This is a genomic window from Intrasporangium mesophilum (genome assembly GCF_054783095.1).
In genome coordinates this window covers 1-223,990 of sequence record NZ_BAAGRF010000057.1, presented here as the reverse complement: position 1 = coordinate 223,990, position 223,990 = coordinate 1, and the positions used below count along the sequence as shown (strand labels likewise).

Annotated in this window: 214 protein-coding genes and 1 riboswitch; of the genes, 86 read left to right on the top strand and 128 right to left on the bottom strand. The window is 71.2% G+C overall.

Annotated elements, in window-relative coordinates; genetic code table 11:
* Window positions 1-63: 63 nt before the first annotated feature.
* Window positions 64-1,551, bottom strand: a complete 1,488-nt coding sequence (locus tag ACYVLP_RS25170) for an aldehyde dehydrogenase family protein (protein ID WP_460630027.1) — start codon at window positions 1,549-1,551, stop codon at window positions 64-66.
* Between the two features lie 102 nt (window positions 1,552-1,653).
* Here ACYVLP_RS25170 and ACYVLP_RS25165 point away from each other — a divergent pair, with 102 nt between their 5' ends.
* Entirely contained in the window at window positions 1,654-2,847 is a 1,194-nt protein-coding gene (locus ACYVLP_RS25165; RefSeq protein WP_460630026.1) for a CaiB/BaiF CoA transferase family protein, read from the top strand.
* A 2-nt stretch (window positions 2,848-2,849) separates the two neighbouring features.
* Entirely contained in the window at window positions 2,850-3,746 is an 897-nt protein-coding gene (locus tag ACYVLP_RS25160) for an HpcH/HpaI aldolase/citrate lyase family protein (protein WP_460630025.1), read from the top strand.
* Between the two features lie 20 nt (window positions 3,747-3,766).
* Here ACYVLP_RS25160 and ACYVLP_RS25155 read toward each other — a convergent pair whose 3' ends face one another.
* Window positions 3,767-4,978, bottom strand: coding sequence for an acetyl-CoA C-acetyltransferase (locus ACYVLP_RS25155; RefSeq protein WP_460630024.1), 1,212 nt, complete (start codon window positions 4,976-4,978; stop codon window positions 3,767-3,769).
* Window positions 4,975-5,937, bottom strand: coding sequence for a phosphotransferase family protein (locus tag ACYVLP_RS25150; RefSeq protein ID WP_460630023.1), 963 nt, complete (start codon window positions 5,935-5,937; stop codon window positions 4,975-4,977). The genes ACYVLP_RS25155 and ACYVLP_RS25150 overlap by 4 nt, the downstream gene beginning before the upstream one ends.
* Window positions 5,938-6,077: 140 nt before the next feature.
* On the opposite strand from ACYVLP_RS25150, the gene ACYVLP_RS25145 reads away from it, so the two are divergent.
* Complete coding sequence (locus ACYVLP_RS25145) at window positions 6,078-6,830, top strand: FadR/GntR family transcriptional regulator (RefSeq protein ID WP_460630022.1); 753 nt, start codon at window positions 6,078-6,080, stop codon at window positions 6,828-6,830.
* Between the two features lie 49 nt (window positions 6,831-6,879).
* Window positions 6,880-7,704 carry an SDR family oxidoreductase gene (locus tag ACYVLP_RS25140; protein WP_460630021.1) on the top strand — a complete coding sequence of 275 codons (825 nt, stop codon included), beginning with the start codon at window positions 6,880-6,882 and terminating at the stop codon, window positions 7,702-7,704.
* 53 nt (window positions 7,705-7,757) lie between these two features.
* On the opposite strand, the gene ACYVLP_RS25135 is transcribed toward ACYVLP_RS25140, so the two are convergent.
* From ACYVLP_RS25135 to ACYVLP_RS25090, 10 genes are all read right to left on the bottom strand, one after another.
* Window positions 7,758-8,213, bottom strand: a complete 456-nt coding sequence (locus ACYVLP_RS25135) for a MaoC/PaaZ C-terminal domain-containing protein (protein WP_460630020.1) — start codon at window positions 8,211-8,213, stop codon at window positions 7,758-7,760.
* A 1-nt stretch (window position 8,214) separates the two neighbouring features.
* Window positions 8,215-8,982: an enoyl-CoA hydratase/isomerase family protein gene (locus ACYVLP_RS25130; protein WP_460630019.1), complete on the bottom strand. Its 768-nt coding sequence runs from the start codon at window positions 8,980-8,982 to the stop codon at window positions 8,215-8,217.
* Window positions 8,972-10,210 carry a CaiB/BaiF CoA transferase family protein gene (locus tag ACYVLP_RS25125; protein ID WP_460630018.1) on the bottom strand — a complete coding sequence of 413 codons (1,239 nt, stop codon included), beginning with the start codon at window positions 10,208-10,210 and terminating at the stop codon, window positions 8,972-8,974. Before ACYVLP_RS25125 ends, ACYVLP_RS25130 begins: the two co-directional genes overlap by 11 nt.
* 86 nt (window positions 10,211-10,296) lie before the next feature.
* Complete coding sequence (locus tag ACYVLP_RS25120; protein ID WP_460630017.1) at window positions 10,297-11,460, bottom strand: acyl-CoA dehydrogenase family protein; 1,164 nt, start codon at window positions 11,458-11,460, stop codon at window positions 10,297-10,299.
* A gap of 133 nt (window positions 11,461-11,593) precedes the next feature.
* Window positions 11,594-11,959 carry a Zn-ribbon domain-containing OB-fold protein gene (locus ACYVLP_RS25115; protein WP_460630016.1) on the bottom strand — a complete coding sequence of 122 codons (366 nt, stop codon included), beginning with the start codon at window positions 11,957-11,959 and terminating at the stop codon, window positions 11,594-11,596.
* Window positions 11,956-13,089, bottom strand: coding sequence for a thiolase family protein (locus tag ACYVLP_RS25110; RefSeq protein WP_460630015.1), 1,134 nt, complete (start codon window positions 13,087-13,089; stop codon window positions 11,956-11,958). Before ACYVLP_RS25110 ends, ACYVLP_RS25115 begins: the two co-directional genes overlap by 4 nt.
* The gene (locus ACYVLP_RS25105; protein WP_460630014.1) at window positions 13,086-14,060 is read right to left on the bottom strand and encodes an acyl-CoA dehydrogenase family protein; all 975 of its coding nucleotides are present in this window, start codon (window positions 14,058-14,060) and stop codon (window positions 13,086-13,088) included. The genes ACYVLP_RS25110 and ACYVLP_RS25105 overlap by 4 nt, the downstream gene beginning before the upstream one ends.
* On the bottom strand, window positions 14,057-15,208 hold the full coding sequence (locus ACYVLP_RS25100) for an acyl-CoA dehydrogenase family protein (RefSeq protein WP_460630013.1): 1,152 nt from the start codon (window positions 15,206-15,208) through the stop codon (window positions 14,057-14,059). The genes ACYVLP_RS25105 and ACYVLP_RS25100 overlap by 4 nt, the downstream gene beginning before the upstream one ends.
* Window positions 15,209-15,210: 2 nt before the next feature.
* Complete coding sequence (locus ACYVLP_RS25095; protein WP_460630012.1) at window positions 15,211-15,588, bottom strand: carboxymuconolactone decarboxylase family protein; 378 nt, start codon at window positions 15,586-15,588, stop codon at window positions 15,211-15,213.
* The gene (locus ACYVLP_RS25090; protein WP_460630011.1) at window positions 15,578-16,885 is read right to left on the bottom strand and encodes an acyl-CoA dehydrogenase family protein; all 1,308 of its coding nucleotides are present in this window, start codon (window positions 16,883-16,885) and stop codon (window positions 15,578-15,580) included. The genes ACYVLP_RS25095 and ACYVLP_RS25090 overlap by 11 nt, the downstream gene beginning before the upstream one ends.
* Window positions 16,886-17,064: 179 nt before the next feature.
* On the opposite strand from ACYVLP_RS25090, the gene ACYVLP_RS25085 reads away from it, so the two are divergent.
* From ACYVLP_RS25085 to ACYVLP_RS25075, 3 genes are read left to right on the top strand one after another with little or no spacing between them, the layout of a single operon-like run.
* Complete coding sequence (locus ACYVLP_RS25085) at window positions 17,065-18,660, top strand: MFS transporter (protein ID WP_460630010.1); 1,596 nt, start codon at window positions 17,065-17,067, stop codon at window positions 18,658-18,660.
* 22 nt (window positions 18,661-18,682) lie between these two features.
* On the top strand, window positions 18,683-19,660 hold the full coding sequence (locus tag ACYVLP_RS25080; protein WP_460630009.1) for an LLM class flavin-dependent oxidoreductase: 978 nt from the start codon (window positions 18,683-18,685) through the stop codon (window positions 19,658-19,660).
* Window positions 19,661-19,674: 14 nt separating this feature from the next.
* Window positions 19,675-20,184, top strand: a complete 510-nt coding sequence (locus ACYVLP_RS25075; protein WP_460630008.1) for a nuclear transport factor 2 family protein — start codon at window positions 19,675-19,677, stop codon at window positions 20,182-20,184.
* A gap of 76 nt (window positions 20,185-20,260) precedes the next feature.
* On the opposite strand, the gene ACYVLP_RS25070 is transcribed toward ACYVLP_RS25075, so the two are convergent.
* The 4 genes from ACYVLP_RS25070 to ACYVLP_RS25055 all read right to left on the bottom strand — a co-directional run bounded on the left by ACYVLP_RS25070 (window position 20,261) and on the right by ACYVLP_RS25055 (window position 25,105).
* The gene (locus tag ACYVLP_RS25070; protein WP_460630007.1) at window positions 20,261-21,052 is read right to left on the bottom strand and encodes an ABC transporter ATP-binding protein; all 792 of its coding nucleotides are present in this window, start codon (window positions 21,050-21,052) and stop codon (window positions 20,261-20,263) included.
* Complete coding sequence (locus ACYVLP_RS25065) at window positions 21,049-22,944, bottom strand: ABC transporter permease subunit (RefSeq protein WP_460630006.1); 1,896 nt, start codon at window positions 22,942-22,944, stop codon at window positions 21,049-21,051. Before ACYVLP_RS25065 ends, ACYVLP_RS25070 begins: the two co-directional genes overlap by 4 nt.
* The gene (locus ACYVLP_RS25060; protein WP_460630005.1) at window positions 22,941-23,822 is read right to left on the bottom strand and encodes a branched-chain amino acid ABC transporter permease; all 882 of its coding nucleotides are present in this window, start codon (window positions 23,820-23,822) and stop codon (window positions 22,941-22,943) included. The genes ACYVLP_RS25065 and ACYVLP_RS25060 overlap by 4 nt, the downstream gene beginning before the upstream one ends.
* A gap of 89 nt (window positions 23,823-23,911) precedes the next feature.
* Window positions 23,912-25,105, bottom strand: a complete 1,194-nt coding sequence (locus tag ACYVLP_RS25055; RefSeq protein WP_460630004.1) for an ABC transporter substrate-binding protein — start codon at window positions 25,103-25,105, stop codon at window positions 23,912-23,914.
* Window positions 25,106-25,230: 125 nt separating this feature from the next.
* On the opposite strand from ACYVLP_RS25055, the gene ACYVLP_RS25050 reads away from it, so the two are divergent.
* From ACYVLP_RS25050 to ACYVLP_RS25040, 3 genes are all read left to right on the top strand, one after another.
* Window positions 25,231-26,091: a TIGR03619 family F420-dependent LLM class oxidoreductase gene (locus tag ACYVLP_RS25050; RefSeq protein ID WP_460630003.1), complete on the top strand. Its 861-nt coding sequence runs from the start codon at window positions 25,231-25,233 to the stop codon at window positions 26,089-26,091.
* 162 nt (window positions 26,092-26,253) lie between these two features.
* Window positions 26,254-27,420, top strand: coding sequence for a CaiB/BaiF CoA transferase family protein (locus ACYVLP_RS25045; RefSeq protein ID WP_460630002.1), 1,167 nt, complete (start codon window positions 26,254-26,256; stop codon window positions 27,418-27,420).
* On the top strand, window positions 27,413-28,567 hold the full coding sequence (locus ACYVLP_RS25040) for a CaiB/BaiF CoA transferase family protein (protein WP_460630001.1): 1,155 nt from the start codon (window positions 27,413-27,415) through the stop codon (window positions 28,565-28,567). The genes ACYVLP_RS25045 and ACYVLP_RS25040 overlap by 8 nt, the downstream gene beginning before the upstream one ends.
* 5 nt (window positions 28,568-28,572) lie before the next feature.
* On the opposite strand, the gene ACYVLP_RS25035 is transcribed toward ACYVLP_RS25040, so the two are convergent.
* The 7 genes from ACYVLP_RS25035 to ACYVLP_RS25005 form a co-directional block, all read right to left on the bottom strand.
* Window positions 28,573-29,346 (bottom strand): SDR family NAD(P)-dependent oxidoreductase, encoded by a 774-nt coding sequence (locus ACYVLP_RS25035; protein ID WP_460630000.1) that lies wholly within the window; start codon window positions 29,344-29,346, stop codon window positions 28,573-28,575.
* Window positions 29,346-30,608 (bottom strand): cytochrome P450, encoded by a 1,263-nt coding sequence (locus tag ACYVLP_RS25030; RefSeq protein ID WP_460629999.1) that lies wholly within the window; start codon window positions 30,606-30,608, stop codon window positions 29,346-29,348. The genes ACYVLP_RS25035 and ACYVLP_RS25030 overlap by 1 nt, the downstream gene beginning before the upstream one ends.
* Window positions 30,605-30,853, bottom strand: a complete 249-nt coding sequence (locus ACYVLP_RS25025) for a hypothetical protein (protein WP_460629998.1) — start codon at window positions 30,851-30,853, stop codon at window positions 30,605-30,607. The genes ACYVLP_RS25030 and ACYVLP_RS25025 overlap by 4 nt, the downstream gene beginning before the upstream one ends.
* Window positions 30,850-31,908: a hypothetical protein gene (locus tag ACYVLP_RS25020; RefSeq protein WP_460629997.1), complete on the bottom strand. Its 1,059-nt coding sequence runs from the start codon at window positions 31,906-31,908 to the stop codon at window positions 30,850-30,852. Before ACYVLP_RS25020 ends, ACYVLP_RS25025 begins: the two co-directional genes overlap by 4 nt.
* On the bottom strand, window positions 31,905-32,441 hold the full coding sequence (locus ACYVLP_RS25015) for a UGSC family (seleno)protein (RefSeq protein WP_460629996.1): 537 nt from the start codon (window positions 32,439-32,441) through the stop codon (window positions 31,905-31,907). Before ACYVLP_RS25015 ends, ACYVLP_RS25020 begins: the two co-directional genes overlap by 4 nt.
* Before the next feature lie 97 nt (window positions 32,442-32,538).
* Window positions 32,539-33,750, bottom strand: a complete 1,212-nt coding sequence (locus ACYVLP_RS25010; protein ID WP_460629995.1) for an NAD(P)/FAD-dependent oxidoreductase — start codon at window positions 33,748-33,750, stop codon at window positions 32,539-32,541.
* Entirely contained in the window at window positions 33,743-33,943 is a 201-nt protein-coding gene (locus ACYVLP_RS25005) for a ferredoxin (RefSeq protein WP_460629994.1), read from the bottom strand. The genes ACYVLP_RS25010 and ACYVLP_RS25005 overlap by 8 nt, the downstream gene beginning before the upstream one ends.
* A gap of 86 nt (window positions 33,944-34,029) precedes the next feature.
* Between ACYVLP_RS25005 and ACYVLP_RS25000 the strand changes: the two genes are divergently transcribed.
* Together ACYVLP_RS25000 and ACYVLP_RS24995 are read left to right on the top strand one after the other, a co-directional pair.
* Window positions 34,030-34,614: a TetR/AcrR family transcriptional regulator gene (locus ACYVLP_RS25000; RefSeq protein WP_460629993.1), complete on the top strand. Its 585-nt coding sequence runs from the start codon at window positions 34,030-34,032 to the stop codon at window positions 34,612-34,614.
* The gene (locus ACYVLP_RS24995; protein ID WP_460629992.1) at window positions 34,611-35,342 is read left to right on the top strand and encodes an alpha/beta fold hydrolase; all 732 of its coding nucleotides are present in this window, start codon (window positions 34,611-34,613) and stop codon (window positions 35,340-35,342) included. The genes ACYVLP_RS25000 and ACYVLP_RS24995 overlap by 4 nt, the downstream gene beginning before the upstream one ends.
* Here the strand turns inward: ACYVLP_RS24995 and ACYVLP_RS24990 are convergent.
* Window positions 35,339-36,424, bottom strand: a complete 1,086-nt coding sequence (locus tag ACYVLP_RS24990) for an MBL fold metallo-hydrolase (protein ID WP_460629991.1) — start codon at window positions 36,422-36,424, stop codon at window positions 35,339-35,341. The two genes, ACYVLP_RS24995 and ACYVLP_RS24990, sit on opposite strands and share 4 nt — an antisense overlap.
* Window positions 36,425-36,591: 167 nt before the next feature.
* Between ACYVLP_RS24990 and ACYVLP_RS24985 the strand changes: the two genes are divergently transcribed.
* Entirely contained in the window at window positions 36,592-37,290 is a 699-nt protein-coding gene (locus ACYVLP_RS24985; protein ID WP_460629990.1) for a hypothetical protein, read from the top strand.
* A 165-nt stretch (window positions 37,291-37,455) separates the two neighbouring features.
* Here ACYVLP_RS24985 and ACYVLP_RS24980 read toward each other — a convergent pair whose 3' ends face one another.
* Entirely contained in the window at window positions 37,456-37,923 is a 468-nt protein-coding gene (locus tag ACYVLP_RS24980) for a DUF2871 domain-containing protein (protein ID WP_460629989.1), read from the bottom strand.
* Window positions 37,924-38,034: 111 nt separating this feature from the next.
* Between ACYVLP_RS24980 and ACYVLP_RS24975 the strand changes: the two genes are divergently transcribed.
* Window positions 38,035-38,661, top strand: a complete 627-nt coding sequence (locus tag ACYVLP_RS24975; RefSeq protein ID WP_460629988.1) for a TetR/AcrR family transcriptional regulator — start codon at window positions 38,035-38,037, stop codon at window positions 38,659-38,661.
* Between the two features lie 169 nt (window positions 38,662-38,830).
* Window positions 38,831-40,324, top strand: coding sequence for an alkaline phosphatase D family protein (locus ACYVLP_RS24970; RefSeq protein ID WP_460629987.1), 1,494 nt, complete (start codon window positions 38,831-38,833; stop codon window positions 40,322-40,324).
* Window positions 40,325-40,497: 173 nt separating this feature from the next.
* Here ACYVLP_RS24970 and ACYVLP_RS24965 read toward each other — a convergent pair whose 3' ends face one another.
* The 7 genes from ACYVLP_RS24965 to ACYVLP_RS24935 all read right to left on the bottom strand — a co-directional run bounded on the left by ACYVLP_RS24965 (window position 40,498) and on the right by ACYVLP_RS24935 (window position 46,322).
* On the bottom strand, window positions 40,498-41,454 hold the full coding sequence (locus ACYVLP_RS24965; protein WP_460629986.1) for a YihY/virulence factor BrkB family protein: 957 nt from the start codon (window positions 41,452-41,454) through the stop codon (window positions 40,498-40,500).
* A 99-nt stretch (window positions 41,455-41,553) separates the two neighbouring features.
* On the bottom strand, window positions 41,554-41,775 hold the full coding sequence (locus tag ACYVLP_RS24960; protein WP_460629985.1) for a S1 RNA-binding domain-containing protein: 222 nt from the start codon (window positions 41,773-41,775) through the stop codon (window positions 41,554-41,556).
* A gap of 206 nt (window positions 41,776-41,981) precedes the next feature.
* A complete protein-coding gene (locus ACYVLP_RS24955; protein ID WP_460629984.1) occupies window positions 41,982-42,365 on the bottom strand; it encodes a PNPOx family protein in 384 nt (127 codons plus the stop codon).
* A gap of 103 nt (window positions 42,366-42,468) precedes the next feature.
* The gene (locus ACYVLP_RS24950) at window positions 42,469-43,689 is read right to left on the bottom strand and encodes an acyl-CoA dehydrogenase family protein (protein WP_460629983.1); all 1,221 of its coding nucleotides are present in this window, start codon (window positions 43,687-43,689) and stop codon (window positions 42,469-42,471) included.
* Window positions 43,689-44,753 carry a phosphotransferase family protein gene (locus ACYVLP_RS24945; protein ID WP_460629982.1) on the bottom strand — a complete coding sequence of 355 codons (1,065 nt, stop codon included), beginning with the start codon at window positions 44,751-44,753 and terminating at the stop codon, window positions 43,689-43,691. The genes ACYVLP_RS24950 and ACYVLP_RS24945 overlap by 1 nt, the downstream gene beginning before the upstream one ends.
* Before the next feature lies 1 nt (window position 44,754).
* Window positions 44,755-45,516 (bottom strand): 3-oxoacyl-ACP reductase FabG, encoded by a 762-nt coding sequence (gene fabG / locus ACYVLP_RS24940; RefSeq protein ID WP_460629981.1) that lies wholly within the window; start codon window positions 45,514-45,516, stop codon window positions 44,755-44,757.
* Window positions 45,513-46,322: an SDR family NAD(P)-dependent oxidoreductase gene (locus ACYVLP_RS24935; protein ID WP_460629980.1), complete on the bottom strand. Its 810-nt coding sequence runs from the start codon at window positions 46,320-46,322 to the stop codon at window positions 45,513-45,515. Before ACYVLP_RS24935 ends, fabG begins: the two co-directional genes overlap by 4 nt.
* 144 nt (window positions 46,323-46,466) lie before the next feature.
* Between ACYVLP_RS24935 and ACYVLP_RS24930 the strand changes: the two genes are divergently transcribed.
* Complete coding sequence (locus ACYVLP_RS24930; protein WP_460629979.1) at window positions 46,467-47,507, top strand: alpha/beta hydrolase; 1,041 nt, start codon at window positions 46,467-46,469, stop codon at window positions 47,505-47,507.
* 5 nt (window positions 47,508-47,512) lie between these two features.
* Here the strand turns inward: ACYVLP_RS24930 and ACYVLP_RS24925 are convergent, their stop codons facing one another.
* The gene (locus ACYVLP_RS24925) at window positions 47,513-48,388 is read right to left on the bottom strand and encodes an HAAS signaling domain-containing protein (protein WP_460629978.1); all 876 of its coding nucleotides are present in this window, start codon (window positions 48,386-48,388) and stop codon (window positions 47,513-47,515) included.
* Entirely contained in the window at window positions 48,385-48,717 is a 333-nt protein-coding gene (locus ACYVLP_RS24920; RefSeq protein ID WP_460629977.1) for a PadR family transcriptional regulator, read from the bottom strand. Before ACYVLP_RS24920 ends, ACYVLP_RS24925 begins: the two co-directional genes overlap by 4 nt.
* Window positions 48,718-48,864: 147 nt before the next feature.
* Between ACYVLP_RS24920 and ACYVLP_RS24915 the strand changes: the two genes are divergently transcribed.
* Together ACYVLP_RS24915 and ACYVLP_RS24910 are read left to right on the top strand one after the other, a co-directional pair.
* Complete coding sequence (locus ACYVLP_RS24915; protein WP_460629976.1) at window positions 48,865-50,412, top strand: ATP-dependent DNA ligase; 1,548 nt, start codon at window positions 48,865-48,867, stop codon at window positions 50,410-50,412.
* A 23-nt stretch (window positions 50,413-50,435) separates the two neighbouring features.
* On the top strand, window positions 50,436-51,623 hold the full coding sequence (locus tag ACYVLP_RS24910; RefSeq protein WP_460629975.1) for a serine hydrolase domain-containing protein: 1,188 nt from the start codon (window positions 50,436-50,438) through the stop codon (window positions 51,621-51,623).
* Here ACYVLP_RS24910 and ACYVLP_RS24905 read toward each other — a convergent pair.
* Both ACYVLP_RS24905 and ACYVLP_RS24900 read right to left on the bottom strand, forming a co-directional pair.
* Window positions 51,597-53,570, bottom strand: a complete 1,974-nt coding sequence (locus ACYVLP_RS24905; RefSeq protein ID WP_460629974.1) for an N-acetylmuramic acid 6-phosphate etherase — start codon at window positions 53,568-53,570, stop codon at window positions 51,597-51,599. The genes ACYVLP_RS24910 and ACYVLP_RS24905 overlap by 27 nt on opposite strands.
* A 201-nt stretch (window positions 53,571-53,771) precedes the next feature.
* Window positions 53,772-55,040 carry an NAD(P)/FAD-dependent oxidoreductase gene (locus tag ACYVLP_RS24900; protein WP_460629973.1) on the bottom strand — a complete coding sequence of 423 codons (1,269 nt, stop codon included), beginning with the start codon at window positions 55,038-55,040 and terminating at the stop codon, window positions 53,772-53,774.
* Window positions 55,041-55,291: 251 nt separating this feature from the next.
* On the opposite strand from ACYVLP_RS24900, the gene ACYVLP_RS24895 reads away from it, so the two are divergent.
* Window positions 55,292-56,836: a PucR family transcriptional regulator gene (locus ACYVLP_RS24895; RefSeq protein WP_460629972.1), complete on the top strand. Its 1,545-nt coding sequence runs from the start codon at window positions 55,292-55,294 to the stop codon at window positions 56,834-56,836.
* A gap of 13 nt (window positions 56,837-56,849) precedes the next feature.
* Here ACYVLP_RS24895 and ACYVLP_RS24890 read toward each other — a convergent pair whose 3' ends face one another.
* Together ACYVLP_RS24890 and ACYVLP_RS24885 are read right to left on the bottom strand one after the other, a co-directional pair.
* Complete coding sequence (locus ACYVLP_RS24890) at window positions 56,850-57,290, bottom strand: VOC family protein (protein WP_460629971.1); 441 nt, start codon at window positions 57,288-57,290, stop codon at window positions 56,850-56,852.
* Between the two features lie 109 nt (window positions 57,291-57,399).
* A complete protein-coding gene (locus ACYVLP_RS24885; protein ID WP_452271445.1) occupies window positions 57,400-57,591 on the bottom strand; it encodes a BldC family transcriptional regulator in 192 nt (63 codons plus the stop codon).
* Window positions 57,592-58,125: 534 nt separating this feature from the next.
* Here ACYVLP_RS24885 and ACYVLP_RS24880 point away from each other — a divergent pair.
* Window positions 58,126-58,320 carry a DUF3073 domain-containing protein gene (locus ACYVLP_RS24880; RefSeq protein ID WP_460629970.1) on the top strand — a complete coding sequence of 65 codons (195 nt, stop codon included), beginning with the start codon at window positions 58,126-58,128 and terminating at the stop codon, window positions 58,318-58,320.
* Window positions 58,321-58,478: 158 nt separating this feature from the next.
* Here the strand turns inward: ACYVLP_RS24880 and purM are convergent, their stop codons facing one another.
* The 7 genes from purM to ACYVLP_RS24845 all read right to left on the bottom strand — a co-directional run bounded on the left by purM (window position 58,479) and on the right by ACYVLP_RS24845 (window position 64,759).
* On the bottom strand, window positions 58,479-59,609 hold the full coding sequence (gene purM, locus ACYVLP_RS24875) for a phosphoribosylformylglycinamidine cyclo-ligase (protein ID WP_460629969.1): 1,131 nt from the start codon (window positions 59,607-59,609) through the stop codon (window positions 58,479-58,481).
* 44 nt (window positions 59,610-59,653) lie between these two features.
* Window positions 59,654-61,216, bottom strand: a complete 1,563-nt coding sequence (purF, locus tag ACYVLP_RS24870; RefSeq protein WP_460629968.1) for an amidophosphoribosyltransferase — start codon at window positions 61,214-61,216, stop codon at window positions 59,654-59,656.
* Window positions 61,217-61,328: 112 nt separating this feature from the next.
* Complete coding sequence (gene thpR / locus ACYVLP_RS24865) at window positions 61,329-61,898, bottom strand: RNA 2',3'-cyclic phosphodiesterase (protein WP_460629967.1); 570 nt, start codon at window positions 61,896-61,898, stop codon at window positions 61,329-61,331.
* The gene (locus tag ACYVLP_RS24860; protein ID WP_460629966.1) at window positions 61,898-63,232 is read right to left on the bottom strand and encodes a CaiB/BaiF CoA transferase family protein; all 1,335 of its coding nucleotides are present in this window, start codon (window positions 63,230-63,232) and stop codon (window positions 61,898-61,900) included. The genes thpR and ACYVLP_RS24860 overlap by 1 nt, the downstream gene beginning before the upstream one ends.
* A complete protein-coding gene (locus tag ACYVLP_RS24855; protein WP_460629965.1) occupies window positions 63,229-63,474 on the bottom strand; it encodes a hypothetical protein in 246 nt (81 codons plus the stop codon). The genes ACYVLP_RS24860 and ACYVLP_RS24855 overlap by 4 nt, the downstream gene beginning before the upstream one ends.
* Entirely contained in the window at window positions 63,471-63,851 is a 381-nt protein-coding gene (locus ACYVLP_RS24850) for a sterol carrier family protein (RefSeq protein WP_460629964.1), read from the bottom strand. The genes ACYVLP_RS24855 and ACYVLP_RS24850 overlap by 4 nt, the downstream gene beginning before the upstream one ends.
* Window positions 63,852-63,877: 26 nt before the next feature.
* The gene (locus tag ACYVLP_RS24845) at window positions 63,878-64,759 is read right to left on the bottom strand and encodes an LLM class flavin-dependent oxidoreductase (protein WP_460629963.1); all 882 of its coding nucleotides are present in this window, start codon (window positions 64,757-64,759) and stop codon (window positions 63,878-63,880) included.
* A 22-nt stretch (window positions 64,760-64,781) separates the two neighbouring features.
* On the opposite strand from ACYVLP_RS24845, the gene ACYVLP_RS24840 reads away from it, so the two are divergent.
* Window positions 64,782-65,654, top strand: a complete 873-nt coding sequence (locus ACYVLP_RS24840) for a hypothetical protein (RefSeq protein WP_460629962.1) — start codon at window positions 64,782-64,784, stop codon at window positions 65,652-65,654.
* Window positions 65,651-66,469 (top strand): spermidine synthase, encoded by an 819-nt coding sequence (locus tag ACYVLP_RS24835; protein WP_460629961.1) that lies wholly within the window; start codon window positions 65,651-65,653, stop codon window positions 66,467-66,469. Before ACYVLP_RS24840 ends, ACYVLP_RS24835 begins: the two co-directional genes overlap by 4 nt.
* Before the next feature lie 66 nt (window positions 66,470-66,535).
* On the opposite strand, the gene purL is transcribed toward ACYVLP_RS24835, so the two are convergent.
* The 4 genes from purL to ACYVLP_RS24815 form a co-directional block, all read right to left on the bottom strand.
* Window positions 66,536-68,836: a phosphoribosylformylglycinamidine synthase subunit PurL gene (gene purL, locus ACYVLP_RS24830; protein WP_460629960.1), complete on the bottom strand. Its 2,301-nt coding sequence runs from the start codon at window positions 68,834-68,836 to the stop codon at window positions 66,536-66,538.
* Window positions 68,833-69,528, bottom strand: a complete 696-nt coding sequence (gene purQ / locus ACYVLP_RS24825; RefSeq protein ID WP_460629959.1) for a phosphoribosylformylglycinamidine synthase subunit PurQ — start codon at window positions 69,526-69,528, stop codon at window positions 68,833-68,835. The genes purL and purQ overlap by 4 nt, the downstream gene beginning before the upstream one ends.
* A complete protein-coding gene (gene purS, locus ACYVLP_RS24820) occupies window positions 69,525-69,839 on the bottom strand; it encodes a phosphoribosylformylglycinamidine synthase subunit PurS (protein ID WP_460629958.1) in 315 nt (104 codons plus the stop codon). The genes purQ and purS overlap by 4 nt, the downstream gene beginning before the upstream one ends.
* A gap of 94 nt (window positions 69,840-69,933) precedes the next feature.
* A complete protein-coding gene (locus tag ACYVLP_RS24815; protein ID WP_460629957.1) occupies window positions 69,934-70,503 on the bottom strand; it encodes a GNAT family N-acetyltransferase in 570 nt (189 codons plus the stop codon).
* Window positions 70,504-70,654: 151 nt separating this feature from the next.
* Between ACYVLP_RS24815 and ACYVLP_RS24810 the strand changes: the two genes are divergently transcribed.
* On the top strand, window positions 70,655-72,796 hold the full coding sequence (locus ACYVLP_RS24810) for an HNH endonuclease (RefSeq protein WP_460629956.1): 2,142 nt from the start codon (window positions 70,655-70,657) through the stop codon (window positions 72,794-72,796).
* 18 nt (window positions 72,797-72,814) lie between these two features.
* On the opposite strand, the gene ACYVLP_RS24805 is transcribed toward ACYVLP_RS24810, so the two are convergent.
* Genes ACYVLP_RS24805 through ACYVLP_RS24795 form a run of 3 tightly spaced genes read right to left on the bottom strand, consistent with a single transcriptional unit; the run spans window position 72,815 to window position 75,669 of the window.
* Entirely contained in the window at window positions 72,815-73,705 is an 891-nt protein-coding gene (locus ACYVLP_RS24805; RefSeq protein WP_460629955.1) for a phosphoribosylaminoimidazolesuccinocarboxamide synthase, read from the bottom strand.
* A gap of 1 nt (window position 73,706) precedes the next feature.
* A complete protein-coding gene (purD, locus tag ACYVLP_RS24800; RefSeq protein ID WP_460629954.1) occupies window positions 73,707-74,987 on the bottom strand; it encodes a phosphoribosylamine--glycine ligase in 1,281 nt (426 codons plus the stop codon).
* Window positions 74,988-75,042: 55 nt separating this feature from the next.
* Complete coding sequence (locus ACYVLP_RS24795; RefSeq protein WP_460629953.1) at window positions 75,043-75,669, bottom strand: GNAT family N-acetyltransferase; 627 nt, start codon at window positions 75,667-75,669, stop codon at window positions 75,043-75,045.
* Window positions 75,670-75,819: 150 nt separating this feature from the next.
* Between ACYVLP_RS24795 and ACYVLP_RS24790 the strand changes: the two genes are divergently transcribed.
* Together ACYVLP_RS24790 and ACYVLP_RS24785 are read left to right on the top strand one after the other, a co-directional pair.
* The gene (locus tag ACYVLP_RS24790; RefSeq protein ID WP_460629952.1) at window positions 75,820-78,021 is read left to right on the top strand and encodes a HelD family protein; all 2,202 of its coding nucleotides are present in this window, start codon (window positions 75,820-75,822) and stop codon (window positions 78,019-78,021) included.
* 607 nt (window positions 78,022-78,628) lie between these two features.
* The gene (locus ACYVLP_RS24785) at window positions 78,629-80,197 is read left to right on the top strand and encodes a M4 family metallopeptidase (RefSeq protein WP_460629951.1); all 1,569 of its coding nucleotides are present in this window, start codon (window positions 78,629-78,631) and stop codon (window positions 80,195-80,197) included.
* Window positions 80,198-80,316: 119 nt separating this feature from the next.
* On the opposite strand, the gene lysS is transcribed toward ACYVLP_RS24785, so the two are convergent.
* The 5 genes from lysS to ACYVLP_RS24760 form a co-directional block, all read right to left on the bottom strand.
* A complete protein-coding gene (lysS, locus tag ACYVLP_RS24780; RefSeq protein WP_460629950.1) occupies window positions 80,317-82,098 on the bottom strand; it encodes a lysine--tRNA ligase in 1,782 nt (593 codons plus the stop codon).
* 25 nt (window positions 82,099-82,123) lie between these two features.
* Window positions 82,124-83,434: an adenylosuccinate synthase gene (locus ACYVLP_RS24775; protein WP_460629949.1), complete on the bottom strand. Its 1,311-nt coding sequence runs from the start codon at window positions 83,432-83,434 to the stop codon at window positions 82,124-82,126.
* A 102-nt stretch (window positions 83,435-83,536) separates the two neighbouring features.
* Entirely contained in the window at window positions 83,537-83,944 is a 408-nt protein-coding gene (locus ACYVLP_RS24770; RefSeq protein ID WP_460629948.1) for a DUF3151 domain-containing protein, read from the bottom strand.
* The gene (gene fbaA, locus ACYVLP_RS24765) at window positions 83,941-84,969 is read right to left on the bottom strand and encodes a class II fructose-bisphosphate aldolase (protein ID WP_460629947.1); all 1,029 of its coding nucleotides are present in this window, start codon (window positions 84,967-84,969) and stop codon (window positions 83,941-83,943) included. The genes ACYVLP_RS24770 and fbaA overlap by 4 nt, the downstream gene beginning before the upstream one ends.
* Before the next feature lie 129 nt (window positions 84,970-85,098).
* The gene (locus tag ACYVLP_RS24760) at window positions 85,099-85,944 is read right to left on the bottom strand and encodes a GNAT family N-acetyltransferase (RefSeq protein WP_460629946.1); all 846 of its coding nucleotides are present in this window, start codon (window positions 85,942-85,944) and stop codon (window positions 85,099-85,101) included.
* An 82-nt stretch (window positions 85,945-86,026) separates the two neighbouring features.
* Here ACYVLP_RS24760 and ACYVLP_RS24755 point away from each other — a divergent pair, with 82 nt between their 5' ends.
* Entirely contained in the window at window positions 86,027-87,433 is a 1,407-nt protein-coding gene (locus tag ACYVLP_RS24755; protein WP_460629945.1) for an NAD(P)/FAD-dependent oxidoreductase, read from the top strand.
* Window positions 87,434-87,448: 15 nt separating this feature from the next.
* Here the strand turns inward: ACYVLP_RS24755 and ACYVLP_RS24750 are convergent, their stop codons facing one another.
* Entirely contained in the window at window positions 87,449-88,576 is a 1,128-nt protein-coding gene (locus ACYVLP_RS24750) for a M24 family metallopeptidase (protein WP_460629944.1), read from the bottom strand.
* A gap of 88 nt (window positions 88,577-88,664) precedes the next feature.
* Here ACYVLP_RS24750 and ACYVLP_RS24745 point away from each other — a divergent pair, with 88 nt between their 5' ends.
* The 4 genes from ACYVLP_RS24745 to ACYVLP_RS24730 all read left to right on the top strand — a co-directional run bounded on the left by ACYVLP_RS24745 (window position 88,665) and on the right by ACYVLP_RS24730 (window position 92,981).
* Window positions 88,665-90,032, top strand: coding sequence for a sensor histidine kinase (locus ACYVLP_RS24745; RefSeq protein WP_460629943.1), 1,368 nt, complete (start codon window positions 88,665-88,667; stop codon window positions 90,030-90,032).
* On the top strand, window positions 90,029-90,718 hold the full coding sequence (locus ACYVLP_RS24740; protein WP_460629942.1) for a response regulator: 690 nt from the start codon (window positions 90,029-90,031) through the stop codon (window positions 90,716-90,718). The genes ACYVLP_RS24745 and ACYVLP_RS24740 overlap by 4 nt, the downstream gene beginning before the upstream one ends.
* 74 nt (window positions 90,719-90,792) lie before the next feature.
* Window positions 90,793-91,749, top strand: coding sequence for an ABC transporter ATP-binding protein (locus ACYVLP_RS24735; RefSeq protein WP_460629941.1), 957 nt, complete (start codon window positions 90,793-90,795; stop codon window positions 91,747-91,749).
* Window positions 91,746-92,981 carry an ABC transporter permease gene (locus ACYVLP_RS24730; protein ID WP_460629940.1) on the top strand — a complete coding sequence of 412 codons (1,236 nt, stop codon included), beginning with the start codon at window positions 91,746-91,748 and terminating at the stop codon, window positions 92,979-92,981. Before ACYVLP_RS24735 ends, ACYVLP_RS24730 begins: the two co-directional genes overlap by 4 nt.
* 52 nt (window positions 92,982-93,033) lie before the next feature.
* On the opposite strand, the gene ACYVLP_RS24725 is transcribed toward ACYVLP_RS24730, so the two are convergent.
* From ACYVLP_RS24725 to ACYVLP_RS24715, 3 genes are all read right to left on the bottom strand, one after another.
* The gene (locus tag ACYVLP_RS24725; RefSeq protein ID WP_452270853.1) at window positions 93,034-93,243 is read right to left on the bottom strand and encodes a dodecin; all 210 of its coding nucleotides are present in this window, start codon (window positions 93,241-93,243) and stop codon (window positions 93,034-93,036) included.
* A 211-nt stretch (window positions 93,244-93,454) separates the two neighbouring features.
* Window positions 93,455-94,642, bottom strand: coding sequence for an endo-1,4-beta-xylanase (locus ACYVLP_RS24720; RefSeq protein ID WP_460629939.1), 1,188 nt, complete (start codon window positions 94,640-94,642; stop codon window positions 93,455-93,457).
* Window positions 94,643-94,918: 276 nt separating this feature from the next.
* Window positions 94,919-96,109 (bottom strand): citrate/2-methylcitrate synthase, encoded by a 1,191-nt coding sequence (locus ACYVLP_RS24715; protein WP_460629938.1) that lies wholly within the window; start codon window positions 96,107-96,109, stop codon window positions 94,919-94,921.
* A gap of 103 nt (window positions 96,110-96,212) precedes the next feature.
* On the opposite strand from ACYVLP_RS24715, the gene ACYVLP_RS24710 reads away from it, so the two are divergent.
* On the top strand, window positions 96,213-97,439 hold the full coding sequence (locus tag ACYVLP_RS24710) for a citrate/2-methylcitrate synthase (protein WP_460629937.1): 1,227 nt from the start codon (window positions 96,213-96,215) through the stop codon (window positions 97,437-97,439).
* Window positions 97,440-97,464: 25 nt separating this feature from the next.
* On the opposite strand, the gene ACYVLP_RS24705 is transcribed toward ACYVLP_RS24710, so the two are convergent.
* Window positions 97,465-98,106: a TrmH family RNA methyltransferase gene (locus tag ACYVLP_RS24705; protein WP_460629936.1), complete on the bottom strand. Its 642-nt coding sequence runs from the start codon at window positions 98,104-98,106 to the stop codon at window positions 97,465-97,467.
* Between the two features lie 301 nt (window positions 98,107-98,407).
* On the opposite strand from ACYVLP_RS24705, the gene ACYVLP_RS24700 reads away from it, so the two are divergent.
* Together ACYVLP_RS24700 and ACYVLP_RS24695 are read left to right on the top strand one after the other, a co-directional pair.
* Complete coding sequence (locus ACYVLP_RS24700) at window positions 98,408-99,127, top strand: DedA family protein (protein ID WP_460629935.1); 720 nt, start codon at window positions 98,408-98,410, stop codon at window positions 99,125-99,127.
* Between the two features lie 164 nt (window positions 99,128-99,291).
* Window positions 99,292-100,245, top strand: a complete 954-nt coding sequence (locus ACYVLP_RS24695; protein ID WP_460629934.1) for a TIGR03086 family metal-binding protein — start codon at window positions 99,292-99,294, stop codon at window positions 100,243-100,245.
* A 22-nt stretch (window positions 100,246-100,267) separates the two neighbouring features.
* Here ACYVLP_RS24695 and ACYVLP_RS24690 read toward each other — a convergent pair whose 3' ends face one another.
* Together ACYVLP_RS24690 and ACYVLP_RS24685 are read right to left on the bottom strand one after the other, a co-directional pair.
* Complete coding sequence (locus ACYVLP_RS24690) at window positions 100,268-101,533, bottom strand: M23 family metallopeptidase (RefSeq protein ID WP_460629933.1); 1,266 nt, start codon at window positions 101,531-101,533, stop codon at window positions 100,268-100,270.
* Between the two features lie 184 nt (window positions 101,534-101,717).
* Window positions 101,718-102,452, bottom strand: a complete 735-nt coding sequence (locus tag ACYVLP_RS24685) for a LemA family protein (protein ID WP_460629932.1) — start codon at window positions 102,450-102,452, stop codon at window positions 101,718-101,720.
* Window positions 102,453-102,542: 90 nt separating this feature from the next.
* Here ACYVLP_RS24685 and ACYVLP_RS24680 point away from each other — a divergent pair, with 90 nt between their 5' ends.
* Together ACYVLP_RS24680 and ACYVLP_RS24675 are read left to right on the top strand one after the other, a co-directional pair.
* Window positions 102,543-102,848, top strand: a complete 306-nt coding sequence (locus ACYVLP_RS24680) for a DUF1905 domain-containing protein (protein WP_460629931.1) — start codon at window positions 102,543-102,545, stop codon at window positions 102,846-102,848.
* Window positions 102,845-103,471, top strand: a complete 627-nt coding sequence (locus ACYVLP_RS24675; protein WP_460629930.1) for a hypothetical protein — start codon at window positions 102,845-102,847, stop codon at window positions 103,469-103,471. Before ACYVLP_RS24680 ends, ACYVLP_RS24675 begins: the two co-directional genes overlap by 4 nt.
* Window positions 103,472-103,489: 18 nt before the next feature.
* On the opposite strand, the gene pyrE is transcribed toward ACYVLP_RS24675, so the two are convergent.
* Together pyrE and ACYVLP_RS24665 are read right to left on the bottom strand one after the other, a co-directional pair.
* Window positions 103,490-104,095 (bottom strand): orotate phosphoribosyltransferase, encoded by a 606-nt coding sequence (gene pyrE / locus ACYVLP_RS24670; RefSeq protein WP_460629929.1) that lies wholly within the window; start codon window positions 104,093-104,095, stop codon window positions 103,490-103,492.
* Window positions 104,096-104,162: 67 nt separating this feature from the next.
* Window positions 104,163-104,957, bottom strand: a complete 795-nt coding sequence (locus tag ACYVLP_RS24665; RefSeq protein ID WP_460629928.1) for an SDR family NAD(P)-dependent oxidoreductase — start codon at window positions 104,955-104,957, stop codon at window positions 104,163-104,165.
* Window positions 104,958-105,022: 65 nt separating this feature from the next.
* Between ACYVLP_RS24665 and ACYVLP_RS24660 the strand changes: the two genes are divergently transcribed.
* Both ACYVLP_RS24660 and ACYVLP_RS24655 read left to right on the top strand, forming a co-directional pair.
* Window positions 105,023-105,814, top strand: coding sequence for an exodeoxyribonuclease III (locus tag ACYVLP_RS24660; protein WP_460629927.1), 792 nt, complete (start codon window positions 105,023-105,025; stop codon window positions 105,812-105,814).
* A complete protein-coding gene (locus tag ACYVLP_RS24655) occupies window positions 105,814-106,689 on the top strand; it encodes an alpha/beta fold hydrolase (RefSeq protein WP_460629926.1) in 876 nt (291 codons plus the stop codon). Before ACYVLP_RS24660 ends, ACYVLP_RS24655 begins: the two co-directional genes overlap by 1 nt.
* Before the next feature lie 17 nt (window positions 106,690-106,706).
* Here ACYVLP_RS24655 and ACYVLP_RS24650 read toward each other — a convergent pair whose 3' ends face one another.
* A complete protein-coding gene (locus tag ACYVLP_RS24650) occupies window positions 106,707-108,533 on the bottom strand; it encodes an MFS transporter (RefSeq protein ID WP_460629925.1) in 1,827 nt (608 codons plus the stop codon).
* Window positions 108,534-108,540: 7 nt separating this feature from the next.
* A complete protein-coding gene (locus ACYVLP_RS24645; protein ID WP_460629924.1) occupies window positions 108,541-109,251 on the bottom strand; it encodes an LppX_LprAFG lipoprotein in 711 nt (236 codons plus the stop codon).
* 127 nt (window positions 109,252-109,378) lie between these two features.
* On the opposite strand from ACYVLP_RS24645, the gene ACYVLP_RS24640 reads away from it, so the two are divergent.
* Both ACYVLP_RS24640 and ACYVLP_RS24635 read left to right on the top strand, forming a co-directional pair.
* Window positions 109,379-110,179 carry a hypothetical protein gene (locus ACYVLP_RS24640; RefSeq protein WP_460629923.1) on the top strand — a complete coding sequence of 267 codons (801 nt, stop codon included), beginning with the start codon at window positions 109,379-109,381 and terminating at the stop codon, window positions 110,177-110,179.
* Window positions 110,176-110,775 carry an HAD family hydrolase gene (locus tag ACYVLP_RS24635; protein WP_460629922.1) on the top strand — a complete coding sequence of 200 codons (600 nt, stop codon included), beginning with the start codon at window positions 110,176-110,178 and terminating at the stop codon, window positions 110,773-110,775. Before ACYVLP_RS24640 ends, ACYVLP_RS24635 begins: the two co-directional genes overlap by 4 nt.
* Here the strand turns inward: ACYVLP_RS24635 and ACYVLP_RS24630 are convergent.
* Together ACYVLP_RS24630 and ACYVLP_RS24625 are read right to left on the bottom strand one after the other, a co-directional pair.
* Window positions 110,772-112,199: a sensor histidine kinase gene (locus ACYVLP_RS24630; RefSeq protein WP_460629921.1), complete on the bottom strand. Its 1,428-nt coding sequence runs from the start codon at window positions 112,197-112,199 to the stop codon at window positions 110,772-110,774. The two genes, ACYVLP_RS24635 and ACYVLP_RS24630, sit on opposite strands and share 4 nt — an antisense overlap.
* Window positions 112,196-112,846, bottom strand: a complete 651-nt coding sequence (locus ACYVLP_RS24625) for a response regulator transcription factor (RefSeq protein WP_460629920.1) — start codon at window positions 112,844-112,846, stop codon at window positions 112,196-112,198. The genes ACYVLP_RS24630 and ACYVLP_RS24625 overlap by 4 nt, the downstream gene beginning before the upstream one ends.
* A gap of 94 nt (window positions 112,847-112,940) precedes the next feature.
* Between ACYVLP_RS24625 and ACYVLP_RS24620 the strand changes: the two genes are divergently transcribed.
* The 3 genes from ACYVLP_RS24620 to ACYVLP_RS24610 are packed head-to-tail and all read left to right on the top strand — an operon-like array spanning window position 112,941 to window position 115,976.
* The gene (locus ACYVLP_RS24620; protein ID WP_460629919.1) at window positions 112,941-114,158 is read left to right on the top strand and encodes a LolA family protein; all 1,218 of its coding nucleotides are present in this window, start codon (window positions 112,941-112,943) and stop codon (window positions 114,156-114,158) included.
* Window positions 114,155-115,117 carry an ABC transporter ATP-binding protein gene (locus ACYVLP_RS24615; protein ID WP_460629918.1) on the top strand — a complete coding sequence of 321 codons (963 nt, stop codon included), beginning with the start codon at window positions 114,155-114,157 and terminating at the stop codon, window positions 115,115-115,117. Before ACYVLP_RS24620 ends, ACYVLP_RS24615 begins: the two co-directional genes overlap by 4 nt.
* Complete coding sequence (locus ACYVLP_RS24610; protein WP_460629917.1) at window positions 115,104-115,976, top strand: ABC transporter permease; 873 nt, start codon at window positions 115,104-115,106, stop codon at window positions 115,974-115,976. Before ACYVLP_RS24615 ends, ACYVLP_RS24610 begins: the two co-directional genes overlap by 14 nt.
* Window positions 115,977-116,111: 135 nt before the next feature.
* Here the strand turns inward: ACYVLP_RS24610 and clpB are convergent, their stop codons facing one another.
* The 3 genes from clpB to ACYVLP_RS24595 all read right to left on the bottom strand — a co-directional run bounded on the left by clpB (window position 116,112) and on the right by ACYVLP_RS24595 (window position 119,897).
* Window positions 116,112-118,670, bottom strand: coding sequence for an ATP-dependent chaperone ClpB (clpB, locus tag ACYVLP_RS24605; RefSeq protein ID WP_460629916.1), 2,559 nt, complete (start codon window positions 118,668-118,670; stop codon window positions 116,112-116,114).
* 93 nt (window positions 118,671-118,763) lie between these two features.
* A complete protein-coding gene (locus ACYVLP_RS24600) occupies window positions 118,764-119,039 on the bottom strand; it encodes a hypothetical protein (RefSeq protein ID WP_452270878.1) in 276 nt (91 codons plus the stop codon).
* 9 nt (window positions 119,040-119,048) lie between these two features.
* On the bottom strand, window positions 119,049-119,897 hold the full coding sequence (locus ACYVLP_RS24595; protein ID WP_460629915.1) for an SGNH/GDSL hydrolase family protein: 849 nt from the start codon (window positions 119,895-119,897) through the stop codon (window positions 119,049-119,051).
* 137 nt (window positions 119,898-120,034) lie between these two features.
* On the opposite strand from ACYVLP_RS24595, the gene ACYVLP_RS24590 reads away from it, so the two are divergent.
* Entirely contained in the window at window positions 120,035-120,868 is an 834-nt protein-coding gene (locus ACYVLP_RS24590; RefSeq protein ID WP_460629914.1) for an SGNH/GDSL hydrolase family protein, read from the top strand.
* Window positions 120,869-120,898: 30 nt separating this feature from the next.
* On the opposite strand, the gene ACYVLP_RS24585 is transcribed toward ACYVLP_RS24590, so the two are convergent.
* The 8 genes from ACYVLP_RS24585 to ACYVLP_RS24550 all read right to left on the bottom strand — a co-directional run bounded on the left by ACYVLP_RS24585 (window position 120,899) and on the right by ACYVLP_RS24550 (window position 130,487).
* A complete protein-coding gene (locus ACYVLP_RS24585) occupies window positions 120,899-123,670 on the bottom strand; it encodes an ATP-binding protein (RefSeq protein WP_460629913.1) in 2,772 nt (923 codons plus the stop codon).
* 143 nt (window positions 123,671-123,813) lie between these two features.
* Window positions 123,814-124,269 carry a heat shock protein transcriptional repressor HspR gene (locus tag ACYVLP_RS24580; RefSeq protein WP_452270882.1) on the bottom strand — a complete coding sequence of 152 codons (456 nt, stop codon included), beginning with the start codon at window positions 124,267-124,269 and terminating at the stop codon, window positions 123,814-123,816.
* A gap of 48 nt (window positions 124,270-124,317) precedes the next feature.
* Entirely contained in the window at window positions 124,318-125,310 is a 993-nt protein-coding gene (locus tag ACYVLP_RS24575) for a DnaJ C-terminal domain-containing protein (protein ID WP_460629912.1), read from the bottom strand.
* Window positions 125,311-125,435: 125 nt separating this feature from the next.
* Entirely contained in the window at window positions 125,436-126,074 is a 639-nt protein-coding gene (locus ACYVLP_RS24570; RefSeq protein WP_460629911.1) for a nucleotide exchange factor GrpE, read from the bottom strand.
* Entirely contained in the window at window positions 126,071-127,990 is a 1,920-nt protein-coding gene (gene dnaK / locus ACYVLP_RS24565) for a molecular chaperone DnaK (protein WP_460629910.1), read from the bottom strand. The genes ACYVLP_RS24570 and dnaK overlap by 4 nt, the downstream gene beginning before the upstream one ends.
* A gap of 263 nt (window positions 127,991-128,253) precedes the next feature.
* On the bottom strand, window positions 128,254-129,450 hold the full coding sequence (locus ACYVLP_RS24560) for an RNA polymerase sigma factor (protein ID WP_460629909.1): 1,197 nt from the start codon (window positions 129,448-129,450) through the stop codon (window positions 128,254-128,256).
* Window positions 129,447-129,866 carry a YciI family protein gene (locus ACYVLP_RS24555; protein WP_460629908.1) on the bottom strand — a complete coding sequence of 140 codons (420 nt, stop codon included), beginning with the start codon at window positions 129,864-129,866 and terminating at the stop codon, window positions 129,447-129,449. The genes ACYVLP_RS24560 and ACYVLP_RS24555 overlap by 4 nt, the downstream gene beginning before the upstream one ends.
* 237 nt (window positions 129,867-130,103) lie before the next feature.
* A complete protein-coding gene (locus tag ACYVLP_RS24550) occupies window positions 130,104-130,487 on the bottom strand; it encodes a hypothetical protein (RefSeq protein ID WP_460629907.1) in 384 nt (127 codons plus the stop codon).
* On the opposite strand from ACYVLP_RS24550, the gene ACYVLP_RS24545 reads away from it, so the two are divergent.
* Window positions 130,465-131,448, top strand: coding sequence for a PQQ-dependent sugar dehydrogenase (locus ACYVLP_RS24545; protein WP_460629906.1), 984 nt, complete (start codon window positions 130,465-130,467; stop codon window positions 131,446-131,448). The genes ACYVLP_RS24550 and ACYVLP_RS24545 overlap by 23 nt on opposite strands.
* A gap of 26 nt (window positions 131,449-131,474) precedes the next feature.
* Here the strand turns inward: ACYVLP_RS24545 and ACYVLP_RS24540 are convergent, their stop codons facing one another.
* The 3 genes from ACYVLP_RS24540 to ACYVLP_RS24530 are packed head-to-tail and all read right to left on the bottom strand — an operon-like array spanning window position 131,475 to window position 134,860.
* A complete protein-coding gene (locus ACYVLP_RS24540; protein ID WP_460629905.1) occupies window positions 131,475-132,338 on the bottom strand; it encodes a hypothetical protein in 864 nt (287 codons plus the stop codon).
* Between the two features lie 38 nt (window positions 132,339-132,376).
* Window positions 132,377-134,062 carry an alkaline phosphatase D family protein gene (locus ACYVLP_RS24535; protein WP_460629904.1) on the bottom strand — a complete coding sequence of 562 codons (1,686 nt, stop codon included), beginning with the start codon at window positions 134,060-134,062 and terminating at the stop codon, window positions 132,377-132,379.
* Window positions 134,063-134,107: 45 nt separating this feature from the next.
* Complete coding sequence (locus ACYVLP_RS24530) at window positions 134,108-134,860, bottom strand: dienelactone hydrolase family protein (RefSeq protein WP_460629903.1); 753 nt, start codon at window positions 134,858-134,860, stop codon at window positions 134,108-134,110.
* Between the two features lie 74 nt (window positions 134,861-134,934).
* Here ACYVLP_RS24530 and ACYVLP_RS24525 point away from each other — a divergent pair, with 74 nt between their 5' ends.
* On the top strand, window positions 134,935-135,909 hold the full coding sequence (locus ACYVLP_RS24525) for a phosphotransferase family protein (protein ID WP_460629902.1): 975 nt from the start codon (window positions 134,935-134,937) through the stop codon (window positions 135,907-135,909).
* Between the two features lie 11 nt (window positions 135,910-135,920).
* Entirely contained in the window at window positions 135,921-136,232 is a 312-nt protein-coding gene (locus ACYVLP_RS24520) for a TFIIB-type zinc ribbon-containing protein (protein WP_460629901.1), read from the top strand.
* Window positions 136,233-136,367: 135 nt separating this feature from the next.
* Here ACYVLP_RS24520 and ACYVLP_RS24515 read toward each other — a convergent pair whose 3' ends face one another.
* Window positions 136,368-138,065, bottom strand: coding sequence for an alpha/beta hydrolase (locus tag ACYVLP_RS24515; RefSeq protein ID WP_460629900.1), 1,698 nt, complete (start codon window positions 138,063-138,065; stop codon window positions 136,368-136,370).
* A gap of 104 nt (window positions 138,066-138,169) precedes the next feature.
* Here ACYVLP_RS24515 and ACYVLP_RS24510 point away from each other — a divergent pair, with 104 nt between their 5' ends.
* Window positions 138,170-139,045, top strand: a complete 876-nt coding sequence (locus tag ACYVLP_RS24510; protein WP_460629899.1) for an alpha/beta fold hydrolase — start codon at window positions 138,170-138,172, stop codon at window positions 139,043-139,045.
* Between the two features lie 9 nt (window positions 139,046-139,054).
* A complete protein-coding gene (locus ACYVLP_RS24505) occupies window positions 139,055-139,771 on the top strand; it encodes a DsbA family oxidoreductase (RefSeq protein ID WP_460629898.1) in 717 nt (238 codons plus the stop codon).
* 138 nt (window positions 139,772-139,909) lie between these two features.
* Here ACYVLP_RS24505 and ACYVLP_RS24500 read toward each other — a convergent pair whose 3' ends face one another.
* On the bottom strand, window positions 139,910-140,236 hold the full coding sequence (locus ACYVLP_RS24500) for a hypothetical protein (protein ID WP_460629897.1): 327 nt from the start codon (window positions 140,234-140,236) through the stop codon (window positions 139,910-139,912).
* A gap of 302 nt (window positions 140,237-140,538) precedes the next feature.
* On the opposite strand from ACYVLP_RS24500, the gene ACYVLP_RS24495 reads away from it, so the two are divergent.
* From ACYVLP_RS24495 to ACYVLP_RS24485, 3 genes are all read left to right on the top strand, one after another.
* Window positions 140,539-140,982: an MmcQ/YjbR family DNA-binding protein gene (locus tag ACYVLP_RS24495; protein WP_460629896.1), complete on the top strand. Its 444-nt coding sequence runs from the start codon at window positions 140,539-140,541 to the stop codon at window positions 140,980-140,982.
* Between the two features lie 68 nt (window positions 140,983-141,050).
* Window positions 141,051-141,794, top strand: coding sequence for a CAP domain-containing protein (locus ACYVLP_RS24490; protein WP_460629895.1), 744 nt, complete (start codon window positions 141,051-141,053; stop codon window positions 141,792-141,794).
* A gap of 59 nt (window positions 141,795-141,853) precedes the next feature.
* Window positions 141,854-142,660 (top strand): 2-phosphosulfolactate phosphatase, encoded by an 807-nt coding sequence (locus tag ACYVLP_RS24485; protein WP_460629894.1) that lies wholly within the window; start codon window positions 141,854-141,856, stop codon window positions 142,658-142,660.
* On the opposite strand, the gene ACYVLP_RS24480 is transcribed toward ACYVLP_RS24485, so the two are convergent.
* Window positions 142,657-144,042 (bottom strand): NAD(P)/FAD-dependent oxidoreductase, encoded by a 1,386-nt coding sequence (locus ACYVLP_RS24480; protein WP_460629893.1) that lies wholly within the window; start codon window positions 144,040-144,042, stop codon window positions 142,657-142,659. The two genes, ACYVLP_RS24485 and ACYVLP_RS24480, sit on opposite strands and share 4 nt — an antisense overlap.
* Before the next feature lie 227 nt (window positions 144,043-144,269).
* Between ACYVLP_RS24480 and ACYVLP_RS24475 the strand changes: the two genes are divergently transcribed.
* From ACYVLP_RS24475 to ACYVLP_RS24450, 6 genes are all read left to right on the top strand, one after another.
* The gene (locus ACYVLP_RS24475) at window positions 144,270-144,575 is read left to right on the top strand and encodes a hypothetical protein (RefSeq protein ID WP_460629892.1); all 306 of its coding nucleotides are present in this window, start codon (window positions 144,270-144,272) and stop codon (window positions 144,573-144,575) included.
* A gap of 114 nt (window positions 144,576-144,689) precedes the next feature.
* The gene (locus ACYVLP_RS24470; RefSeq protein WP_460629891.1) at window positions 144,690-146,045 is read left to right on the top strand and encodes a transaminase; all 1,356 of its coding nucleotides are present in this window, start codon (window positions 144,690-144,692) and stop codon (window positions 146,043-146,045) included.
* A gap of 34 nt (window positions 146,046-146,079) precedes the next feature.
* Entirely contained in the window at window positions 146,080-147,261 is a 1,182-nt protein-coding gene (locus ACYVLP_RS24465; protein WP_460629890.1) for a glycosyltransferase 87 family protein, read from the top strand.
* Between the two features lie 36 nt (window positions 147,262-147,297).
* Complete coding sequence (locus tag ACYVLP_RS24460) at window positions 147,298-148,347, top strand: L-lactate dehydrogenase (RefSeq protein ID WP_460629889.1); 1,050 nt, start codon at window positions 147,298-147,300, stop codon at window positions 148,345-148,347.
* Window positions 148,348-148,423: 76 nt separating this feature from the next.
* Window positions 148,424-149,113, top strand: a complete 690-nt coding sequence (locus tag ACYVLP_RS24455) for a TetR/AcrR family transcriptional regulator (RefSeq protein WP_460629888.1) — start codon at window positions 148,424-148,426, stop codon at window positions 149,111-149,113.
* Between the two features lie 174 nt (window positions 149,114-149,287).
* Window positions 149,288-150,700 carry a L,D-transpeptidase family protein gene (locus tag ACYVLP_RS24450; RefSeq protein WP_460629887.1) on the top strand — a complete coding sequence of 471 codons (1,413 nt, stop codon included), beginning with the start codon at window positions 149,288-149,290 and terminating at the stop codon, window positions 150,698-150,700.
* Window positions 150,701-150,858: 158 nt separating this feature from the next.
* On the opposite strand, the gene ACYVLP_RS24445 is transcribed toward ACYVLP_RS24450, so the two are convergent.
* Genes ACYVLP_RS24445 through ACYVLP_RS24435 form a run of 3 tightly spaced genes read right to left on the bottom strand, consistent with a single transcriptional unit; the run spans window position 150,859 to window position 152,886 of the window.
* On the bottom strand, window positions 150,859-151,281 hold the full coding sequence (locus tag ACYVLP_RS24445) for an OsmC family protein (RefSeq protein WP_460629886.1): 423 nt from the start codon (window positions 151,279-151,281) through the stop codon (window positions 150,859-150,861).
* Window positions 151,282-151,328: 47 nt separating this feature from the next.
* On the bottom strand, window positions 151,329-152,339 hold the full coding sequence (locus ACYVLP_RS24440) for an LLM class flavin-dependent oxidoreductase (protein ID WP_460629885.1): 1,011 nt from the start codon (window positions 152,337-152,339) through the stop codon (window positions 151,329-151,331).
* 46 nt (window positions 152,340-152,385) lie between these two features.
* Window positions 152,386-152,886, bottom strand: a complete 501-nt coding sequence (locus tag ACYVLP_RS24435; RefSeq protein WP_460629884.1) for a hypothetical protein — start codon at window positions 152,884-152,886, stop codon at window positions 152,386-152,388.
* Between the two features lie 15 nt (window positions 152,887-152,901).
* Between ACYVLP_RS24435 and ACYVLP_RS24430 the strand changes: the two genes are divergently transcribed.
* On the top strand, window positions 152,902-153,228 hold the full coding sequence (locus ACYVLP_RS24430; RefSeq protein WP_460629883.1) for a hypothetical protein: 327 nt from the start codon (window positions 152,902-152,904) through the stop codon (window positions 153,226-153,228).
* A 7-nt stretch (window positions 153,229-153,235) separates the two neighbouring features.
* Here the strand turns inward: ACYVLP_RS24430 and ACYVLP_RS24425 are convergent, their stop codons facing one another.
* The 7 genes from ACYVLP_RS24425 to ACYVLP_RS24395 form a co-directional block, all read right to left on the bottom strand.
* Complete coding sequence (locus ACYVLP_RS24425) at window positions 153,236-154,450, bottom strand: pyridoxal phosphate-dependent aminotransferase (RefSeq protein ID WP_460629882.1); 1,215 nt, start codon at window positions 154,448-154,450, stop codon at window positions 153,236-153,238.
* Between the two features lie 181 nt (window positions 154,451-154,631).
* Window positions 154,632-155,228 carry a hypothetical protein gene (locus ACYVLP_RS24420; protein WP_460629881.1) on the bottom strand — a complete coding sequence of 199 codons (597 nt, stop codon included), beginning with the start codon at window positions 155,226-155,228 and terminating at the stop codon, window positions 154,632-154,634.
* A gap of 94 nt (window positions 155,229-155,322) precedes the next feature.
* Complete coding sequence (gene mptB, locus ACYVLP_RS24415; RefSeq protein ID WP_460629880.1) at window positions 155,323-156,909, bottom strand: polyprenol phosphomannose-dependent alpha 1,6 mannosyltransferase MptB; 1,587 nt, start codon at window positions 156,907-156,909, stop codon at window positions 155,323-155,325.
* Window positions 156,902-157,498: a histidine phosphatase family protein gene (locus tag ACYVLP_RS24410; RefSeq protein WP_460629879.1), complete on the bottom strand. Its 597-nt coding sequence runs from the start codon at window positions 157,496-157,498 to the stop codon at window positions 156,902-156,904. Before ACYVLP_RS24410 ends, mptB begins: the two co-directional genes overlap by 8 nt.
* A gap of 2 nt (window positions 157,499-157,500) precedes the next feature.
* Window positions 157,501-158,040 carry a hypothetical protein gene (locus ACYVLP_RS24405; RefSeq protein WP_460629878.1) on the bottom strand — a complete coding sequence of 180 codons (540 nt, stop codon included), beginning with the start codon at window positions 158,038-158,040 and terminating at the stop codon, window positions 157,501-157,503.
* Between the two features lie 55 nt (window positions 158,041-158,095).
* Window positions 158,096-160,486, bottom strand: coding sequence for an ATP-binding cassette domain-containing protein (locus ACYVLP_RS24400; protein WP_460629877.1), 2,391 nt, complete (start codon window positions 160,484-160,486; stop codon window positions 158,096-158,098).
* On the bottom strand, window positions 160,486-161,112 hold the full coding sequence (locus ACYVLP_RS24395; RefSeq protein WP_460629876.1) for an ECF transporter S component: 627 nt from the start codon (window positions 161,110-161,112) through the stop codon (window positions 160,486-160,488). The genes ACYVLP_RS24400 and ACYVLP_RS24395 overlap by 1 nt, the downstream gene beginning before the upstream one ends.
* A 73-nt stretch (window positions 161,113-161,185) precedes the next feature.
* A riboswitch (TPP riboswitch) is annotated at window positions 161,186-161,302 on the bottom strand.
* A 73-nt stretch (window positions 161,303-161,375) separates the two neighbouring features.
* Between ACYVLP_RS24395 and ACYVLP_RS24390 the strand changes: the two genes are divergently transcribed.
* Window positions 161,376-161,858, top strand: a complete 483-nt coding sequence (locus ACYVLP_RS24390; RefSeq protein WP_460629875.1) for a DUF4235 domain-containing protein — start codon at window positions 161,376-161,378, stop codon at window positions 161,856-161,858.
* Here the strand turns inward: ACYVLP_RS24390 and ACYVLP_RS24385 are convergent.
* Together ACYVLP_RS24385 and ACYVLP_RS24380 are read right to left on the bottom strand one after the other, a co-directional pair.
* The gene (locus ACYVLP_RS24385) at window positions 161,813-162,502 is read right to left on the bottom strand and encodes a response regulator transcription factor (RefSeq protein WP_460629874.1); all 690 of its coding nucleotides are present in this window, start codon (window positions 162,500-162,502) and stop codon (window positions 161,813-161,815) included. The genes ACYVLP_RS24390 and ACYVLP_RS24385 overlap by 46 nt on opposite strands.
* A complete protein-coding gene (locus tag ACYVLP_RS24380; RefSeq protein WP_460629873.1) occupies window positions 162,495-163,697 on the bottom strand; it encodes a sensor histidine kinase in 1,203 nt (400 codons plus the stop codon). Before ACYVLP_RS24380 ends, ACYVLP_RS24385 begins: the two co-directional genes overlap by 8 nt.
* Window positions 163,698-163,841: 144 nt before the next feature.
* Here ACYVLP_RS24380 and ACYVLP_RS24375 point away from each other — a divergent pair, with 144 nt between their 5' ends.
* On the top strand, window positions 163,842-164,048 hold the full coding sequence (locus tag ACYVLP_RS24375; RefSeq protein ID WP_452270920.1) for a DUF1918 domain-containing protein: 207 nt from the start codon (window positions 163,842-163,844) through the stop codon (window positions 164,046-164,048).
* 6 nt (window positions 164,049-164,054) lie between these two features.
* Here ACYVLP_RS24375 and hutI read toward each other — a convergent pair whose 3' ends face one another.
* Genes hutI through ACYVLP_RS24360 form a run of 3 tightly spaced genes read right to left on the bottom strand, consistent with a single transcriptional unit; the run spans window position 164,055 to window position 167,865 of the window.
* Window positions 164,055-165,266 (bottom strand): imidazolonepropionase, encoded by a 1,212-nt coding sequence (hutI, locus tag ACYVLP_RS24370; protein WP_460629872.1) that lies wholly within the window; start codon window positions 165,264-165,266, stop codon window positions 164,055-164,057.
* Window positions 165,263-166,594, bottom strand: a complete 1,332-nt coding sequence (locus tag ACYVLP_RS24365; RefSeq protein WP_460629871.1) for a formimidoylglutamate deiminase — start codon at window positions 166,592-166,594, stop codon at window positions 165,263-165,265. The genes hutI and ACYVLP_RS24365 overlap by 4 nt, the downstream gene beginning before the upstream one ends.
* Window positions 166,591-167,865, bottom strand: a complete 1,275-nt coding sequence (locus ACYVLP_RS24360) for an allantoate amidohydrolase (RefSeq protein WP_460629870.1) — start codon at window positions 167,863-167,865, stop codon at window positions 166,591-166,593. The genes ACYVLP_RS24365 and ACYVLP_RS24360 overlap by 4 nt, the downstream gene beginning before the upstream one ends.
* A 53-nt stretch (window positions 167,866-167,918) precedes the next feature.
* Here ACYVLP_RS24360 and ACYVLP_RS24355 point away from each other — a divergent pair, with 53 nt between their 5' ends.
* Entirely contained in the window at window positions 167,919-168,443 is a 525-nt protein-coding gene (locus ACYVLP_RS24355) for an aminoacyl-tRNA deacylase (RefSeq protein WP_460629869.1), read from the top strand.
* A 166-nt stretch (window positions 168,444-168,609) separates the two neighbouring features.
* Here ACYVLP_RS24355 and hutU read toward each other — a convergent pair whose 3' ends face one another.
* Both hutU and hutH read right to left on the bottom strand, forming a co-directional pair.
* Window positions 168,610-170,265: a urocanate hydratase gene (hutU, locus tag ACYVLP_RS24350; protein WP_460629868.1), complete on the bottom strand. Its 1,656-nt coding sequence runs from the start codon at window positions 170,263-170,265 to the stop codon at window positions 168,610-168,612.
* A 130-nt stretch (window positions 170,266-170,395) separates the two neighbouring features.
* Window positions 170,396-171,964 carry a histidine ammonia-lyase gene (gene hutH, locus ACYVLP_RS24345; RefSeq protein ID WP_460629867.1) on the bottom strand — a complete coding sequence of 523 codons (1,569 nt, stop codon included), beginning with the start codon at window positions 171,962-171,964 and terminating at the stop codon, window positions 170,396-170,398.
* Window positions 171,965-172,057: 93 nt separating this feature from the next.
* On the opposite strand from hutH, the gene ACYVLP_RS24340 reads away from it, so the two are divergent.
* The 7 genes from ACYVLP_RS24340 (at window position 172,058) to ACYVLP_RS24310 (ending at window position 179,632) form a co-directional block, all read left to right on the top strand.
* Window positions 172,058-172,837: an IclR family transcriptional regulator gene (locus ACYVLP_RS24340; RefSeq protein WP_460629866.1), complete on the top strand. Its 780-nt coding sequence runs from the start codon at window positions 172,058-172,060 to the stop codon at window positions 172,835-172,837.
* Between the two features lie 9 nt (window positions 172,838-172,846).
* Complete coding sequence (locus ACYVLP_RS24335) at window positions 172,847-173,824, top strand: NAD(P)H-quinone oxidoreductase (RefSeq protein WP_460629865.1); 978 nt, start codon at window positions 172,847-172,849, stop codon at window positions 173,822-173,824.
* A gap of 102 nt (window positions 173,825-173,926) precedes the next feature.
* Window positions 173,927-174,538 carry a hypothetical protein gene (locus ACYVLP_RS24330; RefSeq protein ID WP_460629864.1) on the top strand — a complete coding sequence of 204 codons (612 nt, stop codon included), beginning with the start codon at window positions 173,927-173,929 and terminating at the stop codon, window positions 174,536-174,538.
* Between the two features lie 92 nt (window positions 174,539-174,630).
* Window positions 174,631-175,299 carry a PadR family transcriptional regulator gene (locus ACYVLP_RS24325; RefSeq protein WP_460629863.1) on the top strand — a complete coding sequence of 223 codons (669 nt, stop codon included), beginning with the start codon at window positions 174,631-174,633 and terminating at the stop codon, window positions 175,297-175,299.
* The gene (locus tag ACYVLP_RS24320; RefSeq protein WP_460629862.1) at window positions 175,296-176,033 is read left to right on the top strand and encodes an ABC transporter ATP-binding protein; all 738 of its coding nucleotides are present in this window, start codon (window positions 175,296-175,298) and stop codon (window positions 176,031-176,033) included. Before ACYVLP_RS24325 ends, ACYVLP_RS24320 begins: the two co-directional genes overlap by 4 nt.
* 1 nt (window position 176,034) lies before the next feature.
* Window positions 176,035-178,974, top strand: coding sequence for an FtsX-like permease family protein (locus ACYVLP_RS24315; protein ID WP_460629861.1), 2,940 nt, complete (start codon window positions 176,035-176,037; stop codon window positions 178,972-178,974).
* Between the two features lie 46 nt (window positions 178,975-179,020).
* A complete protein-coding gene (locus ACYVLP_RS24310; protein ID WP_460629860.1) occupies window positions 179,021-179,632 on the top strand; it encodes a bacterial proteasome activator family protein in 612 nt (203 codons plus the stop codon).
* A gap of 67 nt (window positions 179,633-179,699) precedes the next feature.
* Here ACYVLP_RS24310 and ACYVLP_RS24305 read toward each other — a convergent pair whose 3' ends face one another.
* Window positions 179,700-180,383 (bottom strand): histidine phosphatase family protein, encoded by a 684-nt coding sequence (locus tag ACYVLP_RS24305; protein WP_460629859.1) that lies wholly within the window; start codon window positions 180,381-180,383, stop codon window positions 179,700-179,702.
* Between the two features lie 23 nt (window positions 180,384-180,406).
* Complete coding sequence (locus ACYVLP_RS24300) at window positions 180,407-180,628, bottom strand: hypothetical protein (protein ID WP_452270935.1); 222 nt, start codon at window positions 180,626-180,628, stop codon at window positions 180,407-180,409.
* A 199-nt stretch (window positions 180,629-180,827) separates the two neighbouring features.
* Between ACYVLP_RS24300 and ACYVLP_RS24295 the strand changes: the two genes are divergently transcribed.
* The gene (locus ACYVLP_RS24295) at window positions 180,828-182,537 is read left to right on the top strand and encodes a metallophosphoesterase family protein (protein ID WP_460629858.1); all 1,710 of its coding nucleotides are present in this window, start codon (window positions 180,828-180,830) and stop codon (window positions 182,535-182,537) included.
* On the opposite strand, the gene ACYVLP_RS24290 is transcribed toward ACYVLP_RS24295, so the two are convergent.
* Together ACYVLP_RS24290 and ACYVLP_RS24285 are read right to left on the bottom strand one after the other, a co-directional pair.
* The gene (locus tag ACYVLP_RS24290; RefSeq protein WP_460629857.1) at window positions 182,527-184,287 is read right to left on the bottom strand and encodes an AMP-binding protein; all 1,761 of its coding nucleotides are present in this window, start codon (window positions 184,285-184,287) and stop codon (window positions 182,527-182,529) included. The two genes, ACYVLP_RS24295 and ACYVLP_RS24290, sit on opposite strands and share 11 nt — an antisense overlap.
* A 97-nt stretch (window positions 184,288-184,384) precedes the next feature.
* Entirely contained in the window at window positions 184,385-185,020 is a 636-nt protein-coding gene (locus ACYVLP_RS24285; RefSeq protein ID WP_460629856.1) for a PH domain-containing protein, read from the bottom strand.
* A gap of 222 nt (window positions 185,021-185,242) precedes the next feature.
* Here ACYVLP_RS24285 and ACYVLP_RS24280 point away from each other — a divergent pair, with 222 nt between their 5' ends.
* The 4 genes from ACYVLP_RS24280 to ACYVLP_RS24265 all read left to right on the top strand — a co-directional run bounded on the left by ACYVLP_RS24280 (window position 185,243) and on the right by ACYVLP_RS24265 (window position 189,610).
* Window positions 185,243-185,731, top strand: a complete 489-nt coding sequence (locus tag ACYVLP_RS24280; protein ID WP_460629855.1) for a DUF1269 domain-containing protein — start codon at window positions 185,243-185,245, stop codon at window positions 185,729-185,731.
* A 19-nt stretch (window positions 185,732-185,750) separates the two neighbouring features.
* Window positions 185,751-186,842 (top strand): AI-2E family transporter, encoded by a 1,092-nt coding sequence (locus ACYVLP_RS24275; protein ID WP_460629854.1) that lies wholly within the window; start codon window positions 185,751-185,753, stop codon window positions 186,840-186,842.
* A 74-nt stretch (window positions 186,843-186,916) separates the two neighbouring features.
* Window positions 186,917-188,011, top strand: coding sequence for an SGNH/GDSL hydrolase family protein (locus ACYVLP_RS24270; protein ID WP_460629853.1), 1,095 nt, complete (start codon window positions 186,917-186,919; stop codon window positions 188,009-188,011).
* A 3-nt stretch (window positions 188,012-188,014) separates the two neighbouring features.
* Window positions 188,015-189,610: a phytoene desaturase family protein gene (locus tag ACYVLP_RS24265; RefSeq protein WP_460629852.1), complete on the top strand. Its 1,596-nt coding sequence runs from the start codon at window positions 188,015-188,017 to the stop codon at window positions 189,608-189,610.
* Between the two features lie 22 nt (window positions 189,611-189,632).
* Here the strand turns inward: ACYVLP_RS24265 and ACYVLP_RS24260 are convergent, their stop codons facing one another.
* Window positions 189,633-190,220, bottom strand: a complete 588-nt coding sequence (locus ACYVLP_RS24260) for a DNA-3-methyladenine glycosylase I (protein WP_460629851.1) — start codon at window positions 190,218-190,220, stop codon at window positions 189,633-189,635.
* 48 nt (window positions 190,221-190,268) lie between these two features.
* Entirely contained in the window at window positions 190,269-191,540 is a 1,272-nt protein-coding gene (locus tag ACYVLP_RS24255) for a type 2 periplasmic-binding domain-containing protein (protein WP_460629850.1), read from the bottom strand.
* Between the two features lie 158 nt (window positions 191,541-191,698).
* Between ACYVLP_RS24255 and ACYVLP_RS24250 the strand changes: the two genes are divergently transcribed.
* Complete coding sequence (locus ACYVLP_RS24250) at window positions 191,699-193,372, top strand: NAD(P)/FAD-dependent oxidoreductase (protein ID WP_460630032.1); 1,674 nt, start codon at window positions 191,699-191,701, stop codon at window positions 193,370-193,372.
* Window positions 193,373-193,397: 25 nt separating this feature from the next.
* Here ACYVLP_RS24250 and ACYVLP_RS24245 read toward each other — a convergent pair whose 3' ends face one another.
* The 5 genes from ACYVLP_RS24245 to ACYVLP_RS24225 all read right to left on the bottom strand — a co-directional run bounded on the left by ACYVLP_RS24245 (window position 193,398) and on the right by ACYVLP_RS24225 (window position 196,390).
* Window positions 193,398-193,682: a hypothetical protein gene (locus tag ACYVLP_RS24245; RefSeq protein ID WP_460629849.1), complete on the bottom strand. Its 285-nt coding sequence runs from the start codon at window positions 193,680-193,682 to the stop codon at window positions 193,398-193,400.
* 96 nt (window positions 193,683-193,778) lie between these two features.
* On the bottom strand, window positions 193,779-194,411 hold the full coding sequence (locus ACYVLP_RS24240; RefSeq protein ID WP_460629848.1) for an FMN-binding negative transcriptional regulator: 633 nt from the start codon (window positions 194,409-194,411) through the stop codon (window positions 193,779-193,781).
* Between the two features lie 180 nt (window positions 194,412-194,591).
* On the bottom strand, window positions 194,592-194,894 hold the full coding sequence (locus ACYVLP_RS24235; protein ID WP_460629847.1) for a hypothetical protein: 303 nt from the start codon (window positions 194,892-194,894) through the stop codon (window positions 194,592-194,594).
* Complete coding sequence (locus tag ACYVLP_RS24230; protein WP_460629846.1) at window positions 194,891-195,760, bottom strand: DUF4097 family beta strand repeat-containing protein; 870 nt, start codon at window positions 195,758-195,760, stop codon at window positions 194,891-194,893. The genes ACYVLP_RS24235 and ACYVLP_RS24230 overlap by 4 nt, the downstream gene beginning before the upstream one ends.
* A gap of 75 nt (window positions 195,761-195,835) precedes the next feature.
* Window positions 195,836-196,390, bottom strand: coding sequence for a toxin-antitoxin system HicB family antitoxin (locus ACYVLP_RS24225; protein WP_460629845.1), 555 nt, complete (start codon window positions 196,388-196,390; stop codon window positions 195,836-195,838).
* Window positions 196,391-196,589: 199 nt separating this feature from the next.
* Here ACYVLP_RS24225 and ACYVLP_RS24220 point away from each other — a divergent pair, with 199 nt between their 5' ends.
* Both ACYVLP_RS24220 and ACYVLP_RS24215 read left to right on the top strand, forming a co-directional pair.
* On the top strand, window positions 196,590-197,906 hold the full coding sequence (locus tag ACYVLP_RS24220; RefSeq protein ID WP_460629844.1) for an MBL fold metallo-hydrolase: 1,317 nt from the start codon (window positions 196,590-196,592) through the stop codon (window positions 197,904-197,906).
* Window positions 197,907-198,058: 152 nt separating this feature from the next.
* Entirely contained in the window at window positions 198,059-199,144 is a 1,086-nt protein-coding gene (locus tag ACYVLP_RS24215) for an MBL fold metallo-hydrolase (protein WP_460629843.1), read from the top strand.
* A gap of 86 nt (window positions 199,145-199,230) precedes the next feature.
* Here the strand turns inward: ACYVLP_RS24215 and ACYVLP_RS24210 are convergent, their stop codons facing one another.
* From ACYVLP_RS24210 to ACYVLP_RS24190, 5 genes are all read right to left on the bottom strand, one after another.
* Window positions 199,231-200,817, bottom strand: a complete 1,587-nt coding sequence (locus ACYVLP_RS24210) for a M1 family metallopeptidase (RefSeq protein WP_460629842.1) — start codon at window positions 200,815-200,817, stop codon at window positions 199,231-199,233.
* Between the two features lie 85 nt (window positions 200,818-200,902).
* A complete protein-coding gene (locus ACYVLP_RS24205; protein WP_460629841.1) occupies window positions 200,903-201,328 on the bottom strand; it encodes a GtrA family protein in 426 nt (141 codons plus the stop codon).
* Window positions 201,329-201,351: 23 nt separating this feature from the next.
* The gene (locus tag ACYVLP_RS24200; RefSeq protein WP_460629840.1) at window positions 201,352-203,391 is read right to left on the bottom strand and encodes a glycosyltransferase family 39 protein; all 2,040 of its coding nucleotides are present in this window, start codon (window positions 203,389-203,391) and stop codon (window positions 201,352-201,354) included.
* A 176-nt stretch (window positions 203,392-203,567) separates the two neighbouring features.
* A complete protein-coding gene (locus tag ACYVLP_RS24195; protein WP_460629839.1) occupies window positions 203,568-205,226 on the bottom strand; it encodes an ATP-binding protein in 1,659 nt (552 codons plus the stop codon).
* Window positions 205,204-205,941: a response regulator transcription factor gene (locus ACYVLP_RS24190; protein WP_460629838.1), complete on the bottom strand. Its 738-nt coding sequence runs from the start codon at window positions 205,939-205,941 to the stop codon at window positions 205,204-205,206. The genes ACYVLP_RS24195 and ACYVLP_RS24190 overlap by 23 nt, the downstream gene beginning before the upstream one ends.
* A gap of 140 nt (window positions 205,942-206,081) precedes the next feature.
* On the opposite strand from ACYVLP_RS24190, the gene ACYVLP_RS24185 reads away from it, so the two are divergent.
* The 3 genes from ACYVLP_RS24185 (at window position 206,082) to ACYVLP_RS24175 (ending at window position 210,207) form a co-directional block, all read left to right on the top strand.
* On the top strand, window positions 206,082-206,993 hold the full coding sequence (locus tag ACYVLP_RS24185) for a hypothetical protein (RefSeq protein WP_460629837.1): 912 nt from the start codon (window positions 206,082-206,084) through the stop codon (window positions 206,991-206,993).
* Between the two features lie 48 nt (window positions 206,994-207,041).
* Window positions 207,042-207,800 (top strand): VIT1/CCC1 transporter family protein, encoded by a 759-nt coding sequence (locus ACYVLP_RS24180; RefSeq protein WP_460629836.1) that lies wholly within the window; start codon window positions 207,042-207,044, stop codon window positions 207,798-207,800.
* Between the two features lie 244 nt (window positions 207,801-208,044).
* Complete coding sequence (locus ACYVLP_RS24175) at window positions 208,045-210,207, top strand: DEAD/DEAH box helicase (protein ID WP_460629835.1); 2,163 nt, start codon at window positions 208,045-208,047, stop codon at window positions 210,205-210,207.
* Window positions 210,208-210,227: 20 nt separating this feature from the next.
* On the opposite strand, the gene ACYVLP_RS24170 is transcribed toward ACYVLP_RS24175, so the two are convergent.
* Together ACYVLP_RS24170 and ACYVLP_RS24165 are read right to left on the bottom strand one after the other, a co-directional pair.
* The gene (locus ACYVLP_RS24170) at window positions 210,228-210,731 is read right to left on the bottom strand and encodes a GNAT family N-acetyltransferase (RefSeq protein WP_460629834.1); all 504 of its coding nucleotides are present in this window, start codon (window positions 210,729-210,731) and stop codon (window positions 210,228-210,230) included.
* 10 nt (window positions 210,732-210,741) lie between these two features.
* Window positions 210,742-212,784, bottom strand: coding sequence for an NAD(+) synthase (locus ACYVLP_RS24165; RefSeq protein WP_460629833.1), 2,043 nt, complete (start codon window positions 212,782-212,784; stop codon window positions 210,742-210,744).
* Between the two features lie 108 nt (window positions 212,785-212,892).
* On the opposite strand from ACYVLP_RS24165, the gene ACYVLP_RS24160 reads away from it, so the two are divergent.
* Window positions 212,893-213,324, top strand: coding sequence for a pyridoxamine 5'-phosphate oxidase family protein (locus ACYVLP_RS24160; protein WP_460629832.1), 432 nt, complete (start codon window positions 212,893-212,895; stop codon window positions 213,322-213,324).
* A 22-nt stretch (window positions 213,325-213,346) separates the two neighbouring features.
* Here ACYVLP_RS24160 and ACYVLP_RS24155 read toward each other — a convergent pair whose 3' ends face one another.
* Complete coding sequence (locus tag ACYVLP_RS24155; RefSeq protein ID WP_460629831.1) at window positions 213,347-214,540, bottom strand: glycine C-acetyltransferase; 1,194 nt, start codon at window positions 214,538-214,540, stop codon at window positions 213,347-213,349.
* A 362-nt stretch (window positions 214,541-214,902) separates the two neighbouring features.
* On the opposite strand from ACYVLP_RS24155, the gene ACYVLP_RS24150 reads away from it, so the two are divergent.
* The 4 genes from ACYVLP_RS24150 (at window position 214,903) to ACYVLP_RS24135 (ending at window position 219,874) form a co-directional block, all read left to right on the top strand.
* Window positions 214,903-215,391: a pyridoxamine 5'-phosphate oxidase family protein gene (locus ACYVLP_RS24150; RefSeq protein WP_460629830.1), complete on the top strand. Its 489-nt coding sequence runs from the start codon at window positions 214,903-214,905 to the stop codon at window positions 215,389-215,391.
* A complete protein-coding gene (locus ACYVLP_RS24145; protein ID WP_460629829.1) occupies window positions 215,378-215,830 on the top strand; it encodes a TIGR03668 family PPOX class F420-dependent oxidoreductase in 453 nt (150 codons plus the stop codon). The genes ACYVLP_RS24150 and ACYVLP_RS24145 overlap by 14 nt, the downstream gene beginning before the upstream one ends.
* Window positions 215,831-215,926: 96 nt before the next feature.
* Window positions 215,927-216,754 (top strand): caspase family protein, encoded by an 828-nt coding sequence (locus ACYVLP_RS24140; protein ID WP_460629828.1) that lies wholly within the window; start codon window positions 215,927-215,929, stop codon window positions 216,752-216,754.
* Window positions 216,755-216,757: 3 nt separating this feature from the next.
* Entirely contained in the window at window positions 216,758-219,874 is a 3,117-nt protein-coding gene (locus ACYVLP_RS24135) for a CHAT domain-containing protein (protein ID WP_460629827.1), read from the top strand.
* On the opposite strand, the gene ACYVLP_RS24130 is transcribed toward ACYVLP_RS24135, so the two are convergent.
* On the bottom strand, window positions 219,864-220,424 hold the full coding sequence (locus ACYVLP_RS24130) for a dihydrofolate reductase family protein (RefSeq protein ID WP_460629826.1): 561 nt from the start codon (window positions 220,422-220,424) through the stop codon (window positions 219,864-219,866). The two genes, ACYVLP_RS24135 and ACYVLP_RS24130, sit on opposite strands and share 11 nt — an antisense overlap.
* A gap of 137 nt (window positions 220,425-220,561) precedes the next feature.
* Between ACYVLP_RS24130 and ACYVLP_RS24125 the strand changes: the two genes are divergently transcribed.
* Window positions 220,562-220,933 (top strand): hypothetical protein, encoded by a 372-nt coding sequence (locus tag ACYVLP_RS24125; RefSeq protein ID WP_460629825.1) that lies wholly within the window; start codon window positions 220,562-220,564, stop codon window positions 220,931-220,933.
* Here the strand turns inward: ACYVLP_RS24125 and ACYVLP_RS24120 are convergent.
* Together ACYVLP_RS24120 and tdh are read right to left on the bottom strand one after the other, a co-directional pair.
* Window positions 220,920-221,573: an alpha/beta fold hydrolase gene (locus ACYVLP_RS24120; RefSeq protein WP_460629824.1), complete on the bottom strand. Its 654-nt coding sequence runs from the start codon at window positions 221,571-221,573 to the stop codon at window positions 220,920-220,922. The genes ACYVLP_RS24125 and ACYVLP_RS24120 overlap by 14 nt on opposite strands.
* A gap of 1 nt (window position 221,574) precedes the next feature.
* Entirely contained in the window at window positions 221,575-222,612 is a 1,038-nt protein-coding gene (gene tdh, locus ACYVLP_RS24115; RefSeq protein WP_460629823.1) for an L-threonine 3-dehydrogenase, read from the bottom strand.
* 43 nt (window positions 222,613-222,655) lie between these two features.
* On the opposite strand from tdh, the gene ACYVLP_RS24110 reads away from it, so the two are divergent.
* Window positions 222,656-223,132, top strand: coding sequence for a Fur family transcriptional regulator (locus ACYVLP_RS24110; protein ID WP_460629822.1), 477 nt, complete (start codon window positions 222,656-222,658; stop codon window positions 223,130-223,132).
* A gap of 127 nt (window positions 223,133-223,259) precedes the next feature.
* Here ACYVLP_RS24110 and ACYVLP_RS24105 read toward each other — a convergent pair whose 3' ends face one another.
* On the bottom strand, window positions 223,260-223,781 hold the full coding sequence (locus tag ACYVLP_RS24105; RefSeq protein WP_460629821.1) for a hypothetical protein: 522 nt from the start codon (window positions 223,779-223,781) through the stop codon (window positions 223,260-223,262).
* Window positions 223,782-223,990: the final 209 nt, after the last annotated feature.

Below are 223,990 nucleotides of genomic sequence, written 5' to 3'. Positions count from 1 at the left end.
CTCTCGACAGACGTCCCCCGACGCCCGATGGCGTCGGGGACGTTCTCGTCGAAGGGATCCGTTTCAGGAGGTAGCCCACTGCACGTGCTGCGGCTCGAGGAACTCGTGGATGCCCCAGTGTCCGAGCTCGCGGCCGACACCGCTGGCGCCGAAGCCGCCCATGACGGCGTCGGGGCGGAAGCCGCCCCCGCCGTTGATCGACACCGCACCTGCGCGCAGACGCGGCGCGAGCGCCTGTGCGGCCGCGAGGTCGGCGGAGTAGACGTAGGCATGGAGGCCGTAGAGCGAGTCGTTGGCGATGTCGATGGCCTCGTCGACGGAGTCGTAGGGCAGCGCGACCGAGACCGGCCCGAAGATCTCCTCCTGGGCGACGGGCCACGAGTTGTCGACATCGGCGAGGACGACCGGGTTCGTGAACCAGCCGCGCTCGAGGTCGGGCCGCCCGCCGCCCGCGAGCACACTGCCTCCTTGGGCGAGCGCCGCCGAGACGTAGCCCTCGACCCGGTCGCGGTGCTCGCGCGTGATCATCGGCCCGACGACAGTGGCCGGGTCGCGTGGGTCACCGACGGTGACGTCGGCGATGGTCACACGGGTCACGTCGACGAACTCGTCCCAACGCGACCGGTGGACGAGGATCCGGGTGGGTGCCGCACACGCCTGACCGCCGTTGCGGCAGTAGCGCAGGTGCAGTGCCGGGGCGACCGTCGCGACGTCGGCGTCGGGCAGGAGGATGGCCGGCGACTTGCCGCCCAGCTCGAGCACGACCCCCGCGAGGTGCGAGGCCGCCTGCCGCATGACGTGCCTGCCCACCTCGACCGACCCGGTGAAGGTGACCTTCGCGACGTGGGGATGCTCGGTGAGGCGCTGGGCCGCCGCCGCGTCGCCGACGAGCACGTTGACGACACCCGGCGGGAAGCCGGCCTCCTGCACGAGCCGGGCGAGCAGCAGGGTCGCGACCGGCGTGCGGGGCGAGGGCATCAGCACGACCGTGCAGCCGGTCGCGAGGGCCGGGCCGAGCTTGTGGACCGCGAGGGTCAGCGGGTAGTTGTACGCGGCGATGGCTGCGACGACCCCGACAGGTCGGTAGCCGACGACGCTGTGGGAGGGTCCGGGCACGGTGTGCGGACCGAGGTCCTCGGTGCGGTCGACGGGCGCCTGGTCGGCGTACCAGCGCAGGTGCTCGATCGGCCACGCCACCTGGAGCGGGCCGGCAATCGAGATCGGCGTCCCCGCCTCGGTGAGAACGGCGTCGGCCAGCTCGTCCTGATGCGCCTCCATGAGGTCGGCAAGACGGTGCATCAGCGCCCGCCGCTCCTCACCGGTGGAGTCGGCCCACGCGCCGCGGTGGAAGGCGGCCCTCGCGGCCTCGACCGCCAGGTCGACCTCCTCGGCGTCGGCCGCTCGGATGGCGGCGACGATCTCCTCGGTCGCCGGGTCCTCGACCTCGACGACGGGGCCGCTGCCGTCGATCTCGTCCCCGCCGACGAGCAACCGCAGCTCGCCCCAGCGACTCGTCGAGGTCACGGGCGGGGTGGCCGTGTCGGACGTCATGTGCACCTCCATGGTCGGTGATCCATGCTAACAATTGGCTACGTTCTTGACTACCATATGCATAGATTCTAGAGTCAGTCATCACCACCACCGAGGAGGATCATGAAGGTTCGACCGGCTCTCGACGGCGTCAGGATCGTCGAGTTCGCCCATGTGATCGCCGGCCCGATGGCCGGGACGCTGATGGCCGACCTCGGTGCCGACGTCGTCCACGCCGAGGACCCCGTCCACGGTGACCCCGGACGCCGGCAAGGTCCGACCAAGGACGGCGAGTACCTGTGGTGGAAGGTGTCCGGGCGCAACAAGCGGTCCGTGACGCTCGACCTGCGCACGCCGGAGGGACAGGCCGTCGCGCACGACCTCGTCCGGTGGGCCGACGTCGTCATCACGAACTTCCGGGTGGACACGCTCAAGCGCTGGCACCTTGACTGGGCTGCGCTCCACGAGGTGAACCCGCGCCTCGTCATGCTCCAGATCACCGGCAACGGAACCACCAGCACGGCCTACAACGAGCCGGGTTTCGGCAAGGTCGGCGAGGCCCGCAGCGGGGTCGTCCACGTGACCGGCTTCCCCGACGGTCCGCCCGTCCACACCGGCTTCTCGCACGCGGACACGACGACCGCCCTCATGGGCGCGTTCGCGGTGGCCGCGGCGCTGGTCCGGCGCAACGACGACGACTTCCAGGGCGAGTGGATCGACATCGCCCTGTTCGAGACGCTCTTCCGGCTGATCGAGTGGCAGGTCATCTTCACCGACCAGTTCGGCGAGGCCCCCCTGCGTGCGGGCAACCAGCTCGCCGTCGCTCCCGGAGCCGTGGTCAACACCTACCTCACGAAGGACGAGCACTGGCTGACGGTCACCTCGGCCACCCCGAGGTCGGTGTCGAACATCGCCCGCATGCTCGGCGAGCCCGAGGACGAGTACCGCAGCGTCGAGGCGCAGGCCGCGCGCAAGGAGCGGCTCAACACGTTGCTGGAGGCCTGGATCGGCGAGCGGACCGCAGACGAGTGCCTCCAGGTGATGAAGGACCTCGAGGTCGTGGCGTCACGCATCTACAGCGCGGCCGACATCCTCGAGGACCAGACCTACGCCGAACGCGGCGACATCATCACCGTTCCCGACGAGAAGCTCGGTGAGGTGAAGATGCAGGGCGTCGTCCCGATGCTGCACCAGCGGCCCGGGTCCGTCTGGCGCTCGGGTCCGAAGCTCGGCGAGGACAACGACCTGGTCTACGGCGAGTGGCTCGGCTACGACCCCGACCACGTCTCGGACCTTCGCGCACAGGGCGTGATCTGACGATGCCGCACCACGACGTCGGGACGCGACCGGGCAAGTCCGCGCACCGGTCGGTCCGCACCGTCTTCGAGGCACCCATCCTCGACGAGCGGAAGTGGGCCAAGATCCCCTCGATCGACGCCGACGTGTTCTTCCTCGACCTCGAGGATGCCGTTGCGCCTGCCCGCAAGGAGGAAGCCCGTGAGCGCGCGCTCGGCTTCCTCCACGACCCGGCATACTTCGAGGGCCGCCGAACCCTCGCCCGCCCGAACCACCTGTCGACACCGTGGGGACGCGACGATGTCATCGCGTTGGCGGAGGCGGGCGCGGAGCTCGTCGCCTACCCGAAGATCTCGTCCTACGACGAGCTCCTGGAGGCTCTCGAGCTGTTCGAGCAGCACGGCGCGACGCCTGACGTCTACGCGATCGTCGAGACACCGGGGGCGCTCGTCGACATCGCGCGGATCGCGGCGCACCCCCAGGTCGTGTCGATGATGTTCGGGCCGGGCGACCTCAGCGTCGAGATGGAGATCCCGCTCTTCGACCCCGACGGCGAGCTCAACGCGATCTTCCACCCGCTCAAGGCGAATGCCGTCGTCGCGGCGCACGCAGCACGCATCGCCATCACCGACATCGTGTTCGCGCCCGACTACCGCGACCTCGACGACATCCGCCGGCGCGCAGAGGCAAGCAAGCGCCTCGGATTCACCGGCATGGCGTGCTTCTACCCGCCGCATGTGCCGATCCTCAACGAGGTGTTCACCCCGTCGGACGAGGAGACTCGCAAGGCCCGTGAGCTGGTCGAGATCTACGAGAACGTGCGCTCCGAGGGCAAGCCGGCGGCCCTCACCGAGGACGGGCAGACGATCCTCGTCCACGACTACGAGAAGGCACGCGCTCTGCTGGCCAGGGCGCAGTAGGCACCACGCGCCATCGCGCGTCAGACGCGTTCGATGATCGTGGCGTTCGCCGTGCCGCCGCCCTCGCACATGGCCTGCAGGCCGAAGCGCCCGCCGGTGCGACGGAGGTGGTGGACCAGGCTGGTCATGAGCCGGGCGCCGGTCGCCCCGAGCGGGTGCCCCAGCGCGATGGCGCCGCCGTTGGGGTTGGTGCGTGAGGGGTCGGCCCCGGTCTCCTTCAGCCAGGCGAGGACGACCGGTGCGAAGGCCTCGTTGACCTCGAAGACGTCGATGTCCTCGACGGACAACCCTGCCCTGGCGAGCACTGCGTCGGTCGCCGGGATGGGGCCGGTCAGCATGAGCACGGGGTCGGAGCCGACGGCCGCCATCGCCTTCACCGTTGCCAGCGGACGCAGCCCGTGCCGCTCGACCGCGGCCGCGGACGCGACGAGGAGGGCGGCCGCCCCGTCGGAGATCTGGCTCGCGACGGCCGCTGTGATCCGCCCGTCAGGGCGCAGCGGCGCCAGGCCCGCCATCCGCTCGAGGGTCGTGTCGTGGCGGGGGCCCTCGTCGGCGCAGACGCCGTATGCCGTCACGATCTCCTCGTCGAACGCGCCGGCCTCCTGGGCGGCGAGCGCACGTCGGTGGCTCTCGAGCGCGAAGGTCTCCATGTCCGCGCGGGTGATGCCCCAGTGCTCGGAGATGAGCTCTGCGCCGCGGAACTGTGAGATCTCCTGGTCGCCGTAGCGCTGGACCCATCCCTCCCCCGCCCACGGGGCCGGCATCCCGAGGTCGGCCCCGACATGCACCGGGCTCTGAAGCGGGACCGAGCTCATGCTCTCGACCCCACCCGCGACGACGAGGTCGGCCTGGCCGCTCATGACTGCCTGCGCGGCGAAGTGGACCGCTTGCTGCGAGGAGCCGCACTGCCGGTCGAGGGTCACGCCCGGGACGCTTTCGGGCAGTCCCGCGGTGAGCCAGGCCATCCGGGCGATGTTCCCGCTCTGCGGGCCCAGCTGGTCGACGCAGCCGAGGTAGACGTCGTCGACCGCGGCCGGATCCACCTCGGCGCGTTCGACGAGCTCCCTCAGGACGACCGCGGCGAGGTCGGCCGGGTGCACGTGGGCCAGGCCGCCCCTGCGTCGCCCGACCGGGGTGCGCACGGCCTGCACGATGTAGGCGTCCACGGGTTGTCCTCCTGTCTGGGCGCGGCCCGGCCGGTCGACCGGGTCGCGGGTGGTGGGCTCGCTCATGCGGCGCCGGCCGCGACCTCGAGGAGCCGCTCGATGGTGGGCGGCAGCGTCTCCTGGTAGGGGTCGATGTGCCGACCGGTGCGATGGCGGTGCAGGTTGTGGGACATGATCGCGCCCATCCGGAAGGCTCCGAGCCGGACGAACCAGGCGGCGTCGGGGACATCCGCCCCGACCGCGCGGCCATAGGTGGCGACGACGTGGTCGACCCCCGGCACGACCACATCAGCGCGGGCGATGCCCGGGAAGTGGCCGAGGTCGGCGAAGGTCGCGAGCCAGCCGAGGTCGACGCGAGGGTCGCCGTGGGTCCAGATCTCCCAGTCGACGACCGCCCGCGGCTCGACATCCTCGAAGAGGACGTTGCCGAGCCGGAAGTCACCGTGGACGAGCCCGACCTTCCAGGGGTCGGGGACCTGGGTGCCCAGAGCGACGGCAGCCTGCTCGCCCAGGGACCGGAACCCCTCGTCGCCGGCCGCGACGATCTGCGCGAACTGCCCGAGCTCGGCGGCCGGGGTGCGGACCGGCTCGGCAGCCAGCTCGCCCATCGGGACGGCATGCAGGTCGGCGAGCAGCTCTGTGACGACGTCGAATCGCTTGCGCACGAGGGACGCTGGCAGGTCCGTGCCCGGGTCGTCGATGGCCGGCTCGACCGCCTCACCCGCCGCGAACGAGACGACGGCAAGTGGCTGCTCGCCCTCCTCGGTGGCGATGACCTCGGGGGCGGGGACGTGCGGGCCGACCTGCGCCATGGCCCGCGCCTGCCTGAGGACGTCATGGCGGCCGACGGCGGGCCGGCCCGGCGCCGCGACCTTGACGACGACCCGTCCGCTGCGCGCGGTGACGCACTGGAGGGTGATGCCTGAGTGGCCGCCGGGCAGGGGGCGGAGGTCGGCCACGGGCTCGCCGAGCAGGCGCTCGAGCCGGGCCACGAGCTCTGCTGTCACCACGCCGGCGGCGCTCACGCCGCCCTCGCCCCTGCGGTCCGGGTCATCGGCGACTGCTCCTCTGCTCCGAGATGATTTCTGACCATCATTATCATATGATAGACCGTAGACGCGCCGGGGATGTGGCCGGGGCCACAGAGGGGAAGGTGGTTGCGGAGATGGTCGGCGACCTGACACAGGCGGGCACGGCGAGACCACGACTGCGCCGCACCGAGAAGGTGTCGCAGAGCGTGGCCCGCGAGATTGTCCGGACGATCGTCGAGGAACGGCTCGAGCCCGGGTCCGTCCTGCCGGCCGAGGCCGAGATGGTCCACGAGTTCGGGGTGGGCCGAGCCTCCCTGCGCGAGGCACTGCGCCTCCTCGAGGTCCAGGGGCTGGTGGCGATGAAGCCCGGCCCCGGGGGCGGGCCTGTCGTGGGCGCGGCCGACGCGACCCACTTCGGCCGGATGGCGACCCTCTTCTTCCAGCTCGCCGGCGCGACCTTCGCCGACCTGCTCGAGGCTCGCATCGCCCTGGAGCCGATGATGGTGCACCAGCTGACCGAGGCCCAGGACCCGGACCTCATCGGGGTCCTGGAAGGGCTCCTCGGGGCCGACCTCGAGGACGAGCGCAGCTACGTCGAGCGGGCGGTCGGCTTCCACGACCTCATCGCCTCGAGCACGAAGAACCCGGTGCTCAACCTCGTGAGCTCGGCGATCATCCACTGTTATGCCGCACGGGTGCCGGGGGCGTCGTTCCCGGCGGGACGGCGGCACGAGGTCGTCAACGAGCACCTCGCGATCCTCCGAGCGGTCGTCGGGCGCCGACCCGACGAGGCTGAGGCACTGATGCGCCAGCACATGGAGTCGACCCGTGCCGACGTCCTGGCGCGGTATCCCGGGCTCCTGGACGAGCTCGTCGGGTGGGACTGACCGCCCCGACACGGTGACAGCGCCAGGTGAATCCCTTATTATAGTTGACATGAATCAGCCTGCCGCCTCGTTCTTCACCGACCGCGTCGCCATCGTGACGGGCGCCACCCGCGGCATCGGCCGCGCCACTGCCGAGCTGCTCGTCGAGCGCGGAGCCACGGTGCTGGTCGTCGCCCGCAAACCCGAAGAGGTCAGTGAGACCGTTGCGGCTCTCGGTGAGTCCAGCGCTGTGGGCTACGTCGCCAACGTGCGCGACCCCGAGGGCCCCGCCGGGATCGCGCAGGCCGCGAAGGCCGCCTTCGGACGCATCGACTTCGTGGTCAACAACGCCGGGGCCAACGCGAGCTACGGGCCTCTCCTCGACATCCAGCGCGACGCCTTCCTCACCACCGTGACGGTCAACGCGTGGGCACCCCTGGCCCTCGTCCAGGCCGCCGTCGAGGCCGGTCTGGGCGAGCACGAGGGCGCCGCGGTGGTCAACGTCAGCACGATCGGGGCCCGTCAGGTACAGCCGCTCGTGGCGGGCTACACCGCGAGCAAGGCCGCCCTGGACGTCATCACCAAGGGGCTGGCACGCGAGCTCGGGCCACGCGGCATACGCGTCAACGGGGTGTCCCCCGGGTTGGTGCAGACGACGATGGCGGGCATCCTCTGGGAGGGCGACCGCGGCACCGAGGAGGCCGAGATCCTCCCACTGCAGCGCCTCGGCCGGCCGCGCGACATCGCGGGCGCGGTGGTCTTCCTCCTCTCGGACGAAGCGCGGTGGATGACCGGCGGCATGCTCGATGTCGACGGCGGCCGGCTCCTCGTCGGCGGCGAGCCGCGCAACCTCATCGGCGAGTACGACCTGTCGATCGACTCCCACGTCCGCTGAGGACGCCGGGGGACGCCCGCGCCGAGACGGCGCCGGCCGCGCGAGCGCACGCTTCACCAGTCGGCGGGCTTCTCCTTGTAGTTGAGGAAGGTGTACTCGGCCTTCTGGACCTGCTCGCCGTGCTGGTTCGTCACGCGCATCTCCCACGTGGCGAGGCCGAACTTCTCGTTCTTGTCCTTCTTCTCGAGCAGCACGCACTCGACCTTGACGGTGTCGCCGATGAAGACCGGCATGGTGAAGCGCAGCTTGTCGAGACCGTAGAACGCGGCGACCGCGCGGCCGGTGGTGAACAGGCCCTGGCTCATCGCGAGGACGAGGCTCCCCTGCACGAGGCGCTGGCCGAACGGGGTGTCCTTGGCGAACTCCACGTTCGAGTGGATCTCGACCCAGTTGCCCGTGAGCATCATGAACTGGACGACGTCGGTCTCGGTGACGGTCCGGCCGCGCGAGAGCCCGGTCGACTCGCCGACCTCGATCTCGTTCCAGAACTTGTCGACTGCCAGCTGCACCTCAGCACCCCTTCCAGACCGGGTCGCGCTTCTCGACCCACGCACGTGGACCCTCCACGGCGTCCTCACTCGCGTACACGCGGGCAAAGTGCTCATCGGCGGCGTCCCACGCCGCCGACTGACCCAGCTCGGCTGCCGCCTGGATCGAGCGCCGGGTGGCCTCGACCGTGAGCGGGGCCGACCGCACGACCTTGGCGGCAAGCTCGTATGCCGTGTCGAGGAGCGCTTCAGGAGCGACGACGTGGTTGACGAGGCCGACCTCATAAGCCCGCTGGCCGGTGACCGTCGCACCGGTGACGGCCATCTCGAACCACACCTTGCGCGGGATCTGCTGCGCGAGCGCAACCGACCACGGGGCGCCGCGACTGATCATCGCCTCGGGCATCCGGAACTTCGCCGTCGTCGACGCCACCGCCAGGTCAGCCAGCATGGTGTAGAGCACACCGCCGCCTACTGCGTAGCCGTTGACGGCGGCGATCCACGGCTTGTCGACGACCTCGTTGTGGCCCGGCATGACGACGAAGTCCTTGCCGAGGTTCTGCGACGCGTTGGCCATCATCTCCTTGAGGTCGCCCCCGGCGCAGAAGGCCTTCTCCCCGGCCCCGGTGAGGACCGCGACGCGCGAGTCCTCGTCCTGGTTGAACCGGCGGAAGGCTGCCCGCAGCCCGTCGCGGACCGGCTTCGACAGCGCGTTGTACGTGTCGGGCTGGTTGATCGTGATCGTCGTGATGTGGTCGCGGGTCTCATAGAGGACGGCGTCATCGGGCAACGGGCTCACCTCGTTCGGCGGGAGCGCGGACGACGCCACGACTGACGAGTGCCTCGACCTCCTCGGCCGAGAGGCCCAGCTCCGCGAGCACTTCCTCCGCGTGCTCGCTGAGCAGCGGCGGCGGCTTGACGACTGCTCCCCCGGTGCCGTGCAGGCGAATCGGCGAGGTGCTGTCGGGGACCTTGACGACCCGTCCGTCGGCGCAGGTGACCTCGGCGACTGCCGGCCGGTGCTCCATCTGCGCCTGCTCGAGCATCTGCGAGATCGTCAGCACCGGGCCGAACAGGGCTCCCGCACGGGCGAACTCGGCCTCCCACTCTGCCGTGGTGCGCTGGGTCATGACCTCGGTGACGACGGCCCGCAGCTCGGGCCGGTTGGTCAGCCGCTTCTGGTTCGTCTCGAACCGGGGGTCCGTCGCGAGCTCCGGACGCCCGAGGGCGACGCAGAAGCGCGGCCAGGTGTCCTCGGTCCACGACCCGGCGATCACGGGCCCGTCTGCAGTCGGGAACACCTCGTAGGGCGCGACCGTGGAGTGGGCGGTGCCCTGGCCCTGCGGCTCCTTGCCGGTGGCGAACAGCTCGGCGAGGCGCGTCGTGTGGGTGAAGGCCAGCGCGTGGAGCAGCGAGACGTCGACCCACTGGCCCTCACCGGTCCGCTCGCGCGCGAGCAGAGCCATGAGCACGCCCTGTATGCCGCTCATGGCGCCCATGATGTCGCCGACCGGGACCCCCGCCCGCGCCGGGTCACCGGGGTTGCCGGTGACCGCGATGATCCCGCTCATGGCCTGGATCACCGGGTCGGTCGCGGGGCGGCGGGACCACGGGCCCTCCTGGCCGAAGGCCGACACCGAGCAGTAGACGAGGCGAGGGTTGATCTCGCGCAGCGCTTCGTACCCGATGCCGATGGCGTCGGCGACGCCGGGCCGGTAGTTCTCCATGACGACGTCGGCCGTCTCGACCAGCCGCTTCACGAGGGCGATGCCCTCCTCGGAGCGCAGGTCGATCGCGATCGACCGCTTGCCGTGGTTGTAGGCGATGAAGGCCTGGCCGTCGAGCTCGAGGGGCTCCCCCGGCATACGGATGGAGCGGGCCGGGTCGCCATCGGGGACCGACTCGATCTTCACGACGTCGGCGCCGAAGTCACCCATGATCGTCGTGGCGTACGGCCCCGCCAGGTGCCGGGTGAAGTCGAGCACCCGGATCCCGGCGAGCGGTCCTTGCGTTGCCATGCGTGTCCTTCGCGGTCGTTGGTGCGCTGTGGCGCGGGTCGTCGTGCGCGGTGGCGCGGGTCGCGCGGCTCGTGGCCTGCCTCGGCTCAGGTGCGCAGGGCCTTGCGCATGGTCCCGGCGATGATCGAGCGCTGGATCTGGCTCGTGCCGCCACCGATGGTCGACTGCATGCCCTCACGGAAGTACCGCTCCATGTCGGCCTCGGGGAGCATGCCGTGGCCACCCATGAGCTGGACGCCCTGGCGCGAGACCTTCTGCAGCGTCTCCGAGGCGAGGAGCTTGGCCATCGACACCTCGCGCAGCGCGGGCTGACCCTCGACGACGGTCGCCGCGGCGCGGTAGGTGATGAGGCGGGCCGCGTCGACCTCCGTCTGCATGTCGGCGAGCATGTGCTTGAGGACCTGGAACTCGTAGATCGGCTTGCCGAACTGGTGGCGCTGCGTGGCGTAGAGGAGCGCGTCGTCGACGGCCTGCTGCGCGGTGCCGACATACCCGGAGGCGCCGGCGATCCGCTCGAGCTCGAGGTTGCTGCCGATGATCTCCCAGCCCTGGCCCTCCTCGCCGAGCCGGTTCTCCGCGGGCACGCGGACCTCGTCGAGGAAGACCTGGTAGGTGCCCATGCCGCGGCGGGCGAGGGTGTTGAGCTTGCGCAGGGTGATGCCCGGCAGGTTGTTGGGGATGATGATCGTCGACAGGCCCTCGTGCTTCGGGGCGTCGGGGTTCGTGCGGACGAGCATGAGGATGTGTGCGCCGTCCAGGCCCGACCCCGAGATCCACTGCTTGGCCCCGGTGATGACGTACTCGTCGCCGTCGCGCACCGCACGGGTCGCAGTGGCGGCGGCATCAGAGCCGGCCTCCGGCTCGGAGATGCCGATCGAGAACTTGTAGCGGCCCTCGACGAACGGCTTGATGAAGCGCTCGAGCTGGTCGGCGTTGCCGAACTTGATGAGGTTCTGCGCCGTGAACGACGGGGTGTTGACCACGGCGGCGGCGAAGTCGAAGCCGTACCGTCCCGCGGCCTCGCACATCAGCGCGTAGGACATCGCGTCGGCCCCGGAGCCCCCGAGCTCCTCGGGGATGAGCAGGCTGTGCCAGCCCTCCTTGACGATCTTCTCGTAGCCCTCGTGGTAGTACTCGCGCCCCATGTCGCACTCGCGGATGTACTCGCGCGTGATCTGCTTCTCCATGAACTTGAAACAGGTGTCACGCCAGGCCTGCTGGTCCTCGGTGAGGAAGTTGAAGAACGTCATGGTGACCTCTCGTGTCTGCGGTGGTCGTCGGTGACCGGCGGTCAGTCGCCTGTGATGCCGAACCGTCTATTCATATGCATGATATGCCTAAATCCATGTTGGCGGAAGGGACCGCGCTGGGCGGCTCGCCTCCTCATCCACGGCACTGGCGGAAAGCGAAAGTCCTTCCCGCTGCGTACGGCTCGTGGACGACGACCTCGACCGTCGCGCCGACGGCCGGCTCTCCGACGAGCAGGCCGATGACGCGCAGCCCCTGCTCGAACTCGGCGACGCCGACGGCATACGGCGCCTCGACCTTCGAGCCTGGCGGCTGGGCGAGCACTGCCGTGCTCACAGTGAGCCGGGCCGGCCCACGCAGCTCCGCCGGGTCGGCTGGACTGCCGCACGCGGGGCAGGTCACCCTGCGGGGAAACTCGGACCGGCCGCAGGCCGGACAGGTCGACCCGAGCAGGGCCGTCGCGTCGCCCGGCTCGCCGGGAAGGAAGAGGTCGACGCTCATCGGTGCACCACCACGACACTGGAGTTGTGACCGGCGCCCATGACGTGGCCGAGACCGACGCGGGCGCCCTGGACCTGGCGGACGCCGCCGCGGCCGCGGACCTGCTCGACGAGCTCGTGGACCTGGCCCAGGCCCGAGGCGCCGAGCGGCTCGCCCTTGGACAGGAGTCCGCCGGAGACGTTGACCGGGATGCGCCCGCCGAGCGTCGTCGCGCCGCTGCGCAGCAGGGCGGCCTCCTCGCCAGGCGCGCAGAGCCCCAGGTCGGAATAGGCGACGAGCTCGGAGCCGGCGTCGGTGTCCTGGCACTCGACGAGGTCGACGTCGTCGATGCCGATCCCCGCCTCCTCGAGGGCGAGGCGCGCCGCCCGCGCACTGAGGCTCGTGCGGTTCGACTGGTATGCCGGCGCAGGGACGAACCAGTCGTCCGCCGAGCGCGAGACGAGCCCGAGCCCGGCGAGGACGACGGGGTCGGCGACCGAACGCCGCTCGGCCTCGCGACGGCTCATGAGGACGACCGCCGCCGCTCCCTCGTTCGGAGCGCAGAGCATGAGGAGCGTCAGCGGTGGGCAGATCGCCTTGCTGCCCAGGACCTGCTCACGAGTCACCTCGGCTCGGTACATCGCGTTCGGGTTGTGCACCGCGTGCCGGTGGTTCTTCACCGAGACGTCGGCAAGGTCGTCGACGGTGACGTCGGTGGCGGTCATCAGCTCCTGGGCCTGGATCGCGAAGTAGAGCGGGTTGACCCCGAGCCCGTTCTCGATCTGCCACTCCTCGAAGCCCGAGCTCGCGATGAAGCCGCGTGGCGCCTTCTCGACGCCGATGCACAGCACGACCTCGGCGGCGCCGGACTCGACCATCTGCGCGGCCATGAACAGCGCCGACCCGCTCGAAGCGCACGCGGCCTCGACGTTGATGACGGGGACGCCGGTGCGCCCGATCCGGTCGACGATGTTGTGGCCCTTGGCCATCTCCGCGCCGACATTCGCCACGAGCACCATCCCGACGTCGGCGAGGGTCACCCCCGCGTCGGCCAACGCGTCGCGCGCAGCGACCTCGCCCAGCTCGCGGTACCCCACCGGAAACCTGCCGAAGGGGTGGATGCCCACCCCGGCGATGACGACGTTCTTCACAGCAGCACCACCTGACGGTCGGGGAGCACGCGGCCGGCGAGCGCGAGTCGGCCAAGAGCCTCCTCCGCGTCCTCGCAGCCGATGAGCAGGGAGTCGAGCATGAGGGCTCGGCGCACGAAGCGGTGCAGGCCGAACTCCTCGGTGAAGCCCATCCCGCCGCACACCTGCTGGGCGGCGGCGACGGCGGTCTGCGCGGCGAACCCCGCGCTCGCCTTGAGCACCAGCACCTCGGTGTCGGGGTCGGTGTCGGGGTGGGTGTCGGGGTGGGTGTCGGGGTGGGTGTCGGGGTGGGTGTCGGCGCCGGGGATGGCTGCGAGCAGCTCGCGCGCCGCGGTCACCTGCACGTGGGCCTCGGCGAGCCGGTGCCTGACGGCCTGGAACGAGCCGATGGGCACGCCGAACTGACGGCGATCGCGGACGTGGCCGCAGGCCAGGTCGAGGGCGCCCTCGGCCACGCCGACGAGCTCGTGCGCGACAAAACGGGCAACTCGTGAGACCAGGGTCGCCGCGTCGACGTCGAGCAGCTCGGTCGCGTCGAGCGGGACCGACCCCGTGACCCGGGTCAGGGAGAGCCCCGGGTCGAACCCCTCGGCCGCGGCGAGCGCGAGCAGACGGAGGTCGACGCGCCGTGCCGCCCCGTCGACGAGGAGGACGAGCCGGTCGGCGGAGCGCAGGTCGCGGGCAGTCCCGTCGACCTCGATCCGGTCGCCCGTGATCGTGGACGCCGGACCCGAACCCCCGGGCACGTCGAGAACGAGCGCCGAAACGCCCGAGCGCAGCACCGCCACGTCCATGAGAGAGCTCGACGCCAGGTGTCGGCCATGCGCCTCGGCGACGGCGCCGACGACGGCCGGGTCGTCCCACAGCTCGGCGAGCTCGGGGTCGCCCAGCTGGGCGACAAGCTGGTCGACGCGGCCCGCTGCGAGCAGCTCCTCGGCGAGAGCTCCGAACTCCGCAGCCTCCTCGCTCATCGCGCACTCCGTGGCAGGCCGAGGACGCGGTCGGCGAGGATGTCGCGCTGGATGTCTGCCGCTCCGCCGAAGATCGTCGAGGCGCGGCTGTAGAACCACTCCTCCCGCAGGGTGGCCTCAGTCGTCTCGCCGCCGAGCGCCATACCTGTCCAGCCGAGCCTGCGGCAGGCGTCGAACACCGCCTGCTCGCACTCGCCGAGCAGGACCTTGTCGACCGAGATCTCCGGGCCCGGGTTCTCTCCCGCCGAGAGCCGGAGCACCGTCGTCCGCGACCGGGCACGGAGACCAGCGCAGAGCCGCTGGGCCCGGCCCAGGGCCGCGACTGCCGACGCCGAGGCGTGTGCCGGCGCCGATGCCGCGGCCTGCCGGAGCCGCCGGTGGAGAACGGCCTGGCGGAGCCAGGCGTACATGCCGCGCTCGTACTGGAGCAGGTACATCGCCGCCGCCCAGCCACCACCGACGTCACCGATGAGCCCGGAGGCCGGGACCGTGACGTCGTCGAAGAACATCTCGGCGAACTCGTCGCGGCCGTTCGAGGCCGTGATCGCGCGGACGGTGACACCCGGCGCCGACAGGTCCACCCAGAGCATCGTCAGCCCCCGGTGGGCGCTGTCCGGCGCTCCGGTGCGCGCGAGAACCGCTGCGTGCGAAGCGAACTGGCCGAGCGTGGTCCAGATCTTCTGCCCGCTCAGGCGGAACGACCCGTCCCCGACGACCTCTGCACGCGTCCGAAGGCCCGCGAGGTCGCTGCCGGCATCGGGCTCCGAGAAGCCCTGCCCCCAGACCTGCTCGCCGGCCAGGAACAGCGGAAGGTGCTCGCGCGCGATGGGCGGTGCGAACGCGGCGAGCAGCGGGCCGAGCGTCTCGAGGATGACGTACGCCTCGGGGACCTCGACATCCGCCGCGGCCAGCTCGTCGTAGAGGGCCGCCCGCAGGGCCACCGGCCCGCCGAGCCCGCCGACCTCCTCCGGCCACCCCCACCGCGACCAGCCGGCCTCGTGGAGCAGTGCAAGGAGCCCACGGTCGTGCTCGACGGCGGCATCGATCCCGCCGGGTGCACGGTCTCGGTAGGGCTCGACCTCCTCGGCGTGCTCCTGCAGCCAGGAGGCGAGCGCACGCGCGTGCGTCGCGACGTCGGTCACGGTCACCGTCACTCCCCCCGCCTCCCGGCTGCCGCGAGCACGGCTTCGAGCTCGACACTGGCCTCGATGGCGGCCGGGTACCCGGCATAGACGGTGAGCATCCGCATCACCTCGCGCAGCTCGTCGGGCGACCGCCCGTCCTGCAAGGCGCCGTGGAGGTAGTTGCGCAGCTGGTTGCGACGGCCGAGGGCAGCCAGCGCCGTGATCGCGACGAGCATCCGGTCCTCGAAGGACAGGGCGTCGCCGGCCCACACGTCACCGAAGATGTGGTCGTCGGCCCAGCGAGCCAGCGTGGGGTCGAGCTCGACGAGCGCGGCCTGGAGGTGGTCGGCCTTGCGGCCCTGCGCGCGGCCGCGACGCTGCGGCCCCTGCTGGTCAGCGGCCATGGCGTGCCAGCGCCTCTCCGTAGAGCTCTCGCGCCTGGTCGACGAGCGCGGGGATGTGCTGCGTCGGCCAGAGGCCCGGCGCCGGCTCGACCTCCCGAAGGATGTCGCGGGCGATCGAGACCTTGTGAATCTCGCTGGGGCCGTCCGCGAGGCCGACGTGGATGCCGTTGACGATCATGCTGACGAAGGGCATCTCGTGCGTGATCCCGAGGGCACCGTGGATCTGAAGCGCCTTCGTCGCGACCTCGACGAGGCCGCGCGAGGCGAGGATCTTCGCCGCCGCGATGTCCTTGCGGACGGCGCGGTAGTCCTGGAGCCGGTCGATCTTCCACGCGGTCTGGAGCACGAAGAGCCGGACCTGCTCGATCGTCATCCAGCACTCGGCGACCATGTCCTGGACCATCTGCTTCTGGGCCAGCAGCTCACCCTGGGTATGTCGCGAGTTGACCCGCTCGGTCAGCATCTCGAATGCCGCCTTCATGTGTCCGACGCTGCGCATCGCGTGGTGGACGCGCCCGCCCGAGAGGCGGGTCTGCGCGACCTTGAAGCCCTCCCCGACGTCACCGAGCAGGTGGTCCTTGGGGATCCGGACGTCGGTGTAGCGGATGTACGAGTGGTCGCCACCGCCCTCACCCTCGACCCAGCCGGACACGCCGACGTGGCGCACGATCTCGACGCCAGGCGTGTCCTTGGGGACGAGGAACATCGACATCCGCTCGAGGATGGGCGCGTCGGGGTCGGTGACCGCGAGGAGGACGAGCACCTCGGCCCAGCGGCCGTTGGACGAGAACCACTTCTCGCCGTTGACGACCCACTCGTCGCCGTCCAGGACGGCACGCGTCGTGAAGGTCTTCGGGTCGGATCCGCCCTGCGGCTCGGTCATCGAGAAGGCGCTGAAGACGGTGCCGTCGAGCAGTGGCTGCAGGTAGCGGTCCTTCTGTTCCGGGGTCCCGTAGTGGGCGATGATCTCGGCGTTCCCGGTGTCGGGCGCGGCCGTGCCGAAGACGATCGGCCCCACGGTGGGACCAGGGCCGGAGCGCCCCAGGATCTCGTTGAGGAGTGCCAGCTTCACCTGACCGAAGCCCGGACCGCCCAGCTCCGGCCCGAGGTGCGTGGCCCACAGACCCTGAGCCTTGACCTCGGCCTGGAGCGGGGGGACGAGCTCCTGCCGGACGGGGTCGTGGAGGTCGAGCGGGTGGTTGATGACGTACTGGAGCGGCTCCACCCGCGTGCGCATGAACTCATCCGCCCAGTCCAGCTTCTCCTGGTAGTCCGGGTCGGTCTCGAAGCTCCACATGAGCACTCTCCTGCGAGTCGGGTACGTTGACTATTATGCGCATAATCCCTAGAGTTTAACAACCGACCCGACCACGGGCGGGACCGGCCGGAGCACGGCGCCGGGAGCGTCGACGACAGGAGCCGGACGTGCGCGCGATCGTCCTCGGTTCCAGGACCCCGTGACGCGGTAGGCGCCGGATGACGACCGTGACGACCGGGGTCCGGTCCGGCCCGCTGGCACCGTTGGCGGGCCGCACCTTCCTGTGGTTCTGGCTCGCCTTCACAGTGTCGACGATCGGCATCTCGAGCCAGGCCCTCGGCGCTCAGTGGTTCCTCGTTCGTGACGCCTCGAGCGCCGGGCTCGTCGCCCTGGTCCAGGCCGCGATGACCTTCCCGCTCGCCATCCTGTCGCTGCCCGCGGGCGTGCTCGCCGACCGCTTCGACCGACGCTCCCTGCTCATCGCCGTGCAGGTCGCCGGTCTGGTCGCCGGAGCAGTCCTGACCTGGTTGTCGTGGACCGGCGCGCTCGGGGCGACGACACTGCTCGTCCTCACCTTCGCGCTCGGCTCGGTCTACGCCCTGACCCTCACGCCGTTCCAGGCCGTCGTCCCCGACGTCGTCAAGCGGCACCACCTCCACGAGGCGGCCGCGCTCGTGTCGATCGCCGCCAACACGGCGCGCGTTGTCGGCCCGGCCCTCGCCGGTCTGCTCGTGGCGCGGGTAGACATCCCGGCGGTGTTCGCTCTGAGCACCCTGACCAGCCTGTTCTTCGTCATCGTCCTCGTCCGGTGGCCGGGCATCCGGCGCAACCACGCCCGCCACGAGCGGTTCCTCCCGGCGATCCGCAGCGGGGTCCGGTACGTCCGCCACTCCCCGCAGGTCCTCAAGCTGATGCTCCGGGCCTTCTGGTTCACCGCGGGGATGATGGCGACCTTCGCGCTGCTGCCCCTCGTCGCGACCGACCAGCTCCACGCCGCGGCCGACGTGTACGGCATCCTGTTCGCGTGCCTCGGCGCCGGTGCCGTCTGTGGCGGGTTCTCGATCGCGCCGCTGCGGGCCTGGCTCACCGAGAACTCGATCGTCGGGCTCGGCTTCCTCGTCGCCGCATCGATGGTCGGGCTGCTGCCGCTCCTCCCGGGGCAACCGGCAGCGATGGCCTGCCTGTTCGTCGCGGGCTGGGCGTGGACGATCTGCCTGAGCACGATGGCCGGGAACCTCCAGATCTACCTTCCCGCGTGGGTGCGCGCCCGCGGGCTGGCCATCTACGCCATCGCCCTCTTCAGCGGCCAGGCGGCCGGGTCGGTGGTGCTCGGCGTGCTGGTCGACGAGATCGGGTTGCCGCGGACGCTGTGGGTCGCGGCGGCATTCCTCCTCCTCGGCGTGTCCCTCACCCGCTGGGTCCCGTTCGTCCAGCTCGACGACGTCGACCGCACTCCGACGGCGTACTGGCACGAGCCGGTGCTCGTCGTGCCCACCGAGGAGATCGGCGGCGAGGTCGTCGTGGCCGTCGAGTACTGGGTCGACCCCGCGGACGAGCAGCAGTTCCGCGCGGGGATGCGCGCCGTGCGCCGGGTCCGGATGCGGACCGGCGCCACCCGCTGGCGGCTCCTTCGGGACGCCGAGGCACACCGTCGCTACGTCGAGGAGTTCACGGTCTCCTCGTGGGACGAGCACGAAAGACAGCTGCACCAGCGGCTCGTCGCCTCCGACACGATCTCCGAGTCGGTCGTCACGGCCCTCTCCGACCCGCCGCCGCGGGTCATCCACCTCTTCCGCATCGGCCTGGGTGGCTGAGCGTATGCCGGAAGGAGCCCCGATGCTCGAACCGCTGGGTCCAGGGACGATCTCGCTCGGGCTCTCGGCCCGGCAGGGGTCCGGTCGCGACGTCGTCGACGGCCTCGTGGCCGACGCCGCTGCCGCGGTGGCCGCCGGGTTCGACGGCGTCACCCTGAGCGAGCACCACGGCGGCTTCCCCTACTACGTCCCGAGCCCGCTGCTGCTGTCTGGCGTCCTGCTCTCGAGGATGCCGCACGGGTTCGCCTGTGCCGCACCCATGGTGCTGCCGCTGAGGACGCCCGTGACCGTCGCCGAGGACCTCGCCTGGCTCGACGCGGCGTACCCCGACCGGGTCGGGGCCGGCTTCGTTCCGGGCTACCAGCAGGGGGACTTCGAGGCCGTCGGCCTGCCTTTCGACACTCGGCGGGTCGTGTTCTGGGAGGGGCTGGCCGCGGTGGCCGGCGCCCTGGGGCGGCGACCAGAAGTTCCGTCGACCGTCGCCGACGACCCGGCAGTCGCCGGCCTCCACCATCGCTCGGTCCCGCTGCTCGCGGGCGTCGGCGGACCAGTGGGCGTCCGGAGGGCCGCGCGACTCGGAGCCGGCCTGCTCGTCACCAGCCTGCGCCCCGCCACCGAGGCAGCCGAACTGGTCAGGATGTACCGGGAGTCCGGCGGGACTGGGTCCGTCGTCCTCATCCGGCGCGTCCACGTCGGCGGGACCGCTGCCGGGTTCGAGACGAGTCTGGCCGACTGGAGTGGCCGGTCCACCGGCGCCGACTGGCTCCGCCCGGACGACGAGGCCTTGGCCACCGGGTCACCGGAAGCGGTGACGGCCGCCCTGGTCGAGGCCGTGCGGACCTCTGGCTGCTCGGCGCTCAACCTTCGCCTCGACACGTACACCCACGACGCCTCGCAGGTCCTCACACAGGTCGAGATCCTCGGGACCGAGGTCGTCCCCAGGGTCCGGGAGGCGCTCGGCTGGACCGAGACGCAAGCCCCCGCCGACCGCATACTATGAACATAGTGTCACTGATGACAGGTCTCACGAAGGGTGACCCGATGGACCCACTGCAGCTGCTCCTCGACGAACGGGAGATCCGCCTCGTGCTGTACCGCCGAGCTCGCGCCACAGACTCGCGCGACCTCGAAGGCGCCCTGGCCTGCTACCACGAGGACTCGACCGAGGACCACGAGGGCTTCGACGGACCGGTTCGCGAGTACCTCGCGACGGCCTCCCCGGTCTTCGTCGGCCAGAGCCCGGTCGACGTCAACTTCCACCTCATCGGGAACACCGACATCTCCATCGACGGCGACGACGCGCACTGCGAGTCGTACTTCATCTGCGCCCTCACGGCCACCGAGAACGGCACCAGCCGCGACTACCTCAACGCCGGCCGCTACCTCGACCACTTCACCCGCAGGGATGGTGTGTGGCGGATCCAGCACCGCCAGTGCGTCTACGAGTGGTCGCACGGCGCCGACGTCACCGACCGCTGGTGGACCCGCGAGGCGCTCACCGCGCGGACACGGCATACGGCCTGATCGCGCTCGGCGCGCGCGATGGCCCGGGGCCGACCAACATCAGTCCCGGGCCCTCGCGCGTCGTCACGCCCGCAGGTCACGCCGTGGCCGGGGTTCCCAGGAAGGTCTCGATGACATCCGGTCGCGCGAGCATCTCGGCCGGTGAACCGACCCCGACCTGCTTGCCGTAGCTGAGGACCAGGACGCGGGAGCAGTGGCGGGAGACGAAGTCGACGTCGTGGTCGACCAGCACCGTCGCCACCCCGCGCCGGGTCACCATCTCGATCGCCTGCGACACCTCGACCCGCTCGTGGGTGATCGTCCCCGACGTCGGCTCGTCGAGCAGGAGCAGCTTCGGGCGGCCCAGCAGCGCGCGGGCGATGTCGACTCGCTTCTGGACGCCGTACGGCAGATCAGACAGCTCGGTCCGCGCGAGGTGGTCGAGGTTGAGCTCCTCCAGGAGCGTCATCGCCTGTGCCCGCTCGGCCTTCTCGAGACGCTCCATGTACGGCCATACGAAGACCGACAGGAACACGGAGGCCTTCGCCTCGTGCATCCGGCCGAGCATGACGTACTCCAGGACCTTGAACTTGCGGAAGTGCTCCATGTTCTGGAAGGTCCGGCCGAGGCCGCGCGCCGAGATCCGGTGCGGCGCCGTGCTCGTGATCTCGTCGCCATCGAAGGTCACCTGGCCGGCGGTGAGCCGGTACACGCCGCTGACGCAGTTGAGCAGAGCGGTCTTCCCGGCGCCGTTCGGCCCGATGATCCCGAACGTCTCGCCTGGCTGGACGTCGAACGAGACGCGGTCGAGGGCCACAATTCCGCCGAAACGGAGCACCGCCGACTCGACGGACAGCACCGGGTTCTCGGTGCGTGGAGTCGTGGTCATCGGGAGACCTCCGCGGTCATCGTCACGTGGCTTGCCATCTCGTCCGACGTCCCGTCGGCGACGACTTCGCCACCTTCCATGAGGTACACGTGGTCGGCGAGATCGAGCGCGGCCGCCGCATTCTGCTCGACGAGCAGGATCGTCATGCCGTCGTCGCGCAGGCCGCGGATCACCCGGGCGACCTCCTGGATCATGACGGGTGCCAGGCCGAGGGTGAACTCGTCGACCATGAGCAGCCTCGGCTTGAGGACGGACGCGGTCGCGAGCGCGAGGAGCTGGCGCTCACCACCGGAGAGCAGGCCCGCCGGCTGCTGGAGCCGGTCCTTGAGCCGGTGGAAGTACGGCTTGTCGATGACCTCCTCGTAGCCGGAGGCCACCGCGAGCCGGAGGTGCTCGTGGACCGTGAGCGACGGGAAGATCTTGTCGCGCTCGGGCACGAGCACGAGCCCGAGCGCGGCGGTGCGACCGGGCGACAGGGAGCCGATAGCGGCGCCGTCGAAGGTCATCGAGCCGTGGACGCGCACCTGTTCGGTGGGCAGGAAGCCGCTCACGGCGCGCAGGGTGCTCGTCTTGCCGGCGCCGTTGCGGCCGAGGACCGCCACGATCGCGTTCCGCTCGACCCGCAGGGAGATCCGGCTGACGGCCCGCGCTCCGGTCTCGTACATGACGTCGAGGTCGGTGACCTCGAGCAGCGCCGCCCCCTCGCCGGTCGTATGCCGGGTCGGGCGGGCAGACGTGGCGGGCCGCTCGGCCGGCGCGTGCGACGCCGCACTGCGTCGTAGCACGAGCCGCTTGACCCGCGAGGTGATCGACGGGACGAGCCCGTCGGGCATGTAGAGGAGGACGACGAGCACGAGCAGGCCATAGAGCCCGTTGTTCACGTAGAAGACGTTCGAGGTGAGCCAGTCGCCGAAGGCGCCGGACGGGATGATCGACGTCAGGTAGGTCAGCAGGTACGGAAGAGAGACGACGACCACCGAGCCGACGAAGGCGCCGGACATCGTCCCCATCCCGCCGAGGATGAGGATGATGATGAACACGACTGCGAACTCCAGGGTGAAGGAGTCGGCCGACACGATCTGGTTGTAGTAGGCGAAGAGCGAGCCGGACACGGCGATGATCGCCGAGCTCACCACGAAGGCCGAGAGCTTCCAGCGAGCCGCGTTGACGCCGATCGCCGTCGCCGCCAGCTCGCTCTCGCGGATCGCGGTCCACATCCGGCCGGGTGCGTGTCGCGACACGGCGCGCACGACGAGGATCGTCAGGCCGAGGAAGGCCCCGAGGAGCAGGAGGAAGTCGCGTCCCGGGACGAAGGTGTAGCCGCCGATCGTCAGCGGGGGCACCATGACACCCGACAGCTGACCCGTCTCCGACTGGTACCGGTCACCCGCGAACACGACGAAGAACTGGAGGGCGAGCGTCGCCAGCGCGAGGTAGATGCCCTTGAGCCGCAGCGCCGGCAGAGCGATGAGCAGACCGAAGATGCCACCGACCATCGCGCTGAGGATGATCGGGAGGGGAAAGGTCGAGAGCGTCTCGTTCTTCGACAGGATCGCCGTCGTGTAGGCACCGACCGCCATGAGCGCGGCGTTGCCGATGGAGACCAGCCCGGCCTGGCCCATGACGAGGTTGAGGCCGATGGCGCTGATCGCGTAGATGAGGACGGTGCCCGCGATGAGCTGGACGTAGGCGCTGGTGGCGCTGGCGAACAGCACGAGCCCGAGCGCGCCGAGGACCCACGGGAGGAACGGCTCGAGGCGTCGGTATGCCGGGTGGTTCCGTAGCGCGACGAGGGGGCCGTTGCTGCCCGGCGCGGGCGCCGGACGCTCCACGCGGGCAGCCGCGTTCGGGGTGACCACCTCTCGAGCCGAGGTGTCGTCGATCGAGGTCATAGCCGCACCGCCTGTCGGGAGCCGAAGAAGCCGCGGGGGCGGATGAACAGGACGAGGAGCATGATCGCGTAGGCCGTGACCTCCGACCACTCCCCACCGATGAAGTAGGCGGCGCCGCTCTGGCAGAGGGCGAGCACGAAGCCGCCGGCGAGGACGCCGCGCACCGAGTCGATGCCGCCGAGGAGGATCGCCGGGAACGCGAGCAGGCCGAGCGCGTGCATCCCGACCGGGTCGACCGAGAGCCGCATCGCATAGGCGATGCCGGCGACTCCGGCGCAGAAGCTCGCGACGGCCCAGCCGATGGCCGACATCGTGTGGACGTTCACCTTCATGAGCGAGGCGAGGAGCGGCTGGTCGGCGACGGCGCGCATCTGGATGCCGATGCGGGTGCGGCGCAGGGCGATGTCGAGCACGACGACGACGACCACCGACAGGAGGATCGCGAAGGTGTCGACGCTCGAGAACTGCAGCGGGCCGATCGAGAACAGCGTCGAACGCGAGAGCTGCTCCGGGAGGGTCCGGGTGCCCGGTCCCCAGATGATGAGCGAGATCGTCAGCAGCAGGACGCTCAGGCCGAGCGTGGCGATGACGAGAGTGAACTCCTCCGCCCCCACGAGGCGCCGGAAGACCCCGAGGTAGATGATGCCGCCGAGGACGAACATCACCACGAGGGTTCCGATCATCGCGACCGGCCACGCGAGCTCGAAGTTCTGGCTCAGCGTGAAGAAGACGAAGCCGCCGATCAGCATCAGGCTTCCCTGCGCGAAGTTCAGGACGTGCGTCGCCTTGTACAGGATGACGAAGCCGATGCCGACGACGGCATACAGGCTGCCGAGCACCAGTGCCCCGACGAGGGCCTGGGCCAGTTCGTTGCTCATGTTCCTCCGTAGTGTCGTGCCGCCGGGCCCGGAGAGTGTGTACCTCTCCGGGCCCGGCGGGCGCTACCTGCGCTCGCGACCCGGACCCGTCAGCTGCCGGACCCGCCGGGCGTCTTCTCCAGTGCGGCCTTGAGCTTGCTCGTCGCCTCGTCCCAGACGTAGAAGCTCGCGAAGCGTGAGCCCATGTGGTTGTCGGGCTGGTACTGGATGGGGCCGGCCGCGAACCCGCCGGTGTCGAGGTTCTGCTTGTCGAACGCGGCCTGGAGCTGCTGGCCGCTGCACGGGAAGCCACAGGCCTTGAGGGCCTCGCCGATCGAGAGCGCCTGGGCGTAGCCGGTGCTGACGAAGGGCTTGGTCGCGCTGAGGTTCGCCGCCTTGAGGGCGTTGCGGTACTGGTCGAGGCCAGGGCCGTCGCCTTCGCCGGTGACGGAGAAGTTCGACAGGACGTAGAAGTTCGGGTCCTTGAGCGGGACGATGCCGCCCTCGTACGTGCCGCCGTCGTAGTCGATGAAGGGAGCGTCGAGACCCGCAGCCTTGGCGGTCCGCATGTACGAGATGGCCAGGGGGTCATAGAGCGAGCCGACGACGACGTCGGGCTTGGACGCGATGACCTTCGCCGCCTGGGCGCTGACGTCGGTAGCGGTCAACGGCACCTGCTCGCTCGCGACGAGCTCCCAGCCCTTCTGCCTCACAAGGGACTCGAGGCTCTTCTGGAGCCCGATGCTCGAGGCGGAGGCGAAGATGATGACCGCGACGCGGGGCTTCGCCTTCTTCACGAGCTGCCCGGCCAGGGTGATCATCGGGAGCGCCTCTTCGCTCTGCAGCATACGAGCGGTGTAGACGTACGGCTGCACCGGCTTGAGGAGGTCGTCGGAGAGGGCACTGCAGTTGATCGGCACCTTGTTGGTGGCCGCGAGCACGGCTGCCGCTCCGCAGACGTTGCTGAGGAGGTAGCCGCCGACGGCCGAGACCCGCTTGGCGGTCATCAGCTGCGTCGTGTTCGCCGTGCCACGCGTGACGTCCGACGCGTCGTCGAGGTAGGTGACCTCGACCTTGTGGCCGTTGATGCCGCCCTTGCTGTTGACGTAGTCGAAGTAGGCCTTGAAGCCGTCCCGCTGGCCGACGCCGTTGAGCGAGAACTTGCCGGACAGGTCCGAGTTGAACCCGACCTGGTACGGATCCGAGCCGCCGCTGCCGCCGCCGTTGCCGGAGCTGCCACAGGCGGCCAGAGCCACCGCGGTGAAGGCCGCGATGCCCGCCGCGGCGAAACGCTTACCAAACATTATCGACCTCTCGTCTGGTGGGTCTTGGCATCGTTGCCAAGCGCTCCGAGGCCGCCGAGTCTAGTTGGCCGACAGGTAGTATTCAATAGGACTGTTATAACCATGGCTATAAATTTGGAGGGCGGATGCACGTCGGGATCAAGGTGCCGAACTGGGGTCCGCTGGCCGGACCGAGGGCCGTCGCGCGGGTCGCCGAGGCGGCGGACGAGCGTGGCTTCGGGTCGGTCTGGGTGTCCGACCACGTGGCGATCCCGGCGGCCGCCGCGAAGGAGGGGACCGGTCTCGACGCCCGGACGCCGTTCCTCGATGCACTCACCACGCTGGCCTATCTGGCCGGCCGCACCACCCGGGTGCAGCTGGGCACCGGCGTCTATGTGCTGCCCCTTCGCCACCCCATCGTCGTCGCGAAGGAGGCCGGCGGGGTCGACATCCTCAGTGACGGGCGACTCGTCCTGGGCGTGGGGGCCGGGTGGCTGCGCGAGGAGTTCGAGCTGCTCGGAGCCCCGTTCGGCGAGCGTGGGCGGCGCACCGACGAGGCCATCGACACGCTGCGCGACTGCTGGGGCGCGGCACCCTCGGGTCCGGCCGTGCAGATGTGGCCGCGCCCGGCGCGGTCCGTCCCGATCGTCGTCGGCGGCCACTCCCCGGCCGCCCTGACGCGGGCCGTCCGCCGGGGTGACGGCTGGTATGCCAGTGGGCTGTCGGTGAGCGACTTCGGCGCCCTGGCGACGCAGCTCGCGGCGCGCATCGCGGCGGAGCGTCCCGGAGAGCGCCTGCTGGTCGGCACGCGTGCCGCGGACGTCAGCGCACCCGAGGCCCGACGGGTCGTCGACGCCTACGGAGCGGCAGGTGCCCACTTCGTCATCCTCGACACCATCGCGGCGAGCGTCAACGAGGCCGTGGAGTGGGTGCACCGCACGGCCGACACCCTCGGCCTCGAGGGCGCCCCTCAGGTTCCGCTCGTCAGCGCGCGCACCCGGGGGTGACGCCGCCGGCCTCCGGGCCTCCGGGCCTCCGGGCCTCCAGGCCGCTGGCGCCTCCGGGCCTCCAGGCCGCTGAGCGTCGGGGTCTCCGGGCCGCCGAGGACACGCCTGCACACCGTTCGCTTTTATGGCTACTATTACTAGATATTCGACGAGGAGGGCCGCATGGCAGACCTGGGTGGCGTGCTGACCGGCACGACGGTGGTGGACTTCGGCCTGAACATCGCCGGTCCGGCGTGCGCCAGCCTGCTGGCGGACCTCGGGGCCGACGTCGTCAAGGTCGAGGCTCCCGCCGGTGACACCAGCCGCAGTCTCGCACCGCAGACCGGCGGGGTCAGCACGATGTTCGCGACGATGAACCGCAACAAGCGGGGCCTCGGTCTCGACCTGCGCCACCCCGACGCCGCGCCCGTGCTCAGGCGCCTCCTCGAGAACGCCGACGTCGTGGTCCAGAACCTGCGGCCGGGCAAGGCGGGAACGCTCGGCCTGTCCGCCGAGCAGGTCCATGCGGTCAACCCGCGGATCGTCCACGTCAGCATCGAGGCCTTCTACCCCTCCGAGGGATCGCGCCCCGGCTACGACCTCCTCGTCCAGGCGGAGACCGGGATGATGAGCCTCACCGGCGACCCCGACCGCCCGCCGTCGCGGCTCCCGGGCAGCCTCCTCGACCACGTCACCGGCCTGTGGTCTGCCCTCGGTGTCGTCGCCGCCCTTCACGGTCCGCGGGACCGGGTCGCCCTGACCCTCTCGATGAGCGACGTCGCCCTGCATCTGCTCGGCGACCGCGTGGCGGCATACGTCGCGACCGGGACCGTCCCGACCCGGATGGGGTCGGCCACCGGGGTCACCACCCCGCTGCAGGCCTACCCCACCGCCGACTCCGACATCGTCATCGGGGCGGCGAGCGATGCCCTCTTCCACCGCCTTGCAGAGGTGGTCGACCCGGCCTTGGCGGGCGACGAGACCTACGCCACCCAGACTGGCCGCCTCGAGCACCGTGGGGCCCTCGACGAGCGCCTCACGGCCGCTCTCAGGACCGCGACCGCCGACACCTGGCTCGAGCGGCTCGATGAGGCGGGCGTCCCTGCCGCGCGCATCCGCGACCTCGGCGAGGCGACCGCACGACACCGCGAGCACAGCGCGACCGGGCTCGTTCCGGTCGACGGCGTCTCGGGCCTCGAGCTCGTCGCGAACCCGCTCCTCGACAAACCTCAGGTCGGACCGCCGTTCGCCCTCGGCGGCGACTCGGCCGCCGTGCTCGCGAACCTCGGCTTCGGCGATGACGAGGTGGCCGCGCTCCTGGACTCCGGCGCGGTGGTCAGCCGTGGGTGAGGGGCCTCTCGCCGGCGTCCGTGTCCTCGAGCTCGCCGGCCTCGGACCGGTTCCCTTCACCGGGATGGTCCTGGCCGACCTCGGCGCCGAGGTCCTGCGGCTCGAGCGGCCCACGGGCCGCAGCATCCGCCTCGTCGACGACCGCTTCGACATCGTCGGGCGGGGCCGCTCGTCGGCGGCCGTCGACCTGAAGGCAGAGGGCGCGGCCGAGCTCGTCGCATCCCTCGCATCGAAGGCCGACATCTTCGTCGAGGGCTTCCGGCCCGGGGTGTGCGAGCGGCTCGGCATCGGGCCCGACCGCCTGCAGGCCGCCAACCCGGCGCTCGTCTACGCCCGGATCACGGGGTGGGGGCAGGACGGCCCACGAGCCCGGCTCGGAGGCCACGACATCAACTACATCGCCGTCACCGGTGCTCTCGCCGCGATCGGCGAGAAGGGCCGGCGCCCGATGCCGCCGCTCAACCTTGTCGGCGACTTCGGCGGCGGCGGGATGCTTGCCCTCACCGGGATCCTCGCGGCCCTGGTGTCCGCGCGGTCGACCGGCCGCGGCCAGGTGGTCGACGTCGCGATGGTCGACGGGGTCGCGACGCTCCTCGCGACGGCCCACGGCTACCGGAGTGCCGGCGCGACGTCCGACGAGCGCGAGTCGAACTTCATGGACGGAGGGTCGCCGCACTACCGGACCTACGAGTGCGCCGACGGCGGATACGTCGCCGTCGGGGCTGTCGAGCCGGTGTTCTTCGGCAACCTCGTCGAGGCCCTTGGCGTTGACGTCAGCGTCGACGAGCAGCTCGACCGCAGCCGTTGGCCGCACATCACGGCTGAGCTCGAGCGCGCCTTCAAGGAGCGCACCCGAGACGAGTGGGCTGCGGTGTTCACCGACGTCGACGCGTGTGTCTCACCGGTCCTCACCCTCGCCGAGGCAGCCACCGACCCGCAGGTCGCGGCCCGCGACACGCTCGTGCGTCGCGACGGCGTCACCCAGCCCGCGGCCGCGCCGCGGTTCTCGGCCACGCCGGGCTCCGTCGGGCGGCCGCCGCGACGGGCCGGGGCCGACACGCGGGAAGCGCTGTCACAGTGGGGAGTTCCCGCCGACCGCCTCGATGGTCTGCTCGCATCCGGGGCGGTCGTCCAGGCAGAGGCCTGAGCGCCTCAGTGGGCCCAGGACTGGCCCGTCGTGTGGCTGTTGAGCAGGACCACCCCGCCGTCGACGACGATGTTCGAGCCGGTGAGGTAGCCGGTGTCGGGGCCCGCGAGGAACTCGAAGAACGCCGCGACCTCGTCCGGGTCGCAGAGCCGGGCGATCGGCGTCGTGTCGGCGATGTGCTGAATCGCCTCCGGAGGGACGACGGTCCGCAACATCTCCGTGTCGACGCCTGCCGGCGACACGACGTTGGCCGTGATGCCCAGCGGCGCGCACTCGAGCGCGATCGACTTGATGAGGCCGACGAGCCCGTGCTTCGAGGCGACGTATGCCGCGAGGCCCGCTCCGCCCAGCACGGACTCCACCGACCCGCACGCGAGGATGCGGCCCCCTTCACCGCGCTCGACGAGCGCGGGAAGAGCGGCCTTCACCGTGTTCCACACCCCGACGAGGTTGACGCCGAGGATGGCGTCGCGGTCGGCGTCCGACATGTCGAGGAGCGAGCCGGTCCGAGAGATGCCTGCCACGGCGGCCACGACGTCCAGGCCGCCGAACCGCTCGACGGCGGTTGCCACCGCCGCCTCGAGCGAGGGCCGGTCCGCGACGTCGGCGACGACCCGGGCGAGCCGGTCGTCGGGGCCGTCCACGGTGAGAAGCCCTTCGCCGTTGCGGTCGACTGCGACCACGCAGGCACCGGCGGCGAGGTAGCGCTGGGCCACCGCGCGGCCGACACCCGATGCCGCGCCGGTCACGAGAGTGACCCGGCCGTCCAGTCGCGTCATCAGCGCTCCGCCCCGAGCCGCACGGGCAGCCGCTCCGGGCCGCGGAGCATGCTGTTGGCGCCGTACTCGACGCCTGTCGGGTCGACGATCTCGAGGTCGGGGAACCGGGTCGTCAGGGTCCGCAGGACCGTGCCGACCTCCATCCGGGCCAGTGCCGCACCGAGGCAGTGGTGGGGCCCGAACCCGAAGGACAGATGGCTCTTGCCCTGGCGCGTGACGTCGAAGGTCTCCGAGTCCTCGAAGGACGCCTCGTCGCGGTTGGCCGCAGCCACCGCCACCGCCACGGTGTCCATCGCCTTGACCTCGACCCCGCCGATCACGGTGTCCTCGGAGACGAGCTTGTCGACGTACTGCGTGGTCCCGGCACAGCGAAGCAGCTCCTCGGTCGCCGACGGGACGAGGTCGGGCTGCTCCCGCAGCAGCTCCCACTGCTCGCGATGGTCGCGCAGCAGCGTCACCATGCTGTTACCGAGGAGGTTCGTCGTCGTCTCGTGCCCGGCGAAGACGAACTGGGTGATGACCGCGACGAGCTCGTCCTCGGTGAACCGGTCGTCGTCGCCGTCGTCCCCCTCGGCATTGAGCAGCGCCGCGAGCAGCTCCGTCGTCTCGCCGCCGCGCTTGGCGTTGAAGACGTTCGTCAGGTACTCGCGCATCTCGAACACGCTCGTGTACGTGGTCCGCAGCGTGTCGACGTCGGACCAGTCGGCCCCGACGAAACGTCCCAGGTCGCTCGCCCAGGCCCGCAGCGAGCCGCGGTCCTCCTTGGGGATGTCGAACATCTCGCAGATGACGATGAGGGGCAGGTGGTACGCGAAGTCCTCGACGAACTCGACGGTCCCCCTGCCGCGCAGCGGCTCGATGAGGTCGTCGGTGATCTGCTGGATCCGCTCCTGCATCTGCGCGACGACGCGGTGGGTGAAGGCGCGCTGGGCCAGGCGGCGCAGGCGCTTGTGCTTGTCGCCGTCGACCCCGCTGACCCGCTTCTCGTAGAACCCGAACAGGGCGACGAGCTTGTCGACGTCCTCGTCTCCGAGCCCGTCGATGACCGCGCGATACCGCGACCCACGCACCGACAGACCCTGAAGGGTCGTCGGGGCCGCGAGGATCTCGCGGCTGACGTCGTAGTGGCTGACGAGGACGCGGTCCTTGAACCGGTATGCCGGGCCGGCCTCACGCAGCCGGCGGTACATCCCGAACGGGTCGGCCATGAGGACCGGGTCGGGCCCGAAGAACCGGGTCAGGTCCTCATCGAGCGTCGTCACGGCGTCGCGCGCGGGTCGTCGATCTCGACGAGCAGCGCGGGGTTGCCCGAGACGCGGCGCATCGTGTCACCGATGACGCTCGTGAGGTGAGCGACGGGCATCACGCAGTCGGCGCACGAGGCGTCCTCGAGGTCGAGGCGGAAGGACACCCGGTCCGCGGTCTGCTCGAGGACCTCGAGCTTCGTGCCGTCGGCCGAGACGAGCTGCTGGGCGGTCTCGATGGCGGCGTCGATGGCGGTGGTCATGACCACTCCTTGGGGTCGAGCGAGCGGGTGACAGGCAGCATGTTCGACATGCCGGGGAGCATCGTGCCGTGGAGGGATCCCTTGCCGCCGTTGACGATGACGGAGACATCGGCCGGGGTGTCCATGAGGTAGACCTTGCCGTCGTCGCGGATGTCTCCCGCCTCCTCGAGGGGGCCGTGCAGCGAAGCAGGGAAGTTCTCGATCGGCACGGCGGCCGTCTCGTAGAGGAACGTCTGGACGTCCTCGATCCTCGGAAACTCCTTGGCGACGATCTTGGCCCACACCGGGTTGAGGGCGACGACCTGATGGGCGAACTGGGCCGAGTGGTCCATGTTGTTGTTGCCCATGAACGACAGGGAGCGCCCGACGACCTCGAGGATCTCCGAGCCACTGCTGCCGTAGCTGTTGAGGATGTTCGCCGAGCCCAGGACCCCGAAGACCGTGACCGAGCTGCCGTCGAACCCGCGCCGCTCGCCGAGGGGTGCCCACGGCGACTCCTCGACCCATTCCGAGGTGACGATCCCCGTCACGCGGGCGGGTTGGCCGAAGACCGACTCCGACGTCACGCCGACGACCTGGCCGGCGACGTTGCGCATGAGGAGGCGTAGCGCCCGTCCGATGGCGGGCGCCGGGCCGGCCGCACCACCGAGGGCGCCATGCTTGTAGGGGAGCCCGAGCTCGTCCCGGACCGGTCCGCTGACGACGAGGGCGGGCACGACCGAGGCCGTCGTGGCGTTGAGGCCGGCGAGGTCGAAGGCCGGGTCGGCGAGCGCGTTCACCGCGGCGGCGAGCAGCGGCATCGAGCTCGCCGGCGCCCCTGCCATGACCGCGTTCACGGCGAGGTGCTCGATGGTGCAGTCGATCCCCGTCGGGTAGAGGGTGCCGAACGTGGAGTCGGCAGCGAGACCGCTGGCCTCGACGTGGGCGGCGACCCGCTCTTCCGTCGGCGGAACGACCGGGAGCCCGTCGGACCAGCCGCGAGCGAGAGCCTCGGCAGAGAAGTCGGCGATGTCGTCGGGGACCTCGACTCGCTCGCTGGTCAGGACGACGGTCATCGCGACGCTCCCATCACGCTCAGCAGGTTGTCGTAGTTGTCGCGGGCCATCTGGCGCACCTCGTCCTCGGGGAGACCCTCGATCGGGTAGGGCATGAGCTTGATGCGGATCTGCTCGTGGCCGCGCTGCCCGGCGAGAGTCCTCCCGAGCGGCTCGAAGTGCTCCGTCGTCACGGCGACGGTCGGCAGACCGCTGTCCAGGGCGCCGACAGCGTCGTGGATCGCCCAGAGCGTGCACGAGCCGCAGTTGCCGAGGCCGCTGATCGCGACGTCGATCGACGAGAGGAACTTCGCGTACTCCTCGCCGCCCTCGGTCATCTCCTGGTCGCCCTTGCCGACGGGGGCGCGCCAGACGAGCGTCTCGGCTCCGTCCGCCTCGAGGAGCTTGGCCCACTCGTCGGTGATCCAGTCCCAGGAGAGCCAGAACCGGTCGCGCCGGAGGCCGACGGTCTTGCCCCTGATGGCGCCGACCGGCGGGCACTGGGGGTGCCCGACCGCTGTGCGGCCGGGCTGGGGGGACAGTACAAGCGTCATTGCTCCTCCAGGCGTCTCGATACTATAACTGTAGTGTTTCTCTGATCATTGATCCAGAGGGTCTGGCGATCTATTCGCAGAAACCTCGGCCGGCCGGTCACGAGACGGCCTCTGCGGGTGTGGCGACCCCTCGTCGCACCTCGCAGGCGTCGAGGATGCGCTGCCTGACGCCGAGCCCTCCGCTCGGCAGGTTCCACGTCAGTCCGGCGACGACTCCGTCGTCACCGGCATGGAGGACGGCGGCGAAGCGACGGTCGGCGACCGAGCCGGCGACGACCTCGAGGTCGGTCGCGAGGGCGAAGTGGCCGTAGGCGTTGATCCGCACGTCGTGCTGCTCGGACCAGAAGTACGGAAGGGCGGCATAGGCCTCGGTGCCCCCCAGGAGGGTGGCGGCCGCGGCGACACCCTGCTCCTGGGCGCTCGACCGGTGCTCGACCCGCATCCGATGCCCGAAGGTCGGGTTGAACCAGCTCGCGACATCGCCTGCGGCCACGACCCCTGGGGCTGCGGTGAGGCGCTCGTCGCACACGAGCCCGTCGTCGAGGGCCATCCCGCTGCCTGCGAGCCAGTCGACGTCAGGCTCGCCGCCGATCGCGGCGACGACGAGGTCGGCCTCGACGCTGGTGCCGTCGGCAAGGACGACACACTCGGCGCGCGCCTCGCCCCCCACTGCCACGACGCCCCTGCCGAGGAGGAGTCGGACCCCTCGGTCGTGATGGACCCGGGCGAGCTCGCTCCCGACGACCGGACCGAGGTGCCGCTCCATCGGTGTCGACAACGGGTCGACGAGGGTCGTCGAGAGGCCTGCGGCGCAGGCCGCGGCCGCGACCTCGCACCCGAGGAAGCCGGCCCCGATGACGACGACCGACGTGGCGGCGGCGAATGCCTCGCGGAGGGCTACCGCGTCCTCCCACGTGCGCAGGAGATGGGTGTTCGCGAAGTCATCGCCGAAGGGGAGGCGACGGGGTCGACTGCCTGACGCGACGACGAGTCCGTCGAAGGGCAGCGTGCGGTCGCGGCTCGTGTGCACGACGCGGTTGTCGAGGTCGAGCCGCACGGCCGACTCGCCGAGGTACCAGTGGGCGTCGTCCGCGGTCAGGGCAGGCGAGGAACGCAGGAGGATGCGGTCGAGCCCCCATCCCCCGGAGAGCACCTGCTTGGACAGGGGTGGACGGTCGTAGGGCCGGTGCTCCTCAGCTCCGACGACCGAGATCGTCCCGCCCCATCCGCGCCGACGAAGGGTGTCGGCGGCGGTGAGGCCGGCGACTCCGGCGCCTACCACGACAACGCGGCGAAGCTGCTCAGGCACCGGCGGTGACCAGGATCGCCTGCGCCGGGCACGAGAAGGCGACGTCGTCGACGTCTGCGGCGTCGTGTCCGGCGCCGGCGGGGTCGATGAGCTCGACGAGCCCCTCGGCGTCATCAGAGGTGAAGACGTCCGGCATCCGCATGACGCACTGGCCCGAACCCACGCAGCGCTCCCGGTCGACGGCGATGTCCACAGTTGCTCCTCGAGTAGTTCCTGCGAAGTATCCGCAGAGATTACTCCGCTCGCACTCTCATCGCCACTACGTCTATAGTTTCGGCCGTGAGCTCCGTTCGTGAACGCGTCCTCGACGCAGCGATCACCCTCCTCGGGACCGAGGGCCTGCGCGCCCTCACCCACACGCGGATCGACGCCAAGGCGGGAGTCCCCAAGGGGTCGACGTCGAACTACTTCCGCACCCGCGCGGCCGTTCTCGAGGGCGTCGTCGACTGGATGTATGCCGTCGAGCGCCCGTCGGTGACAGCGGCATACTCCTTCGACACCCAGGACGAGTTCGCGCACGCGCTCGCCGACCTGTTCGAGCAGATGACCGGACCGGGGCGCGTCATGACGACCGCGCGTCTCGTCCTGCTCATGGAGGCCAGCCACGACCCGGTCGTCCGCGACGCCATGGCCCGCGGCCGCACCGGGATGGAGGAGATGATCATCCCCGCGGTCAAGCGGCTCGGCGCAGCCGAGCCCGAGGTCGCCGCGCACGCGCTGTCGGCGACGTTCGAGGGGCTGTTCCTGCAGAAGCTCGCCCGGCACGTCGACGTCGAGGCCGGACCCATCCTCGCGAAGGTCGTGGACGCGTTCGTGGGCCAGGGCAGCACCCGCTCCGCGGCCGTCCGGAGGTCAGGTCGGTGACCTACGTCCTCGTCCACGGCGGTGGTTTCGGCTCTGCGACGTGGGACCGGCTCGTCCCCTTCCTGCAGGGTCCCGCGCTGGCTGTCGACCTGCCGGGTCGGGGGGTGCGCGCCCACATCGACCTGCGGACGGTGACTGCACAGGACTGCGCCGAGGCCGTGGTGGCCGACCTGGTTGACGGCGGCATCGACGATGCCGTCCTCGTCGGCCACTCGCTCGCCGGCGTGACCATCCCCCGGGTGCTGGCCCTCGCTCCCGAGCGCGTGCGCGTCGCCGTCCTCGTCTCGGCGATCGTGCCGGGCCACGGTGACCCGGTCATGACGACGATGGACCCTGCCACACGTGCGGCGGTGGAGCCGACGCTCGCGTCGGGGATCTACAGCCCCGGGGCGGGAGCAGGTCTGGAGATGCTCTGCAACGACCTCGACGCCGAGCAGGTCGAGTTCGTCGTGAACAGCCGGACGGACGACTCCCTTCGACTCCTCGAGGAGCCGGCCGACCTCAGTGGCCTGCGGGCTCCGGTGCCGCGTTGGTATGTCCACCTGACCCTCGACCGGCGCGTCCCTCCCGCACTCCAGGACGCCTGCAACGCCCGGTGGGGCGGACGGCGCGTCACCCTCGACACGGGTCACATGGCCATGGTCGCCGACCCCCGAGGGCTCGCAGACATCCTCCGCGCCATCGATGCGAGCCCCACGGGCGACGCGGTGAGGCACCGCGCAGACTAGGCGGCCGGGCCGGGCCGAGGCGGTGGGACCGCGAACGTCACGACCCCCCGTTGATCCTCGGTGCCGGTCACGACACCACGAGCCTCGAGGACCTCGAGGTGCGCGTAGGTCTCCCTGGTGGCAAGGGTCCGGTTGAAGAGGTCGAGCTCGGCGAACGACCTGTTCCGCCTCGTCCACGGCAGGGCACCGGCGACCTCGAACGCGGTGCGAAGGCCTCCCTTCACCGCCTCCGCCGCCAGCTGCAGCCGCGCCTCGTGGTGCGCGAGGAGCTCATCGACCCGCACGTGGGAGGACTCGGCAACCGGTCCGTGCGCCGGCAGGAGCCGCAGGTCGGGCAGCGACCGTACCTTCGCCAGCGAGGCCAGGAAGTCACCGAGCGGGTCCCTGGCCGGCGGGGTGACGTATCCGATCGAGGGCGTGATCGTCGACAGGACATGGTCGCCCGCGAAGAGCAGCAGCTCAGCGCGGTCTGCGAACACGAAGTGCCCCGGGGTGTGGCCGGGTGTGTGCACCGCATCGAGGATGCGCTCGCCGAGGTCGATCCGCGAGTCGCCCTCGAGCCACCGATCCGGGTACCTCCACCGCGTCGGGTCGATCGGCTCCAGCTCGCGCTGGTCCCACTGCCGCACGAGCTCGAGGGCTCCTGCCGACAGCAGCGCTCGACGCGACCAGGCGCGAGTGGACTCTGCGCCCTCCTGGAGGACGTCGAGCGTGGGGCGCTCGGCGACTCCCAGCGCCACCTCGATGCCCAGCTCGGACCCGAGGACCGCCGCCATCGAATAGTGGTCGCGGTGCACATGCGTGACGAGGAACCGGCGGATGTCACCGGTGCCTGCGCCGAGCGCTCCCAGACTGCGCTCGAGGACGTCCCGAGCAGCCGGCAGTGCCCACCCGCCGTCGACGAGCGTGAGCCCGTCGGCCCCCTCGATGACGTAGACGTTGACGGCCTGGAGCGCGTCGCTGGGCAGGGGCAGAGGGATCCGGTGGACGCCGTCCGCAACCGGCCACGCGCCCTCGACCGTCCAGCCGAGCCCGGAGTCCGGCGAGACGCGAGCGGCCGTCGCGGGTGAAGCGGTCTCCATCGCTTGATCGTAGCCTCTTCGGCGATTAGTTATCATCAATCGCCCTTTGGCGAGACGGCCCTTCTGGCGCCGGGTGAAAAATGTGAGCACTGCTCTTGGTTTTTCTCGTCGGATGCGTCATGCTTCAGGCATTGAGAGAGCAGTGCTCACATTTTAGGAGAGATTCCATGCGACCCTCATCGCACCGGTTCACCGCAGGCGCCTGGTTCATCGCCGCGGGAGCGGCCCTCGCGGCATACCCGATCCTGCGCCCCTACGCAGGGGGTGGCGCTCCCGACGGCTCGGCCCAGCTGGCCTCTGGCGCTTGGCCTCTCGCGCACGTGCTGGGGATGTTCGGCTTCGTCGCGGTGGCCTTCGGGCTCCGCGCGCTCGACAGCATCCGACCCGCCGCGTGGTCTGGCAGCGCCGCAAGGCGTGCGGAGACGTTCGCCTGGGCGTCCGTGGCCCTGCTGCTCCCCTACTACGGCGCTGAGGCCTTCGGCCTGCACGCGGTCGGACAGTATGCCGCCCAGCACCGTGACCTGGCTGTGCTCGCGGTCGTCGACTCGTTCCGGTATGCCGCCCTGCCGATGACGCTCTTCGGGATCGGCCTGGTGCTGCTGGCCGTGACCGGAGTGCTCGTCGCTCGGGGCGCACGAAGCGGCGGGGGGCTATCGCGAGTGGGCGGCCTGGTCGTCGCTGTCGGCGCGGTCACCTACCTGCCTCAGTTCTTCGGGCCTGCGCCGGTGAGGATGCTCCACGGGCTCGTGCTCGGCGCGGGTCTCGCCCTGCTCGGGGTCGCCGTCGCCCGGAGCCGCGATCTGGCCGACCCGTCGAGCGACGGCGGCACCCATCAGGCGCACGAGACCGCCCCCTCCGCGACCTAGCCGGTCCCTCGTCCCCGGTTCGAGGTATTCGGGTGGAGGTATGAGGTCGGTGCATTGGGCGACCGATCACCTCGACCCGAATACCTCGAACCGCGGGCACGCCCGCCGAGGAGGTATGCCGTCCGGCTCAGCCAGGCGGCATACCCCTCGGCGACGGCACGTGTTCTACGACCGCGCGGCTTCGACGGTCTCGGCCCCGACGGTGTGCGCCTCGTCCGCGCGGACGCGGGCGGAGAGGACGAGGAAGAAGAGCACGAACGCGACCGTGAGCAGGATGTGGCCCAGGCCGGAGATCCCGGCGAGCGCCGGGCTCGTGGCCGCGGCCGAGCCGGTCACCTGCAGGATCCCCTTGACCGTGAGCCCGGCGACCGTCAGCGCCAGGCCGACGTTCCAGGTCCACATGAACCACCCGTATCGACGGTCCTCCGACAGCCGGAAGCTGCGCTGCAGGGCCAGGACCAGGAGCAGCACGACGGTGCCGAGGACCAGGGCGTGCGTGTGCACGACCGAGAGCTGGGTCCAGCCGGTGAAGCCCTCGGACTTGGTCAGCTCGCGGTAGCCAAGCCCGCCGGCGAGACCAACGGCGGTCCAGGCCGCCGCGGCGCGGACGAGGACGGTTTCAGGGCGCTTCATCGACATAGACCTCTCACTAGTTTCGCGACACCATGTCGCCATACTCCGAGCGTATGGTTGGCGACACAGTGTCGTCAACTTCGGGACGCTATGTCGCCAAGAGGAGGAGCGATGCCGAGGATCGCCGCGGCGACGGTCGCCGAGCACCGGGCCCAGGTCCAGACCCGCCTGGTCGATGCTGCCGAGGACATCCTCCGAGCGGGCGACGGCGCTGCGCTCACGGCCGGAGCGGTCAGCTCGGCCGCGGGCATCGCGCGCAACAGCATCTACCGCTACGTCGACTCCGTCGAGGACCTGCGGTTCCTCGTCGTCGCGCGCTACCTCCCGAGCTGGCTCGCGGCCGTCGACGAGGCCGTGGCCGGTGCCGAGGACCCTCGCTCGCGTCTGACCGCCTGGGTCACAGCGAATCTCGAACAGGCGGCCGCCACGGGGCACGGGTGGCTCATGGAGGCGATGCGCGCCGCCCCTGTGGTCGCGCCGCCTGCGCCCGCCGCGGGCACGGACGCCCCGGGCGCCGAGGCGGTCGAAACGGCGCATGCCGCGCTGAATGACGTGGTCCAGGCGACCTGGCTCGAGCTGCTCGGCGGTGACCAGGGGCGCAGTGCGGTCGCCGGCGCGATGACGATGGCCATCGTGGAGACGGGCTTCCGGCAGCTCGACGCCGGCCAGCCGGCGGGCCTTGTCACGGACATGAGCACCCGGGCCGTCGCCGGTCTCGTCGCCGCCTTCACGGCATGACTCCGCAACCCGGCGCATCGAGCTCTGTCGAGTGAGCGCGCCGCCCCAGCGCGTGTTCGTCTGCCGTTCGTCGGTCGATAAGGCTCCGCCTCAGAGGTGATCGCGCGGGGTCGGCAGCCTCGGCTGAGGCACTCCCGTGCCTTCCCCCATCTCGATCGAGGATGTCATCTTGTCCAACTACGAAGACGACCGCACCGCCCCCTCCGGCGTCAGCCGTCGTAGGTTCCTGATCCTCTCCGGCGCGGCGGCAGCCGTCGCAACCATGGCGGCCGCATCGCCGGCCGCGGCCGAGGGCGCCACTGGCATCGGCACTCTGGACTATCCGTTCACGCTCGGCGTCGCCTCGGGCGACCCCCTCGCCGACTCGGTCATCCTGTGGACCCGTCTCGCTCCCCAGCCGCTCCTCGTCGGCTCGGGTATGCCGGCACGCAAGATCCCCGTGCACTGGGAAGTCGCGACCGACGAGGCCTTCACCGATGTCGTGCGTGACGGCGAGGTGTTCGCATACCCGGAGTACAACCACAGCCTCCACGTCGATGTCCGTGGTCTCGATCCGGACCGGTGGTACTTCTACCGGTTCTGGGCCGGCCCGCAGGTGAGCCCGGTCGGCCGCACCCGCACGCTGCCGGCGCCCGGCGCGCCCAAGGACAGGTTCACCGTCGTCCACGCGGCCTGCCAGAACTGGGCGACGGGCTACTTCACGGCATACCGCTCGGTGCTCGACGACGACGTCGACCTCTACCTGCACCTGGGCGACTACATCTACGAGGGCGCGATCACCGCCCAGGCGCCTCGGGGCGTCGACCTGTCGGCCGACGTGCGCGCCGCCGCGAACACGGTCGACCAGTACCGCCTGCGCTACAGCCTCTACAAGACCGACCCCGACCTGCAGGCCGCCCACGCGGCGGCGCCGTGGGCGATCGTGCGCGACGACCACGAGGTCAGCAACGACTACGCCGGCGGCATCGACCACGGGCCCAAGCAGCTCGCTCGCCGCGCTGCCGGCTACCAGGCGTGGTGGGAGAACGTGCCGACCCGGTGCGCACCTCCGATCGGCCCGGACGAGCCGATCTTCCGCCGCTTCCAGATCGGCAGCCTGATCCAGCTCGACATGCTCGACAGCCGGCAGTACCGCATCGGCGACAACGACCCGCTCGTCTCCAAGCTCGGCGACGAGCAGGAGGCGTGGCTGGTCGGCGGTATCACGCCCGGCGCCTTCACCTGGAACCTGCTCGGACAGGGGCAGCAGCTCGGCGGGGTCAACCAGAACAGCCCGACGCGCAACCGCATCTACACGGCGTACCACGACCGGCAGACCTACCCGGTGATCTTCTCCGGCGACCTGCACTGGACGCTCGTGCAGGAGTCCAGGCTCGCGATCCCGGACCCGGCCAGCGCCCTGGTCGGCTCGGAGTTCATCGTCACCTCGATCACCTCGACCGGGGACGGCCCGGGTGACCAGGCGACCAAGGACAACTGGCTCAAGCGTCCGTGGATCCGCTACGTGGACGGGTACCGCGGCCTGATCAAGACCGAGTTCACCCCGACGGGCGCCACCGCCGTCCAGCGCGACGTGCAGTTCGTGACGCGTCCGGACGCGCCGTGGTGGGACGCGCAGACCTTCTACATCGAGGCCGGCCGCCCCGGGTTCGACCTCGTCTGAGGCAACCCCCCCGCTGGGACCGAGCGCTCACTCGACCATCCACCCCACCCGTCGAGTGAGCGCCCGGTCTCTCCTGTCACTCGGGCCACTCGGGCCACTCGGGCCACGTGACTCCTGGGACCGAGCGCTCACTCGACGTGGGGCGGGGCGCCCACTCGACGTGGGCGGGGCGCTCAGTCGACGGGGCGCGCCTCGCGGCGTCCGGGGCGGCGGGCCGCCCGGTAGTCGTGCCACACGGAGTTCACGATCGCGCTCCACACGACGAGCTGGCCGAACAGCAGCAGCCAGACCAGCATCGCCGCGGCGATACCGAGCGAGCCGTAGAGGGCAGACGAATGCTCGAACCGGGCGGGCAGGTAGAGCCTGCTCACTGCGTGCATCAGCGAAAGCCCGACGCCGAAGACCAGCGCCCCCGGCACGAGATCCGTCCAGTGGGACCGGCGGTCGGGCAGCTGGCGCGTGACGGCGAACCAGCAGGCCCCGGCCACCAGGGCCTGCACGAGAGCGGACAGCACGACGCTGCCCGGGAAGAGCCCGTCGATCTCACCGACGAGCCGGGCGCTGAACGCGACGAGCGACACGAGCGCGACGAAGAAGAAGACGGATACGACGAGCTGCCGGGTGCCGGACTTGCCGGTCGTCGTCTCCCAGAGGTGGGCGTTGACGAGCACGAGCGTCCGCCGCAACAGCATCGTCGTCCAGAGCACGCCGAAGAGGCCGATGACCGCAAGGATCCACCACGAGCGACCACCCTCGGAGAGGGCGGCGAGCACCTCGGCACGCGCCGCACCGGAGATGCCGGTGGCCTCGACGGCGCCGTCGCGGACCTCGTTGTCGCTGCGCCCCAGGGCGGACAGCAGGGCGACGCCCAGCAGCACGACCGGCAGCACCCAGAAGAACAGCCGGAACGCGATCGCGCTCGCGAGCAGCATCCCCTGCCGGGCGGCATACGTGGCGAGGGCGGCGAGGGGCAGTCCGTAGAGCGGCTGGCGCTGCGCCAGCTCCTCGTAGCGCCGGCGTGCTGCCTCGGCGCGCACACGGAACTGCTCGATCCGCCCCACCGACGTCTCGTCCTGCGTCTCGGCCCGCGTGCCGTCGGGCCCGTCCGGCCCCTCGACGGCAGTGCCCATGACTGAGGATTGCACGGAAGTCTGCGCCGGGTGGGTGGCCCCCGCAAACTCAGCCGCGTGGCCGGCGCAGTGTGTGCTGCGCCGGCCACCGGCCGGACGTCAGGCCAGCGTCAGGCTGGCGCGGCGCTTGTCGCGGTCGATCTCGAGGATCCGTACCGTCACGGCATCGCCGACGGTCTGGCCGGCGTCGCCGTGCAACAGCCCGTCCGCGTCCATCGCGATCCGGACGAACGAGCCGAAGGGCACGACGCCGACGACCTCACCGGTCACCACGTCGCCCGGGCCGAGCTGTTCGAAGTCACGCTCGTCGAAGCGGGTCATGCGTTCACCTCCTTCCTGTGCAGGCTCCGCTCACATCGGTGAGCGGGGAGGTGCCCGCGCGGAGGTCACGGCACAGCCGGGACGCCCTTCGTGTCACGGCACACGGCCGACCCGGCAGTCACCGGGTGACCGTAGGCCGAGCGGGCGCCCGAGAGCAAGTCCCCGCCGGGACCAGAACGCCGACGCCCGGATGCCGCTCGCCCGGGTCAGTGGGTGACCGTCCGGTCGAGACGCAGGAAGCCGTGCGGGAACTCGCGCCGCTGGATGCCGAGGCGGGCGATCCCCTTCGCGACCTTGAGCGTCTCCTCCTTGCCGACGAAGGTCGGGTTCGTGCACTCGTAGTCCATGCCCTTCCAGTGGATCGTGCACCCGCGGGCCGCCACGGTGTTGCGCACCCAGTCGGTCTCGCGACCCCACGGAAGCGCGATGGTGAAGCGGCCCGCGCTCGGCATCACCGCCACCGGGATCGCGTACTCCTTGCCGCTCTTGCGTCCCCGGTGTCGCAGCACCGCCCACAGCGGGAACACGCGGTGCCCGGCCAGGTGGATCGCGAACCGGTTGAAGGACTGGGCAGACGCGGGAGCAGCCATGACCCCAGCATGCCCCGCGAGCCCTGGTGTCGAAAGGCGACCGGCCGGGGCCTCGGCCCCACACGTGCGCCGCGGCGCAGCGGTGGCCGCGCGGATCGGGTGGTCAGCGGGCGGCATACCTCCTCAGCTCGGCCTTGGCGAGGGCGTTCTTGTGCACCTCGTCGGGGCCGTCCGCGAAGCGGAGCGTGCGGATGCCGGCGAAGGCCGCCGCGAGCTCGTGGTCCTGGCTGAGCCCGCCCGCTCCGTGGGTCTGGATCGCCTTGTCGATGATCCACTCGACCGTGCTGGGGGTGGCGATCTTGATCGCTTGGATCTCGGTGTGGGCACCCTTGTTGCCGACGGTGTCCATGAGCCAGGCCGTCTTGAGCACGAGCAGTCGCAGCTGCTCGACGCGCACGCGCGCCTCGGCGATCCAGTCGCGCACGACGCCCTGGTCGGCGAGCGGCCGGCCGAAGGCGACCCGCTCGGAGGCCCGGCGGCACATCGCCTCGATGGCGACCTCTGCCAGGCCGATCGAGCGCATGCAGTGGTGGATCCGGCCGGGCCCGAGGCGCGCCTGGGCGATGGCGAAGCCGCTGCCCTCCTCCCCGATGAGGTTGTCCACGGGGACGCGGACGTCGTGGAACGCGAGCTCGGCGTGGCCACCATGGTCGTGGTCGTCGTAGCCGAAGACCTCCATCCCGCGGACGATCTCGAGGCCGGGCGCATCTCGCGGCACGAGGACCATCGACTGCTGCCGATGGCGGTCGGCGCCCGGGTCGGTCTTGCCCATGACGATGAACACCTCGCACTCGGGGTTCATCGCGCCGGTGATCCACCACTTGCGGCCGTTGATGACGTACTCGTCGCCGTCGCGGCGGATCGAGGTCTCGATGTTCGTCGCGTCGCTGCTCGCCACGGCCGGCTCGGTCATGGCGAACGCGGACCGAATCTGCCCGCGCAGCAACGGCTCGAGCCAGGTCACCCGCTGCTCGTCGGTGCCGAACGCCGCGAGCACCTCCATGTTGCCGGTGTCGGGCGCCGCGCAGTTGAGCACGGCCGGAGCGAGCCGGATGCAGCGGCCGGTGATCTCGGCCAGCGGGGCGTACTGCAGGTTGGTCAGCCCGGCGCCGTGCTCGCCGGGCAGGAACACGTTCCAGAGGCCGAGGTCCCGGGCCTCCTGCCGGAGCTCCTGCAAAACCGGGACCGTGCTCCACGCCCAACGGTCGTCGAGTGCCGAGACCTGCTCGTCGAACACGGGCAGCGACGGCTCGACCCGCTCGTCCATGAAGGCGAGCAGCTCCTGGCGCAGCTCCTCGGTGCGTGCGTCGAACGCGAAGTCCATCAGTCCTCCTTCACCCCAGGCGGGTTCGTGCCGTCGAGTGCGGCGAGGCCGGCCGCGACGAGCGGGCCGGTCGCCTCCCCGATCGATGCGAAGCCCTCGCCGACGGTCTGTCCTTTGGTGTAGCGGTAGTGGATGCCCTCGAGGATCACGGCGAGCTTGAAGTACGCGAGCCCGAGGTGGAACGAGAGTCCCGACAGGTCACGGCCGCTGCCCGCCGCGTACCGTGCGAGCAGCTCTGCGGGCGACGGATAGCCCGGGGCCTGCGACGCATCCGAGACGGCGTTGGGTCCGACGACCAGCGGCAGCGACTGGTAGGCGTCGAGCAGCGCCACGTCGGTGAGCGGGTCGCCGATCGTGGCCATCTCCCAGTCGAGGACGGCCGTGACGCGGTCGTCGTCGACGAGGAGGTTGTCGAGCCGGAAGTCGCCGTGGACGATCGCGGGAGCCCCGCTCTGTGGCACCGAGGAGGCGAGCCGGTCGTGTAGCTCGTCGATGCCGGGCAGCTCCCGGCTCCGGGACGCGTCGAGCTGCTGTTTCCAGCGCCGGACCTGGCGCTCGAGGAAGCCGTCCGGTCGGCCGAAGTCGCTCAGACCGACGGAGGCGGGATCGACTGCGTGCAGGGCCAGGAGGGTGTCCACCATCCGCTCGGCCACGGCCCGGGTGCGCTCCGGACCGAGAGGCTGGAGCTCGGCTGCGCTCCGGTACGGCGTGCCGCGCACGTGCTCCATGACATAGAACGGGGCGCCGATGACGTCCTCGGTCGCGCACACGGCATACGTCGCCGGCACGGGCACGGGCGTGTCCCGCAGGGCCGAGATGACGCGGTGCTCCCGCACCATGTCGTGGGCCGTCGCGAGCACGTGCCCGAGCGGGGGTCGGCGCACGACGACCGTATGCCATCCGTCACCGACGACGTACGTCAGGTTGGACTTCCCGCCGGCGATGAGACGGCCGGTGAGCGGACCGTCGAACAGCCCCGGCGCCTCGCGGGCGAGGAAGTCCGCGAGCGCCGGGAGCGGGAGGCCCCGCGGGTCGGCCACGGGAGACGGGGGCGCCTCGGTCATCTCAGTCCCTCGGGCCGCCGGCGACGTAGATGACCTGGCCGGAGACGAACCCGGCCTCGTCGCTGGCCAGGAACGACGCCGTCGCCGCGATGTCGCCAGGCTGACCGACGCGGCCGACGGGGATCTCCTTGGCGGCACCTTCGAGGAACTGCTCGAAGGTGATGCCCATCCGCTCGGCGGTCGCCCGCGTCATGTCGGTGGCGATGAAGCCGGGGGCGATCGCGTTGGCGGTGACGCCGAACCGGCCGAGCTCGATGGCGAGCGTCTTCGTGAAGCCCTGCAGACCGGCCTTGGCGGCCGAGTAGTTGGCCTGGCCGCGGTTGCCGAGCGCCGACGTCGAGCTGAGGTTGACGATGCGACCCCACTTCGCGTCGACCATGTACTTCTGGCACGCCCGCGCCATGAGGAAGGAGCCGCGCAGGTGCACGCCCATCACGGCGTCCCAGTCGCCGGCCGTCATCTTGAACAGCATGTTGTCGCGGATGATCCCGGCGTTGTTGACCAGCACCGTCGGCGCTCCGAGCTCGGCTGCGACCCGCTCGACGGCCGCCTGCACGCCGGCCTCGTCGGACACGTCGACCCCGACCGCCAGCGCCTGGCCTCCAGCTGCCTCGATGTCGGAAACGACTGCGGCGCAGGCGGACTCGTCAAGGTCGAGGACGGCGACGGCATACCCGTCGGAGGCAAGGCGCTTGGCGACGGCCGCGCCGATGCCGCGCGCGGCGCCGGTGACGATGGCCGTGCGGGCAGAAGTGTCGGTCATGAGGTGGTCTCCTTGCTCGGTGGGGCGCCCGCGACGGTCTCGAGGCGCTGCTGGATCTTGTTCATGCCGGCGACCCACGCGTCGGGGTCGGCGGCGCGGCCGGCGTAGTACTGCCGCACACCCGGGTGCGGGAGGACGAGCGTCGCATCCCCCTGGAGGCCCGCCCAGACGGCGTCAGCGACGTCCTCAGGAGTCAGGGTGCCGTCCCGCGTGAGGATGTCCTTGAGCGGCCCAGCCTCGTGCAGGATCCGAGTGTCGACACCGAGGGGGCAGACGGCCTGGACGATGATGCCGCGGTGGCGGTAGGTGGCCGCGAGCCACTCCGCGAGCGCGACCGAGCCGTGCTTGGTGACCGAGTACGGCAGGTCGCCGAGCATGGTGAGCAGCCCGGCCGCCGAAGCGGTCAGGACGAGCCGTCCGCCCCCGGACTCGAGCCAGAGGGGCACGAGCCGGCGCGCCGCTCGCACCTGCGCCATGAGGTTGACATCGAGCATCCGTGCCCACTCGTCGTCGGTCGCGTCGAGGCCCACCCCCGACACGATGCCCGCGTTGGCGACGAACAGGTCGATCGACCCGAGGTGCGTGAGCGCCGCGTCGACCAGCGCGTCCACGCCGCTTGTCGTGGCCATGTCCCCCGGGATCGCGTCGGCGTCGATCTCCCGTGCCGTGACGGCGAGCGTGTCGGCGTCGACGTCGCTGACGACGACGTGCCGGCCCTCGTCGACCAGCCGCGTCGCGATGGCCCGGCCGATGCCTCGGGCCGCACCGGTGACGACCGCGGTGCGACCAGGCGGCGGAACTGTCATGGGCACTCCTCGCGTGCGTTACGGTCCGACCTCACTAAGCGCTTGCTTACCTTGGCGACTCGGGGCACCCCACGTCAAGTGCCGCGGCCCTCGGATGGACATTGGACCTGCCGGCTCAGCGGCACGGGCCGGTAGGTTCCGCTCATGGGAACCTCTCCAGCACGCCTGGGTGCGGCCGTCCTGGGCACGGTCGCCGGCGCGCTGGGCGCACTGGCCGTCGTGACCAGGCGCACGCCGTGGCCCTCGGCGATGCTCGTGCGCGTCATCTTCGACCGAGGCGCTCGCGACGCGAGCGACGCCCTGGAGAAGCACGTGCCTTCGGGCCTGCACGAGGTGCTCGGAGAGACGTATGCCGCGGGCGACCCGGACGCGCGCATCGACGTCTTCCGGCCGGCCGGCTCTGGCCCTGGTCGCGGATCGGGCGCCGTGCTGGGACCCCTGCCGACAGTGGTGTGGATCCACGGTGGGGCCTTCGTCTCGGGCAGCCGAACGCAGGTGGCCAACTACCTGAGAGTGATTGCGGGACAGGGGTTCACGACTGTCGGGGTCGACTACTCCATCGCTCCCGAGGCCCGCTACCCGGCGCCGGTCCGGCAGGTGAACGCCGCCCTCGACCATCTTGTCCGGCACGCCGACCGCCTTGGCGTCGATCCCACCCGGATCGTCCTCGCCGGCGACTCGGCAGGCGCCCAGATCGCTGCACAGGTGGCAGCCCTGGCCAGCGACCCGGCATACGCGGAACGGGTCGGCATCACCGCGGCGATCGACCGCGACCAGCTGGTCGGGACCGTGCTGTTCTGCGGCGCCTTCGACTTCGACCTCGTCCGCGGGTCGTCGCGGCTCGGCTCGTGGCTCATCGACACGGCGCTGTGGGCCTACTCGGGCCGGCGCGACTACCTCGCCGACGAGACCTTGCAGCTCGCGTCGGTGGCGCATCACATCCCGACGACGTTCCCTCCGACCTTCGTGTCCGCCGGCAACGCCGACCCGCTCCTGCCGCACTCGCTCAGCCTCGTGGCCACGCTGGAGCGGCTCGGGGTCGTGCACGAGACCCTCTTCTTCGTCGAGGACCACAGCCCGGCCCTGCAGCACGAGTACCAGTTCAACCTCGACTCCGTGGACGGTCAGGTCGCCTTCGAGCGCGCCGTCACCTTCCTGCGAAGGGTCACCGCCACCGGAGCCTGAGGCCGTTACCGGGTCGCAGTCGGCGCGGATCCCGGCTTGGCCGGCTGGGCCGGCGTCGTCGCGCTCGGCATCGGCTGCACGAGCGGCTGGATCGTCGGTGGGGGCGTGTACGTGCCTTCCGCGCCGGACTGGAGCAGGGGGTGGCCGTTCTGGTCGAAGACTCGAGGCAGTTCGACGCGATGTCCGGTCGAGTCGTAGACGAGGAAGGTCGTGACGGGCTCGCCGTCATTGGCCAGCCCGGGGACCGGAACGGACTCGGTGACGTAGCTGACGGTCTCGGTGACATAGGAGCGCGTTGCCACGATCGGCAGCACGACCAGGGCGGCCAGGAACATCACCACATTGAGGGCTGTGACCGCACCGCGGCGCGGTCCAACCCATGACACCGCGCTTCGACCCAGCCAGAACGAGAGCGCGGCGCCGGCGAGCCACCAGATCAGGTTGGTGTCCGCGCCGACGACATATGCCGCAATGGTCGCGACAACGACTCCCCGGACGCACCACCAAACGGGCTGCAGGTCCCGCAGCCAGGGGTGCTTTGCGACGAGCTCGGACCGCCGCCGCAGCACCCGATGCCAGCCGGCGCCCAGGCCGGCCTCCCGAGGAGCCGTCCGGGGCGGGTAGCCGGCCGCGGTCCGCAGCTCTGCCGCATAGGTCTCGGGCGACCCGAGCCGCGTGCGCACGTCGCCCGACTCGGCGGCGAGCTCGGCCAGGTCGGCCTCCATCCCCTGGGTGAGCTCGTCGAGCTCGTCGGCGGCAAGGTCCGACAGGGCTGCCCGGACTCGGGCGACGTACGCCATGACGTCGGCGCGGACGGTGGCGCCGCGGGTAGCCGAGCCGGTAGGGGCCGCCGTCGTGGGCAGTGCGGTCGTGTCGTTCATGGCTTGACTCCTGCGGTCTCCAGCAGACCTGCCATGGTCTGCGCGAATGCCATCCACGTCTTGCCCTGAAGTGCGAGCAGGTCGCGGCCCTTCTTGTTGATGCCGTAGTACTTGCGGTGCGGCCCCTCGTCGGAGGCGACGACGTAGGACGTCAGCGCTCCTGCCGCATAGAGCCGGCGAAGCGTGCCATAGACCGATGCGTCGCCCACGTCGTCGAGCCCCGCCGCCCGCAGGCGGCGGACGACGTCGTAGCCGTAGCCGTCCTCGTCGGCGACCACAGCAAGGACGGCCAGGTCGAGCACGCCCTTGATGAGCTGGGTGCCGTCCATGCGTCCCTCCCCTCGGCCAGCGTCGGCGTTACTGCCGACGGCGCACTACTGTGTGATGCGTAATAGTGCAGATTCCGTTGCAGGGGTGTCAAGGGGGCGCGCCGCGCCGTGCTGGTGGGTGTCGGAGGGGCGAGAGAGGATCGGGGCATGCTGCTCTCCGATGTCGTCGCCACCTCGCAAGCGGTCGCGGCCACCACCTCTCGCACGGCCAAGGTCGACGCGCTCGCCGGATGCCTGAAGCGGGCCTCGCTCGACGGTCCGGAGGTCGTCGAGCTCGTGGCGTCGCACTTGTCCGGGGTGCTGCCGCAGCGGCGGATCGGAGTGAGCTGGCGCGGGCTGCAGACCCTGCCCACCCCGGCGACCGAGCCGACCCTCACCGTCGAGGATGTCGACGCAGAGGCGACCCGCATCGCCGGCTTCGGCGGGTCCGGTTCTGCCGCAACGAGATCCGCTGCGGTCAAGGCTCTGTTCGGGCGCGCGACTGCCGACGAGCAGCGATGGCTGCGCGGTCTCATCACGGGTGAGACCCGTCAGGGCGCGGGCGACGGCGTGATGCTCCAGGCCATCGCGAAAGCAGGCGAGGTGCCCGACGCCGCAGTGCGTCGTGCAGTCATGCTGGCCGGGTTCTCCGGGCCGGTCGCGCGCGCGGCGCTCACTGGAGGCGTTCCCGCCCTGGAGGCGATCCACCTCGAGGTCGGCCGGCCGCTGCGGCCCATGCTGGCCGGTTCGGCGCCCGACGTGACCGAGGCCCTGGCCACGCTCGGGGGCGAGGTGATGGTCGAGACCAAGCTCGACGGCATACGGCTCCAGGCGCATGTCGACCACGGCACCGTGCGGCTCTTCACGCGCACGCTCGAGGAGGTCACCGACCGGATGCCCGAGATCACCGAGGCACTCGTCGGGCTCGACGTCGAGACCGTCGTGCTCGACGGCGAGGTCATCGCGCTCGGCGAGGGGGGTCGCCCGCAGCCGTTCCAGGTGACGGGCGCCCGCACGGCCAGCACGGCGGACGTCGACCGGCTTCGCGAGCAGGTGCCGCTGACCCCGTTCTTCTTCGACGTCCTGCACCTCGACGGCGCCGACCTGCTCGACGAGCCCGCGGCCACGCGCTGGGAGCGGCTCGCTGCCACGGTCCCACCGGCGTGGCTCGTGCCCCGCGAGCTCACCGGCGACCCTGAGCGGGCGCGTCAGTTCTTCGCCGACCTCGTCGCTGCGGGTCACGAGGGCGTCGTGGTCAAGGACCCACGGCTGCCGTATGCCGCGGGCCGGCGCGGTCCCGGGTGGGTCAAGGTCAAGCCGCGGCACACGCTCGACCTCGTTGTGCTGGCCGTCGAGTGGGGCAGCGGTCGTCGGAGGGGCTGGCTGTCGAACATCCATCTCGGCGCGCGCGACGCCGAGACCGGTGACCTGGTGATGCTCGGCAAGACGTTCAAGGGCATGACCGACGAGATGCTCGCGTGGCAGACCGAGCGGTTCCAGCAGCTGGCCGTCGACGGCGCCGACCCCGAGGGATCCTGGGTCTTGCGGCTGCGCCCGGAACAGGTCGTCGAGATCGCCTTCGACGGCGTCCAGAGGTCGAGCCGCTACCCCGGTGGCATGGCCCTGCGGTTCGCCCGCGTGCTGCGCTACCGCGACGACAAGCCGGTCAGCGAGATCGACACGGTCGAGACGGTTCGATCGCTCGCCGGATGGTGAGTCGTGGCGACGAATCCCCTTCCGTGACTATTCAGTTCGCCTCGCCGGACACGGTCCTTTCCGACGCGACGCCGCAGAGTGTCGGCCTCGACCCGGCCCCGATCGCAGAGGCCGTGACGCACATCCGCGCGCACGAGGCTGCTCCGCCAGGCGGGCATGCGCTCTTCGCCGGGGCCGTCGGCGTGATGGGCCACGAGGGCCGGATCGTCGCGCGTGATGCGAGCGGGTGGGCGCTGCGATATGCCGACGCGTCGACCGAGCTGCCCCGCGAGCGCTGGGTCCCGATGCGCGAGGACACGATCTTCGACCTGGCCTCCGTGTCGAAGCTCTTCACGTCGATCGCCGTGATGCAGCTGGTCGAGGAGGCGGTGGCCTCCCTTGATGCGCCTGTCGCGGCATATCTCCCTGAGTTCGCCTCTGCCGGAAAGGAATCCGTCACCGTGCGGGAGCTCCTGACGCACCGGTCGGGACTCCCGGCATGGCTGCCGCTGTGGAGTGACTACCCCGACAAGCCGTCTCGCATCGCGGCCGTGATGGACCAGCCCCTGGACCGTGCGCCTGGCGCGACCTACCTCTACAGCGACCTCGGCCTCATTGCTCTCGGGGTCATGGTCGAGCGGCTCCGGGGCGTGCCGCTCGACCAGGTCGTGATGGAGCGAGTCACCGGGCCGCTCGGCATGGCCGACACCGGCTACAACCCGGTCGCGGTGGACCGCACGGCCGCGACCGAGGTGAAGACCAAGGCAGCCCGGGGCCTCGTGCGCGGGCAGGTGCACGACGAGAACGCCTGCGCGCTGGGGGGCGTCGCCGGTCACGCGGGGGTCTTCTCCACAGCCGACGACCTCGCTGTGCTCGCCCAGGCACTGCTCAATGGCGGCACCTATCGCGGCAGGCGGATCCTCGGCAGCGCGAGTGTCGTCGACCTGGTCTCCAGCGCCGACGGGAGCACCGGCGGGGATGCCCACGGCCTCGGCTTCGAGCTCGACCAGCGGTGGTACATGGACGACCTCGCCGGGCCGCACACCGCGGGACACACCGGCTTCACGGGCACGTCGGTCGTCATCGACTTCACGTCGCGGTCGTTCGCGATCCTGCTGACGAACCGCGTCCACCCGTCACGCGACTGGGGCTCGGTCAACGTCGCGCGCCGGGAGTGGGCCCATGGCCTCGCCGCCGCCCTCCGCTCAGGTCCCACCTGCGGTTCGAGGTGATCGATGGTCGACGAGGAGGTATGCCGGGTGCTCCGGGAGGCGTCCAGCGTCGAGCAGGTGCCGGCCGAGGACCATCGCCCCGTCGAGCGCGGCGCCGACGGCAGCGCTCCGTGCACGACCTGTCGCAGCAAGCCGCGCATCGAGCGCCGTGCGGATCGGCTCGGACGCGAGCAGCCCACCCGTCGCGACGAGGTGCGGCCGTTCGAGACCTGCGGCTGCGGCAACGAGCGAGTCCGCGAGGGCGAGGCCGGCGTCTCGGCAGATGCCGGCCGCGACAGGATCGCCGTGCTCGGTCGCGGCCTCGCTCACGAGCGGTGCCACGGACGCGAGCCGCGCCGGGGTGTCGTCGGCGGTCATGACCAGGCGCGGCCAGCCCTCCGGTCGGCCCAGCAGGTCGGATGCCGCCTGGAGCAGTACCGGCGAGCCGCCGGGCAGCCCGTCGACGGCGCGCAGCGCAGCCCGCAGGCCCATCGTCCCGACCCACGCGGCCGATCCGCTGTCGCCGAGCAGGTGTCCCCAGCCGTCGACGCGGTTCCATCGGTGGTCGAAGTCGGTCCCGAACGCCACGGCGCCCGTGCCTGCCGCAACGACGGCTCCTGGCTCGATCCTCCCGATCGCCCCGACGAGACTGGCGACCGCGTCGCTGACCACCACCGTCGTCGCGGCGCCCAGACCCGAGGACGCCTCGCGTAGCACCGCTTCGCGATCTGCCAGCATCAGCAGCCCCCGCATCGACCACACGACAATGTCGGGGGAGCCGGTCCGTCGATCATCGGCGAGACCAGGGCGCCCTTCGACGGATCCCCTTGTGCCGCCGACAGACTCGAACAAACCACGGGCATCCTCCACGAGTGGCCCGATCTGGATCCCGTCCGGCCCGACGCGCACGCCCGGAGCGGTGAGCACGGGACCCGGCCGACCGGCATACGTCTGGAGGCGAAGGGCGGAGCCGCCGATGTCGACCGCGACGACCACGCGACGGACGGGGTGGGCGGGGTCCTGAGCAGTCACCGGTGACACTGTCGTCGAGCTTGTCACCGCCGCAGTCCTCAGCGCCGCGAGGGCGCCTGCGACCGACCCCTCGTGGTCGTCGATGGTGCGACGGGCCGTAGGCACGTCGACGTCCGCGAGCATCGACAGCAGTGCCGGCTTCAGCTCGCCACCCGCGGCGTCGAGAGCACGGCGAGCCCGGTCGGCGTCGTCGCCCGTCGCTTCCTGAAGGATGCGCACGACCCGCCCTCGCAGCTTGGCGTTCGTCGCGACGACGTCGACCATGAGGTTGGACCAGGTGCGCCCGAGGCGGATCATGACGGCGGTCGAGAACGACCCGAGGACGAGCTTCTGGGCGGTCCCTGCCTTGAGCCGGGTGGATCCGGTGAGCACCTCCGGGCCGGTCCGGGCGACCAGCAGGTGATCGACGTGCGGGCCGATCGATGCGTCGGGGTTCGCGGTGAGCAGCGCCGTCACCGCCCCGATCTCCCGCGCCCGCGCCAGGGCGCCGGCCACGAACGGCGTCCGGCCTGAGGCGGTCAGCCCGATGGCGATGTCGCCTTCACGAAGGCCGTCCGCCTCGGCGCGGCCGTGCTCGGTGTCGTCCTCCACGTTCTCGACCGCGCGGCCGAGTGCCGCCATGCCACCCGCGAGGTGGGCGACGACCAGGCCGGCCGGGACGTTGAACGTCGGCACCAGCTCGGCAGCATCGAGCACCGCGAGGCGCCCCGAGGTGCCCGCGCCGAAGTAGTGGATCGCACCACCCGCGCGCAGGGACTCGACGGCACGGTCCACGAGGACCGCGAGCTCGGGCAGCGCGTCCCCCACGGCACGCGGGACAGTCGCGTCCTCCGCATTGAGCACGCGCAGGATGTCGAGAGAGGAGTACGTGTCGATCGACATCGTGCCTGGGTTGCGCTGCTCTGTCGGCGCCTCGACTCTGACCTCGCTGTCCATCCGACGGACGTTAGCCCTTGACGACCGTGTGGTCACGCACGTGGCTCCACCTCATCGACCGCACCCGCCGCCCGCGCCGCCCGCGCCGCCGGAGGCGCGGGCCCGGAGACGACACTGCCCGCCCGGGCACGAACCCCGGGCGGGCACTGGACGCATCTGCTGCGACGAGCGGGCGGCCTCGGAGACCGAGGCGGCGCAGGCTCAGCGCAGCGGGTTGAACGGAGCGAGCTGCTCGGGCGCGGTGCCGGTCACGATCTGCTCGGCGAGCAGGCGACCGGTGACCGGACCGAGCGTGATGCCCCACATGCCGTGGCCACCGGCGACGAACACCTTGGACGACTTCGTCGCGCCGATCAGCGGCAGGCCGTCGATCGTGCAGGGGCGTGAGCCGACCCACTCGTCCTGACGGTTGTCGAGGTCGGCACCCTTGAGCAGCGGGCGGGCCGACTCGACGATGGCGTTGATCCGGCGCTGGTCGAGGGCCGCCTCGGGCTTGCGGAACTCCATCATGCCGGCGACGCGGAGGCGGTCACCGATCGGCGTGCAGGCGACCCGGGCGGCCGGGAAGTAGACCGGGCCGTTGGGCAGGTCCTCGACGGCGACGCTGAACGAGTAGCCGCGGCCGGCCTGGACGACTCGCTTGACGCCGAAGTCGCGAGCGAGCTTGCCGAGCCACGCGCCGGTGGCGACCACCACGGAGTCGAACTGCTCGGTGATGCCGACCTCGTTCGTGATCGCCACACCGCCGGGCGTCTCGAGGATGTTCGAGACGGCGTTGCCCGTGACGATCTTGCCGCCGCGTGCGACGACCGAGTCGGCCAGAGCCGCGACGTAGGCGCCCGGGTTGATGAACCGCTGGCCGTGGAGCACGATCGCCGCACCGATGTTGTCCGAGAGCGCCGGCTCGATGGCGCGGGCCTCGTCGCCGGACAGCACGTCGAACGTGATGTCGCCACCGGACGCGTGGATGTGCTCGATCTCCTCGAGCAGGGTCTTGCGCTCCTCGACCGTGCGGTAGGCGGCGGTGAACGACTTCGCCTCGTACGTCTCGGCGTCGACGCCACCCTCACGGAGCAGGTCGAAGCTCTGGAGCGACAGGTCGTTGACCGGCACGAGGGAGCCCATCGCCTTCTTCCACGCCTTCATCGTGCTGTGGCGCGTGAAGCCGGTGACGAAGCGGAGGAAGTTCGGGTTGGCGCTCGGCGGCACGTAGACGGGCGAGCTCGGGCTCAGCACGGCGCGCAGGCCGTACTTCAGCACGGCGGGCTCGGGCAGCGGGGTGGCGATGCCGGGCGTCAGCCAGCCGGCATTGCCCCACGACGCGCCGGCCGCGACGCCGTCGCGGTCGATGACGGTCACCTCGACGCCGCGCTCCTGGAGGAACCAGGCGGTGGCCAGGCCGACCATGCCGGCGCCGACGACGGCGACGCGCTCGGGGGCGGGGGAACCGGACGGGGTCACAGCGGGCATGCGATCGACTCCTGTGTCATCGATAAGGGTGTGGGTGCCTACCACCATGGTCTCGGCAAGGTGAGCACGGCTCGTGGTGCCCCGCTGCCAAACTTTCCCTTCATGGCTGTGCTCAGCGCACAACGGCATGCCACCATCGACGTATGCCGCCCGCTCCCTCCCGCCGCGCGGGTCGCCCAGGGCGCCCGGCGCGTCCAACGCGTCCGGCTCGTCCGGCGCGTCCGGCGACCCGCACCTCCTCCACGACGCCCGTGGGCCTGCCCCTCGCACAGCTCGTCGGGTCGATCGGAGGAGGCCTGCTCACGCTCGTCGCCGACCCACGCGGGCGGACTGTCGACGATGTCACGCTGGCCGAGCCGGGTTCGGGTGTGTTCGGCCAGGCGGGCGACCTGCTCCTCGGGGTCGGGATCGACCGTCCGGCGGACGCTGCGGCGCTCATCGAGGCGGCGGCCGAGGTGGAGGCGGGTGCCGTCGTGCTCCGGCGCGCCGCGGCCCGCAACCCCCAGGTCCGGGCGGCCGCGAACCGCTTCGGCGTCAGCCTCGTCCAGCTCGCCGACCACGCGTCGTGGGCCCACATCGTCTGGCTGCTTCGCGGCGTGCTCGACCGCGCCGCGAGCGGGCCGTCGCTGCGAGCCGAGGGGCCGGTGCTCGACGAGCTGTTCGCGCTGGCCGACGCCTGCGCCGCGCTCGTCGGCGCCCCGATCACGATCGAGGACACGCAGTCTCGAGTGCTCGCGTACTCCTCGACCCAGGACGTCGCCGATCCGGCACGCCTGTCGACGATCGTCGGCAGGCGCGTGCCCGACGAGGTCATCGCCAGCCTGCGGGGACGCGGGGTCTTCCGTCAGCTGGCCACCTCGAGCGCCCCGTTCTTCGTGCCCGCCGGCCGAGGCCTGCGCGCCCGGCTCGTCGTGCCGGTCCGCGCCGGCACCGAGTGGCTGGGCTCGATCTGGGCGGTCATCGACGAGGAGCCGCCCGAGCAGGTGAAAGAGTCTCTCGCGCAGACGGCCTCGGTCGTTGCGCTGCACCTGTTGCGGCAGCGCTCGCAGGCGGACCTGGCCCGTCGGGTGGCGGCCGACCGCCTTCGAGCCGTCGTCAGCGGCGACACCCTCGAGGCCGAGGGCTGGCTGCCACCCGCGCCCTGGCGTGTCGTCGTGCTCGCCGGTGCCCACCAGGTGTCCGGTGACGCGGAGCGCGAGCTCGACGTGTGGGAGTCGGCGGCTCGCCGCCGGTCCTGGCGCCAGCCGTTGCTCGCGATCTTCGACGGCATGGCCCTGGCACTCGTCCGCGACACCCCGGGGAGCGCGGCGCCCGGCACCTGGGAGTGGCTGCTCGGGGTTGTCGAGGAGGTCGCGCTGGTGACCCCGTCGGCATCAGCGAGCGCCGGCGGCTCGGTGAGCCGGACAACCGATCTCGACCGCTCGCGCCGGGAGGCCGGCGAGGTGCGCCGGCTCCGCGACGCCGGCCGGGTGACCGGTCCGGCGATGACCGTCGACGACGCCTGGGCAGCGGTCACGAACGCTCGCGCGCTGAGCGGGATCCGCACCGAGGAGCTGCTCGGTCCGGTCGCGGTCCTGCGCGCCCACGACGAGACCCACGACACGGCATACCTCGAGACGGTCGCGGCGTGGCTCGACCATCCGGGCGACCCCAAGGCCGCGGCAGCGCGAGCGCATGTGCACCCGAACACGCTGCGCTACCGGCTTCAGAAGATGTCGGACGTCGTCGACGTCGACCTGCATGATCCCGAGACGCGCCTCGCACTGCGGCTGCAGCTGCGCGCCCTCGGACACTGACCCCGGGCACCGCTCACGCGCTGCCCATATGCACCGTGCCGTCAGGGTCGACGTGGAGGTTCGGGTTGTGGACGAAGTCCCACCGGAAGCCGTCGGGATCGGCGACGCACGCACTCCACCCGCCCCACTCGCGCTCGGCCGGCTCGGTGACGGTGGTTGCCCCCGCAGCGAGCGCGGCGGCATACCGGCCTCTCACCTCGTCAGGGCTGTCGACGGTGTGCCCGAGCGACATCGGCGGCGCCAGGCGCCCGTGTCCGACGTCGCCGTACTCGCTCGGCATCTGCTCGACGTTCCACAACGCGAGCAGCTGACCCGGGGCGCACTGGACGAAGCTGATGTCGCCGGGGATGTCGAGGATCGAGCGAAAGCCCAGCCCGTCGACATAGAACGTGCGCGATGTCTCGACGTCGCGCACGCCCAACGTGATCGCAGTGACCTCAGGAGGATTCGTCATGCGCCGACGCTAGAGGGCTGCACCGACAACCGCGGTGCCAGTCGGGGGAGGTGCGCCGCTGGCGCACCTCCCCCGACTGTCTGACCGGTACCCCGACTCGGCGGTCGCGTCAGTGGCCGCCACCCAAGAGTTCGCGAACCTCTGACTCGCGGTACCTCCGGTGCCCACCGAGGGTCCGGATCGAAGTCAGCTTTCCTGCCTTGGCCCAACGGGTCACCGTCTTCGGGTCAACCCGGAAGAGGGCCGCGACCTCAGCAGGAGTGAGCAGCTTCTCGGTTTCGTGTCGATCCTGAGTCGTCATTGTCATTTCCCCACCACCCTGTCGCTAGGTGCAGCGACACGCATGCGCCCCAACGGGGGCTCAGTAAAGCAAGGGTAAAGTCTCCAACCGAAAGTTGGCGGTTAAACACTGAAAAAGGGCTGATCGCCCCAGTATCACCCACTTGGTCCCCCAGGCGGTCGGGGTGCCGCCCACGGGCCCAGCCTCCAACCGTCTCGGAGGTCCGAGGGCTCGATCTGCCACCTCGCGCCGAGGTCGCGCACGCCCCCCGGGGGTCGCTCGACACGCTCGCGGCGGACTCTCGGCGGACTCTCGGCAGCCCCACGGTGGGCTGTCGGTGGACTCGCGGCGGCCTCACAGAGGCCCCACACCGGCCTCGCGGCGACCCTGGCGGGCGAGTCGTGGGGTCCGCCGTGGGCATGATTTGCCTGCCTCATGTAGCGTTAGCACCACGAGAACACACACATTCCCGGGGCCGCTACGCGGACATCGAAGAGCCATCCGGTTCTCCGAAGAGCGATGCCGTCCCGGCACGACGCACGAGGGGGTCACGCCATGGGGCGCGGCCGAGCCAAAGCCAAGCAGACCAAGGTCGCACGGCAGCTCAAGTACTACACGCCTGACACGGACTTGAGCGCGCTGGAGCGCGAGCTGCACGGTTCGTCACCACGGGAGCCCGATCACAAGTCGGGGTCCTACGACGAGAACGACTACGACGACTACGGGAAATGGGCCGCCGGCGAGCGTTGAGCTCGCCCTCCATCTCCACCACCTCGTGCGTCGGGTGAGACCACTCGGCCGGCGATGGTGGCTGCCCCGAGCCGTCCGAGGGCGTCCCGAGGCTTCCCCAAGGGTGTCCTGAGGCTGCTCGGGCCGTGGTCGGCGAAGGTGCGTGACGGGGCCGGTGCTCAGGCCGACGGGTGTGTCCCGACGACCTGCACCGCGCCCCCGTCCACGCCCTTGGCTCCCCTGACGACCTCGACTCCGTCGACGACGAGGCCCTCTGCGTACGCGTGCTCCTCGGTGGTCACGCTCCCGAGCAGCCACGCCCGTATGCCGTGTGCCTCGCTGACCTCGACCGTGCGGTCCGCCTGCGCCTGGGGCAGCACGGCGACGAAGCCGACGCCCTGGTTGAGGGTGCGCTCGAGGTCGGCCTGCGGCACCCGGCCGAGGGCCTGCACCGTCCGGAAGACCGCCGGAGGATCCCACGTGCCGCGGTCGAGACGCGCGAACATCCCGGCCGGGAGCACCCGCGCGAGGTTCGCCGCGAGCCCGCCACCGGTGATGTGGCTCAGGGCGTGCACGTCGACCCCCTCGGTGTCGATGAGGTCGAGCAGCGGCTTGGTGTAGATCCGGGTGGGCTCGAGCAGCTCCTCGCCGAGCGTCCGGCCGAAGTCGTCGACCTGCCGGTCGAGGGACCAGCCTGCGGCGTCGACGACCCGCCGCACCAGGCTGTAGCCGTTGCTGTGCAGGCCGCTGCTCGCGAGCGCGACGACGACGTCGCCGTCGGCCACTCGGTGCGGACCGAGCACAGCGGCATACTCCACGACTCCGGTCGCGGCGCCGGCCACGTCGTACTCGTCGGGCTCGAGCAGCCCTGGGTGCTCGGCGGTCTCGCCGCCGACGAGCGCCACTCCGGCCTCCTCGCAGGCGCGGGCGATGCCCCCGACGATCGCGGCGATCCGTTCGGGGACGACCTTGCCCGTGGCGATGTAGTCGGTCATGAAGAGCGGCTCGGCGCCGCAGACGACGATGTCGTCGACGACCATCCCGACGAGGTCGAACCCGATCGTGTCGTGCTTGTCCATCGCCTGCGCGATCGCGACCTTCGTGCCGACGCCGTCGGTGGAGGTGGCCAGGACCGGGCGGGTCATCCGTGCGATCGCGCTCGCATCGAACATCCCGGCGAACCCGCCGAGCCCGCCGATGACCTCCGGCCGGGTCGCGCGGCGCACCGACTCCTTCATCAGCTCGACGGCCTTGTCACCCGCCTCGACGTCGACTCCGGCTGCGGCATACGTGATCGGGCGCTCACTCACCCGCAAAGCCTACCGACGGTCGGCCCACCCCCGACCGGGTCCCCTCAAGGGTGCTGAAGCGCGTTCTCGCCGCCCGCGCCGACTCCGAGGCTGACGCCCTCGACGTCGACGGAGCGGTCATGACCGGTGCGGACGGTCATCGGCAGCGTCTCGAGCACGTGCTTGCCGATGTTGCCGTCCTCGGGCAGCTCGATCGGGTAGCGCCCGGTGAAGCACGCCGTGCAGAGCTCGTCTGCCGGCTGCCCGGTGGCCTCGATCATGCCGTCCTCCGAGATGTACCCCAGCGAGTCGGCGCCGATCGAGGCGCGAATCTCCTCGACTCCGAGGCCGGTGGCGATCAGCTCGGCGCGCGTCGCGAAGTCGATGCCGTAGAAGCAGGGCCACTGCACGGGAGGCGACGAGATGCGCACGTGCACCTCGGCGGCACCGGCCTCGCGCAGCATCCGGATCTGCGCCCGCTGAGTGTTGCCGCGCACGATCGAGTCGTCGACGACGACCAGCCGCTTGCCGCGGATCGTGTGCTCGAGAGGGTTCAGCTTGAGCCGGATGCCCAGCTGGCGCAGGGTCTGCGAAGGCTGGATGAAGGTGCGTCCGACGTACGCGTTCTTGACGAAGCCCTGGCCGAACGGGATGCCCGATTCCTGCGAGTAGCCCACGGCCGCAGGCACGCCCGACTCCGGGACCCCGATGACGAGGTCGGCGTCGACAGCGTGCTCGCGGGCCAGGACCCGCCCCATCTCGACGCGGGCCTCGTGCACGACGCGCCCACGGATCACCGCGTCGGGCCGGGCGAGGTAGACGTACTCGAAGACGCACCCCTTCGGCTGCGGCGTCGCGAACTTGTGCGAGCGCAGGCCGTTCTCGTCGATGGCAATGAGCTCGCCCGGCTCCACCTCGCGGATCACGGACGCGCCGATCGTCTGCAGGGCGGCCGTCTCGGAAGCCACGACCCAGCCCCGCTCGAGGCGGCCGAGCGCGAGGGGTCGCACCCCCCACGGGTCGCGGGCGGCATACAGGGTCTGCTCGTCCATGAAGATGAAGGAGAACGCGCCGCGCAGCTTGGGAAGCAGCTCGAGCGCGGCCTGCTCGGGCGTGCGGTCCTCGTTGGACGCGAGGAGCGTCGTGACGAGCGCCGTGTCGGACGTGTTGCCGCGGGCCAGCTCGCCGGTGACCCGGGAGTCGCCGAAGTGCTCGTCGACCAGGGCCTTGAGCTCGACGGTGTTGATGAGGTTGCCGTTGTGGGCCAGGGCGATCGTGCTGTGGCCGGTCCCGCCGAGGGTCGGCTGGGCGTTCTCCCAGGTGGAGCCGCCGGTCGTCGAGTAGCGCGTGTGGCCGATCGCGATGTGTCCTCGCAGCGACGACAGCGCCGTCTCGTCGAACACCTGCGACACGAGGCCCATGTCCTTGTAGACCAGGATCTTCTCGCCGTCGCCGGTGGCGATGCCCGCCGACTCCTGCCCGCGGTGCTGCAGGGCGTAGAGCCCGAAGTACGTCAGCTTCGCGACGTCCTCTCCTGGGGCCCAGACACCGAAGACCCCGCAGGCGTCCTGCGGGCCCTTCTCGCCGGGGATGAGGTCATGGTTCAACCGACCGTCGCCACGTGCCACTGCCCCAGTGTCCCACACGCGGAGCGACGTCCCGGACGCCCGCGTAGGCCGCCGAGTCGAGCGAGCACGTGCGCAAGAGCGCGAAGGGCCGAGCTCCGCTGGCCCGCACCGGTCACGAGCGGAGCGCGAACTCCTCGAGCACCTCGTAGCGCGGGCGCCGCCCGCGCCCCTCCCCGAGATGCGACTCGACCAGCGCCAGTCGATCGGCGACCCACGCGGGGCCCTCGTACGCGTCCAGCGCGCGGATCCAGCGTGTCGCCTCCGTCGGCCGGTGGAACCGCCCGAGCGTGACATGAGGGTGGAAGCGCGCGCCGTCCGGGGTCGCGCCGACGGAGTTCGCCGCGGACCGTATGCCGTCCGCCAGCGTGCCCAGGTCACCGCGCAGCTGCTCGACCCCGGTCCAGAGGACGCGAGCGGCATACGGGTTCGGAAAGGCGCCGGCACCGGCGAGCTGGAGGATGAGGTGGTCGTGCCTTGCGGCGGAGTGCTCGACGGCCTGGGTGAGGTCGTCGAGGCGCCACTCGGGCATCGAGCCGAGGAACGCGAGCGTGACGTGCCACTGGTGCCGGTCGGTCCATCGGAGCTCGGCCTGCGGGGTGTCGGCCTCGCGGCGCGGCGTGACGTGCGCCTCGAGGTCGTCGAGCGCGTCATCCGGAGGGACCACCGCGACGAAGAGCCTCATCAGGCCTCCACGGGATTGCTTCGCTGCGGCGCGTGCCGCGACGCCTTGTGGGCCTTGCCTTCCTCCGCTCCGCTCGCTCGTTCCTCGCTCTCTGCGCTGCGTCCAGGCAACGCCGGCGCCGCGGCAGCCCCGGACGCGATGAGGGCATCGACGTCCTCGATGCCCCAGGCGGCGAGCGCCTCGCGGGTGTCGGCGCCGACCGCCGGCGGTGGCGTCGTCAGGGCCGCCGGGGTGCGCGAGAAGCGGGGCGCGGGTGCGGGCTGGACCACGCCGTGGTGCTGGACGTACGTCCCGCGCGCGGCGAGGTGCGGGTGCGAGGGCGCCTCGGCGTAGCTGAGGACGGGCTCCACACATGCGTCCGTGCCCTCGAACACCGCGGTCCACTCGGTGCGCGTGCGTGTGCGAAAGCGGTCGGCGAACAGTGCTCGCAGCTCCGGCCACTGGCTCGGGTCGAGGCGGTCCGGGGCTGAGCCGGCGAGCCCGACCAGCCGGAGGAACTCGTCGTAGAACGCCTGCTCGAGCGGGCCGACCGCCATCCAGCCACCGTCGCTGGTCTCGTACACGTCGTAGAACGGCGCGCCGGTGTCGAGCAGGTTCGTGCCGCGCTGCTCGGACCACGCGCCGCCGGACACCAGGCCGACGACGAGTGAGGACACGTGAGCCGTGCCGTCGACGATCGCCGCGTCGACGACCTGGCCGTGCCCGCTCGTGCGTGCCTCGACGAGGGCGGCGAGGATGCCGGCGACCAGGTACATCGCTCCCCCGCCGAAGTCTCCGACGAGGTTCACCGGCACCTGCGGCGGGCCACCGGCGCGGCCGATTGCGCCGAGCGCACCGGTGATCGCGACGTATCCGATGTCATGGCCTGCCGCCTGCGCGAGAGGACCCTCCTGCCCCCACCCGGTCATCCGGCCGTACACGAGTCGCGGGTTGAGGGCGAAGCAGTCATCGGGGCCGAGGCCGAGCCGCTCGGCCACGCCCGGCCGGTAGCCCTCGATGAGGACGTCGGCGCGCGCGACGAGCTCACGCGCGGTCGCGAGGCCGTTCGGGTGCTTGAGGTCGAGCACGACCGAGGGGCGACCCCGTCGCAGCAGGTCCGCCTCCTGCGGCACCGGCACCGGCATCGGCGGCGGGCCGGGTCGGTCGAGCCGGATCACGTCGGCGCCGAGGTCGGCCAGGAACATCGCCGCGAACGGCGACGGCCCGATGCCAGCGAGCTCGACGACCCGGATGCCGGTGAGCGGGCCCGACCGGGCCGTTCGACCCTCCGTCTCAGGATGCGTCTTAGGGCGCGCCTCAGGGCGCGCCACCGGCCCGGCCGCGGGCTCGGTCACGAGCGGCCGCGGCCCGTCCGGTCGAGCAGGACCGCGAGGATGCCGGCGACGCCCGCCCCGAGGAAGGCGCCCAGGGCCGCGAGGAAGAGGACTGCCGTGCCGACGTCGAACGTCTTGCCCTCCGGGTAGCTCGGGCCGCCAGGGTCGCGGAGCCCGAAGACGATCCCGGCGACGAGCCCGATGAGTGTCCCGGTCAGCAGGAAGCGCTTGAAGTTCGGCGTGCGCGGGGTCTCAGGACTCACGGCTCAAGGTTAAGCGATGCCAGCGGCAACAGACCTTCGAGGTGGGCTCGCTGGCCGCTCGCCCTGACCTTCGCGGCCGCCACTGCCTCGTCCCAGCTCAGGTCACCGACGGCCAGCCGCAACCAGGTGGCCGCGTCGGTCTCGATGACGTTCGGCGGCGTGCCGCGCGTGTGGACCGGACCCTCGATGCACTGGACGGCGCCATGTGGCGGCACTCGCACCTCGACCGTGCGTCCGGGCGCGGCCGACGCCAGCTCCTCCAGCGTGTAGCGCACCGCGGTGGCCGTGGTGGCGCGATCGGCCGCAAAGCCGGCTGCACGGCATACCTCGAGGGCAGCGATGCCCTCGGCGACTGGGGTGCGGCGGCGTGGAGGCATCGCTGCAGGCTATCCGTGCGGCCGGGTCAGCGCAGGCGCGGGATGACGTCGGCCGCGACGGTGTCGAGCGTGGCCTGCACGCCCTGGAACGGGTCGGTCGAGCGTGGCCAGTGCGTGATGACGTCGGTGAAGCCCAGCTCGGCCGCGCGGCCCGCGGCGTGCTCGAACGCGCCGACGCTGCTCAGAGAGAACGTCGGAGCGGAGTCGAGGTTGAGGTAGCGGTCCAGACCTGCCGCGTCGCGACCGGCCGAGGCGAGCGCCTCGTCGACCCTCGTGCTGAGGGCGCCGATGAGCGCCCACCACTCGTCGTCGGTGTCGGCGTTGCCGCCGTAGGTCATCCAGCCGTCGCCGCGCTCCACGGCGAGACGGATCGCCTTGGGCCCGTTGGCGGCGATGACGAGCGGCACGCGCGGCCCCTCGGGCAGCCCCCGCACCGGTCCGGGGCGGGTCAGGACGTCACGAGCGCCGTAGAACTCGCCGTCGGCGGTGACCCGCTCCTCCCGCAGCAGCCGGTCCAGGAGGCTGGTGAACTCGTGGAAGCGGGCGGTGCGCCGCGCGAGCGACAGGTCATCGCCGGTGATCTGCGAGTCGAGGTCGCCACCGGAGCCGATGCCGAGGATGAACCGGCTCCTGGAGATGTCGTCGAGCGCGAGGATCTCGCGCATGAACTGAACGGGATGGTGGTTGTTGGGCGACGACACGAACGTGCCGAGGCGCGCCGTGCTCGTGACCGCGGCGGCCGCCGCGAGGGTGGGCATCGCTGCGAACCACGGCGACTCGGGCAGCCCACCCCAGGTCATGTGGTCGAACGTCCAGAGATGGTCGAAGCCCATCGTGTCGGCCTCGCGCCACATCGGCTCGGCCACCGACCACGCGTGCTCCGGCAGGATCGCCAGTCCGAATCGCATCCTCCGACCGTAGCCTGATGCGGTGACAGGGAACGCGACAGAGAAGCCCATCGCCGAGCCTATTGAGCCCATCGCGGAGCCCATCGCAAGGCCCCCCTCGGACCCCCGGCCGCGCTGGGACGCCGAGGCCGTCCTTGCAGCCTCGAACGAGTGGTCGTGGGTGCCCGAGGGCGCGCCGCACGTCCGAACCGGCGAGCTGCTCGTCGTCGCCTACCCCGGACACTTCCTCACCCCGACGGTGGCGCGGGTCTTCGGCTCGGAGCGGGATCCTGTCGAGCTCGTCGACGAGGTGCACGACATCGCCCGCAGCTTCGGCCGAGACCGGCTCTGGTGGCACCTGGCCGACACGACCCGCCCGGCCGGGCTCGAGGCCGAGGTCCTGCGTCGCGGCGGCGAGGTCGTCGAGCGGATGGACGTCCTCGCCTTCGTCCTCGCGGGCGCCTCGCTCCCGGACCTCGGCGTCCCCGGAACCGTGACGGTCCGCCGCGTCGCCGACGCCGAGTCGACGCGCGACGCGCTGGTCGTGAGCCAGGCGGCGTTCGGCGGGCCGGACCCGACGGAGGAGATGGTGCAGGAGAGCCTCGCCGAGATCCGCACCGGCCTGGACGACGCCAGCACCGGTCGGGTCGTCGCCTACCTCGGCGGCCGCCCGGCGAGCACCGGCGGCTGGGCGATGGCCGGCGACGTATGCCGTCTCTGGGGGGCCGGCACCCACCCTGACCTCCGCGGGCGGGGCACCTACCGTGCAGTGCTCGCCGCGCGGCTCGAGCTCGCCGCGCAGGTCGGTGCCACGCTGGCCCTGACCCACGGGCGCGTGGAGACGTCGTCGCCGATCCTGCGGCAGGTCGGGTTCAGCCGCTTCGGCGAGCAGCGCCAGCTCGTCATCGACCTGTGAGCGACGCCGGTCACCCCGCCTCCAGGATCTCGCTGGAGTGGGACGGACGCCGCGGCGTCACGGTCCACCTGGACGGCTCGCCCCAGTCGCACGTCCAGCCCGACGAGCCGACGCTGCTCGTCTTCGAGTACGTCCAGCACCTGGCTCTCGTGATCGACGCCCTGCCACCCGGACCGCTCGCGGTGACCCATGTCGGCGGTGCCGGCCTCACACTGCCGCGCTATCTCGAGGCGACGCGCCCCGGCTCCGCCCAGATCGTCCTCGAACCGGACGCCGATCTGACCGCCTTGGTACGCAAGGAGATTCCACTCCCCCGCCGCCACCGCATCCGGGTCCGGCCTGTCGACGGGCTGTCGGGCATCCATGCCCTCGGCACCGCTTCTGCCGATGTCGTCATCACCGACGCGTATGCCGCAGGGCGCGTCCCAGCGGAGCTGACCTCGGCGGCATACCTCCTCCAGGTGGCGCGCGTAGTGCGCCCGACCGGCGTGGCCCTGTGGAACCTCGCTGACGAGCCTGGACTGCGCTGGGCGGCAAGGGTGCTCGCGACGATTCAGACTGCGCTCCCCCACGTCGCGCTGATCGCTACTCACGAGGTGCTCAAGGGCAAGCGCTTCGGCAACGCCGTCGTGGTGGCGAGCCCCTCCGCCCTGCCGGAGGAACGGCTGCGGCGGGACGTCGCGCGCGCCAACCTGGCCACCGGCATTCGCCTCGGTGACGCCCTCGACCGGCTGGTCGCCGGCGCAAGACCGTTCGGCGACGAAGGTCAGGCGAGCCCGCCTCCACCCGACGCGCGTGGTTGGCGGGTTATCTGACCTTCGATGCTCGCCCGACGACGACGGCCCCTACCCGGATGCCGGGAGGGGCCGTCGTGGTGAGGGTCAGGCGCCGAAGACCGCAGGCAGTGTGAACTCGTGAGCCGACTTCAGCTCGGACACGGAGACCGAGAACAGACCGGGGATCTCGAGGTCACGCCCGCCGGTGACGCCGATGCGCACGTGCGGGACGTCGCCGAGCAGAGCCTCGAACTCGGCCGCGTGCCCCGGCCGCACTGCGACCATGGCGCGGGCGCTCGACTCGGAGAAGAGAGCGGTGAATGCATCGAGCGGCGCACCCGTGTCCGTGACGCCCACATGGTCCAGGCCGTCGACGATCACGCCGACCCCATGGCGCATCGTGGCCTCCGCGAGCGCGATGGCCAGGCCGCCGTCGGACAGGTCGTGCGCGCACTCGACGAGACCGGCCCCGGCCGCCGCGACGAGCGCGGAGCCGAGCGCCTTCTCGGCGGCGAGGTCGACCCTCGGCGGCAGGCCGCCGAGGTGCTTGTGGATGACGTGCGCCCACTCGGACCCGTCGAGCTCGTCGCGGGTCGTGCCGAGCAGGTAGACGTGTGCGTCGTCGCTGCGGAAGCCGGAGCCCGAGCGCTTGGACACGTCCTCCATGACACCGAGCACGCCGATCACGGGAGTCGGGTGGATCGCCACGTCGCCGGTCTGGTTGTAGAACGACACGTTGCCGCCGGTGACCGGGATCCCGAGGAAGCGGCAGCCCTCTGCGATGCCACGGATGGACTCGCGGAACTGCCACATCACGCCCGGGTCCTCCGGCGACCCGAAGTTGAGGCAGTCGGTGACGGCGAGCGGGGCGGCGCCGGCGGTGGCGACGTTGCGGTACGCCTCGGCGAGCGCCAGCTGCGCGCCGGCATACGGGTCGAGCTTGGCGAACCGCCCGTTGCAGTCGGTCGCGACGGCGACCCCGCGGCCGGTCTCCTCGTCGACACGGACCACGCCCGCGTCGTCGGGCTGAGCGAGCGCGGTGTTGCCGAGCACGTAGCGGTCGTACTGGTCGGTGACCCACGACTTGTCGCAGAGGTTCGGTGAGCCGATCAGCGTGAGCAGCTGCTGGCGGACCTCGTCGCCGCTCTTGGGACGCGGGAGCGTGGAGGAGCCGTTGGCGTTCAGCTCGTCGAGGTATGCCGGCCGGCTGAGCGGGCGGTTGTACGTCGGCCCCTCGTGCGCGACCGAGCGCGGCGGGACGTCGACGATGACCTCGCCGTGCCAGGTGATGACGAGGTTGTCACCGTCGGTGACCTCGCCGATGACGGTGGCCTCGACGTCCCAGCGGCGCGTGATCGCCATGAACTCGTCGACCTTGTCAGGCTCGACGACGGCCATCATCCGCTCCTGCGACTCCGACATCAGGATCTCGTGCGGCTCGAGGCTGGCATCCCGCAGCGGGACGAGATCGAGCTCCACCCGCATGCCGCCGTCCCCGTTGGACGCGAGCTCGCTGGTGGCGCAAGAGAGCCCGGCACCGCCAAGGTCCTGGATGCCGGCGACGACGCCCGCGGCATACAGGTCGAGACAGCACTCGATGAGCACCTTCTCGGCGAACGGGTCGCCGACCTGCACCGCGGGACGCTTGGCCGGGCCACCGGCCTCGAACGTCTCCGACGCGAGGACCGAGACGCCGCCGATGCCGTCGCCACCGGTCTTGGCGCCGAACAGGATCACCTTGTTGCCGACACCGGTCGCCTTGGCCAGGTGGATGTCCTCGACGCGCATGGCGCCGACACAGAGGGCGTTGACGAGCGGGTTGCCCTGGTAGCAGTCGTCGAAGACGACCTCCCCGCCGATGTTCGGCAGGCCGAGGCAGTTGCCGTAGCCACCGACGCCGGCGACCACGCCGGGGAGCACGCGCTGGGTGTCGGGGTGGTGCAGGTTGCCGAACCGGAGCGGGTCCATCACCGCGATCGGTCGCGCACCCATCGACATGATGTCGCGAACGATGCCGCCGACGCCGGTCGCAGCGCCCTGGTACGGCTCGACGTAGGACGGGTGGTTGTGCGACTCCACCTTGAAGGTGACCGCCCAGCCGTCGCCGATGTCGACGACGCCGGCGTTCTCGCCGATCCCGACGAGGAGCTTCTTGCGCATCTCGTCAGTGGTGTTCTCGCCCCAGAGCTTGAAGTGGATCTTGCTCGACTTGTAGGAGCAGTGCTCCGACCACATGACGGAGTACATCGCCAGCTCGGCGATGGTCGGGCGGCGGCCGATGATCTCGCGGATGTTGGCGTACTCGTCGGACTTGAGCCCGAGCTCGGCCCAGGGCTGCTCGACCTCCGGGGAGTGCGCCGCGTGCGCGACGGTGTCGAGCTCGGCCTGCTGTGCGGTGTCGGTCATGCGTTGGCTGCGCTCTCCAAGGTGTGCTTGATCAGCGAGGTGAAGAAGGCCCGCCCGTCGAGGCTGGGGCCATAGCCCTCCTCGACCGCGTGCTCGGGGTGCGGCATAAGGCCGACGATGTTGCCTCGCTCGTTGGTGATGCCCGCAATGTGGCGGTATGAGCCGTTGGGGTTGCGGCCCTGCTCGTCGGGCACGTACCGGAACACGACGCGGCCCTCGCCCTCGAGCGCGTCGAGCGTCTTCTCGTCGGCGACGAAGCCGCCCTCGCCGTTCTTGAGGACGATGGTGATCTCCTGGCCGACCTCGAAGTCTGCGGTCCAGGCGGTCGAGGTGTTCTCGACGACGAGGCGCTGGTCGACGCAGTTGAACTTGCGGTGGTCGTTGCGGATCAGCGCGCCGGGCAGCAGGTGGCTCTCGGTGAGCACCTGGAAGCCGTTGCAGATGCCGAGTACGGGGAGGCCGCCTTGGGCGGCCGGGACGAGGACGTCCATGACCGGGGCGAAGCGGGCGATGGCGCCGCAGCGCAGGTAGTCGCCGTAGGAGAAACCACCGGGAAGGATGACGGCGTCGACGCCCTTGAGGTCGTCGTCCCCGTGCCAGAGGGAGACGGCCTCGCCGCCGCACTCGCGCACCGCGCGCGCCGCGTCGCGGTCATCGAGCGAGCCCGGGAAGGTGACGACGCCGACCTTCACTGGCCGTCGGCCTTGCTCGCGGCTGCGGCCCGCGGCCGTCGCACGGCCGTCTTCTTCGCCGGCTCGTCGAGCGAGCGGACGGAGACGACGTCCTCGATGACGGGGTTGGACAGGAGCTTCTCGGCGGCCTCGCGGGCGGCGGCGAGGTGCTCGTCGGTGACGTCACCGTCGACCGTGAGGACGAAGCGCTTGCCCTGTCGCACGTCGGTGAAGCCGTCGAACCCGAGCCGAGGGAGCGCGCCGCCGACGGCCTGTCCCTGGGGGTCGAGGATCTCGGGCTTGAGCATGACGTCGACGACGATGCTTCCCATGCGTTGCTGCTCTCCCTGTGGTGTATGCCGTGGGGCGGGCCCATGCGGGACCGGTGGAAGTCTATCCGCCGCTGAGCACGCCCCCGACCACGTCTCAGCGGGCGATGCGGGCGTGCAGGTGCATGTCGTGCCAGCCGTCGGGGTGCAGCAGAGCCTCACGCAGCGTGCCCTCGGCGTCGAACCCGGCCTTGGTCGCGACCCGGCACGACGGCTCGTTGTCGACCGAGTGGACCAGCTCGAGCCGGTGCAGGCCCTGTCCGAAGAGCCAGTCCGCCATGGCGGTGAGCGCCAGCCCGGCGATGCCCCGGCCCCGAGCTGCTGGCATGACCCAGTAGCCGACCTCGGCGACGCCGTCGGAGAGGTGCAGTGCCGGCAGCCCGACACGGCCGAGGATGACGTCGGAGTCGTCGACGACCGCCCACTCCGCTCCGGTCTCGTACTCCCAGCGCGTCCATGCACGGCCCGTGACCCAGTCCAGGGCTTCCTTGCGGTCGAGCGACCGGCGGTGCCAGCGCTGGATCGCCGGGTCGGCATACGCCTCGACCAGCGCTTCGGCGTCCTCCTCGCGGAACGGGCGCAGCGTCAGCGCCTCCCCCGCGGGGAGTCGCGGCTGAGGCTGCGAGCCGAGAGAGCCGCGCTCCGCGGCCGTGGGTAGGGCTGACATGCGGCCACCCTGGCATCCGACACCGACACCACCTCCCACGCCCCTTACGCCCGCGCGGGCGCGCGGGGCTGGTCTGGCGCGATCGGCCGGTTGTCCACAGACCCAACGTCGCGCCGGTCGAGTGTCACCGGCTTGACCTAGAATCGAACACATGTTCGACGGGATGGCATGGCGACGTCAGGGCGGAGCGGGCGATGAGCCCAGCTCGCCGGAGACGTCCTGGGACCCGTCAACTCATGTCCCGGCCGAGCTCGCAAACGCCCTCGGCGGGCTCGACCTCGACCGCGCCACCGACGAGGAGCTGATCTCGCAGCTCGACCTGCTCGAGCGGGCCAAGGCAGCGTGCGCGGCGGCGCAGGCCAGATTGACCGCGCGGTTCGTCGACACGCAGGCCGCGAAGGCGAGGCTGCTCCGGGCGGAGGCGCAGGCCTGCTCCGACGCCGGCGACTTCGACGGCTGGGTTGCGGCGCGCGACCACGCGCGCGCGCTCGAGCTGGTGCCCACCGAGCCGGGCCGTGGGTCCTCGTCCCTCGCTCAGTCGGGTCGAGAGGGGCACGGCGGGCGGTCCCGAGCGGCTCGGCAGACTCTGACCCGCACGGGCGTCGCTGCCCAGGTCGCGCTGGCCCGGCATGAGTCGCCGGCCCGCGGTGTTCGGCTCGCGAACCTCTCAGTGGCGCTGGTCCAAGATCTCCCGCACACCCTGGCCGCACTGACGGTCGGCGCGATCAACGAGCGGCGCGCCGAGCTCGTCGTGCGTGGCACGAGCCATCTGGCTCCCGAGGTGCGCACGCTGGTCGACTCCGAGGTCGTGGGAGCCCACCTTGACCTCACGGACCCCTTCGCGGGCGTCGGCTCGTGGGGCGACCGCGAGCTGGAGCGACGCGTCCGGGCCTCCGCCGACCGGCTCGATGCACAGGGAGCAGTCGAGCGGGCACGCACGGCCGAGAGCGAGAGGCGAGTCACGATCCGTCCGATCCCCGACACGATGGCGCTCGTGTCAGCAGTCCTGCCCGTCGCGCAGGCGGTCGCAGTGCATGCCGCCTTGTCGCGGGCCGCGCTGAGCGCGAAGGCATCCGGCGACGAGCGAGGCAAGGGCCAGCTCATGGCTGACACCCTGGTCGAACGAGTGACGGGCCAGGCTCAGGCACGCGACGTGCCCGTCGAGGTGCAGCTCGTCATCACCGATCGCGCCCTCATCGAGGGGGCAGATACGCCCGCGCACATCCCCGGCTACGGACCCGTCCCCGCTGGCTGGGCCCGCGACCTGCTGACCCGAGACCTCGCTCCGGTCGGGCCACCCGGGAGCCCTGCCTCACGTCAGGGCGTCACAGCCAGCCCCAGCGGCCCATCACGTCCCAGCGGCCCATCAAGCCCCAGCGGCCCATCACGTCCCAGCGACCCATCACGTCCCAGCGACCCATCACGTCCCAGCGACCCATCAAGTCCCAGCGGCCCATCACGTCCCAGCGGCCCATCAAGTCCCAGCGACGCATCCGATCCAGGTACGGCAGCCGGCGCAGGCGTCATGCCCATCGCGGGCGTCGCGTCCGGTCCGGTCGTCGCGTCCGGTCCGGCCGAAGCCGGTCCAGGCGCGTCGAGTCCGGGCGCTGCCAGTCCGGGCGCTGCCAGTCCGGGCGCTGCCAGTCCGGGCGCTGCCAGTCCGGGCGCTGCCAGTCCCAGCGCAGCCAGTCCGGGCGCTGCCAGTCCGGGCGCTGCCAGTCCGGGCGCAGCCAGTCCGGGCGCTGCCAGTCCGGGTGCGGCCAGTTCGAGTGCCGCAGCCGGATCGGAGGCTGCGTCCTCTGGAGCGCGGGCCGCGACGATCTGGCTCAGGCGTCTCTTCACGCATCCGGGCACCGGCTCGCTGGTGGCCATGGACAGTTCCCGGCGCCTCTTTCCGGCCGGCCTGCGGCGGTTCGTCGTCGCCCGAGACGGCCAGTGCCGGACTCCGTGGTGCGACGCCCCGGCGGCGCACATCGACCACATCCAGCCATATGCGCAGGGTGGGCCGACGACGGCGACCAACGGCCAGGGCCTGTGCGTCCGGTGCAACCTCGTGAAAGAAGAGCCCGGCTGGACGGCTGCGGTCATCGACCCCGGACCGAGCGGGGGCACGGACCGCCCGCACACGGTGCAGATCGTGACTCCCACCGGCCACACCTATCGAAGCCTGGCGCCCCCGGTGTTACCAGGGCTCGAGGGCCGACCGCGCTCCAGGAGGAGGAGACCCGGACCGGATGCAACAGTGTTCGACCTCGTGCGCAATCCGTACTTCACCATCGAGCTCGCGAGCTGAGCTGGCGACCCTGCAGGCTCAGAAGCTCTCGCCGGTGAGCAGCTCGTAGGCTTCGACGTACTTCGCGCGCGTCTGCTCGACGACCCGCTCGGGCAGCGCGGGAGGCGCCTCGCCGCTGGCCTTGGACCAGCCGGACTCGGGTGAGGTGAGCCAGTCGCGCACGAACTGTTTGTCGTAGGACGGCTGCGTTCGTCCGGGCTGCCAGGCCGCCGCCGGCCAGAAGCGCGACGAGTCCGGCGTCAGTACCTCGTCCGCGAGCATGAGGGTGGCGCCCCCCGGGACGCGCCCGAACTCGACCTTGGTGTCGGCGATGAGGATGCCGCGCTCGGCGGCGATCTCGTTGCCACGCGCCAGGATCGCGCAGGTCAGCTCGGCGACCTCGGCAGCCACGTCCAGACCGAGCTCGGCCTCGACCTCCGCCGGCCTCATCGGCAGGTCGTGCTGGCCCACGGGCGCCTTCGTCGTCGGGGTGAAGACCGGCTCTGGCAGCCGCGAGCCGTCCTCCAGCCCGTCCGGGAGGACGACGCCGCTGACCGACCCCTTCGCGCGGTACTCCTCGAGCCCGCCGCCGGTGAGGTAGGCCCGGGCGATCGCCTCGACCTTGAGCATCTCGAGCCGGCGCACGACCACCGCCTTGCCCCGCACCGCATCCGGCACGTCAGTCGACAGCACGTGGTTCGGCACGAGGTCCTTGAGCTGGTCGAACCACCACAGCGACAGCCGGGTGAGCACCTCGCCCTTGTCGGGGATCGGGGTGTCGAGCACCCAGTCGTAGGCCGAGATCCGGTCGGAGGCGACGAGAAGGAGCCGGTCGTCGGCCCGCCTGCCGTCCGCGTCGACCGGCGCGTAGAGCTCGCGGACCTTGCCGGAGTAGACGTGCTGGTAGCCGGGCAGGTCAAGTCTCTTCATGTCAGCCACCTACCGTGATCTCGTCGCGCTCTGCTCGAAGGGCGATGTCCGCGCGATGGTGCGAGCCGGGCAGGTCGATGACCGACACCGCTTCGTATGCCGCCTCGCGGGCCTGCGCGAGCGAGGGAGCGACCGCGACGACGTCGAGCACACGCCCGCCTGCGGAGACGAGCGCGCCGTGCTCGTCGCGCCCGGTGCCGGCGTGGAGCACGGCGACTCCCGGCACCTCCGTCGCGGCGTCGATCCCGGTGATCGGGTCGCCGGTGCGAGGCGCGGCGGGGTAGCCCTCGGACGCGATCACGACGACCACCGCGTGGTCGTCGGACCAGCGCAGCCGGCCGAAGTCGGCCAGGCCCCCGGTCGCGGCGGCGAGGAGCAGCTGCGCGAAGGGCGACTGGAGGCGCGCGATAGACGCCTGCCCGTCGGGGTCGCCGAACCGGGCGTTGAACTCGATCACGCGCGGCCCGCGGGAGGTCAGCGCCAGGCCGACGTAGAGCACGCCGACGAAGGGCGTGCCGCGCTTGTACATCTCCTCGATGGTCGGGCGGGCGACGCGCTCGACGATCTCGTCGGCCAGGCCGGCAGGCGCCCAGTCGAGCGGCGAGTAGGCCCCCATGCCGCCGGTGTTGGGACCAGCGTCGTCGTCGCCGACGCGCTTGAAGTCCTGCGCCGGCGGGAGCGCGAGCACGGTCGTGCCGTCGGACACGCAGAACACCGACACCTCGGGCCCGTCGAGGAACTCCTCGACGACGACCCGGCCACCCGGCTTGGCCAGACAGACGCGGGCATGCTCGAGAGCGGCATCGCGGGAGTCGGTCACGAGGACACCCTTGCCGGCGGCCAGCCCGTCGTCCTTGACGACATGCGGCGCGCCGAGTGCATCGAGGGCCGACTCGACCTCGTCGACCGAGGTGCAGACGTGTGCCAGCGCGGTGGGCACGTCGGCGGCCGCCATGACCTCCTTGGCGAACGACTTGCTGCCCTCGAGCCGAGCCGCCTCTGCGGACGGGCCGAAGACAGCGAAGCCGGCCTCCCGGCATATGTCGGCGACCCCTGCGACCAGAGGTGCTTCCGGCCCGACGACGACGAGGTCGACCTCGTGCTCGCGCGCGAGGGCCGCGACCGCGTCGCCGTCGAGGATGTCGACCGGCAGGCAGAGGGCCGTCGCGTCGATGCCCGGGTTGCCGGGCGCGGCGACGACCGCGTCGACCTCAGGATCGGCCGCGACGGCCTTGACGAGTGCATGTTCGCGGGCGCCGGAGCCGAGGACGAGGACCTTCACGGCGCCCAGCCTATTGGCACGGTGCGGGCCACGGTCGCTCCGTCTCGACGCCGGGCTACCCCGCGAGCCGCGCGAGCAGGCCTGCTCGCACCTGCGGCCACTCGTCCACGAGGATCGAGTGGACCGCGGTGTCGCGCCAGGTCCCGTCGGGGCGGCGGACGTCGCGGCGCATGACCCCCTCGAAGACCGCGCCGAGCTTGAGGATCGCCGCCCGCGACCGGCCGTTGATGACGTCGGTCTGGATCTTGACCCGCCCGAAGCCGCACGTCTCGAAGGCGTGCGCGAGGAGCAGGAACTTGGCCTCCGGGTTGACCTGGGTGCCCCACCACCGGGAGCCGTACATCGTCCAGCCAAGATGCACGTGCTCGCGCTCGGTGTCGACGTCGCCCAAAGAGCTCGACCCCACCACAGTGCCGGCGTTGCCGAGGGGCGAGTCGCCGACGAGGCGGATCGTGTATGCCGTCCGGCCGGCCTCGTGAGCCGCGATCGAGGCGGCGACGAGCGCCTCGGTGTCGGCGACGGTCAGGTGGGGCCGCATCATCGCGAAGCCCTGCTCGTAGCAGCGCGGGTCGGCGTAGACCTCGAACAGGCCGGTGGCGTCAGCGGGGGTCATCACGTCGAGGCGGACCCAACGGCCGATGAGCGGCGCGCCCGTCGGTGGGACGCAGGCCGTGGTTGACATGCCATGACAGTAGACTTGATGGTTCCCGCGCCACGCGGTGGGTCACCTGGATCCCACCCGTGGCGTCCCTCGAGCCCATGGATCTCAGTGAGCACTTCGAACGTATCGTCCCAGCGGAGCAGCGCGCCCGGTTCGCGCGACGCATCGCCGGTGTCGACCAAGAGCATCCCCGACGACCTCGCCCACGAGATCGCGGTCGAGCAGGCCCATGTCGACCGCGTCCACGAGGAGCTCGAGAAGGCCGGTCGGCGCGCTGACGTCGTGCAGGCCGAGGGCATGGCGCGCAGCCAGTTCGGCCGGCTCGTGGAGGTCGGCGACGCCGAGGGGGCGGGCTTGTTCGAGCGCGACGCGCTGATGTTCCACGCGGCCAAACGGCGCACGGCTCTCGACACCCAGTACGAAGGCCTGGTGTTCGGCCGGCTCGACATCGAGCACCAGGGCAGCAACGGCCAGACCCCCGAGCGCGAAGTGCGCTACATCGGCCGCCTCGGCGTGCGCGACGACGACTACGAGCCGCTCGTCATCGACTGGCGGGCACCGGCGGCGTCGCCGTTCTACCGCGCCACACCGGCCCAGCCGATGGGCGTATTGCGCCGTCGAGTGCTGCGCAGCCGGGGCACCACCGTGATCGGTGTCGAGGACGACCTCATGGTCCCCGAGGCTCCCGACGACCTCGTCGTGGTGGGCGACGGCGCTCTCATGGCGGCCCTCACCCGCACCCGCGGCGCCCGGATGCGCGACATCGTCGCCACGATCCAGGCGCACCAGGACGAGGCGATCCGCGCCAGCGCGCGCGGCATCACGGAGATCACCGGCGGCCCGGGCACGGGCAAGACGGTCGTGGCGCTGCACCGCGCGGCATACCTGCTCTACTCCGACCGGCGTCGCTTCGAGGCGGGCGGCATCCTCGTGGTCGGGCCCTCGGGGGCGTACACCGCATACATCGAGCGCGTGCTCCCGTCGCTCGGCGAGGAGAGCGTCGTCCTGCGCGCCCTCGGCGACGTCATCGACGTCGTGCACGCAGAGCGGCTCGACAGCCCTGAGGTGGCGCGAGTGAAGGGTTCGACGCGGATCCGCCCGATGCTCGGCGCCGCGGCCCGCGGTCGGGTGCCGGACGCGCCGACCGAGTTCCGCGCCATGGTCGCGGGGCGTCCGGTGCGGCTCGAGGCGCGGGACCTCGACCGGGTGCGCTCGCAGGTCCTGCGCCAGCACCAGCGCAACACCGCGACCGCCGCCGCGCAGGCGGCCCTCGGGGAGGCGGCCTGGGCCTCGCTCGGCGTGACGGGTGAGCGCGACGCCAAGGCGGAGTTCATGGACAAGTGGGAGGACCACCTCGACGTCGAGGCGTTCATGCAGGCCTGGTGGCCGCAGGTCGACCCCCGGGAGGTGCTCCTGTGGCTCGCCGACCCCGCGCTCGTGCGCCGGCACGCACGCGGCGCGCTGACCGAGGCCGAGGTACAGCAGCTCGCGGCCTCGTTCCGGCTGGCGCTCGAGACCGGCCGGTGGTCGGTCTCCGACGTCGCCCTCATCGACGACATCTCCGCGCGGGTCGGCGCCGTCCAGGACCAGCCCAAGGAGGAGCGCGGCTTCTACGAGATCGAGGAGCTCGACGACCTCAGCCAGTATGGCGTCACCGAGGTGCAGCCTGTCTCCGGTCCGGACCGTTCCGGTGCGTCCTCGGTCGTGTCGAGCGACCCGCGCGAACGCCTCCTGGCCGGCCGGATCGGCCGCTTCGAGGAGTACGCCCACGTCCTCGTCGACGAGGCCCAGGACCTTTCGCCCATGCAGTGGCGGATGATCGGACGGCGGGGTCGGCACGCGTCGTGGACGGTCGTCGGCGACGCCGCCCAGGCCTCCTGGCCGGATGCCGTCGAGGCGACGGCGGCGCGCGAGGAGGCGTTCGGCTCACAGGCGCGCCAGCAGTTCCACATGGACACCAACTACCGCAACGCGCGCGAGATCTTCGACTATGCCGCCGAGGTCGTTCGTCGGGAGGTGCCCGACGCCGACATCCCCCAGGCGGTCCGGGAGACCGGCGTCCAGCCGGCCGAGGCCCCGCTCGGGCCCGACCCGCTGGCGTCGGTGACGGCGGCCGTGACCGACCTGCTCGGCGAGGTCGAGGGCGCCATCGCGGTCGTGACCCCGTCGGCGTATGCCGTCCTGCTCGCTCCCGTGGCCGAGCTCGGTGACGGCCGGGTGGCCGTGGTCGACCCGATGTCGACCAAGGGTCTGGAGTACGACGCGACCGTCGTCGTCGACCCCGACGAGATCACCCGCGAGTCGCCCGGCGGGGTCCGCGTGCTCTACGTGGCACTCACCCGGGCCGCCCATCGGATGACGGTGCTTTCCTGATTTTGCCCGGCGGGGGCGCCGAAACGTGCGCTGTCGGGCGCGCGCTCGGCGCTTTGTCGCGCCCACGGCCGACCCGGTAGGAGGATGCGCGGAACCGGCCGTTCCAGCTTGGTAAAGAGTTGTTCAAGGAATGAGGCAATAGTCGACGGAATCCCGAACTGGAGGGATGATTGACGTACGTCGAAGGAGCGCGAACCTACCCTCCCCGCCGGTCTCCTCCCCCCTGAGACCCTTCGGCGTTCGGCGCAGTCCCGCCCCCCAATGTGGACTCGCACCGGGCGAGGGACGAGATGCCTCCCCCCTGCATCTCGCCCCTCGCCCGATTTATGTCCGTCCCCTCCGCACGGCACTGCCCACGTGGCCACTCGAAGGGGGGTCTCACCGGGATCCCCACGGACGCTGGTCGTTTCGATATGACCGGCCGAAAGGCTGCGGCGCGAGCTTGCTTTCCTGGGAGTTTGTTGTGAGCCTCCTCGGTCGCTGACCAATTCTTCTTCAAGCGGCGGCAAACTCCTGTGACACCAGTGGCGCGAGAGACGCGCAGGCATGAAGGTGACCTCACGGTCGACCGACCGCGCTCGGGCCGCTCCGACAACCAGGAGATCCGTTGAAGAAGACCTTCCTCACCGCCGCCGTCGCGTCTGCGGCGGCGCTCGCCGCCACGCTGGGGACCGTGGCGACAACCACCGCCCAGGCCGCAGCCGGACCCGTCGGCAACGGTGCCGCTCGGGCCGCCGCGGCCGCGCGAGCCCATGGGCCGGCATTCGGCCTCGACGCCGACCAGGCGCTCACTGCCAAGAGTGTCGCCACCGACCGCGACGGCGCCACGCATGTCCGGTTCGACCGCACCTTCAAGGGGCTGCCGGTGGTCGGTGGCGATCTCGTGGTCCACCTGTCCGGCAACGGCGCGTGGAAGGGCGTCAACGCAGCAGCGACCGGCGTCCGCGTGGCCTCCACCCGGGCCACGGTCACGCCATCGGCTGCGGCCGCCACGGCGGCCCACAGCGTCGACTTCACCGTCCAGACCTCGACCCCGTCACTCGCCGTCTATGCCTACGGACCGGCTCGGCTGGTCTGGAAGACGCAGGTGAACGGTGTCGGCGCCCACCACGAGCCTGCAGGCGAGGTCGTCTTCGTCGATGCCAGGACCGGCGCGGTCGTCGACCACTGGGCCACCGAGATCAACGACGCCGGGACCGGCAACAGCCTCTACCTCGGCACCGTGACCGTGCAGACGACGGCCTCCGGCGGCCAGTGGCAGATGATCGACGGCACGCGCGGCGGTGCCCGCACCGAGGACGGCAACAACGGGTCGACGACGTCGACGACCGGCACCCTCTTCACGGACGCCGACAACGTCTGGGGGACCGGCTCTAACAGCAACCGCCAGACGGCGGCGGTCGACGCCGACTTCGGCGTCGCCGCGACCTGGGACTTCTACAAGAACACCTTCGGTCGCAACGGGATCAAGAACGACGGCAAGGGAGCCCGCAGCCTCGTCCACGTGGGCACCAACTGGGTCAACGCGTCGTGGAGCGACACGTGCTTCTGCATGCGATACGGCGACGGTGACGGCGTCAGCTACGGTCCGCTGGTCTCACTCGATGTCGCAGGTCACGAGATGACGCACGGCGTGACCTCGGCGACGGCCGGCCTCGTCTACAACAAGGAGTCCGGCGGGCTCAACGAGTCGACGTCGGACGTGATGGGCACGATGGTCGAGTGGACCGCCAACACGACCGGCGACCCCGGCGACTATCTCATCGGCGAGCGCTTCGCGCTCAACGGCGCGGGGCCACTGCGCTGGATGGACAAGCCGAGCAAGGACGGCGCTTCCGCTGACTGCTGGAGCCGGCGCGTCGGCTCGCTCGACGTGCACTACTCGTCAGGTGTCGGCAACCACGCCTTCTACCTGCTCTCGGAGGGCAGCGGCGCCAAGACCATCAACGGCGTGTCGTACAACAGCCCGACGTGCAACGGCTCGACCGTCGTCGGCATCGGGCACGATGCCGCAGCGGCGATCTGGTACCGCGCTCTGACGACGTACTGGACGTCGTCGACGAACTACTCGGGCGCCCGCGCGGGCATGCTCTCCGCGGCCGCCGACCTCTACGGCACGGGCAGCACGCAGTATGCCGCCACGGCCGCCGCCTGGTCCGCCGTCAGCGTCAAGTGACCCCGGCGTCGCAGGCATGAGGCACCGGTCGAGTGGTCACGCCCATCGACATGACCACTCGACCGGACTCGGGCAACGAGCGGCGCCGTCGGCACACGTCGACCAGGCACCCATCAGGGTCAGGGCGCGGACAGGCCGACGAGCTGCTCGACCTTCGCCTTGCCCACGGCCAGCAGGAGCGTGGGCAGGCGCGGGCCTGTGTCCTTGCCGACGAGCAGCTGGTACACGAGCGCGAAGAACGCGCGCTGCGCCGCTGAGAGCTCCGGGTCCTTGACCTTCGCCTCTGGGTCGAGGCCGCGCTGGATCTTCGGCACGGCATACACGAGGTGGGTCAGCCCGTCGAGGGACCAGTGGTCGTCGAGGCCGTCGACGAGCAGGCGCAGCGACTCCCGCTGCTGGTCGTCGAGGCCCTCCAACAGGGCCGCGTCCGGCTCGGACCGCACGACCGTGCGGTCCTGCTCAGGGACGTAGCCGAGCATCCAGCGCTCCGCACAGTCGAGGCGGGGGCGCAGGTCCTCGGTCGACTCCACGGGGTTGTCGGGGTCGAGGTCGGACAGGATGCGCACAGCCTGGACCTCGTCGCCCTGGGTGACGTCGATGACGGAAGCGATCGTGCGGAACGGCATCGGGCGGGGAGTCGTGGGCAGGACCCCGGACGCCGTCGACGAAGCCCGCAGGTGCGCGGCGAGGTCACCCGCTTGGGCTGAGCCGTCGGCGACCTTACGGTTCAAGGCATCCCACTCGTCGTAGAGCCGCTGCAGCTCGGGCCCGAAGGCGACGTCGAAGCTCTGGTTCGGCCGGCGACGCGCGTAGAGCCAGCGCAGCACCGGCGGCTCCATGACCTCGAGCGCGTCAGTCGGGATGGGCACACCACCCTTGCTCGAGCTCATCTTCGCCATGCCGGCGATGCCGACGAACGCGTACATCGGCCCGATCGGGCGCTCCCAGCCGAAGATCGGGGCCAGGTCCTTGCCGACGACGAAGCTCGACCCCGGGCTCTGGTGGTCGACGCCCGACGGCTCGAACATGACGTGCTCGTACGCCCAGCGCATCGGCCAGTCGACCTTCCACACGAGCTTGCCGCTCGTGAACGTGTCGAGGTCGACCGTCTCGACGTGGCCGCACCTGGTGCACTCGTACGTCAGTTCGTGGGTGTCGTCGTCGTAGGCCGTGACCGTCGTGAAGTCGGTGCCGCAGACCGTGCAGAACGGCTTGTAGGGGTAGTAGCCGGCCTTGCCCTTGCTGCCGTCGTCCTCGGTCGCGGCGCCGGAGCCGCGCTCGGCCTCGGTGGCCGCCGCCTCCTGCTCCTCGGTGAGCTTCGGCCCCTTGCCGTGCTGCTTCCCCCTGCCGCTCTCCTTCTGGCGGGCCGCCTCGGCCGCCTCGAGGGTGCGGTACTGGTCCAGCACCTTGTCGATCGCCGTGCGCTCGCGCATCGCGAGCAGCACCTGGTCGCGGTAGGCGCCCGCGCGGTACTGCTCCGTCTGGCTGATCTGGCGCACCTCGATGCCCGTCGCTGCCATCGCCTCGATGAGCGGCGCCTTGAAGTGCTCGGCCCAGTTGGCGTGCGGTGACCCCGCGGGCGGCGGGACGGCCGTCAGCGGCATACCGATGTACTGCTCCCACGTCTCGTCGACGCCGTCGAGGGTCTTCGGGACACGGCGGAACCGGTCGTAGTCGTCCCACGACAGGATGTGCTCGCAGTCGACGCCGCGGCGCTTGATCTCGTCGGCGACGAGGTGCGGCGTGATCAGCTCGCGGAAGTTGCCGAGGTGGATGGGGCCGGACGGGCTGATGCCCGAGGCGCAGACGATCTTCTCGCCCGGGTTGCGGTGCTCGGCCTCGGCGATGACCTCGTCGGCGAGGCGCGACACCCAGTCGACGGGGGCGACTGTGTCAGTCATGGATTTCCTTTGTCGTCAGGGGTGCTCAGCGCGCGACCGCGGGCTTCAGCGGGTAGCGCTCGATGATCTCGTCGCGTCCGGGGCCGACGCCGATCGCCGACACACGGGCCCCGATCAGCTCCTCGACCCGCAGCACGTAGGCCTGGGCGTTGGCGGGCAGCTCGTCGAAGGACCGGCAGTGGGTGATGTCCTCCCACCAGCCGGGGAGCTCCTCGTAGATCGGGGTCGCGTGGTGGAAGTCGGTCTGGTTGACGGGCATCTCGTCGTGACGCACGCCGCCCACGTCGTAGGCCACGCAGATCGGCACCTTGTCGAGGCCGGTGAGGACGTCGAGCTTGGTGATGACGAAGTCGGTGACGCCGTTGATGCGGTGGGCGTAGCGACCGATGACGACATCGAGCCAGCCGCAGCGACGCGGGCGCCCGGTCGTGACGCCGTACTCAGCGCCGGTCTTGCGCAGGAACTCGCCCATGTCGTCGTGCAGCTCCGTCGGGAACGGACCCTCCCCGACCCGGGTGGTGTACGCCTTGAGGATGGCGATGACCGAGTCGATGCGGGTCGGTGGGACGCCGGAGCCCGTGCACGCCCCGCCCGAGGTGGCGTTGCTCGACGTGACATACGGGTACGTCCCATGGTCGACGTCGAGCAGGGTCGCCTGACCGGCCTCGAAGAGCACCGTGTCGCCACGGTCCAGCGCCTGGCTCAGCTCGAGCGCCGTGTCGGCGACCATGGGAGCCAGCCGGGCGGCATACGACAGGAGGTCCGCCACGACGTCGTCGACGACGGCCGCGCGCGTGTTGTAGATCTTGGCGAGCACCTGGTTCTTGAAGGCGAGAGCCGCCTCCACCTTCTGGCGCAGGATGCCCTCGTCGTAGAGGTCCTGGACCCGGATGCCGACCCGGCTCATCTTGTCGGCGTACGTGGGACCGATGCCACGGCCGGTGGTGCCGATGCGGCGGCTGCCGAGGAAGCGCTCCGTCACCTTGTCGAGGGTGCGGTTGTAGCTCGGGATCACGTGGGCGTTGGCGCTGACGACGAGCTTGCTCGTGTCGACCCCGCGCGCCTGGAGCGCGTCCAGCTCCTCGAACAGCACGGCGAGGTCGATGACGACGCCGTTGCCGATGACGGGCGTGCAGTTCGGGCTGAGGATGCCCGACGGGAGCAGGTGCAGGGCGTACTTCTCCCGCTTGCCGTCCTGCTCGATGACGACGGTGTGGCCGGCGTTGTTACCGCCGTTGAACTTGACGACGTAGTCGACGCTGCTGCCGAGCAGGTCGGTCGCCTTGCCCTTTCCTTCGTCGCCCCACTGCGCCCCGACGAGCACGATTGCCGGCATCAGGCTCCCTTTCCGTGTGCTGATGAGCCACCGGCAAGGTTATCGGTTCGGCGAGCGCGCCCCGCGCGCCATCCGTACATGCTCAGGCTGGGCGTCTGGCTGTCAGAAACCCAGCTCGCGCGCCCCCTCGGCCGACGAGTCGCGAAGGAACTGGGCGCACCGAGCCTCCTCGTCGGACTCACCGATCGCCCGGGCCGCCCGCGACAGTGCAGCCAGCGCCCGCAGGAAGCCGCGGTTCGGCTCGTGCGACCACGGCACCGGGCCCTGGCCGCGCCAGCCGGACTTGCGCAGCTGGTCCAGCGCGCGGTGGTAGCCGGTGCGGGCGTAGGCATACGCCTCGACGTCCCGGCCGCCGTCGGCGAGCGCCGCCTCCGCGAGAGTCGCCCACGCCAGCGACGACGTCGGCACGGCTGCCGCGACCCTGACCGGGTCCTCCCCTGCCGCGAGGCGCGCAGCGGCAGGGTCGGGCGCGAGGCGCGTCTCGGGGATCCCGAGCAGGTTGTCGCTCACGCGTGGGTGCCGGCCGAGCGAAGCGCCGTGCAGGCCTCGACGATGCGCGCGGACATGCCGGCCTCGGCGGCCTTGCCCCAGGCGCGCGGGTCGTACTGCTTCTTGTTGCCGACCTCACCGTCGACCTTGAGCACGCCGGCGTAGTTGGAAAGCATCCAGTCGGCGACCGGGCGGGTGTAGGCGTACTGCGTGTCCGTGTCGACGTTCATCTTGACGACGCCGTAGTCGACCGCGGCCGAGATCTCCTCGGGCAGGGAGCCCGAGCCGCCGTGGAAGACGAGGTCGAACGGACGGGCGTCGTCGGAGAGGCCGAGCTCCTTGGCCGCCGCGCGCTGCGCGTCGAGGAGGACCTCGGGGCGGAGCTTGACGTTGCCCGGCTTGTAGACGCCGTGCACGTTGCCGAACGTCAGCGCGGTGAGGTAGCGGCCGTTCTCGCCGGCGCCGAGCGCCTTGATGGTGGCGATGGCGTCCTCGGGCGTGGAGTAGAGCTTGTCGTTGATCTCGTGGGCGACGCCGTCCTCCTCGCCGCCGACGACGCCGACCTCGATCTCGAGGACGACATCGGCGGCCTTGGCGAGGGCCAGCAGCTCACGCGCGATGTCGAGGTTCTCGTCGAGCGGCACGGCCGAGCCGTCCCACATGTGCGACTGGAACCACGGCGTGCCGCCGGCCTTGACCCGCTCGGCCGAGGCGGCGAGCAGCGGGCGGACGAAGCCGTCGAGCTTGTCCTTGGGGCAGTGGTCGGTGTGCAGCGCGATGTTGACGGGGTAGTTCTTGGCGACCTCGTGCGCGAACGCGGAGAACGCGAGCGACCCGGCGACCATGCTCTTGACGCTCGGGCCTGAGAGGTACTCGGCGCCGCCCGTCGACACCTGGATGATGCCGTCGGACCCCGCGTCGGCGAAGCCCTTGAGGGCCGCGTTGAGCGTCTGGGAGCTCGAGACGTTGATGGCGGGGTACGCGAAGGAGCCGGCCTTCGCGCGGTCGAGCATGTCGGCATACACCTCGGGGGTGGCGATGGGCATTGACTTACTCCTGCTTGGGTTGACGAACGGCGTGCGGGACCTGCCGTGGAACGGTTCAGGGTCCGCCGTGAATCCTGCCACGTATGCCGGTGGGCGGGCAGGGGTGCCCACGGTGCGGTGAGCGGGCGCTCACCTCGGGTCGAAGACGTACGGGACCGTGGTCGCGACCCGGTGCAGCCCGAGCCGGCGCAGGATCGGCTCGGAGTCGGGCGAGGCGTCCACGCGGACGTACTCCTTGCCCCGCTCCAGGCCGAGCCGGGCGCGGTGCAGCAGGGTGGCGCGGTAGAGGCCCTTGCCGCGCCACTCCGGCAGCGTCGAGCCGCCCCACAGGCCGACGAAACCGCTCGAGTCGTACTCGCCCCTCGCCGCACAGAGCACCGGGCCCTGCCGCGACTCCTCGACCACGACGACGTCCATCGTGCCGGGGCGGGCGACCCAGTCGGGATAGAGCGACTCGGTGACCCACGAGTGGTCGTCGTCCCACACCGTCTCCGACATCTCCCGCATCCGCACGAAGTCCTCGAACGAGTCCGCCGCCCGGACGACGACCCCCGGCGGGAGCGTGATCTCCTGGGCCGCGAGCGGAGCCGCCTCACCGAGGATCAGCGCCTCGTCGTCCTCCTTGACGAAACCGGCAGCGAGCAGCCGCGCGCCCAGGTCGGCGGGCTCGTCGTAGTCGTACGTCTTCCACTCGACCCGCTGGCCGCGGGCCGCGAAGAAGTCCCGCTGCCGGGCGATGACCGCGTCGTATGCCGCAGGGTCGGGTCCCAGCCCGTCCGGGCTCTCGATCATGGCGTAGTGCCCCGCCGGGTCGAGGTCGTACTGCCGCCGGACCGGGCCGTCGAGCTCGATCGGTCGTGCGGCGGTGCCGACGAGGACCGGAGCGCGGGTCTGGTCATGGAAGACACGCAGCAGCTCGGCCGGGCCCAGGGTCGTGGCGGACGAGGAATCGCTCTGGAACGAACTGGGGTTCACAGGGTCCAGCCAAGCATGGTCGAATCCGTCACGTCATGCCTCTTTCCACGTACCGACCGCCAGCTCGCCCGGGAGCGCCCGCATGAGCCCACTGAGCCAGCGGGCCGCCGCGGCACTCGCCGACGCCCGCCCGCTGCCCTTCTGGACCGACCGGCCCGAGCGGCCGGAGCCACGGCCGGCGCTCACCGGCGCCCCGCCGCGCACCGACCTGCTCGTCGTCGGCGGCGGCTTCACTGGGCTGTGGGCTGCGATCCAGGCCAAGGAGGCCGACCCCTCGCGTGACGTCGTCGTGGTCGAGGCCGACCGGCTCGGTGACGGTGCCTCGGGCCGCAACGGCGGCTTCGTGTCGCCGTCACTCACGCACGGCCTCGCGCAGGGTGTGGCGTGCTGGCCCGACGAGATCGAGACGCTCGAAAGGCTCGGCGCCGAGAACTTCGCGGGCATCGAGCGGGCGATCACGGCATACGGCATCGACGCCGACTACCACCGGCCCGGGGAGCTGACGCTCGCCCTGTCCGAGCACCAGGTCGAGGCCGTGAAGGAGGCCGTCGAGCTCCACCAGGCCCACGGCATCCCCGTCGAGCAGCTCGATGCTGCCCAGTCACGGGCGCGCGTGGACTCGCCGCGCTACCTGGCCGGCATGTTCGACCCGGAGGTAGCGCTCGTCGACCCTGCGCGCCTCGTCTGGGGGCTGGCCAGGGTGGCGGAGGCGCTCGGAGTGCGCCTCCACGAGCACACGCGTGCAACGGCATTCGAGACCGAAGGTCACGGCGTGCGGGTCCGGCTCGAGTCGGGCAGCATCCATGCGCGCCGGGTCGTCATCGGCACCAACGCGTCGCAGGGGGTGCTCAAGAGGCTCAGCGCGTGGGTGCTGCCGGTCTACGACCACGTGCTCATGACCGAGCCACTGGGCCCTGACCAGCTGTCCGCGATCGGCTGGCGCGGACGCGAGGGACTGACCGACGCAGGCAACCAGTTCCATTACTACAGAAGGACGCTCGACGACCGGGTCCTCTTCGGCGGTTACGACGCGAACTACCACTTCCCCGGCCGCATCGACCCCGCGCTGGAGCAGTCGGACGCCTCGCACGGCCTGCTCGCCGACCACTTCCTCGACATCTTCCCGCAGCTCGAGGGCATCCGGTTCACGCATCGCTGGGCGGGCGTCATCGACACCACGTCGCGGTTCACCCCGGTATTCGGGACGGCGCTCGGTGGGCGGATGGCGTATGCCGTCGGCTACACCGGGCTCGGCGTCGCGTCGACCCGGTTCGGGGCGGCGGTCGCGCTCGACCTCGTCGACGGACGGGACACGGAGCGGACCCGGCTGGGCATGGTTCGGCGTAAGCCGGTCCCGTTCCCGCCGGAGCCGATCCGGTATGCCGCTGTGCAGGCCACCAGAGCCGCGCTTGCCGCCGAGGACCGCACCGGCCGGCGTGGCCTGTGGCTCCGGGTCCTCGACCGGATGGGCATCGGCTTCGACTCCTGACCTCCACAGCCCTGGTCAGAGGACGGCGAGGTCCGTGGGGCGTTGGTTGAGACGCTCCACCCCGTCCGAGGTCACGGCGACGATGTCCTCGATGCGGGCACCCCACCGGCCGGTGAGATAGACGCCCGGCTCGATGCTGAACGTCATCCCCGGTTCGAGCGGCAGGTCGTTGCCCTCGACGATGTACGGCTCCTCGTGCACGTCGAGCCCGATGCCGTGCCCGGTGCGGTGGATGAAGGTCTCCCCGAGGCCGGCGTCGACGAGCACCTGACGGGCAGCGCGGTCGACGTCCTGGCACGAGACCCCTGGACGCACCGCGTCGACCGCCGCCTGCTGTGCCGCCCGCAGCGCCGCGTATGCCGTGGCCACGTCGGCCTCGCGAGGTGACCCGACGGCATACGTCCTCGTGCTGTCGGAGTTGTAGCCCGAGTGCACCGGACCGCCGATGTCGACCACCACGACGTCCCCCGCCTCCACGACCCGGTCGCTCACGGAGTGGTGGGGGCTGGCGGCGTTCGGGCCGGAGCCGACGATGACGAAGTCCGCTGCGGCGTGGCCTTCCTCGACGATCGCGGCCGCGATGTCGGCCGCGACCTCCTGCTCGGTCCGGCCCGGTCGCAGCCATTCCCCGACGCGGGCGTGCACGCGGTCGATCGCCTCCCCGGCGAGGCGGAGCTCGGCGAGCTCCGTCGCGTCCTTGCGCATCCGCAGCTGGGCCAGGATCGGACCGGCGAGCCGCTGGTGAGTCGCGCCGGCGTCGCGAAGTCGGAGCACGTGCAGCGCGGGAGTCATGTCGGACACGGCGACGGGGCCTGGCGGCATACCGCCGACGGCGAGGGCGTACGGGTCCTCCCCGTCGACCCACGTGCGGACCTCGACGCCCAGGTCGGCGAACGGGACGTGGCCGAGGCCGGCATACTCCAGCTTCGGAGACACGAAGACCGGCGCCACGGCTGCGTCGGCCGGCACGACCAGTGCCGTCAGGCGCTCGAACGACGAGCCGCCCACCCCGACGAGGTAGCGCAGGTCGGACCCGGGCGACACGACGACGGCGGCGGCGCCGGCACGCTCAGCGGCCGACCTCAGCCGGTCGAGCCGGGCATGCATCGTCGTGACGGCAAGGACAGCGGAGCTCACACCCATGGAGGCGAATCTAGCCCGGTCGGCCGCAGGCTTCGGACTCCCCCTCGAGGGGGAACCGGACCTCCCCCGGCATGCCTAGGCTGGCGGCATGACCGACCGGTGGCGTGGGGGGCTCGAGCGCGCGGAAGCGTGGTTCGGCGTCGACGTGCCGTGGGAGCGGGTGCCGGCCGACCCCGCTCGGACGCGTCGGGTCGACACGTGGGTCGCGTTGGGCTTCCTTGTCACCGGCTCGCTCGGGGTCGAGCTGCTGCGCAGCATCGACGCGCTCGGCACGAACCACCCGGACGCGCTGCCCCACATCCTCGTGGCGACCGGCACGCTCCCGCTGATCTGGCGGCGCCAGTGGCCGCTCGCGATCACGGCGCTGCTGGCGCTGCACATGTTCGTCACCGGCCTGACCATGCCTGCGGTGATGTCGTCCGTGCCGATGCAGGCGTGCTACTTCTTCGCGCTGTTCACGGGCGTCGCGTGGGCGCGCGACCGACGCGCGATGATCGGGGTCGTCGCCGGTGTCGTGCTGCTGATGTTCGGCTGGCTGACCTGGCAGTATGCCGTCGGCAGCGGTATCGACGAGCTGCTGACACGGGACGGCCGGCCCCTTCCGCGGCAGGGCCTGTTCAGCCCGGTCGCGGCCTACATCGTCTACACCCTGCTCATCAACATCTTCTACTTCGGTGGCGCCATCGTCGGTGGGCAGCTCGCGTGGCGCGCGGCGCTGTCGCGGGACCGGCTGGCAGAGCAGGCCCACACCATCGACGCGCAGGCCGCCAGCCTGCAGCGGCAGGCGGTCGTCGAGGAGCGGCTGCGGATCGCCCGTGAGCTGCACGACGTCGTGGCCCACCACGTATCGGTCATCGGCATCCAGGCCGCAGCGGCGCGGCGGGTGCTGCGCCGTGACCCGGACGCCGCCGAGCAGGCCCTCCGGTCGGTGGAGACCTCGTCCCGCGACGCGGTGAACCAGATGCGTGGACTGCTCGGCACCCTGCGCGCCGACGACTCCGACCCCGGCAGCGCCACGAGCCGGGCACCCGAGCCGGGACTCGCCGATGTGCCCGACCTCGTCGAGTCGGCGGGCGCGCCGGGTCTCGCGACCCGCTGCGAGGTGGTCGAGGACGCGCCCGGCGCCGTCGCTGCGGTGCCCGCGCCGATCGGGCTGTCCCTCTACCGCACGGTGCAGGAAGCTCTGGCGAACGTTCGGCGCCACTCGACCGCCACTGCCGCAACGGTTTTCGTCCGAGTCGACCGACGCGCTGAGAACGGCTTCGCCCACGGGTTCGCCGAGGTCGAGATCCTCGACGAGGGCCGACCGCGGTCCGGCACCTCGGGCACCGGGCTCGGTCTGCTCGGCGTGCGCGAGCGCCTCGCCACCCATGGTGGGGTGAGCGAGATCGGGCCCCGCGTCACCGGTGGCTACCGAGTACGCGTCCGTATGCCGCTTCCCGAGGAGACGCCGTGACGCGAGTCCTGCTCGTGGACGACCAACAGCTCGTCCGGTCCGGCTTCTCCCTCATCCTCTCGGTCGAGGACGACCTCGAGGTCGTCGGCGAGGCCAGCGACGGCGCCGAGGCGGTGCGTCTCACGCGCGAGCTGTGCCCCGACGTCGTCCTCATGGACGTGCAGATGCCGGTCATGGACGGCATCGATGCGACCCGGGCGATCGTCGCCGAGGACCTGTCCAAGGTCCTCATCCTGACCACGTTCGACCGGGACGACTACGTCTTCTCCGGCCTGGCCGCCGGGGCGAGCGGCTTCCTGCTGAAGAACTCCGACGCCGAGCACCTCATCGAGGCGGTGCGGACGGTCGCCGACGGGCACGCGCTGCTGGCGCCGGAGGTCACCCGCCGGGTGATCGAGCAGATGACCCACGGTCGCGTGGGCACCGTGCCCCAGCCCTCGGGGGTTCTCTCCCCGCGGCTGGCCGACCTGACCCCGCGCGAGCTCGAGGTGCTCGTGCTGGTCGGGCGCGGGCTGTCCAACGCCGAGATCGCCATCGAGCTCTTCGTCGGCGAGGCGACCGTGAAGACCCACCTGTCCAACGTGTTCAGCAAGCTGCACCTGCGCGACCGGGTCCAAGCCGTGGTGCTCGCCTATGAGGCCGGGCTCATCCTCCCGGGGGACGTGCCGACTCCCCCGCCGGGCTGATCCCTCGCATTCGGTCCGCGACCTAGCGTTGCTGGTGCAGCCATGACCACCAGCGACAGGGACAGGGACCGACGATGACCGACTTGACCGACCTGACCAGTCGGACCGGCGTGCGGGTGCCGCCCGGCGCCGACCGCCGGGGCACCGCAGACATCGAGGTACGCCACCTGACCCGCACCTTCGGGGAGGTCACCGCGGTGGACGACGTCAGCTTCACCGTCCCCGCGGGGCAGCTGACCGGGTTCGTCGGCGGCAACGGAGCGGGCAAGACGACGACGATGCGAATGATCGTCGGCGTGCTCGCCCTCACGTCGGGCGAGGTCCTGTGGGAAGGCCGGCCCATCACGCAGCAGGACCGCCGCCGTTTCGGCTACATGCCGGAGGAGCGCGGGCTCTACCCGAAGCAGCCGGTGCTCGACCAGCTCGTCTATCTCGGGCGACTGCGCGGCCTGAGCCCCGCCGCCGCGCGCGAGTCGGTGACGACGCACCTCGAACGGCTCGGCCTGGCGCACCGTGTGAAGGACCATGTCGAGAAGCTGTCCCTCGGCAACCAGCAGCGCGTCCAGATCATCGCCGCCCTCATGGGCCGGCCCCGCGCACTGGTGCTCGACGAGCCGTTCAGCGGGCTCGACCCGGCCGCTGTCGACAGCATGGCCGACCTGCTCCGCGAGCACACCGCCGTCGGCGTGCCGGTGCTGTTCTCCTCCCACCAGCTCGATCTTGTCGAGCGGCTCTGCGAGCGGCTCGTCGTCCTCTCACGCGGCCGCGTCGTCGCCTCCGGGACCCCCGACGAGCTGCGGTCCCATTCGGTCGCCCGGCATCGGCTCGTCCTCTCCGGCGACGCCGGATGGGTCCGCGGCCTCACCGGGGTCCACGTCGTCGACGTCGACGGGCCCAGCGCGCTGCTCGAGATCGTCGAGACCGGCGCGGAGCGTCGCCTGCTCGAGGAGGCGCTGCGCCGCGGCGACGTGTTCGAGTTCTCCCCCCAGCGGCCGAGCCTGGCCCAGATCTACCGCGAGGTGACGGCATGACCAGCATCGACGACCGGCGGGCCGGCTCCGGCATCGGAGCGGGCGAGAGCGTCGGCCAGGACGGGGGCCAGCGCCCCTGGCTCACGGTCGCCACCCGCGAGATCATCGTCCGGCTGACGAACCGCGCCTTCATCGTGTCGACCCTCGTCACCCTCGGGATCATCGCCGGGTACGGCGCATGGTCGGTCTGGCAGGCGAACCGCACGACGACCTACACGATCGCGGTCACCGACCAGGACGCCGGGCGCCTCGTCGCCGCCGCGGCCACCACGGCCCACTCGAACGACGACACCGTCGAGGTCAAGGCCAAGACCGTGAACGATCCGGCCGCTGCACGTGCCGCAGTCGACGCCGGTGACGCGAAGGCCTGGCTGCACGAGGGCGGCAGCGGCTGGGTCCTCACCTCCGCAGACGACGTCGACTTCACCCTGCAGACGGCGCTCGAGACGGCCGTGCGCGACCAGGCCCTGGCCGACAACGCGGCAACCGCCGGCACGACCGTGCAGGCCCTGTCCAGAGGAACCACACTGACGACGGCGCGGTTCGACGGCGAGGTGTCCAACACCGGCTTCGTGCGGGGTGCGACCTTCGCCTTCGCGCTGCTGTTCTTCATGGCGGCGGTGATGTTCGGGCAGCAGATCGCCGCGAGCGTCGTCGAGGAGAAGCAGTCACGCCTCGTCGAGATCATCGCCACGGCAATTCCCTTGCGGCAGCTACTTGCCGGCAAGGTCGTGGGCAACTCGACCATCGCGCTCGGACAGGTGGTGCTGTTCGCCGGCGTGGGGCTCGTCGCGGTGTCGTTCACGCAGTGGTCGAGCCTGCTGCCCACGCTGTCGACTGCGGTGGTGTGGTTCGTCCTCTTCTTCGCCGTGGGCTTCTTCGCCCTCGCCTGCCTCTTCGCAGTCGCCGGGGCGCTGGCGTCCCGCATGGAGGACCTCCAGTCGACCACCGCACCGATGACGACCGTGCTGATGCTCGTCTACCTGCTCAGCTTCGGCCTGACCGGCACGGGTCTCAAGATCGCGTCGTTCGTGCCGATCGCGTCGGTCATCGCGATGCCCTCGAGGATCCTGTCCGGCGACGCGGCCTGGTGGGAGCCGGTGCTGTCGCTGCTGATCATGGCGGTGTTCTCCGCGGCCACCATCGTGCTCGGCGAGCGGATCTACCGCCGGTCGCTCATGCAGAACCGCGGCCGGCTGTCCTGGCGCCAGGCGATGACCGCCGAGGACTGACCCCGGGAGCACGTCGAACGGGCCGGGGAGACCCGGCCCGACGGCATACTGCTCAGTCCTCGATCCGGAAGCCGACCTTGATCGTCACCTGGTAGTGCGCCACGGCTCCGTCCTCGAGGTGGCCACGGACCTGGACGACCTCGAACCAGTCGAGGTTGCGCATCGTCTTGTGGGCTCGGGCGATGGCTCCCTGGATCGCGTCGTCGATCGAGGTCTCCGACGTGCCGACGATCTCGGAGATGCCGTAGGTGTGTGCAGCCATGCCGTGCTCCTTCCGGATTCTCCCGGCCTCGTCGCCGGCAGTGCGACCATCGTCCGCGCGGTGGCCCGACGCGGTCAACGGGATGCGCGCGGAGCCGGCCGCCCGCACCACGAGTGCGCCACGGCGCAGGTGTGGTTGGTCTCGGCCCGTGGGCCCACCACAACTGCGCCGTGGCGCGGGTCTGTCGTCAGGAGGTATGCCGCGGCAGGGCTCAGTTCATCGGCTGCTGCGGGATGCGGCTCTGGACGACCGGCGGAGCGCCCCAGGCGAGGTCGGCCTGGAGCGCCCGGTATGCCGGCTTCGGCTGGTAGCTCGTGTCATAGATCGCGGCGAGCGCCTCACGGCCCTTTCCGCTGCCGAAGTCCCAGGTGTTGGTCCAGTTGTGGTTGTCGTCGAAGCCCCAGACGGTGAAGGACAGGCAGTGCCGGCTCTGCAGACAGCCTTGGAGCAGGGCGCTGTAGTTGTACGCCTGCGCCTGCAGCAGCGGGTTCATCGTGTCGCCGGTCTGAGTCTCCGGGAGCAGGTTCCGCACGTCGACCTCGGTCATCGCGGTGGCGATGCCCAGGCCGGCGAACCGGTTCAGAGCATCCGCGATCTGCAGCGGCGAGTAGTTGCCGTAGCGCGTCGACAGGTGGGCCTGCGAGCCGACACCGTCGACCGGAACCCCTTGTGCGCGAAGGTTTCTGACCATCTCATAGACGAACTCGGTCTTGTCGAGCGGGCCGAGGTCGCCGAAGGCGTCGATGTTGTAGTCGTTGTAGAAGAGCAGCGCCTTCGGGTCCGCCTGGCGGGCCCAGCGGAAGGAGTCGGCGATGAAGCTCTCGCCGAGGTGCTGGTACCAGAAGCCCTTGTAGCCGATGTGCCCGTTCTGGCTGTCCCACGGGTCGGTGACCGCCTCGTTGACGACGTCCCACTGCCAGATCTTGCCCTTGAAGTGGTCGACGACGGTCTTGATGTGGTTCTCGAGGATCGCCCGGAGTTCGGTGTTGGAGATCGTCCCGTTCGCGACGCCCTCGGTCAGCCACGCGGGCAGCTGGTTCTGCCAGACGAGGACGTGGCCGCGGACCTTCTGGCCGTTGGCGGCGGCAAAGGCCATCAACTGGTCCGCGGGCCCCCAGTTGTACTGCCCCCGGACGGGTTCGATGGTCTCCCACTTCATGACGTTCTCGGCCGTCACGGTGGAGAACTGGGTGGACGCGATCTGGTGGTACTGCGGGTCGGAGAGCGCGTCGTTGTCGATCGCCGTGCCGACCGCAAGGCCGTGCTGGTCCGCGAGGTCCCGCAGGCTCTGGGTGGCGATGTCCGGGGCAGGGCGGTTCGCGAGCGCGGGGATGGCGACCCCGCCGGCGAGCGCGAGCGCGGCGATCCCGCCGACGATGGCGGCTCGGGTGCGTCTCATACTGTGCTCCTTTGCACGAGTTGAGAGGGAGGAGAAGATCGATCGATGTCGATAACGTTATCGACATCGATTAACCTATCGACGTCGGCCCACCGATGGCAACGGGTCGCCCACCCCGATCCTCCCCCCATCCCTAGGCCCCCGCACGATTCGAGGTATTCGATTCGAGGTGCAGGTTCGGGCCATAGGGCGACCTATCACCTCCATCGGAATACCTCGAACCGCCGGAGGGGTCGGGAGGGCTGGGTCGGAGGGGTCGGGAGGGCCTGGGCCTGGTCAGGCGGGCTGGGGGGCGAGGGCGATCGGGAGCGGGAGAGGCGCAGGCGGCGTCGGGCCGATGTAGCGGGCGGCGGGCCGGATCATCTTGGGGTCGCGGCTCTGCTCGAGGATGTTCGCAACCCAGCCGACGACCCGCGCCACGCAGAAGGTCGGTGTGAACATGCTCGGGTCGAGGCCGGCCAGCTTCATGACGACGCCCGCATAGAACTCGACGTTGGCGTGCAGCTCACGGCCGGGCTTGAGCTCGGCCAGACTGCGCTCGATCGCGTCCTCCACACCGACGGCGAAGTCGACGAGCGGGTCGTCGTAACCCTGGGCGATGCCCTTGAGCATCTCCGACCGCGGGTCGCGCGTGCGGTACACGGCGTGCCCGAAGCCCATGATCCGGTCGCCGGAGGTGATCCTGTCGCGGACCCAGGCCTCGGCCCGGTCCAGGCTGCCGATCTCGTCGAGCGACTCCAGCGCCCGGCTCGGCGCGCCGCCGTGCTTGGGCCCGGAGAAGGAGCCGATCGCACCGACGAGGCAGGCAGCCAGGTCGGCACCCGTCGAGGCGATGACTCGCGCGGTGAAAGTGGACGCGTTGAACCCGTGGTCCATCGTGGAGACGAGGTACTGCTCGACGGCGTGCAGGTCCCGCGCGGCCGGCACCTGGCCGGACACCATCCGCAGGTAGTCGGCCGCATGCCCGAGCGTCGGGTCGGCCGGGATCGGCGCGAGACCGCCGTGGATGCGGTGCGACGCGGCGAGGATCGTCGGCGTCACGGCAACGGCGGCGAGGGCTGCCGCCTGTTTCTCGTCCTCGTCGGAGTCGTAGAGCGGTCGCAGGCCCGCGACGCCGCCCCACGCGGACAGTGCGGTCCGAAGCACCTGCAGGGGGTCACGGCTGGTCGCGCAGATCGCGGGGAGCAGCTCGGCCAGCTCGGGTGGCATGACGCGAAGTCGCCCGACCTGCGCGGTGAACGCAGCGAGCTCGTCGTCCGTGGCGAAGCGGCCGTGCACGAGCAGGTGCCACGCCTGCTCGAACGACGCATGCTCGGCCACGTCGACGGCCGAGAACTCTCGGTAGTGGTAGAAGCCTTCTTCACCACGGACGTCGCCGAGCTGAGTGTCGGTGACGATGACCTTGGCGAGTCCGCGCGGCACGGTGACGAAGCCGTCGTCGGTCTGGGGGGCCTGGTTGCTGGACATGGCCTGCTCCTTTCGGGTTCACTCGTCACTGTGCGTATTGTTGATCAACATCGTCAATGTTGATCGGCTCAACCCCGGCCCAGGCCACCACCAGGAGACGACCATGACGGACCCGCATCCGGGATGGATCACGACGACCGAGGCCGCGCAGCGCCTCGGCGTGAAGCGCGCCACGCTCTACGCCTACGTCAGTCGCGGCCTGATCCGGAGCCGGCGCCGACCGGGGCAGCAGGAGAGCCTCTTCGACCGAGCGCAGGTCGACGCGATGGCCTCGGCGACGCGCCCGTCGGGGTCCCAGCCGGTCCTCCGGTTCCGCAGCATCGCGACCGCCGTGAGCAGTCAGACCGACGGCGACCTGCTCTTCCGGGGTGTGCCCCTGAGCGATGTCATCGCTCTTGGCTCGGTCGACCAGGCCGCCGCCCTGGTCGTGGGCGTCCCTGTGGCACAGGCGCTCTCGCCAGGCACACAGGTGCCCACGCCGGCCGATCGGACGGCATACGGACGAAGCGTCCCGGTCTCAGACCTCGATGCGGTCGACCTTTCCACGTTGCCGCTCGAACGACGTATGCCGGTCGCGGTCCAGCTGCTCGCGGCCGCCGACGCGTTCGCCAGCGACACGGACGCCGACCGCGTGCGCGCCACGGCCATGACGGCGATCCCAGCCGCCGTCCGGCTCGTGGCTGGCAGCACTGCCCGCCCGCCGGCATACGACCCGACGGACCTTGCCGCGCTGACCCTCGCGGCTCTCGGCGGCCGCGCCGAACGGGCCGCCGACGTGGACGCCCTACGCGTGCTGCTCGTCGCCCTGCTCGACCACGGCCTCACGGCCTCGACCCTCGCCGCCCGGGTCGCCGCGTCGACGCGCGCGGGGCTCTACGACTGCCTGGGCGCCGCGTACGCCGCGATGGCCGGACCGCTGCACGGGGCCGCACCGGTGGCTGCGCACGCACTCCTGGCCGACGGTGCCGACCCGACGCCGCTCGTCGCGAGGTCCCTGCAGGCCTACGGCAGCGTGCCGGGCTTCGGGCACTTCATGTACCCCGCCGGCGACCCGAGGGCCGAGATCGTGCTCGACGCACTGTGGCGTCGGAGAGGGACGACCCGGCTGCGCCGACGGGTGGAGGGGCTCGCCGCGGTCGTGGCCGAGCGCACCGGGTCGCTGCCGAACATCGACCTCGCGAGCGCCGCGGTGCTGCACGCGCTCGGGCTCCCTGCCGAGGCGGGGGAGGTCGTCTTCCAGGTGGCTCGCTCGTTCGGCGTCGCTGCGCACGTGGTCGAGGAGTACGCCGAGGAGCCGCTCCGATGGCGCGGCCGCGACCCGCAGGGGTGAGCCAGGACGGTCCGCCCCCGAGCGGTCAGACCGGCTGGCCGAAGACGTGTCGCCGAACCCAGGCGTGCATCGCGATGGCGGCGGCCGCACCGGCGTTGATCGACCGGGTCGACCCGAACTGCTCGATGTGCAGCACCGCCGCGCACTCGGCACGCATCGGCTCGGACAGCCCTGGCCCTTCCTGGCCGAAGACGAGGACGCACCGGCGGGGCAGGTCGTACGTCTCGATCGGCACCGAGCCCGGCAGGTTGTCGACGCCGAGCAGGACGAGGCCCTCGCCACGCGCCCACTCCGCCAGTCCTGCAGCGTCCGGGTGGTGGTGCTCGTGCTGGTACCGATCGGTCACCATCGCACCGCGCCGGTTCCAACGCCTCTTGCCAACGATGTGAAAAGCCTTGGCGCCCATGGCGTTTGCAGTGCGGATCACCGATCCGATGTTGAAGTCGTGGCCCCAGTTCTCCACTGCGACATGGAAGTCGTGTCTCCTGAGGTCGAGGTCCGCGACGATCGCCTCGTGTCGCCAGTAGCGGTAGCCGTCGACGACGTTGCGCCGGTCACCGTGGCGCAGCAGGTCCGCGTCCCACTGCTCACCCTCGGGCCAGTCCCCCTGCCAAGGCCCCACGCCGACCTGCGTGTCGTGCTTCGGCCGGGACGGTTCGTCGCTCACGCAGGCAGAGTCTACGAGCGGGGAGGAGTGGCGGCCGCCAGTGACGACCAGGGCGGTGTGCAGGAGGAGGCGGCACGGCCGTGCGGCGCGGATATCGCGGCCCCGAGAGCCGGGGCGCCGTGCCTTGCCTCCCCCTTCGCTCCCACAGTCATGGTTGCGTCAGTGCCCACGAGGCGGAAGTCCCACAGCCGCTTCGATACCCAAACGATGCAGACGTGTGGCCGGAGCGACACCGGATCCGGCAGGAAGCACCCAGCGAACGATTCAGGGATACCGAGCCCGACCGCATACCCTGTCACCCATGCACGCACTCGCCGCAGCCGCCGTCCCCGCCCTCGGGCCGAAGTGGATGGACCCTGCGTACCTGCTCGGCCAGTACGGCGACGCTTTCTTCTGGATCGCGCTCGCCATCGTGTTCATCGAGTGCGGGCTGCTGTTCCCGATCCTGCCGGGCGACTCGCTCCTGTTCGCCGTCGGCCTGTTCATCGCGACCGGCCAGGTGCACCTCAACCTCGGCGTCGCGATCCTGGCCCTGTGTGCTGCGGCCTTCCTCGGCAACGTCGTCGGATACGAGATCGGACGCGCTCTCGGGACACCGCTCTACAACCGCGACGGCCGCTTCCTCAAGAAGAAGTACTTCGACGAGACCACCGCGTTCTTCGACAAGCACGGCAACAAGGCTCTGGTCATCGGCCGGTTCGTGCCGATCGTGCGCACCTTCATCACGGTCGTGGCGGGCGTGAGCCGGATGGACCGCCACCGCTTCTTCACGTGGAGCGCCGTCGGTGCGGTGCTGTGGGTCACCAGCCTGACGCTGCTCGGCTACTTCCTCGGCAAGTCGTTCCCCGGCATCGCCGACAAGCTCGAGATCGCCATCGTGCTGATCGTGCTCGTGTCGGTGGTCCCGATGCTGGTCGAGTACCTCAAGCACCGCCGGCAGGCCAAGGCGATCGCGGCCGAGCTCGGCGAGGCGGCCGGAGACATCGCCGAGAGCGCGACAGGCGCCGACCAGCGCCCCTGAGGACGCTCCACGTACGCACGGCCAGGGCCCGGTTCGCACCGAACCGGGCCTTTGCCATGCCGGCGGCGTATGCCGTCACCCCCGGGTTCGCGGGAACGCCCGCGCGCGTGGGGGCGCCGTCGCAGAATCGATTGTCAGGGGCGACACGGAACGGAGGGCGAGGCATGGACTCAGGCGAGACGAGCGAGGCGGCCGGCGCGGACGACGTCGGCGCGCTCTACCGACGCAGCGTGCAGTGGTGGTCCGAGCGAGTGGCGGCGGTCACCGACGACCAGTGGGACCTGCCTACGCCGTGCACGGAGTGGTCCGTGCGGGACCTCGTCAACCACGTCGTCGGCGAGGACCGCTGGACCTCGCCTCTGATGCGAGGCGAGACGATCGCGCAGGTGGGTGACCGGTTCGACGGGGACCTGCTCGGGGACGATCCTCGCGGAGCCGGGCGCGACGCCGCGGACGAGGCGACCGCCGCCGTCGAGGAGACCTTGCCGAGCCACGGCACGGTGCAGCTCTCCTACGGCGAGGAGTCGATGGACGAGTACATCAGCCAGCTGACCGCCGACCACCTGGTGCACGGCTGGGACCTGGCCGTCGCCACGGGGAACGCCCGCGGGCTGGACCCCGGCCTCGTCGACGGGGTGGGCACGTGGTTCGAGCGGGTGGAGGATGCCTACCGCGGCGGTGGCGCCGTCGCGGCTCGGGGCGCTCTGTCCGGCGACCCGCAGTCGGACCTGCTGGCTCGCTTCGGCCGGGACGCGCGCTGGGGCCCCAACCACGCCGGGTTCGCTTCCTTCAACGCGGCCTTCTTCCGCGGCGACGTCGCCGCGATCATGGCTCACATGACCGACGACTGCGTCTTCGAGTCCACCGGCCCGGCACCCGATGGCGTCCGCCACGAAGGCGCGGCCGCGGTGCGGGCGGTGTGGGAGGAGCTGTTCACGCACACGCGGGAGCCCAGGTTCGTCGAGGAGGAGTCCTTCGTCGACGGTGACCGCGGCGTCCTGCGATGGCGCTATGAGTGGACCGCAGACGACGGCTCGACAGGACACGTGCGCGGCATGGACCTGGTGCGCCTGCGCGACGGCAAGGTGAGCGAGAAGCGCTCCTACGTCAAGGGGTAGGCCTGCGCAGGGTCACCAGCACTCAGGGCTGACTCGCCGACGGGTCCGCGGGCGCCGGCGACACGCTCGTCGTCGGCGCCGGCTCGGTCGGACTGGGTGGTCCTGGCGAGGGCGGCTCGGACGAGGTCGTGGGTTCAGGCGTGGTCGGGTCGGGCATGGTCGGGTCAGGCGTCGTCGGTGGCACTGACGTGACGGGAGGGGCCGGCGTGGTGGGCGGCACGCTCGTCGGCGGGATGGTCGTCCACGGGTTCGTCGCGGGCGGCCTCGAGGTCGGGCCCGTCGGCCGGGTCGGCACGCTCGGGCGCGCTGTCGGCACGCTCGGATCCGTGCGCGGCACGCCGGACGAGCCGGCCGGCGGGCGGCTCGTCGGTGTCGCCGCGCCAGGCGCGACGATCGTCGCATCGGGCAGCGGGACGTCGCCGTCCTCGACGGTGTGGACCACGCGGCCACCCTGGTCGAACACGACGTGCGGGACCACGGCATACGGGACGGACTTGGCGTCAGACGGCGGGAAGCCGAGGTACGGGGCCGGGTCGACGTAGCGGCTGTTGAGGATGACGTCGAAGTGCAGGTGGCAGCCGGTGGACCAGCCGGTCGTGCCGACGAGGCCGATCACCTGGCCCTGCTTGACGACGTCGCCTTCCTTGACGAAGAAGCGCGACTGGTGGCCGTATGCCGTCCTGAGCGTGGGCGTGTGCTCGATGATCGTGCGCAGGCCCCAAGAGGCCGAGACTTCGGCGTAGATGACCTTGCCCGCGGCCGCAGCCCGGATGGGGGTGCCGCAGGTGGCGGCGAGGTCGATGCCGGTGTGGAACATCGGCCGCCCCAGCACGGGGTGCACGCGCGGGCCGAACGACGAGGTCTCACCGCCGGGCACCGGGTGCACGAACACCGGCCTGCCGGTGACCGGGTCCGCCAGGGCGTACGGGGCGAGGACCTGCACCGCTATGGCCCGGGCCGCGAGCGGGGTGAGCTGGATGGCGGGGAACATGAACCCGCCGCCGGGTGCGTCGGCGAAGGCCGAGGCGGCGGTTGACCCCCCGCCGAGACCGGCGAGAGCACTGTCCGTGAGCCCGTCGCCGGCCCGACCGACCGCTGCCACGGCGCCGGCGACGACGGCCGGGGCGCCCGAGACCAGCATGACGTCGGTTCCCGGCACCTGGGCGGCACTGCCGCCCAGGAAGGACATCAGGCACAGCGCAGCCACGAGTGCCGCTATCGGTGCCCTGCGACCGCTCAGGCGGATGTCGAGGACCAGAGGTTCGGTGCGGGGTGTCAGCTCATCCACCGGCAGGCCAGCCTCCTGGTTCGTCGCGGCGCCGGGCTCCTGCCTGACGGTCGACCGCCGCGCGGCGCCATCCAGAGCCCCGTGCGGATGTCGGGGCTCATCGTGCGTCGGCTCAGGCGCACACCAGGCACCGAGGATGCGGCCACCAGGTGCAGAGGAGACGTCGTTCCGGCGACGCGCACGCTCACTCGTTGGGCGTCGTCCGGTCCACGCTCGGGTCGGGGGCAGTCGGGTCGACCGGTGCCTGAGCCTGCGGCAGCGGAGCTCCGGGCTGGGTCGACGGGCCACCGATCGCTCCGGGCTGGGTCGACCCGCCGACGGCGGGTGCGCCCGGCGTCGAGCCGAACGTGCCGGGCGCCTGGTCCCCGAACGAGATGTTCGGCACGGCAGCCTCGGACGCGGGGGTCTCGAAGTACTCCGCCCGGCGGACGCTCGCGATGTTCGCGACGATGTTGGACGGGATCGTCTCGACCTTGGTGTTGAGGTCGCGCACGAGGGCGTTGTAGTAGCGACGTGAGGACGCGATCCGGTCCTCGGTGCTCGTCAGCTCCTGCTGGAGCGCGAGGAAGTTCTGGTTCGCCTTGAGGTCCGGGTACGCCTCCGCGACGGCGATGAGCCGGCCGAGCGCCTGGCTCAGCATGCCCTCGCTCTGCGCCGCCTGGGCGGGCGACTGGCCGCCGGCCATCGCCGCGGACCGGGCTCGCATGACCTCCTCGAGCGTGCCCCGCTCGTGCGCGGCATACCCCTTGACGGTCTCGACGAGGTTGGGGATCAGGTCGTGCCGGCGCTTCAGCTCGACATCGATCTGGCGCCACCCCTCCTCGACCTTGTTGCGGAGGCTGATCAGCCCGTTGTAGGAGACGACGCCGAAGATGACGAGGAGCACGAGCAGGCCGAGCAGGATCCAGACGACGATCATGGGTTCTCCCCCAGCATCAGGTGGTCAGTGTTCTCGATCCTAGACCGGTGAGCGACGGCGTTGTCGTGGGTTCGTCCTAGGGTGGCGGGCATGGAGACGGACGTGCTCAGGTGCCGGTTCTCGGCCGAGCTGTGGCGCTGGGAGGCGCAGTCCGGCTGGTTCTTCGTGACCGTGTCCGACGACGCGTCCGCGCTGATCCGCGAGCGCCCCCGGCCGCCGCGCGGCTTCGGCTCGGTCCGGGTGCGGGCGACGATCGGCAGGACGACGTGGGCGACGTCCGTGTTCCCCGCGTCGACGCGGGGTGCCTACGTGCTGCCGGTGAAGAAAGCGGTCCGCACGGCCGAAGGGCTCGACGAGGGAGAGACGGCCGACGTGGTTCTGGAGGTGCTCGAGTGACGCCCGCCCGCAACCGCGTCAGCCCGCTCGGCGAGGTCGTGGCTGCGCCGGGCCGGGGCGCCTGGATGGGCAACCGCGGCCGGCTGCACGAGGGTGCCGGCACCCGTGACGTGGTGCGCAACCACCAGACGAAAGCCTGGATCACGTGCTCCCTGACGTTCTGGGACCGCCGGGTTGCCCAGTGGGAGCCTGGGCACTACACGCCGTTGTTCTTCCTCGACGAGGCGGTCGCCCTCTCGGCGGGACACCGACCCTGCGCGGAGTGCCGCAGACCGGCATACACCGAGTTCCGCGGCCTCGTCTCGCAGGCCCAGGGCGCTCCACGGCTGCTGGCCGGCGACCTCGACCGCCTGCTCCACGAGCAGCGGTGGGACCCGGCCGCGCGCAGCCGGCGCCTGCACGAGACGACCTGGTCCGCGCTGCCCACGGGCGCGTTCGTCCTGGTCGACCAGGGCCCGGCGGTCGTCGCCGACGAGTACCTGACGCTGTGGCAGGCGGACAACACCTATGGGCGCCGGCTGCCTCGTCCTCGAGCCGGCAAGGTCACTCTGGTGACGCCGCCGTCGACGGTCGAGGCGCTCCGGCGCGGGTACCCCGTCCAGGTCGCCGACTCAGCGCTCTGAGGGCGCACGCACGCTGGGTCAGGCGAGTCCGAGCTCCTCGAGCGAGTACGCGAACCGATAGTCGACGCCGGTCTCCGCCTTGATCCGCTCGCCCGCGCCGGTCGCCCGGTCGGCGATCGTCGCGACCGCCACCACCTCGGCACCGTCCTCACGGGCAGCCTCGACCGCCGCGAGCGGCGACGCACCCGTGGTCGTCGTGTCCTCGACGACCAGCACCCGGCGGCCCGAGATCGACGGGCCCTCGATGCGCTGCTGCAGCCCGTGCGCCTTGCCGGCCTTGCGCACGACGAACGCGTCGAGGCGCTCGCCGGCCGCCGCCGCGGCGTGCAGCATCGAGGTCGCCACCGGGTCGGCACCGAGCGTCAGGCCACCGACGGCGGCATACGACAGGTCCTTGGTCAGGTCGCGCATGACGATCCCGACGAGGGGTGCCGCCTCGCCGTCGAGAGAGATCCGGCGCAGGTCGACGTAGTAGTCGGCCTCCTTGCCGGACGACAGCGTGACCCGGCCGTGGACGATCGCCCTGGCCTTGATGATCTCGAGCAGCCGGGCGCGCGCCGCGGCGACGTCGGTACTGGCGGTCTGGCTGGCGGTGTGGCTGGCGGTGTCTGGCGTCTGGGTCACGCCTCGATGGTATGGCCCGCCGGCGAGGCCGTTGCCCCCCGGATGACCGGGGCCGTATGCACGGCGGTCAGTCGTTGCGCCGACCCGGCAGCCTGCCCATCCGGAGCTGGCTGCGCACGAGGGAGCGCGGCAGCAGCCGCACGAGACCGACGACAGCCTTGTACTGCGCGCTCGGCACCGAGACGACCCGGCCCCGGGCGACGTCGTCCAGACAGTCGCTGACCAGCTGCTTCGCGTCGAGCCAGAGCAGCTTCGGGCCGGGGCTCGAGATCCCGGCGCGCTGCTGGAACTCGGTCACGGTGAAGCCCGGGCAGAGCGCCGTCGCCGTGACGCCGGTTCCGCGCAGCTCGCCGGCCAGGGACTCGGTGAAGACCGTGACGTAGGCCTTGGCCGCGGAGTAGGAGCCTGAGGCGAGGAATCCGGCGACGGAGGAGACGTTGACGATCGCCCCGTGCCGGCGCTCGACCATGCCCGGGGCTGCGGCGTGCGAGAGCACCATCACGGCCCGGGTGAGCACGTCGAACATGCGCTCCTCGACCTCGAGGTCGTTGCGCAGGAAGCTCCGTTTGACGCCGTAACCGGCGTTGTTGACGAGCAGGTCGACGGGCCGGGACGGGTCCGCGAGGCGATCGGCGACGCGGCCGAGCTCCGGCCGGTCAGACAGGTCGGCCGGCAGCACCTCGACATCGACTCCGAAGGTGGAGCGCAGCTCGGCGGCCACCGCGTCCAGGCGGGGCACGTCGCGCGCCACGATGACCAGGTCGTGGCGTCGGGCGGCGAGCTGGACGGCGAACTCGTGCCCGATACCTGAGCTCGCCCCCGTGACGAGCGCGGTGGGCCGGGATGCAGCATCGCGGGTCATGGCGCACACCTTAGGCGCACACCCGAGGCGCCACTGAGCCGCAGCGCGGATTAGGGTGACCCTCTGTGCGGATCGCCACGTGGAACGTCAACTCGATCCGGTCGCGCATCGACCGGGTGGAGGCGTGGCTCAGCCGTGCCCAGGTCGACGTCATGGCGATCCAGGAGACGAAGGCCCGGGAGGACCAGTTCCCGTTCGACCGGTTCACCGCGCTGGGCTACGAGGTGGCGCACCACGGGATGAGCCAGTGGAACGGTGTGGCCATCGCCTCACGCATCGGACTCGAGGACGTGCGCGTCGGTTTCGAGGGGATGCCCGGTTGGGGCGACCCGGTGGCGTCCGAGGCTCGCGCGATCGGGGCCGTGTGTGGGGGCGTGCGGATCTGGTCGCTGTACGTCCCGAACGGCCGTGCTCTCGACGACCCGCACCTGGGGTACAAGATCGACTGGCTCGGTGCCCTCGCGACCGCAGGCCGGGCCTGGCTCGCGGCCGACCCGGACGCCCAGATCGCGATGCTCGGTGACTGGAACATCGCTCCGACCGATGCCGACGTGTGGAGCGTCGAGTACTACGAGGACAAGACGCACACGTCGCCTGGTGAGCGGTCCGCGTTCCAGGGCGTCGTCGACGCCGGCTACGTCGATGTCGTGCGACCGCACACCTCGGAGCCTGGCACCTTCACCTACTGGGACTACAAGCAGCTGCGCTTCCAGAAGCGGCAGGGCATGCGCATCGACTTCGCGCTGTGCTCGCCCGCGCTGGCCGGCCGCGTCGTCGGCGCGGTGATCGACCGTGAGGAGCGCAAGGGCAAGGGCGCGTCCGACCATGCCCCGGTCGTCTTCGAGGTCGCGGACTGATGGAACAGAACCGTCGCAGCATCGTCACGCCGGACGGCGCGGTGCTGTCCGTGCACGTCTACGCGCGGCGAGATACCCCGCCGGAGGCGCCTACGCTCGTGCTGGCACACGACTGGACCCTGACCCACGAGAGCTGGCGACCAGTCGTGACGGCGCTGGCCGACGCAGACGTTCGGATCGTCCTGTGGGACCAGCGCGGTCACGGCCGCTCGGCAATGGGTTTGGCCCGCAAGGAGATTCAGTCGGTCTCCGTCGCCCACCTCGGCCGCGACCTGCGTGCTGTCGTGCGCGGCGTCGTGCCGGAGCCGTCGCCGGTGGTGCTCGGCGGCCACTCGATGGGTGGCATGACGGTCCTGTCGTATGCCGCCCAGTTCGCGAGCGAGCTCACCGCGCGGGTGCGTGGCGCGCTCCTCGTGTCGACGGCATACCACGGGCTCGAGCTGGAGCCGAGCCGCAGCGAGGCTGCCCTCATGCGACTGCTCGCCAGAGGTATGCCGCTGCCGCACGGGCGCGCCGTGAAGGTGAAGTCCCAGCGGGCGCTGCTCTTCGGTGAGGAAGCCGACGAGGACGACGTCGATGCGACGATGCGGCAGGTCGCCAGCACGCGCCTGACGACGTTCGGGGCGTTCTACTCGGCCCTGCAGGACGTCGACCTGCGCGAGGCGCTGCCTGCGCTGTCGGAGGTGCCGGTGGCGATCGTCGCGGGCCGCCGGGACACGTTGACGCCGTCCGAGCGGGCGCGGGCTCTGTGGCTCGCGCTGCCGCACGCGTCGTACACCGAGCTGCCGGCCGCTGGGCACATGCTGACCTACGAGGCGACGGACGAGATCGCCGAGGCCCTGCGCTCGCTCGCACGGTCGGCAGCGACGGCCTGACCCTGCACCGGCCGGGGTCAGAGCCCGACGAACCGGGGTTCGTCGGCGGTCGTTGCCTCGACGTTGCGGCGTGACCCGAGGGTGAAGGCGACCAGCGCCCCGGCCAGGGCGGCGACCGACCCGCCGAGAAAGACCGTCTGGACCTGGACGACACCAGCCCCGATGAGCGCGTCGGTGTCGAGCGGGTTCGGGAGGTGGCGAACGGTCTCGAAGTAGCGGTTGAGCCCGATCGAGGTCAGCAGGGCGAGCCCGACGACCATCCCGACCATCCGAGCGACGACGACGAGCGCGCTGGCCACCCCGTGCGCATCATGCGGTGAGTCGGCCAGCGCCGCGTTGTTGACCGGTGCCAGCGCCAGCCCGACCCCCAGGCCCACCGCGACGAGCACGACCGTCGTCGGGACGACGTCGACGACCGACTCGAGCGTCCAGCGGGACATGACGAACGTCCCGGCGGCCGCGAGAAGCAGTCCGCCCCCGGCAACCGGGCCGTCGCCGGCCCACCGCAGCGACCAGCCCCCGAGCAGCGCGCCGACCGGGACGGCCAGCAGGAAGCGGACGAGGACGAGCGCCGCGCCGGTCTCGTCGTAGGTGTCGGTGAGCCTGGCCAGCAGTGGCACGTCGACGACGATGGCGACCAGGGCCGCCCCGACGAGCAGGCTGACCACGAACGCCCGGACGCCGCGAGCACCGACGACGCCGTGGGGGATGAGCGGGTCGGCGGCCCGACGATGCCACCACACCAAGGCGACGAGCGCAGCCGCCCCGACCGGGAGCAGGCTGTAGCCGAGCGGACCGACGACCTCCTTCTCCGGGTCGGAGGACGCAAACGTGAGCACGAGGCTCCCGAGTGCGATGGCGACGAGCGTCGCGCCGACCAGGTCGGCCCGACGCAGGACCGCCCACCATCGAGGGGCGGTCACCACCGCGAGGAGGAGCAGCAGCCCGAGCCCGACCATGGCGATCGGGGTCATCACCCGAGACTCACCCGCAAAGGGGACGAAGGGTGCACCGAGCGTGACATCGCTGACCAGGGAGTCGGGAGCCGCCAGGGCGAGCCCGAGGGCCGCGACACCGATGACAGCCACCGACCACACCGCCACGTCGAGTGGCCGCCTCGTCACCCGCGTGGCTCCGGCAGCTGGGGCTGGTGGGGTGGGGTGGCCACTCGACATGGTCTGGGCCGGGGCTGGTGGGGTGGGGTGGCCACTCGACATGGTCTGGGCCGGGGCTGGTGGGGTGGGGTGGCCACTCGACATGGGGGGAGCTGGGGCGCCGAGAAGGCGGATGACGGCATACAGGACGAGGGCTGCGGCCACGTTGAACCAGAAGATCGCCCGCCAGCCGGACCACGTGAGGATGAGCGCCCCGATGACCGGCCCGAGCACGGAGCCCAGCTCCTGGACGGCGCCCACGACCCCGAGTGGCGTGCCGCGCCGGTCCGCGGGCCACAGGTCGGCGACCAGGGCCAGCGTCGCCGGAACGAGGCCGCCGCCGCCGACCCCCTGGAGCACGCGGCCGGTCACGAGGACCGGCATCTCGACCGCGAGCGCCGTGATCGCCGAGCCGACGACGAACACGACGAGGCAGCCGAGCAGGATGCGCCGCCGGTCCAGCAGGTCGGAGAGGCGCCCGATGAGCGGCAGCACCGCGATGTAGCCCAGTAGGAACCCCGAGATGATCGGGGTTGCACGCTGAAGCGCGTCGATGCCGATCCCGACGCCGGCCATCATGTCGGTCAGCGCGAGGACGACCACATAGGTGTCGGCCGCTGCGAGCGCGACCGCCGCGGACGCCGCGGCAAGCAGGCCGAGCCGGTGGCGGCCGCCGTCTGGGGTGGTCACTGAGGCGTCAGGGCTTGGTGATCGTCACGGGCTGGCCGTACTGGTCGAGCGTCAGCGTGTACGTCGCCGTGGTCCCCGGCCCGAAGAACGGCCCGGTCAGCGTCACCTGCCGCAGCTCGCCCGAGTCGGTCAGGCCGTACGTCACGTCGAAGGTGCCGTTGGGGTCGCCGATGAGGAACAGGTCGGTGACCGCCTTGCCCGGCAGGGTGCCCTTGATCGTCGAGAGCACCTCGCTGCCGACCCGCACCTTGTCGCCCGCGACCGGAGACGTCGTGGCGGTCAGCAGCGTCGTCAGGCCCTTGTCGGGCGAGAAGAGGACCGCGGGGTCGGGCAGCCCGAACGCCTTGGGATCGATCTTGTTCGTGCCGGGGATGAGCGGGAGCTTGGCGTAGACCTCACCGTCCAGCGAGGTGATCTCCGCGTCGGCCTGGATCCCCTTGAGCATGACCTTGAAGGTGCCCTTGAAGGCGGGCGGGTGCTTGCCCCAGCCGTCGGCCGAGACGACACCCGACGCACCGTCCGGCACGTTCGCGCTCTCGAGCTTGAGGTGCACCGACGGCGAGCCGTCGACCTTCGCCTTCGCCGCCGCGAGCTGTTGCGCCGGGGAGAGCACGGACTGCGTCGGAGTGGGGTCCTGCGAGTCGCCGGAGCAGGCGGCAAGGGACAGGGCACAGACCGCCGACAGGGTGGCCGCCGCGAGCTTTCCGGTGATGCGCATGGGCGTCAGGCTAACGGAGCCCGGTCTCAGGTCGGCTGCGCGGAGAGCACATCGCGACAACGGGTATGGCTACTGTCGAAGGATTCCGTGGCGGGGGCCCCCCGCCCATGACAAAGGAGCATTTCCTATGGCCCTGCTCGGTGTGATCCTCCTGTTGGCTGGGATCGGAGCCGGCGTCTACGCGTACGTGGGCACCCACGCACTCACGGCCACCACCACGGTGACCGCGTTCGGGTTCTCCCGCGAGGCGACCCCTCTCGAGCTCGTCGGCTACGGCGTGCTCGCCATGCTGCTGTTCGCGCTCGGATGGGCACTGCTCACTGCGTCGGCACGCCGCCGCGCACGTGCCCGCCGGCTGGAGCGTGAGGACTCCCGTGTCGCCGAGCTCGAGGAGCGATCGGCGTCCGACCGTCTCGAGCACGACCGCCGCTTCGAGGAGGCGGGGCTCCGTGACGAGGACCTGCGTCGGCGGGAGGCCGAGCTCGCGGCCCGCCACGAGGGCCTGGACCAGCGCGAGGCCGAGCTGAGCCACCGCGAGAGCGCCTCCGGCGCAGGGGCTGCAGGGGCTGCCGGCGCAGGGGCTGCGGGAGCGGGCGCGTTCGGCGACCAGGGCTACCAGCGCACTCGCGCCGAGAGGGCCGAGAGCACCGAGGGCACTGGGCGTACCAGCGGCACTGCGGACGATGCGGCGCGCAGCCAGGAGGCCGATGCAGCGCGCGGCCAGGAGAGCGGCGCCTCTCGAGGTGCGATCGCGACCGACGCGACCAGCTCGGCCGACTCCGAGGCCGAGGCCGACGACCAGCGCACGGCCTGGACCAAGGAGGCTCCGGCCGACGCCGAGACCTCAGCGACGTCAGCCGACGAGCCCCCGGCCCGGCCCGCCGAGACGCGTGGCCGCCCCCACGACGCACCGCACCAGACCGTGTGAGGGAGCACACCGCGTACATCTTCGACCTCGATGGAGTCGTCCGAGACTTCGCCCCGGGTGACGCCAACCCGGTGATCGAGGAAGCGCTCGGGCTCCCGAGTGGCCAGGTCGCGGCGACCGCGTTTCGACCGGATCTGCTGCTCCCGACGATCACGGGACAGCAGACGTTCGAGGCGTGGTTCGCCGCGATCTGCGACGCGCTGGAGGAGATCGTGCCCGAGCCCGGCCGGGTGCGTGAGCACATGCAGGCGTGGCGGGCCCATCGCGGCACCGTCGTCGAGGAGACCGTCGAGCGACTCAGCGCGCTGCGCGCCGGCGGCCGCCGGACCTACGTCTTCACCAACGGCACCGACTACGTCCCCGAGGAGCTCGAGCTGCTCGGCGTCACGCACCTCCTCGACGGGTTGCTCAACAGCGCTGACTTCGGCGTCGCCAAGCCGGACCCGCTCGCTTATGCCGCCGCCCATGAGGCCATCGAGGCCGACCTTGGCCGCGAGATCCCAAGACACGAGGTGTGGTTCACGGACGACCGCGCGGAGAACGTCGATGCTGCGATCGAGTTCGGCTGGGACGCTGAGGTATTCAACCGCCGCTAGGTCCGGGCCGGACCCTCTCGCTCTACTGCGGGGAGCGTGACCACGGCCCGGACGCCCGGCCTCGCGTCCTCGAGGCGCACGTCTCCACCCCACCGTCGCACCAGCGCTCGCGTGATCGGAAGGCCCAGGCCGGTGCCCCCGCTGTCGCGGTCCCGGCCCTCGTCGAGGCGCGTGAACCGGTCGAAGACACGTTCGCGCTCGGCGACGGGTATCCCGCTGCCGTCATCGGTCACGCTCGCCTCGACCCGATGTCCGACGGCCGCGGCGTCCAGCACGACGGTGGTCTGTGCGTGACGCACGGCGTTGTCGACGAGGTTGACCAGGGCCCGCACGAGGTCCTCCTCGTCCACGCGCGCGTTGACGCTCCGGCTCGCGAGGCCGGGAGCAACCCGCACCGACACCCGGGCCGCCGAGTAGCGCCCGTGCACGTGGACGAGCAGCGCCGCGACGTCGACCGTGACGTCGCGGCGACCCGTCGCGTTGGCTGCGGCGTCGTCGGCGCGCGCGAGCAGCAGCAGGTCGTTGACGACGGCGGAGAGACGTTCGACGTCGGGCAGGACGTCCGCGGGCACGTCTCCTCCCTCGCCGAGCCGTTGGGCGACCTCGAGCTGGGTGCGCATGCTCGCGAGCGGGCTGCGCAGCTCGTGGGCTGCGTCCGCGACGAAGGCCCGCTGCTTGCGGCGGGCTGTGGCGATCCGGTCGAGCATGGCGTTGAGGGTCGCGGCGAGGGCGCTCACCTCGTCGTCGGTCGGGGGCACCGGGAGCCGCTCCGTGTCCGACGACGACTCGTCGATGCGCTCAGCCCCGCGGCGAAGCGCCTCCACCGGCGCGAGTGCCGCGCCGATGACCCGCCAGGCGATGAGCGCGAGGACGGCGAGCAGCAGCGGGAAGATCGCGAGCAGCAGCCAGCGCAGGGTCCGCGCGCTCTGCTCGATGTCGGCGGTCGGGGCCGCCGCGACGACGCTGTATGCCGTCCCGTTGCCGCCCTCGGGCCGCGCGTCCACCGCGGCGACCTGAAGGCGCCCCGCCAGCCCGGACCGGCTCCCCGGCACCACGACTGACTCCCCCGCCAGCGCCTGTCGCAGCTCGTCGGGGGTGACCAGAGGCGTGAGCCGGTCCGCCGTGACGGACCCGCTGACGACCCGGCCCTGCGAGTCGAGGACCTGGAGCACCTGGGCGCCGGACACCGGCACGGGGTCAGGCACCCGACCGGCGCCGACGAGCATGGCCACCTGTTCCGCACTGGACCGGGCCGCCCCCTCGACCGAGCGGCTGAGCGATCCGGTCAGGACGGCATACATGAGCACCCCTCCGATGAGGAGGGCGCCGGCGACGCCGACCAGACCGACGAGCAACAGCCGCGCGCGGAGGCTGAGCCTCGCGAGCCGGCCCGTGAGGCGTGCGCCGCGACGGGCCGCGGTCATCGTGCCATCCGGTAGCCCACGCCGCGCACGGTCTCGATGCGCGACCGGCCGAGCTTGCGGCGAAGGTAGCCGATATAGACCTCGACGACGTTCGCGTCGTCGAGGTCGCCCCACACCTTCTCGAGGAGGTCCTCCTTCGGCACGACGGCGGTGTCGGCGCGCATGAGGTGCTCGAGCAGGAGGAACTCGCGCGGCGCGAGCGGCACCTCGGCACCCTCGACCTCGACCCGATGCGTGGCCGGGTCGAGCTCGACCCCCGCCGCCCGCAGGACGACCGGGCGTGGCGCCGGGTCACGTCGCAGCAGCGCTCGCAGCCGGGCGACGAGGACCACGAACGAGAAGGGCTTGGTGAGATAGTCGTCGGCGCCGTAGTCGAGCCCGTCGGCCTCGTCGTACTCGCCGTCCTTGGCCGTCAGAAGCAGGACTGGGACCCAGTTCTCCTCGGCGCGAAGCGTCTTCACCACCGTGTAGCCCGACATCCGCGGAAGCATGATGTCGAGCACGACGACGTCATAGGCGCCGAACCGTGCCGCCTCGAGACCGGAGAGCCCGTCCCCGACGTGGTCGACCACGAAGCCCTCGGCCGCCAGGCCGCGCACCAGCGCCGCGGCCATCCGCGCCTCGTCCTCGACCAAGAGCACCCGCACACCGTCACGATGTCACGGTGTGGCCGGATCGGCAGCGCCGCGTCGCATCACCGGTCTCAGTGGTCTCTCAGGCGACCCGGAGCACGATGTGCCTATGAGCATCTTCACCGAACACCCAGCAGCGCGCTGGGGCCTGCCCGTCGCAGCAGTCGGGGTCATCGGCGCCACCGCGCTCGCCATCAACCAGAACGCGACCGCCGACGCCGGCCTCCCACCGCGCACCCCCATGCAGCTCGTCGCCGACGTCCGGTCGGCCGACGTGTCGAGCCTGTCCGGGACGGTCGTGCAGACGTCCGACCTCGGGCTGCCCCAGCTCCCGAGCCTCACAGGAGGCGGCTCGGGTGGACCGGGCGGATCCGGCGCGGCGAGCAGCTCCCTCAGCTCGCTCGTGTCCGGCACGCACACCTGGCGCATCTGGCTCGACGGCCCGACCCGGCAACGGCTCGCTCTCGTCGGGACGAGCGGCGAGTCCGATGTCATCCGCAACGGCAGCGACCTGTGGCTGTGGTCCAGCGCCGACAAGACCGCAGTGCACCACGCGCTCGGCGCCAAGGACAACGCTCCCGACGGCACGTCGACCGGCAAGCCCAAGGGGCTCCCGGGCGGGTTGGCCACCGGACTTCCCTCGACACCGGACTCCGCCGCGGCAGCTGCGATGGCTGCCATGGGCAACGACACGACCGTGACGACCTCGGGCACCGCCTCGGTCGCCGGCCGCTCGGCCTACGAGCTCGTGCTCACCCCGAAGTCGAAGACGACCCGGGTCGCGTCGGTCCGCATCGCCATCGACGCCGAGAAGCACGTTCCGCTCCGGGTCCAGGTCTTCTCGACCAAGCTGTCCAACCCTGCTTTCGAGGTCGGCTTCACCTCGGTCGACTTCTCGAAGCCCGAGGCGCGACAGTTCGAGTTCACCCCTCCGGCGGGCACGACCGTCACTCAGTCGGACAGCCTCAAGAAGTCGGCCGCCGCCACCAACGCCGCTCCGCTGAAGGGCCTGTCCTCTGCCGATGCGGTCAAGGCCGCCTCGCAGGTCAAGGTGGTCGGGTCCGGCTGGAGCACCGTTGTCGTGGCGCCGTTCTCGACCGCGACCGGCACATCGGGCGCATCGGGCTCGGGGTCCTCGGGACCTGCGGGTGACCTCACGAGGCAGCTGAACGGCATACTCAAGGCGCTCCCGACGACGTCGGGCACCTGGGGCAGCGGCCACGTCCTCGAAGGCACGCTCTTCTCGGCGGTCATCACCGACGACGGGCGCGTGGCGGTGGGCGCGGTGGCACCCGACCAGCTGTATGCCGCACTGGCGGCGAAGTGACCGAGGCGCGAGCCGCTTCGGCCCCCGCCCGTGATCTCGCGATCACGACGCACGGACTGACGAAACGCTTCCGGGACAAGGCGGCCGTCGACAGTGTCGACCTGGTGGTCCCGAGGGGGTCGGTCTACGGCTTCCTCGGGCCCAACGGGTCCGGCAAGACGACCACGATCCGGATGCTCCTCGGCCTGGTGCGTCCGACCGAGGGCACGAGCACCCTTCTGGGACAACCGATCCCGCGCTCGGCGCAGGCCGTCCTGCCGCGGGTCGGGTCGCTCGTCGAGGGTCCTGCCTTCCACCCCTACTTGTCCGGCCGGGCCAACCTGCGGCGTCTGGACGCCGCCGACCTGACCGCCGACCCGCACACGACCGCCACGCGGGTCGATGCGGCCCTCGACCGGGTCGGGCTGCTCGCCGCGGCGGGAAAGCGCTACCGCGCCTACTCGCTCGGGATGCGTCAGCGCCTGGCCATCGCGGCTGCGCTGCTCGTCCCCCGCGAGCTGCTCGTCCTCGACGAGCCGACGAACGGCCTTGACCCACAAGGGACTCGCGAGGTCCGTCACCTCGTCGCCTCGCTCGCGTCCGAGGGGGCGACCGTCTTCGTGTCGAGCCATCTGCTGTCGGAGGTCGAGCAGATGTGCACCCACCTCGGCGTCATGAGCGAGGGACGCCTCGTCGCTCAGGGTTCGTCGACCGAAGTCAGGGGCGGCGCCGCGCCCGTCGCGCGGGTCCTCACCGACCAGCCAGGCGAGGCGGCGCGCATCCTCGGCGAGCTCGGGCTGATCGCGGTCGAAACCGTGCCGGGCGGCGTCAGGGGGACGCCTGACGGAGTCGCACCTGAGAAGATCGTGTCCGCGCTCGTCGAGGGCGGCGTCGGCGTCAAGGAGTTCACCGTGACGAGCCCGAGCCTCGAAGACCTGTTCGTCGCGCTCACCGGGGAGGGTTTCGATGTCAGCGGTTGAGAGCGTCGCACCGGTCGAGCCCATAGCCGCAGCACCTCGCCGACGCACCTTCTCGACCCGGCTCCTTCGGTCGGAGCTGCGGCTCATCGCCGGACGCCGTCGCAACCAGATGGGGCTGCTCGTCCTCGCGGCGGTGCCGATCCTCATGGCCGTCGCCGTGCGGATCTCCACGCCCCGCGAAGGACGTGGCCCCGACTTCCTCTCGTCGATCACCTCGAACGGGCTCTTCGTCCCGATCGCGGCCCTCGGCGTCGAGATCGGCCTGTTCCTGCCTCTGGCCATCGCGATGCTCTCCGGCGACTCGGTGGCGGGCGAGGCGAACCTCGGGACGCTGCGCTACCTGCTCACCGTCCCGGTCGGGCGCACCCGCCTGCTCGCGGTCAAGTACGCCGCGCTCGTCATCGGCGCGCTCTGGGGCGTGGCAGTGGTGACGGTCGCCGGGGCGATCATCGGGATCGCGCTCTTCGGCACCGGCGACATGCCGACGCTGTCCGGCACCGAGCTGTCGTTCGGGGCCGCGGTGTGGCGGGTCGTGCTGGTCAGCCTCTACGTCGCCGCGGGGCTCGCCGCCCTCGGCGCCGTCGGGCTGTTCATCTCGACCCTCACCGAGCAGCCCCTGGCCGCGACCGTCGCGCTGATGATCTTCACGATCCTGTCGTGGATCGCGGACTCCGTGCCGCAGATCTCCTGGCTCCATCCGTGGCTCATCGTCGACCAGTGGGGCGCGTTCGCCGACATCATGCGCGACCCGCCCTTCTGGGACAACGTGGCCCGTGGCCTGTGGGTCGACCTCGGGTATGCCGTCGTGTTCTGGCTCCTCGCGTGGTCACGGTTCGCCGGCAAGGACATCACCAGCTGACCCACTCCCACGTCGAGTGAGCGCCTGGTCCCACCCGTCACGGGACACACGGGACAGGAGTGACAGGAGCGACGGGGCGCTCACTCGACCAGCACAGACCCCAGTCGAGTGAACGCTTGGTCCCACGCGTCATGGTCAGTGCAGGGTCAGGGCCTCGCCGGTGTCGTCGACGTCGACCTGCACGGTCGAGCCGTCGCGGACGTCACCCGCCAGCAGCGCCCGGGCAAGGCGGTCGCCGATCTCGCGCTGGACGAGCCGCCGCAGCGGCCGCGCACCGTACGCCGGGTCGTAGCCCCTGCTCGCCAGCCACTGCCGCGCGGCGTCGGAGACATCGAGGGTGATCCGGCGGTCCGACAGGCGCGTCGCGAACGAGCGCACCTGCAGGTCGACGATGTGGGCGAGGTCGTCCCGGCTCAGCGCGTCGAACACGACGATCTCGTCGAGCCGGTTGAGGAACTCGGGCTTGAACGCCGTGCGGACGACCGCCATGACCTCCTCGCGCTTCTCGTCCGGGCTCAGCGTCGGGTCGACGAGGAACTGGGACCCGAGGTTGCTGGTCATGACGAGGATGACGTTGCGGAAGTCGACGGTGCGTCCCTGCCCGTCGGTCAGCCGGCCGTCGTCGAGCACCTGCAGCAGGATGTCGAACGTCTCGGGATGCGCCTTCTCGACCTCGTCGAGCAGCACGACGGAGTAGGGCCGGCGTCGCACGGCCTCGGTCAGCTGGCCGCCCTCCTCGTAGCCGACGTAGCCCGGGGGCGCGCCGATGAGGCGGGCGACGGCGTGGCGCTCGGAGTACTCCGACATGTCGATGCGGACCATCGCGCGCTCGTCGTCGAACAGGAAGTCGGCCAGGCTCTTGGCGAGCTCGGTCTTGCCGACGCCGGTCGGGCCGAGGAACAGGAACGACCCGGTCGGGCGGTTCGGGTCGGACACGCCGGCCCTCGTGCGGCGGACGGCGTCCGACACCGCGCGGACGGCCTCGGCCTGCCCGATGAGCCGGGCGCCGATGTGCTGCTCCATGTGCAGCAGCTTCTCGGTCTCGCCCTCGAGCAGTCGGCCGGCCGGGATCCCGGTCCAGGCCGAGATGACCTCCGCGATGTCGTCGGCGCCGACCTCTTCCTTGACCATCGGCTCCTCGTCGTGGACGGCTCGGGCCTCGCGCTCCTGGGCGAGCTCGAGGTCCTTCTCGAGAGCCGGGATGTCGCCGTAGAGGATCTTCGAGGCGGCGCCGAGGTCGCCCTCGCGTTGCAGCCGGTCGGCCTGGGTCCGCAGGTCGTCGATGCGCGCCTTGAGGTCGCCGACCGCGTTGAGCCCGGCCTTCTCGGCCTCCCAGCGAGCGGTCAGCGCGGCGAGCTCCTCGGACTTGTCGGCGAGGTCCTTGCGCAGCCGCTCGAGCCGTTCCCGCGAGGCGTCGTCGGTCTCCTGCTCGAGCGCGAACTCCTCCATCTTGAGCCGGTCGACGGTGCGGCGGAGCTCGTCGATCTCGACGGGGCTCGAGTCGATCTCCATGCGCAGCCGGGACGCGGCCTCGTCGATGAGGTCGATCGCCTTGTCCGGCAGCTGTCGTCCGCTGATGTACCGGTCCGACAGAGACGCGGCCGCCACGAGCGCCGAGTCGGCGATGGTCACCTTGTGGTGGGCCTCGTAGCGCTCCTTCAGCCCCCGCAGGATGGCGATGGTGTCCTCGACCGAGGGCTCGCCGACGAAGACCTGCTGGAACCGCCGCTCGAGTGCGGCGTCCTTCTCGATGTGCTGGCGGTACTCGTCGAGCGTGGTCGCCCCGACGAGCCGCAGCTCACCACGGGCGAGCATCGGCTTGAGCATGTTGCCCGCGTCCATCGCGCCCTCGCCACCGGCGCCCGCGCCGACGACTGTATGCAGCTCGTCGATGAAGGTGATGATCTGCCCGTCCGAGCCGGTGATCTCGTCGAGCACGGCCTTGAGCCGCTCCTCGAACTCGCCGCGGTACTTCGCCCCAGCGAGCATCGCACCGAGGTCGAGCGAGTAGAGCGTCTTGTCGCGCAGGCTTTCGGGCACGTCGCCCTCGACGATGCGCTGGGCGAGGCCCTCGACGACCGCGGTCTTGCCGACTCCTGGCTCGCCGATGAGGACGGGGTTGTTCTTGGTGCGTCGCGAGAGCACCTGGACGACCCGGCGGATCTCGGCGTCACGCCCGATCACGGGGTCGAGCTTGCCCTCACGGGCACGGGCGGTGAGGTCGGTGCCGTACTTGGCGAGGGCCTCGTAGGTGCCCTCCGGGTTGTCAGACGTGACAGGGCGGCCGCCGCGCAGCTGCGGGATGGCCTTCTCGATCGCGTCGGCGTCGAGGGCGAACTGCCCTGTGCGCGCGAGCGCGAGCAGCAGGTGGTCGGTCGAGACATAGGAGTCGCCCATCGCCGTCATGTACTGCTGCGCCTGCTGGATCGCGGAGAGGGCGGTGCGGGAGAGCTGGGGCTGCTGGGCTCCCCCGGTGACCTGGGGCAGCGCGGCCATCGCCTTCTCGGCCGTCTCCGTGGCCAGCGCCACGCTCGAGCCCGCCGTCTGGAGCAGCGCGGGGGTGGTGGTGCCGGACTGGGCTGCCAACGCGAGCAGCAGGTGAGCCGGCTCGATGTTCGGGTGGTGCTTGCCGGCGGCGGTCGTCGCGGCCTGCGCGAACGCCTCCTGCGCCTTGTTGGTCAGCTGTAGGTCCATGCGTCCTCCTGGTCGGGAATGAAGATCGTTGGCGACAACCGAGCAACAGTTGAGTCTATTCCGCTCAACTTTCGGAGCGGACCGCTGGGATCGTCACGCGTTCGGGTCGGGGTCGTACCACCCATCGTTCTCCTCGGCCAGCGCCTCGAAGCGGGCGGCATACGCCTCGTCGTCAGGGGTGCGCACGTACACCGCCCACTCGTGGTCGTCCGAGTCGTCTTCTCCTGCAAGGGCTTCGCGCACCACGTGCACTTCCGCGAAGCCTTCGGAGTCCAGGTCGTCTGCGATCTCCTCGGCGACGTCGCGGTCGGGAAACACCAGCAGGTGCTCTCGCTCGGCCGGGTTGCCGCCCCCCTCCCTGTGGTCCACCCAGCCAGACTAGGCAACGTCGGCCGGCTCGTGAACCGCTTCGGCGCCCTCACGCCACGCGAATGCGGTCGCCGGCCGCACGGGCACGGCCCACTTGGGCTGGACCTGCTCCCGGGACGAGGTCCGCGCGACCCACCTGCGCACATGTGGTGCCGCATGGTCGAGCCACCACGCCCGCTCGTCGTGCCACCACTGGGCGTAGCCGGCACGCTGAGCCGGTATGCCGTCCCGGAGCCGGGGCGCCGCGCCGTGCAGACGGGGCGCGGCCACACCCGCCGATGGCGCCAGTCCGAGGAGCTGCCCTACCGCGTCCGCGATGCGTGCGTGCCCTCCGGGCGAGGGGTGCACCCGGTCGGCCGACCAGAGCGCCGGGTGGTTCCAGTCCGCCAGCGACGCAAGATCGAGCAGGGTCGCGCCGTGGCGCCGGGCAATCTCGCGAATCCCGTTGTCGAACATAGAGACCCGCGCACGGACCGGTCGAAGCACCAGGGAGACGATGGGAGCCCAGCCGGTGAGCAGGACGACGTGGGCAGTGGTCCCGGCCACACGGCATACGGCGTCCTCGAGCGGGTCGAGGACCTCGTCGCGACGCAGCACCGGACGGAGCAGGTCGTTGCCGCCGGCCCAGATGGTGACGACGTCGGGGCGCATCGCGATCGCCGGTTCGACCTGCTCCGCGGCAAGATCGACGGTGCGCTTCGCGCGGAGGGCGAGGTTCGCGTACTCGGTGCTCGGTTCACGGACCGCGAGTCGCGCCGCGACGATGTCGGCCCAGCCGCGAAAGCCGTTGGGGCAGCTCGGGTGCGGGTCGCCCACCCCCTCGGTGAGGGAGTCGCCCAGCGCGACGAACCTGCTCACGACCGGCACCATACGGTCGGACGCACGCAAGGAGGCCAGCGTCGACATGACGGCCAGCCGACAGCTCGGCGAACACTCGTCGACGATCGACGCAACACCCTTGCGCCGGAGGTGGGCCCTCGGGAGACAGTGACCCGGTGGCGGGGCGTTTCGTAGTGGTCGGCGACTCCTTCTCAGAGGGAGTGGGGGACCCGAACCTCCTCTACCCCAATGGGTTTCGCGGATGGGCAGACCGGGTCGCCAAGGAGCTGGGCCGCGACGACAAGCGGTGGGAGTATGCCAACCTCGCGATCCGCAGCAAGCTGCTCGACGAGGTGGTCGCCGACCAGCTCGAGCCGGCTCTGGCGTTGGAGCCCACGCTCGTCTCGTTCTACGCGGGCGGCAACGACATCCTGTCCCTGCGCACCGACATGGACGGGCTCGTGCAACGGTACGAGGCGGCGCTCGTCAGACTGGCTGACAGCGGTGCCCAGGTCCTCGTCTTCACCACGTTCGACACGAGGACGACCTTCCTGCTCGAACCGCTGCGCCGCCGGATCCTGGCTTTCAACGACGCCGTGCGTCGGCTGGCCGAGGAGCACGGTGCGGTGCTGCTCGACCACACCCTGATGCGGGAGTACGACGACCCCCGGCTCTGGGCTTTCGACAAGATCCACATGTCGCGCCAAGGGCACAAGCGGATGGCGGCCTTCGTGCTCGCCTCCCTCGGGATCCCGCACACCGTGCGGGTGAAGGACCTCGGCCCCCGCGAGCGCCGTCCCTGGCGTGCGGCCGTCGGCGACGAGCTGCTCTTCGTCCGGTCGGAGGTGGTGCCGCTGGTCAGGAGGAGGATGCGGGGCGTGCGCGACGGCGACGCGGCGCTGCCGAAGTGGCCGGTGCCGATCCGGCCCGCCAAGGGGATGAAGCGCCTCGCCTCCACCCATTCCGGGCCGGCGCTGGCGGAGCGCGCGGGACGGCCCCGGGTCGGCTGACCTCCAGCGAGCGTGCCCGCATGCGTGGGGTCAGGCCTGCATGGGCTCCTCGCCGGTCTCGACCACGCGCCTCGCGAGCTCGCGCAGCTTGATGTTCCGGTGCAGGGATGCCTGCCGGAGCATCTCGAAGCCCTGGACGGCCGTCACCTTGTGCCGCTCGATGAGCACTCCGACCGCGTGGCCGATGGACCGGTGGCTCTCGATCGCCTGCTGCAGCTGCAGCTCCCTGGCGTCCGCGTCCCGCCGGGCGAGCACACGGTCGACCGCGTGGGCGAAGCTCCGGGCGAGCAGGTCGCCGACGATCGCCTCGTCCACGCTCACGAGGCGGACCGCGCGGAACTGCACCCAGACCCGGCACGTCGACGACGCGCTCGACGGGGTGAGCAGGAGGCCGGTACGGACCGGGTCGGGCTCACCCGCGACCTCGTGCGCCCGCACCCGGGCGGGCTGGGCGGCAGGAGACAACAGGTCCCGTATGCCGCCAGGCAGGCTCTGGGGGTCCGCGACCCCATCGAGCGTGAAGAGCAGGTCGGCCTCGCCGGCCGTGACCCGCACGGCGGCGGCTCCGTCGAACAGGACGCTGAACCCGGCGACCGCGGCGACGACGACCTGCTCGAGGTCGGCGGCCGCTTCGAGCTCTGAGGCCAGGGACGCGGCCCGGTCCCGGCGCTCGCGCGCCTCCTGGTCATGCTGGGCCGGCCGGCGCAGGACCGCGCCGAGGCGGGCTCGCAGCTCGGACAGGCCGAACGGCTTGACGAGATAGTCGTCGGCGCCGCCCTCGATGCCGCTCACCCGTGCCTCGGCACCGGCGAGGGCGGACAGCAGCACGACGGGGACCTCGGCCGTCGCCGGGTCCGCCCGCAGCTCATGGACCAGGGCGTTGCCGTCGAGGCGAGGCATCATCACGTCGGCAAGGACGACATCGGGGCGGCGAGTACGGGCCAGGGCCAGCCCCTGCAGGCCATCGGCCGCCGAGGTGACCTCGTAGTAGTCCTCGAGGGCGTCGACGAGGTATCTCCGCAGGTCAGGATGGTCCTCGACGACGAGCAGGCAGGGCTTGGTGCCGGCCGCCGTGCCAGCCGCCGTGCCAGCCGCCGTGCCAGCCCTCGTGCCGGCCGCCGTGTCGGCGGCAGGATCGGCCGCGGCCGTCTGGAGGGTGACCTCGTCGATGAACGACTCGAGCGGGCGGTGCGTGATCGACTGCCCGTGGCTCCCGTCCGTGGGCGGGGTCGGCATCGTCATCGGCAGCTCGACCGAGAAGGTGCTGCCGACGCCGGGCTCGGACCGGACCGTGATCCGGCCACCCATGAGCTCGGCGAGCTCGCGGGTGAGGGACAGCCCGATGCCGGCGCCACCGCCACGCGACGGTCCGGTCGCCGGCGCGAGCTGCTGGAAGCGCTGGAAGATCCGCTCCACGTCCTCGGCCGCGATGCCGACACCGGTGTCGGACACGCTGACCTCGAAGCCGTCGCCAACGGATCGGAGCACGACCGAGATCGAGCCCTCGACGGTGAACTTCGCCGCGTTCGAGAGCAGGTTGAGCACGATCCGCTCGTACATCTCCACGTCGAGGTAGGCCGCGGTCGGCAGGTCGGCGGACGACACCGAGAGCGTCAGACCGGCTCGGGCGGCCGCCGGGCGGAACCCGTCGGCGAGGCCTCGGGTCACGGCCGAGACGTCGGCCTCGGACGGGTGCGGCTGCACGACACCCGCCTCGAGCCTGGTCAGGTCCAGGAGCCGGTCGACGAGGGAGATGAGCCGGCCGCTGTTGCGCTCGATGAGGGAGAGCCGTTCGCGATGGACGTCCGGCAACGGGGTCCGGACGTCCTCGAGAGCGTCGTGCGCCGGGCCCGCGACCAGCGTCAGGGGGGTGCGCAGCTCGTGGCTCACGTTCGCGAAGAAGGTCGACCTCGCGGCGTCGAGGTCGGCCAGGGCGCTGGCCCGTCGGCGTTCCTCCTCGAGCCGCTGCAGTCTGGCGAGCGCGGTCGCCACGTGCGTTGCGCAGGTCTCCACGTGTCGCTCCAGGCTCGCATCCCACGGTCGGAGCGGGTTGGGCTCGACGACGAGACACCCGACTGCCTCGGTGCTGCCTGGCTCGCGCACCGCGACCGACCGCAGGCCCCGGGTGCTTCGATCGCGACTCTGGTCACCGGCGAGCACGAGGTCGACCGACAGGTGGTCGGCCGGGTCCGCACCCATGGTCCGGTGCACGGCGGCGCGCACGCCGGACGCGTCCTCGGCCCCGGCAAGGGCCGCGACGAGCTCGGCTGCGCTGCGCGCCCGGCGGTCGGCCACCACTGTGTCGGTGGTCTCGACGGCCACGTTGAGCACGCCCTCGACCGTGCCGTCCGGGCCGTGGATCGGGCCGTACGTCCAGGTGAAGAAGGCCTCCTCGAGGAAGCCGCGCCGGTCGACCACGAGGCACTGGTCCTCGGACCACGTCGCGGGCGCACCGGACATGACTCCGGAGAACATCGGCGCGATGACGTCCCACACCTCGGGCCACACGTGTCCGACCGGCTGCCCGAGGGCATCAGCGTGCTTCGCCTGGCCCAAGAGCACGAGGTAGGCGTCGTTGTAGATCATGCGCAGGTCCGGGCCCCAGGAGACCAGCATGGGGAACCGGGACGACAGGCAGATACCAACGGCTGTGGCGAGGGTCTGCGGCCATGTGTCGATCGGCCCGAGCGGGGTGGCCGACCAGTCATGGGCGGCGACGAGCCGCCCCATCTCGGTGTGCGGGGCGAAGTGAGCCCCGGGAGCAGAGGCGAGAGGCGAGGGGCTCTCGTGATCAGGTGTCACGCGGGACTCTCCGAGGTCTGGCCACCCGAGACGGGTAGGCCGGACTGACGGCCCCGTTGCTTGAGGCGCCGCCATCCTGTCACAGACAGCGGGCGCGCGCTGCCCCCGGCCGGACCCCTTGGTCCCCAAGCGAACCAGGCGGGTCAGCGGTCCTCTTGCCGCCAGACGACGAGAGCCTGCGAGGCGGGCGACCGCGGCGGGCGCTGCCCGGGCCGCATCGGCACGACGTCGCCGCGCAGACCGACCGCGAAGACCCGCGGGGGCTGGGCGAGCGCGGCACGGGTGGCCTCGAGCTCGGCCGTGAGCTCGTCGACGCGACTGCGCAGGGCCTCGACGTGGTTCTCGAGCTCGAGGATGCGGTGGATGCCGGCGAGCGAGACGCCTTCCTGGGACATCCGCTGCACCTCGCGCAGCAGCGCCACGTCACGGGTGCTGTAGCGCCGGCCGCCGCCGCGCGTGCGCGACGGCGACACGAGGCCGAGCCGGTCGTACTGGCGCAGCGTCTGCGCGTGCATCCCGGCCAGCTCGGCCGCGACGGAGATGACGAACACCGGGGCGTCGTCGTCGTGCCCAGCGGGTCGTGGGTTCCTACGCGCCATCGTCGTCACCTGCCTTCCGTCTGGTCGTGCGTGATGGGCCGTATGCCGTCAGCCGCGGGCGCGCTGGAACAGCTCCGCCCGGGGGTCGTGACCGTCCTCGGCGGCGGCCATCTTCTCGATCGCCTCGCGGGCCTCGTCGGTGAGCCGTTGCGGCACGACGACCTGGACCTTCGCGAGCAGGTCGCCGGCGTGGTCCCCTCGTCTGACGCCGCGGCCCTTGACCCGCAGCACGCGGCCGCTGGGGGTGCCTGCGGCGATCTTGACCTTGACCGAGCCGCCGTCGAGCGTCGGCACCGGCACGGTCGCACCGAGCGCCGCCTCCGCGAAGGTGACGGGCAGGTCGACCGTGAGGTTGTCGTCGTCGCGGCCGAAGACCGGGTGGGTGTCGACCGAGACTGTCAGGATGAGGTCGCCGGCCGGAGCGCCGGGGTCACCGGGTCGGCCCTTGCCGCGCAGCCGGATCTTCTGTCCGTCCTTGACCCCAGCGGGAATTCGCGCGTTGATCCGCCCGAGATCGGGCGAGCTCAGCGCCACGGTGGCACCCTCGACTGCGTCGCGGAAGCCGATCCGGGTCGAGGCGCTCACGTCGGCGCCCGGGCGCGGGCCTGGGGCGGCCCCGAAGTCGCCATAGCCGGGGGCGCCGCCGCCGAACATCTGCCCGAGGATGTCCTCGAGGTTCGGCTGGGCACCGCCTCCGGTGCTGAAGCGCACCCGCTGCCCACCGGGAGCGCCGCCGAACGCCGAGAAGATGTCCTCGAAGCCCGGCCCGCCTCCCGGGCCGCCCGCGGTGAAGCGGGCGCCGCCGTGTGACATGGCGCGGATCGCGTCGTACTCGCGGCGCTGCTCGGGGTCGGACAGGACGGCATACGCCTCCCCGACCTCCTTGAACCGCTCCTCGGCCTTGGCGTCGCCGACGTTGTGGTCGGGATGCAGGTCGCGCGCCAGCTTGCGGTACGTCTTCTTGATCGTCGCCGCGTCGGCGTCCTCTGACACGCCGAGGGTCGAGTAGAAGTCCTTCTCGAACCAGTCCTGGCTAGCCATGGCGCGCCTCCGTGTCCTCGCGTGGCCGCATCGTCGTGATCGTCGTGGTCCTCACATCATGATGTATGCCGCTGGGGCCGCCCCGCACGACAGCTCGGGCGGGGCGTGCCCCAGCAGGAAGCCGCTCAGCCGGGGTCGGCAACCGACACCCGGGCTGCACGGACGAGACGCTCGCCGATCCGGTAGCCCGGCTGGAGCACCTGCACGACAGTCGTACCCGTTGCGCCCTCCGGAAGGTCGGCCTCCACGTGCATGAGCGCCTCGTGGATGTTCGGGTCGAACTCCTGACCCGCCTCACCGAGCCGCTCGACGCCGTACCTGCCGAGGGTCGACTCGAGCTTGTCCGAGATCGCGGCGAACGGCCCGTCGGCGAGGTCACCGGCCTGGCGGGCCATGTAGATGTCGTCGAGGACCGGCAGGAGCGCCTCGACGACGCTGCCCACCGCGGTGGTGCGGATCAGGTCGCGGTCGCGGTCGACGCGCTTCTTGTAGTTGACGTACTCGGCCTGCAGCCGCTGCAGGTCTGCGAGGTAGGTCATGGCCAGGGCATCCTCCTGTGCGAGGGCCTCGCCCTCGGACTCGTCGGGGCCGTGGTCGTACTCGTCGTCACCGCCGGGCTCGGACGACGCGCCCGCGCCTCCCTCGTAGTACGAGTGGTGGCGACGGGACTCGTCGGCCCGACCGCCTGCCGCGCCGGGCGGCGTGCCCTCGGGCTCGGAGCCCTCGGGCACGCCGGCCGCGCCGGTGTTCGGGACGTCGGTCACTTGGCGTCCTTGGCCTCGTCCTCGTCGACGACCTCGGCGTCGACGACGTCCTCGTCGGCCGCTCCGCCTGCCGAGGCACCGGTCGGCGAACCGTCCTGCGCCCCCGTCGAGCCCGTCGAGCTCGTCGAGCCAGCGGCGCTCGCGGAAGCCTGCTCGGCGGCATACAGCGCCTGGCCCATCGCCTGCGACTTCGTGTTGAGGTCCTCGATCTTGGCCTTGATGTCCTCGACCGTCGCCTCGGAGTCCTTCGCGATGGCGGACCTGAGGTCGGCGAGCGACTCCTCGACGGGCGTCCGGACATCGGCCGGGATCTTGTCCCCGGACTCCTTGAGGAAGCTCTCGGTCGAGAAGGCGAGCTGCTCGGCCTGGTTGTGCACCTCGGCTTCGTCGCGACGCTTGCGGTCCTCCTCGGCGTGAGCCTCGGCGTCCTTGACCATGCGGTCGATCTCGTCCTTCGACAGCGCCGAGCCGCCGGTGATCGTCATCTTCTGCTCCTTGCCAGTGCCCTGGTCCTTGGCAGAGACGTTGACGATGCCGTTGGCGTCGATGTCGAAGGTGACCTCGATCTTCGGCACGCCGCGCGGGGCCGGCGCGATGCCGGTCAGCTCGAAGGTGCCGAGCGACTTGTTGTGCTGGGCGATCTCGCGCTCACCCTGGAAGACCTGGATGAGGACCGACGGCTGGTTGTCGTCGGCGGTGCTGAAGATCTCCGAGCGCTTGGTCGGGATGGCCGTGTTGCGGTCGATGAGCTTGGTGAACAGGCCACCCTTGGTCTCGATGCCCAGCGAGAGCGGCGTGACGTCGATGAGCAGCACGTCCTTGCGCTCACCCTTGAGGACACCGGCCTGCAGGCTCGCGCCGACAGCCACGACCTCGTCGGGGTTGACGCCCTTGTTGGGCTCCTTGCCGCTCAGCTCCTTGACCAGGTTGGTCACGGCCGGCATACGGGTCGAGCCACCGACGAGCACGACGTGGTCGATGTCGGCGAGCTTGATGCCCGCGTCCTCGATGACCCGGTGGAACGGGGCCTTCGTCCGCTCGAGGAGCTGCTTGGTCATCTGCTCGAACTGGGCGCGAGACAGCGTCTCGTCGAGGTGGATCGGACCCTCCGGCGTCATCGAGATGTACTGCGCCGAGATGTTCGTGGAGGTCGCGGTCGACAGCTCCTTCTTGGCCCGCTCGGCCTCGTCACGAAGACGCTGCATGGCGATCTTGTCCTTGGACAGGTCCTGGCCCGTCTTGTTCTTCACCTGGGTGATGAGGTGCTGGACGATGACGTCGTCCCAGTCGTCACCACCGAGGTGGTTGTCGCCGTTGGTCGCCCGGACCTGGATCGTCGCGAAGCCGTCCTCGGCGTCCTTGCCCACCTCGAGGAGCGAGACGTCGAACGTGCCGCCACCGAGGTCGAAGACGAGGATGAGCTCGTCCTCCTTGCCCTTGTCGAGGCCGTAGGCGAGTGCCGCCGCAGTCGGCTCGTTGACGATGCGCAGGACGTTGAGGCCCGCGATCTCGCCGGCCTCCTTGGTGGCCTGGCGCTGGTGGTCCTCGAAGTACGCGGGCACCGTGATCACGGCGTCGGTGACGGTCTCACCGAGGTAGGACTCGGCGTCGCGCTTCAGCTTCTGGAGGATGCGGGCGCTGATCTCCTGGGCGGTGTAGCGCTTGCCGTCGATCTCCGGGGACTTCCAGTCGGTGCCCATGTGGCGCTTGACCGACCGGATCGTGCGGTCGACGTTCGTGACGGCCTGGCGCTTGGCGACCTCGCCGACGAGCACCTCGCCGTTCTTGGCGAACGCGACGACGGACGGGGTGGTGCGGCCGCCCTCAGCGTTCGTGATGATCGTCGGCTCGCCGCCCTCGAGGACAGCGACGGCCGAGTTGGTCGTACCGAGGTCGATTCCGACCGCACGTGCCATGGGTAACTCCTTGCTGGTGTGGACTCGTGTGAAGAGCGTGTTGGTCTGGGGTCTCGCGCGAACCGCTCGCACGCGGTGCAGGAGGCTCGTGCCCAATCTGCTCCGACCGGCCGGTGCCTGTCAAAACCGCGCTCGCAATTCTTGCGTTCCCTCGGCTCAACTTTGGCCGTCGCGACTTTGTTCCCCGACTCGCCGAGTGATCCCGAGCACGTCGAGCTGACCGCTCGACCGGCTTCCACCCGTCGAGCGGCTCCTCAAGGCGTCTACCGCTGCCGAGCCCGCGCGGCCTGGCGGACCAGGTGCTCGTGCTCGGCGACGTCCGTCGCCAGCCGGGCGGCGTCGGCGTATGCCGTTGCGGCAGCGGGAAGGTCACCGCCGAGCTCGTAGAGGTAGCCGCGGACGGCATACCACCGGTGCCGGTCGCCGAGCACCTCACGCAGCCGGTCCGTCTCGCGCAGCCCGGCGGGTGCGCCCAGCACGTGGCCCACGGCGACCGCGCGTCCGAGGACCGCCGCCGGGTCCTGGCGGACGGGGTCGTCGGTGAGTCCGACGAGGTCGTCGTACCACCCGAGGATCTGTGGCCAGTCTGTCTCCTGCGCCACTGCTGCGTCGTCGTGGAGGGCCGCGATGGCGGCCTGCACCTGGTAGCGACCCGGTGGCCGCGCGTCGCTCTGCAGCGCGAGAGCCGACTGCAGCACGCGGACGCCCTCCGCGATCTCCCGCGTGTCCCAGAGGCTCCGGTCCTGCCGGTCGAGCGTGACGATGCGGCCCTGCGCGTCGAGTCGAGCGGGGAGCCTCGCGTGGTTGAGCAGCATGAGCGCGAGCAGTCCGCGGGCCTCCGGCTCGTCGGTTGCGAGCGTGAGCTGGCGCGTCAGCCGGACAGCCTCGCCGGCGAGGTCCACGCGACCTGCATGCCCTGCGGTGTAGACGAGATAGAGCACGCGCAGCACGACGGCGAGGTCTCCGGGCTGGTCGAGCCGACGTCCCCTCAGAGTCCGCTTGGCCCGGCTGATCCGCTGCGCCATGGTCGCTTCCGGCACGTAGAAGGCGTCCGCGATCTCGCGCGTGGTGAGGCCGCCGACCGCGCGCAGGGTGAGTGCAACCTGGGAGGCGGGAGCGAGGTCCGGGTGGCAGCAGCAGAAGAGCAGCAGGAGCGTGTCGTCGCCGTCCTCGGTCGCGATGGGCTGCCGCTCGGCATACGTCGCCTCCTCGCGCCGGTAGCGCGCGGCCTCACTGCGACGCGCGTCGACGAGCCGCCGTACGGAGACCGTCGTCAGCCAGGCGCGCGGGTCGCGCGGCGGGTGCTCGGGCCACACACGCAGCGCCTCGATCAGCGCCTCCTGGAGCGCGTCCTCGGCGGCGTCGAAGTCCTCGCCCCGGCGGACCAGCCCGGCAAGCACCCGAGGGACGAGGGCGCGCAGGGCGCCCTCGTCCAGCTGTCCCGCCGGGTCGTCGGTCACGAGGTGAGGTCGTCGGCCGGAGCCCCGGACATGACCTCCCGCACGTCGATCCACTCGTACAGCGGCTCCCCGCCCGGACCAGGCTCCGACGACACGTAGGCCGCGAGCTCGAGCGCACGCTCGCGCGAGTCGACGTCGATCATGTACCACCCCGCGACGAGGTCGCTGGTCTCCGGGTGAGGTCCGTCGGTCGTGACCGGTGCCGCGTCCGGGCCGCCGTAGCGGACCCAGGTCTGCGTCTGGGTGAGGGCCTGGGCATCGACGAACTCGCCGTTCTCCTCGAGCAGCTCGCCCACGTGCCGCAGGAACGCCATGTGCGCCTCCACGTCCTCGGGCGCCCACTGGTCCATCGGCGGGACGGGACGGTGCGCGTCGGGGCCACCGCGGTAGTGCTTGAGAAGCAGGTACTTCGCCATGGTGCTCTCCTGTGTCGTGAGCCGCGCCGGTCGCGGTCCTCACCTGTGGAGCGGAGCCGGTCACCTCTTCTCGACATGAAACCACCACCGAGTTCCACGCGAGCGTATGCCGGGTGCCCGGGTGAGACGGAGCGCCCACTCGACTGGGGCTGGTGGGACGCAGCGCCCACTCGACTGGGGCTGGTGGGACGCAGCGCCCACTCGACTGGGGGATCTCGGTCGAGTGGGCGCTTCGTCTCAGGCGTCACAGTGGCGTGACGCACCAAGGGCGAGCGTGGTGCGGGCACAGCGGCGGTGGGTACCGTGCGAGACGAGACCCCGGAGGTGCCTCGTGTCGCAAGTCCGAGCCGGACGCAGCAGCCAGCGCGGCCGGGTCGCGTGCGCCATCGCGGCCCTGTTGGCTGTCTTGGTCACTGCCGCGTGCTCGACGAGTGGTCCTTCACCGTCGACCACCTCGTCCACGCCGGTGACCACTGCCACGACCACCGCCACGGCCAGTGACACCACGACGCAGGCTCCGTCCACGACGACACCGCAGGCGTCCGGATCGAGCGCGCCGACGTCGAGCCCCGGGTCCGCCTCCGGCTCGGTGCGAGTCGTGCGCACCGTGGCGACGGGCATCGACGTCCCGTGGGGCCTCGCACGGCTGCCCGACGGCGGGGTCCTGGTGACCTCGCGAGACTCCCTCACCGTGAGCCGGCTCGACGTCACGACTGGCCGGCTCACCACGGTTGGCACCGTCCCGGGCGTGCTGACGGACGTGACCAGGGGCGGCGAGGGCGGCCTTCTCGGCATTGCTGTGAGCCCTCAGTTCGCTTCGGACAGAACGATCTTCGTGTACTTCTCCACGTCGAGCGACAATCGCGTCGCCGCCATCACGTACGACCCGTCCAAGCCCGCCGGAAGCCAGCTGGGCACCCCGCGAGTGATCGTCACCGGCATCCCACACGGCATACGGCACAACGGGGGACGTCTCGCGTTCGGTCCCGACGGGTACCTCTACGCCACGACCGGCGAGACCGGCGATCCGCCTCTGGCGCAAGACCGCTCGTCGCTCGGCGGGAAGATCCTCCGGATGACCGCCGCCGGCAAGCCTGCTCCCGGCAACCCGTTCGGCACGCTCGTCTGGTCCTACGGCCACCGCAACGTGCAGGGCATCGCCTGGGACGCGGGCGGGCGGCTGTGGGCATCGGAGTTCGGCGACCACAGCGAGGACGAGCTCAACCTCATCCTGCCGGGGCACAACTACGGCTGGCCCCAGACGGAGGGCTTCACCACGCAGCAGGGGATCACCGGCCCGGTCGCACAATGGGGCCCTCCCGAGGACTCGCCGAGCGGGATCGCGATCGCCGACGGCTCGGTATGGATGGCAGCCCTTCGCGGCCAGCGGCTCTGGCGCATCCCGCTAGCCGGCACGAAGGTCGTGGCGAGCCCGCAGGACTTCCTCGTCAGCCGGTACGGCCGGCTGCGAAGCGTGCTCGCGCTCGACGACCACACCCTGCTCGTCACCACGAGCAACCGGGACGGCCGGGCCCAGCCGAACCAGGGCGACGACCACGTCCTCCTGCTCACCGTCAGCTGACCGCCGCCGGCCACACGACGCGGTCGTCAGGCGTCGACGACCCGGCGCAGCTCGAAGGCCTCCCGGAGCCCGGTCACGTCCGCGCCCGGAACATGCTGGGCGGCAAGCGCATAGGTCTCCTCGACGAGCCCGACGAGGGTCGCGACCGCCTCGTGGGGCGGCGCCACGAGCAGCGACCTGATGCGCTCGACGAGCCGGTCGGGGCGGTGCGGAAGCAGCGTGGCCTCCCAGTCGAGCCACTTGTGGAACGGGTGCGGCATCCAGACGCGGTTGATCCCGAAGAGCGCGTCGAGGACGCCTTGCACGTCATCGACGATGTCGCGGTGCAGCAGGAACACGTCGTCGCGGTCAGCCAGCATCTCGAGGCGCTCGCGGGAGCGCATGTCCAGCCCTTGGAGCACGAGCGCGACCGCGAGCGCCTCCGGGTAGGCGGCACATCGCTCCCGCCACGCGTCGATGACGGCTTCGCCGTACAGGGGTATGCCGTCCCGCAGGGCCGTGACGCGCACCTGCAGCTCCGCGTCCGTGTCCCCCGCCAGTGCGCGGTCGATGTAGTCGTCGATGGTCGAGGTGACGAAGCCGCTGACGTCGATCTTCACCCCGCCGACCGACAGCCCGTCCGCCCACTCGACGTCGTCCGCCTCGGCGTAGACCCGCGCCCAGCCGGCGCCCTCGATGGCGGCCTCACGGTCCTCGACGGTCGGCGGCGAGGACCAGTAGACGTCGAGCTCGATGTCGGAGAGCGCGTCGGCCCGACCGCGGGCGACCGAGCCGCCGATGAGGGCGGCGACCACCTTGTCGTTGCGCTGGTACGCCTGGACGGCGCGGCGGGCGATGTCGACCCGGCGCTGCACCTCGTCGGGCTGTCTCGGGGTGTCGGCGGCGTTCATGCTGGCCATGATGCAGCGACGAGCCGCGTTGCGTGGTCTCAATGTCCGGTGGGGAGGCGCACGCTCGCGATCGTGGTCAGGACCGGGTTTGCGTCGTCGCCGTCCTTGATCTCCCCGCCACGCCACACCATCGACAGGTCGCGACCCTGGACGGACAGCTCGGCGAGGCTGTTGTCGAACCACGGGCCGTCGGTGACCCGCCATGGGTAGGCCGGTTCGGGCACGCGCTTGGAGTGCCTGGTGACGAACCGCATCGGCCGCACCAGAGACCGGGCGAAGGCCGACATCATGACCCGGATCCCGATGGGCATCGGGTTGCGGATCGGAGAGCAGACGGCCTGGATGATGCGTGACTGGGCGCCATATCGGGCCTTCGCGTCGATGACCTCCGTGACGTACGAGTTGTGGACGTCACCGGACAGGAACACGATCGTGGCCGGCGCCAGGCCGCGCTCACCCCTGGCCACCGACATCACCATGTCGAAGACCTCGACGAAGCCGTCGTTGAACGCAGCCCAGTGCTCGAGATCGACCGACTGGCGGACCTTTTCGGCCCCTCGCGAGACGAGCCGGCCGTGCGCGCCGGTCGCGAGGACCTCGTCGATCGCCTCGAAGTCGTGCAGGCCCGGCGGGAGCATGAAGGGCAGCGACGTGCCGACGAGCAGGTGCGCGACGTCACCGGTCAGCTGCTCGTCGAGCCAAGCCATCTCGTCAGGGTCGAGCATCGAGCGGTGCTTCGGCTCCAGGACGCGGGCCGCGCGCGAGTCGACCACGACGAGGCGGGTGTCGCCGAGGTCACGCCGGTAGCTCCAGCGGTAGACCTCAGGGTGGCGGTCGGAGCGGCGGGCGAGGTCGAACACCGCGTCGGTGAGGTCGACCTCCTCGTCGCCGGCCGCCGCGTCGAGATACTGGGAGTAGACCTCGTCGTCGGCCAGCTCGGCCGGCGAGAGGTTGCCGATGTGCTGGTACACCCAGTAGGACGAGAGGCCGCCCATCAGCCGCTCGTGCCACCAGGGCGTCTTGTTGATCTCCTCGTGCCACGTCCACGAGGTGTTCCAGTCGTCGCGGATGTCGTGGTCGTCGAAGATCATGCAGCTCGACACGGTCGCGAGAAGCCACCGGTTGGCCTCCTCGCTCCATCCCAGCCAGTAGAGGTGGGCGTACTCCTCGTAGTCCTTGATCTCCTGGCCCGGCGGCTCGTCGAGGCTGCGCCGGCTTGCGATGAACTCCCTCATCTCGTCCGACGTCTCGTCGGCATAGACCTGGTCGCCGAGGAACGCCAACAGGTCCGGCCACTGCTCCTCGCCCCGGGTCAGCGCGAGCGCCAGCGTCCGCAGCGCGTCGACACCGTGGGTCTGGTTGCCCGACCGGTCGTGCGAGGCGCTGGTCCGGCACGAGCCGAACAGCAGCCTCGTCGGCCGGCGCCGGTCCATGGTCCGGATCCGTGGCGGAGGAAAGGGACTGTCCGGCGGCGGCCACACCGGAGCGTCACCGAGCCGGACGGCATACTCCAGCTCGTCTCCGGGCTCGAGCCCGTCGACGACGACGAGGGCGTAGTGGTGCCCCTTGACTGCGAAGGTCGGCGCGCGCCACTGCCGCCCGCCGGCGATGACCGTGACGACCCCGGCGGCGGGTGTCTCGACCCAGATCGTGGCGTCGGTCTCGCCGACGTACCTCAGCATCGGGCCCAGGACGAGCTGGACCGACTGGTCGGACTCGCTCATGACAGAGCCATACCCGCTCTGCGGGCCCACGATCGCGTCCCGGCCTCAGCCGCGTCCGAGCCGGGTGTCGAGGAACGCGAGGACCCGCTCCCATGCGTCCGCCGCGACCTCCGCGTTGTACCTCGACGGCGCGGTGTCGTTGAAGAAGGCATGGCCGACGCCGTGGTAGACGCGGGCGGTGAAGTCGACCCCGGCCCCGGTCATGCGGGCCTCGAGCTCCGGCACGCCGTCGGTGATGCCGTGGTCCTCCTCGCCGTAGAAGGCGAGCACCGGGCAGGCGATGGTCGCCGGGTCGGCGTCCTCGGGAAAGTGCCCGTAGAACGGGATCGCGGCCCTCAGCCGCGGCTCGGCGGCGGCGAGCGCGTAGGTGTAGGTCCCCCCGAAGCAGTACCCCATCACCGCGACGCGGCCCTCGACGCCCGGCTCGTCGACGAGGGCGTCCACCACGGCACGGAGTGCGGGCACCGCCCACGCCGCGAACTCGGGCTGCCGGGCCGGCGTGGTCGCGGCCCGCATCTCCGGCTGGGCCGCGAGGCGGTCCGCCTCGGTCCCGTTGAACATGAGCGTGAAGAGCCGCTCCCCGGCCTCGGGTGTCAGCCCGACATGCCCGAGCAGGTCCGGCGCGACGGCGACGTAGCCCTGCGCCGCGACCCGGTCGGCGACGTCCTTGACGTGGTCGACGAGCCCCCAGATCTCCTGGATGACGATGACGGCGCCTCGCGGGGCACCCGCCCCGGCGGGCGGGTCGGCGCGGTAGGCGGTGAGCTCGCGCTCGGGGAACTCGATCATCTGACCCATGCCCATGTCATATCAGGGCGTGCTGGACCGTGGGCCCCGGACGACGGCTGGGCCTTCGCTGGGAGGATCGCTGGGTGACGACGACGACGGAGGCCGCCTGGGCGGTCGCGCTCGCGCGGTCGGCCGCCGGGGCCGGGCCCGCTCCCGATGAGCGTGCCGCCCCGGACGAGGCTGGGTATGCCGGCCCCGCCGTTGCCGGGGTCGCGTCGGCACCCGGGGTCGCGTCGGCACCCGGGGTGGGCTGGGTGGAGACTCCGTCGGGCGCGGACATCGCGTTCGTCGACGAGGCCGTCGTCAAGCTGCACCACCCGCGCACGGACGTCGGAGAGCTGCGCGCCCGGCTCGAGGCGGTCCGGACGGAGGCGCTGGCCGGGCTGTTCGTGGCGCCGCTCACCGCAGCCATCCAGGCGCCCGACGGCCGCTGGGCCACGGCCTGGCGGAGGGTGGGCGTGCTCACCGAAGATGCGACCGAGGTCCCCTGGGCGCAGGCGGGGCGGCTGCTCGCCTCCCTCCACCGGGCGACGCCACCAGCGGGCCTGCCGCCGCACGGCGGGCCGGCGCGAGTCGAGCGGGCACTCGAGCGGGTGTCCGTCCTTGAGCATCGGCCCGCGCGGGACCTGGCCGGCCTGGGCGCCCGCCTGCTGCACGAGGTCCGGTCCACGGCCACCCGGCATACCGAGGGGGCACGGACGACGCCGCCCACCGTGGTCCACGGGGACTGGCATCTCGGCCAGCTCGCCGCCTCCGGGCCGCGGCTGCGGCTCCTCGACGTCGACGACCTCGGCGTGGGTGACCCTGCCTGGGACCTCGCCCGGCCGGCCGGGTTCTGGGCGGCCGGGCTGCTCGCCGACGCGGCGTGGCGGACGTTTCTGGACGCGTACCGCCGCGCGGGCGGGCCGGCCGTTCCCGCCACCGGCGATCCCTGGCCGAGGCTCGACCTCGCCGCCCGATGTGCCGTCTTTGTCGCAGCCGTCCGTGCAGTGTCCATCCAGGCCACTCACAGCGTTGACCCAGCGGGCTCCCTGTTGGCGGCGTGCGCCCGGATGTGAGGATGGGTCGCATGAGCCAGCAACCACCGCCCTTCCCGCACCAGGACGCCACCGGAGCGGCCGGCAACCAGCAGCACGGCTACGTCTGCCCGAAGTGCCGCGGCACGATGCGCACCTACGACCGCAACGGGGTGCACGTCGAGCAGTGCGACCAGTGCCGCGGCATCTTCCTCGACTTCGGCGAGTTCGAGCACCTGAGCCAGCTCGAGGGCCGGTTCGCCGCCCAGCCTCCGCCTGCGCAGTACGGCGGCCCGTCGTGGGGGAACCAGAGCGGGCACAAGTACCGCAAGAAGGGCTTCTCAGGGCTCTTCTTCTCCAGCTGATCGCTCCGACCACCCAGCTCCCGCTGGGGCCGTCCGCACGGAGCGCTCAACAACCCGCCACATGGTCGATGGTTGCAGCACACAACCGTGGCACGCCTCAACAGTCGGCCAAGTGGCCAGTTGTCGTGACCCGCGTCACTCGACTCGGTTGACCGTCTTCTCGATGCCCGCCGTGACACTCGAGTAGTCGTCGGTCGGCGACCTGCCGAGCACGGATCCCCAGGCGGGCACCAGCTCGGGGCCGTACCGGTGGCCGTAGCCGTCGGGCGGGTCGTGCCCGACCGCCATGTCGGTGGTCAGCTGCCAGAACGTCACGAACGGGATCCACGTGACGTCCGGGTTGACGTCGCGGCCGCGCGGCTCGCGCAGCCAGTCGGGCTCCGCGCCGAGCAGGGCCGGGTTCCACCAGACCACCGGGTCCGACGGGTGCTGCGCATAGACGAACCGCGGGTACTCCCAGGCGCCGTAGTCGCGCCCGTAGTAGTCGTGGGTCAGCTCGTCCCCGCTCGCCGCGAACCGGATGTGCTTCCCGCCGTCGACGACCGGCACGATCTCCGGCGAGCCTTCGTTCCGCGCGGCCGTCAGCGACTCGGCGATCTCGGTGAAGCTCGGGGTGCCCACCCACACGCCACCCTGGCTGCGCCGCAGCATGTCGTTCGCGTCCGCGAACGCGGCCTGACCGCCGTACGAGCCGAGCGACTCACCGCCGACGACCAGCTGCGGACGCTCACCCTCAGGGAGCCTCGACCACACGGCATACACCTTGTCGAAGAGCGCCTTGCCCGCCTCCCGCGGCGTCTCGCGGTCGGTCATCATCGACATCGCGCTCGGCAGGTAGGAGTACTGCATGGCCGCGATCGCGCTGTCGCCGTTGCTGAGATACTCGATCGACTGGGCGGACCAGTCGTCCACCCACCCGGTGCCCGTGGTCGTGAAGACGGCGAGGACCTTCCGGTTGAAGGCGTTGGTGCGCTGGAGCTCCCTGACGACGGCGTCGGCGACCTGGGACACGGTGCGGTCCTGGGTGCGGCCGGCATACACCCTGATCGGGTCGATCGCGCCGAGCCCGGTTGCCGCCGTGATCTGCGCGGCGGTCGGGGCGCTGGTGACGAACATCTGACCCTGGAACCCGAGGCTGGCGTAGCTCTCGTACGACCCAGGCCCACCCGAGCGCAACGGCGACGTGGGAGCCGAGCGGCCAGGCGGCGGGTTCGAGTTCACTTGTGCCGCAATGGCGGCGAACGCCTGCATCCCGCGCCGGAACACGACGTTGTCGCTGATCCACGCGGTCGCGGTGGCCACCACGACGACCGCGATCACGCTGGCGATCGTCTTGGGCAGCACCTGGTTCGCGGCCTCGGCGAGTCGATGGGTCATCGCACGAAGCCCACGAGCGATCGCGATGAGCAGGACGAGGATCGCGGTGGCGAGCACCAGCGCCATCGCCCAGTCGACGGGGTGGAGCGGGTCGAGGTCCACGACGGCGGCGGTGCGCGCCTGTGACCTGACGTTGGCGACGGTGACGCCGAGCACGGCGACGGCGGCGAACAGCGGGGCGGCGACGAGCAGCCAGTGGCGCGCCTCGCCGCTGACCGTGACGCGGAGGTCGATCAGCCGCGCGACCTTGCGCACCACCCACGACAGGAGCACGCCGATCGCGTAGCCCAGCGCGGCGCAGAGACCGCTGATGATGCCCTGGTAGTACCAGGTGCGCGGGAGCAGGCTCGGCGACATCGAGATGAGGAAGTACACGGCCCCGAAGAACAGACCCGCGCGCGAGACGTGCCACCACGGCTGCCGGCCGGGGCGCACGAGATCGCGAGCGAGGGGCATGTAGCCACAGTAAGTGGACGCAACCGGACACCGCCTCAGGTTTCGCCCTTAGTCACCCCTGAGTCCCCTGACCAAGCCGGGCCCGCGATCGGCAGGATGGGGGCGTGGGCACCCCCGAGCGAGTCGACTCCTTCCGCCGTGACGGCCTCGAGTTCGACGTCAGCGACGAGGGCCCGCTCGACGGGGAGGTCGTCGTGCTGCTGCACGGTTTCCCCACCGACCGCACCTGCTGGAGCCGCGTGACCGCGCAGCTCAACGGTGCCGGCCTGCGGACCCTGGCCCCCGACCAGCGCGGGTACTCCCCCGCCGCGCGCCCGGCCGGCCGGACGGCATACCGGCTCGAGGAGCTGGTCGGAGACGTCGTCGCGCTCGTCGATGCCACCGGGGCTTCACGCGTCCACCTGGTCGGGCACGACTGGGGCGGCGCCATCGCCTGGCTCGTCGCCGGCAACTACCCCGACCGCGTCGCGACCGTCACCGCGGTCTCGACCCCGCACCCCGCTGCCCTCGCGCGCGCCTGGCGCACGGGCACCGACCAGCGGCTGCGCTCCTGGTACATCGCGGCCCTGCAGGTCCCGCGCCTGTCCGAGTGGGCCCTCGCTGCGCGGTTCGAGCGAGCGCTCGCACGAACGGGGCTGCCCCCCGAGGACACCACGAGGTATGCCGCCCGGCTGGCTCACCGGGACGCGCTGACCGGGCCGGCCAGCTGGTATCGCGCGGTGCGCTCGTCCCACGTCCGGGCGCATCGCGTCCGGGTCCCCGCTGCGCTGGTCTGGGGCCGGTCCGACCCGTTCCTCGGGCGGCGAGCAGCCGAGCTGACCCGCGAGCACGTGACTGCGGACTACCTCTTCGTCGAGCTCGATGCCGGGCACTGGCTGCCCGAGACGCGTGCCGACGACGTGGCCAGTGTCATCCTGCAACGCATCGGCCAGGGGCTGCGCGGGAGTGACGATGCGGGAAACACGCCCGACCCGAGGTAGTTTCGCGACGTGAAGATCGACATCTGGTCCGACATCGTGTGCCCGTTCTGCTACCTCGGCAAGCGCCGGCTCGAGCAGGCGCTCGCGACGTTCGAGCACCGTGACGAGGTCGAGGTGACGTGGCACAGCTTCGAGCTCGACCGTGGCGCCCCCGCGGTGTCCAGCCAGCCGCTCGTCGACCTCGTGGCCTCGAAGTACGGCATCAGCCCGGATCAGGCCGCCGAGCAGCACCGGTCGATCGCGGCCGCCGCCACCGAGCTCGGTCTCGAGTTCAACTGGGAGCAGGCGCGATACGGCAACACCTTCGATGCGCACCGCGTCGTGCACCTCGCGGCCGACCACGGCCTCGCCGACCTCGCTCACGACCGGCTCATGCGCGCCTACTTCACCGACGGCCTCGCCGTCGGCGACCGCGACACGCTCGTCGCGCTCGCCCTCCAGATCGGGCTCGACGAGTCCGAGGTGCGCGAGATGCTCGACTCGGACGACTACGGCAACCACGTCCGCAGCGACGAGGCGACCGCGAAGATGCTGGGGATCGAGTCAGTGCCGTTCTTCGTCCTCGACCGCAAGTACGGCCTGTCCGGCGCCCAGCCGGTCGAGGTCTTCCAGCAGGCCCTTGCGACCGCGTGGTCCACTCGCCATGAGCAGCCTGAGCCGGTCGCCGTCGGCGGCTGCGGCGGCGGCTGCGGAGCCGGTGGCTGCGGCGGCGCCTGCGCCCGCTGACCGACCCGCCCACCGACCCCGCCCACCGACCCCGCCCCCTTTCACAGTCGAGCAAGCCGCGCACGCACCCTCCCCGTCGAGTGGGCGCCCCGTCACTCCTGTCACGTGAGCCGCGCCCGCACCCTCCCAGTCGAGCGATCACCCGCAGCGCTCGGTGCGCCACCATCCGGATCGGACGGCCGCCTCCCAGTCCGCGTCGTCGGGGATCAGAAGGCCCGGGTAGAGGCCTGTCGTCTCGTCGTAGCCGAAGCCGACCGCCCAGCTGACCGGCTCATCCTCCAAGCCGAGGAAGTCGACGAGCACGTGCTGCGGCTCCGCGGCAACCCGGATCGTGCCCGGGTGATGCTCGATGAGGACTCGCCCTTCGGCCCGGCGGCGCTCGTCGAGAACGTCGCCGGACTCCTCCGGCCCGTTGTAGAGGACGCGAGTACCGACCGCCAGATCACCGACCGTGAAAGGTCTCATGCAAACCCTCCTGTCAAGCGACGCTTCAAGGGAGTCGAACGTAGTCCAGGCGCCACTCAAGATGCCGACGGAGTGAGCCAGACGCGCACAGGCACCCTCCACGTCGAGTGAGCGCCCCGTCACCCTGGTCACGTGAGTCACGTGGCGGGTGGGACGGAGCGCTCAGTCGACGTGGGGCTGGTGGGACGGGGCGCTCACTCGACGTGGGGCTGGTGGGACCGGGCGCTCACTCGACGTGAAAGCAGGGACAACACGGGGCGCTCAGTCGACCGCGAGGGCCGGGGGCGGCATACGGTTGGCGCGTGGAACACCCGCGCATGTTCGACACGGCGGACCCGTACCTCGTGCGGCTCAGAGAGATCTGCCTGGCCCTGCCCGGCGCCGACGAGAAGGTGTCACACGGCCGCCCGAACTTCTTCACCAAGAAGGTGTTCGCGGTCTATGGCGGCGTCATCAGAGGCGACCACGACCCGTGGCCGTACGCGCAGGCGCTGCTGTTCGTCCCGGACTCCGCCGAGCGCCCGGCGCTGCTCGGCGACGGGCGGGTGTTCGAGCCGGCATACCTCGGGCCGTACGGCTGGCTGGGTCTCAACCTGCGCCACGACGACGGAGCCGACGGCGTCGACTGGGCCGAGGTGGGCGAGCTCGTCGATGCCTCCTACCGCCGGACCGCGCCGGCCGTGCTGGTCCGCGAGCTCGATGGCCGGCACGGCGCGCACGAACCACCGACGAACACCACCCGCTGAGACACCCCCGTGCGCTCCGCGCGGACGTATGGTTGGGCACCGCTCACGAACGTTGACGAAAGGTGCACATGGGACGGCACACCGACCCGGCGGTCGTGACGCGCCGTGCGGCGGTGGTCACGCTGACCGCGTCGGCACTGCTCGTCGCCGCCGGCATCGCCGTCCTCGTGAAGTCCGGAGGCATGGGCTGGCCCGGGCACACACCCGGGCCCACCGCGTCGACACCTCCGTCGAGTGAGGAGCCCGAGCCGTCGCGGACCGTGCCGAAGAACACGCCGACCGCTCTGCCCACCGCGACACCCACGACTCCGCAGGCCGTCGTGACGGCTGCCGACGCTCGCGCCGTGCCGAGTCCTCGCGCGTCCGCGCGGCAGACAACCACGCCGTCCCCGCGCCGGCCGTCGCCGCCGGACAAGGGTGGCACCGGTAGCGGAGGGCTCGCCAACCAGGTCGTGAACCTTGTCAACATCGAGCGGGCCCGGGCCGGATGCCGCCCGCTCGTCATGAGCGCGTCACTGCAGCGGGCCGCCCAGGCCCACAGCGCCGATATGGCGGAGAACGACCAGCTGTCGCACGACGGTTCCAACGGGGAGTCCTTCGTCTCTCGGCTCCGGGCAGCTGGCTACCGCGGCGGGCCGGTCGGGGAGAACATCGCCGCCGGCGCCTCGACCGCGAAGGCCGTGATGAGGATCTGGATGGACGGCCGCGCCGACCGGGACAACATCCTCAACTGCCGGTTCACGGCGATCGGCGTCGGCATGGCCTCGGACGGCTCGTCCGGCTCGTACTGGACCCAGGACTTCGGCGGCTGACGGTCGAGCCCACCCGCAGGGCCACGGCGCCGCGATCGTCGGCCGATAGGTTGGCCGGCATGCACCCGTGGCACAGCCAGGACCGACATGTCGTGCGGGTCGAGTGGGGCCCGACCGGCGCCGCGGCGCTGACGACGTATGCCGTCCGGTCCGGTGCCACGGTCGCAGCCGTCGTCGTCGACGTCCTCAGCTTCACGACCTGCGTGTCGGTGGGGGTCGACGCGGGGATGCGAGTGCATCCCTACCGGTGGAAGGACGAGACCGCGCAGGCTTATGCCGACTCGCGCGGAGCCGTGCTCGCGCAGCCCCGGTCACGGGCGCGCACGGGCAGCGGAATCAGCCTGTCCCCCAGCTCGATTCGGAAGGCAAGCGGAGTGAGCGACCTGGTGCTGCCGTCGCCCAACGGCTCCACGATCAGCGCGTTGCTGGCGGACGCAGGAGCTGAGGTCGTCGCCGCCTCGCTGCGCAACCATCGGGCTGTCGCGGCGTGGCTGGTCGAGCGGCTCGAGGCGGCTCGGGGACGGCAGCCGGCCGTCGTGCTCGTGCCCGCCGGGGAGCGCTGGCCGGACGGGTCGCTGCGCCCCGCGGTCGAGGACCTGTGGGGAGCCGGGGCCGTCGTCGCGGCGCTGGCCGCGCGGCTCGAGCACCGCGGCGGCCCACTGCTGCTGAGCCCGGAGGCCGTGGCCGCGGCTGCTGCGTGGACAGCCGTGCAGGAAGGCGTGAGCGAGGCGCTGCTCGCGTGCGCGAGCGGCCGCGAGCTGGTCGAGCAGGGCTGGCCCGAAGACGTCGCGGTCGCTGCGGAGGTCGACACGTCCGACGTCGTGCCCGTGCTCCGGGATGGGGTCTTCGCCGCGCAGGAGCGCTAGTGCCCCATCGCGCTCCAGAAGGCGGACGCGGCGCGTGACTGACGTCCGGTGCGGCGCTCCGACCAGTCGGCCGACGACATCAGCGCGGTCACTGCGTTGACACCGAGCCAACGGAACGGCTCGGGCTCCCAGGCGCGGGACGTGCGGCCGGCCCACGGCAGCGACGTGAGGTCCTCCGGGTCGTCACCGGTGATCATCGCGGCAAGGGTGCGACCGGCGAGCGCCGAGGTGGCCACCCCGTCGCCTACATAGCCACCTGCGAAAGCGAGACCGGTGTGCCGGTCGTGGCGGACCGAGGGGAACCAGTCGCGGGGGACGCCGAGGTTGCCTCCCCAGGCGTGGGTGAAGGTCACGTCCTCGAGGACCGGAAAGAGCTCGACGAGGATGCGGCGCAGCGCTGCGTGGACTCGGTCGTCGCGGTCGAAAGCCGGCGAGACCTTGGAGGCGTAGTGGTACGGGGCCCCGCGGCCGCCGAACGCGATGCGGCCGTCACGGGTGCGCTGGCCGTAGATCGTCAGGTGGCGGTTGTCGGCGAACGTCGTCCGGCGCTCGAGCCCGAGCTGCGCCCACATGTCGTCGGAGAGCGGCTCCGTGGCGGTCATCAGCGAGTAGACCGGGGCGATGGCGCGGCGACGGCCGGTCACAGTCGGCGTGTAGCCCTCGGTCGCCAGCACCACGTGCTCGGCGCGCACCGTGCCGTGGGCCGTGACGATGCGCCGGCTCCGGATGTCGACCGCGCTCGTGCGCTCATGGATGACGGCACCGCGCTCCTCGACGACGCGGGCAAGGCCGCGGACCAGCCGGGCGGGATGGATCGCCGCGCAGTGCGGGGTCCACGACCCACCGAGCGCCTCGGACACGTGGGCGAACTCGGCCACCTCGTGCGCGTCGAGTAGACGGTGGTCGGCCTCCCCGAACCCCCACGACCGGTAGTCGGCCACCTCCTCGCGGACGCGCTCGAGCTGCGCCGGGTTGCGCGCGACGGAAAGGTACCCGCCCTGGTCGAAGTGGCAGTCGATGCCCTCCTCCTGCGCGATGCGGCCCACCTCGGCGACCGTGTCGTGCAGCCGCAGCTGCATCCGGATCGCCGCATCGCGGCCGCGCTCGCTCGCCATCCGCTTCAGGGACGCCGGGAAGAGGGCCGAGCACCAGCCGCCGTTGCGGCCCGAAGCGCCGAAGCCGGCGACCTCCTTCTCGAGGAGAGCCACCCGGATCGTCGGGTCGACCCGCAGCAGGTGGTATGCCGTCCAGAGCCCCGTGTAGCCCGCGCCGACGATCGCGACGTCGACCTCGAGATCGCTACTCAGCGACGCGCGGGGCGCGAGGTCGTCGTCGATGGTGTCGTGCCACAGGCTCAGACCCCGGTAACCGCTCGCAAGCATGTCCGGATTATGCACCGCCTGGATGAGCGCGGTGGGAAGTCGTGAAACTCACTTTTCACTTGAATCCCATTCCAACACCTACGGATTCCGTAGGCGCCGAACACCGGGGCCAGTCGCTTCCGTCGTCCTGCCTCCACCGGTCCGCCGGCAACGATGCCGGTCGCAGCGACACTCCCTCGCCCGCCGTCCGTCTGTAGGTTATGGCCCCCTGCGCAGCCGATCTCCCGGTGCCGCTCGAAGACCTTCCCGCGCTGCTGTCAAAAGAGCTGGTCCCGGCTCGGCCGAGCGGAGTGCGGGTCACGGCAGTCGATGCCCAAGGTGGTGTGGACCTCGTACTGCGCTTCCTTATCGAGGTAGATGCCGGTTCGCCCGCAGTAACGCAGGTGTGGAGGTTGGCGATGGAGATTCCATCGGGGGACCTGACTCTCCTCGATGGTTACTCGTTCATACTGACCCTGCGTGCCAACCTCGAGGAGTGGTGGCACACCGGCCAGGGTGAGATGGCGGGGCTTGAAGCCGTTCGGTTGCGCTGAACGTGGAGCCGGTTGGAGCCGGTTGCATCCGGTTCGCTGACCTGCGGATTCCGTAGGTGGGCGGGGCCCTGCCGACCACTTCCGTCGTGAGGACGTGGAGGGCATGATGCGCCCATGAGCAACGTCGACCGCGCCCGACTGGCCGAGCTCCACGCGCGGGAGCGGGCCGCCTTCGTCAGCGCCCGACCCCGGTCCCAGGCCCTGGCCGAGCGCGCGAAAGCGCACATGCCCGGTGGGGTCCCGATGAGCTGGATGGTCAAATGGCCGGGAGACTTCCCGGTCTTCGTCGAGCAGGCCGGCGGCGCCCATTTCACCTGCGTCGACGGCATCGACCACGTCGACCTCTGCCTCGGCGACACCGGCGCGATGATGGGGCACTCGCCGGCGCCGACCCTCGAGGCGGTGACGGCCCAGCTCGCCCGCGGCATCACGACGATGCTGCCGACCGAGGACGCCATCGCCGTGTCGGCGGGCCTGTCGGAGCGGTTCGGACTGCCCTACTGGCAGTTCACCCTCACCGCGACCGACGCCAACCGCCACGCCATCCGGTATGCCCGGCACCTCACCGGACGGTCCAAGGTCGTCGTCCACAACTACTGCTACCACGGGTCCGTCGACGAGGCCTTCGCAACGCTCGGCGACGACGGCTCGACCGTCAACCGGCGCAACAACATCGGCGCCCCGGTCGACACGGCCGAGACCACCCGCGTCGTCGAGTTCAACGACCTGGACGCGCTCGAGAAGGCGCTCGCGCACGGCGACGTGGCGGCGATCCTCGTCGAGCCCGCCCTGACGAACATCGGCATCGTGCTGCCCGACGAGGGCTACAACGAAGGCATCCGCGAGCTGGCGACGGCATACGGCGCACTGCTCATCAACGACGAGACGCACACGATCTGCGCGGGGCCCTCGGGCTTCACTGGAGCCCACGGCCTCTCTCCCGACCTGCTCGTCATCGGCAAGTCGATCGGCGGCGGAATCCCTTGTGGCACATTCGGTTTCACACAAGATATCGCCGACCGGATCGCGCGATCCGTCGAGCTGGAGGACATCGACGTGGGTGGTATCGGCGGCACGCTCGCCGGCAACGGGCTGTCGATGGCCGCGATGAAGGCGACCCTCGAGCGGGTCATGACGCCCGCTGCGTTCGACCACATGGTGCCGCTGGCCGGCGCCTGGGCGGATGGGGTCCAGTCGGGCATCGACGCCGTGGGCGCCGACTGGCACGTGACGCGCCTCGGCGCCCGAGCCGAGTACAACTTCTCGGCCGCCCCGTCCAAGAACGGACAGGAAGCTCACGATGCCGATGACTTCGACCTCCAGCAGTACCTGCATCTCTACGCGCTGAACCGCGGGATCCTGCTCACTCCATTCCACAACATGGCCCTGATGTGCCCCGACACGACGGCGGCCGACGTGGCCGCGCACACGGACATGTTCACGGCCTGCCTGCGGGAGCTCTTCGCCTGATCCGGATGACCACCACGCTGCGTACGATGCGGGCATGGGCCTGCCTCTGGCTCGCGCGCAGGTCGGACGCTCCCGCCTGCTGAACGGGCCCGTCCCGGTCCTGGTCCTCGTCGTGGTCGCCGTCGTCGCGGGAGCCCGCCGCGGCAGCTTCACCGACCTGCTCGTCTACCAGTTCGGCGGGCGGGCGCTCCTCGGCGATGCGCCACCGCTCGGGTCGCGAGAACCGGTGACCGGGCTGCGCTTCACCTACCCGCCGTTCGCCGCTGTCGTCATGACACCGGTCGGTGCCCTCCCGGCGTGGCTCGCGGCCGGGCTCTGGACGGGGGCGTCGGTCGCGGCGCTCGCCGCGGTCATCGCGGTCGTGCGCCGTGCGCTCGCTCAGCCGTCTCCGGGATGGCTCGTCGCGCTGCTCACCGCGGGAGCACTGGCACTCGAGCCGGTCTGGCAGAACCTCACGTTCGGCCAGGTCAACATCCTCCTCATGCTCGCCGTCCTCGTGGACCTGCTCGGGCCCGACCGTCGCTGGTCCGGCGTCCTCCTCGGGATCGCGGCCGGCATCAAGCTGACGCCCCTCGCCTTCGTCGTGCTGCTGCTCGTCGTGGGGCGCCGCGCGATGGCTGCCCGTGCGACGCTGACGTTCGCCGCCACCGTCGGGCTCGGGTTCGCCGTCGCGCCCTCCTATGCGACGTCGTACTGGACGCACGGGCTGATCGACGCCGGGCGCATCGGGCCGCCGGCGCTCGCGCACAACCAGTCGGTCTACGGCGCGCTCACCCGGCTCCTCGACCACCGGCCGTCGATCGCCGTGTGGCTCGCTGTCGCGCTGCCGGTCTCGGCCGCCGTCCTGGCGGTGGGGGCGGCCTGGTGGCGGCGGGGCGACCGGGTGCTCGCCACCTGCATCGCGGCGCTAGCGATGCTGCTCGCCTCACCGGTCGCCTGGTCCCATCACTGGGTCTGGGCGGTGCCGACGGCGCTCGCGCTCTGGGAGCGCCGTCGATGGGTGGCGGCCGCGTGGACGGCCGTGTTCGTCATCCGCCCGATCCTGTGGCCGCCGTACGGCCAGGGTCGCGAGTACGGGTGGAGCCCCCTCGAGCAGGTGGTCGGCAACGCCTACCTGCTCGCCGCGCTGGCCGTGACCGCGTGGGCTGCCTTGGCCCTCAGGCGCCCCGAACCGTCGCACGAGACTCCGCAGCGTGCAGCCACCCCCACTGGCTAGCCTAGGAGGGCCGACCCTCGACCGCCGGGAGCGCCGATGTCCGAGAGCACGACCGCCAACCCTGAGCCGAATGCCCTGACCGGCAGCACGTCCTCCCCGACCACGCACGCGAGGAGTGGCGACGGCGCGCGGAGAGGCCGCCGGACGACCAAGGTCGGCATCGTCGGCGCGGGTGCCGTCGGGGCGACCCTCGCGTATGCCACGCTCATGCGGGGCGCAGCCCAGACCGTGGCGCTGTTCGACCTCAACGCCGCGAAGGTGCGAGCCGAGGCGCTCGACCTCAGCCACGGCATACAGTTCGTCCCGATGGCGCGGGTCCAGGGCTCCGACGACATCTCGGTGCTCGCGGACTCCGACGTCGTGGTCTTCACGGCCGGCGCCAAGCAGAAGCCCGGCCAGTCCCGGCTCGACCTCGCCGAGTCGACCATCGGCATCGTCAAGCAGGTGCTGCCACGCCTCGTCGAGGTCGCGCCCGAGGCTCTCCACGTCATGGTCACCAACCCGGTCGACGTCGTCACGTATGCCGCTCTGAAGGTGTCCGGGCTGCCCCCCGCGCGGTTGTTCGGCTCGGGGACGGTGCTCGACTCGTCCCGTCTCCGTTTCCTGCTGGCGGAGCACATCGGCGTCGCCGCGCAGAGTGTCCACGCGTACGTCGTCGGCGAGCACGGCGACTCGGAGCTGCCGCTGTGGTCGACGGCCTCGGTCGGGTCGGTCCCTCTCCTGGAGTGGCGTGACGCGCAGGGGCGGCCATCTCTCGACGAGCCTGCACGGGCCAGGATCGCCCGCGACGTCGTCGAGTCCGCCTACCGCGTCATCGAGGGCAAGGGTGCAACGAACTACGCCATCGGCCTGGCCGCGACCCGGATCGTCGAGGCCGTGGTCTATGACGAGCGCCGGATCCTGCCCGTCTCGTCCCTGCTCGACGACTACTACGGCATCGGCGACGTCTGCCTCTCGGTCCCCGCGGTCGTGCACTCCGGCGGCGTCGGCGAGCGCGTCGAGGTGCCGATGACCGAGGCCGAGCTCGCCGGACTGCGATCGTCGGCCGAGGCTGTCCGGGCGACGGCGCGCCGCTTCGGCTTCTGAGCCCACGTCGCCTCGCTCCTTGCGCTGCGGCGGTGGCTGCCGACGCGCCGCAGCCCGGGGGGAGCATCATGGGAGCGTGAGCTCGTCCGCCGCCGCAGATCCGGAGCGGTATGCCGTGACGCCCCGGGCGACGTACCACCACGGTGATCTTCGGCGGGCTCTGCTCGATGCGGGCATGGATCTCGCGCGCGAGGGCGGGCCCGACGCGGTGGTGCTGCGCGAGGCGACGCGCCGTGTCGGCGTGTCGGCCAATGCGGCATACCGTCATTTCGCGGATCGCGACGCCCTGCTCGGCGAGGTCGTGTCGCGTGCCCAGAGCCGGGCTGCGGATGTCATCAGCGCAGCGATGGACGCGGTGCCAGGCGACCTCGACCCGGGAGCCAGGGCACGGGCGCGGTTCCGCGCGGTGGGCGTGGGGTACCTGCGGTTCGCGATGAGCGAGCCCGGGCTGTTCCGCACGGCGTTCGCCGTCCCCGTCGACCTCAGTCGCTCCGCCTCGGCCGACGCCGCCGGAGCGTCCGGGCGGACACCGTTCCAGCTGCTGTCCGACTCGCTGGACGACATGGTCGACGTGGGGGTGCTCCCCGTGGGGGAACGCCCGGGGGCCGAGCTGCTCGCGTGGTCCGCCGTTCACGGCATGGCCATGCTCGCCCTCGACGGACCGCTGCGCGGGCTGCCCAAGGACGCCATCGCCGAGCTCGCCCCACGCCTCGTCAAGATGGTCGACCTCGGTCTCGGTCTCAGCTCGGAGGGGACCGACCACTAGAGCTCGCTGAGGTCATCCGAACCCGAGAGCCGCTGTGTGACAACCATTGCGGCGCCCGATGCGTCCTCATGGGTGAGGCGATGGCGCGCCGATGTCGGCGTGGCCTGCCAGAATGAGACGCGCTGTCGCGCCGGAGCTCGACGACCGCCCGAGGGTCGGGACACAGGGGGAAGCATGAAGACCATCCGTATTGACGCTCCGCGCGCCGCGCAGGGGGCCACTGGGACGCTCGTGACGCTCGTAACGCTCGTGACGCTCGCCCTCGCCGCCGCTCCGGCCGCACGGGCTGACGACAGCACCGGCACGCCCGCTCCGCCCGCGACCCAGTCCCAGAGTCCTGCGTCGGCCGGCGAGACGACGACCGACACCGGCACCCCGACGGACCCGACGACCGCGCCGACCACGACCGCTCCGGCCGCGCCGACCACGACCGCGCCGACGACGACCGCGCCGACCGGGCCCACCGCGACCACGACGACGGCACCCACTACGCCTTCATCGCCGGTCGTCATCCCCACGAATGCGCCCGCGGCCAAGGTCAAGGACCTCCAGGTGCGGCTCAACCTCGTCAAGGTCGCCTACTGGCCGGGCGCGATCTCGGGCGTCTACGACGCGGCCCTCCGCCAGGGCGTGCTCGCCTTCCAGCGCGACCAGAGCCTGCCCGAGAGCGGGGTCGTCGACGAGCGCACGTGGTCGCGGCTGGTCGCCCTGACCGCCACCCCGACCCGCCTCAAGGAGGGCGCGTCCGGGTACGCCGTGAAGGACCTCATGGTGCGGCTGCGCCTCGTCAAGGCGTCCTACTGGACGTATGCCGTCTCCGGCTACTTCGGGTGGACCCTCACTCAGCGGGTGCGGACCTTCCAGCTCGACCAGAACCTCCCTCAGTCCGCGGTCCTCGACACCCGCACCTGGACCCGCCTCGTGTCGCTCACCGCGACACCGACCGTGCTGAGCACGTCCGCTGCGGCCAACAACGTCAAGGAGCTGCAGCTGCGGCTGCGTGCCAAAGGGCTGTGGCCGTACGCCATCTCGGGCGTGTACGGGTGGACGCTCGGCCAGAAGGTGCTGGCGTTCCAGCGGGCCTACAACCTGCCCCAGTCAGGGGTCGTCGACAAGCGCACGTGGGGCAAGCTGCTCAGCCTCACCTACACCCCGGGCACCTTCGACCAGTACCGCTTTGCGGCCGGCCTGCGTCCAACGCTCCCGTCGATCGCGGCCCTCGACACCCGCTGTCGCACGGGCCGGGTCATGTGCGTCGACAAGGGAACCCGAACCCTCACCTGGGTCGTCGACGGCGCGGTGAAGACGTCGATGTGGGCCCGCTTCGGCCGGCCGGGGCTCGAGACACGCGAGGGCACCTTCAAGGTGTTCAAGAAGTACGAGTACGTCATCTCGAACCTCTACTTCACGCCCATGCCGTACTCCATGTTCTTCTCGGGCGGCCAGGCCGTGCACTACTCCTCGAACTTCGCGCGCCTCGGCTACACGAGCGCCAGCCACGGCTGCGTCAACATCGCGGACCTGGCCCAGGTCAAGGCGCTGTACTTCCAGGTGAAGATCGGCGACAAGGTCGTCGTCTACCACTGACCCCGGGCGAGCAGCCGGGCCGAGTCAGGCCCCCACCCGCTGACCGCCGCCCCCGCAACACACCCGGAAATCGAAAATCTCGCACAGTTGCAACTGTGGCGAGCTGACGGTTTCCGGGTGTGTTCGCGGTTCATCGCTCGCCGGGGCAGGCGCGGCCGTCACTCGACCGTGGCGGTGACCTTCGCGCCGAGCTCGACGGTGCGGCTCACGGTGCACCACTCGTCGTGCGACCGCTTCACCAGCTTGGGCAGCATCTCCCGGGCAGCGTCACCGGCGTCGCCGTCGGGAAAGCGCACCCGGAAGGTGACGTTGATGTCCTGCAGGTGGTTGCCGTTCTCGTCCTTGACCTTGTCCGCAGTGACCTCGACCTCGAAGCTCTCGGGCTCGGCGCGCCGGGTCGTCACCGTGTCGACGTCGACGGCGGTGCACGCCGCGATTCCCGCCAGCAGCAGCTCGACCGGCGACAGCTCGTCGGTGCCCGAGCTGACCGAGATGGAACCGCCGCGCCGGTTGCGGGCCGTGTAGCGGCCCTGGCTGTCGCGGGTCAGGGTGATCGTGCGCAGGTCGGCATCGGTGCTCATGGAGGCAGCCTCTCAGAGAGTCGGGATCGCGTCAGGTTCGGGTGCGATCAGGTCCATGCGTCCGCGAGCAGCTCGAACGAGCGCAGCCGGTCCTCGTGGTCGAAGGCCCCGCAGGTGACGATCACCTCGTCGACGCCGGTCGCCTCGACGAACCCCGAAAGGCCCTCACGCACCTGGTCGGGCGTCCCGACGAGCGAGACCCGGGTCATCTCGCTCACCGCCTGCCGCTCGGCCGGAGACCACTGCGCCAGCAGGCTCGCGATGTCGCCCTCGGGCTCGGGGAGCCCGGTCCGGCGGCCGGTGACGATGCCGTGGAAGCGGCGCAGCACGCTCGTGAACAGCCGCTCGGCCTCCTCGGCCGTCTCGGCGACCATGATGTTCGCGCCGGCCATCGTGCGCGGCGCGTCCAGTCCGCCGGGCTCGGTCGAGGGCTGGAACTGGCTCCGGTAGACCTCGAGAGCGCTCATCAGCGCGGCGGGGGCGAAGTGCGAGGCGAAGGAGTACGGCAGGCCGAGCGAGGCAGCCACCTGGGCGCCGCCATGGCTCGAGCCGAGGATCCAGATCGGCACGCGGGTGCCTTCGCCGGGGAACGCGCGCACCTTCGCGTCGGGGTCGGGGTCGCCGAGGTAGCCGATCAGCTCCTGGACCTCGCCCGCGAAGTTCATCGCCGCGGCCTCGTTGCGGCGCAGGGCCCGGGTGGTGAACGGGTCGGTGCCCGGCGCACGGCCCAGCCCGAGGTCGATCCGGCCCGGGTGCATGGTCTCGAGGGTGCCGAACTGCTCCGCGACCACGTAGGGCGCGTGGTTCGGGAGCATGATGCCGCCCGCCCCGACGCGGATGGTCTCGGTGTGGTCCGCGACATGGCCGATGAGCACCGCCGTGGCGCTCGACGCGACCCCGCGCATGTTGTGGTGCTCGGCCATCCAGTACCGCCCGTAGCCCCACTTCTCGGCATGCCGGGCCAGGTCGACGGTCGAGGCGATCGCCTCGCCTGCGGTGCCGCCCTCGACGACGGGCACGAGGTCGAGAATGTTCAGCTGCGCGCGGGGTCGACTCACACCAGCGCAACGACCACCCGGGCTCGGGGTATTCCGTCGGCCTCGGCTACGGCAGGCCGAGCTGGGACACCTCGTCGTCGTGGTCGGGGCAGAAGGCCTGGACACCGGCCGCCATCAGCTGCTTGGTGCGCAGGGCGTCGCCGGTGTTGCCGAGGGGCGCGCCCTGGTCGTCGACCGCGATCTGGCGCAGCGTGAGCCCGCCGTTCGCGAGCGCCCAGCAGGTCGTGGTGCCGGTCTCGATGTCGTCGTCCACCGACTCGCCGGTGATCTTCGCGCCGAGCTTCTCGGCCTTGAGCACGAAGCCGGCCTCCTCAGCGCTGATGGTCGGCCGGGCCTGGGCGACGTCGGGCGGCAGGTCGGACAGGGTCGGGTCGGAGCTGCAGGCGGTGAGCGCCAGGGTGGCCAGGACCCCGGCCCCGAGCACGGCGAGCGTCCGGGACCCGACCCACCGCACGGCATACGGTCCGACTGGAGACGACCCGACGGCATACGAACGCGGAGCTGCTGCTCCGCGGGGCGACGCGCCCGTCCTGGTGCTGGTGTCCATCGTTACCCTGAACGCGTGACCGACGTGGATCGTCCCCCGGAGGACGACGAGGATGGAGCCGGCGCTCTGCGCCGGAGTGCCGTCGGGTCGGCTCCCAGACTCGCGGCCGACGCCCCGCTCGCCCGTGCGGCGGTCGTCGTGTCGTTGGTCGGTGTGGTCTTCGGCATCACGTTCCTGCCGCAGCTGCTCGGTCTTGCGCTCGGTGGGCTCAGCCTGGCACGCCGGGAGCCGGGTGGCCGCAGGCCTGCCCTGCTCGCGATCGGGCTCTCGCTGGTGCTCACCGTCGTATGGGCTGTCGTGCTCGGTCTGCTGGTCAAGTGGTGGGCTTCGACGGAGGTCTGAGCGAGGCCTACCTGGCGTAGTTCCCGAGGAACTTCTCGAGCCTTCCCACGGCGTCCTCGAGGTCCTCGACGCGCGGGAGGAACACGAGCCGGAAGTGGTCGGGCGTGGCCCAGTTGAAGCCGGTGCCGTGGACGACGAGCATGTGCTGCTCGCGCAGCAGGTCGAGGGCGAACCGCTCGTCGTCGTCGATGTGGTGCACCGCCGGGTCGAGTCGCGGGAAGAGGTAGAGAGCACCCTGCGGCTTGGTGCAGCTGACGCCGTCGATCTGGTTGAGCAGCTCCCAGGCGACGTTGCGCTGCTCGAGGAGGCGTCCTCCGGGCAGGATCAGGTCGTTGATCGACTGGCGGCCGCCGAGCGCGACCTGGATCGCGTGCTGCGCGGGCACGTTCGCGCACAGTCGCATGTTGGCGAGGATGTCCAGGCCCTCGAGGTAGTTGCGCGCGTGCTCCTTGGGACCGGTGATCGCGAGCCAGCCGGAGCGGAACCCGGCGACGCGGTACGCCTTCGAGAGGCCGTTGAACGTCAGGCAGAGCAGGTCGGGCGCTAGCGCGGCCACCGACGTGTGGGTGGCGCCGTCGTAGAGGATCTTGTCGTAGATCTCGTCGGCCATGACGATGAGCTCGTGCTGCCGGGCGATCTCGGCGATCTCGGCCAGGACCTCGCGCGGGTAGACGGCGCCGGTCGGGTTGTTCGGGTTGATGACGACGATCGCCTTGGTGCGGTCGGTGACCTTGCTGCGGATGTCGTCGAGGTCCGGCGCCCAGCCGGCCTGCTCGTCGCAGATGTAGTGGACGGGCCGTCCGCCGGCCAGGCTTGCCGCCGCCGTCCAGAGGGGGTAGTCGGGGGCCGGGATGAGCACCTCGTCGCCGTTGTCGAGCAGGCCCTGCATGGCCATGACGATGAGCTCGGAGACGCCGTTGCCGAGGTAGATGTCCTCGACGCTCACGTGCGGGAAGTCGCGCACCTCGTAGTGCTGGGCGATCGCGCGGCGGGCCGACAGGATGCCCTTGCTGTCGCTGTACCCCTGTGCGGTCGGCAGCTCCTGGATGACGTCGACGAGGATGTCCTCGGGCGCCTCGAACCCGAACGGCGCGGGATTGCCGATGTTGAGCTTGAGGATGCGGTGGCCCTCCTCCTCGAGGCGCTTGGCCTCGGCGAGCACGGGCCCCCGGATCTCGTAGCAGACGTTCTGCAGCTTCTTGCTCTGGGAGACCGCACGCATGGGGTCAAGGGTGGCACTGCCGTATGCCGAGGACCGCGGATTTCCCACCATGTGGCCCACCGCTTCCGTGACCTACGTCTCAACCCGCGTGACACGTGGGACGGAGCGCTCACTCGACGGGTCCCAGCCCCTCCCCCTAGGGGTGGGAGCGCGACGGAGGTGGGGCGGGCCTCTCGGCCGCTCAGCGGACGAGGCAGGCGAGCGAGGACGCGGGGCTGCGTCCGGTGAGCGACGAGACGAGCTGGGAACGGGTGGGGGCGGCGACGTCGATGGTCAGCAGGTGCCCCCCCGCCTCGACCTTGGTCAGGTGGGCGACGTTCGGCGCGCCGGCCGGGGTCTCGGTCCAGCCCTTCTGCTCGAGGTAGCCGATGACCTCGGCGGCCTGGGGTCCGGTCGAGGGCGGGTAGGTGCGCGTGATGACCCCCTCGGAAGAGTCGCGACAGGGCGGGATCTCGCTGTGCTCGAGCGGGGTGATGCTGCGGTCCATCTCGGTGATGTCCACGCCGAGCGCGTCGTAGGCGTCCAGGTCAGCCGTATAGGTCCGACCGGCCCACGCCCACCCGGCGAACGCGAGCAGCCCGAGGATGACGACGAGGAAGAAGACGAAGCCGGCACTGAGCCGACGACGGCGGCGCGGCGGCGTCGGGGCCGGTGTGGGGGTCGGTGCCGGGTGTGCCGGGGTGGGGCTCGTCGGGGCACGGTAGGCAGGCTGCGTGGCAGGCGGAGGCGTGCGCCGTCGACGGCGTTTGGCCTCGTCACTGAAGCCGGAGTCTGTCACCGGGACAGTGTGTGGCACCGCGGTTCACCCGGCCAGCCTTCGGACCGAGGCGTCGCCAATCCGTGACGATGCACCTAGGTCGCCCGGGGCCGGGTCAGGTCGAGCGGCGAGAGAGCAGCGGCCGCGACAGGTCCGGCAGGTGCCGCCAGTCGAGGCGCCGACCGGTGCGCGCCCCGGCGCGGACGAGCATCACCGTCGCGACGATCGCGATCGGGACGCCGACCCCCGTCGTGCGCAGGGCGAGGCTGTAGCCCTCGGGCAGGGTCATGAAGCAGATGACCGAGGCGACCGCCGCGAGCGTCGTCGCCGCACCCCGTCCCAGGCGCGGTTCGAGCGAGACGGCGAGGACGGGCAGGACCCAGAGGTAGTACCAGGGCAGGAACACGGGCGCCAGCACGACCGCGGCCAGCATCGCCCAGCCGATGCCGCGGACGACCCGGGCCCGGTCCTCCCGCGCCGCGGCCTCGTCAGCGAGGCCCACGCGGTCCAGAGCCTTGGCGGCGCCCAGCCAGACGAGGACGAGCAGCAGCGCAAGCACGACGAGACCGGCCGCCCTCGCCGCACTGACTGCCGGGTCGCGCCAGTCGGCCTGACCGAGCAGGTGGCCGATCGCCTGGATCGCGATGCCCAGCGAGGTCGGGATCGAGGTCCACTGCTCGTTCTTGCCCGGGGTCGAGGCCGGGTTGACCCAGCCGAACCCGAGGCCGGTGAGCACTGAGACCGCAACCATCGGCACCCCGGCGACGAGCACACTGAACAGCCCAGCCCGCACGACCTGCCCCCAGGCCAGCACGCCCTCGGGCGAGGCACCCACCCGCCGAGGCTGAAGGCTTCGCGCCCACATCAGGGCGATGAAGGGCAGCGCGATGACGGCGGTGATCTTGACCATCGCGCCGAGGGCGATCACGAGGCACGCCACGAGGAAGCGACGGCGCAGGGCGAGCGCGACCGCCGCCAGCACCGCAGCCACCATGAGCGCGTCGTTGTGGGCGCCGCTGACGAAGTGGGCACAGACGAGCGGGCACGCCACGCCGAGCCAGGTCGCCTTCCCGACCGAGGCGCCGAGGCGCCGGGCGATGTCGGCCACCGCCCACGCGATGACGACAACGCCCACGACGGCGAGCAGCCGGAGCAGCAGCAGGGCCAGCCAGAGGTGGCCGCCCGAGACGGTGGCCACGCCACGCGCGAGGAGCAGCCAGAAAGGCCCGTACGGGGTCGGCGTGTCCAGCCAGGTCGGTGCCGTGGACGCCCGCCAGTCGGAGTCGAGCTCGCGCACCGCATGCTCGTACGGGTTGAGCCCATCGGCCCAGAGGGCACCTTGAGCGGCATACGAGTACAGGTCGCGGCTGTAGAGCGGCACGGAAGCGATGAGCGGCACGAACCACAGCGCGATGGTGGTCCACCACCAGCGGACCGGCACCTGCGCCCACCGCAGCCGCCACCAAGCGACGACCAGGAGGCCCATCGCAATGACGGATACCGTTGCCAGCAAAGGCGACCCACCGGTCGCGCGCCACGGCTCGATCCCCGGCCAGAGGATGCCGATGTTGAGGTCCGGCCGCGCGCCCGATCCCCACGACGAGGCCGCCAGAGCCACAGCGGCGGCGCATCCTGCCCACCGCCACAGCCCGCGACGCGACCCGCGAACCGGCGCCGGCTCGGACGCGGCGGCCTCACCCATGGGTGACCGGCTCGTCCCCCCACGCAAGCAGGCGCCAGCCCGAGTCGGGGTCGCCCTCCATCGTCACGACGTGGGTGTTGTCGACGCGTCGTGTGTCGAAGAACTCCGACGGCAGGTGCAGGGTTGCGGCGCACCACACGCGCATCGCAGCGCCGTGGCTGACCGCGACTGCCGACTCGTGGCCGTCCGTGGCGATGCGCCGGATCGCCGCCTCGTAGCGAGTCATGAAACCGACCCCGCTGTCCCCGCCCGGGATCGCGTGTCCCGGGTCGTCGCGCCAGCGGACGACGGCGTCGATGTAGGGCTTCCAGTCGGTCGACATCTCGTAGTCACCCGCCTGGATCTCGCGCAGCCCCGGCAGCACGACCATCGTCAGGCCGAGCATCTCGGCGAGCGGCGCCGCCGTCTGCTGGGTGCGGACGAGGTCGGAGGTGTAGATCGCGCCGAGGTCCTCGTCCCCGAGGCGCGACGCGAGCATGACCGCCTGCGAACGGCCCTCGTCGGTGAGGTCCAGCCCGGGCACGGCAGTGTCGAGCTGGCGCGAGACGTTGGCATGCGTCTGGCCATGACGTACGAGGAAGAGCCGCACCGCTACAGGCCCTTGATCGTCACGCCGGTGAGGCACTCGACACCCGTCTTCGGGCCCTTCCAGAAGCCCTCGACCTTGACGGGCGCGGTCGCTCCGGGCGCGACCGTCACCTCGACCTCCTTGCTCGCGACCTGCGAGCTGTCCGAGGTCTTGATGATGAAGACGCCGACCGAGAAGGTGTGCTGCTGCGTGTCCGAGTTCTTCAGCGTGCCGGTGAAGCTCCACACGTCGCCGGACGGCTGGCACGTGCCGCTGGTCAGGCTCGACGACGCGTCGTAGGGGTCCTCGTCGACGGCCGCCGATGGGTCGGAGGGCGCGTCGTCGGACGGTGTCACGGGCGCGATGGTGGGCTGGACGGGGACGCTCACGGTGGGCTCCAGACCTCCGCCCGGGCCGGAGGGCGCCGGCTGGCCGCAGCCGGCGAGCGTGACGACCAGCCCCAGCCCGGCGGCATACGCCAGCGTCGCGGGCGCCCAGCGCCGTGGAGTCCCCCGGCGGGGGTATGCCGTCAGGCGAGCAGGTTGTCCAGCTGAGTCGGGCACGGGTGGCCCCTTCCAGTCGCCTTCGCGTGCGTCCCCATTGTGCCTTCCGGGACGCTCACGGCAGGAACAGCCGCGCGGCAACGCCGGCGGCGATGATGACGAGGCCCGCGAGGACCGCGAGGGTGTCGGGCGTCCGCCACGGTGCGTCACCCGCCCACGTACGCCGTCGGGCCTCGGCGAAGCCGCGGGCATCCATCGCGAGCGCGAGGTTGGAGGCCTGGCCGAGCGCGCCGACGAGCAGCCCGCCCGTCACCACCACGGCCTCGCGGGTCCGTGCGACGACGCCCGTGTCGGCGCGGATGCCGCGGACCCGCCGCGTCGTCATGAGCTCGACCCACAGTGCGTCGAACGCCTGGAGCCGCTGCAGCGCGGCCGTGGCGGCGACGACCGGACGCGCCGGCAGGTGCACTCGCTGGGCCAGGTGGTCACCGAGTCGCTCCGGGTCGATGAAGCCGACGACGACCGCCGAGGGGACGATGAGGCAGAGCACGCGCAGGGCGGCACCCGCCGCGACCTCGACGTCACGGCCGCCCAGCAGCCAGGCCGACCAGGCGACGCCGGCGACCGCGATCGCGGCGGGGGCCAGGCGAGCCAGCACCCCACGCAGGCGACCGTGCGGCCGCCGTCCGGGACCGGGCGCGAGGAGCCCGACGACCGCGAGGACGACCTCGACCGCGAGCACGGCCAGGCCCTGCCGCCAGCTCGAGAGCAGGGCTGGGAGCGGAAGCACGCTGAGTGCGGCGAGGAGCAGGGCGAGCGGCCCGACGCGGGCCAGCAGTGGCCGCCGCTCGGGCTCGGGGTCGGCCGGCGGCTGCTCCGGCTGGGTCAGCGCGACGACCCGGTCAGCCCGCGCGACGACACCGGGGTCGTGGGTCGTGACGACGACCGCAGACCCCTCCCGGCGCGCCGCGCCGAGGACGCCCGTCACAGCAGCCCAGGTGAGGCGGTCCTGGCCGACGGTCGGCTCGTCCGCGAGCACGAGCGCGGGCGAGTGCGCGATGGCCGAGGCCATCGCCAGACGGCGCTGCTCGCCACCCGAGAGCTGCCGCGGGTCGGCGTCGGCGAGATGGGTGAGGCCGAGGGCGTCCAGGAGCGCGTCGACCCGCGCCTCCACTTCCCCGCCGCCGACCGCGACCGGCCCATCGCCGGGTGGCCTGACAGGCGGGCCCAGGGCTCGCGGCGTCGCCAGGATGTCTTCGCGGACGGTCCGCCCGACGATGGCGCTGGCGGCGCGCTGCGGGACCCACGACACGACGCGCGCGAGGTCCCTGGCCCTCCACTCGCTCGGCGGGGCCAGCCGCTCGCGCGCCGGACGGCGCCCGCTCGCCTCGCCCGGCGCGACCTCGCCCGGAGTCAGCGGCAGGGCCATCTCGACAGCTCCCGAGGTCGGGGCCACGAGCCCGCCCATGGCGGCCATGAGCGTCGACTTGCCCGCGCCGCTCGGGCCGACGATCGCCAGGGTCTCCCCCGCACACACATCGAGGTCCGCGTCTGCGACCGCCAGCGTCGACCTGGACTGCTCGCCGAGCCGGCGGCTCCGGCGCTCGACGTCGACGTCACGGGCAGAGACGACGACGCGCCCACGATGCACGACGGCCGAGGCCGCAGTCGAGCCCGCCGACCCCACGGGCAGCGACACCTGCAGGGGCTCCGGGTCAGGCACACCAGGCACCCAGATCCCTTGCGCCGCAAGCGACTCCCCGCGCTGCGCCAGCACATCGTGTGGTTGACCGTCGGCGACCACGGCGCCCTGTGCGTCAAGGACGACGATCCGGCCGACCAGGTCGAGCCAGCCCTCCAGACGGTGCTCGACGACGACGAGCGTGAGGCCGCGGCGAGCCACGACCTCGGCGACGACGGCGCGGACCTCTGCCGCCGTCGAGGCGTCGAGCATGGCGGTCGGCTCGTCGAGCAGGAGGACCGACGGCTCCATGACGAGCGCGCCGGCGAGGGCGAGCCGCTGGGACTCGCCCCCGCTCAGCGTCGACGGCGGGCTGTCGGGAGACATCGTCAGCCCGACCTCACCCAGCGCAGCGGCGACCCGCTGCGGCATCGAGCCGGGCACCGTCGAGACGTTCTCGAGCCCGAAGGCCACGTCACGCCCTACGGTCGAGGCGACGATCCCCGCACCCGGATCCTGGAGCACCAACCCGACGGCGCCCGGAACCTCTTGCGGCGCAACGCCATCCACCTCGACCGTGCCCTGCAGTTCGCCGGAGTCGGCGGTGAGGAGTAGGCCGGCGACGGCTCTGAGCAGGGTCGACTTGCCCGACCCGCTCGGCCCGGCGAGCAGCACGCGCTCGCCGGGCTCGATCGTCAGGTCGAGATGCTCGAGGACCGGCCGGGAGCGGCCGTACGGGCGCCAGGTGAGGTCGCTGACCTCGACCCCGGCCCCGGACAGCGCACGCCCGTCCAGGCCGTCGCGAGCAGGCACGACGTCCGGCATCACCTCGAGCCGGCCAGCGTGCGGCGCTCGCGGACCTCCTGTCCCGGCGGGAACGGGTTGAGCGCACCGCCCGCTGCGAGGGCCTTCGTGATGCCGACCGACAGGAGCGAGCCGAACACGGCGACCGACGCACCGAACAAGAACAGGTAGGCGATCTTGTAGCCCCAGCCCCAGTCGGTCCAGTAGGAGTACCACTCGTAGACAGCCTCGAACGCGCCGCCGAGGAAGCCGCCGACCACGAGCGGTGCCCAGCTGTAGACCGCATAGGCGAAGAGGGCGAAGCCGATCTCGACGCCGAGACCCTGGACGAGGCCCGACACGAGCGTGGTCAGGCCCCACTGGGTGCCGATGAGCGCCGAGACGATCGCCGCGAGCAGCTCGGTGAAGAGGGCCGCGCCGGGACGGCGGATGACGAGCATCCCGACCATGCCGGCGACGAGCCAGGGCCAGGCGAACAGCGCCGCGAGCGGCGGGAAGCCCGCCGAGACCGCGTTGGAGGGTGCGGCATAGGCCAGGCCCCACGCCCAGTAGGCGACGCCGAAGGCGACGCCCAGGAAGGCGCACGTGAGCAGGTCGATGGTGCGCCAGCGGGTCAGTGGACCGCTGGCAGTGATGGTGGTGGACATGTCTGATCTCCCGGGTTCCGATGGATACCTCGGGGAGGCCATCTGGCGGCATACGTGCGTATGCCGTGCAGTGGCCTGAGAATTACCGACTTCCTTCGCCGGTGCTAACCGGAGCAGGTTCGAGGGTCTGCGGCCTGGCCCTTCTGGGCTGCCGCACTCTCAGCGCAAGGGCGCTCCCCTGTCGTGATGAATGGGTCGTGCTGTTCAGTTGTGTATTCGGTTGTCGGGGTGACTTTACCCCGCCCTCATGGGACAGTCACAGCATGGCTGCCAAGCGGACCGAACCGACCGAGCGACCCGACGAGAAGCCTCACCGGACCGCCGCCGGAGGGATGGTCTGGAAGCTGCTGAGCAACGGTTCGACGCTGCTCGCGACTGCGGCGGCGACGAATGTCTCCCGGCGCGGCTGGAAGATCCTGACCGGGCGAAGTGTCCCGGCGCGTCGCGACTTCGACAACGAACGCACCCGCGACGTGGTGCTGTACACAGCGCTGTCCTCGATGCTGGTCACGACGGCCCGGGTCGCCGTCGAGCGGAGTGCGGCGGAGTACTACCGCAAGTCGGCTGGTCACCTACCCAAGGCGCTCGAGAGCGAGAAGCTCACCCCCAAGGATGCAAAGGCGCACAACAGGCTGGTGCGCAAGGGTGCGCGACAGAACTATCGGCTCCAGAAGGCGATCAACCGGGCGTCCAAGGACCGTCAGGGCTCGTCGAAGAGCCCGACCCGCACGACCCCGGACTCGTAGGCCAGCACGACGACCTGCACGCGGTCGCGCAGCCCGAGCTTGGCGAGCACGCGACCGACGTGCGTCTTCACCGTCGCCTCCGCGACGTGCAGCGCGGCTGCGATCTCGGCGTTGTTGAGACCGCGGCCGACCGCCTCGAACACCTCGCGCTCGCGGTCGGTCAGCAGGGCGAGGCGGTCGACGGCGCCCGAGGACGTGCCGCCCGGCAGCGTCGGGACGAACCGGTCGAGCAGGCGCCGGGTCGGCCCGGGGGCCACGACGGCGTCCCCCGCGTGCACCGCCCGGATGGCGGAGAGCAGCTCGGCCGGGCCGGCGTCCTTGAGCAGGAAGCCCGCGGCCCCGACCCGCAACGCGGCGTAGACGTACTCGTCGAGGTCGAACGTCGTCAAGACCAGCACGCGCGGACGCGGCTCCGGCCGGGCGAGGATCCGCCGGGTGGCCTCGATCCCGTCGAGGCGCGGCATCCGGACGTCCATGAGGATCACATCCACCGCGCGGCCCGGCACAGCGTCGACGGCCGCCTGCCCGTCAGAGCACTCGGCGACGACCTCGATGCCCGGCTCGGCGTCGAGGACCATCCGGAACCCCGCGCGCACCAGCGCCTGGTCGTCCACGAGCATGATGCGGATCGGGTGCTCAGCCATGCGCGGCCTGCGTCGGGATCGTGGCGAGGACTTCGAAGCCGCCACCGGGCCGCGGACCAGCGGTGAGCGTGCCGCCGTGCACGGCGACCCGCTCGCGCATCCCGTGCAGGCCGTGCCCCCGACCGTCATCGACGCTCGCGGCGCCGACTCCGTTGTCGCACACGGAGATTCGCAGCCTGGTAGGCCGTTCCTCCACCTCTACTGTCGCGCTGGCACCGGGGCCGGCGTGCTTGATGACGTTGGTCAGCGACTCCTGAACGACGCGGTATGCCGCCAGGTCGAGCCCCATGGGCCGCGTGGCCTCCGCACCCGCAGGGGCCAGCCGGAGGGCCAGCGTGACCGGCACTCCGGCCGACCGGACACCGGCCACGAGGTCGTCGAGCAGGTCCAGACCCGCGGTGGGAGCGAGCTCCATGCCGGTGTCGGGATCGCGCAGGACGCCGACGAGCCGGCGGGTCTCACCGAGCGCGTCGCGGGCCGCGCTGCCGATGGTCTGCAGCGCGCCCACAGACCGGGCCAGCGCGCCCTCGGGACTGCGCTCGGCGGCATACGCGGCGCCGTCGGCCTGCACGACGATCACCGACAGCGCGTGCGCGATGACGTCGTGCATCTCGCGAGCGATCGAGGCACGCTCCTGCTGCGCCGCGAGCTGGAGCTCCTGCTCGCGCACCCGCTCGATCCGCTCGGCGCGGTCCTGGAGGTCGGCGAGGCGCTGGAGACGGGCCCGTTTGAGGTCGCCCAGCGTCCACGCGGACAGCGACGTGCCCGCGCAGGCGATGAAGGTGAACACGACCGCTCCGGTGGTCGGGGTCGCACCGCCCACCCCGGTGAACCGCCAGGCCGCGATCGCGGAGCCGAGGGCGGCCACGACCAGGCCCGCCAGGCGCACCGGTCGGCGGCGCTCGTAGGCGGCCAGCGAGTAGATGGCGACGAGGAACGCGACGTCTCCCGGGAGCAGGTTGTCGTACGGGACGACGCGCAGCGCGAGGGCGACGCTGACCACGCCGAAGGCCAGCGCCGGGCGGGTGCGGCGCACGATGAGGGCGAGGTTGGCCAGGCCCGTGACGATGCTCCACCAGTAGCCCTGACCGGCGCCTGCCATGACCAGGCTGAGCAGCGAGAGCGCTCCTGCGAGCGGGACGTCGAGGAGCATCGGGCGGCGCTGCAGCCAGTCGTAGACGGTCCCTTCGGTCACGACCACGAGCCTAGGTGAGCCGCGAGAGTGGGTCGTCAGACCGCGGGCTGACATCAAGAGGCCACGAATCTGCGCTGGCCCTTCCCGCGGACGGTCCGGAGATGGTGTGCTTGGTAGGAGAGCCCGTCCGGAGGAGGTGTGCCGATGGAGGCGCAGGTTGGTGACCGCATCACGATGGCTGCCGAGCACGTCGGGCAGTCAACTCGCGAGGGCACGATCGTCGAGGTCAAGGGCCCCGACGGCGGGCCGCCCTATGTCGTCGAGTGGGCCGACGGGCACACCGGGCTGATCCACCCGGGTCCTGGCTCGGTCCTCAAGTGTGTCCATGCCAACGGGGACTCCCACACCTGAGGCGGCTCAGAGGTCGAGCGCCCGCACGATCGGCACGCCCGCGCGGTAGCTGAGGTGCAGATGGCTCGGCCCGTCGATGACGGCGAGCTCGGCAGGCTGCCCGGACGCGACCCGGCGGTCCAGGCCGAGCGAGCGCGCCGACACCGCTGTGGCTGCGTGCAGCGCCTCGGCGGGCGTCATGCCCATCTCCCGCACGGCCAGGGCGATGGCGAACGGCATCGACGAGGAGTAGCAGGTGCCGGGGTTGCAGTCCGAGGCGAGCGCCACGTCGACTCCGCCGTCGATGAGCCGGCGCGCGTCCGGGTAGGGCGACCGGGTCGAGAACTCCACCCCAGGGAGCAGGGTCGCGACGGTCGTCCCGCGGGCGGCCGCGAGGGCTGCGACGTCGGCGTCGTCGAGGAACGTGCAGTGGTCGACGCTGGACGCACCGAGCTCGCAGGCGAGCCGCACGCCCGGGCCGTGCCCGAGCTGGTTCCCGTGCACCCGCAGGCGCAGCCCGGCCGCCCGACCCGCTTCGAGGATCGTGCGCGCCTCGTCGCCGTCGAAGGCGTGGGACGAGTGCGGCTCGCAGAACACGTCGATGCTCTCGGCGAGGTCGGCGCCCCCCGCGTCGCGGATCGCCGCGAGCATCGGGCCGGTGACGAGGTCGACGTATGCCGCACGGTCGGCGGCATACTCCGGCGGCACCACGTGCGCGCCGAGGAAGGTCGTGTGGGTGGTGACCTCACGCGCGATGCGCAGCGACCGCAGCTCGTCCTCGAGGGTGAGGCCGTAGCCGCTCTTGATCTCGACCGTGGTCGTGCCCTGAGCCCGCATCTCGGCGACCCGGGCCGCCACGAGCGACCGGAGCTCGTCGTCGGACGCGGCCCGGGTGGCCGCGACGGAGACCTTGATGCCTCCGCCGTCATAGGGGGCGCCGGTCATCCGGGCAGCGAACTCCGCCGAGCGGTCGCCCGCGAAGACCAGGTGCGTGTGCGAGTCGACAAACCCGGGGATGAGCGCGCGGCCGCCGAGGTCCCGGCGCTCGTCCGCGTCGGGCGCCTCACCTTCGGGTCCGACCCACTCGATGACCCCGTCGGACACGACGAGCGCCGCGTCGCGGACGATGCCGAGCAGCCGGTCGCCGGCGTCGTCGTGGCCGCCCGGCCGGCTCGAGGCATCCCAGCGCTCAGGGTCGTTCGTGACGAGCTCCGCGATGCCGGTGACCAGCACGCTCATACGTGGACCCCGCCGGCGACCCGGTCGATGGCGCTGCCGAGGAGCCGGCCGACGTCGCCGATGCGGTGCCGCCCGTCGCTGACGACGACGTCACCGCCGACGACGACGGTCGAGACGTCCGAGGCGACGCAGGAGTAGATGATCTGGTCGGGCGCCGAGCCCGCGGTGTTGACGGTGTCGGTGCGCACGGTGACGAAGTCGGCCAGCCCGCCCTTGGACAGGTGACCGCCGTCGGACCAGCCGAGGGCGCGGTAGCCGTTGAAGGACGCCGCGAGGAGCAGGTCGTTGGCCGAGAACCGGTCGCGCTCGTTGGTGATGAGCCGCTCGTGCATCTCCACGCCGCGCAGCTCCTCGAACGGGTCGATGACCACGTGCTGGTCCGAGCCGAGAGACAGCGGTGCGCCGGCGTCGTGCAGCGCCCGCGCCGGGCCGATGCCGTCGGCGAGGTCACGCTCCGTCGTCGGGCAGAAGCACGCACCGGTGCCCGTGCCTCCGAGGAGCTCGATGTCACGGTCGGTCAGGTGCGTCGCGTGGACGCTGGTCAGGTTGCTCCCGAGGGCGCCCGCCTCGTCGAGCAGCTCGGTCGGGGTCATGCCGTAGTACATCTGGCACGCGAGGTTCTCGCCGTGCTGCTCGGACAGGTGGACATGCAGCGGCAGCTCGCCGGCCGCCTCGACGACCTTCGGCAGGTCCTCGCGCCGCACCGCGCGCACCGAGTGGATCGCCGCGCCGAGCCGGACGCGGTTCGAGGGCTTGCGGGCGGCCATCCGCTCCGCCCACGCATCGACCGAGCCGTCGCTGAACCGCAGCTGGCCCGGGTGCAGCTCGACGTGCCCGCCCCCGTTGAGCCCACCCTCGAGGTAGCACGTGTCGAGGAGCGTGAGCCGGATGCCGGCCTCCTCGGCCGCCTGCCGCACGGCGAGGCCCATCGCGTTGGGGTCGCCGTACCGCTGGCCACCGGGCCGGTGGTGGACGTAGTGGAACTCGCCGACCACGGTGATGCCCGCCAGGACCATCTCGGCGAACACCGCCCGCGCCAGCGCGAAGTACGTGTCGGGGTTCAGCTGCTCCGCGGCGGCATACATCTGCTCGCGCCAGCTCCAGAAGTTGCCGCCCCCGCCGTTGACCCGCCCGCGCAGCGCGCGGTGGAACGCGTGGCTGTGGGCGTTGGCCATCCCGGGCAGCGTGACGCCGCGCAGCTGGACGTCGCTCGGCTCCGGGTCGGCGTCGACCTTGACCTCCTTGAGCAGCCCGTCCGAGGTGACGAGCCGCACGCGGCGGGCGAAGCCACCGGTGAGCCAGGCACTCTCGCACCAGAAGGAGTTCATCGCTTCTTGCTCATCGCGTCGAGTCCCTCATGAGCGTCCTTCCGTGTGCACAGCGCTGTGACGACCGTGGTCAGGGCCTGGACCCCATGGTGACAGTCTGCGGGAGAAGCCCACTCCGCGGGTGAGTGAGACACGCCGGTGGGGTTGCGGACGAAGAGCATCGCGCTCGGAATCCCATGCGTGGCAAGGATTCCCGCGTCATGCCCCGCTCCCGTGCCGAGCAGGGGCGCATCGGGCAGTATGCCGTGCAGCCGCGACACGAGCGCCGCGTCGAAGCGCGTGGTGGGAGTCCACGACTCGAGAGTTGTCGTGCCGCCGTCGCGCTTCACGACCGACCCGACCGCCTCGACCGTCGACTGCACTGCGTACTCGCTGCGACCCCGGGCGTCGAGCCAGGCGGTGACGTGGCTGGGGATCGCGTTGACGCCACCGGGCTCGACGACCACCTTGCCGACCGTCGCGACGCAACCCAGCCCGACGGCATACGACCGGGCGGCCTGCACGACAGCGGCAAGACCGAGCATCGCGTCGCGCCGGTCCTCGATGCGCGTGGTGCCGGCGTGGTTCGCCTCGCCCGGGATGTCGATGCGCCAGCGGCCGTGGGGCCAGATGTCGGTGCCGACCGCGACGGCGCGGGCGGGGTCGTCGAGCACATCGCTGCCGTCCGGCGCGAGCGCGAGCGCCTTGCCCTGCTCGACGTGCAGCTCGACGAAGCGGCCGATGCGGCGCAGCGTCTCCTCGTCTCGCCCGAGCTGCTCCGGGTCGCGGCCGGCGTCCTGCCAGGCCCGCGCCATCGAGATGCCGTCGGCGTCGGTCAGTGACCGGGCCCGGTCGGCGTCGAGGGCACCGGTGATGATGCGCGAGCCCGCGCAGGCGATGCCGAACCGCGCGCCCTCCTCGTCGACGAAGTTCACCACCCCGAGCGGCACGTCGGGCTCGACGCCTGCCTCACGCAGCGCGTCGACGGCCGCGAGGGCGCTGACGACCCCGAGCGGGCCGTCGAAGGCGCCCCCGTCGGGCACCGAGTCGAGGTGCGACCCGATGACCACACCCGGCGTCGTGTCGGGGTCACCCCACCAGGCCCACTGGTTGCCGGCGCGGTCCTCGACCACGTCGAGCCCTCGTGCGGCGCACTCGGCCGCGAACCACTCGCGCAGGTCGCGGTCGGTGCGTGTCCACGCGTACCTCCGGTAGCCACCTGTGTCGGCGGCCCGACCGATGGGCTCGAGGTCGGCCCACATCCGGTCGAAGCTGGTCGTCACTGCGCTCATCACTCCTCGGTATGCCGGTGGAGCACACCGACGTCGTCACTACCCTTGCTCACATGGACCCTGACCGCGATGACACCGCTGAGCGTAGCGACTCGGCGCCGATCCGCACGCCGGCGATCGATGCGGTCCTCGCCGCCGGCATCTCGCACACCGTCACCCGGCATGGCAGGGTCGGGAGCCTCGAGGAGGCCGCCGCGGCCAGGGGCATCGAGCCGCGGGACCTCATCAAGACTCTCGTCGTGCGCAAGTCGGAGGACGAGCATGTCTTCGTCCTCGTACCCGGTGACCGCACCTTCTCCTGGCCCAAGGTCCGGGCCCTGCTCGGGACCAACCGCATCTCGATGCCCGACGCGGCGGCAGCCAAGGCGGTGACCGGCTACGAGCGGGGCACCATCACGCCGTTCGGGTCGGCCCAGCGCCTGCCGGTCATCGCCGACACGCACCTCGTCGGCCGCACGATCTCGCTCGGCGGCGGTGCCCACGGCGTCGGGCTCACGCTGAGCGGCGACGATGTGATCCGCGAGCTGGGCGCGACCGTGGCCGACATCTCCGACGAAGAGGTCCGCCGCCCGGGCTGAGCCCGCCTGCGCGAACCTCTCCGCCCGGACCGACCTCCGGGCCGCCAGGTCGCCCCAGCCCGTCTCTGTCGAGTGAGCGTTCCGTCCCACGCGTCCCACCAGTCCCACAGGACGGTGGTACGGCTGAGACGGGGCGCTCACTCGACCGGGCATGGGGCTGTCGGGTTCAGCCTTCCTGCATCGGGATGCGGACGCCACGCTCGTGCGCGACCCGGTCGGCGATCTCGTACCCGGCGTCGACGTGCCGGATGACGCCCATGCCGGGGTCGTTGGTGAGGACGCGGGCGAGCTTCTGCGCGGCGAGGTCCGTGCCGTCGGCGAGGGACACCTGGCCGGCGTGGATCGAGCGCCCGATGCCGACACCGCCACCGTGGTGGATCGACACCCAGCTGGCGCCGGAGCTCGTGTTGACGAGGGCGTTGAGCAGGGGCCAGTCGGCGATCGCGTCGGAGCCGTCGGCCATCGCCTCGGTCTCGCGGTACGGGCTCGCGACGGAGCCGGAGTCGAGGTGGTCGCGGCCGATGACGATCGGAGCGCTGACCTCTCCGGTGCGGACCAGCTCGTTGAACGCGAGCCCGGCCTTGTCGCGCTCGCCGTAGCCGAGCCAGCAGATGCGCGCCGGCAGGCCCTGGAACGCGATCCGCTCCTGTGCCCCACGGATCCACTTGTGGAGGCGGTCGTTGTCGGGGAAGAGGTCGAGCACGGCCTTGTCGGTCGCGGCGATGTCTTTCGGGTCGCCCGAGAGCGCGGCCCAGCGGAACGGGCCCTTGCCCTCGCAGAAGAGCGGCCGGATGTATGCCGGCACGAACCCCGGGAACTCGAACGCGCGGTCGTACCCGCCGAGTCGAGCCTCGTCACGGATCGAGTTGCCATAGTCGAAGACCTCGGCGCCGGCGTCCTGGAACTCGACCATCGCCTGCACGTGCTTGGCCATCGAGGCCCGGGCCCGGTCGGTGAAGTCCTCGGGCTTCTTCTCGGCGTACTCGGCCCAGTCCTCGAGCGCGATGCCCTCGGGGAGGTAGGACAGCGGGTCGTGCGCCGACGTCTGGTCGGTGACGATGTCGATGGCCACGCCGCGCCGGAGCAGCTCGGGGAAGACCTCGGCCGCGTTGCCGACGACACCGACGGACCAGCCCCGCCGCTCCTGCTTGGCGCGCAGGGCCTTGTCCACCGCGTCGTCGAGGTTGTCGGCAACCTCGTCGAGGTACCGGTGCTCGACCCGGCGGTGCAGGCGCGCGGGGTCGACGTCGACGATGAGGCAGGCGCCGTCGTTGAGGGTCACCGCCAGGGGCTGGGCGCCACCCATGCCGCCGCAGCCGCCCGTGAGGGTCAGCGTGCCGGCGAGCGTGCCGCCGAACTTCTTCTCGGCGATCGCGGCGAACGTCTCGTAGGTGCCCTGGACGATGCCCTGCGTGCCGATGTAGATCCACGACCCGGCCGTCATCTGGCCGTACATCGTCAGGCCGAGGTGCTCGAGTCGCCGGAACTCCGGCCACGTGGCCCAGTCGCCGACGAGGTTGCTGTTGGCGATGAGCACGCGCGGCGCCCACTCGTGGGTCTGGAAGACACCGACGGGCCGGCCCGACTGGACGAGCATCGTCTCGTCCTGCTTCAGCGTGGTCAGGGTGCGGACCATCGCGTCGAACGACTTCCAGTCGCGGGCCGCGCGCCCGGTGCCGCCGTAGACGACGAGGTCGTCGGGCCGCTCGGCGTTCTCGGGGTCGAGGTTGTTCATGAGCATGCGCAGCGGAGCCTCGGTGGCCCACGACTGTGCGGTCAGCTGGGTGCCGCGCGCGGCGCGAACGGGACGTGCACCTTCCATGTCAGTTTCCTTTCTCGGCTCGGCGAGCTTCGGTCGGTTCGAGTTATCCGGTTCGAGGTATCCAGCCGCCGTATTCGGCGACGGATCACCTCGATCGCAATACCTCGAACCGTGAGGGGGTGGGGCGGGATCAGCGGAGGGGGCCGGTGGCGGTCTCGGCGGCGGCGACGACGGAGCGGTCCTGCACCGCGTGCCACGCGCCCTCGATGTCCGGCGCCAGGAAGCGGTCGGGCCCGGGCGCGGTGTTCGTCACGGCATCCATCGCCTGGATCACCGCCGCGGACGCGGGACCCGGCTCGACGGGAGCCCGCAGCTGGATGCCCCGCGCGGCGGTGAGCAGCTCGATGGCGAGCACTCGGCTGAGCGCGTCGACCGACCGGCGCAGCTTCCGCGCAGCCGACCAGCCCATCGAGACGTGGTCCTCCTGCATGGCCGAGCTCGGGATGGAGTCGACCGAGGCCGGCGCCGCGAGACGTTTCAGCTCCGACACCATCGCGGCCTGGGTGTACTGGGCGATCATGAAGCCCGAGTCGACGCCAGGGTCGTCGGCGAGGAACGGCGGCAGCCCGTGGTTGCGGGCCTTGTCGAGGAACCGGTCGGTGCGGCGCTCGGCCATCGACGCGACATCGGCGGCGACGATCGCGAGGAAGTCCAGGACGTAGGCGACCGGGGCACCGTGGAAGTTGCCGTTGGACTCGACGCGGCCGTCCTTGGTCACGACCGGGTTGTCGACGGCAGAGGCGAGCTCGGCCGCGGCGACCCGCGCTGCGTGCTCGATGGTGTCGCGGGCGCCGCCGTGCACCTGCGGGGCGCACCGGAGCGAGTAGGCATCCTGGACCCGGGTGTCGTCGTCGGTGTCGTGCGAGGCGCGGATCGGCGAGTTCGCCATGACCGCAAGGATGTTCGCCGCCGATGCTGCCTGGCCCGGATGCGGGCGCAGCTCGTGCAGGTCGGCGCGGAAGACGTTGTCGGTGCCCATCAGCCCCTCGACACTCATGGCGGCCGAGACGTCCGCGACCTTGAGCAGATGCCTCAGGTCGTCGATGGCGAGAATGAGCATGCCCAGCATGCCGTCGGTCCCGTTGATGAGGGCCAGGCCCTCTTTCTCCCGAAGCTCGATCGGCTGTATGCCGTTGGCCACCAACGCTGTTCGCGCATCCGTCAGGTTGCCGTCGCGGTCTCGGACGGGGCCCTCCCCCATCGCGGCGAGGGCGCAGTGCGCGAGGGGTGCCAGGTCGCCCGAGCAGCCGAGCGAGCCGTACTCGTGAACGACCGGGGTGATCCCGGCACTCAGCATCGCGGCATAGGTCCTCGCTGTCTCGAGGCGCACGCCGGTGCGCCCGGTGGCGAGCGTCGACAGGCGCAGCAGCATGAGCGCCCGCACGACCTCGCGCTCGACCTCCGGGCCGGTGCCGGCGGCGTGCGAGCGCACCAGCGACCGCTGGAGCTGGGCTCGCAGGTCGGAGGGGATGTGCCGGGTGGCCAGCGCGCCGAAACCGGTGGAGACGCCGTAGTGCGGCTTCGTGTCGTGGGCGAGCGCCTCGACGACCGACCGGCTGCGGGCGATCTCGGCCTCGGCGTCCGGCGACAGGTCGACGCGGGCGTCGTGCCGGGCCACCGCGATGACGTCCTCGAAGGAGAGCGGGCCGACACCAACGGAGACGGTTGTCGTCGAGGTCCCGGGAAGCGTAGTGCTCATGCGTCTATGGAACCGCCGGAACGGTGGCGATTCACCCCCTGTAGGAGCACAATTGTCTGGGATACGAGACGCTGACGATCGCGGGTCGAGGAGGTGGCGACGACGTCCAACGCACCTGCGGCCGCCAACGCGCTCGACGTGCTGGAGCACCTCTCGCGTCACGCCGAGCCCGTCCCGGCCGCATCCATCGCCCGTGACCTGGGGCTGCCGCGCAGCTCGGTCTACCACCTGCTCAAGGTCCTCGCCGCCCGCGGGTACGTCACCCACTACCCCGAGGAGCGTCGCTTCGGGCTCGGCCCCGCGGCATACGAGCTCGGCTCCGCCTACCAGCGCCAGGCTCCGCTGGCGCGCGTCGCAAGGGCCGCGATGCGCCGCCTCGTCGACCAGTGCGGCCGCAACGCCCACTTCGCGACGCTCGACGGCCGCGACGTAATCTACCTGCTCGAGGAGCGCGCGCCGGGGCAGCCCATGCTCGTCACCGACGTCGGGGTCCGGCTGCCCGGCCACCTGACCGCGAGCGGGCTCGCCATGCTCTCGGCACTGCCCGCGAGCCAGGTGCGCGCGCTGTACCCCGACCGGGCCTCCTTCGTGCAGCGCAACGGCACCGGGCCGCGGTCACTTGCCGAGCTGCGCGGGATACTCACACGGACCCGCGCCGATGGCCATGCCCGCGAGGAGGGCACGGTCACGCCCGACCTCTCCTCGATCGCCGTCCCGGTGCTCGACCGCGCGGGCCGGCCACTGGCCGCCATCGCCGTGACCCTGCGGTCGCCGGACGCGACGCCTGAGCACGTCGCCGACCTCGTGGCGCGGGCTCGCGCGACCGCCGAGGACATCTCCCGCCGGCTCAGCCCGAGCGGGCGCGCGCCCTAGGGTGGGGCCATGCGCGCCATCACGGTCCAGGAGCCAGGAGATGCCGACCAGCTTGTCCTCGAAGAGGTTCCCGACCCGGCGCCCGGCCCGGGCCAGGTGCTTGTCGACGTCGTCGCCGCGGGCGTGAACCGCGCCGACATCATGCAGCGCCAGGGTCACTACGCCCCGCCACCCGGCGCGTCCGAGTACCCCGGCCTCGAGGTGAGCGGACGCATCGCGGCGCTCCGCGAGGATGTCACGGGCTGGCAGGTGGGTGACGAGGTCTGCGCGCTGCTCGACGGCGGCGGCTACGCCGAGCGGGTCGCCGTCCCGGTCGGCCAGCTGCTGCCCGTGCCGCAGGGCGTGACGCTCGAAGACGCAGCCGCACTGCCCGAGGTCACCTCGACGGTGTGGTCCAACGTCTTCCTCGTGGCCAACATCCAGCCGGGACAGTTCCTGCTCGTCCACGGCGGCAGCTCGGGCATCGGGACGATGGCCATCCAGCTCGCCAGGGCTGTGGGTGCCCACGTGGCCGTCACCGCCGGCAGCGCGGAGAAGCTCGAGGCGTGCCGCGCGCTGGGCGCCGAGATCCTCGTCAACTACAAGGAGGAGGACTTCGTCCAGAAGGTCCGCGAGGAGACCGGCGGCCACGGCGCAGACGTCGTCCTGGACAACATGGGCGCGAAGTACCTCGGCCGCAACGTCGAGGTCCTCGCCACCAACGGCCGGCTCGTGACGATCGGCCTGCAGGGCGGCCGCAAGGCGGAGCTCGACATGGGCATGTTGATGGCCAAGCGGGGCGCCGTGATCGCCACGACCCTGCGCGCCCGCCCGGCCACGGAGAAGGCGGCGATCGTCGCGGCCGTGCGCGAGCACGTCTGGCCGCTCGTCGAGTCCGGTGAGGTGCGGCCGGTCGTCCACTCGCGGCACCCCCTCGGGCGGGCGGCCGACGCCCATCGCGAGATGGAGGCCTCCGGCCACATCGGGAAGATCCTGCTGACCACCTGACCTGTCCGACTCGTCCGGTGACGCCGCGCCGACAGCGGCGTACCGTCGACAGATGGACCACTTCGGCAGGAAGCGGCCCCCGACCCGCGGGAGGTTTCTGAGGTGTTCATCCAGGTAATCCAGGGCACGTGCAACGACGTCGACGCGATGCACCGGCAGATGGACCGGTGGCGTGACGAGCTCGAGCCGGGCGCCATCGGCTGGCTCGGCGGGACGTACGGCGTGACGGACGACAACGAGTTCATGGGGATCGTGCGGTTCGACTCGCGTGAGTCGGCAGAACACAACTCGATGCGTCCCGAGCAGGGCCGGTGGTGGGAGGAGACGGCCCGTCTCTTCGACGGCGAGGCGACCTTCCACGACTGCGACGACGTGTCGATGATGCTCGACGGCGGCTCCGACTCCGCCGGCTTCGTCCAGGTCATCCAGGGCCGCCTGAGCGACCCCGAGAAGTTCCGGATGATGATGGACCAGCCGATGGACATGCTTCACACGGCGCGGCCGGACATCATCGGCGGCACCATCGCGATCGACAAGGACGGCTTCTTCACCCAGACCATCGCGTTCACGACCGAGGCCGAGGCGCGCGAGGGCGAGATGAAGGAGATGCCCGCCGAGATGATGGACCAGATGTCCGACATGAACTCGGCCATGAGCGACGTCTCGTACCACGACCTGCACCACCCGTGGTTCGCCACGGCCGGCATGCGCTGAGCACACTGGACGCGAGGGGCTTGCGCTCCCCCAGAGATACTCGGTATACATCGTCTGAGCAGGTTATATACCGAGTATCCAGGGGGTCGCTCATGTCCGTGAAGCAGGGGCTGCTCGCGCTGCTCGCCGAGGAGCCGATGTATGGCGCGCGGCTGCGCAGCGAGTTCGAGACCCGCACCGGCGGGACCTGGCCGCTCAACGTCGGGCAGGTCTACACGACCCTCGCGCGCCTCGAGCGCGACGGTCTGGTCGAGCCCGCCGCGCCGAAGTCCGAGGCCGCCGACGACGAGGGCCGCATCGTCTACCGCCTGACCGACCAGGGCCGCGCTGCCACCGCCTCCTGGTGGCTCACCCCGGTCGACCGGGACAGCACCCCGCGCGACGAGCTCGTCATCAAGCTCGCGCTCGCGGTCTCCTCGCCGGGTGTCGACGTACCGCGGGTCGTCCAGACCCAGCGCACGGCGACCCTGAAGCACCTTCGCGACCTCACGCGGCTCAAGAGCCGTGCGGAGGACTCGTCGGACGAGGGCGTCGCACCGCGCGACGTCGCCTGGCTCCTCGTCCTGGAGAACCTGCTCTTCGCGGCCGAGGCGGAGGTCCGCTGGCTCGACCACGTCGAGTCCACCCTCGCGCGCCACGGCTCACTACACGGCCACTTCGGTATGCCGGCCGGCGAGGTCACCGAGGTCGACGACCTTCGCGACGTGGCCCGTTCGCCGAGCGGTGCCGGTGCCGGCTCTCGACGGGGGGACCGGTCGTGACCGCGGCGCCCACCGCCCGCCCCGCCCTCGTGCTCGACGACGTGACTCGTGTCCACGGCGCCGGAGAGACCGAGGTCGTCGCCCTGAGCCACGCGTCGCTGGCGGTGTCGCAAGGCGAGCTGGTCGCCGTCATGGGCCCATCCGGCTCCGGCAAGTCGACGCTGCTCAACCTCGCCGGGGGGCTCGACCAGGCCACGTCGGGCACGGTGGAGGTCGACGGCATACGGCTCGACTCCCTTGATGCCAAAGGACTTGCCGCGCTCAGGAGGCGGTCCGTCGGCTTTGTGTTCCAGGACCTCAACCTCATCCCCAGCCTCACGGCCGCCGAGAACATCGGGCTCCCGCTGGAGCTCGACGGGTGGTCCGTGCGGCGCGCCCGAGGTCAGGCGCTCGACGCCCTCGACCAGCTGCGGCTGCGTGATCTCGCCGACCGGTACCCCGACCAGATGTCCGGCGGCCAGCAGCAGCGGGTCGCGATCGCCCGCGCCCTCGTCGGCGAGCGGCGGCTGGTGCTGGCCGACGAGCCGACCGGCGCGCTCGACTCGCACACGGGTGACGGCGTGCTGCGGCTGCTCCGGCATCGTTGCGATGCCGGGGCGGCCGGCCTGCTCGTCACGCACGAGGCGCGCCACGCCGCGTGGGCCGACCGGGTCGTGTTCCTGCGCGACGGGGTGGTCGTCGACTCGACCGGATCGCCAGACTCGGCGGAGTCGCTTCTCTCCGAGGCACATTGACATGCCCGACGTGACAGGGGATGCGTCGGCCATGGATCCGCCACCACACGACGAGCGGACGCAGCGACCCGTGACAGGGGCGGGCCGCTTCGACCGGTGGCGGGCCGGGTGGCGGGTGTCGCTTCGCATGGCGCGCCGTGAGGTGCGGCGACACCGGGGCCGCAGCCTGCTCATCGTCGTCATGGTGGGCCTGCCGGTGCTGCTTCTCACGGCGGGCAGCACACTGTGGTTCAGCGAGGACCTCGATGCGGCTGAGCGACTCCCACTCCAGCTGGGCCAGGCCCAGGGGTATCTCGTCGACCCCCAGCCCCTGCAGCTCCGCCAGCTCACCGACCCGAGGACGAGCTATGCGGACGGCAGCCAGCAGCCGCCACCCGCCCGGCCGGTGCCGGGCTACGCGCCGGGCCGGGAGGGCGCAGCCCTGCAGGCGCTCGTCGGCGGGCACCTGCACGAGGTGACCGTCACCTCCGGCGCCGTGCGCGCGGGACGTCACTGGACGGCATACAGCCTGCTGGGCATCGACCCGCGCTCGGCCCGGTCCCTCTTCTCCCCCAAGGTGTCGCTCACCTCCGGCCGTTGGCCGGCGTCCCCCGACGAGGTCGTCGTGACGAGCCTCGGCGTCGCGGCCGGGCTGCCGCTCAACGGCACCCTCGAGCTGCATGCCACCGACACGCCGGGCCAGCCGTTGCCCCCGAGGTCCGTCACGGTCGTCGGGGTCGGCACCGCCTTCGACACGTGGGGTGCCGATGAGGTGCACCCCGTCGAGCTGGTCGGGCTGCCTGAAACCGGCACGGTCACACGGCAGTGGCTTGTCGACCGGGACACCCCGATCACCTGGAGCGAGGTCCAGCGACTCAACACCTACGGCATCGGCGCCTTCAGCCGATGGGTCGTCGAGCACCCGGACTCCGTGGTGCTTCCGGTCTCGGCCGAGCCGCGGCCGGGCGACGCCGGCAAGCTGTACACCGTCGCCGGAGCGTCCGTCGGGCTCCTGCTGCTCACCTCGCTGCTCGCCGGACCCGCCTTCGCCGTCAGCGCTGCGCGACAGCGCCGCACCCTGGCCCTCGCCGCGTCCAACGGTGCCACCCGCAGTCAGCTCCGTCGCACCGTGCTTGCCCAGGCCCTCGTGCTCGGCGTCCTCTCTGCAGTCGTCGGCGCCGCCCTCGGGCTCGCCGGTGGTCTCGCCGCGGGCCGGATCACCCACCGCCTCAACCCGGCCCACTTCTATGGGCCACCTGACATCTCGTGGAGCTCCGTGCTCATCGTCGTGGCCGCGGGTGTCGTCAGCTCGGTCGTCGCCGCGCTCATCCCGAGCCGCGGCCTGGGTCGGCTCGACATCGTGTCCATCCTGAAGGGCCAGCACGTCTCGCCACCGCTTCGCACCCATGTCCCCGTCATCGGGGCCGTGCTCGTCGCCATCGGCGTCGCCATGATGCTCTTCGCGTCGTACCGGAGCGAGAACCTCTACTTCCTGGTCTTCGTCGGCGGCGGGCTCGTGCTCGTCATCGGCGCGCTCCTGCTGGTGCCGCTGATCCTCGCCATCGGCGCCCGGCTCGCGAACCATCTGCCCCTGCCGCCCCGGATGGCGGCTCGCGAGGCCGGCCGCCTCCGCGGGCGGGCGACCCCGACCGTCGCGGCCATCATGGGCGGAGCGGCAGTGCTGACGACCGTCTGCATCGGCCTGCAGGCGGACACGGAGCGCGGCGCCCACCTCTACCGTCCCCAGGTCGCGGAGGGCCAGGCCGTCATCTACGGCGGCAGCACCAACCCGAGCGGTGCGGACATCGCCTCGGTGGTCCGCTCGGTCGACCCGGGTCTGCACGTGCTCACCCGCCAGCACGCCGGGGACTCCGCATCGGGTGCCGACGTGCGCCTCGCCGCGGTCCGGCCGGGCTGCTCGTTCGACCAGTCCGTTCCGGAGATCGCCTACGCCAACGGCATCACGATCTCCAACGGCACGCTGCCCCCCTGCGCCACTGCGTCGACCGAGGGCTTCATGAACGGGATGGACATCGTGATCGGCGATCTCGACGAGCTCGACGGGTTCCTGGGGCTGGACGCCGACCAGCGATCCGCGCTGGCGGGTGGCGGTGTCGGCCTGCTCGACCCGGACGTCCTTGCGGCCCTCCCGGCGAGCGAGACACACGGCCTGGCGGCCCACGACCTTGCCGACGAGCGGCCGGTGCCGGTCACGGTGACCGGTGGCAGCGCCCGGTTCTACCGCTACCTCGTGAGGCACGATGTGAGCGGAATGCCCGTGGTGCGCTCCGCCGAACGTTCTCAGATCCGTATGGCAGTGGTGCCGTTCACCCGCAACCAGTGGCTGCGGATCACCACCGCGAACGGCGGCAGCCCCGCCGCCCTGCTGACCTCCGACACGGCCAAGCGACTGGGCATGACCACGCGTGACGACGACACCCTCGTGCGGGTCGACGGAGCGATCACCGACCGCCAGCAGGCGGCCCTCACCGATGCAGTGCTGACCCGCTTCCCGCAGTCGAGCGTCACGGTCGAGCGCGGCTACGAGCGCGACGACGCACTCATCGTCGGAGCCATGATCGGCGTCATCGCTCTCGTGATCCTCGTCGCGACGCTCATCGCCACGGCCCTCGGCCAGGCCGAGTCGGCCCCGCTGCTGGGCACGCTCGCCGGCGTCGGAGCGACGCGGCGCACCAGGCGCGCGATGGCCGCATCACAAGCGGTCTACCTCTCGCTGGTGGGTGCGGTGGTCGGCGTGGCGCTCGGCCTCGCACCGGGCATCGCGATCTCGCGGATCCTCACGGCCACCTACACCGACAACGGCATGGAGCTCAGCACGGTGATCATCAGCATCCCGTGGGTGCAGGTGCTCCTGCCGCTCGTCGCGGTGCCCGTCGTGGCCGGGACCCTTGCCTGGGTGTCGATCCGGCGTGCCCCGGTGGTGACCCGCCGCACCACTTGATAGTTGGGCCGCGCGGTTGGGGGTGAGCGTGAGGCAGGATGGAAACATGAGCGACGACGCGATTCAGCACGGCCAGGGCTTCGAAGGCACCACACCGGACGACCCGCGCATCGTCGTGGTCACACCGGACGGGATGGGCGTCGCCACGGCCCCCAACGGCCAGTCGCCCGACCGGCCGGCGAACGACGGCCCCGAGCGGCAGCGCACCAACCCGGCCGACCTCGTCGAGGAGCCGGCGAAGGTGATGCGCATCGGGTCGATGATCAAGCAGCTGCTCGAGGAGGTGCGCAACTCCCCGCTCGACGAGGCGGGCCGGCGCCGCCTCGCCGACATCCACCACCGCTCGATCGAGGAGCTCAAGGACGGCCTCGCCCCGGAGCTGGTCGAGGAGCTCGACCGGATCGCCCTGCCGTTCCGCGACGAGGAGCCGAGCGACGCCGAGCTCCGCATCGCGCAGGCCCAGCTCGTCGGCTGGCTCGAGGGGCTGTTCCACGGCATCCAGACCGCGCTCGTGGCCCAGCAGATGGCCGCGCAGCAGCAGCTGGCCCAGATGCGCGCCCTGCCGCCGGGGCCCGGGGCCTCCTACGGCATCCCGCCGGGCCACCAGCCAGGACCGGACCAGCGGCGCGAGGGCGGCCCGACCGGCCAGTACCTCTGAGGGTGTGGAGGGAGCTGGTCGCCAGAGCGACGAGAACCCTCCACGACCCAGCAGGCGCTGGATCGGGTCACAGCCAGCTCGACCGCTCGCGCTCGGTGGGCACGCACGACGGGTCCCACTGGCTGAACGGCGAGGCCAGCTTGTACTTGTAGTCGGGCTGCCGAAGCAGCACCACCGGCTGGGCGTTCTCAGGGTTCTCCAGCGACTCGAAGTACTCCACGCTCCAGTGGAACCAGCGCATGCAGAAGAGCCGCATCGTCAGGCCGTGCGTGACGATGACGACGTTGCGGGGCGCCGTCGGCGTGACGAAGTTGCGGAACATCGACTCGAGGAACGTCGACACCCGGTCGTAGACGTCGGATCCCGACTCCCCGTCGGTGAAGCGGTAGTAGAAGTGGCCGTAGCGGTCGCGCAGCTCGCGCTGCTGGGCGATGTCCTTCGCGTCCTGGAAGTTGGCCCAGTCCTGTTCGCGCAGGCGCGGCTCGAGCCGCACGTCGTATGCCGCCACGGGCAGTCCCAGCGCCTCCAGCGTCTGCCGGGTGCGGTGGTAGGGCGAGACATAGACCTCGCACGACTCGGTGCCGAGCAGTCCGCGGATCTTCTCCCCGGTGCGGCGGGCCTGCTCGAAACCCTTGGGTGTCAGACCGATCCGGTGGTCTGGCACCCGCTCGTAGATGGTGTCGTCGACGTTCCCTTCGGACTCCCCATGACGCACGAGGATGATCCGCTCCGGGCGGTGCTCGAGACTCACCGGGCCAGACTACGGCCGGCGGGCTATCGCCGCGGGCCCGGCGGAACCCGACGACTGGGGCCTGGACGCCCTCGAGCCGCCCAGGGGGCGACGATCAGCAACAGCACCATGAAGCCGACCACGAAGCTCGCGACGAGGATCGTGACCCCGGCCCGGTCGCCGAGGAGGCGCTGCCCGAAAAGGAGGAGGACGGCATACACGGCTGCGAGGGTGGCGACGATGCCCCTCCGATGAGCTGACCCCATGGCTCCTCCTTCTGCTGTCCAATCGGAGCATGCGCGGGTGAACTTCGAGTGCAGTCGAGGTGTCGTCTCGGCAAGTGGTCGGGGGTCTTTGCTGCATGCGGCTGAGTAGGTAACGATTTCCACCCGCGGCGGCCCCGACGGTCCTCGCGAACCTCACGTCGCCGACCCCGACAGGCTTGCCGCCCTAGGGTGGGGGACGATGCGTCTTGCGATGGACCACCCCCTGATGGACAAGGCCCGGACGGTCGCTGCGAGCACCTGGATGCGGCGCGGCAGGCACGTCGTGGCCTGGCTCGCCATGCTCGCGGTCTGCTACCTCGGCGGCGTCGCAGCGACCAACCTCGCACCGACCGTCGTCGAGACGTCCCAGTACCGCGCCGTGCTCCGCCTCGACCCGATCCCCCGGCATACGCCCGACCTGCACGCCCCGACGATCATCGGCGACGTCGACGTGCAGTTCGACTCACCGCTCGTCGCGCCCGGCATCGACATCGAGGTCGCCGTGCGCGAGGAGATCATGAACCTCTTCACGCGCAAGAACGTCGACGTCCGGGCGCTGCAGCCCTCGAACGACGAGATCTCGGCGGCGATCATGCAGGCCGCGAGCGGCGTCGGGATCCGGTTCGCCGGCGGGGCCGCCGTCGCGGCACTCGCTCTCGCCACGGCCTCCCACTACGTCCGGCAGCGCCAGACCCGCCGGCACCATGTCGCCGTCGTGGTCAGTGCCATGGTCACCGCGTGTGCCGTGACCTTCGTCGGCATCGCCACGACGTACCAGCCCAGCCGCTTCGCGGCCTACAGCACGACCGGCGTCCTCGGTGTCGTCCAGCGCAACGCCGGCCTGCTCGCCAACGTCGAGGCACGCGCCGCCCAGGTCACGCCCTACTTCCGCAACCTGCTCGCCGTGACCCAGGCGCTCCAGCAGAAGTACGTCCAGGGCAACGTCGAGGAGCCGGTCTCGGCGCGGCTGCTGCTCGTCTCCGACATCCACGGTGCGAACCAGTACGCCCTGATGCGCTCGATCATCGAGGAGGAGCAGATCGACGCGGTCGTCGACAGCGGAGACCTGCTCAACTTCGGCCAGGTGCAGGAGGCCGAGGTGGCCGGGATGTTCCGCGGGATCGAGTCTCTCGGCGTGCCCTACATCTTCACCTCCGGCAACCACGACCAGTCGGCCCCGCACGACCGTGCGCTGCTCACCCGCCTGGCGCGGATCAAGAACGTCGTCCTCCTGCAGGACGGCGCAGGCACCCTTCGCGAGCTGACCTTCCACGGCCTGCGGATCACTGGCTTCAACGACCCGCGCTACTTCGGTGACGACAACCAGGACCCCGTCGCCAAGGAGAAGCCCGCCGTCGATGCGTACAACGCGACCCTGGCCGACCAGCCGGAGCCCGACATCGTCATCACGCACGAGCCGTATGCCGCCCGGTACGTCGACGCCGGACGCCTCCTGATCAACGGGCACATGCACTCGCCGGCCTTGGACGGCAACCGGATCCAGGTTGGGACGTTCACCGGCGGCGGAGTCGTGTCGCATTACGTGGCGGGTCCGGGCGAGGAGCTGAACGGGCAGCCGTACTCCTTCGACATCCTGTCGTTCGGCCCGGCGTGCGAGCTGACGACGCTGACTCGCTACAGCTTCCGCAACCTGCTCGAGGGCCGCCCGGCCTACGACAGCGTGCAGGTGATCAGCGGCGCCCGCATCGACCCGTACCGACCACCGGAGACCAGGGAGCAGCCCGGGCAGCCGGCACCGACGGACAAGCGGACCTGCGGGAGGATCGATGAGACGACGATCCGCGACCTGCCGCCGCCAGGTGACCCGGCGCAGCCCGGGAGCACGTCCACCGGAACGACCCCCGCGACGCCGACGCCGGCGCCCACCACCTCGACGATCAGGCCCTGAGCTCGGGGAACTGGTCGTCGCGCCACTCCAGCGCAGGCTGCTCCGCGTGCGTGGCCTCCAGGTCGTTCTCGCGCCCGCGCAGCTCGACGCGGCGGATCTTGCCGGAGATCGTCTTCGGCAGCTCGTAGAACTCGATCCGGCGGACCCGCTGCCACGGCGCGAGCTTCTCGCGGGCATGGGCCAGGATCGACAGGGCGACCTCGGGCCCGGGCTCGTGGCCGGGGGCGAGCGCGATGTAGGCCTTGGGCACGGCGAGCCGGACCGGGTCGGGCGCCGGCACGACCGCAGCCTCGGCGACGGCAGGGTGCTCGATGAGGACCGACTCCAGCTCGAACGGGCTGATCTTGTAGTCGCTGGCCTTGAACACGTCGTCAGTGCGGCCGATGTACGTGATGTAGCCGTCGGCGTCGACCGACGCGACGTCGCCCGTGTGGTAGAAACCCCCGGCCATGGCCTCGGCGTTGCGCTTCTCGTCGCCCTGGTAGCCGGTCATGAGCGGGACCGGTTTTGCCGACAGGTCGAGGCAGATCTCGCCCTCGCGGTGGCCCGTGGCGTCCGGCTCGGTGACGAGCGTGTTCGTGACCGGGTCGACCACGACGACCGGGCAGCCGGGCAGCGGCCGCCCCATCGACCCCGGCTTGAGCAGGGAGCCCGGGGTGTTGCCGACGGCGGCGGTCATCTCGGTCTGGCCGTACCCGTCGCGGATCGTCAGGCCCCACGCCTTCTCGACCTGGGCGATGACCTCCGGGTTGAGCGGCTCGCCGGCCCCGATGACCTCGCGGAGCGACCCGGGGCCGCCGGACAGGTCGGACTTGATGAGCATGCGCCAGACCGTCGGCGGCGCGCAGATCGAGGTCACCTCGTGGGTGCGCAGCACGCGCAGCAGCGCCGCGGCGTCGAACCGCGCGTAGTTGTAGATGAAGATCGTCGCCTCGGCGATCCACGGTGCGAAGAAGCACGACCAGGCGTGCTTGGCCCAGCCGGGGCTCGAGATGTTGAGGTGCACGTCACCCGGCTTGAGGCCGATCCAGTACATCGTCGACAGGTGCCCCACCGGGTAGGACCGCTGGGTGTGCTCGACGAGCTTGGGACGGCTCGTCGTGCCGGAGGTGAAGTAGAGGAGCATGCGGTCGTCGGGGGCGGTGCCGGGATGCGGAGCCGGGCCGGTCTCGACGTCGTTCGACGCGGCATACGGCTCCCAGCCGGTGACGTCCTCGCCGTCGGCGGACCCGACGACGACGCGCACGTAGTCCCCCGGCACCTCGGTGAACTTGTGCACCTCGCGCGCGTTGGTGATGACCGCGCGGGCGCCCCCACGCTCCATGCGGTCGACGAGGTCGCCAGGACCGACGGCCGTGGTGGTGGGCATGAGGACGGCGCCGAGCTTGATGACGCCGAGCATCGCCTCCCAGAGCTCGACCTGGTTGCCGAGCATGAGGATCACCGAGTCGCCGCGGCCGACGCCGAGCGACCCGAGCCAGGCGGCGACCTGGTCGCTGCGTCGGGCCATCTCGTCGAACGTCACCGATCGCGCCGACTCGTCCTCCTCGACGATCGTCAGGCAGGCCTGGTCATTGCCCCGACCGACCGCGTCGAACCAGTCGACGGCCCAGTTCCAGCGGTCGCCGACGTCGGGGAAGCGGAACTCCGCGACGGCTCGTTCGTGGTCACCGCGCAGGGCGAGCAGCTGGTCGCGGGCCGCCCGGAAGGTGTCGGTGGTGGTCGTCGGGGAGCTCGTCGTCGAAGCCATGATCAGACTGTAGGACGTCCTAGCAACAGGCGGGAGTGCCCGTGACGACAGCCACACCCGTCACCGGGAGGTCGTTCAGGCCGCGCGGGCCGCGCGGTCACTCCTCGGCGAGCTCCGGCCGGTCCCGCTTGCCCTTGGGCATCGCCCGGGTGTCGTCGGTCGTGTCGTAGTCATTGCCGTCGTCAGTGCCGTTGTCATTGCCGAAGTCGTCGCCGGACCCGCCACGGCCGTAGGACCGTCGGCGCAGGTCATCCTGGTCGATGAGCCGGTTGATCAGCTGCTGCACCTCGTTGCTGCGCGGGATGTAGCTGAGGTTCTCGTCCGGGCTGTCGCCGGCGGACTCGATGTGCAGCGACCCCGCGCCGATGATGCGGTCCAGGAGCGTCTGCTGGAAGCTCACGTCGGTGATCTTCGACAGCGTGATGTCCTTGCCGTTCTTGGTCAGGATGCCGCGGCGCACCATGACCCGGTGCGTCGTGATGACGTAGTGGGTGGTCCGCCACCGCAGGTACGGCACGACGACGAGCGGGATCGCGACGAGGACGAGCAGGATGACGGCGATGAGCTGGATCCGGTTGCCCGTGCTGTCGTTGGGCGTGGCCCACACGGCGACCACGCACAGGGCCGCGAGCACGAGTCCGAACAGGGTCGGGATGACGACGGTGAGCCAGTGCGGATGAAGGCTGCGCTCGACGCGCTCGCCCTTGGCCAGCACGTTCTCCGGGAACCCCACGATGTCCTCCTGTCCGGGTCGATCGCGGCGTTCCACCCCGCACGCGGTCGTATGCCGTCAGCCTAGGCCCCGGCATGCCCCGCGGAAACGCATCACGGCCGTGTCCTGCCCAGGTCGCTTCACCCGCGCCGGATGAGGTCTCCCGGACGACCGCGGGAGGACGCTGCAGGGGTCGGCTCGCCCGACCCCTGCCCACCAACCGACCCTCACCGGGAGGAACACATGGCAACCCTGACCGTCTGGAAGTTCGACTCGGCTGAGGGTGCCGACCAGGCCGTGGAGACCCTCCGCGATCTCGTCAGCCAAGAGCTCATCACGCTGCACGACGCCGCCACGGTGTCCTGGCCCTCGGACAAGAAGAAGCCGAAGACGCGCCAGCTGAACAACCTTGCCGGCAAGGGCGCCCTCGGTGGGTCCTTCTGGGGGCTGCTCTTCGGGCTGCTCTTCTTCGTGCCCCTGCTCGGCGTAGCGATCGGTGCCGCGACCGGCGCGCTGGCCGGTGCGCTCAGCGACGTCGGCATCGACGACTCCTTCATCGACAACGTCCGCAAGGAGGTCACGCCCGGCACGTCGGCGCTGTTCGCGCTGACCTCCGACGCGGTGCTCGACAAGGTCCTGCCGGCCTTCGAAGGGCTCCGCCCCACCCTGATCCAGTCCAACCTCTCCGGGGACGACGAGGCGAAGCTGCTCGCGACGTTCGGCGAGGACTGAGGCCGCCCCCGCGGCGCCCATGCCGTCGCAACCGGAACCATCCACCCAGGTGCCGCCGGGCGCCCCTGTGCAGGCCGGCGGGCAGCTGCTGCCGCGTGGGCTCGTCGTCATCGTCGGCCTGGCGGCGGGGCTCGTCTTCGTGCTCGGGCTGCACCGGATCTCCGGCCTGGTGGCGCCGGCGTTCCTCGCTCTCGTGCTCACGGTCGCGGCGAGCCCGATCCGCACGCTCCTGGTCGACCGCGGCGCCCCGCGCTGGCTCGGCGCGACCGCCGCGATCGTCGTCGTGACCGTCGGCCTGATCGTGTTCGTCGTGCTCCTCGTCGTGTCGGTGGCGCGGTTCGCCGAGCTCATACCGACGTATGCCGCCACGTTCGACGACCTCGTCGCGCAGGTCACGTCGTGGCTGGCGGGGCTGGGTGTCCAGGCACCCGAGAGTGGCGCGATGCTGTCGTCCGTCGACCTGAACGGCCTCAACGCGTGGCTCGCCGGGCTGCTCGGTGGCGTGGTGTCCGCGCTGACGAGCCTGGTCTTCGTCCTGGCCCTGGTGCTGTTCACCTGCATGGACGCGAGCCGGTTCACGGCCTCCCTCGAGCGCCTCCGGGCCGAGCGTCCGGCCTTCGTCGAGGCGATGGACAGCTTCACCCACCTGACCCGGCGCTACCTCATCGTGTCGTCGGTCTTCGGCTTCGTCGTCGCGGTCATCGACACCCTGATGCTGTGGGCCCTCGGCGTGCCGGCGCCGCTCCTCTGGGGGCTCCTGGCGTTCATCACCAACTACATCCCCAACATCGGCTTCGTCATCGGCCTCATCCCGCCGGCCGTGCTGGCGCTGCTCGAAGGCGGCTGGGAGCTGTGTCTCACCGTGATCGTGGCCTACAGCGTCGTCAACCTCGTCATCCAGTCGGTCATCCAGCCTCGGCTCGTCGGCGACGCGGTCGGGCTGTCGGCGACCGTGACGTTCCTTTCGCTCGTCGTCTGGGCGGCGATCATCGGTCCCCTCGGTGCGATCCTCGCGGTCCCCCTCACGCTGTTCGCCAAGGCGCTGCTCGTCGACGTCGACCCCCGCACCCGGTGGGTCGGGGCGCTGCTCGGCGACCGCCGGCTGGAATGAGCGATTCAGGCCGCGGGCCCGTGCCCGCCGTCCTACTGTCCGGTCATCAGCCTTCGACCACAAAGGAGTGCGTCGTGAAGAGCAGGCCCGTCATCCCCACCCCACAGTCAACGACCCGCCACCTGACCCGCCGCCGGCTCGTCGGCGCCGGGCTGGCCATCCTCACCGGAACCGGCGCGGCTCTCGCGGCCGCCACACCCGCCGTGGCGGCGGCCGCCAGCTATGTCGCCCTGGGCGACTCGTACTCCTCCGGCACGGGCACCCGCACCTACATCAACGACGGCACGTCCTGCCAGCGGTCGGTCTACGCCTACCCGTCGCTCGACGCGGCCTCCCTCGGTCTGGCCCTGACCTTCCGCGCCTGCTCGGGCGCGACCGTCGCCGACGTCACGAACACCCAGCTGTCCGCGCTGACGAGTGCGACGGCATACGTGACGATCTCGGTGGGCGGCAACGACGCCGGCTTCGCCAGCGTGCTCACCGAGTGCGCAAAGCCGGGATGGCTGAGCAACTGCAACGGGGCCATCGACACGGCGCAGAACATCATCAACAACACGCTGCCCGGGCGCCTTTCGACGCTGTACACGTCGATCCGGAGCAAGGCGCCGAACGCGAAGGTGATCGTCGTCGGGTACCCGCGGATCTTCAACGGCCAGGACTGCAACCTGCTGACGTGGTTCTCGCCGGCGGAGGAGACACGGCTGAACGCGACGGCAGACCTGCTCAACTCACGGACCGCCACCGCCGCTGCGGCCAAGGGCTTCACCTTCGTCAACCCGACCTCGAAGTTCGTCGGGCACGCGGTGTGCGACTCCGTCGAGTGGATCAACGGCCTGTCCAACCCGGTCGGGGAGAGCTACCACCCCAACGTCGCCGGGCACCGCGACGGCTATGCCGTCGTCACCAAGCCGGCCTTCGGCATCGCCGCCGTGGCCGCGGCGGCCGCCACCTACTCTGCGAGCGCGATCACGAAGGATGCAGCCCGGTTTGCAGCGGCCGACCGGCTCATCGCGCCGAAGGAGTTCGTGCTGCCTGACCTGACGACGCCGCAGGCCAAGGCGGCAGCCGCCAAGGCAGGCGTCGACCTCAGGAGCCGGGCCAGCATCGACGCCGCGGACCGCGCCGCCAACGCGAAGCAGGACGCGGCCTGGGCTGCGACGCACCATTGACGCATGCGGTTTGACGACGTCATCGTCGGCGGCGGTCACAACGGGCTGACCGCCGCCGCGTACCTCGCGCGGGCGGGGCGCCGCGTCCTGGTCCTCGAGAGGTCGGGGCGGGTCGGCGGCGCAGCGGTGTCCACCCGGCCGTTCGACGGCGTCGACGCCCGCCTGTCGCGCTACTCGTATCTCGTGTCGCTGCTGCCGCGGCAGATCGTCACGGACCTCGGCCTCGACGTTCGGCTCGTGCGTCGACGGTTCTCGTCGTACACCCCGGTCCCAGGGCGGCCCGAGCGTGGTGTGCTCGTCGACAGCGCCGATGACGCCGCGACGCGCGCGCGGTTCGGCGCCCTCACCGGTGGCGACGCGGCATATGCCGGGTGGACGGACTTCTACGCGCGCATGGGCCGGCTCGCCGAGCGGGTCTTCCCGACCACGCTCGAGCCGCTGCGATCCCGCGAGCACGTCCGCGCGCTCGTGGGCGACGACGACCTCTTCGACGCCCTGACGACCAGACCGGCGGGTGACCTGGTCCGCGCCGTCACGACGGATGACACCCTGCGCGGCATCATCGCCACGGACGCGCTGATCGGGACGTTCGCCTCGCTCGACGACCCAGGCCTGCGACAGAACATCTGCCTTCTCTACATGCTCTTCGGCGGCGGGACAGGCGACTGGGACGTGCCGGTCGGCGGGATGGGCGCAGTGACGGACTCGCTTGCGGCAGCGGCCGTCTCAGCGGGAGCGACGGTCGTGACCAATGCCGAGGTCTGCTCGCTCGACCCGTCGACAGGTGAGGTCGCGTGGACCGACTCCGGGGCGCCGGACGGTCGGACATCTGCGGGCCGGACTTCGGCCACGACGCACACCGCGCGGGCGTCCGCCATCGTCGCGGGGTGCGCCCCGGAGGTGCTCAACCGGCTGCTCGCGGCGAGCGGCGCACCGCCGGTGCCGACCGAGCCGGACGTCGAGGGCTCGCAGCTGAAGGTCAACCTGCTGCTCAGCCGGCTGCCGCGCCTGCATGACGAGTCGGTCGACCCGCGTGCCGCGTTCGCCGGCACCTTTCATGTCAACGAGGGCCTTGCCCAGCTGGAGCGGGCGTATGCCGCCGCCCGCGCCGGTCGCATCCCCGACCGTCCGCCATGCGAGCTCTACTGCCACACCCTGAGCGACCGCTCGATCCTCGGGCCGGGGCTCGCTGCGACCGACGTGCAGACCCTGACGGTCTTCGCGCTGCACCTTCCCATCCGTCTCTTCAGGGTCGACAACGACGGCGCGACGAAGCAGGCCCTGGAGGCGACCATCCGGTCGATCGACTCCGTGCTCGCCGAGCCTCTTGAGCCCCTGCTCGTGCACGACGCCGCCGGGAACCCGTGCATCGAGGCTCGGAGCCCGGTCGACCTCGAGCACGCGCTCGGGCTGCCCGGCGGTCACATCTTCCACCGGTCACTGCAGTGGCCCTGGGCCGAGCGGCCCGGCGAGGTGGGCTCGTGGGGCGTCGAGACGGCATACGGGAACGTCGTCCTCGCGAGCGCTGGCGCCCGCCGTGGCGGGGGTGTGAGCGGCATCCCGGGTCACAACGCAGCCCGGGCGGTCCTCGACCGGTGAGCCCGCGTGACCCAGCGGCTCGTCAGGCGGGCCAGATGCCCGATGACCCGCGACGGTGGCTTGCCATGAGATGCGCGTCGATGATGCCCACGGCCTCCATGAGCGCATACATGGTCGTCGGGCCGACGAACGCAAAACCCTTCTTGCGCAAGGCTTTCGACAGGGCCTTCGACTCCTCTGAAACGGTCGGCAGCTCGGAATAGTCATTGGGACGAGGGGTGTCGGCCGGCTTGAAGCCCCACACGAGGTCGACGAGCCCGCCCTCCTCGCGCAGCGCGACCGTCGCGCGGGCGTTGGCGATCGCGGCCCGGATCTTCGCGCGGTTGCGGACGATGCCCGCGTCACCCATGAGCCGCTCGACGTCGGCGTCGGTGAACCCGGCCACGACGTCGGGGTCGAAGTCGGCGAAGGCCGCCCGGAACGCCGGCCTCTTGCGCAGGATCGTGGCCCACGACAGGCCCGACTGGAACCCCTCGAGGCAGATCCGCTCGTACATCCCGTGCTCGTCCCGGACCGGCATCCCCCACTCGGTGTCGTAGTACTCCATCAGCAGTGGATCCACCGACGCCCAGGTGGGTCTAGCCAGCCCGTCCGCTCCGACAACCGTCATGCCGGTGACCCTAAGGCACCGCCATGACAGCCGAAGCCGTCGCCCAGCTCACTGCTGGAAGACCGCGTCGCCGTCCTTCTGCAGCTGCTGCAGCATCGCCTTCGGGTCCGCATCGGGCAGGCCGGCCAGCTTCGTGTCGAACGTGTCGAGCGCCGTCTCCATGCCGGCGACCGTCACCGGCGGCGTCGCGTAGGTCACCCCGGCGACGAACGCCTTGTCGGACGGGAACTGCCCTACGAAGGCCTGCTGGGCCGACCGGAGCGGCGGCATGAAACCGAGCCCGCCGGCGAGCTGCATCGACGGGTTGGTCGTCGACAGGAACTTCACGAGGTCGACGGCGGCGGGCTGGTTCTTGCTCGCCGCGGCGATGCCGTAGCAGTCCGCGAAGGCGAGGGTGCCCTTCGACGCCGGGCCGGCGGGCAGCTCGACCGCGATGAACTTCGTGTTGGGGTAGCTGTTCTTGAGCACCGACTTGATCGTGTTGTCCTCGATCGTCATCGCGGCCTTGCCCATGCCGTACGCCTCGGCGCTCGTCGTCGCACCCAGTGCCTTCGGGTATGCCGTGCTGCCGCCCTTGAGCAGCTTCTGCACCTCGGTGACGCCGGTGAGGTTCGTCGCGGTGTCGGCCGTCATCCGGGTCTGGTCGGCGTTGACGATCCAGCCTCCGGCCTGGCGCATGAAGGCGCCGACGCGGTCGATGGTGTCGCCGACGACGAGGCCCTTGACGCCGTTGGCCGTGAGCTTCTGGGCGATGGTCTCGAGCTGGGCCCATGTCGTCGGCACCTGGGTCGTCGTCAGGCCGGCTGCGCTCCACAGGTCCGGGTTGATGACGAGGGCGAGGGTCGTGAAGCCCGTCGGCGCGCAGTAGAACTTGCCGCCGTTGGTGAAGGTCTGCACCAGCTGCGGGTAGAAGTCGCTCGTCATGTCGAGCTGGTCGCCGTACGCGAAGAGGTTGCCGTCCTTGGCGTAGGTGGCGAAGTTCCCCGCGTCGGTGAAGAACAGGTCCGGAGGCGTGCCCGCCTTGAAGGCATCGGTCAGCTCCTTGCCGATGTCGCTCGCCGCCGCGGCCACCTCGACCTTGTTGCCGGTCTGGTCCTCCCACGGCTTGACGACGTTCTGGATGAGGGTGACGTCGGCCGGGCTGCCCGACGGGACCATGAACTTGATCGTCGCGCCACCGCCTCCCCCCGTGCCGCCTGCGCTCGGCGAGCCGCCCGTGGTGTTGCTGGGCGTGTCGCTCGAGCTGCATGCGGCCAGGGCGAGCATGCCGGCCAAGCCTGCTGCGGCGACTGCGGTGGTGTGCCTGAACATCCGTGACATCGGTGGCTCCCTCGGTCCCTGTCGTGAGTCCGTCGATCGATGCGGTCATCCACGATCGAACGTAGCCTGGCACCAGGGGTGGACGGTTCACCCCAAAATGACGAAAGCGTTGCCGCCTCGGTACCCGCGTGCCGTTGTCTCCTAGGATCGATGGGGTGATGCCGGCCCTCATCCTCGTGTCCGAGACCCGCACCGACCAGCTGGCCGACGAGTTCGGCCGCTACCGGCGCGACTACGACATCCGCACGGCGACGTCTGCGGCCGAGGCCAAGACCGTGGCCAAGCAGGTCGTCGCCGACGGCGGCCAGGTCGCGATGTTCGTGTCCGAGTCACGGCTGCCCGACGCCAATGTGCTCGAGGCGTTCCACTGGTGGCGCGCGACTGTGCCGACCGCACGGCGCCTCATCGCCGCCCACTGGTCGATGTTCCGGGAGGACGCCGAGGGCCTGAGGTCCGGCCTCGCAAAGGGCAAGTACGACGCATACCTGCTCATGCCCCGCGGCGTGCGCGACGAGGAGTTCCACACGGCGGTGTGCGAGCTGCTGTCCGACTGGGGCTCGACCGTGGCGGAGCCCGAGGTCGTGACGGTGCGCATCGTGTCACCCGTCCAGGACGCACTGACCCTGAGCATCCGCGACTACCTCGACCGCATGGGGATGCCCAACCGGGCGTACGCACCCGACAGCGAGGAGGGGCGGCTCGTGCTCTCGCACGTCGACGGCGAGCCTGTCTTCCCGATCGTGCAGGCCATGGACAAGACCATCGGCACCGCGACGAGCGTGCACGACGTCGCCGTGCGCATCTACGGGCGTCCGGCCGACATCGACGTCGACCAGGTCGTCGACCTCGCGATCGTCGGGGCCGGGCCGGCGGGCCTGGCCGCGGCGGTGTACGCCTCGTCCGAGGGTCTGTCGACGATCGTGCTCGAGGCCGAGGCCATCGGCGGGCAGGCCGGCACGTCGTCCATGATCCGCAACTACCTCGGCTTCCCGCGCGGCATCTCCGGGATGCGCCTGTCGCAGCGCGCCCGCAACCAGGCGATCCGCTTCGGCACCCGGTTCTTCACCGGCTGGCCCGTGACGTCGTTCGTCCCGGGCGAGCCCGAGGAGGACGGCACGAGCACACCGCACGTCCTGTGCACCGAGGGCGGCGACGTCCGGGCCCGCGCGGTCGTCGTGTCGGCCGGCGTCAAGTACCGCCGCCTCGACGCGCCCGGCATCGAGCCTCTCATCGGGCTCGGCGTCAACTACGGCAGCGCGATGACCGCCGCCCGCGAGATGGAGGGCTACGACGTCATCGTCGTCGGCGGTGGAAACTCGGCCGGTCAGGCCGCGATCCATCTGGCGAGGTTCGCCCGGTCGGTGACGATCCTCGTGCGTCGCGAGTCGCTCGAGGAGACGATGTCGCAGTACCTCGTCGGCGAGATCCACTACAACCCGAGGATCACCGTGCAGCCGTGCTCCGAGGTGGTCGAGGGCGGGCCTGGCGACGACGGCCGGCTCGGGTGGGTCAGGGTCCGCAACACTGCCGACGGGACGGTGCGACGCCGCGAGTGCCGCGGGCTGTTCCTGCTCATCGGGGCCGCGCCCTACTGCGAGTGGCTGCCGGACGCACTCGCCCGCGACGAGCGCGGGTTCGTCCTGACCGGCCGCGACGTGCCGCAGGACAAGTGGCGCAACGGCCTGCCGCCCGAGAGCCTCGAGACGACCGTGCCCGGCGTCTTCGCGGCCGGCGACATCCGGTCGGGGTCCATGAAGCGTGTGGCGGCCGCGAGCGGTGAGGGCGCGTCCGTCGTGCCGCTCGTGCACGCGTGGCTGTCTCCGGGCAGCTGACCCCGCCCGCTCGGCGTTGGCTCGCTCAGAGCCGGATCAGCTCACCGTTGTTGAACGAGTAGCGCACGGCGACGGTCGTGGCTGCGGGCAGGTTGGCCGGGTGGGCGGCAGGCACCCCGTGGTGGTGCGGCTTGGCTGTGCCCACGAACTCAAGTCCTCTGGCGATGCCGGCGGCGTGGGCCTGTGCGGCCCCGAGTCCGGCCGTGCCGACGAACGCGACGACCACGGCAGCGCCGGCGGCGCCGAGCCCGCGACGCAGGGCCGTGCGGACGGTCGGACGGGGGTCTGCAGGGCGGGGTGTGGTGTCCATGTGACGAGCCTCGGGGCCGGCGCTGTGGCGTGTCTGTGACAAACCACTGAAGTTCCGATGGAGCCCGGTTCCCTTGGGCCCCAAGCAGTTCGGCGCTCAGTCGAGCGTCGACTCCATCTCACGAGCCACGACGTATGCCGCCGGGTCGTCTTCCGCTCGCAGCCCCGCGACCGCCCCGGTGCGGTCGGCCTCGGAGCGGTTCTGGCCGAGCTTGGCCTTGCCCTCGACCTGCTCGACGACCAGCTCGACGCCGACGATCGCGCGGAGCCTGGTGCGGATGAACTTCTCGGGTGCGTCGGTGACCGACCACGCCGGGTCGCGATGCGTCTCGTGCCGCTCGGTCAGCCGGGTGACGATGTCGAGGACCCAGTCGGGGTCGTCGTGCACGGCGACGGGGCCGGACAGGTGCACCTCGGAGTAGTTCCAGGTCGGGACGACGCGGCCGTGCTCGGCCTTGGTGGCATACCAGCTCGGCGAGATGTAGGCGTCGGCGCCGGAGACGACCACGAGTCCCGGCCCACCGTCGGCGATCCGCCTCCAGTGGTCGTTGCTCCGCGCGAAGTGGCCGAGCACCCGCGCGCCGTCGCCGGACTCGTCGACGATGATCGGCAGCAGCGTGGCGTCGGGCCGACCGTCGGGGCCCACCGTGACCAGGTGCGCCGCCGGGTGGGCGGCGAGGAAGGACCGCACCTCGTCGTCATCCATCGCGTTGAACGCAGGCACGTACATCCCCCGATCCTCGCATCCCCATCCGTTCACCCACGTCCCACATCCCACGTCCCACGTCCCACGTCGAGCGGCCACCCGGCTGCCCTCGGCGCGCAACACACCCGGAAGTCGTCACCTCGACAGGGTTGCAACCATGTCGGGCATCCGGTTACCGGGTGTGTTGCGGCGGGCTGTGCGGGGTCAGGAGTGGCGGTGGGCGGCGCGCGGCGCGGCGGACCAGGGGCGCGGAGCCCCGGCGTGCGCCCCGGCGAGACCCAGACGGGACGCGGCGTGCGGCTGGGCGCCGTGCGGCATCCGGCCCTCGCCCTCGGGCTGCGCCGGGGGATCCAGCCGCTCGGCGAGCGAGCGGAGCAGCAGCGCCGCACGGATGTGCCGCCGGGTCGTGCGCGGAGCGTGGTGCTTCGCGGCCACCCGCTGGACGATGATCTGACGGGCCAGCGCCTCGTGGGGCGTGAGGGCCACGCCTCCTGTCGGGGTGCTCATGCCAGGCTCACCTGCGCTCGCTTGACGCGGATGTCGCCGCTGCCGGACTGGACACTCAGGCTCGCCTGCGACTCGGAGTCCCCGGGGCCATCGGTCGACTCGAGGGCGACGTCGACGTCGCCCGTGACAGTGTTGAGGTCGAGGAAGGTGGCGACCCCGTTGGCCACGCCGACGTTGACGTCACCGGTGCCGGTCTTCGCCTTGATCTGCCCGCCGTGGACGGCCGACAGGACGACGTCACCGGTGCCGGTCATCAGGTCGAGGTCGCCGCTGCTCGCGCCGATCCGGAGGTCGCCCGAGCCGGTCTTGCCGCGGACGGAGGCGTCCGAGCGGCGCAGCTCGATGTCGCCGCTGCCGGACACGAGGTCGAGGCGGCCGCCGGCGCTGCCGACGGTGATGTCGCCCGAGCCGGTCCGGACGTTGGCGTCGGCGCTCGTCGACCGCAGTGCGATGTCGCCGGACCCCGACTTCACGTCGGCGGACGCGACCTCGTCGAAGGACAGGTCTCCGGAGCCGGTCGCGGCCCGGACGTCACCGAGCAGGCCGGTGGCCTCGACGTCGCCGGAGCCCGTCTTGACGTCGACGGTGCTGCCGACGGGCAGGTCGACCTCGACGTCGACCGAGCCCTTGCTGCCGAAGCCCCAGAAGCCGTCGCGCACCTTGGGTGACAGGACCACGACGTCGTTGCCGTGTGCCTCGACGGTGAACTTCTCGGCGAGCTCCTCACCGTTGCGGCCGTTCGGGACGAGGCGCACGGAGGTGGAGGTGCGCTCGGTGGCGGTGAGCTTGACGTCGCCGACGAGCAGCTCGACCTTGAGGTTGATGGGACCCGTGGTTTCGAAATGGGTCTCGAGGGTGGTGCTCATGGGTGTCCCCTTCGTTGGGTGCTGCCGGTGGTCGTTGCTGGGAGATGAAGTGGGAGATCCGGGTCGGACGCGCGCTCAGCGCACCCAGCCCTGGACTCGCTTGTTGGAGGAGCGGTTGCGGCCGGGCGCACCCGGGCCGAAGCTGACGCCCGGGCCGAAGCCGGGGCCGACGTTGATGGTGAGACCGGGGTGCGACGTCGCGGCCCGCACGGCGTTGACGATCCACGTGTTGAGCGACTGGCCGCGTCCGGCGGCGAGGTCCTCGGCGCGGGTCTTGAGCGCCTCGGGGATGCGCAGCGTGATCCGCGCCGTCTCGGCACCTTCGTCCTCCGGTGACATCATCGTGGTGTCATCGGCGCCGATCGCCTGGGTGTCGGCCACTGCGGGGCCCTCGCCGACCACGACGAAGACCGGCTCGCGGCCGTGCAGGCGCACCTCGACGGACGTCCCGTCCAGCTCGTTGGTGATCTCGGCGGCCGCGTGCGAGAGGGCGTCCATCAGGGCCAGCCGGGCCGAGGAGTCGAGCGCGTAGCCGAGCCGCTCGGCGGCCTGCTCCAGCTCTGGTCCCATCGCCCTGGCCGCCTGGGCGAGATCCCGACGCAGTGCGTCCACGTGCTCTGTGATGTCCATGCGCATCACTCTGACACCATCATGGTGTCATGTCAACACCCCAATGCCACCAACCGGTGATGCGGCAGCTCACGCGGCCGTGTCGACCTGACCACTCGACGATCGAGGGGTCGTCTCCAGACGGCCCACGAGCAGGCTTCATGGGCACAATGGGGCCCGCGGCGCCACCCCTGCCGCTCCGCCGCCAGAGAGGGTGTCGATGCGAAGCCTCGCCACGTCCGACCGACCGTCCGTCCGTGCCCTGTCCTCAGCCATCGCCGCGGTCTCCTCAGGAGCCCGAGCCCGCGACTTCATCCGGATCATGCACCGGATGGGGGCCGCCCCCGCCTCGATCGTCCCCCACGTTCGAGACTCCCCGAACTTCCGCGACGGCCGGTTCCAGTCGGCCGAGCCCTCGCTGCGCCCCCGCGTCCGGGCCCAGACGAGCGCGCTGCTCGCGGCGATCCGGGTGCACGGCCGCGGCCGGCCCGTCGGAGAGGTCCCGATCGTGCGGCCCAAGCCCCCGGAGGATCCCGGAGACCTCGCGGTGACGTGGTACGGCCACGCGACCACTGTCGTCGAGGTCGACGGGGCACGGTTCCTCATCGACCCCGTCTTCAGCGACCGCGTCAGCCCGTCCACGCGCACCGGCCCGAAGCGACTGCACCCCGTCCCCGGCCCGATCGAGCAGATCCCGACTCTCGACGCGGTGCTCATCAGCCACGACCACTACGACCACCTCGACGAGCCCTCGATCGTCATGCTCGAGCACACCCACCGGCCGCACTACGTCGTCCCGCTCGGCGTCGACCTCCACCTGGTCGCCTGGGGAGTCCCGACCGAGCGCATCACCGCCCTGGACTGGCGCGAGGAGACCGAGCGGAGCGGCATCCGGCTCACCTGCACCGAGGCCAGGCACAACTCGGGCCGCGGTTTCGTCGACTCCCAGACGCTCTGGGCGGGGTGGGCTCTGCGCGGCCCGGGGCACTCCGTCTTCTTCGCGGGAGACTCCGGCACCTCCAAGCGCTTCGCGCACATCGGCGCCGACCTCGGCCCGTTCGACCTCACGCTGATGCCCGTCGGCGCGTACGACCGCTTCTGGCCGGACATCCACATGGACCCGGAGCAGGCAGTCGCCGCCCACCGCGACGTCAACCGGATCGGCACCGACCCGGCCACCCTGGCGCGCGACGCCGCCGGTGTCGCCGACGACTTCATCGACGGCGACCAGCGGATCGACACCCCGGGAGGTGCGTACGAGGAGGGCGAGCCGACCCACACGTCTCGCACCACCGCCACCGCGGCACGCGAGTCGGTCATGGTCCCGGTGCACTGGGCGACCTTCAACCTGGCGATGCACTGGTGGGCCGAGCCGCTGCGACGGGCCCGCAGGGCCGCCGCCGAGGCGGACATCCCGATCGCCTCCCCACGTATCGGTGAGCGCGTCGACCTGTCCGTCGGTGAGCCCCGGGACGTGGCGAGCGCTTTCAGCGAGCCCTGGTGGGAGGCGTGCTCCGACCCGGAGGACCACGACTGACGGCGTTCCCTGCGTGTGCACCGGACGGCATACGACCCCGGCCTGCAAAGACGCACGCGGCCGGCGGAACTCGCGGGACGCACCGAGCGCTGGAACTATGCGAACGAACCAACCTTTGGGAGGCTGACGTGCAGCTGCCGATCCTTCGACGTATGGGTGCCACGACCGCGGCGGTCCGCCGCCGTGTGAGCGACTCGCCCAACTACCGCGACGGTGCGTTCCAGTCGCACGAGCCGGCGCACTGGGTAGCGACCGCGGAGGCCGAGGGTGGCAGCAGCATGCTCGTCACCGCGATCAGAGAGCGCGGACGGGGCAGACCTGCCGGGACGATCCCCCTCGTGCGCCCGCAGCACCCGCAGGAGGCGGCCGACCTCGCCGTGACGTGGTACGGCCATGCGACGAGCGTGGTCGAGCTCGACGGCCGGCGCTTCCTGCTCGACCCGGTCTTCGGCGACCGCTGCTCGCCGTCGGCCTTCCTCGGCCCCAAGCGCCTCCACCCCGTCCCCGGCAGCATCGCCGAGATCCCACGACTCGACGCGGTCGTCATCAGCCACGACCACTACGACCATCTCGACGAGCCGTCGATCGCCATGCTCGAACGCACCCACCGGCCGCACTACGTCGTGCCGCTCGGCGTCGAGGAGCATCTGCTCGCGTGGGGCGTGCCCCCAGGCCGGGTCACCAGCCTCGACTGGCGCGAGGAGACCCAGGTCGCCGGGATCCGCCTGGTCTGCACGGAGGCACGTCACTTCTCAGGGCGCGGCTTCGTGCGGAACCAGACGCTCTGGGCGGCCTGGTCGCTGATCGGCCCGCGGCACTCGGTCTTCTTCGGCGGCGACTCCGGCCCGACCCACCGCTATGTCGACATCGGTGCAGACCTCGGCCCGTTCGACCTGACGCTCATCCCGGTGGGTGCCTACAGCCTGCACTGGCCCGACATCCACCTCGATCCCGAGCAGGCCGTGTCGGCGCACCTCGACGTCAACAAGGGCGAGACGGACTCCGTCATGCTGCCGATCCACTGGGCCACGTTCAACCTGGCCATGCACTGGTGGAGCGAGCCGATCCGGCGGGCGCGCACGGCGGCGCAGGAGCGCGGCGTGCGTCTCGTCTCCCCGGTCGTCGGCACGCGAGTCGTCCTCAGCGACAACGGAACCGACCTCGACATCGACAATGTCGTGGCCTCCCACCAGGACCCCTGGTGGGAGGCGGCCGCGGCGGCCGACGACCACGACTAGCGGGCTTGGTCCCGGCGTCAGCGCTCGTCCAGCGGGGTGTGTCACACCACTGACCGCTGAGCATCAGCGCTGACGCCGCCTCATCTTCAGTAGCGGCCCGCGGAGAGGCGCTCGGTGAACTGGGCATCCCACGTGCGCACCGCGGCTGAACGCTGCGGAAGGCGCTGCGGCATACCCTGCGGTGCGGCGGCGGAGCGGGCCGCGAGCGTCGTCATCGGGGGCTTCGACCCGGTGAACAGCCAGGCGTCGAACAGGTCGTCGAGCTGTTGCCCGGAGACTCGCTCGACCAGCGCGATGAACTGGGCCGTCGTGCCGGTGCCACCGCCCTGCTCGCGCACCCACGACCGTGCGATCTCCCAGAACGCGTCGTCGCCCACCCGGTTGCGCAGCACCTGCAGCGTCATGCCGCCGCGGAGGTAGACCGGGTTGCCGAACAGGTCGTCGTGCGGCGGCTCCCCCACGACGAACGCCCAGAAGGGATCGTCGTCCGGGATCACCGAGTAGTAGAAGTCGAGCGCGTCCTGCGGCGTGAAGAACCCCTCGTGCTCCGCCCAGACCCACTCGGCATACGTTGCCCAGCCCTCGTTGAGCCAGATGTCCTGCCACTGCTCGAGCGCCACGTGGTCGCCGTACCACTGGTGGGCGAGCTCATGGGCGATCACACTGTCGCCGCCGTCGGGCCAGAAGTACTTCGAGTAGACCGGCCGGGTCTGCGTCTCGAGGGCGAAGAAGAGGTCGTCCTGGTCGTCGATGATCGCCCCGACGGTCGAGAACGGGTACGGCCCGAATGCCGCCGACAGCACGTCGACGATCTCACCCTGTCGCGCGAGCGAGGCGTTGATCGACGGCCCCAGCTCCGGGTCGCTCAGCAGGTTGGGGTCGACTGCGTCGTAGAACGGCAGCCCCGAGGCGGTCGTGCCCGAGCGGACATCCCAGTGCCCGATGTCGATCGTTGCCAGGTAGCTGGCCATGGGTTCCGGTGCGTGCCAGTCGAACCGAGTCGATCCGGCCCGGGTCGTCGTCCCTGCGAGGAACCCGTTGGCCACGACGCCGAGCCCCTCCGGCACGGTGACGTGGAAGTCGTATGCCGCCTTGTCCCTCGGGTGGTCGTTGACCGGGAACCAGCCGGCAGCGACATCGGGCTGCCCGGCGACGGTCGCGCCGTCGTCGGTCGCCATGAAGCCGGTGCGGAGCGACACGTCGCCCAGCGGCAGGAGGAACTCCTTGGGCACACCGGAGTACGTCGCCTCGATGGTGACCGGGTGCCCCGACTGGATCTTGCGCTGCGGCACGACGACCAGCTCCGCGCCGTCGCGCGTCCACGTTGCCCGCTTGCCGTCGACGACGAGGCTGCTGATCGTCATGCCGTCGAAGTCGAGGTCGAAGCGGTAGAGGTCGGCGGTCGCCGTCGCCGAGATGACCGTCGTTGCCGACCAGACGTCGGTGGCCGGGTCGTACGTGCCGGTGATGTCGTAGTGCCCGACGTCGTAGCCGCCGTTGCCGGCGAGCGGGTAGTAGCGGTCACCGACACCCGGGGTGCCGGCGGTGAAGCGGCCGTTCTTCTGGCCGGAGTCGTCTGCGCTCGCGAGGGGCGCGCAGAGTGCAAGTGCTGTTGTGGTTGCTGCTGCGATGCATGCGGTCACGGCCGCACGGGTCCTGAGCTTTCCCTTCACGGTGGCCTCCCCAGCCTGCCGCGCCGGGCGGCGCGAGCATTTCACCGTACTGCCGGGAGACGCTGCGTGGGCGGAGTAGGCGCCCCTAGGCGCCCTCGTCCGCGCGCTGCACGAAGATCCAGCGCTTCATCGCGACGAACCGGGCCGCCGTGGACAGCACGTTCGCCATGGCCACGACGAGCGTCTGCGTGAGCGTGCTCGCGTCGGGAGCGACGTGAGCCAGCACGGCCAGCGCCAGGGACGTCGCGGCATACGTGATCGCGAAGATGACCAGCGCCTGCCCGTGCTGGGAGACGAGGCGCCGGCGACCGGTCACCCCGAAGGTCCAGGCCCGGTTGAGCGCGGTGTTGAAGACCGTCCCGAGCACGAGCGCGATGCCGTTGGCGAGCTGGGACCCGACCCCGCCCCGCACCAGGGCCGCGAAGAGGCCGAGGTGCAGGGCGGTGGAGAGCACTCCCACGCCAGCGAAGCGAACTAGCTGGTGCGACAGGCGGATTCGCTGTGCGGACATGGTCGTCGCCGTGCTTGTCTGGGTCACTTCGGCTGCGTCAGGTCGTAGAACGTCGAGCCGCCGATCGTCACCTGGGTGAAGTTCTGCTCCACCCACGAGCTGATCTCGGACGCCGCGTTGCTGCCGCCGTTCTGGGCCCCGAAGCCACGCCCGCTGGAGGCGAAGTAGTGGATCTGGCCGTTCGCGACGTACTGCTGGAACTGCGCGAGCGTCGGGCTCGGGTCGGAGCCGTTGAAGCCTCCGATCGCCATGACGGGCAGCTGAGTGCCGAGCTGCAGCCCCGCAGCCGTCTGGGAGCCGACCGCTGCCGCGACCCAGGTGTACTTGTCGCTGTTGGCCGACAGGGCCGAGACCACTGCAGTGTCAGGGGTGGTCGCGTCGAGCAGCCCGCCCATGCCTCCACCACCGCCGCCGTTCACGGTCCCGCGAGCGCCGCCGAAGCCGCCAGGGCCACCCGCGCCGCCGAAGCCGCCAGGCCCGCCCGCGCCGCCGGGGCCACCCTGGCCTCCGCTCGGTCCCGCCGTCACGATCGAGCCGGTGTGGCCCTGGGCGGTCGTGGAGAGGGTGTATGCCGTCGGGCCGAGCAGCCCGGCAACGAGCGCGCCGGCGAGCACGAACGGGATCGCCCTCGCGTGCAGCCACTGGACCGCCAGGATCAGCATTGCGGCGGCCATCCCCACGGCGAGCACCGTGATGCGCAGCCAGTCGCCGTAGGCGGTCGTTCGGGACAGGAGCAGGAAGCTCCAGACGGCCGCAGCAGCCGTCGCTGCGGCAAGAGCGATCGTGCCGACCGAGGACGAGCGTCGCTCCCACGCTTCGACCGAGCCCATGCCGACGAGCGCTCCGACCGCGGGCGCGAGGGCCACCGTGTAGTACTCGTGGAAGATGCCGGCCATCAGGCTGAAGACGATCATCGTCACCACGAGCCAGCCGCCCCAGACGAGGTATGCCGCCCGGCGGAGGTCCGTGCGGGGGCGCCGTCCGCGCAGCCACAGGCCGGCTGCGAGCAGGATCAGCGCGCTCGGGATGAGCCACGAGATCTGGTCGCCGACGCTGGAGGAGAACATGCGAAGCAGGCCGGTCTGGCCCCACATCCCGCCGCCGGCACCGCCGCCGCCACCGACCGAGCCGGTCTCGTCGCCCGAGAGGCGGCCGAGGCCGTTGTAGCCGAAGGTCAGCTCGAGGAAGGAGTTCGTCTGGCTGCCGCCGATGTAGGGCCGGGCCGAGGCAGGGATCAGCTCGACGATGGCGACCCACCAGCCGGCAGAAAGGACCATTGCGCCGACTCCCATGAGGGAGTGGACGATTCGCTTACGCAGCGTCGTCGGCGCGGCGACGAGGTAGGCGATGCCGAAGAAGGGGACGACGAGCAGCACCTGGAGCGTCTTGGTGAGGAAGCCGAGGCCGATGAAGACGCCGACGATGATCATCCACTTGGGCGACGCCTGCTCGATCGCCTTCATCGTGGCCCACGCGCCGAGCGCCATGAGCAGGGTGAGCAGGGCGTCGGGGTTGTTGAACGTGAACATCAGCGCGGCGACCGGGGTCAGCGCGACGACGGCCCCGCCGATGAGGCCGGCCGCGGCGCCGAAGTGCCGCCTGACGGTCGCATAGACCACGCCGACCGTCGCCACCCCCATGAGCGCCTGCGGGATGAGGATCGAGAAGGAGCTGAGTCCGAACATGCGCACCGACAGGGCCATGAGCCACAGCGAGGCCGGCGGCTTGTCGACGGTGATGGAGTTCGAGGCGTCGGAGCTGCCGAAGAAGAAGGCCTTCCAGCTGGCGCTGCCGGCCTGAGCGGCGGCGGAGTAGAAGGAGTTGGCGTAGCCGCTCGAAGTGAGGTTCCAGGTGTAGAGCACCAGCGTCGCGACGAGCAGGCCGATCATGGCCGGGCGGGCCCAGGCCGGGTCGGACTCGTCCCCGCGCCAGAGGCGGCGAAGCCGTCCGGGACGACCCGCTCCCGCTGCTGGCTCGGTGGCGATCGGCTGGCCCGGAACGGGCCCGGTCGTCGACGCAGGGGCCGCCGAGGCGCCCGGCGAGGTGAGGGTCATCGTGTCCATGTCGACAACCGTCGCGGCCGGCACTGTGCCGTTGCTGTGACGTCACTTTGCCGCCGTGATGAGTGCGTCTGGCGGGAAAGAGCGCTCACTCGACCGGGGATGGCTGGGGGGCGGGGTCACACCCCCCAGCCACCTCCGGTCGAGTGAGCGCTCCGTCTCAGGAGCAACAGCCCGGGTCAGACCGTCGCGGGCAGCAGCAGCGAGAACGTCGTGTCCCCAGGCTTGCTGTCGAGCTCGACCCGGCCACCGTGTGCCTTGCTCACGGCAGCCACGATCGACAGACCGAGGCCCGTGCTGCCGCCTGACCGGGTGCGGGCCCCGTCGCCACGGGCGAACCGCTCGAACACGTTGGGCTGCAGGGCAACCGGCACTCCGGGACCGTCGTCGTGGACCGCCACGCGGATCCACGGGCCCTCCTCGCGGACCGACGTCGTGACGCGCGTGCCATCGGGCGTGTGCGTCCGCGCGTTGGCCAGCAGGTTCGCCACGACCTGGTGCAGCCGCGCGGCGTCTCCCCTGACCTCCACCGGTTCCGGCGGCAGGTCGAGGTCCCAGCGGTGGCCGGGCGACGCGGCATACGCATCGCTCACGGCGTTGATGACCAGCGCCGACATGTCGACCGGCGCCTTCTCGAGGGGACGCCCGGCGTCGAGGCGGGCGAGCAGCAGGAGGTCGTCGACGAGCGAGCTCATCCGGGTGGCCTCCGACTCGATGCGGCCCATCGCATGGGTCACCGACTCGGGGACGGGGTTCGGCTCGCGACGCGACAGCTCGGCATACCCCTTGATCGACGCGAGCGGCGTGCGCAGCTCGTGCGATGCGTCCGCGACGAACTGCCGCACCCGCTGCTCGCTCTGGTGGCGTGAGTTGAGCGCCTCGTCGACGTGGTCGAGCATCTCGTTGAACGCAGCGCCGACCTTGCCGACCTCGGTGCGCTCGTCGATGTATGCCGGGTCGACCCGTTCCGCGAGCGCCACCCGTCCGGTGTGCAGCGGCATCTTCGACACCTTCGTGGCCGTGGCGGCCACGCGGCGCAGCGGCTCGAGGTTGCGCCGGACCAGCCAGGTCCCGATCACCGCGACGAGCACGATGCCGGCCGTGGCGGTGCCGATGGCGAACACCACCATCCGCTGGACGGTGTGCTGGTTGGGCGTCGTCGGCAGGCCGACGATGATCACGCCGGGAGTGGCCTGCATGGGAATGTCACGCTGACCGAGTGCCGTGTAGGCGGCTACGACGCGGTAGGTGCCCTGGTTCCCGCCGAGGTCGACGTCCGTCGCGTCCTTGCCGAGACCGGAGTGCGCCAGGATCGAGAGCTGGTCGGTGGTCAGGTTGCGGCGATTCTTGTCCAGGGACGTGGCCGCACCGACGTCGGTGGGAAACAGGGCCGTCGGCTGGTTCGGCAGGAAGGCGATGAGGCCCTCGTCACCGGGGCCGCCGGGACGCCGCTGGCTCTCCTGCGTGACCTGGAAGTCGGGCAGCGGGCCGCCGTGGAGGATCCGGCTGATCGACTCGTTGAGCTGGTCGTCGACCTGGCTCGTCAGCTGGTTGTTGAGGGCGAGGACGGTGACGGCGCCGGTGGCGAGGCTGAGCGCGGTGAACAGCGCCAGCATCGAGGCGACGAGCTTCGCGCGCAGCGTCCACGCCGACCAGGGGACCATGCTCTCGCGCGCGTCTCGGTACCGCTCGCGCAGCGACCGCTTCGGGGCGAGCGAGGGGGCCTGCACGTCGTCGGCCGACGGGAGGTCCTCGGGACGGGGTTCGTCGACCAGGTCTGAGATCGAGGAGGTCCGCTCAGGGGCACGCGTCGACTCAGAGGACCGGCTTGAGGACATAACCAGCCCCTCGCATGGTGTGGATCATCGGCTCGCGCCCCGCGTCGATCTTCTTGCGCAGGTAGGAGATGTAGAGCTCGACGACGTTGGCCTGGCCGCCGAAGTCGTAGTTCCAGACGCGGTCGAGGATCTGGGCCTTGGACAGCACCCGCTTCGGGTTGCGCATGAGGTAGCGCAGCAGCTCGAACTCGGTCGCGGTCAGATGGATCTCGTCACCGGCGCGCATCACCTCGTGGCTGTCCTCGTCGAGCGTGAGGTCGCCCACGACGAGCATGGACTCGGACGCCGACACGGCGACGGTGGTGCGACGCATCAGGGCGCGGACCCGGGCGACGACCTCCTCGAGGGAGAACGGCTTGGTGACGTAGTCGTCGCCACCGGCCGTCAGCCCGGAGACGCGGTCCTCGACGGCGTCCTTGGCCGTGAGGAACAGCACCGGGACGTTCGGGTTGTCGGTGCGCATCCGGCGCAGCACCTCGAGGCCGTCGAAGTCGGGGAGCATCATGTCGAGCACGACCGCGTCGGGGTCGAACTCGCGAGCGACGCGGACGGCTTCCATGCCGGACCCAGCAGACCGCACGTCCCAGCCCTCGTAACGCAGCGCCATCCCGAGCAGCTCGGTCAGGTTCGCCTCGTCGTCGACGACGAGCACGCGCACGGGGGAGCCGTCGAGGCGTTGCAGCTTGGCGGCGGCTTGCTTGGTCTTCTCGCTCATGTCATCCAGTGAATCTGTGAGTGCTGTGCGGTGGCCAGCATGTTCCTGTGCCCTTTCTGTGGACCTTCTGTCCAAGAGTCCCAGCACTGGGATGGCTGCGCCACAGCACTCGCACAGGTGCGCCGCCGAGCGTGTTGGCCATGACCACCGAGCCCACGCCCCAGACGCCGGGCGAGCAGCCGCGGCCGACGCTGCCGATGTTCGACCCGAACGTGCCGAGCGCGCAGACACCGCCGAGCGAGCAGCCGATCGCGCCGCCGGCGCAGGCCTACCAGTATGCCGCCGTCCCGACCACCCCTGCCCTCCCGGCCACGCCTGCCCAGCAGGTCGCGTCAGGTCCGACCGGTGCACCGCCGACGGCGCCCGTCCCGGTGGCTCCCGTCGTCGGTCCCGACGCGCCGCTCGCGGCGACCGGCCTGCCGCCGCGCAGCTCCGGCCCGGCGGGGTGGCAGCGCTGGTTCGGCTCCCGGTCCACCACCGAGGCTCCCGCTGCCCACGCGGCTGCGCCGTCCGGAGGCGGGCCTGCCGGCTCGTTCGCCGCGTTCGGCAACCCGCCCTCCGGCCCGGTCCCGGCGGCCCCGCCCGGTGAGCCCGTGCCGGTGGCCCCGACCGGGGGCGGACGCTGGAGTGCCAAGAAGACCGCCATCACAGCCGGCTTGGCGATCGTGCTGGCTTCCGTGGGTGCGATCGGCGCAGCTGCGGCGATGCCTGCCGGGTCGACCGGCGACAGCGGCCGGTTCGGCCCGGGCGGCGGGCGCACGTTCCAGTTCAACGGCGGCCAGGGCGGCAACGGCTTCAACCCGTTTGGCCAGGGCAACCAGAACGGCCAGGGCAGCCAGGGTGGCCAGCTGCCCAACCTCCAGAACGGCATACCTGGCGGTGGCCTCAACGGGATCGACCCGAACCAGCTCGGCCAGCTCGACCCGAACCAGCTCAGCCAGCTCGGCAACCTCGACCCGCAGCAGCTGCTCCAGCAGCTGAACCAGCAGCTGAACCAGCTCGACCAGGGCGCCGCCCCCTTCGCGAACGGTCAAAGCTCGGGTCAAGCCTGATCCGGGGCCGACCTGCCACCTCACGCCGGGAAGTGCCACGATCGGGACATGCCCGACTCCGGCCCCACCCCTTCGCCCACCGAGCCTCCGCCCGCCAGGGCCTCCCACGTCCTCGAGGAGCCGCACGACGAGAGCGTCTCCTCGCGGCTCAACTGGCTGCGCGCCGGCGTGCTCGGCGCCAACGACGGCATCGTGTCGACCGCGGGCGTCGTGGTCGGCTTCGCCGGTGCGACGACCGACCGTGGCGCGATCATCCTGGCCGGCATCGCCGCGCTCTCGGCAGGGGCGATGTCGATGGCCGCCGGTGAGTACGTCTCGGTGAGCACCCAGCGCGACTCGGAGCGCGCGCTGATCACCATGGAGAAGCACGAGCTGAGCCAGGACCCCGACGGGGAGCTCGAGGAGCTGACCCAGCTCTACGAGCAGAAGGGCATGCGCCGCGAGCTCGCTGAGGAGGTCGCCCGCGAGCTCACCGCTCACGACGCCCTGTCCGCCCACGCGGAGGTCGAGCTCGGGATCGACCCCGACGACCTGACCAGCCCGTGGCAGGCGGCCGGGGCGTCGCTGCTGTCGTTCGTCGTCGGGGCCATGCTCCCACTCCTGACGATCACGTTCGCTCCGGCGTCGTCCCGCGTCGTCGTGACCGTCCTCAGCGTCGCCGCGGCGCTGGCTCTGACGGGCTGGATCAGCGCGCGGCTCGGCCGCAGCCAGGTCGGCAGGGCCATCGCCCGAAACGTCATCGGCGGCCTGCTCGCCATGGGCGTCACCTACGCGATCGGGGCGATCGTCGGCATCAACCTCGGCTGACCGGTCGCCAACGTCACCGGCAGCCAGTTCGGGGCGGTAGCATCGATGGTGTCCCAGCGCCCGACCGAGGCGCATGCCCAGGGGGCCGACTCCACTGCACGCCTTGCGTGACCGAGTCTCCTACGGGCCTTGGGGGCTCGGGGCGCGCGACGGCGCGTCCCCGGACCCGAGCCGGGTTTCCAGACGACACGACATGGTGTCGCCCGGTTGCCGGCTCGGTGTTCGACGCGTCATCAGGAGGAACATGCCAACGCGCGTTCGCCGCGGGCCGACAGACACCGGCCAGCGAAAGGACTCCCCACGCCGGGAGGACCCCGCACCCCTCATTCCCGTCCTCGCGCGCCGGGTGCGCGAGGTCGAGTCGCGGGTCGCCGGCAAGGGCAAGGCGAGCCCGACCAACCGCACCAAGTTCCTCGTCGTCGCCCTGCTCATGCGGCAGGAGCGAGCCCGGGTCAAGGACGACGCCACGATCCCGGCCTCGACCCGCGCCGACCTGCTCAAGCGGCTCGACGGCATCGCGACGATCCTGGCGCAGATCGCGGCCCGCGACACGAGCCTGCTGACGCTGCTCGACGTGAACACCAAGCCGGGCCCCTCAGCCCAGCAGATGCGCCGGGACTGGCTCCTAGAGTCGGGCGCGGAGCTCGCCGAGGAGGACCTCGTCATCCACGCGCCCGAGCCGCAGAAGCCGCTCGTGCCGCCGCAGATCGCGGCCCGCCAGGTGACACCGCAGTCGGTGCCGTCCCGCGTGCTGGCGAACCCGTTCCTCGTGCCCGACGTCGCGCGTGCCGGGCAGCAGGAGTACCTCCCCGGACGCCTCGCCGGCTGGGAGCTGCTCGGACCGCTCTACCGGGCGTTCGAGCAGGGCGCCGGCGGGGAGTCGGCCTCGATGCCGCTGCCGCCGAAGCCGCCGATCGACCGGTTCTCCCCGGCCGGGTCGCAGCTCATGGTCCACCAGTCGCGCTTCCTGCAGAGCGTGCTCGAGGGTCACCGCACGTTCCTGCTCGCCGACGAGCCCGGTCTCGGCAAGACTGCCCAGTCGGTCATGGCCGCCTCCATCGCGAACGCCTACCCGATGCTGGCCGTCGTGCCGAACGTCGTGAAGATCAACTGGGCCCGCGAGGTCGAGCGGTGGACGCCGCAGCGCCGGGTCACCGTGATCCACGGCGACGGCGCCGACGTCAACGCCTTCGCCGACGTCTTCGTGGTCAACTACGAGATCCTCGACCGCCACTTCGGCTGGCTCTCCAGCTTCGGCTTCCGGTCGATGGTCGTCGACGAGGCCCACTTCATCAAGAACCTCACGTCGCAGCGGTCCCAGCAGGTGCTCGCGATCGCCGACCGGCTCCGGGCCACGACCCCGGGCGGCAACCCGCTCCTCATGGCCCTCACCGGCACGCCGCTGATCAACGACGTCAAGGACTTCGACGCGATCTGGCGCTTCCTGGGCTGGATCAAGGACGGCAAGCCGTCGCCGGAGATCGTCCGCACGCTCGACGGCAACGGCTACACCCCGGCTGACCGGGCGTTCTACCCGGAGGCGCGGCGGACCGTCATCGACATGGGGATCGTGCGCCGCCGCAAGGTCGACGTCGCCCGCGACCTGCCCGACAAGCGCATCGCCGACATCACCGTCGAGCTGGACGACGAGCTGGGCCGCTCGGTCCGGGCCGCCGAGCGCGCGCTGGGCGACAAGCTGGCCCGGCGCTACCGCGCCCTGCTGGCAGAGGCGAACGCCACGGAGATCTCGGGCGAGCCCGACGAGGCCCTGATGCGGCGCGTGGCGGGGGCCGAGCTGCGGTCCGGACCGGGCGAGAAGGCGGACGGACGCAGCTCCGAGAGCGTCTTCACGATCGTCCGCAAGATCGGCCAGGCCAAGGCCAAGCTCGCCGCCGACTATGCCGTGCAGCTGTCGCACTCGGTCGGCAAGGTGGTGCTGTTCGCCAAGCACATCGACGTCATGGACACCGCCGAGACGATCCTGGCCGACGCGGGCCTGCGCACGGTGTCGATCCGTGGCGAACAGACCACGAAGCAGCGCACCGAGGCCATCGACGGCTTCCAGAACGACCCGGACGTCTCAGTGGCCGTCTGCTCGCTGCTTGCCGCCGGCGTCGGGATCAACCTCCACGCGGCGTCCAACGTCGTGCTCGCCGAGCTGTCGTGGACCGCGGCCGAGCAGCAGCAGGCCATCGACCGCGTCCATCGCATCGGTCAGGACGAGCCGGTGACGGCGTGGCGCCTGCTCGCCGCGGGCACGATCGACTCCCGGATCGCCGAGCTCATCGACGCCAAGCAGGGCCTCGCCGCGCGGGCGCTCGACGGCGCTGACGTCGACGTCACGAGCGGCGACACGGTCCAGCTCGACGCGCTCGTCGAGCTGCTCCGCCGGGCGCTGGCCGACTGAGCGACGCCTGGGCCGGGCGCTCAGAACGGGATGTACATGATGTGCAGCCCGACTCGACGCCCGTCGGGCAGCTGGTGTGCCTCCGGCACCGTTCCGACGATGCGGAAGCCGAGGTCCTCGTAGAGCCAGACCGCACCGAGGTTGTCCTCGACGACCGCGTTGAACTGCATCGCGGCATACCCGGCCTCGCGGGCCCACGCGAGGGAGTCGACGACCAGAGCTCGCCCGACGCCCTGTCCGCGAGCCGCGGCGGACACCATGTAGCTGGCCGTGGACACGTGCGCGCCGGGGCCGGGCCGGTTACGGCCCATCTTCGCCGTGCCGAGCACGCGCCCGAGGCTGTCGAGCGCGACGGTCGCCCGGCCGCCCGGGCCGTTCTCCAGCCAGATCGCCCGCGCGTCGGCCTCACCGAGGTCGGTGGGGTACGGGAACGTATCGCCCGCCCGCACGATCTGCTCGATGATCGGCCAGACCTGCTCCCAGTCGGCGTCGTCGTAGTCGCGGACGAGAACGCTGTCGGTCACGTGCACTTCCTCACTGCTCGGGGACGTTGGCGTCGAGCTCGTTGAGCCAGGTGGCCGCGGTCGCGTCGGACGGCATACGCCAGTCTCCGCGCGGCGACATGGAGCCGCCGGCGACCACCTTGGGCCCGTTGGGCAGCGCGGAGCGCTTGAACTGGTTGGCGAAGTAGCGCTTGATGAACACGTCCAGCCACGCGCGGATGGTTGCGAGGTCGTATGCCGTCCGCTCGCTCTCCGGGTAGCCCGCCGGCCAGTCGCCCGCCTCGGGATCGTGCCAGGCGTGCCAGGACAGGAAGGCGATCTTCGACGGGCGGTAGCCGCGGCGGAGCACGTGGTAGAGGTTGAAGTCCTGCAGCGAGTAGGGCCCGATCGAGGCCTCGGTGCTCTGCGGCCTGTCTCCGTGCTTCGTCGGCACGAGCTCGGGAGTGATCTCGGTGGCGAGGATGGAGGTCAGCGTCTCGCCGACGTGGTCCTCGAACTGGCCGGAGGAGACGACCCACCGGATGAGGTGCTGCATCAGGGTCTTGGGGACACCGACGTTGACGCCGTAGTGCGACATCTGGTCGCCGACGCCGTACGTGCACCAGCCGAGCGCGAGCTCGGACAGGTCGCCGGTGCCCAGGACGATGCCGCCGCGCTGGTTCGCGATCCGGAAGAGGTAGTCGGTGCGCAGCCCGGCCTGGACGTTCTCGAACGTGACGTCGTAGACCTCCTCGCCCCGTCCGAACGGGTGCCCCATCTCCGTGAGCATCTGGGTCGCGGTGGGCCGGATGTCGAGCTCGTCCCACGTAACGTCGAGCGCCTCCATGAGCGCGATCGCGTTGCTCTTGGTGTGGTCGCTCGTCGCGAAACCGGGCATCGTGAAGGCGAGGATGTCGCTGCGCGGCCGGTCGAGCCGGTCCATCGCCTTGGCGGCGACGATGAGCGCATGGGTCGAGTCGAGACCGCCGGAGACGCCGATGACGATCTTGGGCTGGCCGATGGCGCGCAGGCGCTGCTCGAGGCCCGAGACCTGGATGTTGTAGGCCTCGTAGCAGTCGAGGGCGAGGCGCTCCTCGTCGTCGGGGACGAACGGGAAGCGGTCGACCTTGCGCATCAGGCCGATGTCCTCGGTGGGCGGGTCCAGCGTCACGTCGACAGTGCGGAAGGGCGCGATGCGCTCGGCGATGCTGCGCCTGTTGTCGTCGAACGTGCCCTGCCGCTGCCGCTCCTGGCGGAGCAGGTCGAGGTCGATGTCGGCCACCGAGTGGCGTGGCCCTTCGGGGAAGCGGTCGGTCTCGGTGATCAGCGCGCCGTTCTCGTAGACCATCGTCATCCCGTCCCACGACAGGTCGGTGGACGACTCTCCTTCTCCCGCAGCGGCATACAGGTATGCCGCGAGGCACCGGAAGGAGGCGCTGCGGGCGAGCAGGTGGCGGTCCTCGGCACGCGAGACCGTGATCGGCGACCCGGAGATGTTGGCCAGGACGGTCGCACCGGCGAGTGCAGCCTCGGCACTCGGTGGGACGGGCACCCACATGTCCTCGCAGACCTCGACGTGGAGCACGAAGCCGGGCACGTCGGTCGCGCGGAAGAGCAGGTCTGGCCCGAAGGGGACGCGGTCTCCGGCGACCTCGATGGTCTGGCCGCGCTGGTCGTCGCCGGGGGCGAAGTGGCGGCGCTCGTAGAACTCGCGGTAGCTGGGCAGGTAGGACTTCGGCGCGACGCCGACCACGCGACCGGCGTGGATCACCACGGCGCAGTTGTAGACGCGCGAGCCGTGCTCCAGTGGTGCGCCGACGACGACGAGCGGGCGTAGCTCGGCGGTCGCCTCGGCGATCCGGGCGACGGCGGCGTCGACGGCGTCGAGGAGCGGGTCCTGGAGCAGCAGGTCGTCGATGGCGTAGCCGGACAGGCAGAGCTCGGGAAAGATCGCGAGGGCGACGCCGTCGTCGTGCAGGTCGCGCACGTGCGCGATGACCGCGTCGGCGTTGCGCTCCGGGTCGACGGCCACGATCGGCTGGGTACAGGCCGCGACCCGGGCGAACCCCTGGGCGTAGGAGCTGTAGAAGTCCATGGGCACAGTCAATCGCACGTGCGGTGTGACACGAGACTCGCCGCGACAGGGTGCGCCCTCACCGGGGCACTCCTACCATTGGTAGTAGAACGACGAAAGGTGGCGATGATGCCCAGTCACGATCCGATCCACGTCCTCCACCCCGAGGAGAGCTGGGACTTCCTGCGCGCTCACGAGTTCGGCCGCCTGGCGTTCCACCTGCTCGACGAGGTGCACATCGTGCCGATCAACTACGTCGTCGACGGACAGAGGCTGTTGTTCCTCACGATGGAGGGCAGCAAGCTGCTCGGCATGACGATGAACGCCGATGTCGCGTTCGAGGTCGACGAGATCGAGGGTGAGCATGCCACGAGCGTGATCCTGCGCGGCCGCGCGCGTCAGCTCGTCGGACAGGCCGCCTGGGTCGCCGACCGGCTGCCCATGCGCCCGTGGGTGGGCACACCGAAGTACATCGTCGTCGAGATCGACGGCGACGAGATCACCGGCCGCCGCTTCGACCTGCACCGCCCCTGGCTGCACGCCCGGGTCGACACGGACTGACCTTCACCAGCGGCTCAGGTCCTCAGCCGACCGCGTCCCGTCCCTTGACGAACGCGTCGACGCACGCGCGCACGTCGTCCTCGGAGTGCGCCGCCGACAGCTGGACCCGGATCCTGGCCTTGCCCTTGGGCACGACGGGGTAGGAGAAGGCAATGACGTAGACGCCGTTGGTCAGCATGTGGTCGGCGACCTGCGCGGCCCGCCGGGCACCGTCCTCGCCGGGGAACATGACCGGCCGGATCGGATGGGTGCCGGGGAGCAGCTCGAAGCCGGCCTCGGTCATCAGGCGGTGGAACAGCTCGGTGTTGCGGGCCAGGATCTCGCGTTTCTCCGCCGACGAGGCAACGAGGTCGAGCGCGGCCATCGACCCGGCGACGACGCCGGGGGCGACCGAGTTGGAGAAGAGGTACGGGCGCGACCGCTGCCGCAGCAGGTCGACGACCTCGCGGTGCGACGACACGTAGCCGCCGGAGGCGCCGCCGAGCGCCTTCCCGAGCGTGCCGGTGATGATGTCGACGCGGTCCTGGACCCCGAAGAGCTCCGGCGTGCCGCGGCCGCCGGCCCCGACGAAACCGACCGCGTGGGAGTCGTCGACGAACACCAGGGCGCCGAACTCCTCGGCCAGGTCACAGATGCGGTCGAGCGGGGCGTAGGACCCGTCCATCGAGAAGACCCCGTCGGTGACGACGACCTTGCGGCGGGCACCCGCCGCCACCGCGGCCTCGAGCTGGGCCCGGAGGTCGTCCATGTCGGCGTTGCGGTAGCGGTAGCGCTGCGCCTTGCTGAGACGGACGCCGTCGATGATCGACGCGTGGTTGAGCTCGTCGCTGATGATCGCGTCCTCGGCGCCGAAGAGGACCTCGAAGACCCCGCCGTTGGCATCGAAGCAGGACGAGTAGAGGATCGTCGCCTCGGTGCCGAGGAAGTCGCTGATCTTCCGTTCCAGCTCGGTGTGCAGCGTCTGGGTGCCGCAGATGAAGCGCACCGAGGCCATGCCGAAGCCCCACTCGTCCAGCGCCTTCTTCGACGCGTCGACGATCGCCGGGTCGTCGGCGAGCCCGAGGTAGTTGTTGGCGCAGAAGTTGAGTGCCTCTGCCTTGAGCGTGGTGACGTGGGACGACTGGGGAGAGGTCAGCTCCCGCTCGTTCTTGTAGAGGCCGGCGTCCTTGATCTCCTGCAGGGTCACTGCGATCTCGTCCTTGACTGAGCCGTACATCGGTGTCCTTCGCGCGTCGGCGGGCTGGTAGCGCCCCCCAGCGTATGCCGCCCGGCTCGCACCCGGTCACCGCGCGGGCGCACCGGGCCCCGTCGAAGGCCTTGTTCGCAGCCGGCGGATGGCAGGTCCAGCCCCCTCAGATTCTGCTCCGTATTTCGGAGCAGAATCTGAGGGCTGCCTGAAGGGCACTCGGGGCGCCGGGACGTTCGAGCGGCCCACCCTCTGGGCCCCCCACCCATCGTTCGCAACAGTCGCGCCGTGACGGACATCTGGGTAAACGCCTCCGGACCTCGCAGTCTGGGAGGACGCTGGGAGACAGCCCGATCCCTCGGGTCGCTCGGCTCGAGTAGGAGGAGCTCATCATGACGAGCAGGCAGGGAACCATCAGCCTTCTGGACGACCCGGTGGCGCAGCGGCTGTTGCGGTCTCCGCGCCCGGCCCGGCTGGCCTACACGTGGACCGACGGGTCGCCGCGGGTCATCCCGATCGGATTCCACTGGAACGGCACGGAGATCGTCTTCGGCACGCCGACGGACTCTCCGAAGATGCAGGCGCTGGTCGCCGGCACGAGGGTGGCCGTGACCATCGACACGGACGAGATGCCGTACAAGGTGCTGATGGTCCGGGGCACGATCCGGACCGACGTCGTCGAGGGCATCGCCCCTGAGTACGAAGAGATGACCATCCGCAGCCTCGGCGATGAGGCCGGGCGGCAGTGGCTGGCCACCCTGGGGGCCATGATGTCGCACATGGCGCGGATCTACGTCACCCCAGAGTGGGTCGGGATGCTCGACTTCGAGACGAGGTTCCCCAGCGCCATCGAGCGCATGATGGAGCATGCCTCTGGGTGAGCCGGCCGTCGCGCCGTGGGTGCGCGAGCGGTTCGCTGCCGGGCGGGTGGCCCGGCTGGCGACGCTCAACCCCGACGGCCGACCCCACCTCGTGCCCGTCACGTTCGTCCTGGAGCGGCCTGCCGACGTGGTCTGGATCACCGTCGACGCCAAGCCGAAGTCCACGCGCCGCCTCCGTCGCCTGGCCAACATCGAGGCCGACCCGAGGGTCAGCCTCGTCGTGGACCACTACGAGGAGGACTGGGACCGCCTGTGGTGGGTGCGCGCCGACGGAAGCGCGTCGGTCGAGCGGGTCCCGACGGTCGCTGGTGACGCGGCGGTCATCGCGCTCCGGGCGAAGTACCCCCAGGAGGCGGATGCGGACCACCTCGGCCCGCTGATCCGGGTCGAGGTGGAGCGCTGGGCCGCGTGGAGCGCCGCGCAGCCGAACCAGACGTAAACCCTCGAACCACGTGTATCAGCCGCCCCAGCGGAGAACACTGATGGTGCAGGGCCGTCGCGTCGGGTTGCGGCGTGCCCGACGAAGGAGCGCGTCATGGCCAAGCGGGCACTGCTCATCGGCGTCAACAAGTACGCCATCCCTGGCGCCGACCTGCGTGGCTGCGTCAACGACGTCAACGACATCGCCGAGACGCTCCAGCAGGTCCACGGCTTCGCCCCGTCGGACCTGACGCTGCTGCTCGACGAGCAGGCCACGAAGGCGGCGATGGAGCAGCAGATCGCGGCCCTCGTCGACGGCGCGGCAGCGGGCGACATCCTCTACCTGCACTACTCCGGCCACGGCTCGAACGTGCCCGACACGAGCGGTGACGAAGCCGACCACCGCGACGAGATCCTCTGCCCGCACGACCTCGACTGGAACGACCCGCTCACCGACGACTGGCTGCGGGCGACCTTCGACCGCCTCGACCCGCGGGCGAGCCTCACCGTCGTCATGGACTGCTGCCACTCCGGCAGCAACACGCGCGAGCCGCCGCGTCCGCCGGGCACACCGGAGCCGGAGATCATCTCGCGGTTCCTGCCGAACCCCGATGACGTCGAGCGCGGCGGCGGCTTCACCGGCACACCCCGTCGGGTCGGCCGTCGCCGCCGCCCCGACGACGTCCACGACGTGGACATCACCGAGACGCTGATCTCCGGCTGCCGGGACGACCAGACCTCCGCCGACGCCGACATCGCCGGCACCTTCAACGGGGCGCTCACCTACTACCTCGTGCGCGCCATCCAGGACCAGCCGGATGGCACCTACCGCGAGATCCATGCCGCGACGCTCGCCGGGCTGCGCGACAGCTACGACCAGGTGCCCCAGCTCGAGGGCCGGGCACCGCGGTTCGACCAGAAGTTCCTCTCCGCCATGGAGTAATGCATGTCCACCGTCGCGAACAGCACAACCCCGCTCGAGCCCGAGCCACCGCACAACGGCCAGGTGCCTGGCCAGGACACGGACGGCATACCGCCGCAGGAGCCCGCCAGCGCCACGCCGCCACCCGTGCCCGATGCCGCGGCGCCGGCGTTGCCTGGACGTAGCGCAGCGAGCGAGGAACGAGCGAGCGGAGCGGAGGAAGGCAACGCCTCACAGGCGCCGCGGCCCGCGCCGCAGCGAAGCGAGGCGCCAAGTGATGCGCCTCAGGTCGCCGGACCGGCTCCCGAGCCGCCCGACGACGACCCGCGGCCGGCCACGCGGGTGCGGGTGTCGCACGGCGACCTGCGCTTCGCGCGGCATCATGTGCTCGTCGGCCACTACCCCGGCAGCACGCTCATCGGTGGCGAGGCCGCACTCGACGAGCTGCTCGACGGACGCCTGTCGCGGGCAGCCCTGCTCGGCATCTACCCCGGTCCGCTCGAGACCTGCCAGGTCTTCACCGACCCCGACGAGTGGACGCGGCCGCCGGGGGCGATCGTCGCGGGGCTCGGGCCGCTCGGTGCGCTGAGTGCCGCCTCACTCGCCCGCGCGGTCGCCCACGGCGCGCTGACCGCGGCCCTCGCCCACGTCGGCGGCAGCCCTGCGCGCCCGACATCGGACGTTCAGACGCTGTGTTTGTCGACGCTGCTCATCGGCACGGGCTCCGGCGGTCTCCCGGTGCGCGACAGCGTCCAGGCCCTGCTCACCGGAGTCCAGCGTGCCAACGACCGGCTCGCCGACACCAACCTGCCCGTGCACCTGGCCGAGATCGAGATCATCGAGATCTGGCAGGACCGCGCCCTGCAGGCGGTCGAGGCGCTCGAGTCGTCTCTGACGAGTGGCGAGCTCGCGTCGTCGTTCACCGCCGACCTGCGCCTCGAAGCGCGCCCCGGGCGACAGCGACGGCTGCTCTTCCAGGAGCCGACCGGGTGGTGGCAGCAGGTCCGCGTCCGCAGCGAGGACGACGGCGGGCTGACCTTCGAGGCGTCGGTGCGCCGAGCCGGCACTCCGACGCGGACCGTGCCGACGCAGCGGGCCCTCGTGGACCGCCTCGTCGAGTCCCTCGTCGACTCGCCGTCTCCGGACCCGTCCGCGGCCCGGACCCTCTTCGAGCTGCTCTTCCCGAACGAGCTCAAGGCGCAGGCGCCCGACACCGACAACCTCGTCCTGGTCGTCGACCCGGGGTCGGCGCACTATCCCTGGGAGCTGCTCGACGACCACGGCACCGAGGAGGACCGACAGCCGCTCGGCGTGCGCCGCGGCCTCGTGCGCCAGCTCGAGGGCTCGTCCATGCGCAGCCACGTGCTGTCGGCCACGAACAGCCGGGCGCTCGTCGTCGGCGACACCGCGAGCGGGCTCAGCGCTCTCCCGGCGGCTCAGCAGGAGGCGAAAGACGTTGCAAAGGCCTTGCGTTCCAATGGTTTTGAGGCCAATCCCATCGTGGCCGAAAGCGGCACCAAGGTCGTCCAGTCATTGTTCGACGGCCCCTACCGGGTCGTCCACCTCGCCGGGCACGGCGTCTACCAGTGGCCGATCGGTGACGGCACCCAGGCCACGGTGACCGGCATGGTCCTCGGCAACGGCATGTATCTCACCGCCGGCGAGATCGGCCAGATGCGTCAGGTGCCCGAGCTCGTCGTCGTCAACTGCTGCCACCTCGGCGCCATCGGCCCCGGCGGCGACACTCCGCAGACGGGCACCTACCACCGGCTGGCTGCAAGCTTCGCGACCGAGCTCATCGACATCGGCGTTCGTGCCGTCGTCGCGTGCGGATGGGCGGTGGACGACGCTGCGGCCTCGACCTTCGCGAACACCCTCTACGACCGGTTGCTGGGCGGAGCCACCTTCGGCGAGGCGATCAGTGCCGCCCGGTGGCAGACGTGGAACGACTACCAGTCGGTCAACACGTGGGGCGCGTACCAGTGCTACGGCGACCCCGACTACCGCCTGGCCCCCGACGCCGTCGTGCACCACTCGAGCGGGACGCACCGTCCGCCGGCGAGCGCCGAGCAGGCACGGGTCGAGATCGAGAACCTCAGCCAGTCGGTCGACGTCAGCCGCAACACCCGTGCCGGCCTCAAGCGGCTCGCCGAGCTCTACGACGAGCTGTCCCCCGCGGACCGCGAGGACGACGACCTTCAGGTGCTCATCGCCCGCACCTACAACAAGTTCGGCGACTTCACGCATGCCACCGAGTACTTCGAGCGGACCCTCGAGCACGGCGGCACTGCCCTGACCGTGCACGACTTCGAGGTATGGATCGACCAGGTCGTCCGCTCGGCCGCCACCGCGACGTCCGACGGCGGCGCCGTCGACCAGGCCGCCGCCACGATCGAGGCGGCCATCGACAAGCTGCGCAGCCTGCTCGACAACCCTGCGGCACTCGTCCTGGGCACCGAGGCACCGACGGGCAAGGCGTCGAACGGGCTGACCGTCGACCGGCTCTGGCGGGTGGCGAGCGCCTACAAGCGACTGGCCCTGGTGACCTGTCCCGACCGGCCCGGCGCAGCGCCTCGCGCGAGGGACTGGACACGGACGCACCAGGCGCTCGAGCAGATGGCCGAGTGGTACCGGTCCGCCCGCGACGCCGCGGGGCCGGGCGACCGCCGCCGCCACGGCGCCCTGGCGAACTGGCTGGCGGCCGAGCTGGCCCTGCGCTGGCGACCGGTCGACGGCCGCGAGCTGCTTCGCAAGGATGCCGCCAGGGCCCTCATCGACCAGTGCATGGCCGCGGCGAAGGAGGAGGCGTACCTGGCGCCGACCTTCTGGAGCGTCGCGGTCTACGGAGACCTCAAGGTGCTCGATGCCCTGTGGGGGCCGCGCGCCACGGCCGACGAAGCCGAGGAGGCGCTCGACCTCTACCGCAGGGCGAGCGAGCTGGGCAGCGAGGAACAGCTCCGGCAGGTCCGCGACCAGGTGGACTTCCTCATCGTCATGGCCGGCACGGAGGCCCGAGGGCGGGCGACCTTCCTGCGCACCCTGCACGACGGGCTGGTCGCCATCGACGGCGACGCGGGGACGGGCGACGCCGGCTCGGGGAGCTCGAGCGGAACGGCAGGTGACGGGCCGCTCAACGCCTGACGGCATACGCGGCATACGTCGTGCCCGCCGCGAAGCGTCGGCTGTCGAGCAGCTCGAGATCCAGCCGTATGCCGTCCGGCAGGGCGGCGGTGCCGCCGCCGACGACCGCCGGCACCCGGAGCATGCGGATCTCGTCGACGATGCCGGCCCGCAGGGCGTGGGCCGCCAGGTGGGGGCCACCGATGCTGACGTCCGTGTCCGCGCCGGCGACGAACGCCGCGACCACATGCGGGTCGAAGACGCGCTCGAGCGTGGTCCGGCGCGTCGGCACCTCGGTGAGCGTCGTGGAGTACACGACCTTGTCGGCCGCCTGCCAGATCCGGGCATAGTCGTCCCCGGCATCCGTGTCGGGGGCGTCTGTCGGGGCCGTCTCCCAGTAGGCCATCACCTCGTAGAGCCGGCGCCCGTAGAGGTAGGTGGCGGTGTCACGTTCGAGGTCGTTGACGAACTGGTGCACCTCGACGTCAGGCGCGGCCCAGCCGAAGCCGCCGGTCTCGTCGGCGACGTAGCCGTCGAACGATGCGATCGCCGTGTAGATGAGCCTTCCCATGTGTTGACTCTGTCACGCCCGCGTGCGTGCGGGCTTCCTCCCGGCTGGCGAATCGCCTGAGCACGACTAGAGTTACCGGGGTTTGCCCCGGCTCACGAGGTCGGGCGGCTCCCCTCCATTCCCACCAGGAAGCTCCCGTGCCCCGTCGACTCCCCCACGCCTCCGCCGCCGTCATCGGCGCGCTCCTGCTCGGCTCCTGCGGCAGCTCCCCCGCTGCGGCACCGGTGGACCCCCAGCACCCCGCCTGGTCCGCGGTCGCGACGATCGTCTGCCCGGACGACGCCAGCGGGTCGGTCGCCGAGCACAAGGTCACCTGCACGGACGAGAAGGGCCAGCCGCTCGAGGCGGCGTTCTACGAGCAGTCGGTCGACCTCGACCGCCGGGTCAGCACGTTCGAGTGCAAGAACGCGGTCAACTCGGTGGCCGGCAGGGATTGGATGGTCCCGGCCGTCACCGACCAGGACAAGATCGCCCGGCTGCTCGACGCCGGCGGCATCAACCTCTGCTGAGGAAGTCTTCGGTCACGTCGGCCAGCTGGCGGGGCGACTCGGTGTTGAGCACCGATCCCGCCCCGTCGATGACCGACAGCTCGGCGCCGGGCACAAGGTGAGCCAGCTGCTGCGCCGCGGCAACACCCGTCCGGTCCTTGGCGCCCGCCACGACGAGGGTCGGGGCGGACACCTGACGCAGCGACTCCGTGCCGTCGAAGTCCTTCAAGGAGTCGAACACCGCCAGCATCCGTGGGCGCGAGACGCCTGCGTCGACGAGCTTGGCTTCCGGCACGAGCCGCATGGCGAGCTTCTGCATCCGCAGCGCGGTCCTGGACGGCCGGATCAGGGGACCGCCCACGACGAGCCGGCCGACGAGGTCGGGACGCTCGACCGCGATGCGCAGGGCGACACTCGCCCCGATCGACAGGCCGAGGAAGTCGGCCTGTCGGATGCCCTGCAGGTCGAGGTCGTCGGCGACGCCGGCGGCCGCCGCGGCCAGGTCGAAACCGACGGGGTCCTTGGGGCGCAGGCCACGCATCCACGGGGCGTTCATCGGGCGACTCGCGCCGAGCGCCGAGACGAAGTCCTGCCACACGAACGGCGACTGGCCGAGCCCGTGCAGCAGCACGAGCGGGCGAGGTCGGGGGTCCGGGCTCACCTCAGCTCCAGTCGAGGACGACCTTGCCGCACTGGCCCGACCGTGCGGTCTCGAACGCCTGCTCCCACTGCTCCGCAGGGAACCGGTGGGTGATGACCTGGGTGACCGCCGCGCGGAAGCGCTCCGACGTCGCGATCATCTGCGACATGGCGTACCAGGTGTCGTACATCTCCCTGCCGTAGATGCCCTTGAGCGTGATCATGTGCGTGATGACCTTGCCCCAGTCGAGGTCGTAGGACTGGTGCGGCAGGCCGAGCAGCGCGATCCGGCCGCCGTGGTTCATGTTCGAGATGAGGTCGGCTACGGCCGGGGCGGCTCCCGACATCTCGAGGGCGATGTCGAAGCCCTCCTTCATCCCGAGGTGACGCTGGGCGTCGGCGAGCGACTCCCGCGTGACGTTGATGGTGAGGTCGGCGCCGGCGTGCTCGGCAAGGGCCAGCCGGTAGTCGCTGGCGTCGGACACCACGACATAGCGCGCTCCCGCGTGCCGCGCGATCGCGGCAGCCATGACGCCGATCGGGCCGGCGCCGGTGATGACGACGTCCTCACCGACCATCGGCCACTGCAGCGCGGTGTGGGTGGCGTTGCCGAGCGGGTCGAACACGGCGCCGAGGTCGGGGTCGAGGTCGGGGGGCTGGACCCAGACGTTCGAGGCCGGGATGACGACGTAGTCGGCGAAGGCGCCGTCGCGGTTGACGCCGATGCCCTGTGTGCGGATGCACAGGTGCCGCCGCCCGGCGCGGCAGTTGCGGCAGACCCCGCACACCACGTGCCCCTCGCCGGAGGCGCGGTCACCGACCTGGACGCTGGTGACGTCCTCGCCGACCTCGACGACCTCGCCGTAGAACTCGTGGCCGATGACGAGTGGGGGCCGGACCGTCGACTCGGCCCAGTCGTCCCAGCCGGCCAGGTGCAGGTCGGTGCCGCAGATGCCCGCCCGGAGCACGCGGATCTTGACGTCGGTGGGGCCGCAGGTGGGTTCGGGCCGGTCGAGGAGCTCGAGTCCGGGGCCTGCGGTCAGCTTGGTGAGGGCACGCACAGGGAGAGTCTGCCACCCGCCGTTTCACCCCGATAATGCTGTGGTGACCAGCAGTGTCGAAGGCGAGCGGGTAGCCGACGCGGTCGCTCGGCTGCGCGCCGAGGGCGAGCGCGTGACCCCGGCGCGGTATGCCGTCCTGCGGGTCCTCGACGCAGCGGACGCCGATGAGCACCTGACCGCGGAGCAGATCGGTGCGCGCGTCGCGGAGGTCGAGCCCTCGGTGCACCGGGCGACGGTCTACCGGACGCTGACGTCGCTGTCGGAGATCGGCATCCTGTCTCACGTGCACCTCGGCGGTTCGGCGGTCGTCTACCACCTCGCGGGCGCTGAGACCGTCGAGCCGGCCACCGCACCCGGTCACGCGCACGTCCAGTGCCACCACTGCGGCAAGGTCTTCGACGTCCCTCCTGAGGCGTTCGAGGGTGTGGCGGCCCGGCTGCGCGAGACGCTGGGGTTCACCCTCGACACCAGCCACGCCGCCCTGCTGGGCACGTGCCGGGAGTGCGCCTCGCACAGCTGAGCGAGAGGGGCGGTCGGTGCGAACAGCGGTCGCGCGCCTACCCGATCCGACCCGGGCTGGACCTCGTGGGCCGGGACCGCGAGACCGCCTACCGGAGCCAGTCGGGGCTGGATCCTGTAGTCGGGCGTCAGTGCGACAGGTTCACCTTGATCTGGGCGACGATGAGGGCCAGCACGATCGTGATGAAGCCGAAGAGCAGCGCGCCCTTCACCGACGCGCCGTTGCTCCGGCGCACGAGGTAGCCCACCGCACCGATGAACGCCGCCAGCACCAGCCGGACGATGCGCAGCTCGGCGGACTCGGGCACCAGCAGGACCGCGAGGGTCGCCACGATCGCGACGGCGAGCCCGCCGACGAGGTGGGCGACTGCCGCCTCACCGTCGTGGCGGCGCAGGGAGCCCTCGCCCGCGACGTGTGCAGCGACGACGAAGGCGAAGACGTGGGCGAGCACGAGACCGAGCGTGATGCCCCAGATCGTCTCGACGAGGCGCAGCGCGGTGGTCCCGGCCAGCGTGGTGTCGAACAGCGAGAGGGCACCGATCAGACCGATCGCCACATAGAGCGCCATCGTCAGTGCGTCCCGGCGCAGCTCTGGGTCGTGGTGCACCGGGACGGTCCGAACGTGCTCGTCGTGAGGCGGCTCGCTCATGGTCGGAGCGTAGCGCGGGACGCCTGGGACGAGCTGCTCACTCGAGTGGAAGGGGTGCAGCCAGGAGTCGGGGTGCGGGTCAGGGGGTGGGACGCGTGGGTGCGCTGGGTGCGCTGTCGGACCAAACGCTCATGTAAGGGACTCCGGCGGTTGATCACCGTCAGGGTTCCGGGATTGGGTGAGGGTTCCGGCTGGTCCGGTGAGTGGCG

Excerpts from the sequence above, each read along its gene's own strand:
- ACYVLP_RS24280 (WP_460629855.1), top strand. The coding sequence starts at position 185,243 with ATGGCAACCCTGACCGTCTGGAAGTTCGACTCGGCTGAGGGTGCCGAC.
- ACYVLP_RS24245 (WP_460629849.1), bottom strand. The coding sequence starts at position 193,682 with ATGGACACCACACCCCGCCCTGCAGACCCCCGTCCGACCGTCCGCACG.
- ACYVLP_RS25105 (WP_460630014.1), bottom strand. The coding sequence starts at position 14,060 with ATGAGCGAGGAGGCTGCGGAGTTCGGAGCTCTCGCCGAGGAGCTGCTC.
- ACYVLP_RS24355 (WP_460629869.1), top strand. The coding sequence starts at position 167,919 with ATGGACCCTGACCGCGATGACACCGCTGAGCGTAGCGACTCGGCGCCG.
- ACYVLP_RS24190 (WP_460629838.1), bottom strand. The coding sequence starts at position 205,941 with ATGAGCGAGAAGACCAAGCAAGCCGCCGCCAAGCTGCAACGCCTCGAC.
- ACYVLP_RS25035 (WP_460630000.1), bottom strand. The coding sequence starts at position 29,346 with ATGACGCGACTGGACGGCCGGGTCACTCTCGTGACCGGCGCGGCATCG.
- ACYVLP_RS24500 (WP_460629897.1), bottom strand. The coding sequence starts at position 140,236 with ATGAGACCTTTCACGGTCGGTGATCTGGCGGTCGGTACTCGCGTCCTC.
- ACYVLP_RS24365 (WP_460629871.1), bottom strand. The coding sequence starts at position 166,594 with ATGAACTCCTTCTGGTGCGAGAGTGCCTGGCTCACCGGTGGCTTCGCC.
- ACYVLP_RS24395 (WP_460629876.1), bottom strand. The coding sequence starts at position 161,112 with ATGTCCACCACCATCACTGCCAGCGGTCCACTGACCCGCTGGCGCACC.
- ACYVLP_RS24935 (WP_460629980.1), bottom strand. The coding sequence starts at position 46,322 with ATGACAGTTCCGCCGCCTGGTCGCACCGCGGTCGTCACCGGTGCGGCC.
- ACYVLP_RS24745 (WP_460629943.1), top strand. The coding sequence starts at position 88,665 with ATGACCGACCGGTGGCGTGGGGGGCTCGAGCGCGCGGAAGCGTGGTTC.
- ACYVLP_RS24610 (WP_460629917.1), top strand. The coding sequence starts at position 115,104 with ATGTCAGCGGTTGAGAGCGTCGCACCGGTCGAGCCCATAGCCGCAGCA.
- ACYVLP_RS24290 (WP_460629857.1), bottom strand. The coding sequence starts at position 184,287 with ATGGCTTCGACGACGAGCTCCCCGACGACCACCACCGACACCTTCCGG.
- ACYVLP_RS24105 (WP_460629821.1), bottom strand. The coding sequence starts at position 223,781 with ATGAGCGAGCCGCCTCACGACGAGCACGTTCGGACCGTCCCGGTGCAC.
- ACYVLP_RS24480 (WP_460629893.1), bottom strand. The coding sequence starts at position 144,042 with ATGCTTGCGAGCGGTTACCGGGGTCTGAGCCTGTGGCACGACACCATC.
- ACYVLP_RS24665 (WP_460629928.1), bottom strand. The coding sequence starts at position 104,957 with ATGACCCGCGATGCTGCATCCCGGCCCACCGCGCTCGTCACGGGGGCG.
- purS (WP_460629958.1), bottom strand. The coding sequence starts at position 69,839 with ATGGGAAGCATCGTCGTCGACGTCATGCTCAAGCCCGAGATCCTCGAC.
- ACYVLP_RS24640 (WP_460629923.1), top strand. The coding sequence starts at position 109,379 with ATGGCCCTGCTCGGTGTGATCCTCCTGTTGGCTGGGATCGGAGCCGGC.
- ACYVLP_RS24295 (WP_460629858.1), top strand. The coding sequence starts at position 180,828 with ATGCGTCTTGCGATGGACCACCCCCTGATGGACAAGGCCCGGACGGTC.
- ACYVLP_RS25020 (WP_460629997.1), bottom strand. The coding sequence starts at position 31,908 with ATGACCGTCGTCCTGACCAGCGAGCGAGTCGAGGTCCCCGACGACATC.
- clpB (WP_460629916.1), bottom strand. The coding sequence starts at position 118,670 with ATGGACCTACAGCTGACCAACAAGGCGCAGGAGGCGTTCGCGCAGGCC.
- mptB (WP_460629880.1), bottom strand. The coding sequence starts at position 156,909 with ATGGGTGAGGCCGCCGCGTCCGAGCCGGCGCCGGTTCGCGGGTCGCGT.
- ACYVLP_RS24845 (WP_460629963.1), bottom strand. The coding sequence starts at position 64,759 with ATGCGATTCGGACTGGCGATCCTGCCGGAGCACGCGTGGTCGGTGGCC.
- ACYVLP_RS25145 (WP_460630022.1), top strand. The coding sequence starts at position 6,078 with ATGGTCGGCGACCTGACACAGGCGGGCACGGCGAGACCACGACTGCGC.
- ACYVLP_RS24680 (WP_460629931.1), top strand. The coding sequence starts at position 102,543 with ATGGAGACGGACGTGCTCAGGTGCCGGTTCTCGGCCGAGCTGTGGCGC.
- ACYVLP_RS24540 (WP_460629905.1), bottom strand. The coding sequence starts at position 132,338 with ATGAACGCCGCCGACACCCCGAGACAGCCCGACGAGGTGCAGCGCCGG.
- ACYVLP_RS24335 (WP_460629865.1), top strand. The coding sequence starts at position 172,847 with ATGCGCGCCATCACGGTCCAGGAGCCAGGAGATGCCGACCAGCTTGTC.
- ACYVLP_RS24470 (WP_460629891.1), top strand. The coding sequence starts at position 144,690 with ATGAGCAACGTCGACCGCGCCCGACTGGCCGAGCTCCACGCGCGGGAG.
- ACYVLP_RS25060 (WP_460630005.1), bottom strand. The coding sequence starts at position 23,822 with ATGAGCAACGAACTGGCCCAGGCCCTCGTCGGGGCACTGGTGCTCGGC.
- ACYVLP_RS24915 (WP_460629976.1), top strand. The coding sequence starts at position 48,865 with ATGCTGCTCTCCGATGTCGTCGCCACCTCGCAAGCGGTCGCGGCCACC.
- ACYVLP_RS24275 (WP_460629854.1), top strand. The coding sequence starts at position 185,751 with ATGCCGTCGCAACCGGAACCATCCACCCAGGTGCCGCCGGGCGCCCCT.
- ACYVLP_RS24215 (WP_460629843.1), top strand. The coding sequence starts at position 198,059 with ATGGGTGCCACGACCGCGGCGGTCCGCCGCCGTGTGAGCGACTCGCCC.
- ACYVLP_RS24185 (WP_460629837.1), top strand. The coding sequence starts at position 206,082 with ATGACCACCGAGCCCACGCCCCAGACGCCGGGCGAGCAGCCGCGGCCG.
- ACYVLP_RS24235 (WP_460629847.1), bottom strand. The coding sequence starts at position 194,894 with ATGAGCACCCCGACAGGAGGCGTGGCCCTCACGCCCCACGAGGCGCTG.
- ACYVLP_RS25065 (WP_460630006.1), bottom strand. The coding sequence starts at position 22,944 with ATGACCTCGATCGACGACACCTCGGCTCGAGAGGTGGTCACCCCGAAC.
- ACYVLP_RS24945 (WP_460629982.1), bottom strand. The coding sequence starts at position 44,753 with ATGACCGAGGCGCCCCCGTCTCCCGTGGCCGACCCGCGGGGCCTCCCG.
- ACYVLP_RS24310 (WP_460629860.1), top strand. The coding sequence starts at position 179,021 with ATGAGCGACGACGCGATTCAGCACGGCCAGGGCTTCGAAGGCACCACA.
- ACYVLP_RS25095 (WP_460630012.1), bottom strand. The coding sequence starts at position 15,588 with ATGGCCGCTGACCAGCAGGGGCCGCAGCGTCGCGGCCGCGCGCAGGGC.
- ACYVLP_RS25090 (WP_460630011.1), bottom strand. The coding sequence starts at position 16,885 with ATGTGGAGCTTCGAGACCGACCCGGACTACCAGGAGAAGCTGGACTGG.
- ACYVLP_RS24515 (WP_460629900.1), bottom strand. The coding sequence starts at position 138,065 with ATGCCCCTCGCTCGCGATCTCGTGCGCCCCGGCCGGCAGCCGTGGTGG.
- ACYVLP_RS24900 (WP_460629973.1), bottom strand. The coding sequence starts at position 55,040 with ATGCCCGCTGTGACCCCGTCCGGTTCCCCCGCCCCCGAGCGCGTCGCC.
- ACYVLP_RS24220 (WP_460629844.1), top strand. The coding sequence starts at position 196,590 with ATGCGAAGCCTCGCCACGTCCGACCGACCGTCCGTCCGTGCCCTGTCC.
- ACYVLP_RS24685 (WP_460629932.1), bottom strand. The coding sequence starts at position 102,452 with ATGATCGTCGTCTGGATCCTGCTCGGCCTGCTCGTGCTCCTCGTCATC.
- ACYVLP_RS24710 (WP_460629937.1), top strand. The coding sequence starts at position 96,213 with ATGACGGACCCGCATCCGGGATGGATCACGACGACCGAGGCCGCGCAG.
- ACYVLP_RS24520 (WP_460629901.1), top strand. The coding sequence starts at position 135,921 with ATGAGCCAGCAACCACCGCCCTTCCCGCACCAGGACGCCACCGGAGCG.
- ACYVLP_RS24905 (WP_460629974.1), bottom strand. The coding sequence starts at position 53,570 with ATGGACAGCGAGGTCAGAGTCGAGGCGCCGACAGAGCAGCGCAACCCA.
- ACYVLP_RS25155 (WP_460630024.1), bottom strand. The coding sequence starts at position 4,978 with ATGAGCGAGCCCACCACCCGCGACCCGGTCGACCGGCCGGGCCGCGCC.
- ACYVLP_RS24655 (WP_460629926.1), top strand. The coding sequence starts at position 105,814 with ATGGAACAGAACCGTCGCAGCATCGTCACGCCGGACGGCGCGGTGCTG.
- ACYVLP_RS25045 (WP_460630002.1), top strand. The coding sequence starts at position 26,254 with ATGGCAGACCTGGGTGGCGTGCTGACCGGCACGACGGTGGTGGACTTC.
- ACYVLP_RS24230 (WP_460629846.1), bottom strand. The coding sequence starts at position 195,760 with ATGAGCACCACCCTCGAGACCCATTTCGAAACCACGGGTCCCATCAAC.
- ACYVLP_RS24425 (WP_460629882.1), bottom strand. The coding sequence starts at position 154,450 with ATGCGTGCGGTCTCCCAGAGCAAGAAGCTGCAGAACGTCTGCTACGAG.
- ACYVLP_RS24700 (WP_460629935.1), top strand. The coding sequence starts at position 98,408 with ATGCACGCACTCGCCGCAGCCGCCGTCCCCGCCCTCGGGCCGAAGTGG.
- ACYVLP_RS24390 (WP_460629875.1), top strand. The coding sequence starts at position 161,376 with ATGGCTGCCAAGCGGACCGAACCGACCGAGCGACCCGACGAGAAGCCT.
- ACYVLP_RS24360 (WP_460629870.1), bottom strand. The coding sequence starts at position 167,865 with ATGAGCGCAGTGACGACCAGCTTCGACCGGATGTGGGCCGACCTCGAG.
- fabG (WP_460629981.1), bottom strand. The coding sequence starts at position 45,516 with ATGACCGACACTTCTGCCCGCACGGCCATCGTCACCGGCGCCGCGCGC.
- ACYVLP_RS25070 (WP_460630007.1), bottom strand. The coding sequence starts at position 21,052 with ATGACCACGACTCCACGCACCGAGAACCCGGTGCTGTCCGTCGAGTCG.
- ACYVLP_RS24460 (WP_460629889.1), top strand. The coding sequence starts at position 147,298 with ATGTCCGAGAGCACGACCGCCAACCCTGAGCCGAATGCCCTGACCGGC.
- ACYVLP_RS24955 (WP_460629984.1), bottom strand. The coding sequence starts at position 42,365 with ATGGCTGCTCCCGCGTCTGCCCAGTCCTTCAACCGGTTCGCGATCCAC.
- ACYVLP_RS24890 (WP_460629971.1), bottom strand. The coding sequence starts at position 57,290 with ATGACGAATCCTCCTGAGGTCACTGCGATCACGTTGGGCGTGCGCGAC.
- ACYVLP_RS24445 (WP_460629886.1), bottom strand. The coding sequence starts at position 151,281 with ATGAGCACCGATGCCGACCTGCGCACGATCACCCTGACCCGCGACAGC.
- ACYVLP_RS24720 (WP_460629939.1), bottom strand. The coding sequence starts at position 94,642 with ATGAGACGCACCCGAGCCGCCATCGTCGGCGGGATCGCCGCGCTCGCG.
- ACYVLP_RS24150 (WP_460629830.1), top strand. The coding sequence starts at position 214,903 with ATGACGAGCAGGCAGGGAACCATCAGCCTTCTGGACGACCCGGTGGCG.
- hutI (WP_460629872.1), bottom strand. The coding sequence starts at position 165,266 with ATGAGCGTGCTGGTCACCGGCATCGCGGAGCTCGTCACGAACGACCCT.
- ACYVLP_RS24385 (WP_460629874.1), bottom strand. The coding sequence starts at position 162,502 with ATGGCTGAGCACCCGATCCGCATCATGCTCGTGGACGACCAGGCGCTG.
- ACYVLP_RS24810 (WP_460629956.1), top strand. The coding sequence starts at position 70,655 with ATGTTCGACGGGATGGCATGGCGACGTCAGGGCGGAGCGGGCGATGAG.
- ACYVLP_RS25080 (WP_460630009.1), top strand. The coding sequence starts at position 18,683 with ATGCTCGAACCGCTGGGTCCAGGGACGATCTCGCTCGGGCTCTCGGCC.
- ACYVLP_RS24250 (WP_460630032.1), top strand. The coding sequence starts at position 191,699 with ATGCCGGCCCTCATCCTCGTGTCCGAGACCCGCACCGACCAGCTGGCC.
- ACYVLP_RS24695 (WP_460629934.1), top strand. The coding sequence starts at position 99,292 with ATGGACTCAGGCGAGACGAGCGAGGCGGCCGGCGCGGACGACGTCGGC.
- purL (WP_460629960.1), bottom strand. The coding sequence starts at position 68,836 with ATGACCGACACCGCACAGCAGGCCGAGCTCGACACCGTCGCGCACGCG.
- ACYVLP_RS24775 (WP_460629949.1), bottom strand. The coding sequence starts at position 83,434 with ATGCCGGCAATCGTGCTCGTCGGGGCGCAGTGGGGCGACGAAGGAAAG.
- ACYVLP_RS24175 (WP_460629835.1), top strand. The coding sequence starts at position 208,045 with ATGCCAACGCGCGTTCGCCGCGGGCCGACAGACACCGGCCAGCGAAAG.
- ACYVLP_RS24815 (WP_460629957.1), bottom strand. The coding sequence starts at position 70,503 with ATGTCAGCCCTACCCACGGCCGCGGAGCGCGGCTCTCTCGGCTCGCAG.
- ACYVLP_RS24965 (WP_460629986.1), bottom strand. The coding sequence starts at position 41,454 with ATGGGCACTGCCGTCGAGGGGCCGGACGGGCCCGACGGCACGCGGGCC.
- ACYVLP_RS24255 (WP_460629850.1), bottom strand. The coding sequence starts at position 191,540 with ATGTCACGGATGTTCAGGCACACCACCGCAGTCGCCGCAGCAGGCTTG.
- ACYVLP_RS24130 (WP_460629826.1), bottom strand. The coding sequence starts at position 220,424 with ATGGGAAGGCTCATCTACACGGCGATCGCATCGTTCGACGGCTACGTC.
- fbaA (WP_460629947.1), bottom strand. The coding sequence starts at position 84,969 with ATGCCCATCGCCACCCCCGAGGTGTATGCCGACATGCTCGACCGCGCG.
- ACYVLP_RS24950 (WP_460629983.1), bottom strand. The coding sequence starts at position 43,689 with ATGGACTTCGCGTTCGACGCACGCACCGAGGAGCTGCGCCAGGAGCTG.
- ACYVLP_RS24850 (WP_460629964.1), bottom strand. The coding sequence starts at position 63,851 with ATGCCTCCACGCCGCCGCACCCCAGTCGCCGAGGGCATCGCTGCCCTC.
- ACYVLP_RS24930 (WP_460629979.1), top strand. The coding sequence starts at position 46,467 with ATGGGAACCTCTCCAGCACGCCTGGGTGCGGCCGTCCTGGGCACGGTC.
- ACYVLP_RS24530 (WP_460629903.1), bottom strand. The coding sequence starts at position 134,860 with ATGGGTCAGATGATCGAGTTCCCCGAGCGCGAGCTCACCGCCTACCGC.
- ACYVLP_RS24435 (WP_460629884.1), bottom strand. The coding sequence starts at position 152,886 with ATGGACACCAGCACCAGGACGGGCGCGTCGCCCCGCGGAGCAGCAGCT.
- ACYVLP_RS24555 (WP_460629908.1), bottom strand. The coding sequence starts at position 129,866 with ATGGCGAAGTACCTGCTTCTCAAGCACTACCGCGGTGGCCCCGACGCG.
- ACYVLP_RS24180 (WP_460629836.1), top strand. The coding sequence starts at position 207,042 with ATGCCCGACTCCGGCCCCACCCCTTCGCCCACCGAGCCTCCGCCCGCC.
- ACYVLP_RS25025 (WP_460629998.1), bottom strand. The coding sequence starts at position 30,853 with ATGACCACCGCCATCGACGCCGCCATCGAGACCGCCCAGCAGCTCGTC.
- ACYVLP_RS24200 (WP_460629840.1), bottom strand. The coding sequence starts at position 203,391 with ATGGACACGATGACCCTCACCTCGCCGGGCGCCTCGGCGGCCCCTGCG.
- hutH (WP_460629867.1), bottom strand. The coding sequence starts at position 171,964 with ATGAGCACTACGCTTCCCGGGACCTCGACGACAACCGTCTCCGTTGGT.
- ACYVLP_RS25120 (WP_460630017.1), bottom strand. The coding sequence starts at position 11,460 with ATGACGTTCTTCAACTTCCTCACCGAGGACCAGCAGGCCTGGCGTGAC.
- ACYVLP_RS24465 (WP_460629890.1), top strand. The coding sequence starts at position 146,080 with ATGGGCCTGCCTCTGGCTCGCGCGCAGGTCGGACGCTCCCGCCTGCTG.
- ACYVLP_RS25055 (WP_460630004.1), bottom strand. The coding sequence starts at position 25,105 with ATGTTTGGTAAGCGTTTCGCCGCGGCGGGCATCGCGGCCTTCACCGCG.
- ACYVLP_RS24195 (WP_460629839.1), bottom strand. The coding sequence starts at position 205,226 with ATGTCCTCAAGCCGGTCCTCTGAGTCGACGCGTGCCCCTGAGCGGACC.
- ACYVLP_RS25165 (WP_460630026.1), top strand. The coding sequence starts at position 1,654 with ATGAAGGTTCGACCGGCTCTCGACGGCGTCAGGATCGTCGAGTTCGCC.
- ACYVLP_RS24990 (WP_460629991.1), bottom strand. The coding sequence starts at position 36,424 with ATGGAGACCGCTTCACCCGCGACGGCCGCTCGCGTCTCGCCGGACTCC.
- lysS (WP_460629950.1), bottom strand. The coding sequence starts at position 82,098 with ATGACTGACACAGTCGCCCCCGTCGACTGGGTGTCGCGCCTCGCCGAC.
- ACYVLP_RS24260 (WP_460629851.1), bottom strand. The coding sequence starts at position 190,220 with ATGACGGTTGTCGGAGCGGACGGGCTGGCTAGACCCACCTGGGCGTCG.
- ACYVLP_RS24750 (WP_460629944.1), bottom strand. The coding sequence starts at position 88,576 with ATGGGTGTGAGCTCCGCTGTCCTTGCCGTCACGACGATGCATGCCCGG.
- ACYVLP_RS24630 (WP_460629921.1), bottom strand. The coding sequence starts at position 112,199 with ATGACCGCGGCCCGTCGCGGCGCACGCCTCACGGGCCGGCTCGCGAGG.
- ACYVLP_RS24240 (WP_460629848.1), bottom strand. The coding sequence starts at position 194,411 with ATGTACGTGCCTGCGTTCAACGCGATGGATGACGACGAGGTGCGGTCC.
- ACYVLP_RS24485 (WP_460629894.1), top strand. The coding sequence starts at position 141,854 with ATGCACCCGTGGCACAGCCAGGACCGACATGTCGTGCGGGTCGAGTGG.
- ACYVLP_RS24730 (WP_460629940.1), top strand. The coding sequence starts at position 91,746 with ATGACCAGCATCGACGACCGGCGGGCCGGCTCCGGCATCGGAGCGGGC.
- hutU (WP_460629868.1), bottom strand. The coding sequence starts at position 170,265 with ATGGAAGGTGCACGTCCCGTTCGCGCCGCGCGCGGCACCCAGCTGACC.
- ACYVLP_RS24920 (WP_460629977.1), bottom strand. The coding sequence starts at position 48,717 with ATGGACGGCACCCAGCTCATCAAGGGCGTGCTCGACCTGGCCGTCCTT.
- ACYVLP_RS24400 (WP_460629877.1), bottom strand. The coding sequence starts at position 160,486 with ATGCCGGACGTCGTGCCTGCTCGCGACGGCCTGGACGGGCGTGCGCTG.
- ACYVLP_RS24715 (WP_460629938.1), bottom strand. The coding sequence starts at position 96,109 with ATGTCCAGCAACCAGGCCCCCCAGACCGACGACGGCTTCGTCACCGTG.
- ACYVLP_RS24535 (WP_460629904.1), bottom strand. The coding sequence starts at position 134,062 with ATGAGCGAGTCCGACCAGTCGGTCCAGCTCGTCCTGGGCCCGATGCTG.
- ACYVLP_RS24960 (WP_460629985.1), bottom strand. The coding sequence starts at position 41,775 with ATGACCCGCTTCGACGAGCGTGACTTCGAACAGCTCGGCCCGGGCGAC.
- ACYVLP_RS25125 (WP_460630018.1), bottom strand. The coding sequence starts at position 10,210 with ATGGCAACGCAAGGACCGCTCGCCGGGATCCGGGTGCTCGACTTCACC.
- ACYVLP_RS24165 (WP_460629833.1), bottom strand. The coding sequence starts at position 212,784 with ATGGACTTCTACAGCTCCTACGCCCAGGGGTTCGCCCGGGTCGCGGCC.
- dnaK (WP_460629910.1), bottom strand. The coding sequence starts at position 127,990 with ATGGCACGTGCGGTCGGAATCGACCTCGGTACGACCAACTCGGCCGTC.
- ACYVLP_RS24160 (WP_460629832.1), top strand. The coding sequence starts at position 212,893 with ATGCCCAGTCACGATCCGATCCACGTCCTCCACCCCGAGGAGAGCTGG.
- ACYVLP_RS24980 (WP_460629989.1), bottom strand. The coding sequence starts at position 37,923 with ATGAAGCGCCCTGAAACCGTCCTCGTCCGCGCCGCGGCGGCCTGGACC.
- ACYVLP_RS24925 (WP_460629978.1), bottom strand. The coding sequence starts at position 48,388 with ATGAACGACACGACCGCACTGCCCACGACGGCGGCCCCTACCGGCTCG.
- ACYVLP_RS24145 (WP_460629829.1), top strand. The coding sequence starts at position 215,378 with ATGCCTCTGGGTGAGCCGGCCGTCGCGCCGTGGGTGCGCGAGCGGTTC.
- ACYVLP_RS24300 (WP_452270935.1), bottom strand. The coding sequence starts at position 180,628 with ATGGGGTCAGCTCATCGGAGGGGCATCGTCGCCACCCTCGCAGCCGTG.
- ACYVLP_RS24725 (WP_452270853.1), bottom strand. The coding sequence starts at position 93,243 with ATGGCTGCACACACCTACGGCATCTCCGAGATCGTCGGCACGTCGGAG.
- ACYVLP_RS25085 (WP_460630010.1), top strand. The coding sequence starts at position 17,065 with ATGACGACCGTGACGACCGGGGTCCGGTCCGGCCCGCTGGCACCGTTG.
- ACYVLP_RS24315 (WP_460629861.1), top strand. The coding sequence starts at position 176,035 with ATGCCCGACGTGACAGGGGATGCGTCGGCCATGGATCCGCCACCACAC.
- ACYVLP_RS24155 (WP_460629831.1), bottom strand. The coding sequence starts at position 214,540 with ATGTACGGCTCAGTCAAGGACGAGATCGCAGTGACCCTGCAGGAGATC.
- ACYVLP_RS24880 (WP_460629970.1), top strand. The coding sequence starts at position 58,126 with ATGGGGCGCGGCCGAGCCAAAGCCAAGCAGACCAAGGTCGCACGGCAG.
- ACYVLP_RS24620 (WP_460629919.1), top strand. The coding sequence starts at position 112,941 with ATGAGCATCTTCACCGAACACCCAGCAGCGCGCTGGGGCCTGCCCGTC.
- ACYVLP_RS25170 (WP_460630027.1), bottom strand. The coding sequence starts at position 1,551 with ATGACGTCCGACACGGCCACCCCGCCCGTGACCTCGACGAGTCGCTGG.
- ACYVLP_RS24805 (WP_460629955.1), bottom strand. The coding sequence starts at position 73,705 with ATGAAGAGACTTGACCTGCCCGGCTACCAGCACGTCTACTCCGGCAAG.
- ACYVLP_RS24265 (WP_460629852.1), top strand. The coding sequence starts at position 188,015 with ATGCGGTTTGACGACGTCATCGTCGGCGGCGGTCACAACGGGCTGACC.
- ACYVLP_RS24885 (WP_452271445.1), bottom strand. The coding sequence starts at position 57,591 with ATGACGACTCAGGATCGACACGAAACCGAGAAGCTGCTCACTCCTGCT.
- thpR (WP_460629967.1), bottom strand. The coding sequence starts at position 61,898 with ATGAGGCTCTTCGTCGCGGTGGTCCCTCCGGATGACGCGCTCGACGAC.
- ACYVLP_RS24985 (WP_460629990.1), top strand. The coding sequence starts at position 36,592 with ATGCGACCCTCATCGCACCGGTTCACCGCAGGCGCCTGGTTCATCGCC.
- ACYVLP_RS25075 (WP_460630008.1), top strand. The coding sequence starts at position 19,675 with ATGACAGGTCTCACGAAGGGTGACCCGATGGACCCACTGCAGCTGCTC.
- ACYVLP_RS24140 (WP_460629828.1), top strand. The coding sequence starts at position 215,927 with ATGGCCAAGCGGGCACTGCTCATCGGCGTCAACAAGTACGCCATCCCT.
- ACYVLP_RS24225 (WP_460629845.1), bottom strand. The coding sequence starts at position 196,390 with ATGGACATCACAGAGCACGTGGACGCACTGCGTCGGGATCTCGCCCAG.
- ACYVLP_RS24975 (WP_460629988.1), top strand. The coding sequence starts at position 38,035 with ATGCCGAGGATCGCCGCGGCGACGGTCGCCGAGCACCGGGCCCAGGTC.
- ACYVLP_RS24325 (WP_460629863.1), top strand. The coding sequence starts at position 174,631 with ATGTCCGTGAAGCAGGGGCTGCTCGCGCTGCTCGCCGAGGAGCCGATG.
- ACYVLP_RS24580 (WP_452270882.1), bottom strand. The coding sequence starts at position 124,269 with ATGGCGCGTAGGAACCCACGACCCGCTGGGCACGACGACGACGCCCCG.
- ACYVLP_RS24450 (WP_460629887.1), top strand. The coding sequence starts at position 149,288 with ATGAAGACCATCCGTATTGACGCTCCGCGCGCCGCGCAGGGGGCCACT.
- ACYVLP_RS24735 (WP_460629941.1), top strand. The coding sequence starts at position 90,793 with ATGACCGACTTGACCGACCTGACCAGTCGGACCGGCGTGCGGGTGCCG.
- ACYVLP_RS24645 (WP_460629924.1), bottom strand. The coding sequence starts at position 109,251 with ATGCGCATCACCGGAAAGCTCGCGGCGGCCACCCTGTCGGCGGTCTGT.
- ACYVLP_RS25140 (WP_460630021.1), top strand. The coding sequence starts at position 6,880 with ATGAATCAGCCTGCCGCCTCGTTCTTCACCGACCGCGTCGCCATCGTG.
- ACYVLP_RS25050 (WP_460630003.1), top strand. The coding sequence starts at position 25,231 with ATGCACGTCGGGATCAAGGTGCCGAACTGGGGTCCGCTGGCCGGACCG.
- ACYVLP_RS24755 (WP_460629945.1), top strand. The coding sequence starts at position 86,027 with ATGAGCCCACTGAGCCAGCGGGCCGCCGCGGCACTCGCCGACGCCCGC.
- ACYVLP_RS25015 (WP_460629996.1), bottom strand. The coding sequence starts at position 32,441 with ATGACGCTTGTACTGTCCCCCCAGCCCGGCCGCACAGCGGTCGGGCAC.
- ACYVLP_RS24575 (WP_460629912.1), bottom strand. The coding sequence starts at position 125,310 with ATGGCTAGCCAGGACTGGTTCGAGAAGGACTTCTACTCGACCCTCGGC.
- ACYVLP_RS24490 (WP_460629895.1), top strand. The coding sequence starts at position 141,051 with ATGGGACGGCACACCGACCCGGCGGTCGTGACGCGCCGTGCGGCGGTG.
- ACYVLP_RS24135 (WP_460629827.1), top strand. The coding sequence starts at position 216,758 with ATGTCCACCGTCGCGAACAGCACAACCCCGCTCGAGCCCGAGCCACCG.
- ACYVLP_RS25160 (WP_460630025.1), top strand. The coding sequence starts at position 2,850 with ATGCCGCACCACGACGTCGGGACGCGACCGGGCAAGTCCGCGCACCGG.
- ACYVLP_RS24375 (WP_452270920.1), top strand. The coding sequence starts at position 163,842 with ATGGAGGCGCAGGTTGGTGACCGCATCACGATGGCTGCCGAGCACGTC.
- ACYVLP_RS24795 (WP_460629953.1), bottom strand. The coding sequence starts at position 75,669 with ATGTCAACCACGGCCTGCGTCCCACCGACGGGCGCGCCGCTCATCGGC.
- ACYVLP_RS24205 (WP_460629841.1), bottom strand. The coding sequence starts at position 201,328 with ATGTCCGCACAGCGAATCCGCCTGTCGCACCAGCTAGTTCGCTTCGCT.
- ACYVLP_RS25115 (WP_460630016.1), bottom strand. The coding sequence starts at position 11,959 with ATGAGCGTCGACCTCTTCCTTCCCGGCGAGCCGGGCGACGCGACGGCC.
- ACYVLP_RS24550 (WP_460629907.1), bottom strand. The coding sequence starts at position 130,487 with ATGCCCGTCGCCACGGTGCGCACGACTCGCACCGAGCCGGAGGCGGAC.